The 223613-nt window shown below is 64.4% G+C and carries 217 protein-coding genes, 2 tRNA genes, 4 pseudogenes and 1 riboswitch (2 of these 224 running past the window's edge); of the genes and pseudogenes, 88 read left to right on the top strand and 135 right to left on the bottom strand.

The features are described 5' to 3' along the window. The 5 genes from WDM24_RS24325 to WDM24_RS24345 all read left to right on the top strand — a co-directional run. Window positions 1-48 carry the 3' end of a hypothetical protein gene (locus WDM24_RS24325; protein ID WP_338832438.1) on the top strand. The gene continues 180 nt to the left of window position 1, outside the view, so the window shows 48 of its 228 coding nt (coding positions 181-228); the start codon falls outside the window, past its left edge; it ends in the stop codon at window positions 46-48. Between the two features lie 74 nt (window positions 49-122). Further along, on the top strand, window positions 123-491 hold the full coding sequence (locus WDM24_RS24330) for a hypothetical protein (RefSeq protein ID WP_338827319.1): 369 nt from the start codon (window positions 123-125) through the stop codon (window positions 489-491). Between the two features lie 113 nt (window positions 492-604). After that, the gene (locus WDM24_RS24335) at window positions 605-1825 is read left to right on the top strand and encodes an efflux RND transporter periplasmic adaptor subunit (protein ID WP_338827321.1); all 1221 of its coding nucleotides are present in this window, start codon (window positions 605-607) and stop codon (window positions 1823-1825) included. Then, the gene (locus tag WDM24_RS24340; protein ID WP_338827322.1) at window positions 1818-5042 is read left to right on the top strand and encodes a CusA/CzcA family heavy metal efflux RND transporter; all 3225 of its coding nucleotides are present in this window, start codon (window positions 1818-1820) and stop codon (window positions 5040-5042) included. The genes WDM24_RS24335 and WDM24_RS24340 overlap by 8 nt, the downstream gene beginning before the upstream one ends. A 138-nt stretch (window positions 5043-5180) precedes the next feature. Then, complete coding sequence (locus WDM24_RS24345) at window positions 5181-7022, top strand: nucleotide pyrophosphatase/phosphodiesterase family protein (protein ID WP_338689565.1); 1842 nt, start codon at window positions 5181-5183, stop codon at window positions 7020-7022. A gap of 42 nt (window positions 7023-7064) precedes the next feature. Here WDM24_RS24345 and WDM24_RS24350 read toward each other — a convergent pair whose 3' ends face one another. Continuing rightward, complete coding sequence (locus WDM24_RS24350; protein ID WP_338689567.1) at window positions 7065-7646, bottom strand: hypothetical protein; 582 nt, start codon at window positions 7644-7646, stop codon at window positions 7065-7067. A gap of 387 nt (window positions 7647-8033) precedes the next feature. Between WDM24_RS24350 and WDM24_RS24355 the strand changes: the two genes are divergently transcribed. Together WDM24_RS24355 and WDM24_RS24360 are read left to right on the top strand one after the other, a co-directional pair. After that, complete coding sequence (locus WDM24_RS24355) at window positions 8034-8693, top strand: peroxiredoxin (RefSeq protein ID WP_338689569.1); 660 nt, start codon at window positions 8034-8036, stop codon at window positions 8691-8693. A gap of 21 nt (window positions 8694-8714) precedes the next feature. Beyond that, entirely contained in the window at window positions 8715-10178 is a 1464-nt protein-coding gene (locus WDM24_RS24360) for a deoxyribodipyrimidine photo-lyase (RefSeq protein ID WP_338827323.1), read from the top strand. A gap of 71 nt (window positions 10179-10249) precedes the next feature. Here the strand turns inward: WDM24_RS24360 and WDM24_RS24365 are convergent, their stop codons facing one another. From WDM24_RS24365 to WDM24_RS24380, 4 genes are all read right to left on the bottom strand, one after another. Beyond that, a complete protein-coding gene (locus tag WDM24_RS24365; RefSeq protein WP_338827324.1) occupies window positions 10250-11122 on the bottom strand; it encodes a DMT family transporter in 873 nt (290 codons plus the stop codon). Between the two features lie 1250 nt (window positions 11123-12372). Beyond that, window positions 12373-12750, bottom strand: a complete 378-nt coding sequence (locus tag WDM24_RS24370; protein ID WP_338689615.1) for a hypothetical protein — start codon at window positions 12748-12750, stop codon at window positions 12373-12375. Between the two features lie 542 nt (window positions 12751-13292). Next, window positions 13293-13415, bottom strand: coding sequence for a hypothetical protein (locus WDM24_RS24375; protein ID WP_256375172.1), 123 nt, complete (start codon window positions 13413-13415; stop codon window positions 13293-13295). A gap of 347 nt (window positions 13416-13762) precedes the next feature. Further along, a complete protein-coding gene (locus WDM24_RS24380) occupies window positions 13763-14209 on the bottom strand; it encodes a hypothetical protein (protein WP_338827325.1) in 447 nt (148 codons plus the stop codon). Between the two features lie 212 nt (window positions 14210-14421). Between WDM24_RS24380 and WDM24_RS24385 the strand changes: the two genes are divergently transcribed. Continuing rightward, complete coding sequence (locus WDM24_RS24385) at window positions 14422-14697, top strand: hypothetical protein (RefSeq protein ID WP_166297057.1); 276 nt, start codon at window positions 14422-14424, stop codon at window positions 14695-14697. Window positions 14698-14796: 99 nt separating this feature from the next. Then, window positions 14797-14873 (top strand) — tRNA-Arg (locus WDM24_RS24390). Window positions 14874-14940: 67 nt separating this feature from the next. Here the strand turns inward: WDM24_RS24390 and WDM24_RS24395 are convergent. Beyond that, window positions 14941-15174 (bottom strand): hypothetical protein, encoded by a 234-nt coding sequence (locus WDM24_RS24395; protein WP_338827326.1) that lies wholly within the window; start codon window positions 15172-15174, stop codon window positions 14941-14943. Window positions 15175-15257: 83 nt separating this feature from the next. Between WDM24_RS24395 and WDM24_RS24400 the strand changes: the two genes are divergently transcribed. The 5 genes from WDM24_RS24400 (at window position 15258) to WDM24_RS24420 (ending at window position 17649) form a co-directional block, all read left to right on the top strand. Beyond that, window positions 15258-15830, top strand: coding sequence for a hypothetical protein (locus tag WDM24_RS24400; protein WP_338827327.1), 573 nt, complete (start codon window positions 15258-15260; stop codon window positions 15828-15830). 188 nt (window positions 15831-16018) lie between these two features. Then, window positions 16019-16288, top strand: a complete 270-nt coding sequence (locus WDM24_RS24405; RefSeq protein WP_338827328.1) for a hypothetical protein — start codon at window positions 16019-16021, stop codon at window positions 16286-16288. A gap of 181 nt (window positions 16289-16469) precedes the next feature. After that, entirely contained in the window at window positions 16470-16649 is a 180-nt protein-coding gene (locus WDM24_RS24410) for a hypothetical protein (protein WP_166297240.1), read from the top strand. A gap of 220 nt (window positions 16650-16869) precedes the next feature. After that, window positions 16870-17250 (top strand): hypothetical protein, encoded by a 381-nt coding sequence (locus WDM24_RS24415; protein ID WP_338827329.1) that lies wholly within the window; start codon window positions 16870-16872, stop codon window positions 17248-17250. Window positions 17251-17454: 204 nt separating this feature from the next. Beyond that, window positions 17455-17649: a hypothetical protein gene (locus WDM24_RS24420; protein ID WP_338827330.1), complete on the top strand. Its 195-nt coding sequence runs from the start codon at window positions 17455-17457 to the stop codon at window positions 17647-17649. 903 nt (window positions 17650-18552) lie between these two features. Here WDM24_RS24420 and WDM24_RS24425 read toward each other — a convergent pair. The 4 genes from WDM24_RS24425 to WDM24_RS24440 form a co-directional block, all read right to left on the bottom strand. Beyond that, window positions 18553-18972: a CBS domain-containing protein gene (locus WDM24_RS24425; protein WP_338689633.1), complete on the bottom strand. Its 420-nt coding sequence runs from the start codon at window positions 18970-18972 to the stop codon at window positions 18553-18555. Between the two features lie 123 nt (window positions 18973-19095). Next, entirely contained in the window at window positions 19096-19566 is a 471-nt protein-coding gene (locus WDM24_RS24430; RefSeq protein WP_338827331.1) for a YbaK/EbsC family protein, read from the bottom strand. A gap of 120 nt (window positions 19567-19686) precedes the next feature. After that, window positions 19687-20505: a pentapeptide repeat-containing protein gene (locus tag WDM24_RS24435; protein WP_414645621.1), complete on the bottom strand. Its 819-nt coding sequence runs from the start codon at window positions 20503-20505 to the stop codon at window positions 19687-19689. Window positions 20506-20804: 299 nt separating this feature from the next. Continuing rightward, window positions 20805-21662, bottom strand: a complete 858-nt coding sequence (locus WDM24_RS24440) for a LysR family transcriptional regulator (RefSeq protein WP_414645622.1) — start codon at window positions 21660-21662, stop codon at window positions 20805-20807. A 126-nt stretch (window positions 21663-21788) separates the two neighbouring features. Here WDM24_RS24440 and WDM24_RS24445 point away from each other — a divergent pair, with 126 nt between their 5' ends. Together WDM24_RS24445 and WDM24_RS24450 are read left to right on the top strand one after the other, a co-directional pair. Beyond that, window positions 21789-22850 carry an alkene reductase gene (locus WDM24_RS24445; RefSeq protein ID WP_338827334.1) on the top strand — a complete coding sequence of 354 codons (1062 nt, stop codon included), beginning with the start codon at window positions 21789-21791 and terminating at the stop codon, window positions 22848-22850. 29 nt (window positions 22851-22879) lie between these two features. Continuing rightward, the gene (locus WDM24_RS24450; RefSeq protein WP_338827336.1) at window positions 22880-23467 is read left to right on the top strand and encodes an isochorismatase family protein; all 588 of its coding nucleotides are present in this window, start codon (window positions 22880-22882) and stop codon (window positions 23465-23467) included. Between the two features lie 83 nt (window positions 23468-23550). On the opposite strand, the gene WDM24_RS24455 is transcribed toward WDM24_RS24450, so the two are convergent. Then, entirely contained in the window at window positions 23551-24561 is a 1011-nt protein-coding gene (locus WDM24_RS24455) for a helix-turn-helix domain-containing protein (protein WP_338827338.1), read from the bottom strand. 158 nt (window positions 24562-24719) lie between these two features. Between WDM24_RS24455 and WDM24_RS24460 the strand changes: the two genes are divergently transcribed. Then, a complete protein-coding gene (locus tag WDM24_RS24460) occupies window positions 24720-25865 on the top strand; it encodes an alkane 1-monooxygenase (RefSeq protein WP_338827339.1) in 1146 nt (381 codons plus the stop codon). 63 nt (window positions 25866-25928) lie between these two features. Here WDM24_RS24460 and WDM24_RS24465 read toward each other — a convergent pair whose 3' ends face one another. Beyond that, window positions 25929-27050 carry an L-dopachrome tautomerase-related protein gene (locus WDM24_RS24465; protein ID WP_338827341.1) on the bottom strand — a complete coding sequence of 374 codons (1122 nt, stop codon included), beginning with the start codon at window positions 27048-27050 and terminating at the stop codon, window positions 25929-25931. Between the two features lie 150 nt (window positions 27051-27200). On the opposite strand from WDM24_RS24465, the gene WDM24_RS24470 reads away from it, so the two are divergent. Together WDM24_RS24470 and WDM24_RS24475 are read left to right on the top strand one after the other, a co-directional pair. Beyond that, window positions 27201-27593, top strand: coding sequence for a helix-turn-helix domain-containing protein (locus tag WDM24_RS24470; RefSeq protein ID WP_338827343.1), 393 nt, complete (start codon window positions 27201-27203; stop codon window positions 27591-27593). Between the two features lie 13 nt (window positions 27594-27606). Next, window positions 27607-28269, top strand: coding sequence for a hypothetical protein (locus WDM24_RS24475; RefSeq protein WP_338827344.1), 663 nt, complete (start codon window positions 27607-27609; stop codon window positions 28267-28269). 20 nt (window positions 28270-28289) lie between these two features. On the opposite strand, the gene WDM24_RS24480 is transcribed toward WDM24_RS24475, so the two are convergent. The 9 genes from WDM24_RS24480 to WDM24_RS24520 form a co-directional block, all read right to left on the bottom strand. Next, window positions 28290-29060 (bottom strand): hypothetical protein, encoded by a 771-nt coding sequence (locus WDM24_RS24480; RefSeq protein WP_338827345.1) that lies wholly within the window; start codon window positions 29058-29060, stop codon window positions 28290-28292. Window positions 29061-29256: 196 nt separating this feature from the next. Next, on the bottom strand, window positions 29257-29628 hold the full coding sequence (locus WDM24_RS24485; RefSeq protein WP_166297260.1) for a hypothetical protein: 372 nt from the start codon (window positions 29626-29628) through the stop codon (window positions 29257-29259). 146 nt (window positions 29629-29774) lie between these two features. Next, window positions 29775-30068, bottom strand: a complete 294-nt coding sequence (locus WDM24_RS24490) for a hypothetical protein (protein WP_338832439.1) — start codon at window positions 30066-30068, stop codon at window positions 29775-29777. A 229-nt stretch (window positions 30069-30297) separates the two neighbouring features. Continuing rightward, window positions 30298-30720, bottom strand: coding sequence for a zinc-ribbon domain containing protein (locus WDM24_RS24495; protein WP_166297262.1), 423 nt, complete (start codon window positions 30718-30720; stop codon window positions 30298-30300). Window positions 30721-30760: 40 nt separating this feature from the next. Continuing rightward, window positions 30761-31891 carry a serine hydrolase gene (locus WDM24_RS24500; RefSeq protein WP_338827347.1) on the bottom strand — a complete coding sequence of 377 codons (1131 nt, stop codon included), beginning with the start codon at window positions 31889-31891 and terminating at the stop codon, window positions 30761-30763. A gap of 25 nt (window positions 31892-31916) precedes the next feature. Further along, a complete protein-coding gene (locus tag WDM24_RS24505; RefSeq protein WP_338827349.1) occupies window positions 31917-32489 on the bottom strand; it encodes a DUF1700 domain-containing protein in 573 nt (190 codons plus the stop codon). Next, window positions 32486-32815 carry a PadR family transcriptional regulator gene (locus WDM24_RS24510; RefSeq protein WP_029081693.1) on the bottom strand — a complete coding sequence of 110 codons (330 nt, stop codon included), beginning with the start codon at window positions 32813-32815 and terminating at the stop codon, window positions 32486-32488. The genes WDM24_RS24505 and WDM24_RS24510 overlap by 4 nt, the downstream gene beginning before the upstream one ends. 127 nt (window positions 32816-32942) lie before the next feature. Further along, complete coding sequence (locus tag WDM24_RS24515; RefSeq protein ID WP_338827351.1) at window positions 32943-33395, bottom strand: MaoC/PaaZ C-terminal domain-containing protein; 453 nt, start codon at window positions 33393-33395, stop codon at window positions 32943-32945. A 150-nt stretch (window positions 33396-33545) separates the two neighbouring features. Continuing rightward, window positions 33546-34409: a bifunctional 5,10-methylenetetrahydrofolate dehydrogenase/5,10-methenyltetrahydrofolate cyclohydrolase gene (locus WDM24_RS24520; protein WP_338827353.1), complete on the bottom strand. Its 864-nt coding sequence runs from the start codon at window positions 34407-34409 to the stop codon at window positions 33546-33548. A gap of 15 nt (window positions 34410-34424) precedes the next feature. Next, a riboswitch (ZMP/ZTP riboswitch) is annotated at window positions 34425-34504 on the bottom strand. 189 nt (window positions 34505-34693) lie between these two features. Between WDM24_RS24520 and WDM24_RS24525 the strand changes: the two genes are divergently transcribed. Together WDM24_RS24525 and WDM24_RS24530 are read left to right on the top strand one after the other, a co-directional pair. Then, window positions 34694-35842 (top strand): hypothetical protein, encoded by a 1149-nt coding sequence (locus WDM24_RS24525; protein WP_338827355.1) that lies wholly within the window; start codon window positions 34694-34696, stop codon window positions 35840-35842. Between the two features lie 148 nt (window positions 35843-35990). Continuing rightward, window positions 35991-36395, top strand: a complete 405-nt coding sequence (locus tag WDM24_RS24530) for a hypothetical protein (RefSeq protein ID WP_338827357.1) — start codon at window positions 35991-35993, stop codon at window positions 36393-36395. Between the two features lie 117 nt (window positions 36396-36512). Here WDM24_RS24530 and WDM24_RS24535 read toward each other — a convergent pair whose 3' ends face one another. Together WDM24_RS24535 and WDM24_RS24540 are read right to left on the bottom strand one after the other, a co-directional pair. Continuing rightward, on the bottom strand, window positions 36513-37040 hold the full coding sequence (locus WDM24_RS24535; RefSeq protein WP_338827359.1) for a hypothetical protein: 528 nt from the start codon (window positions 37038-37040) through the stop codon (window positions 36513-36515). 213 nt (window positions 37041-37253) lie between these two features. Further along, window positions 37254-37952, bottom strand: coding sequence for a hypothetical protein (locus WDM24_RS24540; protein WP_338827361.1), 699 nt, complete (start codon window positions 37950-37952; stop codon window positions 37254-37256). A 195-nt stretch (window positions 37953-38147) separates the two neighbouring features. On the opposite strand from WDM24_RS24540, the gene WDM24_RS24545 reads away from it, so the two are divergent. Next, on the top strand, window positions 38148-38531 hold the full coding sequence (locus WDM24_RS24545) for a VOC family protein (protein ID WP_166215683.1): 384 nt from the start codon (window positions 38148-38150) through the stop codon (window positions 38529-38531). Window positions 38532-38547: 16 nt separating this feature from the next. Here WDM24_RS24545 and WDM24_RS24550 read toward each other — a convergent pair whose 3' ends face one another. After that, the gene (locus WDM24_RS24550) at window positions 38548-38979 is read right to left on the bottom strand and encodes a hypothetical protein (protein ID WP_414645623.1); all 432 of its coding nucleotides are present in this window, start codon (window positions 38977-38979) and stop codon (window positions 38548-38550) included. 235 nt (window positions 38980-39214) lie between these two features. Between WDM24_RS24550 and WDM24_RS24555 the strand changes: the two genes are divergently transcribed. Beyond that, window positions 39215-39565 (top strand): GrlR family regulatory protein, encoded by a 351-nt coding sequence (locus tag WDM24_RS24555; RefSeq protein ID WP_029081700.1) that lies wholly within the window; start codon window positions 39215-39217, stop codon window positions 39563-39565. A gap of 194 nt (window positions 39566-39759) precedes the next feature. Here the strand turns inward: WDM24_RS24555 and WDM24_RS24560 are convergent, their stop codons facing one another. The 12 genes and pseudogenes from WDM24_RS24560 to WDM24_RS24615 all read right to left on the bottom strand — a co-directional run bounded on the left by WDM24_RS24560 (window position 39760) and on the right by WDM24_RS24615 (window position 55507). After that, on the bottom strand, window positions 39760-42447 hold the full coding sequence (locus tag WDM24_RS24560; RefSeq protein ID WP_166297270.1) for a PAS domain-containing sensor histidine kinase: 2688 nt from the start codon (window positions 42445-42447) through the stop codon (window positions 39760-39762). A gap of 151 nt (window positions 42448-42598) precedes the next feature. After that, window positions 42599-43570: a Bug family tripartite tricarboxylate transporter substrate binding protein gene (locus WDM24_RS24565; protein WP_338827365.1), complete on the bottom strand. Its 972-nt coding sequence runs from the start codon at window positions 43568-43570 to the stop codon at window positions 42599-42601. Between the two features lie 139 nt (window positions 43571-43709). After that, the gene (locus tag WDM24_RS24570; protein ID WP_338827367.1) at window positions 43710-44621 is read right to left on the bottom strand and encodes a DMT family transporter; all 912 of its coding nucleotides are present in this window, start codon (window positions 44619-44621) and stop codon (window positions 43710-43712) included. Window positions 44622-44867: 246 nt separating this feature from the next. After that, window positions 44868-45643: pseudogene (locus tag WDM24_RS24575) on the bottom strand (IS5 family transposase). 274 nt (window positions 45644-45917) lie between these two features. Continuing rightward, complete coding sequence (locus tag WDM24_RS24580) at window positions 45918-46718, bottom strand: NUDIX hydrolase (protein WP_338827369.1); 801 nt, start codon at window positions 46716-46718, stop codon at window positions 45918-45920. Window positions 46719-46720: 2 nt separating this feature from the next. Then, window positions 46721-47677, bottom strand: a complete 957-nt coding sequence (locus tag WDM24_RS24585; RefSeq protein WP_338827371.1) for a dihydrodipicolinate synthase family protein — start codon at window positions 47675-47677, stop codon at window positions 46721-46723. A gap of 108 nt (window positions 47678-47785) precedes the next feature. After that, entirely contained in the window at window positions 47786-48664 is an 879-nt protein-coding gene (locus WDM24_RS24590) for an SDR family oxidoreductase (RefSeq protein ID WP_338827373.1), read from the bottom strand. Window positions 48665-48806: 142 nt separating this feature from the next. Further along, window positions 48807-49667 (bottom strand): MaoC family dehydratase, encoded by an 861-nt coding sequence (locus WDM24_RS24595; protein WP_338827375.1) that lies wholly within the window; start codon window positions 49665-49667, stop codon window positions 48807-48809. A gap of 207 nt (window positions 49668-49874) precedes the next feature. Beyond that, window positions 49875-50264 (bottom strand): Zn-ribbon domain-containing OB-fold protein, encoded by a 390-nt coding sequence (locus WDM24_RS24600; RefSeq protein ID WP_338827377.1) that lies wholly within the window; start codon window positions 50262-50264, stop codon window positions 49875-49877. Then, window positions 50264-51421, bottom strand: coding sequence for a thiolase domain-containing protein (locus tag WDM24_RS24605; protein ID WP_338827378.1), 1158 nt, complete (start codon window positions 51419-51421; stop codon window positions 50264-50266). The genes WDM24_RS24600 and WDM24_RS24605 overlap by 1 nt, the downstream gene beginning before the upstream one ends. A gap of 155 nt (window positions 51422-51576) precedes the next feature. Continuing rightward, window positions 51577-51921, bottom strand: coding sequence for a hypothetical protein (locus tag WDM24_RS24610; RefSeq protein ID WP_338827380.1), 345 nt, complete (start codon window positions 51919-51921; stop codon window positions 51577-51579). An 88-nt stretch (window positions 51922-52009) separates the two neighbouring features. Beyond that, entirely contained in the window at window positions 52010-55507 is a 3498-nt protein-coding gene (locus WDM24_RS24615; protein WP_338827382.1) for an indolepyruvate ferredoxin oxidoreductase family protein, read from the bottom strand. 234 nt (window positions 55508-55741) lie between these two features. Between WDM24_RS24615 and WDM24_RS24620 the strand changes: the two genes are divergently transcribed. After that, complete coding sequence (locus WDM24_RS24620) at window positions 55742-56962, top strand: cytochrome c (protein ID WP_338827383.1); 1221 nt, start codon at window positions 55742-55744, stop codon at window positions 56960-56962. A 139-nt stretch (window positions 56963-57101) separates the two neighbouring features. Here WDM24_RS24620 and WDM24_RS24625 read toward each other — a convergent pair whose 3' ends face one another. Continuing rightward, entirely contained in the window at window positions 57102-57743 is a 642-nt protein-coding gene (locus tag WDM24_RS24625) for a trimeric intracellular cation channel family protein (RefSeq protein WP_338827385.1), read from the bottom strand. 169 nt (window positions 57744-57912) lie between these two features. On the opposite strand from WDM24_RS24625, the gene WDM24_RS24630 reads away from it, so the two are divergent. Further along, window positions 57913-58365, top strand: coding sequence for a hypothetical protein (locus WDM24_RS24630; protein ID WP_338689706.1), 453 nt, complete (start codon window positions 57913-57915; stop codon window positions 58363-58365). A 64-nt stretch (window positions 58366-58429) separates the two neighbouring features. Here WDM24_RS24630 and WDM24_RS24635 read toward each other — a convergent pair whose 3' ends face one another. After that, a complete protein-coding gene (locus WDM24_RS24635; RefSeq protein ID WP_338827387.1) occupies window positions 58430-59248 on the bottom strand; it encodes an isocitrate lyase/phosphoenolpyruvate mutase family protein in 819 nt (272 codons plus the stop codon). Window positions 59249-59330: 82 nt separating this feature from the next. After that, entirely contained in the window at window positions 59331-59639 is a 309-nt protein-coding gene (locus tag WDM24_RS24640; RefSeq protein ID WP_338827389.1) for an NIPSNAP family protein, read from the bottom strand. 105 nt (window positions 59640-59744) lie between these two features. Between WDM24_RS24640 and WDM24_RS24645 the strand changes: the two genes are divergently transcribed. Together WDM24_RS24645 and WDM24_RS24650 are read left to right on the top strand one after the other, a co-directional pair. Then, a complete protein-coding gene (locus tag WDM24_RS24645; RefSeq protein WP_050402286.1) occupies window positions 59745-60440 on the top strand; it encodes an ArsR/SmtB family transcription factor in 696 nt (231 codons plus the stop codon). A gap of 285 nt (window positions 60441-60725) precedes the next feature. Continuing rightward, window positions 60726-60992, top strand: a complete 267-nt coding sequence (locus WDM24_RS24650) for a GCG_CRPN prefix-to-repeats domain-containing protein (RefSeq protein ID WP_166297296.1) — start codon at window positions 60726-60728, stop codon at window positions 60990-60992. Between the two features lie 65 nt (window positions 60993-61057). On the opposite strand, the gene WDM24_RS24655 is transcribed toward WDM24_RS24650, so the two are convergent. Next, window positions 61058-61354: a twin-arginine translocation signal domain-containing protein gene (locus WDM24_RS24655; RefSeq protein ID WP_338827392.1), complete on the bottom strand. Its 297-nt coding sequence runs from the start codon at window positions 61352-61354 to the stop codon at window positions 61058-61060. 146 nt (window positions 61355-61500) lie between these two features. Continuing rightward, window positions 61501-61815, bottom strand: a complete 315-nt coding sequence (locus WDM24_RS24660; RefSeq protein WP_166297300.1) for a hypothetical protein — start codon at window positions 61813-61815, stop codon at window positions 61501-61503. 224 nt (window positions 61816-62039) lie between these two features. Between WDM24_RS24660 and WDM24_RS24665 the strand changes: the two genes are divergently transcribed. Beyond that, window positions 62040-62390: a cupin domain-containing protein gene (locus tag WDM24_RS24665; protein WP_338827394.1), complete on the top strand. Its 351-nt coding sequence runs from the start codon at window positions 62040-62042 to the stop codon at window positions 62388-62390. A 101-nt stretch (window positions 62391-62491) separates the two neighbouring features. Here the strand turns inward: WDM24_RS24665 and WDM24_RS24670 are convergent, their stop codons facing one another. From WDM24_RS24670 to WDM24_RS24685, 4 genes and pseudogenes are all read right to left on the bottom strand, one after another. Further along, window positions 62492-62935: a hypothetical protein gene (locus WDM24_RS24670; protein ID WP_166297304.1), complete on the bottom strand. Its 444-nt coding sequence runs from the start codon at window positions 62933-62935 to the stop codon at window positions 62492-62494. A 125-nt stretch (window positions 62936-63060) separates the two neighbouring features. Further along, a complete protein-coding gene (locus WDM24_RS24675; RefSeq protein WP_338827396.1) occupies window positions 63061-63411 on the bottom strand; it encodes a hypothetical protein in 351 nt (116 codons plus the stop codon). An 855-nt stretch (window positions 63412-64266) separates the two neighbouring features. Next, a complete protein-coding gene (locus tag WDM24_RS24680) occupies window positions 64267-64644 on the bottom strand; it encodes a hypothetical protein (RefSeq protein ID WP_338827398.1) in 378 nt (125 codons plus the stop codon). A 425-nt stretch (window positions 64645-65069) separates the two neighbouring features. After that, a pseudogene (locus tag WDM24_RS24685) lies at window positions 65070-66601 on the bottom strand (acyl-CoA carboxylase subunit beta). Window positions 66602-66764: 163 nt separating this feature from the next. Between WDM24_RS24685 and WDM24_RS24690 the strand changes: the two are divergent. After that, window positions 66765-67166: a DUF4260 domain-containing protein gene (locus WDM24_RS24690; RefSeq protein WP_338827400.1), complete on the top strand. Its 402-nt coding sequence runs from the start codon at window positions 66765-66767 to the stop codon at window positions 67164-67166. Between the two features lie 323 nt (window positions 67167-67489). Next, window positions 67490-68491 carry a dienelactone hydrolase family protein gene (locus tag WDM24_RS24695; protein ID WP_338827402.1) on the top strand — a complete coding sequence of 334 codons (1002 nt, stop codon included), beginning with the start codon at window positions 67490-67492 and terminating at the stop codon, window positions 68489-68491. Window positions 68492-68506: 15 nt separating this feature from the next. On the opposite strand, the gene WDM24_RS24700 is transcribed toward WDM24_RS24695, so the two are convergent. Next, a complete protein-coding gene (locus WDM24_RS24700; protein WP_166297314.1) occupies window positions 68507-69370 on the bottom strand; it encodes a DMT family transporter in 864 nt (287 codons plus the stop codon). Window positions 69371-69704: 334 nt separating this feature from the next. Between WDM24_RS24700 and WDM24_RS24705 the strand changes: the two genes are divergently transcribed. Next, window positions 69705-71063: a PLP-dependent aminotransferase family protein gene (locus WDM24_RS24705; protein ID WP_338832441.1), complete on the top strand. Its 1359-nt coding sequence runs from the start codon at window positions 69705-69707 to the stop codon at window positions 71061-71063. Window positions 71064-71265: 202 nt separating this feature from the next. Here the strand turns inward: WDM24_RS24705 and WDM24_RS24710 are convergent, their stop codons facing one another. The 5 genes from WDM24_RS24710 to WDM24_RS24730 all read right to left on the bottom strand — a co-directional run bounded on the left by WDM24_RS24710 (window position 71266) and on the right by WDM24_RS24730 (window position 75651). Continuing rightward, window positions 71266-71922 (bottom strand): carboxymuconolactone decarboxylase family protein, encoded by a 657-nt coding sequence (locus WDM24_RS24710; protein ID WP_338827403.1) that lies wholly within the window; start codon window positions 71920-71922, stop codon window positions 71266-71268. A gap of 86 nt (window positions 71923-72008) precedes the next feature. Then, the gene (gene blaOXA, locus WDM24_RS24715) at window positions 72009-72821 is read right to left on the bottom strand and encodes a class D beta-lactamase (RefSeq protein WP_338827404.1); all 813 of its coding nucleotides are present in this window, start codon (window positions 72819-72821) and stop codon (window positions 72009-72011) included. 127 nt (window positions 72822-72948) lie between these two features. Beyond that, on the bottom strand, window positions 72949-73212 hold the full coding sequence (locus tag WDM24_RS24720; protein ID WP_338689747.1) for an EscU/YscU/HrcU family type III secretion system export apparatus switch protein: 264 nt from the start codon (window positions 73210-73212) through the stop codon (window positions 72949-72951). Next, the gene (locus WDM24_RS24725) at window positions 73209-74801 is read right to left on the bottom strand and encodes a flagellar hook-length control protein FliK (protein WP_338827405.1); all 1593 of its coding nucleotides are present in this window, start codon (window positions 74799-74801) and stop codon (window positions 73209-73211) included. The genes WDM24_RS24720 and WDM24_RS24725 overlap by 4 nt, the downstream gene beginning before the upstream one ends. A 64-nt stretch (window positions 74802-74865) precedes the next feature. After that, a complete protein-coding gene (locus WDM24_RS24730) occupies window positions 74866-75651 on the bottom strand; it encodes an ATP12 family chaperone protein (RefSeq protein WP_338827407.1) in 786 nt (261 codons plus the stop codon). A gap of 70 nt (window positions 75652-75721) precedes the next feature. Here WDM24_RS24730 and WDM24_RS24735 point away from each other — a divergent pair, with 70 nt between their 5' ends. The 5 genes from WDM24_RS24735 to WDM24_RS24755 all read left to right on the top strand — a co-directional run bounded on the left by WDM24_RS24735 (window position 75722) and on the right by WDM24_RS24755 (window position 82179). After that, window positions 75722-76177 carry a hypothetical protein gene (locus WDM24_RS24735; protein ID WP_338827409.1) on the top strand — a complete coding sequence of 152 codons (456 nt, stop codon included), beginning with the start codon at window positions 75722-75724 and terminating at the stop codon, window positions 76175-76177. 366 nt (window positions 76178-76543) lie between these two features. Next, window positions 76544-77490, top strand: a protein-coding gene (locus WDM24_RS24740) for an IS630 family transposase (protein ID WP_166081867.1) whose coding sequence is annotated in 2 segments (ribosomal slippage) — window positions 76544-76883 and window positions 76883-77490 — 948 coding nt in all. Because the reading frame shifts where the segments join, the coding sequence is not laid out codon by codon here. 203 nt (window positions 77491-77693) lie between these two features. Further along, complete coding sequence (locus WDM24_RS24745) at window positions 77694-79433, top strand: multicopper oxidase family protein (RefSeq protein WP_338827410.1); 1740 nt, start codon at window positions 77694-77696, stop codon at window positions 79431-79433. Continuing rightward, a complete protein-coding gene (locus tag WDM24_RS24750; protein WP_338827412.1) occupies window positions 79433-81589 on the top strand; it encodes an alkaline phosphatase family protein in 2157 nt (718 codons plus the stop codon). The genes WDM24_RS24745 and WDM24_RS24750 overlap by 1 nt, the downstream gene beginning before the upstream one ends. 131 nt (window positions 81590-81720) lie before the next feature. Next, complete coding sequence (locus WDM24_RS24755; RefSeq protein WP_338827414.1) at window positions 81721-82179, top strand: GNAT family N-acetyltransferase; 459 nt, start codon at window positions 81721-81723, stop codon at window positions 82177-82179. Window positions 82180-82213: 34 nt separating this feature from the next. Here the strand turns inward: WDM24_RS24755 and WDM24_RS24760 are convergent, their stop codons facing one another. From WDM24_RS24760 to WDM24_RS24780, 5 genes are all read right to left on the bottom strand, one after another. Next, window positions 82214-83575, bottom strand: coding sequence for a metal-dependent hydrolase family protein (locus WDM24_RS24760; RefSeq protein WP_338827416.1), 1362 nt, complete (start codon window positions 83573-83575; stop codon window positions 82214-82216). Window positions 83576-83667: 92 nt separating this feature from the next. Continuing rightward, the gene (locus WDM24_RS24765; protein WP_166297332.1) at window positions 83668-84231 is read right to left on the bottom strand and encodes an HdeD family acid-resistance protein; all 564 of its coding nucleotides are present in this window, start codon (window positions 84229-84231) and stop codon (window positions 83668-83670) included. Window positions 84232-84271: 40 nt separating this feature from the next. Beyond that, window positions 84272-85924 carry an MFS transporter gene (locus tag WDM24_RS24770; protein ID WP_338827419.1) on the bottom strand — a complete coding sequence of 551 codons (1653 nt, stop codon included), beginning with the start codon at window positions 85922-85924 and terminating at the stop codon, window positions 84272-84274. A 71-nt stretch (window positions 85925-85995) separates the two neighbouring features. Then, window positions 85996-86922 carry a glutaminase A gene (glsA, locus tag WDM24_RS24775; protein WP_414645770.1) on the bottom strand — a complete coding sequence of 309 codons (927 nt, stop codon included), beginning with the start codon at window positions 86920-86922 and terminating at the stop codon, window positions 85996-85998. A gap of 312 nt (window positions 86923-87234) precedes the next feature. Further along, a protein-coding gene (locus WDM24_RS24780; protein ID WP_166081867.1) for an IS630 family transposase occupies window positions 87235-88181 on the bottom strand; the annotation gives its coding sequence in 2 pieces (ribosomal slippage) (window positions 87235-87842 and window positions 87842-88181; 948 coding nt in all). A 289-nt stretch (window positions 88182-88470) separates the two neighbouring features. On the opposite strand from WDM24_RS24780, the gene WDM24_RS24785 reads away from it, so the two are divergent. Next, window positions 88471-88680 (top strand): hypothetical protein, encoded by a 210-nt coding sequence (locus WDM24_RS24785; protein WP_338827423.1) that lies wholly within the window; start codon window positions 88471-88473, stop codon window positions 88678-88680. 334 nt (window positions 88681-89014) lie between these two features. Here the strand turns inward: WDM24_RS24785 and WDM24_RS24790 are convergent, their stop codons facing one another. Continuing rightward, a complete protein-coding gene (locus WDM24_RS24790; protein WP_338827425.1) occupies window positions 89015-90229 on the bottom strand; it encodes an amidohydrolase family protein in 1215 nt (404 codons plus the stop codon). Between the two features lie 118 nt (window positions 90230-90347). Continuing rightward, window positions 90348-91556: an RluA family pseudouridine synthase gene (locus WDM24_RS24795; protein WP_166297339.1), complete on the bottom strand. Its 1209-nt coding sequence runs from the start codon at window positions 91554-91556 to the stop codon at window positions 90348-90350. A 251-nt stretch (window positions 91557-91807) separates the two neighbouring features. On the opposite strand from WDM24_RS24795, the gene WDM24_RS24800 reads away from it, so the two are divergent. Next, window positions 91808-92623 (top strand): alpha/beta hydrolase, encoded by an 816-nt coding sequence (locus WDM24_RS24800; protein WP_338827427.1) that lies wholly within the window; start codon window positions 91808-91810, stop codon window positions 92621-92623. 4 nt (window positions 92624-92627) lie between these two features. On the opposite strand, the gene WDM24_RS24805 is transcribed toward WDM24_RS24800, so the two are convergent. Continuing rightward, a complete protein-coding gene (locus tag WDM24_RS24805) occupies window positions 92628-93962 on the bottom strand; it encodes a replication-associated recombination protein A (RefSeq protein ID WP_338827429.1) in 1335 nt (444 codons plus the stop codon). Window positions 93963-93969: 7 nt separating this feature from the next. Then, window positions 93970-95382: a DegQ family serine endoprotease gene (locus WDM24_RS24810; protein WP_338689781.1), complete on the bottom strand. Its 1413-nt coding sequence runs from the start codon at window positions 95380-95382 to the stop codon at window positions 93970-93972. Window positions 95383-95673: 291 nt separating this feature from the next. Between WDM24_RS24810 and WDM24_RS24815 the strand changes: the two genes are divergently transcribed. Beyond that, a complete protein-coding gene (locus WDM24_RS24815) occupies window positions 95674-97272 on the top strand; it encodes an OprO/OprP family phosphate-selective porin (protein WP_338827430.1) in 1599 nt (532 codons plus the stop codon). 120 nt (window positions 97273-97392) lie between these two features. Here the strand turns inward: WDM24_RS24815 and WDM24_RS24820 are convergent, their stop codons facing one another. Then, complete coding sequence (locus WDM24_RS24820; RefSeq protein WP_338827431.1) at window positions 97393-97773, bottom strand: helix-turn-helix domain-containing protein; 381 nt, start codon at window positions 97771-97773, stop codon at window positions 97393-97395. 118 nt (window positions 97774-97891) lie between these two features. Between WDM24_RS24820 and WDM24_RS24825 the strand changes: the two are divergent. The 3 genes and pseudogenes from WDM24_RS24825 (at window position 97892) to WDM24_RS24835 (ending at window position 101360) form a co-directional block, all read left to right on the top strand. Beyond that, window positions 97892-98885 (top strand): annotated as a pseudogene (locus WDM24_RS24825) (zinc-binding alcohol dehydrogenase family protein). A 246-nt stretch (window positions 98886-99131) separates the two neighbouring features. Continuing rightward, entirely contained in the window at window positions 99132-100211 is a 1080-nt protein-coding gene (locus tag WDM24_RS24830; protein ID WP_338827433.1) for a phosphotransferase family protein, read from the top strand. A gap of 21 nt (window positions 100212-100232) precedes the next feature. Continuing rightward, window positions 100233-101360, top strand: a complete 1128-nt coding sequence (locus WDM24_RS24835) for a hypothetical protein (protein ID WP_338827435.1) — start codon at window positions 100233-100235, stop codon at window positions 101358-101360. Here the strand turns inward: WDM24_RS24835 and WDM24_RS24840 are convergent. The 33 genes from WDM24_RS24840 to rpsL all read right to left on the bottom strand — a co-directional run bounded on the left by WDM24_RS24840 (window position 101357) and on the right by rpsL (window position 121751). Continuing rightward, window positions 101357-101653: a DUF1330 domain-containing protein gene (locus WDM24_RS24840; protein WP_338827437.1), complete on the bottom strand. Its 297-nt coding sequence runs from the start codon at window positions 101651-101653 to the stop codon at window positions 101357-101359. The two genes, WDM24_RS24835 and WDM24_RS24840, sit on opposite strands and share 4 nt — an antisense overlap. A 9-nt stretch (window positions 101654-101662) precedes the next feature. Next, window positions 101663-102457: an SDR family oxidoreductase gene (locus WDM24_RS24845; protein ID WP_338827439.1), complete on the bottom strand. Its 795-nt coding sequence runs from the start codon at window positions 102455-102457 to the stop codon at window positions 101663-101665. Between the two features lie 285 nt (window positions 102458-102742). Further along, on the bottom strand, window positions 102743-103159 hold the full coding sequence (rplQ, locus tag WDM24_RS24850; RefSeq protein ID WP_028335465.1) for a 50S ribosomal protein L17: 417 nt from the start codon (window positions 103157-103159) through the stop codon (window positions 102743-102745). Window positions 103160-103282: 123 nt separating this feature from the next. Further along, a complete protein-coding gene (locus WDM24_RS24855) occupies window positions 103283-104302 on the bottom strand; it encodes a DNA-directed RNA polymerase subunit alpha (protein WP_029081753.1) in 1020 nt (339 codons plus the stop codon). Between the two features lie 130 nt (window positions 104303-104432). Then, the gene (rpsK, locus tag WDM24_RS24860; RefSeq protein ID WP_006021048.1) at window positions 104433-104822 is read right to left on the bottom strand and encodes a 30S ribosomal protein S11; all 390 of its coding nucleotides are present in this window, start codon (window positions 104820-104822) and stop codon (window positions 104433-104435) included. Window positions 104823-104937: 115 nt separating this feature from the next. Then, window positions 104938-105306, bottom strand: a complete 369-nt coding sequence (rpsM, locus tag WDM24_RS24865; protein WP_029081754.1) for a 30S ribosomal protein S13 — start codon at window positions 105304-105306, stop codon at window positions 104938-104940. Window positions 105307-105495: 189 nt separating this feature from the next. Further along, complete coding sequence (locus WDM24_RS24870; protein ID WP_338827441.1) at window positions 105496-106389, bottom strand: adenylate kinase; 894 nt, start codon at window positions 106387-106389, stop codon at window positions 105496-105498. 71 nt (window positions 106390-106460) lie between these two features. Beyond that, window positions 106461-107795 carry a preprotein translocase subunit SecY gene (secY, locus tag WDM24_RS24875; protein WP_029081756.1) on the bottom strand — a complete coding sequence of 445 codons (1335 nt, stop codon included), beginning with the start codon at window positions 107793-107795 and terminating at the stop codon, window positions 106461-106463. 144 nt (window positions 107796-107939) lie between these two features. Beyond that, window positions 107940-108425 carry a 50S ribosomal protein L15 gene (gene rplO / locus WDM24_RS24880; protein WP_028339310.1) on the bottom strand — a complete coding sequence of 162 codons (486 nt, stop codon included), beginning with the start codon at window positions 108423-108425 and terminating at the stop codon, window positions 107940-107942. A gap of 21 nt (window positions 108426-108446) precedes the next feature. Further along, window positions 108447-108638, bottom strand: a complete 192-nt coding sequence (rpmD, locus tag WDM24_RS24885) for a 50S ribosomal protein L30 (RefSeq protein WP_166297353.1) — start codon at window positions 108636-108638, stop codon at window positions 108447-108449. A 40-nt stretch (window positions 108639-108678) separates the two neighbouring features. After that, a complete protein-coding gene (rpsE, locus tag WDM24_RS24890; RefSeq protein ID WP_028349043.1) occupies window positions 108679-109254 on the bottom strand; it encodes a 30S ribosomal protein S5 in 576 nt (191 codons plus the stop codon). 57 nt (window positions 109255-109311) lie between these two features. Next, window positions 109312-109671, bottom strand: a complete 360-nt coding sequence (rplR, locus tag WDM24_RS24895; protein ID WP_029081760.1) for a 50S ribosomal protein L18 — start codon at window positions 109669-109671, stop codon at window positions 109312-109314. Window positions 109672-109682: 11 nt separating this feature from the next. Beyond that, complete coding sequence (gene rplF, locus WDM24_RS24900) at window positions 109683-110216, bottom strand: 50S ribosomal protein L6 (RefSeq protein WP_338827443.1); 534 nt, start codon at window positions 110214-110216, stop codon at window positions 109683-109685. Between the two features lie 14 nt (window positions 110217-110230). After that, window positions 110231-110629, bottom strand: coding sequence for a 30S ribosomal protein S8 (rpsH, locus tag WDM24_RS24905; protein ID WP_029081761.1), 399 nt, complete (start codon window positions 110627-110629; stop codon window positions 110231-110233). Window positions 110630-110643: 14 nt separating this feature from the next. Continuing rightward, the gene (gene rpsN, locus WDM24_RS24910) at window positions 110644-110949 is read right to left on the bottom strand and encodes a 30S ribosomal protein S14 (RefSeq protein ID WP_029081762.1); all 306 of its coding nucleotides are present in this window, start codon (window positions 110947-110949) and stop codon (window positions 110644-110646) included. Window positions 110950-110995: 46 nt separating this feature from the next. Continuing rightward, complete coding sequence (rplE, locus tag WDM24_RS24915; RefSeq protein ID WP_166205917.1) at window positions 110996-111553, bottom strand: 50S ribosomal protein L5; 558 nt, start codon at window positions 111551-111553, stop codon at window positions 110996-110998. After that, window positions 111546-111860 carry a 50S ribosomal protein L24 gene (rplX, locus tag WDM24_RS24920; protein ID WP_029081764.1) on the bottom strand — a complete coding sequence of 105 codons (315 nt, stop codon included), beginning with the start codon at window positions 111858-111860 and terminating at the stop codon, window positions 111546-111548. The genes rplE and rplX overlap by 8 nt, the downstream gene beginning before the upstream one ends. After that, a complete protein-coding gene (gene rplN, locus WDM24_RS24925; protein ID WP_011473865.1) occupies window positions 111860-112228 on the bottom strand; it encodes a 50S ribosomal protein L14 in 369 nt (122 codons plus the stop codon). The genes rplX and rplN overlap by 1 nt, the downstream gene beginning before the upstream one ends. 74 nt (window positions 112229-112302) lie before the next feature. Beyond that, on the bottom strand, window positions 112303-112551 hold the full coding sequence (gene rpsQ, locus WDM24_RS24930) for a 30S ribosomal protein S17 (RefSeq protein WP_016843754.1): 249 nt from the start codon (window positions 112549-112551) through the stop codon (window positions 112303-112305). Window positions 112552-112560: 9 nt separating this feature from the next. After that, the gene (rpmC, locus tag WDM24_RS24935) at window positions 112561-112767 is read right to left on the bottom strand and encodes a 50S ribosomal protein L29 (RefSeq protein WP_021081654.1); all 207 of its coding nucleotides are present in this window, start codon (window positions 112765-112767) and stop codon (window positions 112561-112563) included. 5 nt (window positions 112768-112772) lie between these two features. Then, window positions 112773-113186 (bottom strand): 50S ribosomal protein L16, encoded by a 414-nt coding sequence (rplP, locus tag WDM24_RS24940; RefSeq protein ID WP_016843752.1) that lies wholly within the window; start codon window positions 113184-113186, stop codon window positions 112773-112775. A 30-nt stretch (window positions 113187-113216) separates the two neighbouring features. Further along, a complete protein-coding gene (gene rpsC / locus WDM24_RS24945; protein ID WP_018272135.1) occupies window positions 113217-113918 on the bottom strand; it encodes a 30S ribosomal protein S3 in 702 nt (233 codons plus the stop codon). 20 nt (window positions 113919-113938) lie between these two features. Then, window positions 113939-114325 carry a 50S ribosomal protein L22 gene (rplV, locus tag WDM24_RS24950; RefSeq protein WP_018272136.1) on the bottom strand — a complete coding sequence of 129 codons (387 nt, stop codon included), beginning with the start codon at window positions 114323-114325 and terminating at the stop codon, window positions 113939-113941. Window positions 114326-114335: 10 nt separating this feature from the next. Beyond that, the gene (gene rpsS / locus WDM24_RS24955; RefSeq protein ID WP_018272137.1) at window positions 114336-114614 is read right to left on the bottom strand and encodes a 30S ribosomal protein S19; all 279 of its coding nucleotides are present in this window, start codon (window positions 114612-114614) and stop codon (window positions 114336-114338) included. Window positions 114615-114626: 12 nt separating this feature from the next. After that, a complete protein-coding gene (gene rplB / locus WDM24_RS24960; RefSeq protein ID WP_338827445.1) occupies window positions 114627-115460 on the bottom strand; it encodes a 50S ribosomal protein L2 in 834 nt (277 codons plus the stop codon). 12 nt (window positions 115461-115472) lie between these two features. Beyond that, the gene (locus WDM24_RS24965; protein ID WP_029081770.1) at window positions 115473-115772 is read right to left on the bottom strand and encodes a 50S ribosomal protein L23; all 300 of its coding nucleotides are present in this window, start codon (window positions 115770-115772) and stop codon (window positions 115473-115475) included. After that, window positions 115769-116389 carry a 50S ribosomal protein L4 gene (rplD, locus tag WDM24_RS24970; protein WP_166205923.1) on the bottom strand — a complete coding sequence of 207 codons (621 nt, stop codon included), beginning with the start codon at window positions 116387-116389 and terminating at the stop codon, window positions 115769-115771. The genes WDM24_RS24965 and rplD overlap by 4 nt, the downstream gene beginning before the upstream one ends. Before the next feature lies 1 nt (window position 116390). Then, window positions 116391-117110: a 50S ribosomal protein L3 gene (gene rplC, locus WDM24_RS24975; RefSeq protein ID WP_029081772.1), complete on the bottom strand. Its 720-nt coding sequence runs from the start codon at window positions 117108-117110 to the stop codon at window positions 116391-116393. 54 nt (window positions 117111-117164) lie between these two features. After that, window positions 117165-117473, bottom strand: coding sequence for a 30S ribosomal protein S10 (rpsJ, locus tag WDM24_RS24980; RefSeq protein ID WP_002712302.1), 309 nt, complete (start codon window positions 117471-117473; stop codon window positions 117165-117167). 86 nt (window positions 117474-117559) lie between these two features. After that, complete coding sequence (gene tuf, locus WDM24_RS24985) at window positions 117560-118750, bottom strand: elongation factor Tu (RefSeq protein ID WP_166205926.1); 1191 nt, start codon at window positions 118748-118750, stop codon at window positions 117560-117562. 40 nt (window positions 118751-118790) lie between these two features. Further along, entirely contained in the window at window positions 118791-120863 is a 2073-nt protein-coding gene (gene fusA / locus WDM24_RS24990) for an elongation factor G (RefSeq protein WP_166205929.1), read from the bottom strand. A gap of 30 nt (window positions 120864-120893) precedes the next feature. Next, the gene (rpsG, locus tag WDM24_RS24995; protein ID WP_021081660.1) at window positions 120894-121364 is read right to left on the bottom strand and encodes a 30S ribosomal protein S7; all 471 of its coding nucleotides are present in this window, start codon (window positions 121362-121364) and stop codon (window positions 120894-120896) included. A 15-nt stretch (window positions 121365-121379) separates the two neighbouring features. Continuing rightward, entirely contained in the window at window positions 121380-121751 is a 372-nt protein-coding gene (rpsL, locus tag WDM24_RS25000) for a 30S ribosomal protein S12 (protein ID WP_028168167.1), read from the bottom strand. Between the two features lie 704 nt (window positions 121752-122455). Between rpsL and WDM24_RS25005 the strand changes: the two genes are divergently transcribed. Then, window positions 122456-123667, top strand: coding sequence for an NAD(P)/FAD-dependent oxidoreductase (locus tag WDM24_RS25005; RefSeq protein WP_338827447.1), 1212 nt, complete (start codon window positions 122456-122458; stop codon window positions 123665-123667). Window positions 123668-123728: 61 nt separating this feature from the next. Here WDM24_RS25005 and WDM24_RS25010 read toward each other — a convergent pair whose 3' ends face one another. From WDM24_RS25010 to rplJ, 6 genes are all read right to left on the bottom strand, one after another. Next, window positions 123729-125765 carry an ABC transporter ATP-binding protein gene (locus WDM24_RS25010; protein WP_414645624.1) on the bottom strand — a complete coding sequence of 679 codons (2037 nt, stop codon included), beginning with the start codon at window positions 125763-125765 and terminating at the stop codon, window positions 123729-123731. Window positions 125766-125988: 223 nt separating this feature from the next. Then, a complete protein-coding gene (locus tag WDM24_RS25015) occupies window positions 125989-128049 on the bottom strand; it encodes an FAD-dependent oxidoreductase (RefSeq protein WP_338689864.1) in 2061 nt (686 codons plus the stop codon). 180 nt (window positions 128050-128229) lie between these two features. Continuing rightward, window positions 128230-132432 carry a DNA-directed RNA polymerase subunit beta' gene (gene rpoC / locus WDM24_RS25020; protein ID WP_029081777.1) on the bottom strand — a complete coding sequence of 1401 codons (4203 nt, stop codon included), beginning with the start codon at window positions 132430-132432 and terminating at the stop codon, window positions 128230-128232. 126 nt (window positions 132433-132558) lie between these two features. Continuing rightward, a complete protein-coding gene (rpoB, locus tag WDM24_RS25025; RefSeq protein ID WP_338689868.1) occupies window positions 132559-136677 on the bottom strand; it encodes a DNA-directed RNA polymerase subunit beta in 4119 nt (1372 codons plus the stop codon). A 442-nt stretch (window positions 136678-137119) separates the two neighbouring features. After that, window positions 137120-137497 carry a 50S ribosomal protein L7/L12 gene (gene rplL / locus WDM24_RS25030; protein ID WP_029081779.1) on the bottom strand — a complete coding sequence of 126 codons (378 nt, stop codon included), beginning with the start codon at window positions 137495-137497 and terminating at the stop codon, window positions 137120-137122. 54 nt (window positions 137498-137551) lie between these two features. Beyond that, the gene (gene rplJ, locus WDM24_RS25035; RefSeq protein WP_029081780.1) at window positions 137552-138070 is read right to left on the bottom strand and encodes a 50S ribosomal protein L10; all 519 of its coding nucleotides are present in this window, start codon (window positions 138068-138070) and stop codon (window positions 137552-137554) included. Between the two features lie 618 nt (window positions 138071-138688). On the opposite strand from rplJ, the gene WDM24_RS25040 reads away from it, so the two are divergent. Genes WDM24_RS25040 through sigJ form a run of 3 tightly spaced genes read left to right on the top strand, consistent with a single transcriptional unit; the run spans window position 138689 to window position 140505 of the window. Beyond that, complete coding sequence (locus tag WDM24_RS25040) at window positions 138689-139078, top strand: hypothetical protein (RefSeq protein ID WP_166297371.1); 390 nt, start codon at window positions 138689-138691, stop codon at window positions 139076-139078. Beyond that, window positions 139071-139616 (top strand): hypothetical protein, encoded by a 546-nt coding sequence (locus WDM24_RS25045; RefSeq protein ID WP_338827449.1) that lies wholly within the window; start codon window positions 139071-139073, stop codon window positions 139614-139616. Before WDM24_RS25040 ends, WDM24_RS25045 begins: the two co-directional genes overlap by 8 nt. Beyond that, window positions 139594-140505: an RNA polymerase sigma factor SigJ gene (sigJ, locus tag WDM24_RS25050; protein ID WP_338827450.1), complete on the top strand. Its 912-nt coding sequence runs from the start codon at window positions 139594-139596 to the stop codon at window positions 140503-140505. The genes WDM24_RS25045 and sigJ overlap by 23 nt, the downstream gene beginning before the upstream one ends. Here sigJ and WDM24_RS25055 read toward each other — a convergent pair. The 7 genes and pseudogenes from WDM24_RS25055 to WDM24_RS25085 all read right to left on the bottom strand — a co-directional run bounded on the left by WDM24_RS25055 (window position 140481) and on the right by WDM24_RS25085 (window position 146095). After that, complete coding sequence (locus WDM24_RS25055; protein WP_338827452.1) at window positions 140481-141437, bottom strand: 2-hydroxyacid dehydrogenase; 957 nt, start codon at window positions 141435-141437, stop codon at window positions 140481-140483. The genes sigJ and WDM24_RS25055 overlap by 25 nt on opposite strands. Window positions 141438-141635: 198 nt before the next feature. After that, window positions 141636-142328 (bottom strand): 50S ribosomal protein L1, encoded by a 693-nt coding sequence (rplA, locus tag WDM24_RS25060; RefSeq protein ID WP_029081784.1) that lies wholly within the window; start codon window positions 142326-142328, stop codon window positions 141636-141638. A 6-nt stretch (window positions 142329-142334) separates the two neighbouring features. Next, on the bottom strand, window positions 142335-142763 hold the full coding sequence (gene rplK, locus WDM24_RS25065; protein WP_008136439.1) for a 50S ribosomal protein L11: 429 nt from the start codon (window positions 142761-142763) through the stop codon (window positions 142335-142337). Window positions 142764-142893: 130 nt separating this feature from the next. After that, a complete protein-coding gene (nusG, locus tag WDM24_RS25070) occupies window positions 142894-143427 on the bottom strand; it encodes a transcription termination/antitermination protein NusG (protein WP_044538613.1) in 534 nt (177 codons plus the stop codon). 20 nt (window positions 143428-143447) lie between these two features. Continuing rightward, a complete protein-coding gene (secE, locus tag WDM24_RS25075; RefSeq protein ID WP_028335448.1) occupies window positions 143448-143639 on the bottom strand; it encodes a preprotein translocase subunit SecE in 192 nt (63 codons plus the stop codon). A 373-nt stretch (window positions 143640-144012) separates the two neighbouring features. Further along, window positions 144013-145350, bottom strand: coding sequence for an ATP-binding protein (locus WDM24_RS25080; RefSeq protein ID WP_338827453.1), 1338 nt, complete (start codon window positions 145348-145350; stop codon window positions 144013-144015). Beyond that, a pseudogene (locus tag WDM24_RS25085) lies at window positions 145350-146095 on the bottom strand (response regulator). The gene WDM24_RS25080 and the pseudogene WDM24_RS25085 overlap by 1 nt, the downstream one beginning before the upstream one ends. A 205-nt stretch (window positions 146096-146300) precedes the next feature. On the opposite strand from WDM24_RS25085, the gene WDM24_RS25090 reads away from it, so the two are divergent. Then, window positions 146301-147209, top strand: coding sequence for a DUF3313 domain-containing protein (locus WDM24_RS25090; RefSeq protein WP_338827455.1), 909 nt, complete (start codon window positions 146301-146303; stop codon window positions 147207-147209). 53 nt (window positions 147210-147262) lie between these two features. On the opposite strand, the gene WDM24_RS25095 is transcribed toward WDM24_RS25090, so the two are convergent. Both WDM24_RS25095 and WDM24_RS25100 read right to left on the bottom strand, forming a co-directional pair. Continuing rightward, window positions 147263-148876, bottom strand: coding sequence for an acyl-CoA synthetase (locus WDM24_RS25095; RefSeq protein ID WP_338827456.1), 1614 nt, complete (start codon window positions 148874-148876; stop codon window positions 147263-147265). Window positions 148877-148928: 52 nt separating this feature from the next. Further along, window positions 148929-149693: a FadR/GntR family transcriptional regulator gene (locus WDM24_RS25100; RefSeq protein WP_166297385.1), complete on the bottom strand. Its 765-nt coding sequence runs from the start codon at window positions 149691-149693 to the stop codon at window positions 148929-148931. A gap of 199 nt (window positions 149694-149892) precedes the next feature. Here WDM24_RS25100 and WDM24_RS25105 point away from each other — a divergent pair, with 199 nt between their 5' ends. Continuing rightward, window positions 149893-151098, top strand: a complete 1206-nt coding sequence (locus WDM24_RS25105; RefSeq protein ID WP_338827458.1) for an ABC transporter substrate-binding protein — start codon at window positions 149893-149895, stop codon at window positions 151096-151098. A 64-nt stretch (window positions 151099-151162) separates the two neighbouring features. Here WDM24_RS25105 and WDM24_RS25110 read toward each other — a convergent pair. After that, window positions 151163-151238 (bottom strand) — tRNA-Trp (locus WDM24_RS25110). Window positions 151239-151408: 170 nt separating this feature from the next. On the opposite strand from WDM24_RS25110, the gene WDM24_RS25115 reads away from it, so the two are divergent. After that, window positions 151409-152632 (top strand): serine hydrolase domain-containing protein, encoded by a 1224-nt coding sequence (locus WDM24_RS25115; protein ID WP_338827460.1) that lies wholly within the window; start codon window positions 151409-151411, stop codon window positions 152630-152632. 146 nt (window positions 152633-152778) lie between these two features. Here WDM24_RS25115 and WDM24_RS25120 read toward each other — a convergent pair whose 3' ends face one another. Beyond that, window positions 152779-153546 carry an SDR family oxidoreductase gene (locus WDM24_RS25120; protein WP_338689904.1) on the bottom strand — a complete coding sequence of 256 codons (768 nt, stop codon included), beginning with the start codon at window positions 153544-153546 and terminating at the stop codon, window positions 152779-152781. Between the two features lie 74 nt (window positions 153547-153620). Then, the gene (locus tag WDM24_RS25125; protein WP_338827461.1) at window positions 153621-154328 is read right to left on the bottom strand and encodes a histidine phosphatase family protein; all 708 of its coding nucleotides are present in this window, start codon (window positions 154326-154328) and stop codon (window positions 153621-153623) included. 140 nt (window positions 154329-154468) lie between these two features. Between WDM24_RS25125 and WDM24_RS25130 the strand changes: the two genes are divergently transcribed. The 3 genes from WDM24_RS25130 (at window position 154469) to lepB (ending at window position 158754) form a co-directional block, all read left to right on the top strand. Continuing rightward, on the top strand, window positions 154469-155254 hold the full coding sequence (locus tag WDM24_RS25130) for an SDR family oxidoreductase (RefSeq protein WP_338827463.1): 786 nt from the start codon (window positions 154469-154471) through the stop codon (window positions 155252-155254). A gap of 1120 nt (window positions 155255-156374) precedes the next feature. Next, entirely contained in the window at window positions 156375-157544 is a 1170-nt protein-coding gene (gene argE, locus WDM24_RS25135) for an acetylornithine deacetylase (RefSeq protein ID WP_338827464.1), read from the top strand. Between the two features lie 445 nt (window positions 157545-157989). After that, a complete protein-coding gene (gene lepB / locus WDM24_RS25140; protein ID WP_338827466.1) occupies window positions 157990-158754 on the top strand; it encodes a signal peptidase I in 765 nt (254 codons plus the stop codon). 116 nt (window positions 158755-158870) lie between these two features. On the opposite strand, the gene WDM24_RS25145 is transcribed toward lepB, so the two are convergent. After that, window positions 158871-159191 (bottom strand): ArsR/SmtB family transcription factor, encoded by a 321-nt coding sequence (locus WDM24_RS25145; protein ID WP_338832443.1) that lies wholly within the window; start codon window positions 159189-159191, stop codon window positions 158871-158873. A 97-nt stretch (window positions 159192-159288) separates the two neighbouring features. On the opposite strand from WDM24_RS25145, the gene WDM24_RS25150 reads away from it, so the two are divergent. Further along, window positions 159289-160041 (top strand): glucose 1-dehydrogenase, encoded by a 753-nt coding sequence (locus WDM24_RS25150; protein WP_338827468.1) that lies wholly within the window; start codon window positions 159289-159291, stop codon window positions 160039-160041. A gap of 320 nt (window positions 160042-160361) precedes the next feature. Here WDM24_RS25150 and WDM24_RS25155 read toward each other — a convergent pair whose 3' ends face one another. The 4 genes from WDM24_RS25155 to WDM24_RS25170 all read right to left on the bottom strand — a co-directional run bounded on the left by WDM24_RS25155 (window position 160362) and on the right by WDM24_RS25170 (window position 164751). Beyond that, a complete protein-coding gene (locus tag WDM24_RS25155; protein ID WP_338827470.1) occupies window positions 160362-160946 on the bottom strand; it encodes a DUF2199 domain-containing protein in 585 nt (194 codons plus the stop codon). Window positions 160947-161035: 89 nt separating this feature from the next. Further along, window positions 161036-161950 carry a DMT family transporter gene (locus tag WDM24_RS25160; RefSeq protein WP_414645625.1) on the bottom strand — a complete coding sequence of 305 codons (915 nt, stop codon included), beginning with the start codon at window positions 161948-161950 and terminating at the stop codon, window positions 161036-161038. 377 nt (window positions 161951-162327) lie between these two features. Continuing rightward, on the bottom strand, window positions 162328-163386 hold the full coding sequence (locus WDM24_RS25165; protein WP_338827473.1) for a phosphotransferase family protein: 1059 nt from the start codon (window positions 163384-163386) through the stop codon (window positions 162328-162330). 132 nt (window positions 163387-163518) lie between these two features. Then, window positions 163519-164751 (bottom strand): acyl-CoA dehydrogenase family protein, encoded by a 1233-nt coding sequence (locus WDM24_RS25170; RefSeq protein WP_029084004.1) that lies wholly within the window; start codon window positions 164749-164751, stop codon window positions 163519-163521. Window positions 164752-165052: 301 nt separating this feature from the next. Here WDM24_RS25170 and WDM24_RS25175 point away from each other — a divergent pair, with 301 nt between their 5' ends. Beyond that, window positions 165053-165742: a TetR/AcrR family transcriptional regulator gene (locus tag WDM24_RS25175; protein ID WP_338827475.1), complete on the top strand. Its 690-nt coding sequence runs from the start codon at window positions 165053-165055 to the stop codon at window positions 165740-165742. A 17-nt stretch (window positions 165743-165759) separates the two neighbouring features. On the opposite strand, the gene WDM24_RS25180 is transcribed toward WDM24_RS25175, so the two are convergent. Both WDM24_RS25180 and WDM24_RS25185 read right to left on the bottom strand, forming a co-directional pair. After that, window positions 165760-166155 carry a RidA family protein gene (locus tag WDM24_RS25180; RefSeq protein WP_029084002.1) on the bottom strand — a complete coding sequence of 132 codons (396 nt, stop codon included), beginning with the start codon at window positions 166153-166155 and terminating at the stop codon, window positions 165760-165762. A 242-nt stretch (window positions 166156-166397) separates the two neighbouring features. Next, a complete protein-coding gene (locus WDM24_RS25185; protein WP_338827477.1) occupies window positions 166398-167624 on the bottom strand; it encodes a CaiB/BaiF CoA-transferase family protein in 1227 nt (408 codons plus the stop codon). A 288-nt stretch (window positions 167625-167912) separates the two neighbouring features. On the opposite strand from WDM24_RS25185, the gene WDM24_RS25190 reads away from it, so the two are divergent. Continuing rightward, on the top strand, window positions 167913-168155 hold the full coding sequence (locus WDM24_RS25190; RefSeq protein ID WP_338827479.1) for a hypothetical protein: 243 nt from the start codon (window positions 167913-167915) through the stop codon (window positions 168153-168155). A gap of 898 nt (window positions 168156-169053) precedes the next feature. Here WDM24_RS25190 and WDM24_RS25195 read toward each other — a convergent pair. Genes WDM24_RS25195 through nirB form a run of 3 tightly spaced genes read right to left on the bottom strand, consistent with a single transcriptional unit; the run spans window position 169054 to window position 174513 of the window. Beyond that, complete coding sequence (locus WDM24_RS25195) at window positions 169054-171717, bottom strand: molybdopterin-dependent oxidoreductase (RefSeq protein ID WP_338827481.1); 2664 nt, start codon at window positions 171715-171717, stop codon at window positions 169054-169056. A gap of 10 nt (window positions 171718-171727) precedes the next feature. Next, window positions 171728-172057, bottom strand: coding sequence for a nitrite reductase small subunit NirD (gene nirD, locus WDM24_RS25200; protein ID WP_029083995.1), 330 nt, complete (start codon window positions 172055-172057; stop codon window positions 171728-171730). Continuing rightward, window positions 172054-174513, bottom strand: coding sequence for a nitrite reductase large subunit NirB (nirB, locus tag WDM24_RS25205; protein WP_338827483.1), 2460 nt, complete (start codon window positions 174511-174513; stop codon window positions 172054-172056). Before nirB ends, nirD begins: the two co-directional genes overlap by 4 nt. A 638-nt stretch (window positions 174514-175151) precedes the next feature. Here nirB and WDM24_RS25210 point away from each other — a divergent pair. After that, the gene (locus WDM24_RS25210) at window positions 175152-176411 is read left to right on the top strand and encodes an MFS transporter (RefSeq protein ID WP_338827484.1); all 1260 of its coding nucleotides are present in this window, start codon (window positions 175152-175154) and stop codon (window positions 176409-176411) included. A 63-nt stretch (window positions 176412-176474) separates the two neighbouring features. Further along, the gene (locus tag WDM24_RS25215; protein WP_338827486.1) at window positions 176475-178148 is read left to right on the top strand and encodes a bifunctional protein-serine/threonine kinase/phosphatase; all 1674 of its coding nucleotides are present in this window, start codon (window positions 176475-176477) and stop codon (window positions 178146-178148) included. Here WDM24_RS25215 and WDM24_RS25220 read toward each other — a convergent pair. Beyond that, window positions 178145-179947 carry an acyl-CoA dehydrogenase family protein gene (locus tag WDM24_RS25220; RefSeq protein WP_338832444.1) on the bottom strand — a complete coding sequence of 601 codons (1803 nt, stop codon included), beginning with the start codon at window positions 179945-179947 and terminating at the stop codon, window positions 178145-178147. The genes WDM24_RS25215 and WDM24_RS25220 overlap by 4 nt on opposite strands. A 306-nt stretch (window positions 179948-180253) precedes the next feature. Here WDM24_RS25220 and WDM24_RS25225 point away from each other — a divergent pair, with 306 nt between their 5' ends. Beyond that, entirely contained in the window at window positions 180254-181192 is a 939-nt protein-coding gene (locus WDM24_RS25225; protein WP_338827488.1) for an IclR family transcriptional regulator, read from the top strand. Between the two features lie 46 nt (window positions 181193-181238). Here WDM24_RS25225 and WDM24_RS25230 read toward each other — a convergent pair whose 3' ends face one another. The 4 genes from WDM24_RS25230 to WDM24_RS25245 form a co-directional block, all read right to left on the bottom strand. Then, window positions 181239-181868 carry a hypothetical protein gene (locus tag WDM24_RS25230; protein ID WP_338689946.1) on the bottom strand — a complete coding sequence of 210 codons (630 nt, stop codon included), beginning with the start codon at window positions 181866-181868 and terminating at the stop codon, window positions 181239-181241. Then, complete coding sequence (locus tag WDM24_RS25235) at window positions 181865-182407, bottom strand: c-type cytochrome (protein WP_338827490.1); 543 nt, start codon at window positions 182405-182407, stop codon at window positions 181865-181867. Before WDM24_RS25235 ends, WDM24_RS25230 begins: the two co-directional genes overlap by 4 nt. A 68-nt stretch (window positions 182408-182475) precedes the next feature. Continuing rightward, window positions 182476-184248: a PQQ-dependent dehydrogenase, methanol/ethanol family gene (locus WDM24_RS25240; protein ID WP_224741540.1), complete on the bottom strand. Its 1773-nt coding sequence runs from the start codon at window positions 184246-184248 to the stop codon at window positions 182476-182478. A gap of 120 nt (window positions 184249-184368) precedes the next feature. Next, window positions 184369-184659 carry a copper chaperone PCu(A)C gene (locus tag WDM24_RS25245; protein ID WP_338701407.1) on the bottom strand — a complete coding sequence of 97 codons (291 nt, stop codon included), beginning with the start codon at window positions 184657-184659 and terminating at the stop codon, window positions 184369-184371. On the opposite strand from WDM24_RS25245, the gene WDM24_RS25250 reads away from it, so the two are divergent. Next, complete coding sequence (locus WDM24_RS25250; protein WP_338827492.1) at window positions 184649-185977, top strand: phosphotransferase; 1329 nt, start codon at window positions 184649-184651, stop codon at window positions 185975-185977. The genes WDM24_RS25245 and WDM24_RS25250 overlap by 11 nt on opposite strands. Before the next feature lie 16 nt (window positions 185978-185993). Here WDM24_RS25250 and WDM24_RS25255 read toward each other — a convergent pair whose 3' ends face one another. Beyond that, the gene (locus WDM24_RS25255; RefSeq protein ID WP_338689954.1) at window positions 185994-186701 is read right to left on the bottom strand and encodes an NUDIX hydrolase; all 708 of its coding nucleotides are present in this window, start codon (window positions 186699-186701) and stop codon (window positions 185994-185996) included. A 185-nt stretch (window positions 186702-186886) separates the two neighbouring features. On the opposite strand from WDM24_RS25255, the gene WDM24_RS25260 reads away from it, so the two are divergent. Both WDM24_RS25260 and WDM24_RS25265 read left to right on the top strand, forming a co-directional pair. After that, window positions 186887-187933: an SPFH domain-containing protein gene (locus WDM24_RS25260; protein ID WP_338827493.1), complete on the top strand. Its 1047-nt coding sequence runs from the start codon at window positions 186887-186889 to the stop codon at window positions 187931-187933. Beyond that, entirely contained in the window at window positions 187917-188852 is a 936-nt protein-coding gene (locus WDM24_RS25265) for a sugar kinase (protein ID WP_338827494.1), read from the top strand. Before WDM24_RS25260 ends, WDM24_RS25265 begins: the two co-directional genes overlap by 17 nt. Window positions 188853-188877: 25 nt before the next feature. Here the strand turns inward: WDM24_RS25265 and WDM24_RS25270 are convergent, their stop codons facing one another. From WDM24_RS25270 to WDM24_RS25295, 6 genes are all read right to left on the bottom strand, one after another. Beyond that, a complete protein-coding gene (locus WDM24_RS25270; protein ID WP_338827495.1) occupies window positions 188878-189060 on the bottom strand; it encodes a hypothetical protein in 183 nt (60 codons plus the stop codon). An 84-nt stretch (window positions 189061-189144) separates the two neighbouring features. Continuing rightward, complete coding sequence (locus WDM24_RS25275; RefSeq protein ID WP_338827496.1) at window positions 189145-189597, bottom strand: cupin domain-containing protein; 453 nt, start codon at window positions 189595-189597, stop codon at window positions 189145-189147. 103 nt (window positions 189598-189700) lie between these two features. Further along, on the bottom strand, window positions 189701-190216 hold the full coding sequence (locus WDM24_RS25280) for a GNAT family protein (protein WP_338827498.1): 516 nt from the start codon (window positions 190214-190216) through the stop codon (window positions 189701-189703). Between the two features lie 536 nt (window positions 190217-190752). Next, window positions 190753-191007 carry a PilZ domain-containing protein gene (locus tag WDM24_RS25285; protein WP_166297442.1) on the bottom strand — a complete coding sequence of 85 codons (255 nt, stop codon included), beginning with the start codon at window positions 191005-191007 and terminating at the stop codon, window positions 190753-190755. Window positions 191008-191126: 119 nt separating this feature from the next. After that, window positions 191127-191543: a hypothetical protein gene (locus WDM24_RS25290; protein WP_338827499.1), complete on the bottom strand. Its 417-nt coding sequence runs from the start codon at window positions 191541-191543 to the stop codon at window positions 191127-191129. A gap of 677 nt (window positions 191544-192220) precedes the next feature. Beyond that, window positions 192221-193141, bottom strand: a complete 921-nt coding sequence (locus tag WDM24_RS25295) for a LysR substrate-binding domain-containing protein (RefSeq protein WP_338689972.1) — start codon at window positions 193139-193141, stop codon at window positions 192221-192223. Window positions 193142-193238: 97 nt separating this feature from the next. On the opposite strand from WDM24_RS25295, the gene WDM24_RS25300 reads away from it, so the two are divergent. The 20 genes from WDM24_RS25300 (at window position 193239) to WDM24_RS25395 (ending at window position 216438) form a co-directional block, all read left to right on the top strand. Beyond that, the gene (locus WDM24_RS25300; protein ID WP_338827501.1) at window positions 193239-194012 is read left to right on the top strand and encodes an ABC transporter ATP-binding protein; all 774 of its coding nucleotides are present in this window, start codon (window positions 193239-193241) and stop codon (window positions 194010-194012) included. Beyond that, window positions 194009-194731, top strand: a complete 723-nt coding sequence (locus tag WDM24_RS25305) for an ABC transporter ATP-binding protein (RefSeq protein ID WP_166297449.1) — start codon at window positions 194009-194011, stop codon at window positions 194729-194731. Before WDM24_RS25300 ends, WDM24_RS25305 begins: the two co-directional genes overlap by 4 nt. Window positions 194732-194734: 3 nt before the next feature. Next, a complete protein-coding gene (locus WDM24_RS25310; protein ID WP_338827503.1) occupies window positions 194735-195649 on the top strand; it encodes a branched-chain amino acid ABC transporter permease in 915 nt (304 codons plus the stop codon). A 3-nt stretch (window positions 195650-195652) separates the two neighbouring features. After that, on the top strand, window positions 195653-196726 hold the full coding sequence (locus tag WDM24_RS25315; RefSeq protein ID WP_338827505.1) for a branched-chain amino acid ABC transporter permease: 1074 nt from the start codon (window positions 195653-195655) through the stop codon (window positions 196724-196726). A 29-nt stretch (window positions 196727-196755) separates the two neighbouring features. Then, window positions 196756-197943 (top strand): ABC transporter substrate-binding protein, encoded by a 1188-nt coding sequence (locus WDM24_RS25320; RefSeq protein ID WP_338689981.1) that lies wholly within the window; start codon window positions 196756-196758, stop codon window positions 197941-197943. Window positions 197944-198060: 117 nt separating this feature from the next. Next, complete coding sequence (locus WDM24_RS25325) at window positions 198061-198789, top strand: LamB/YcsF family protein (protein ID WP_029080253.1); 729 nt, start codon at window positions 198061-198063, stop codon at window positions 198787-198789. A gap of 44 nt (window positions 198790-198833) precedes the next feature. Beyond that, window positions 198834-199076 carry an acetyl-CoA carboxylase gene (locus WDM24_RS25330; RefSeq protein ID WP_166297455.1) on the top strand — a complete coding sequence of 81 codons (243 nt, stop codon included), beginning with the start codon at window positions 198834-198836 and terminating at the stop codon, window positions 199074-199076. 14 nt (window positions 199077-199090) lie between these two features. Beyond that, on the top strand, window positions 199091-200503 hold the full coding sequence (locus tag WDM24_RS25335; RefSeq protein WP_338827507.1) for an acetyl-CoA carboxylase biotin carboxylase subunit: 1413 nt from the start codon (window positions 199091-199093) through the stop codon (window positions 200501-200503). A 33-nt stretch (window positions 200504-200536) separates the two neighbouring features. Then, entirely contained in the window at window positions 200537-201412 is an 876-nt protein-coding gene (locus WDM24_RS25340) for an allophanate hydrolase subunit 1 (protein ID WP_338827509.1), read from the top strand. Further along, window positions 201402-202379: a biotin-dependent carboxyltransferase family protein gene (locus WDM24_RS25345; RefSeq protein WP_338827511.1), complete on the top strand. Its 978-nt coding sequence runs from the start codon at window positions 201402-201404 to the stop codon at window positions 202377-202379. Before WDM24_RS25340 ends, WDM24_RS25345 begins: the two co-directional genes overlap by 11 nt. 284 nt (window positions 202380-202663) lie before the next feature. Beyond that, on the top strand, window positions 202664-203623 hold the full coding sequence (locus WDM24_RS25350) for a helix-turn-helix domain-containing protein (RefSeq protein ID WP_338827513.1): 960 nt from the start codon (window positions 202664-202666) through the stop codon (window positions 203621-203623). Between the two features lie 254 nt (window positions 203624-203877). Next, the gene (locus WDM24_RS25355; protein ID WP_338827515.1) at window positions 203878-205902 is read left to right on the top strand and encodes a hydantoinase/oxoprolinase family protein; all 2025 of its coding nucleotides are present in this window, start codon (window positions 203878-203880) and stop codon (window positions 205900-205902) included. Between the two features lie 4 nt (window positions 205903-205906). Further along, window positions 205907-207868, top strand: coding sequence for a hydantoinase B/oxoprolinase family protein (locus WDM24_RS25360; protein WP_338827517.1), 1962 nt, complete (start codon window positions 205907-205909; stop codon window positions 207866-207868). A gap of 79 nt (window positions 207869-207947) precedes the next feature. Beyond that, window positions 207948-209054: a TMAO reductase system periplasmic protein TorT gene (torT, locus tag WDM24_RS25365; protein ID WP_338827519.1), complete on the top strand. Its 1107-nt coding sequence runs from the start codon at window positions 207948-207950 to the stop codon at window positions 209052-209054. A gap of 92 nt (window positions 209055-209146) precedes the next feature. Continuing rightward, window positions 209147-210685 (top strand): sugar ABC transporter ATP-binding protein, encoded by a 1539-nt coding sequence (locus WDM24_RS25370; RefSeq protein WP_338827521.1) that lies wholly within the window; start codon window positions 209147-209149, stop codon window positions 210683-210685. Next, a complete protein-coding gene (locus WDM24_RS25375) occupies window positions 210682-211695 on the top strand; it encodes an ABC transporter permease (protein WP_338827523.1) in 1014 nt (337 codons plus the stop codon). Before WDM24_RS25370 ends, WDM24_RS25375 begins: the two co-directional genes overlap by 4 nt. Further along, window positions 211688-212701: an ABC transporter permease gene (locus WDM24_RS25380; protein ID WP_338827525.1), complete on the top strand. Its 1014-nt coding sequence runs from the start codon at window positions 211688-211690 to the stop codon at window positions 212699-212701. The genes WDM24_RS25375 and WDM24_RS25380 overlap by 8 nt, the downstream gene beginning before the upstream one ends. After that, window positions 212698-213573, top strand: a complete 876-nt coding sequence (locus WDM24_RS25385; protein WP_338827527.1) for an FAD binding domain-containing protein — start codon at window positions 212698-212700, stop codon at window positions 213571-213573. Before WDM24_RS25380 ends, WDM24_RS25385 begins: the two co-directional genes overlap by 4 nt. Before the next feature lie 22 nt (window positions 213574-213595). After that, window positions 213596-214054, top strand: coding sequence for a (2Fe-2S)-binding protein (locus WDM24_RS25390; RefSeq protein ID WP_338827529.1), 459 nt, complete (start codon window positions 213596-213598; stop codon window positions 214052-214054). A gap of 14 nt (window positions 214055-214068) precedes the next feature. Continuing rightward, complete coding sequence (locus WDM24_RS25395; protein ID WP_338827530.1) at window positions 214069-216438, top strand: xanthine dehydrogenase family protein molybdopterin-binding subunit; 2370 nt, start codon at window positions 214069-214071, stop codon at window positions 216436-216438. A 51-nt stretch (window positions 216439-216489) separates the two neighbouring features. On the opposite strand, the gene WDM24_RS25400 is transcribed toward WDM24_RS25395, so the two are convergent. Further along, on the bottom strand, window positions 216490-217224 hold the full coding sequence (locus WDM24_RS25400; protein ID WP_338827532.1) for an IclR family transcriptional regulator: 735 nt from the start codon (window positions 217222-217224) through the stop codon (window positions 216490-216492). 91 nt (window positions 217225-217315) lie between these two features. Here WDM24_RS25400 and WDM24_RS25405 point away from each other — a divergent pair, with 91 nt between their 5' ends. The 7 genes in view from WDM24_RS25405 to WDM24_RS25435 are tightly spaced (at most 31 nt apart) and all read left to right on the top strand, a layout consistent with a single transcriptional unit that may run on beyond the window. Beyond that, entirely contained in the window at window positions 217316-217996 is a 681-nt protein-coding gene (locus WDM24_RS25405) for an RraA family protein (RefSeq protein ID WP_338827534.1), read from the top strand. A 2-nt stretch (window positions 217997-217998) separates the two neighbouring features. Continuing rightward, window positions 217999-219261, top strand: a complete 1263-nt coding sequence (locus tag WDM24_RS25410) for an aconitase/3-isopropylmalate dehydratase large subunit family protein (protein WP_338827536.1) — start codon at window positions 217999-218001, stop codon at window positions 219259-219261. After that, window positions 219258-219755 carry an alpha-IPM isomerase gene (locus WDM24_RS25415; protein ID WP_338827538.1) on the top strand — a complete coding sequence of 166 codons (498 nt, stop codon included), beginning with the start codon at window positions 219258-219260 and terminating at the stop codon, window positions 219753-219755. Before WDM24_RS25410 ends, WDM24_RS25415 begins: the two co-directional genes overlap by 4 nt. Then, window positions 219752-220930, top strand: a complete 1179-nt coding sequence (locus WDM24_RS25420; protein ID WP_338827540.1) for an alanine--glyoxylate aminotransferase family protein — start codon at window positions 219752-219754, stop codon at window positions 220928-220930. Before WDM24_RS25415 ends, WDM24_RS25420 begins: the two co-directional genes overlap by 4 nt. 31 nt (window positions 220931-220961) lie before the next feature. Then, complete coding sequence (locus WDM24_RS25425) at window positions 220962-221969, top strand: extracellular solute-binding protein (RefSeq protein WP_338827542.1); 1008 nt, start codon at window positions 220962-220964, stop codon at window positions 221967-221969. Between the two features lie 4 nt (window positions 221970-221973). After that, entirely contained in the window at window positions 221974-223035 is a 1062-nt protein-coding gene (locus tag WDM24_RS25430; protein ID WP_338827544.1) for an ABC transporter ATP-binding protein, read from the top strand. Beyond that, on the top strand, window positions 223032-223613 hold the start of the coding sequence (locus WDM24_RS25435) for an iron ABC transporter permease (RefSeq protein ID WP_338827546.1). Its footprint extends 1056 nt past the window's final position; 582 of the gene's 1638 nt are visible here — the first part of the coding sequence; the start codon lies at window positions 223032-223034; the stop codon falls past the right edge of the window. Before WDM24_RS25430 ends, WDM24_RS25435 begins: the two co-directional genes overlap by 4 nt.

Raw genomic sequence — 223613 nt, forward strand, 5'->3', positions numbered from 1 at the left:
GTCGCGGCGCGCCGCTGGCTGATGCGCCGAACCGCAGATAGCGTGTAACGTTATAGTATCCACGGCCAATCTGTCGCGGGTTCGAACTTGAATGCGCGCAGTCACAGCGCTAATGAGGGCTCATGGCCGCTTCGCGCACCATGATTCAGTTTTCCCTTCACGCAACGGGAACGCGCCGCTGGCGCAGCCTGCTTGCGGGACTGATTTCGCTTGCGCTGGTGCTGTCGTTCTTCCACGGCTGGACCTTCGACGGCGATGACGATGCAGCTCCCGGCTTCCCGATCGCACAGTCGATCAACGACACCGGCGGCAAGGCTCCCGCGCATCCGGCTTCACTGCACGGCGACCACTGCCTGACGCACTTCGCCTCGGTGGCTCCGCAGGAGACGGCGTTCCCCATCGCCTATGCACCGAATAGCTATGGCGACAGCAGCATCCGCCAGCCCGCATCGGCCGACCGCCTCTCTCCATTCAAACCACCCCGCGCCTGATCCGGTCGACATGACCGGCCGTGCGCCGCCGCCATCAGGCAGCGGGCACGCTTCCGCACAAATCGATGTCGCGACAGCGCAGGGCCACCGGCATGCGCTGCGGAGAGGCGCATATGAAACGGGTTGTTGTATTTTTCGCTGGCGTCGCCGCCGGCATCGCACTGGTCGTTGTGGCGGCCGGATGGATCGGCTGGCCGGTCAAGTTCCCGGCGACGACGCGGCAGACTGCGGCGACACACACGAAGACCGAGGCGAGCCATGAGGCTCCCGGACATATCGAGCTGAGCGAAGACCAGATTCGCGACGCCGGCATCACCTTCGCGCAAGCCGGTGGCGGCATGCTGAAGCGGCATTTCCTCGCGCCGGGATCGCTGATCCCCGATGCCGACCATATCGGCCGCGTCTCGGTGCGTGTGCTCGCGACGGTCACCGAATTGCGCAAGCGTCTCGGCGACGTCGTCGAGAAGGGCGAGATCGTCGCCGCGATCGAAAGTCGCGAGGTGGCCGACGCCAAGAGCGAATACCTCGCCGCGCGGCTCACCAACGATCTGCAGCAGACCCTCTATGCGAGGCAGAAGACGCTGGTCGAGACCCGTATCGTGTCGGAGAACGAGTTCCTGCGCACACGGCTGACCGCAAACGACGCCCAGATCAAGCTCGACGGCGCGCGCCAGAAGCTGCTTGCGCTGGGTCTGTCGGAAAGCGAGATCGCCGACCTGCCCAACCAGCCCCCGGAGAGCCTGCGGACCCAGTTCCTGCGCGCGCCGATCAGTGGCCGCGTCTCCGAACGGCGCGTCGACCTCGGCGGACTGATCGGGCGCGAGGGGCAGGAAAGCGAGCTCTACGTCATCGTCAATCTCGACGACATCTGGGTCGATCTGGCGGTTTCGCCCGAAGACATCAACGCAGTCCGCGAAGGCGTCTCGGTGAAGATCCGCGCCATCGGCACCGAGGATGAAGCCAGCGCCGGCGTGATCTTCGTCAGCCCCCTGCTCGACCGCGAGACCCGCAACGCCCGCGTGATCGCGACCATGCCCAACAGGGATCACCGCTGGAAACCAGGCACGTTCGTCACCGCGGAGGTCCCGCTGTCGGGCGCGCCATCAACCGTGATCGTCCCGAAGAAGGCGATCCAGACCATCAAGGGGACGCCGACCGTGTTCGTGCGCGATGCCGACGGCTTCGAGGCGAGGTCCGTGCGGACCGGCCGTGAAGACGACGACGATATCGAGATCGTCGCCGGCCTCGCTGCGGGCGAAACCATCGCCGTGCAGAACACCTTCACGCTGAAGGCCGAAATCGAGAAGGACGAGGCGGAGCACGGCAATGATTGAGCGCATCATCGGCCTTGCGATCCAGCGGCGCTGGGTCGTCGTCACGCTCACCGCGGTCCTGATGTTCCTCGGCGGTCTCGCGTTGACCAAATTGCCGATCGACGCGGTGCCCGACATCACCAACAAGCAGGTCCAGATCAACACCGTCGCACCAGCGCTGTCGCCGGCGGAAATCGAGAAGCAGATCACCTTCCCGATCGAGACCGCATTGGCGGGCGCGCCGGGACTCGAGAGCACGCGCTCGCTCTCCCGCAACGGCTTCTCGCAGATCACGGCAGTGTTCAGCGAAGCCACCGACATCTATTTCGCCCGCCAGCAGGTCGGCGAACGCCTGACCGAAGTCCGCGCGCGCCTGCCGCAAGGCATTGAGCCCAGGATCGGCCCGACCTCGACCGGCCTTGGCGAAATCTACATGTGGACCGTGCATTTCTCCGGACAACCTGTGCAGACCGACGGCGCGCCGGGCCTGCAAAGCGACGGCCGCTTCCTCACGGCCGATGGCCAGATGCTGCAAAGCGAGGTCGAGAAGGACGCCTATCTGCGCACGGTGCAGGACTGGATCATCAAGCCGCAGATCAAGATGGTGCCGGGTGTCGCCGGCGTGGATTCGATCGGCGGGTACCTCAAGCAGTACCAGGTCCATCCCGATGCGGCGAAGCTGATCGCGCTCGGCCTCACCTTTGCCGACGTCGCCAAGGCGATCGAGAGCAACAATGTCAGCCGCGGCGCGCGCTATATCGAGCGCAATGGTGAAGGCATCGTGGTGCGGTCCGGCGGGCGGCTCGAAGCCATCGAGGAACTCGGCGCCGTCGTCGTCACCACCCGCGGCGGCGTCCCGGTCCGGATCCGCGACCTCGCGACGCTTTCGATCGGCGGCGAGACGCGCACCGGCAGCGCCAGCGAGAACGGCCGCGAGGTCGTGGTCGGCACCGCGCTGATGCTGATCGGCGCCAACAGCCGCACCGTATCGGCCGCGGTCGACGCCAAACTGCGCACAATCACCCCATCCTTGCCGGCGGGTATCGAGGTCAAGACGGTACTCGATCGCACCCAGCTGGTCGATGCGACCATCGGCACCGTGGCACGCAACCTCTCCGAAGGCGCGCTGCTCGTGATCGCGGTGTTGTTCATGCTGCTCGGCAATTTCCGGGCGGCGCTGATCACCGCGCTGGTGATCCCGATCGCGATGCTGATGACGGCCATCGGCATGTGGCAGGGGCGCATCAGCGCCAATCTGATGAGCCTCGGTGCACTCGATTTCGGCCTGATCGTCGACGGTGCCGTCATCATCACCGAGAACAGCCTGCGTCACCTCGCCGAGAAGCAGCACGCGCTCGGCCGCGTGCTGACGCGCGACGAGCGGCTGGCGACGGTGCACGCCTCCGCGGTCGAAATGGTCCAGCCGAGCCTCTACGGCCAGGCCATCATCCTGCTGGTCTATGTCCCGCTGCTCACCTTCACCGGCGTCGAAGGCAAGATGTTCGAGCCGATGGCGCTGACCGTGATCCTCGCACTTGCCGCGGCCTTCGTGCTGTCGCTGACGCTGGTTCCCGCGCTGATCGCGATCGGCATCACCGGCCGCGTGCAGGAGAAGGAAAACTGGCTCGTTGCGGCACTGAAGCGCTGGTACAGCCCGTTGTTGCACCGAGCGATCGCAACGCCGGTCCCCATCATCGCGGTAGCGGTCGTGCTGTTCGCGGCCGCCCTGTTCGGGTTCTTCCGCCTCGGCCAGGAGTTCATCCCCTCGCTCGACGAGAAGAATATTGCCATGCACGCGCTCAGAATTCCGAGCACGGCGCTGTCGCAGTCGCAGTCGATGCAGCTCTCGGTCGAGAAGGCCGTCAGCCGCTTTCCGCAGGTGTCGTTCGTCTTCTCCAAGACCGGCACCGCCGAGGTGGCGAGCGATCCGATGCCGCCAAACGCATCCGACACTTTCATCATCCTGAAGCCGCGCGCAGAGTGGCCGGATCCATCGTTGACCAAGGAGCAATTGATCGGGGACATCTCGAAGGCGGTCGGCCGGCTGCCGGGGAACGTCTATGAGTTCACTCAGCCGATCCAGATGCGCTTCAACGAGCTGCTCGCCGGCGTGCGCGGCGATATCGCAGTCAAGGTGTTCGGCGACGAGTTCGAGCCGATGCAGAAGGCCGCCAACCAGGTTGCGGCGGCGCTACGGAGCGTGCGCGGCGCGACCGACGTCAAGGTCGAGCAGACGAGCGGCCTCCCCATCCTCGAGATCAAGGTCGACAAGGCGGCGATCGCCCGGCGCGGTTTGAGCGTCTCCGCTGTGCACGACGTGATCGGTGCCGCGGTCGGCGGCCAGGATGCCGGCGTCGTGTACGAGGGCGATCGCAGCTTCGACATCGTGGTGCGATTGCCGGAGAGCGTGCGCTCCGATCTGGAAGCATTGAGCAATTTGCCGGTCGCGTTGCCAAAGGCAACGCCGAACTCACCTGTGCAGAGCCTGCCGCTCAACCGCGTCGCGCAGTTCTCCTTCACCGAAGGGCCGAACCAGATCAGCCGCGAAAACGGCAAGCGCCGCATCGTGGTGACGGCCAATGTCCGCGGCCGCGATCTCGGCTCGGTGGTCGAGGAAGCCCAGGCCAGTGTCGCGCAATCGGTGAAGCTGCCGCCGGGGTACTGGATGACCTGGGGCGGCCAGTCGGAAAATCTCGCGGCAGCGCGCCAGCGCCTTGCCGTCGTGGTGCCGGCCTGCTTTGCGATGATCTTCCTGTTGCTGCTGGCCGCGATGGGCTCGGCGCGCGATGCGCTCTTGGTGTTCAGCGCGGTGCCGCTGGCGCTGACCGGCGGCATCGCGGCGCTGTGGCTCCGCGACATGCCGTTCTCGATCTCGGCGGCGGTCGGCTTCATCGCGCTCTCAGGCGTTGCGGTGCTGAACGGGCTGGTGATGCTGAGCTTCGTCAGGCAGTTGCGCGAGCGCGGCGTGCCGTTGCGGGAGGCCATCGAGCAAGGCGCCCTCACCCGCTTCCGGCCCGTCGTGATGACCGCGCTGGTGGCCTCGCTCGGCTTCGTGCCGATGGCCTTCGCCACCGGAACCGGCGCCGAGGTGCAGAAGCCGCTCGCCACCGTCGTGATCGGCGGGCTGATCAGCGCAACCCTGTTGACGCTTGCCGTGCTGCCTGCGCTCTATGCACGGTACGGACATGCCGGCAGTGCTGCGCACAATGAGCGAGCCGCGATTCAGCCCGCGGAATGACGGTGTGTTGACCGGCCGTCGCCAGGAAAAATCCGCCAGTTGCAGCGCTGAACAAGCGCTGTAACATCTCTGTCATATGGCAAAACTAAACGAAGGCGGCGGCGGGCTGCCGCGGGGCTTCATTTGGGGGAATAAAGAATGCGTCGAGCCATTACGTTACTGTCCGCGAGCATGATCGCGCTTTCAGCGGGCGCCGCCTCGGCGCAGAACGCCAAGCCCCGCAACCTCATCCTGTTCGTTCCGGACGGCCTGCGCGGCGGCATCGTGACGCCGGAGACGGCACCGACGATGGCCGAGATCCGCGACAAGGGCGTCAACTTCAAGAACTCGCATTCGCTGTTTCCGACCTTCACGATGGCGAACAGCTCGGCGCTCTCGACCGGGCATTATCTCGGCGACACCGGCACCTTCTCCAACACGATCTATACCGGCTACACCTCGGTGCCGGCCGGCGACACCGTGGTGCCGTTCATCGAGAACGACGCCGTGCTCGCCGATGTCGACGATCACTTCAATGGCGACTACCTCAACGAGGAGACGCTGTTGAAGATGGCCCGCGGCCAGGGCTTCAGCACCGCCGCCATCGGCAAGGTCGGCCCGACCCTGCTGTTCGACCACACCGATCGCGGCAAGAACACGATCGTGGTCGACGATTCCACCGGCGGCAAGACCGGCGTGCCGCTCTCCGACGAGGTGAAGGAGGCACTGACCAAGGCCGGCCTGCCGCTCGCCACCCCGAGCCGCGGCGATAACGCCAAGGCGGGCGACGCCAAGACGCCAGGCACGACGGTCGCCAACGTCGCCCAGCAGGCCTACATGGCCGATGTCGCGACCAAGGTCGTGCTGCCGATGTTCAAGGCGCGCAACAAGCCGTTCGTGCTGGTGTTCTGGTCGCGCGATCCGGACGGCAGCCAGCACAACACCGGCGACAGCCTCAACACCATCACCCCCGGCATCAATGGCCCGACCTCGATGGCCGGCATCAAGAATGCCGACAACAACCTCGCCCAGCTCCGCAAGGCGCTCGACGAGCTCGGGCTTTCCGCCAACACCAACATCATGGTCTCCTCCGACCACGGCTTCTCGACGATCTCGAAGGAGAGCAAGACCAGCCCCTCGGCCAAGATCGCCTTTGACGACACGCCGAAGGATTTCCTGCCGATGGGCTTTTTGGCGATCGATCTCGCCAAGGCGCTGAACCTGCCGCTGTTCGACCCCAACGACAAGAACGCCAAGGTCGCCGACAATGCCCATCCGAAGGCCGGCAACGGCGTGCTCGGCCAGGACCCGGCCAAGCCCGATGTCGTGATCGCGACCAATGGCGGCTCGGACCTGATCTATCTGCCGAACCGCGACAAGAAGCTCGCCGACCGCGTCATCAAGGCGCTGCTCGAGCAGGACTATGTCAGCGGCCTGTTTGTCGACGACAAGCTCGGCAACTTCCCGGGCACGCTGCCGATGTCGAACCTCAATCTGAAGGGCAAGGCGGTGACGCCGAACCCGTCGATCGTGGTCAACTTCCGCTCCTGGTCGAGCGGCTGCGCGATCCCGACCAATTGCTCGGTGCAGATCGCCGACACCGTGCTGCGCCAGGGCCAGGGCATGCATGGCAGCTTCAGCCGCGGCGACACCTTCAACTTCACCGCCGCGATCGGCCCCGACTTCAAGGCGGGCTATGTCGATCCGCTGCCGGTCAGCAATGCCGATGTCGGCATGACCGCGGCGCAGCTGCTCGGCCTGCGCGCGCCGAACAATGGCGGGCTGATCGGCCGGGTGATGTCGGAAGCGCTGCCGAACGGCATCGTGCCTAAGATGGCCGAGGGCACCCTGATGTCGAAGAAGCCTTCGGCCAACGGCCTGCGTACCGTGCTGAAATTCCAGCGCGTGCTCTCGACCCGCTATTTCGACGTCGCCGGGTTCCCGGGGCGGACGCTCGGGCTCGAGGAGACCGGCGGCAAACAGAAAACGGCGGGGAAGTAATCCCCGCCGCTCTCGTCAAGATCAGTCACTCGGGATGATGGCCTACATCATCCCGATGTCGAACACGTTGGGCAGCTGGGCTGCGAGCGGCAGCGCGGCGGCGCCGACCAGCGTCGCCACCATCGCCGCCAGCGCACGGCCGGTGCGGCGCTGGCCACGCATCTGGCCCGCGATCCATTCCAATACCTTGGTGTCGATCTTGGCGCCTTGGGTCGGCGCCCAGCGATCGATCTCGGTGTCGGGCGACAGCGCGACCGTGCGGGGCGGCACCGGCAGGCCGGACTCCGAGGCGGCATGATGGGCGATCGCCTTGGCGAGCAGATCGTCGAACCTGCCGTCATCGCTGCGCTCGGCGGCGGCCTCGTTGATCGAAAACAGCGCCTCGATCTCGGCCCGGCTGACCGGCTGATGCTCGACCGCGGCCGCCGTCAGGATGCGCGCGCACCAGGCTGCGTCATCGGCGTCGAGTGAGCGGGAGAAATGGATACGGCCCTTGGTGGTCGGGCCTTCGCCGGTGATCACGCCGTCGCGCACGATGGTCAGCGCATGGGCAGCGGTCTTGCGGCAGGATGGATGCAACGCACCGCTGAGAGCCTCAGCGGTCTTGGTACTTGGGGCAGACATTGTGGGAGCTTTCAATTCCTATCTCAGGCCAGCTTTTCCATGCGGGCGTAAACGAGTGGTTAATGATTCGAAACTTGCGTTCCGAGATTTTTAGATGGTTGCCATTTGGTCGCTTTGGAAGCTTTCGCGGTTCAGTCCTATAGCAGCCGGGGCCGGCGTGATGACGGCGATAAGCGGCTTTATCTGGGCATTTCCAAGCTTTTGTGCCGCATCTGATATTTCGCCGCAGGGATATCGATCAAAACAAGTTGCTTGGAATTCCCCCGCTATGAGAACAATCTCACCTTTTTCATGAACCGGTTCACTTAAGCCTTGTTCCGTCCTATACTGGAACAGACGACCTCAGATACGAATTATCCCGCAACATCAATGAGATGAGGTAAGATCATGACACTTCCGATTGGCGCGACCGCTCCCGACTTCGAGGCCCAGACCACCGAGGGCAAGATCAAGTTCCATGACTGGATCGGCAACAGCTGGGCCCTGCTGTTCTCCCATCCGAAGGACTTCACCCCGGTCTGCACGACCGAACTCGGCGCGCTGGCCAAGCTGAAACCGGAATTTGACAAGCGCGGCATTAAGCTGATCGGCCTGTCGGTCGATCCCGCGGATCGCCACGCCAAATGGGCCGAGGACATCCTGGAGACGCAGGGCGCCGCCCCGAACTATCCGCTGATCGCCGACACCGACTTCAACGTCTCCAAGCTTTACGAGATGCTGCCGGCTTCGACGTCCGGCGATCCCCTCACCCGCACGCCGGCGGACAATCAGACGGTTCGCAACGTCTTCATCATCGGCCCCGACAAGAAGATCAAGCTGGTGCTGGTCTATCCGATGACCACCGGCCGGAACTTCCAGGAGATCCTGCGCGTCATCGACTCGCTGCAACTCACCGCCAAGCATCGGGTCGCCACGCCTGCCGATTGGAAGCAGGGCGAGGACGTGATCATCGCGGGCTCGGTGACCAACGACGAGGCCAAGACGATCTATCCGCAGGGCTGGAAGGAGCCGAAGCCCTATATCCGCATCGTGCCGCAGCCGAAGTAACGGCAGATACGCATCCTCCGGGTGGCCCGCGCGCAGCCTGTTATCGTCTGGTTCCGCGACGATCTGAGGCTGTCGGATCACCCGGCCCTGCACGAAGCCGCCGGCCGCGGCGTGCCCGTGGTTGGCCTCTATGTCCGCGACCAACAAAGCGCTGCCTTGAAACCTCCAGCCGCGCGCCCCCTCGGGGGCGCGACGCGCTGGTGGTTGGCGCAATCGCTGCGCGCGCTCGGCAAGGGCCTCGAGGCGATCGGCGGAACGCTGGTGCTGCGCACCGGACCGGCAGCGTCCGTGATCGCCACGCTGACGCGCGAAACCAATGCAAGCGCCGTGTTCTGGAATGACGTCGCGCAGGCGCCGCATCAAGCTGTCACCGCCGACGTTGAGTCCGCGCTGGCAAGTGACGGAAGAGACTCGCAGAATTTCCCTGGCGACCTGCTCGTTGAACCCAAGGCCATCCGCAACAAGGATAACCGGGGGCTGCGCGTCTTCACGCCATTCTGGCGTCGTGTGCAGGGGCTTGGCGATCCGCCAAAGCCGTTGCCGGCGCCGAAGAAGCTCACATCGATCGGCGGCATTGCCAGCGAAGCCCTCGACGACTGGGGCCTCGAGCCTGTCAGGCCCGATTGGGCCGGCGGCCTGCGCGAGAACTGGACGCCCGGCGAAGCCGCGGCGCAGGCGCGGCTGAAGGCGTTCCTCGACGATCGCGTCCGCGGCTACACCGACGACCGCGACCGGCCCGACCGCGACGGCACCTCGCGCCTGTCGCCGCATCTGCGCTTCGGCGAGATCAGCCCGCGCCAGCTCTGGCACGCCGCCCGTTTCGCCGCCGCCAAGCACCCACGTCTGGCCGGCGGTATCGACAAATTCCTCAGCGAACTCGGCTGGCGCGAGTTCTGCCGTCACCTGCTGTTCGACGTCCCCGACCTGGCCGAGCGGAATCTGCAGCAACAGTTCGACGCCTTTCCGTGGAAGCGCGACGCCCGCGCGCTGAAGGCCTGGCAGCGCGGCCTCACCGGCTATCCAATCGTCGATGCCGGCATGCGCGAGCTCTGGCACACCGGCGTGATGCACAACCGGGTGCGGATGGTGGTCGCTTCCTTCCTGGTGAAGCACCTTTTGATCGACTGGCGCGCCGGCGAACAATGGTTTTGGGACACGCTGGTCGATGCCGATGCCGGCTCCAATCCGGCGAACTGGCAATGGGTCGCCGGCTCCGGCGCCGATGCCGCGCCCTATTTCCGCGTCTTCAATCCGATCCTGCAGGGCGAGAAGTTCGATCCCGACGGCACCTATGTACGGCGCTGGGTCCCGGAGCTTGCGCAATTGCCCAACAAGCTGATCCATCAGCCCTGGACCGCGACGCCGATCGAACTCGCCGGCGCCCGCGTCGACCTCGGCAAGAGCTATCCGCGGCCGATCGTCGATCACAAGCAGGGCCGCGAACGTGCGCTTGCGGCCTACGCGAAGATTCGCGGCAAGGATTAGAGCGTTTTCGAGCGAAGTGGATACCGGTTCGCGTGAAGGAAACCCGTCAAAACAAAAATCCGTAGCAAGGATTAAGCGCGGCGGTTGACCAGCAGCACCGCCGCGGCGCAGGCCGCCATGCCCGCGATCGATACCGGATCGAGCCGCTCGCCGAACAGCACATAGGCCATCAGCGCGGTCACCGCCGGCACCAGATAGAACAGGCTCGCGACCGAGGTCGCGGCATGGTGGCGGATCAGCCAGTACAACAGCCCGATCGAGCCGATCGACAGCGCGAACACCAGCCAGGCCAGCGCCAGCACGAACTCGCTGGTCCAGTGCACGACATTGGTCTCGAACAGCCAGGCGCCGATGCCGAAGAAGATCGTCACCGCGATGTATTGCACGAGATTGCCGGCGCGCCAGTCGATCTGGTTGCAGTAGCGGCGCTGATAAAGCGTGCCGAGCGTGATCGAGATCAGCGAGACGCCGGAGGCGAGCCAGCCCCACCCCGCCTCGCCCGTCATCGGCCGGTTGTGCAGGATCAGCACGACGCCGGCGAGGCCGAGCACCAGCCCGCCCCATTGCAGCGGCGTGACGCGCTCGCCAAGCCAGCGGTTGGCGATGGTCGAGGTCAGGATCGGCTGCAGCCCCGGGATCAAGGCCGAGAGCCCGGCGGGAATCGAATGCGCGATCGCAATCGCGGTGCCGCCGAGATAGAAGCCGTGCACCAGAATGCCGGCCACCGCGCTGTGGAAGACGCCCGTCCGGTCCGGCCATTTCGGCCGCGCGACCGCGGCGATGACAGCCATCACCACCACAACGAACGCCATCCGGATCGCCAGATAGGTCAGCGGCTCCGCATTGTTGATGACGTATTTGGTGCCAATGAATCCCGTGCTCCACAGCACGACAAAGATCGCCGGCGCCAGGCGAGCGGCAGTTTCCTCGAAGCTCTTGTTCATTGCCGACAGTCATTGCCTGAAGATAAGGCAGCCGGCAATCGCGAATTTTTGGAGGGGGCGATGCGCCGATGCCATTGGCGTTCGCGTTTAAGCAGACGGTGTCATCACCCGCGCATGCGGGTGATCCAGTATTTCAGAGACGCCGGAGCTTGAACCGGGAGGCCGCGGCGTACTGGATCGCCCGGTCGAGCCGGGCGATGACAGTGAGGGTGGGGACACAGCTTCGCATTCTCGCGACATGACTTGTCCGAGTTTTGCTTCTCGTTCCGCCCTCTCCTTGAACAGAGGGCGCAGGGAAAGCCGGGTGCCGATCGCACCCATGGGCCCCGAGCAAAAGGTAGAAAGCTCGGGGGTAGGACCACAGATGTAACCGGAGCAATCCGGCTTTCCCTGCGCGATGGGTTACGGCTTACTTCGTGCTCTCCCCGGCGAGACTGGGCTTGTTTGTCACCGCCTCGCGAAGATGCTTCGCATCTCGCGGGGGACACCGGCCGCTAGGGCGTCAGGACCACACGACTTCACCGTCCGCGTCACACGCGTTCGTCGCTTGCATGATCAGCGTCCACCGCATCTCACCACAACACCCGTGACGATGCGCAGCGCCCCTCGATCGGGTGAGACGGGCAAACCATACACTGAGTTGAATTTCTGATAAAGCGAAATATTTTCGCGCGCGAGGCTTGACAGGTTTTGCTGAGTTGCCCGTCGGTCGCCTTGTCGCGCCGAACAACAGTTCGCCACCGGCCTGCATGAGCGCAACATCGGGTTCGGCAACCTGCATCCTTGATCTCACTCGCTCTCGCCGACCTTGCCTGCAGAACATGTTCAGAAACCCAGACGACATCCGCATCGCGCGCCGCAACTTCAACGCGCGCGGGTGATCAAAATTCGAGTTGTCACCTTTCCCGTTTTCTGTGTGAACTGCTTCACCTGCGTTCGCAGGCAGGCATTCCAAGATGCGGGCTCGACGCGAACAGAGGAGTCGCTGACATGAGCGACAAGCCATCAACCGGAATGCCCGACTGGCTCACGACGGACATGCTGGTGATCGCGATCTCCATCGCGATCATCGCGCTTGGCATTTGGATCGCTCCCTAAAGCGCGATGAGATTGGGTCGAATCGTCATCGCGCTATAGTTCTTTGTCTAAGCATGATCTCCACGCAAACGCTCCGCGTTTGTCGCGAGGGAAAGCCGCTTCGCACTTTTCCGGATCATGCTCTAGCCTCGCGCAGCCTCAAAACGCCGTCATCACTCGAGGCGATATTTTCTTCCATTCTTATTCGGGTCGGTATTGTCGCTTGTCGAGAACACCAGGACCGGGCCGAACCAATTTGTTGTGTCCCGGTGCAGTTCGAACCGGCCGGCGCCTTTGGACTCGATTTCCCGTTGGTCGCTATTGGCCGGGCCGAGAGGTCGATCGTCTTCATACAGTCGCGCAGCGTTGAGCTCGCCGCTGAAATACTTGACGGGGATCAGGTAGGCGTGTCCCTGCAAAAAACGGAAGGTGCCGCGGAGCGTTCGATCGACCGGGCTCGGAGGCAACAGATAAAGCAATGCGCTCGACGCCAGGGCAAAAAGCGCCGATCCGATCACGATGCGGGTGGTGGCAGATATCCTGAACGACACGTTCTCTCGGGCTCTCGCTTGCCGGGCCCCTCCTCTAGCGCGCGCCTTGATCGCGGACAATGGTTGGGCCTCGACCGAGGCCGCAAAGGCCGCGCAGCCGAAGGGCAACACCGGCGTCAGGCCGAAGGACTCGGCCGGCGAGACGTTCCCTACCCCCGGGTACCGTCTCGAGACGGCCCAAATTCCCTGGAGATACGGCCAGGAACAGGCATCCCAGCTGCCCGGCCGGGCCGGCGGGCCTCGCAAATGCGTGATCCTGCGTGACCGTTCCCTGCCTTCATTTGGGCATCGATCGGGAACAGGCTATTCTGCGGAGATGCCAGGATGGCATGCCAAGGCGGCCACCGCAGGGGGGTGCCTGCAATTGAGCGACCGATCCCGCGATTCAATGCAAGATGTCGACTTGCGGAATTTTGTGCGGGTCATCTCGGCCTGCACACTGGGGCTTTGGGCATTTGCGGCCGGTCTGCTGATCGGGGTGTTTTGGCTCTCGTAATTCATCGTCACACGAGACCATGCGGCGCCAGCTGAGGCGCGTGCCCCTACCCGCCGCTGAGATGATGGGCGGCCACGAACAACACAAGCCCGCTCAGCACCAGCGCCGACGCGGCGCCGGCAACGCTGCGCGCGAGTTCAGCCTTCGAAAGATTGGATCTGGTTGCCATCACAACCTCCTGTGCGTGCGAGCCGAGGCCCAGCCGCTCCGGCGGTCGGGCTCGCTGGTGGAGCACCATCCCATCACGCCGATGAACGGATCATGAGCGAACGGCCGCATCGCCGAAGCTGAGCCCGGCAAGTCGAGGCTGTCAGTACCGCTGGTGTCGGACGGCGACGTCAGGCCCAGGACCTGAGCCGCTCTCGTCATGGCCGGGCTTGTCCCGGCCATCCACGTCTCCAGCTCCGCCGGAGGGAAAGACGTGGATGCCCGGCACAAGGCCGGGCATGACGAGTTGAAGCAGCAATGCCGATTTTACGTCAAACGCTTTTGCGGTCAGAGCTAGCGCGCCCGCGCCTACCACTCTTCGGGACAGGGATCGACGATGTTCCAGAGATCGACCCCGTTCTTGATCTTCTTCATCTCGGTGGTGAGCCCGCCATTGCGGCGGATCCAGTTCTTCACCGCGTCGGGGTAGTAGGACATCAGGTCGGAGGTGCCCTCGAGGCTGGTGACCTTGATGCCGAAGGTGAAGGCCTTGTCGTAATAGGCCTGGTGGAAGCCGATGCTGGCCTTCGGCGTGACGCAGATCTTGTTCAGCGGCACGATGCCGAACACCAGCGTGCAGGCCGAGTTGCAGATGCCGTCGATGACGACGCGCTCGCGGCGGTCGCGGATCTGCTTGTACTTGGCCTTGTACTCCTCGACATAGCCGCCATGGTCGCGCGTGATGTGCAGCACGGCCCGCGCGGGCGTCGCAGCCAGAACCGGGAGCAGCAAGGCGGCAAGGAGCGTGATGCGCATGGAACGTTCGAGACCGAGGGAATGCCAGATCCGGGCGGACCTGACCGCAAGACTCTGGCCGGACTGTGTTGGCAATCCGTTAAGCATCCGCAAAAAGGCAAAATTTGGCGCGCTGTGACTGATTTCCCGCAGCTTTTCGCCTGATTCCGGGTTAAATGGGCTTCGGATCGGCCCGAAATGCCGATTCCAGCGTGAATGCCCGGAGGCAGCCCATGACCAAGACCAAGCTTTTCGCCGCCCTCACTGTGACTGTTTCCCTGGCCGTCCTGGCCCTCACCCCGGCGGCCTCGGCCCACCCGCGCCACCACCGGCATCACCACCACCACGCCCATTGGGGCCTGCCCTACCACATCAGCTATCTGCACAATTACGGCCCGGGCCCGGCCGCCGGCACTTTCGCTTATTATGACGGCCCCTCTCGCAACAAGTGCTACCAGAGCTCGGCCGCCTATATCGGCCAGGATCACCGCCGCCATCCCTGCTTCTGAGGGCCTTGCGGCAACGGCCGGCCGGACGCGCGGACACCGTCTGGCGGCCGCGCGGGGCTGCTGGCCCTCACCGCCCAAGTCTGATAATCGACCCGCAACGCGCTCGTAGCTCAGCTGGATAGAGCATCGGATTTCGATTCCGAGGGTCGGGAGTTCGAATCTCTCCGAGCGCGCCAATAAAGTCCATCAATTGGCTTGAGACAGACCGGAACGGTATTGCCGGTTTGCAGACCGGCTTGCAATTTACGTTTCGCTAACCTGCTGCTCAAGCTCCACCACAGCCTGCTCTGCCAACTCGAATTTGCCGCCGAGATCGTGCGCCTGCAAGATGCGCTCGACGTCCTCTGGGCTGTGCCCGGTGAGCGCGGCAACAACGCCCAGGACGACGCTCCTACCCGCTTCGGCTATCCGGCGGCGGGTCGAGATCGGGCTAACGGCGAGGAGATAAAATGGATGGCCCAAGTCGCGGTCGCACATTAGCGATCTTCTTTGCACTGGTTATTGTGCTGCCTTCCGCTTCGCAGACGCGGCCGACGGCGCATTCACGGGACGAGTGGCGTGTGGTCGACAAGGAATGTCGCGATGTCTTGCCTCCTCAGGCAAAGATACGGGCATGCCTCAACTTGCTCGGGGATCGACGACTCCCGGCCGCCTCTGTCGCTCCGATCAACGGCGAAATATCGAGCGCGTTCCAAAGCCTGCGGGACTACAGCAACGCCATCAAATACAAGAAGATTGAAATTGAACGCGCGCTTGCCCCGTTGAAGCAACTCCCTTCGTCGGACGAAGCACTCCCAGCGACCTTTGGCGCGATGTCTCTACGTTACACGGAGCTCGGGACACTCCAGGCGCTCAATCGCCTGGCCAACTTCAACAGTCAGTCTGATGAAGCGCGCCGAGGTGCCACCGAGGAGCAAAATAACTACAACCTGGCGCTTCAGTACAACCCGATGAACTACAGGACATATCGATACCGGGCTGAAATTCGCAGCCTGTTCTGTGATAGCGCCTCTGCGGCTCAAGACCTGGAGGCCGCGGTCAGGTTTGCCGAGACAGCTGGAGATCAGACTGCAGCTCGAGACTACAAGCGCGCCACGCTAGGCGCTTGCATTCCAACATGGCGCCGAGAATAGATCTGCCGGGGCAGTGTTCTCCACCGTAAAAATCCGGAGCGAGCTCGCCGCCGGCGCCGAGCCCGCGTGCGACCGCTCCGACCGTGCTCTTACGGGCCCGACACTGGCAAGCAACTTGCGACGCATGCGTGAATAGTTCGGCGCCAACCATTCTCGGTGTGCCGAACTCAAACATTCGGAGCACCAAGATGAACATGCATCCTCGTTTTGAGACAGCCCGCGAAAGCACTCCACGAGAGTTGACGATCAGCAAAATACTGGCCGATCTGATCCTCGCCTGTCAGACGATCCAGGACGACATCACGGCCGAGGAAGTGCGCGCGGGGATTTCCGACCGATCGGACAGAAGGTATCCGATTTTGGCGAGGTCGCTGAACGAGCGGTACGATAATCTCAAGGGAACCATTGCCACCCTTGAAAGGCGTCTCTCAGAAAGAGAACTCGGCGCAGGCATGTAACCATTTCCATGAGCCGCCCCCCTGTGCCCCCTTTCGTCAGCGGTGCCCGGAAGAGCGACAGCGACTATGACCGAAATGGCGGCGCGGCAAGAATTTTAGTTCTACCCGATAATAATGCTTAATCAGACGCAATCAGAGGAGTAGCGTCGCACTCCCTCAGTATCAGTCAGGGACGCGCCCCATGTCTGCTCTCCATGCAAAGCTGGAACGATTTGAGGTTCTTGCGGCCGAATGCGAGATGATCGCTAGCCGTGTGCAGGATGGGAGCAGTCGCGAACTATATCTGCGCTTGGGTGCGCGCTATCGCGACCTGGCGACCGATATGCGGACCGTGATCGCGAGCGTCAACGAAGCTGCGTAACCGCAGCACAGAGCTCATTTCCAGCCTCCGGTGGACGCCAGCATATTCAAGTCCGGCCCGGCGGTTGTGAACGGTTCAAGTCACGGCAACGATGCTCGTCACGAGCCTGCTTCCGCTCGCGGAACGCGAACGTGAGACGTCGTGAATGCCGTCATGTTGAAACGGCGCCAAGTCGGGACTTGCATCAGGTTCGCACACCATAATGCTTGGGAGATTTAGCGTGTTCCGAGCAGCAATCTTCATCGCTATCTGTCTGGCTGTCACGTCGCCATCGCCGGCTCAGCAGGTGCGGGTCATCACGGGAGACATCGAGCACATCTACGGGCCTGGCGGTGAGGTCCTCGACGACGCCGATCTGCGCGCACGAAATGAGCGCGCCTTTGAAAGAATGCAGCTTGATAAGCAGCGCGCGATCGAGATGCGGCAAATCGAGGCAGAGAAAGAGCGACTGAGGTTCGAGCGCGACCAAGCCGCGCTCGCCTATGCAACTGGCCCGACACTGGACTCGACATACGGCACCGGACTTTTCACTTATCGCCATCGGGGCCACGGGAGGATAGGTGTCGCCCCCAAAATGGGCGGTTCGCGACGACGACAATGAAAATATTCATGTTATCAATATCTTGCCGGCTCTTCGAGCGCGCCAGTGAACCACGGGCGCGAGTGCCTTGGGCCGCCCGCCCACCCGCCTAATAACCTCCGCGTGAATGAAACATCATTTCCTGCCCCTCGAAGCGAGCCCGAAACAAACGGCGCTCAGCATCATCAGTGTTTTTCATCACCTGAACATTTCCGGGGTAAAGCCATGCAGCAAGACAACGGCATCAAATTCCAGGATCTCGACCAGGTTTTGCGTACCGCACAGATCAGGCGTTCCGCCGACCTGGGTCTCTGGATACGGCAGTACATCCAGAATCTCGGTCTCGCTCGCCAACAGAGAGCGACCGACAGGAAGCACGCGATCGCGACGCAGTCCGGCACAAAGCTTCTGGCCCACTGACCCAAGGGAGCGACGACGATGTGGACCCACAAAGTACGCATGCTGGTGGTCGTAAGTCTGCTGGCCGGTGCGGCTGTCATCTTGATGGCGATGGCCGCTCCTCACCCGGTATCGAGCGCTGCGCTCGGCAGTGAGTGGCAATGCAGCAAGGCAGGGTTCATCCTCACGACCTGCCGTCAGGTCCCGCCAGTCTGAACCGCTCTGGCATGGGCGCTGCAATGGAGACCATGCTGGGGATTTCAGTGTCCCAGTTCAGGAAGGAAACGCCGCCGGGCGTGTATTTTTGAAACCGGCGGCGTCTTTTCCTGAAACACCCTGCCTCGACGGGTCAGGCCCCAGACAGGAAGCCGGTCACAAGCTGCTCGGCCAACCGCAGCACCGCCCAGCGCGTCCTCTCGATACTCGGGCATCATTAGACGCCGCGCCGTCAGGACGTCCCGGTTTGTGCAAAGGTTTTGAACGGCAAATAGCCGTCCATGCGATTGGCCGCGTGCGGCAAGGTCGGCTGGGTTGATACCCGTCTGGCATCGAGCGAAGTGGTTGATTTCGCCAAAGGCGTCACTGGTTGATAGTCCGCTTAACTCACGCAGACTGCTGCCTGATGTCACGATCTGAACGCATCGATCGCGTGAGCGAGGAGGATGCCAACACTCACAATGAAAAGTATGGAAATCGCTGCGTCAAACATAATGGGCACAGCAAAACGGGCCGTCCGCGATCAGTCAAAAGAAATTCCATCGGCATGAATGTATCGCTCGACAGTTGATGCGTCGGTGCAACAGGGATCGGCTTCTCCCGCAGCAACCGGAAGTATTGAGCACGCTCTAGATTCATCGTGACGTTCTGTCGTGCGACCGCGGTGCCGGCCGATCTGCCGGTCGTTTCCGGCAGACCGGCCTCGCCTCAATGATGAGCCGACACGCCCTTCATGCATTGGGACACGAGATCGGCACCGGCGAAGTGGCCGACATCGCCCAGGCTGATCATGCCGACCATCCGTTTGCTCTTGTTGATGACGGGCAGCCGGCGGACCTTCAGGGTCTCCATGTGATGCACCGCCTTTGCCAGATCGTCGTCTTCCCGGCAGCAGTGGATGCCTTCGGTCATCACATCCCGCGCGGTGGCGCGCGCCGGGTTGAAGTCCTTGCTCGTAACACCTTTGCAGACGATATCGCGATCCGTCACCATCCCGATCAGGCGATCGTCTCGTCCAATCGGAATACAGCCGACGTCGTGCCCTTGCATCAATTTTGCGATTTCGGCGATCGGGGTATCGGGGCTCACCCAATCGACGCCCTTATGCATCACGTCCTTGACCTTCATGGAGGACCTCCCTTGCAAGGCAGCAGCCCCCTCGCCTGCAACTATACAGCAGATCGGGCGTGACCGCATGTGGGCCGCGCCTTGATCAGGGCGCACCGACAGTTGGTCCCGCCATCTAGCGCGTCAGTCGTGCGCGCTGATGCGGCCGCGCAGTGCGTTGGCGGTCAGGCGTGCGAATTGCGCACGACCGAGATGCAGCAGCGTCTCATGATCGCCGGCTTCAATGTAGACGTCGGGCTGCATCTCGATGCTGTCATCGACGATCACGTCAAGCCCGTAACAGATGCCGGCGGCTGGAACCGCCCCGTGCGCGCAGTCGGCGAACAGACGATCGATCTCGCTTTCAGTGGCCATGGCGATATCGTCGCCGAATCTCGCCCTCAGATCCTCAAGCCTGAGGTGATGCGAGGCCGGCAGCACGGCGAGCATGTAGCCGCCGTCGCGACGCAACACGATCGCCTTGGCCAGGCGATCGCCTGAGACGTGACATGCCTGGGCGCTATGGGTGGACGACATCGTGAGCACGTGCGGGATTTCGTCGTAGGCGATGTTTTCGGCAGCAAGATATTTGTGCAGTGTGGGAGAAATGGTCATGACGTCACCTCCGGTGCGACATGCAACCATCCACCGTGGTCCTGCCCGCCGCACGATGAGCGGTAGCGTGGTTCTCAACGCAGAGCATAAGTCCAGTTGCTGGGCACTGCAATTCGCCTGCTAGTTTGGGCGCCGCGCCAGGTTCAAGTTCCGGGCCTTGTCCAGATTGCGGGTATCGGCCAGCGCCGCCGCGCCCGGCAGGAGGGCCGACGCAAGGTCGGTCTCGGTGAAATCGGCGCCGGCGAGATTGGCGTCGGACAAGTCGGCTCCCACGAGGTTGGCGCGGCTGAGGTTGCAGTTTGCCAGATTGGCGTTCTGCAGCTTCGCGAATTCGAGATCGGCGCGCGAGAGATTGGCGCCGCTCAGATCCGCATTCCGGAGATCGGCGGAATTGAGCACGCCGCGCATCATGCCCATCGATTGGTTGCGCATATCAGCGCTCAAATCGGCGCCCGCAAGTTTGGCCCCGATCAGGCTGGCGCCGGAAAGATCGGCGGTGATGCGAGCGCCGCTCAAATCGGCGCCGCCAAGCCTCGCGCGTTGCATCTGGGTGCCGAGCAGCGATGCCCTGACGAGGGATGCCCCGGTCAAATCTGCGTCGATGAGCCAGGCCTGGTTCAGGATTGTCCCGTCGAAGCGCGCGCCTTTCAGGCTGGTGCGGTTGAGTTTGACGAGGCGAAGATTGCCGCCGGAGAAGTCGAGCCCCGAGAGATCGAGGTGCGACAGCCGCTTTCCCTCCAAATCTGCCGTGCGTCGGTTCGCCGGCTGTTGACGTGCCGCCTCGAGAAGCGTGTCGACCTCGGCGCGCGTCATCTCCGACGTCGTCATGTCGGGACTGTTGAGGTCGACATCGCGCAGCATGTCCTGCGCGACGGCGTCAATCGGAGCAACCAGCAGCGCCGCCATCGCTACAAAAGCAAATGCGAGACGAAACAGCATCGCTGTCTCCGCTTTCCGGCCTTCAGAGTATGAAACCGGATCATGATCCTGGCAATGCTCGTGACCGCGACCGCCGCGTCATTGTGCCACGGCTGAAGCAATACTGCCCATCTTCATCGGCCGAGGCGCGCCACTTCCGAATCTGCGATTTCATGCGGGGCGCTCCGCTCGGTTTCTACGGCGGAGTTTCATAATCATAAGAGCGGTGGGGTTCGGCGACCCGCGGCGTTCGCATCGGCACATTGCTCTTCGGCGACGAAGCCCGAGATGGCAAGCAAGCGCCGCCTCACGTCGATGGATCAAGTCCGGTTCAGGCACTCGCTCAAGAACTCGATAAAGCGCTGGGTTTTCGCTGGCAGCAAACGCGTCTCGGTGACGGCGTGCACGGAGATTGGCGCAGCCTGCCATTGCGGCAGCACCCGGCGCAGCCGTCCATCCTTCAAATCCTCGGCGACGATGGCTTCCGCCAGCATGGCAATGCCCAAATCCAGGCCCGCCATGCGCCGCATCATGCCGATGCTGTTGAGCCGGAATCGGCCGCCGGCGGCGACTTCCACCGTTTGCGCTCCGCGGTGCAGGGTCCAGGCGTCGCCTCTCGGGAAGCAGAGGCACTGATGCTCTTCCAAGTCGGCGGGTCCGCTCGGTTCTCCAGAGCGTTCGAGATAGCGCGGCGAGGCGTATAGATAGCGCGGAAGCTCGGCGAGCTTGCGCGCGATCAGGGTCGAATCCGGCAACTCGCCCATGCGGATCGCCACATCAAACGGCTCGGCCACCAGATCGACTCGCCGCGGCGTAAGGTCGAATTCGAAGCTGATCCCGGGATAGCGGTGGGAGAACTCCGCCAACTCGGGCGCAAGAAAGGTCGTGGCGAAATCCACGGGCAGAGAAACGCGCAAGACTCCGTTCGGCTGGGCAAGCATCTCGCCGAGTTGCTCGTGTGCGAGTCGCGCCTCATCGACGATGCGCCTGCAACGCTCGAAATAGATCTGGCCTGCTTCGGTCAGTTCTATCTTGCGTGTCGTGCGGTGCAGAAGCCGCAACCCGATCGCCTTCTCGAGGCCGCTGATCCGCCGTGACAAAGTGGAGTTGGGCACGTCGACCGTTTGGGCCGCCCGGCGGTAGCTCCGGGCTTTCACAACCTCAACAAACAGCGCCATGTCATTTAGTAGTTCCAAGTTGATCATTGCTCCATAAATGGATCAATCATTTCAGCTTTATCATATTTATCCCGAAAATGAATAGCCCATCTTCCCTCTCATCAACTCTTGAGAGGGAATTCACCCATGAATCAACTGTTCTCATCCGTTCGCGTTGGCCGCTACATGCTGCCCAATCGGCTAGCGATGGCGCCAATGACCCGATCCCGAGCGGATGCGGCGGGCGTGCCGGGCGATCTGGCCACCCGATACTACGCCCAGCGCGCCGGCGTCGGCCTGATCGTCACCGAAGGCACCCAGCCTTCGGACGATGGACAGGGCTATCTCACCACGCCGGGCATCTATAGCGACGCGCATACTGACGGCTGGAAGAAGGTCACCTCGGCCGTGCACGACGCGGGCGGCCACATCTTCATCCAGCTCATGCACGCCGGGCGCATGTCGCATCCCGACAACACGCCGCATCATCGTCAGGGCGTAGCACCGTCAGCGATAGCGCCGGGGGCGCCGATGTTCACCGCGAAGGGCATGCAGGACATCCCCGCGCCGCGCGCCCTGACCACCGTGGAAGTGCGCCAGACCGTTCAGGATTTCCGCACCTCGGCGGGTCGCGCCATCGAGGCCGGCGCCGACGGTGTCGAGATCCACGGCGCGAACGCCTATCTGCTCCATCAGTTCTTGGCGCCGAGCGCCAACACGCGCACCGATCAATATGGTGGGTTGGTCGAAAACCGCGCACGCTTCGCCATCGAGGTTGCCACCGCGATTACTGAAGAGATCGGCGCGGACCGGACGGCGATCCGCCTGTCTCCCGGGACGACGATGTGGGGCATCGACGAAGGCGCTGAGGGGCCGGATCTCTACCGCTATCTGGTCGCTGAACTCGACAAGCTCGGCCTCGCCTATCTGCACATCATGCACCAGGGCAACGACCCGCTTCTGAGCGACATCCGTAAGCTCTGGAAGCAGCCGCTGGTCCTGAACCGGCCGGGTCGCCCGCGCGACCGGATCGGCTCCGACGTGGCTTCGGGGCTGGCCGATCTGGAAGCCTACGGTCAGATGGTCTTGGCCAATCCGGATTTTGTTGCGCGGCTGAAGGCCAATGCGCCGATGAACGATGCCGACCGCAACACCTTCTTTGGCGGCGCCGCGCAGGGCTACGTCGATTACCCCGCCTTGAGCGCCTGAGGTTCGCGATCGTCAAAAGGAGAAGCATGATGGATTACGAACGATTCAATGCCGCCAATGCCGCGATGCTGCTGATCGACCATCAGGTCGGCACCATGAGCTGGGTGCACTCCATCCCGTTCGAGGAGATGAAACGCAATGCGCTGATGTTGGCCGACACCGCCCGCATCCTGAAGCTGCCGGTCGTGTTGACCTCGAGCATGGAGGAATATGCGCAAGGGCCGTTGCTGAGCGAGTTGCAATTCATCCTGCCGGCCGCGTTCACCGCTCGCATCAAGCGCGTCGGCATCGTCAACGCCATGGACGACGAGAACTTCGCTGCGGCCGTCAAGGCGACCGGGCGCAACAAGCTCATCATCGCAGGTGTCACCAACGATGTTTGCACGGTCTTCCCGGCGCTGAGCCTCGTCCGTGATGGTTACGAGGTCCAGGTCGTGGCCGACGCCGGCGGCTCGCCAAGCAAAATGGCCGACGATATCGCGCTGCGGCGAATGGAAAAGGGCGGCGCCACGCTGACCAGCACCAACCAAGTGATCGCCGAGCTTGCAGGAAACTGGACCACGCCGGAAGGCAGCCAGATTGTGCAGGAGGTCGTGATGAAAGCCCTGCAGCCGTGAGAACGCCGAACGCCTCCGGCGCAGTCGGAGGCGTTCCCTTACCCGGCGACGAAAACGACGCGAACCGCGCACGCGCCGATCCGCTAGCCCCGCACGCTCCTCTCGCCAAACCACCGCCGGCACGCCCGGCTGAAACTCGTCGCATCGGTGTAGCCGAGCGCCGCCGCCATCTCGTCGCGCGATTGCGTGTCCGCCGCGAGCATCACCCTCGCGCGCTCGCGCAGCACGCCGTCGAGCAGCGGGCGGAAGGCGCTGCCACCCTCCGCCAGCCGACGCACCAGCGTGCGCCGCGAGGTGCCGACAAGGCGCGCGGCCTCCTCCTCGCCGAGCCGCTGCGGCAGGCGCGACGCGATCAGATTCTCGACGATCCGCGTCAGCGCCTCGCTGTCCGAGCGCGGCTTCTCGATCGCTTCGAGCGCCTCGATCGCCTTGGCGTGCAATTCCGGATCGGCAAACGGCGACGGCCGCGCGCACAGCGCCTTTGGCACGTCGAACAGGAAGGCGGCCGCGTTGAACTTCACCGCGCAGGCATAATGCGGCACGAGCCGCTCGGCGTCCGCAGGCGGGGCCCAGGGAAATTGCAGCGTCGCCTGGCCGATCGCATCCTCGAGCAGCTGCGTGTACACCGCGTGCACGTTGAGGCTGACCGCCAGCGCCACGGCATGCCACAGCGCGTCATCCATCGCCACCGCGGGAGAGATTTCGATCTGGATCGCGCGCGCGGTGCGGCGCAGCCGGTTGCGGATGAAGGGCGCGCGGGTCGATCCGAAGCGGGCGCCGGTGATCAAGGCGTCTTCGATGGTCGGTGCCGTCCGGGTCGCGACGTCGAGCGCGCCTTGCAGCGATGTCGACCAGACCGAAGCGGCCGACAACGGCCACAGCTCGCCATGCCGGCGGGTGATGTTGGTGGCCAGCACCACCAGCCCGGACACCGGCATGTGCGCGCCCGGCTGATCGAGCGCCTCGAGCTGGATTCCCGTGCCCTTCAGCAGCTCGTCGCGCTCGCCCCGCGTCTTGCCGAAGGCACGGACCAGCGCCCGCGCATAGCTCACGGTGACCGGCGCGCGGAGGGCATCCGTGTCAGATCCCTGCATGGCGTCGGCCGCCTCCCCCGGCTGTCTGACGAAATGAGCTTGGCGCAAAATGCCACAAATTTGGCCTGTTGTGAACTGGCGGCGCAGGCCCGCCTCGCGGCATTCTTGATGCAACAACGGCGAATGCCGACGCGACGAGAAATGCTGGAGGGAATGCGATGATCTTCACGGGCACCAATGCCGCTGGCGAAACGATCACCTATCGGGACGGCAAACGCTATCTGTGGATGCTGTCGTTCATCCCGCCGCTGATCCCGCTGTTGTCCTACTGGCTGTTCCTGCGGACGCACAATCCGCTGGTGACGCTGATCCCCTTCGTCTTCATCTTCATCCTGATCCCGCTGCTCGATGTCCTGTTCGGCGAGGACACCCACAATCCGCCGGCGGAAGTGGTCGCCGCGATGGAGGCCGACCCCTATTATCTGCGGCTTGCGCGCTTCACCGTGGTGTTTCCCTGGGTGAACTACGTGGCCCTGATCGCCTTCTTCGGCACCCAGGAGCTGCCATGGTGGTCCTATGTCGCGCTGTTGCTCGGCGTCGGCACCATCAATGGCGGCGCGCTCTTGATCGGGCACGAACTCGGCCACAAGCCGGACAGGCTCAACATCCTGTTCGGCACGCTCGCCAATTGTGCGGTGGGATACGCCCACTTCCGCGTCGAGCATAATCGCGGCCACCACACCTGGGTTGCGACCCCCGAAGACCCCGCCAGCGCGCGGTTCGGTGAATCGATCTATGCGTTCGCGTTGCGCGAACTGCCTGGCGCCTTCAAGCGCGGCTGGCGCAACGAGGCCGAGCGGCTGACCAGGCGCGGCGAGCCGGTCTGGTCGGTCAACAATGAGATCCTGCAGGGCTTTGCGCTGACATTCGTGGTCGCGGCTATACTGATCGCGCTGTTCGGCTGGAAGGTGGCGCCCTTCATCGTCGCGCATCATTTCCTCGGCTGGTATGCGCTGACCCAGGCCAACTATGTCGAACACTACGGGCTGTTGCGCGAAAAACTGCCGAACGGCCGCTACCAGGCGGTCGAGCCGCGCCACTCCTGGAACACCAACCACATCGTCTCGAACCTGATGACGTTCCATCTGCAACGTCATTCCGACCATCACGCCAACCCGATGCGGCCCTACCAGTCGCTGCGCGATTTCGACGACATCCCGCGGCTGCCGAACGGCTACACCGGTATATTCGGGCTCGCTGCGATCCCGCCGCTCTGGTTCCGCGTGATGGACCCGAAGACGCTGGCCTGGGCCGGCGGCGACAGGAGCAAGCTCAATCTGCGCGACCGGCCGGCGAGTTCGTGATTGCAATTGTCGCCCGGCCTGCAAAACAGGCCGGGCGTCGTCGTCAACACGCTGCGCCCGCACTCATCGCGAGACGTAGCCGGCCGCGAGCGGCTTGAAGCGATAAATCAGATACGGAGCCTTGTTCTCGCCCTTGCCGCCGTGAAACATCGCGGCCGCGGAGATCTGCGACGCCGATACGTACATGTAGCCGTCCGCGGACGCCGTGATGCCGTCGGGCCAGACCATCTCCGCGTCGCTCAGATAGGTGCGATATTTGCGATCGGCCCCGATGACGCCGACCGACTTGCTCTCGACTGCGGTCAGATAAAGATTGCCAGCATAGTCGATCGAAAGCCCGCCATTGTTCGGCTTATCTGAATAGCGCTCGACCCTGGCGCTGAGCTCGGGTGGCGTCAGCTTCTCGTCGTTGAGATCGGCGACCCGCACACGGTAGATCGAGCGGCCGCTGAGCGGCGCGAAGTAGACCCATTCCGACCTGACATCCATGGTGATGCCGTCGCAGCCGACCTTGATGATCGACGGCTTGCCGTCCTTGCCCGACACCGTGAGATCCTTGCCGTCCACCGTGATCGGCAGGTCTTCAGGGATCGTGGAACGGTCTCCGTCAAGCACGCGCCTGGCGCGCCCGGTGTCCATGTCGATGATGATGATCGCGGCATGCGATCCATCGCCGCCCGGGCCGATATTCTCGTCGGCGATGTAGAATTTGCGATGCTTCTGGTCGATCACGATGTCCTGCGGCTGCGACCCCGTCCGCGTCACGGGATCCGGCATGTAATAGATGCGCTCGAGCCGGTCGCTGCGCGTATTCCATCCGACCAGCTTCGGCGTGATGTTGGTGCGGAATCCCATGTCGATGATCCAGACCACGCCATTCTCGTCCGAGCGGAGCCCGAGCACGTTGTCGAGATACTGGTCGGTGCCCTTCCGCGGCGTATTCCACTCCGCGCTTGGAAACGGCTGGAATGTCGTCGGCGACGTCAGCTTCGCGACCCTGATCTCCGGACTGAAGAACGGGTGATGGCTGAAGATCAGCTGGTTGTCCGGCGTGATGGCGATGTTGCCGACCGACTCGGGCAACCGCGCCACGATCTCGGCACGGACCGCCGGCTCGTCCGCACGCGCAGCTGATAGCAATACGTTCGCCGTCATCGCGGCGATCAACAAAATCCCTCGCTTCACGCGGGTCCCCTCCCTGTTGCCGTTGATGTGTCGTTGCGCGCCGGCCCGGCCTTGATCGGCAAGGTTCGGCTTTGCGGGACCAACGTTGCGCGCTAAGTTGGGCGCTGACAATTACGCACAGGAATGTCCGGTAGTATCAGGGAGTGAACCATGAAGGGGCGCGATGCGAAGAGCTATGATTGTGCGGCCGGCTGCCCCGTCGAGGCGACGCTCGATCTGATCGACGGCAAGTGGAAGGCCGTGATCCTCTATCACCTGCTCGGCGATACCATCCGCTTCAACGAACTCGGGCGGCGGCTGTCGCGGATTTCACAGCGCATGCTGACGCGGCAGCTTCGCGAGCTGGAGACCGCTGACCTGATTCACCGCGAGATCTATCCGGAGGTGCCGCCGCGCGTCGAGTATTCGCTGACGGCGCGCGGGCGTTCGCTCGAACCCGTGATCCGCTCGCTGTGGAGCTGGGGCAACGCCTATCTCGAGGAGCGACGCGCTGCGCCGCGCGCGCTCAACGGGGCGTCAGCCTCGGCACAACGCGCCGGGTAGAGCGGAGCAGCGCATGCCGCGGACGAACCTGCTCAACTGGGCGGTCCGGCGCCTGGTGATCTGGCTGCTCGCGCTCGGCGGCGGCTATCTCTTGGTGTTCGGCGGATCGTCGACGTCAAAACCGATCCGCAAGAAGATTTCGATCGAGGTGGCGACACCATCCGGCACGGCACGCGGCGCCTCCGTGATCGAGATGGTCCACTCGCATGCACCATGGTGGTACCCGGCCGCGGTGAAGGGCGCGACCTCCGAGCGGGGCGAAGCGCCCTACGCCGATCTTGGCGGCAGGCGCTACGTGTTCGTTACCATCAACAACCAGCTCGACGAGAGGCCGATCTCGGGAAGCCTGCTGCCGGAATCGATACAGGCCGATGGCAGCTTTCAACCGAACAGGACGCCGATGATCGTGACCTTTGGCGATATCGAGGATCCGAACACGATCCGGAAGCTCGAGCCCGGCGCATTTGAGCGGGCGTTCGGATCGGGCTATCGTCTGGTGAGCCTGACCGCGACCGATACGCAGGATCCGCCCACCAACGGAACGCTGGCGCGGACATTTCCGGTGCTGCATCGGCAGCTATCGATGCCGGCCCAACAGCGCGTGCCGCAGCCCTATCAGCGCGGCGACCTCCGAGCGATCAACTGGCGCGCCTTCGAGACGCCGCCAACACCGTAAGATCCCAACGCTCTTCCCGATCAGCGGCGCTTCATCGCGCCGATGCCGAGGAATGAACCGCCGACGGACGGATATTGGCTGGTGAATTCGAACGTATCGAAGATCGGTGCCTCGAACTCCTTGAGCGCCGTCCAGAGCAGCGTCGTATCCGGACAGGCCTGGGAGTGGACGTCGTGATGCACGATGATCCTGGCATGGGCGCGGACCAGCAGATGGTCGAGCATCGCACCGCGCAGGCTGTGATCACCGTCGATAAAGACGAAGTCCGGCTTCACCCGATCGACATAGGCGCTGACGACCGGCGCGGTGGAGAAGGCCTGTAGATAGACCGGCTCGATCTCCGCGCGCTCGCGAAGCAGCTCGAAATAGGTCGTGATGAACGGCGTCGGATCGATCGGATCGAGCGCGATCACGGTCTTGAGGTCGGCGCCGCTGTTCCGGAGCCACTCCGCAACCAGGATGAACATGCCGCCCCATCGGCAGCCGATCTCCATATACGATGAGACGCCGGACGCATTGCGTGCGAGCCAGGCCAGATACGGCGCGAGCTGGCTCGGATACTGCCAGAGGTGCAGGCCCTTGCCGAAGCTCGCCGACAATTCCGGCGGCTGTTCGCGCAGCAGCTCGTCGTTGAGGCCGAGCGCGGGGATGAACTCCCGCTCGAGGAATGCCACGTCGGTACGCTCTGCTGCGCTCAGTCCGGCGATCGCATCGACTGCCTCACCGACGGAATCGGAGAGATCGGCAAAACGCTGATATCGGTCGGCTTGAGCCTGCGGGACGTTGAGCATCGGCACCATCAACTCGGACGGAAGGGCAAGAGGAGACCGCAGCTGATGCGCCCCCGATGGTTGAACGGCGAGCGCGTCCGTCTCGGGCGCAAAATCTTGTGCTCGGCGCAAATATTCCGCCTGGCGTCCCGTGCATCTACGGGAAACCCGCCAACCCACATCCGGGTCGCGCCGGGCGCGCAGCCACGCAGCGCCTTCAACTGCTCGGGATCTTGCGCCGCACCGCCTCCACGCCGGCGTCGGTGACGCGATATCTCCGCCCCACCTCCGGGATAATCCAGCCCTTGTCGATCATTCCGGCTAGCGTGCTCGGGCCGACGCCCGCGGGAAACGGCCGGCGATGTTTGATCGCGTCGATCGCGACCCGCTCGAGATGGGTGGCGACATGAGACGGGCGGGCGCGAAACGCCTTGGCGATGATGAGAACCGACAGGACCTCGGCGCGCCGGCGCACCGCCGACGCGCTGCGGGTTAGTTCGTTGCTGATCTCGAGAGCATTCTTGCCGGCCCCGGCGAGCTCACGGAGCTTCTCGTCCTCGTCCGAGCTCCAGCGCCGCACGATCCCCATCTGCCCCTCACCGCCTGGATACCCACCTCACGCAGATGCATACGCAGGCGGCGCTGATTTGCCATGTGACTTTCGGCACCTCTTGCAGTGACGTTGGTGACTGTCACCATCAAGAGGCCCGATCGCCGTGCCGCGCGCTGCGGCGCTCAATGCTTGCTGGGTTCGAGCGTGATGAGCACGCCGGTCGGCTCGGGCTCGTGAGGCCGAAGCGACGTCAGCTCCGGATCGCTCCACTCGGCGAGACTCACGACCTCGCCCGTCTGCCCCGGCATGTCGGAGGTCTGCGCCGGCTCGAGCACCTTGAGTCCGCTGGTATCGACGAAGAATGTGTGCTCGCCGAAAACGCTGTTCAGTTGCGCCACCGCCGGATGATCATCCGGCAGCACCTGGGCATTCAGTTGCGTCATGGTCTGCTTGACTTGCGTGGCACTAAGCTTCATCCGCTGCTCCTTCTTGTTGGTTCCGGCCTTGACCGGTTTCCCTGGCTGGCTTCCTTGGTAGTTTCCTTGGCTGGCTTCCTCCCCGCTCACGCCCCTCGTTCGGGGGCTTCGAAGTCTCGAACCGATCAGGCAACGAAACGTTCCGCGCGCGCGACGCATTGACCGCGGGCGTGCTGGTTCCATGTCCATCGATGCGAGAGTTGCAACTTGTCCGCGCGCAGCGTGCCCCTTACGAGGCGGGAGACTTCTTCCTCGCGAGCCCTTCGAGATGCACGCGGCGCGCGGCGGTCTTGCGTGCGCGCTCCCTGGTGCGGCAGGCCCGGCAGCGCACGGCCGTGGTGAACACGTCGCCCTTGGCGGTCTCGTACCACCATTTCTGCTGCAACGGAGTCCACACCTCGGCAACGCCGCAGTCCTTGCAGACGAACGGCTCCGGTCGATAGGTACCGCGCTCGACGAAATCTGGGATCGAATAGCTGTTCGACGGCGCCAGCTCGCTCGTCACCACCGGAACTTCGCCGCGCGCCAGCGCAATCTTGTATTCGCGGAGACGGCGCTGCTCGGCGGCGCGTTGCGCCTGCAAGCGGCGCCATTCCTCTGCCTTGCGCTGCTTGGCGTCGATCTCCCCGCGCTTCTGCTTGCTGCTCTTCACGGCCACCGTCCAAGCCAATGCCTTGCGGCGCAGTGCCGGCCTAAATGCCGGGCAGCACCACCTCATCGATGATGGCATCATTGATGCGCCGCTGTTCGGCCGCCGGCTTGTCATAATTGCCGCAGTATTGCGCGACGACAAGGTCGAGTGCGGGGAATACATAGAGGCGCTGACCGCCCCAGCCGATGCCGGCGGCCCAGCGTTCGGGATGCGGCAATACTGCAGCGAAGGACGCGCCGAGATACCATTGGTAGCCGTAGCGGCCGCCATTCTCCATCACGACCGCCGGCGCCAGCACGCGCGTCAGCCAGTCGCGCGGCACGATCTGCCGGCCGCCCCACGCGCCGCCTGCGCGCACGAGTTCGCCGATCTTCAGGAGGTCGCGCGGCAACAGGCGCAGGCCCGAGGCCGCGCGATACTGGCCGTCGCCCACTCCCTTCGCCCAGTCCACAGGGCCAAATCCCAACGGATCGAACAGGACGCGGCGGCAATAGGCGAGCAAGTCCTCGCCAGTGCCGTTCGAGATCAGGCGCCCCAGGATCGCGGTCGCGCCGCCGCAATAGGTCCATTTGGTGCCGGACTCGGCAACAATCGGCCGCTCCAGGATGAAGCGGAAGCGATCGGGCGCCGCCTCCATCGCGATCTCCGAGTTGCGCAGGTCGTCGCCATAGGGAACGGTGAGCTCGTCCCATTCGAGCCCGAGCGTCATCGACAGCACGTGATGGATGGCGATGCGGTCGCGGCCCGCCTCGCGCGCGAGATCGGCATATTGCGGAAACTGGTCGTACAGCTTCGCCTCCGGCGGCGGCACCTTGCCGGCGGCAAGCGCAATGCCATAGGCAAGACCGATCACGCTCTTCGAGACCGAACGCAGGTCGTGTGGCACGTCAGGGCCGAACACGACGTTGGCGAGCGGCCCGCGGCCTTCGGCCTCATCGTCACCCCTGCCGTAGTGCTCGAACACCAGCCTGCCGCCCCGGCTTACCAGCAGCGCATGCAGGCCGCTGATCCTGCCGGCGCTCTCGGCCTGCGTCAGGCGACGGGCGATCTCCTCGGCCGTCGGTTGCGCTGACGCGACCCGCGGCGCGATCAGGCTCGCGCCAAGCCCGGCCAGAATGCTGCGGCGATCGAGCTTGGTCGTTGGATTGAGACTTTGCAGCATGTGCTTCATCACCATCCTCCTGATGCCGGCATCGTCAGCCGGCGTGCTGTTCGGGTTTGAGCAATCGGTAATGCAGGCGCGCATAGCTGCCGAGCTTGCCGACTGCCGCGTTGACGGCGAACAGCAGCAGCATCGCAATTCCGGCGCTGGCGGAGATCAGGCCGATGCCCGCCACCGCGCGCATCACCAGCTTGGCGATCGACGCGACGGCGGCGAGCTTGAAGACGCTGACCAAGAGCCCGATCCCTACGATACCAAGCACGAACATCACAAGGCCGAGGACCAGCACGGTGAGCAGCGCCGCGAACAGCAGCGGCAGCAGGAAGAAAATGTCGACCGCGGCAAGCCCGCCGAGCGCCAGCAGCGCTGAAGCCGAATTGCGCAGGCTGTGGTCATCCTCCCAGCGCCGCAGGCCGGTCTCGGCGCGCAACTCACGCGCCAGCCGCGAGGGATCGCCGAGCGCGGCCGCGACGTCCTCTTCGCTGCGTCCCGCCGCAAGGCCCTCGTCGAAATAGGCGCTGTAATCGTCGAGGATGTCCTCGGCCTCGCGCGCCGGAAGGCCGGCCAATCCGTCGGAGAGACGTCGCAGGAAGGCCGTCCGGTTCATTTGCGCTCTCCGAGCAGCTGATCGACCGCGTCCGTGAACGCCTGCCATTCGCGCTTCTGGGCGGTGAGTGCCGCGCGTCCCGCCGGCGTCAGCCGGTAATATTTCCGCGGCGGACCGCTGCTCGACTCGACGAGGCGCGTATCGACCAGCCCGTCATCCTGCATGCGGCGCATCAGGGGGTAGATCGTGCCCTCGCCCATGCCGATGCGTGAAGCGAGCGTGCTCGCGATCTCATAGGCATAGCTTTCGCCACGGGCCAGCAGCGCCAGCACGCACATCTCGAGCGCTCCCTTCTTGAGCTGAACCTGGATCGTCGATTCCGCCATCGAACTCCTGCGGGTGTTGGGAGCTATATATAACAAGGTACCATGCAATGCAAGGTACCTGTCAGAGCAACATGCTTCAGGCCCGATGATCACGGCTACGGCCCCCGATCAGCGATCAATTCGGACGCTACGCCCGCTCCTTCGCGGCCGGCCGCATGTGAATCAGCGCATCGAGCACGACGACGAGGACGGGACGCTGCTCGTCGTTGACCAGCTCCGTCCTGAAGATCACGACGGCGTCGCGCCGCTCCGGCCTGATGGTGATCCTCTGGATCTGCGACTGGCCGGTCAGCGTGGCTCCAGGGCGGACCGGACTGGGCAATCGAATCTCCAGGCTCCGCCCGACTATGCCCGCCACCTTGCCCCAGATCGCCTCGACGACGAGGCGCTGATAGATCGCAATGGTGTTGAAGCCGCTTGCGATCAAGCCGCCGAACGGACCCGCCGCAGCCGCAGTGGGATCGGTGTGGATCGGCACGGGGTCATACTTGCCGGCGAACGCCAGGATCTCGGCCTCGCCGATCGTATAGCTGCCGAGCTCAAACGTCTGCCCTTGGGTGAGATCTTCCGCATACAGCATCGCGCACCTCCGCTTTCCGGCACAACGATAGACGATCGCTGCGGGCATTCCATGACCTCTGACGTCATGAACTTCGCGCACGCGACGCCGGATGCGAAGACGTGACGCGAGCGGTATCGGCCGCTCGCGCAACGCGGCGCATATGCCGCGCTATTGCAGCCGTGCCGCCCTCGCCTTGGCGGCCTTCAGGGTGTTCTCCATCAGGCAGGCGATCGTCATCGGGCCGACGCCGCGCGGCACCGGCGTGATCGCACCGGCGATTTGCACCGCCTCGTCGAAGGAGACATCGCCGCACACCGTGTAGCCGCCGTCCGGCTTCTCGACGCGCGTGGTGCCGACGTCGATGACGATGGCCTGCGGCTTGATCCAGTCGCCGCGCACGAGGCCAGCCTTCCCCACCGCACTGACCAGGATATCGGCCTGTCGGCAGATCTGGCTGATGCCGCGGGTGTGGATGTGGGTCTGCGTCACGGTCGCCTGCTCCTGCAGCAGCAGCGCGGCCATCGGCTTGCCGACGATGTTGGAGCTGCCGATCACCACGGCATGCGCGCCGGTGAGATCAGGCCGGATCGATTTGATCAGGCGGAGACAGCCGAGCGGCGTGCATGGCACCAGCGCATCGTCGCCGTGAAACAGCCGGCCTGCGTTCAGGGCATGCAGGCCGTCGACATCCTTGGCGGGATCGACCGCCGCCATCACGCGCAAGGCGTCGACATGGGTCGGCAGCGGCAGCTGGACGAGGATTCCGTCGATATCGTCACGCGCGTTGAGCGCTTCGATCCTGGCCAGCAGATCGGCCTCGCTGGCGTCATCAGGCAGGCGTTCGACCTCGCCACGCAGGCCGAGCCGTTCGGCCATCCTGACCTTGCTCTGCACGTAGATCTGGCTCGCCGGGTCACAGCCAACCAGCACGACCGCCAGCCCCGGTGCGCGAGGCAGCCGGTCCAGTTCGCTTGCAACCTGATCGATGACAATCTGGGCATGTGCATGCCCATCGAGAATATTCGCCGTCATGGGACCTCCGTTTCGAAGCGGTGCCCAGGCGCGCGGCGTTCAGTCTCTGCGCTCCCCGATGGTGGTCCATCCAAGCGCCAGTCGCGCAGATGGCGTGGTCATAGCCGCCCGGCCTGCCAAAGGCAATGGCAGACCGCGCAAGCGCAGCGTGCGCGACAACTTGCGGTCTTCTGCAAGGTGTGGAACTTATCGAGCATGGCGGACTGCACGCCTAGATTGAGGGCACAATGACTGTTTTCAGGCATCGCTTTTGGTTGACGGCGCTTGCGTCACTGGCGTGTGCAATGAGCGGCGCGTTGCCGGTCCATGCGGACTGGGCGACGTGCCGGAGCAAGCCGACGCGCGCCTGCGTTCTCGAAGAGGCGTTCAGCAGCAACGGCAGGCCGCTCGCCGGCAAGGAGCGGCTGGACGTGTTGATCCAGGCCAGCGTGCTGCTTCATATCGAGTACGCCACCGCCGCCGACATCGCCGAGGCACAACAGCTGTCGCAATCCGCGCAAAACGCCAACGTGACGAGCTACGCCCTGATTGCCATCAAGGGACTGGTTGCCGCCAACCAGAAACAGCAGGCGCTTGATCTGGTCGGCACCTTCGGCGGGTCGACGCAGCTCATCGGAATCGCCGAGCTCGCGCGCAGCCTCGTCAAGGCCGACGATCTCGATACGGCGCTGGCGTTGGCCGATCGGCTGCAACCGCCGCCCGACCCAAAAAACATCTACGGCACGCGCAGCGTCATCGCGATCGAGGCGGTGAAGGAGCTGGCAGACGTCGGCAAGATCGAGAAAGCCCGTGCACTGATGATGGAGCAGCGCTTCATCACGGAATCGCAACTGGCCGACATGCAGGTCGCCCTGGGGCGTGCCTACGCCAAGCGCGGCGATACGAAATCCGCGAAGGAGTTCTATGACCAGGCCGAGAAGAATCTGCGCACCGCCCTGGACAAATTGAGGGTACGCGGCGGAGAAATCCCGCTTCGCTTCTCCATCATCAAAGTGATGGCGCTGCGCGGCGACGGCGAGCCGGTCAAGCAGGCGCTGCAACAGATGCAGGCGGAGACTGCCGACGCGCAATTCGAGCTCCAGCGCCTTGTCGGCTATACGCAGGTCATCGTTCCACTGCTGGAGACCAAGCAATTTTTGCTTGCCCTCGACATCGCCAAATCGCTGACGCCGGTGACCGACAAGGACATGATGCTCGCCAGCATCGCCAGTTGGCAGGCCACGAACGGCTGGCCCGATGATGCCCGCACGACGCTGTCGCTGCTGACGGATCCGGCCGAAACGCCGCCTCAGCAGACCGCGCTGCGTAGCCTTGCCGCAGCGACCGCGAGGGCCGGCGACGTGGCTGGAGCGCTGCAGATTGTCGGCCAGATCCACGCCCCGAAAATACGTGCCGCCGCGCTGTTCCTGGTCGCGCAGGCCATGCCGAAATAGGCACCGCCTGAGCCGGTGGATTGATACCCCCAAAGGCCAAGTCCGGGATAGGATTTAGCCAAAATTTGCGTTAGTCACGGTTCCACGCCACGGCCTTTCCGACCCTGGCGCCCTCCTTCGGTCATCACGCCATTTCGGACATTTCGACATGAGACAGATCATTCTCGCGCTGGCGCTCCTGTATCCGGCTGCCGCGCTTGCCCAAGGCACCACCCCACCTGCCGCGGCCGACAAGCCGGCGGCGGCCGCCCAGCCCATGATCGGCGACAAGCCGCTGGTCCAGGTCGGCAAGAAGCCGGCGGCCAAGAAGGGCGAGAAGCCGCCCGCGCCGGGCAAGCCGCAATCGGTCGCGCAGAAGCTCCAGGCCTGCGGCGACATCGACGACGCCACCAAGGAGCGGCTGCTCTGCTACGACGAGGTCTTCAAGCCGCAGCCCAAGCCGAAGGCGGCGCCTGCCAAGGGCGTCAATGAATGCCGCTTTGTTAAGGAAGAGGACGAGCGGCTGACCTGCTACAACGGTTTTGCCGACAAGATTCCGCGCCTGCCGCGGTAACCGCGTAGCGCGCCACCTGCGCAATCGGCGCCCGGCGACCGGCCTGATATCGCGGACATGAAAATGCCGCCGCGAGCATTCGCGGCGGCGTATCGATGTGGGCTACGGAGATCCCGCTTACCAGGTCCCGAAGCCGCCAAAGAAGCCCATGCGCGGCTGCTGCTGCGCGATACGGTAGGGCTGGTACATCCCGGGCTGCGCCAGCCGCATCGGCTGCTGGGGATGGGGGTGGTACCGCGCGACCTTGCGCTTTTTCGGTGCCTGCGGCTGGGCCTGCGCCGGCTGCTCGGCCGGCTTGGCTTCGGCCACGACCGGCCCCTTGCCCGCGTCAGCCTTCTCCGGCGGAATGAACTGGGCGAACGTATTGCGGACGCGGGACTGCGCCGACGCATCGCGGTCAGCCGGCGGGGCTGCAGCGGCCACCACATTCACCTGCGGCGGAACGATGGCCGGCACACTGGTGTCGTACACCACCCGCTCCGGCAATTTCTGGGTCGACTTGATGCGCACCATGGTCTTGTCGACGCCGGGCGACGACAGGCCCTGGCTGGTGACGACGGCCTCTTGCGGCACCACGAGGTTGACGACGAAGAGCAGCGCAAGCAGCACACCACCCATGTACAGGAAATAACGCGCCACAGGCATTTGGAAGCTCCCCCCGCGCCTCGGGCGCGGTTCATCTCGACGCGACGACATCAGTCATCGCGCAACGAACTCATCGTCTGCGCATGATCACCCGGACAGACGCCATCGCGCTCCCGGGTCGTTCTCTGACGGTCGGCTTATTAGTTAGTTCCTGCCTGGCCGTTACGGTTCACCCGGCAAGTCAATTCCCGGTCACTTTTTCGGGAATGGGGATTAAACACGGCTGGCGGTCACGACAGAGCATTTCGCCTTGCTTGCGTTAACGTTGACGAACCCGATCAGCATCCGCGAGTAGGTCTTGCGGCTTTTCATGGCAATGGTGTCTGATATCAGCCGCTTGCGCTCGGTCAGGGGGCTGCCGTCGCGGCGGATGAAGGCGCAGGCGATCTCGATGTCCTTGACCGCGAAATCATTGGCGTTGCGCAGCGTCAGGGTCACCAGCGCCTTCGAGCCCAGCCCGCCGCGCCGCCATGATTGCGAGGCGATCCGCAGCTTCTCCAGCGGTGACCGTTCGGCGCCGGACTCGGACGGCTTCGCCGCCTCCATCGCCTGCGGGGCGGTCGCCATGCCGACTGTGGCCGGCTCATCTGCCGGCGCGGTTGGGGCGGCCTTTGCGGGCTGAGCGGGCTCGGCCTCGGTCGATGTGTACTGCGCAGTGCGGATGACGGCGGGCGAGATCGGCCACAGCTCCTGGTCCCCGGCATCGCTCGGCTCGGGGAGCATGAACCACGCGGCGATCCCGGCAATGGCGATGACCGACAGCAGCAGGCTGGCATAGAAGCCGCCCTGACCGAGACGTCCGGCGGCAGTCCTTTGAAACGACAAGCCGATCTGCATCGTGGTGCCCTCACCCCCTGGACGCCCGATCGAGCCGCCGCGCACACCGAGGAAGCCACGCAGGCATCGCGCCAAGCGGCTTCCGGACGGCCGCAGGTCGAGCGGCCACGCGAGAAACAATCGCTGACGGCCGGAATGGTTTCATTCCGGGACGACAATCTTGCGACTGCGGTGACGGAGGGATGGCGTCACGGCGGGCCGCTCGCTACGTTCGCGCGCGAGAGCGCGTGCCGTGCCCTCCAGCGGCGCAAGAACAACAAGGAGATCGCAATGCCTGTCGTCACCTGGGACCACGTCCATCTGCGCAGCCCCGATCCCGAGGCCACCGCAACCTGGCTGCGCGACATTCTCGGCGGCGAGATCATCCGCGGCCCCGGCCGGATCGACGTCCAGCTCGGCGGCGCCAAGGTGTTCATCGCCGAGGTGACGCAAGGCGACGGCGTCAACGCCGCGCCGGTGACGCCCTATCAGGGGCTCGATCATTTCGGACTGACCGTGAAGGACATCGACGCGGTCGCGGCAGAGATCAAGGCCAAGGGTGTCGAGTTCACCAAGGAGCCGACCACGATCCGCCCCGGCGTGCGGATCTGCTTCATCCGCGGTCCGCAGGGCATCTCGATCGAACTGCTCGAGCGCGACAAGAAATACGTGTGAGCGACGAACCGCTTCGCTACGTCATGCTGCCCGGCATGAAACAGCGGATCGTCACGCCCATGTAGCTCTTGATCGGCCAGACCATGGCGCGGCCGACCCGGTTGGGCTCGGTGACCACGGCCTCGTCGGGGACGTCGATCCATGTACCATCGAGCCGCACGCGATAGTGCCCGTCCTTGGATTCCCAATCGACATCGCTGACCGCGCTGCCGTCGGCATCCGAGCAGCACGGCCCCTTGCCGCTGCGCAGACGGTCGAACCATTCCTTGAGCGGCGAATTGGCGTAGCGGCCGTCGGGATCGCGCGCCTGCGCGATTTGCACGGCGGCCACCAACACCGACATCGTCAACCCGAGGACCACCATCATGAGGCCCGCACGACGGGCCGAAGTTCCATTGGCACTGCGAGGGCGCGCCAAACGGCCGCCGGACTCAATCCAGTCTGTCATGTGTTCGCTCCAGCACTCACCGGCCAGTGCAACCAGAGCTATGCATTTCGCGGGCCACTTTGATTCGCGCGCACGGTCCGCTGTCATCGCGCCGTCACACTGCCTGGCAGGAACCGAGGGTTACCCGAACGGGGGAGACCCGGGAATCAACCTGCCGCATTGCACGAGGTTGCTCGCTTTGGCATAAAAAACCAACTGGCTTGCCGTGGGCGCGGCGGCCAGCAAACGGGACGTCATGAAGAACGGGCTCTATTCAATTCACGTCACCCTGCTGGACGGTCGCGTCGGCAAGGGCAGCGGCGTCATTCTCTTCCGCGACGGCCAGATTCTGGGCGGCGACGCCTACCTATATTACACCGGCAGCTACACGGTGAAAGGTGACGCCTTCAAGGGCGAGGTCCTTGTGCAACGCCACACCACGCCGCGCGACACCGACAACCCGCTGTTCGGCGGGCCCGCGCCGGTCGGCATCGGTGTCTCCGGCACCTTCACCGACACCCGCGGCACCATGAGCGGCACCGCACTGGTCGGCAAGGCCAGCCTGATCTTCAGCGCCACGCTGCACAAGCTCGCGGATATCAACTAGGCGCGACGAGATTGCGTTCGACTAGTCGTGTTTGAGCGCTTGTTGGACCCGCCATCCTGAGGAGCGCGCTCTTGCGCGCGTCTCGAAGGATCGACGGCCACCAGCGGGGCCGTGCATCCTTCGAGGCTCGCTCCGCTCGCACCTCAGGATGACGGAGCAAAAGCGAATGACGTTCCGGCCACCGCGAGTCCCACCTACTCCGCGGCCTGCTCCAGCGGCGCGACGCGCGGCAGGATCATCTGGATGCGCGTGCCGTTGCCCGGCGCGGAGTCGAGCGAGAGCCGTCCGCCGAGCCGTGTGGTGACGATGCTGTAGACGATGTGGAGGCCGAGGCCGGTGCCGCCCTGGTCGCGCCGCGTCGTGAAGAACGGATCGAAGGCGCGGCGGCGGACATCGAGGCTCATGCCGCAACCATTGTCGGCGAAGATCACCTCGACATTGTCGCCGCCGGACGCATGCACCTGGATCTCGACCTCGCCGGCCTTGCCGTCTGGGAACGCATGCGCGACCGCGTTGAGGAACAGGTTGGTCAGCACCTGGCCGTACGGCCCCGGATAGGAATTCATGATCAGGTTCGGCTCGCAATCGACGTTGAGCGTCAGATTGTGCTTGCGCAGACCGGGCCGCAGACTCATCACCACCTGCTCGGTGAGGTCGCCGAGATCGAAGGTGCGCTGGTCCGAATAGTTGCGGTCGGCGGCGACCTGCTTGAACGACTGGATCAGTTCCGCGGCGCGATTGAGGTTGGCGACGAGCTGCGAGGACGCGTCGCGCGCCGTGTTGAGGAAATCGTTGAGGCTGGAGCGGCGCAAATCGCCGCGCTCGACCTGGGTCGCGAAGATCGCGGTCTTGCGCTCCAGTGCGGACGCCACCGTCAGGCTGATGCCGACGGGATTGTTGACCTCGTGGGCGACGCCGGCCACCAGACGGCCGAGCGCTGCGAGCTTCTCGGCCTCGATCAGCGAATTCTGGGTCTCGCGCAGATTGCGCAGCGCGGCCTCGGCGGAGTCCTTTGCCTTGCGCATCTCCTGCTCGGAGCGCTTGCGATCGCCGATGTCGAGCGCGACAGTGACGATGTTCTCGATGTCACCCTGCGAGTCCAGGATCGGCAGCTTGTTGACCAGCCATTGCCGCATGTTGCCCGCCGAGTCCTTGTACTCCTCTTCATAGAAGCCGAGCTCGCGCCGCACCGACAGCACACGCTTGTCGTTCTCGTCGGTCTTGGCCGCGCCGTAGCGCGACATCAGCTCGGCGGTGGTCTGGCCGAGCGCGTCCTGCGGGTCGATGCCGAAGATTCCCGCCATGTAGCGGTTCATCATCACATAGCGCAGCTCGCTGTTCTTGACGTTGATGACGGCGGGCACCGTGTCGATGACCATCTGCAGCATGCGGCGGCCTTCGGCGATGGCGTCTTCGGCGCGCTTCTGGTCGGTGATGTCGCGCACCGTGCCCTCGTAGCGGGTCACCTCGCCCTCGTCGTTGCGTACGACGGTCGCGGAATCCGACAGCCACAATATGGTGCCGTCGCTCGCGCGCACCTGGTATTCGTAGTCGCGCACCGTGCCGTCGCGCTGCATCAGCTTCTGATACTGCTCCCGCGCCGCCGGATCGACATAGACGGTGGTTGCGATGTCGTCGATGCCGTTGATCAGGTCCTGCGGCGTGGCATAGCCCATCATCCGTGCCAGCGCCGGATTGGCGTTGAGCAGCGTGCCGCCCGGCGTCGTGACGTAGATGCCCTCGACCGACGCCTCGAACAGCTTGTGGTAGCTCTCCTCGGCGAGCCGCTGCTCGGCGAGCGCGCGCAGCGCCGCCTCGCGCGCGTTGTCGGCGTCGACCAGGGTCTGGCGGAACACTTCGGCGGCGCGCGCGATGTCGCCGATCTCATTGTCGAGATCGGCGCCGGGAATGAACGCGCTCTTCTCGCCGCCCGCGACCTTGCGGATCGATCCGGCGATCCTGGCGAGCGGGCGGACGGTGCGGCGGACCACCAGCACCGAGGCGAACAGGCCGATCAGCACGCCCGCCGTGCCGAGCACGATGCTCTGCCATTTCGCTTCCGCCAGCGTCCGCGCAAAATCGCGCGCCAGCACATGGCCGCGACGGCTGGAGAGCTCGCGCAACAGCTCGGTCACCTTCTGAATCAGCCGGCCTTCGGCGCCGAGCACCTCCCGGTCGATGTCGGCGATCTGGCCCTCGCGGACCGAGACCGCGATGATCGCCTCGGCATAATTGTCGACGGCGCGGCGCAAGGCGGGGTCGGTGACGGTCATCGCCCGCATGCTTTGCGCGGCCTGCTCGGCGGCGGAAGTGTTGTGCGCCAGGAGCGCGGTGGCAATCCGGCTCTGGTCCTGTGACAGCGCGTTGGCCAGCGCCGCATCGCCGCTCGAGTCGACCGCCTTGTCGAAGGCGTCGCGCAGCGCCGGTAGCCCGGCGACGATCTCGGCGCGGCGGCTGAGCAGCGCCGAGATGCGCTCGATCCCGCCGCGATAGGTCGCGAGCCGCTGGGTGACGCCGTCGATCATGTCCTGCTGCTCGGGCGCCAGCTCGATCCGGGTCTTTTTCAGGATTTCGCTCAGCGACTGGGCCGCCTGCGCGACCTGGGCCGACTGCGACTGGCTGCCGGGCTCGGTGACGAAGTCCCGCGCCGCCAGCCGCAGCTCGTTGGTGCGCCGGTCGATGTCCTCCGCGATGTCGCCGACGCTTTGCAGGCGCTGCAGCTCGGCAAAGGTCGTATCGATGTGGCGGATCGCGATGACGCTGGCCGTGGATGTGATGATGATCACAGCCAGCACCAGCAGGAAGCTGCCGAATGTGAGCTGGCCAATTGAGAGGGAGAACGCACGCGGCGCTTGCGAATTCGGCGGCAATTCAGCGGTCATGTCATCAAGGCCGGGGTCCAATACGCCCAATATACGGGAAAATACGGGCTTTGGGTAAACATGCTAGGCGGCTGAGCCGGCCGGCGGTGTGATCTGTGTCACCCCGATGATAGCAGCCGGTGGCTGATTCCGGCACAGGGCGACGCCGGGCCTAGTCGGGCGGGATGCCGGCTTCCTTGACCACCCTGGCCCAGAGGGCGACATCCGCCTTGATGATGTCGGCGAAGCGCCCAAGCGGCGCGCTCCTGGCGTCGCAGCCGGCGACATCGAGCTTCTGCCGCACCGCGGCGGAGGTCAGCGCCGTTTCCAGCGCCGCGCTGATACGTTCGACCACCGGCCGCGGCGTGGCCGACGGCACCACGAAGCCGAACCAGGGCGTCACCTGCGCCTCGGCATAGCCCTGCTCGGCCAAGGTCGGCACATCGGGGAAATACTTCGAGCGGCCGTCGCTGATCGCGCCGATGATCCGGATGCTGCCGGACTGCACCTGGGCCAGCGCCTGGTTGGCCGACAGGAAGCTCGAGGTGATCAGGCCGCTTGCGATGTCGGGCACCATCTGCGGATAGCCGCGATAGCCGATCGGCGTGACGTCGATCCCGGCAAGCCGCTTGAACAGCTCGAAGCCGAGATGGCCGGTCGAGCCCTTGCCGGGATGGCTGTAGTTCACCGTGCCCGGCTTGGCCTTGGCAAGCGCGACGTAGTCGGCGACGGTTTTCACCGGCAGCGAGGCCGGCACGATGAAGAAGTTCGGCGCGAGGCAGATCTGGCCGACCGGCGCGAAGTCTTTCACCGGGTCCCAGCGCAGCTGCGTGCTGAGCGCCGGGCTTGCGGTGAAGAAGGTCGTCACCAACAGCCACGTATAGCCGTCGGGCGCGGCGCGCGCGACCTCCTCGGCCGCGATCGAGCCGTTGGCGCCGGATTTGGCCTCGACGACGATCGTGCCCTTCCACTGCTCCTGCATGTCCTGCGCGACGATGCGCGCGAACACGTCGGCGACGCTCCCCGGCGCATAGGGAAGCACGATGCGGATCGGCCGGCTCGGAAAATCCTGCGCGCGCACCACATCCGCCATCGCCAGCCACGCCAGGCACGCACCGGCAATGAGGCTGATCCGCCGCAGCATCGTCCCTTTTCCCTACCCTGTGATCTCGTTGCGGGCAGGATGCAGGGACTGGCCGGCGGCAGCAAGGCGCCGGTTTCGGCTGGCGAAACTTCAGGCCGTGGCGATCTTTCGCGCCGGAATCGTCATCGCGGCGATGACCTCAGGCCGTTGCGATCCTTCGCACCGGAATCGTCATCGCGGCGACGCCGATCACGACGCAGGCGAGCCCGATCCACGCCGTCGGGCTCAACCGCTCGCCCAGAAATGCGACGCTGAGCGCAACCCCGATCGGCACCCGCAGATAGGCCTGCGCCGTGGTGCCGACCGAGCCGAGGGTCTGGATCAGGCGGAAATAGATCACGAAGGCGATCGCGGTCGAGAACACCGCAAGCGCCAGCAGAGCGAGCAGCGAGCTCGGCGACGGCGACAGCGTCCACGGCCGCTCGACGGCGAGGCTGAGCGGCGTGAGGATCGCGGCGCCCGCGATCAGCGAGCCCGCCGCCGGCGCCATCGGGTCGAGCCCCTTGAAACCGCGGCTGAAGATCGCAGCGCAGGCGTAGCAGATGGTGGCAGCGACGATCGCGACCTCGGCCACGATCCCCTCGCCGAGATCGCGGAACGCATCGACGCCGACGATCAGGCAGATGCCGGCCATGCCCGCGATCACCCCGAACAGCTTTCGCGGGCTCGCCGCCTCATGGCGGGTGATCGCGGCGGTGAACAGGAAGGTGAAGATCGGCGAGGCCGAATTGAGGATGGTGGCAAGCCCGGCATCGACGAAGCGCTCGCCCCAGGCGATCAGCGTCCACGGGATGACACTGTTGAGGCAGGCCTGGAAGATGAAGCGGCGCCAGGTCGCGCCGTCGGTCGGCATCGTCACGCCGCGCAGGCGCATGATGACGAGCAGCAGCAACCCCGCGATCGCGGTGCGCGCCGCGATCAGCGTGATCGGCGGGATGGTCGCAACGCCGAGCTTGATGAAGGTGTAGGAGCCGCCCCACAGGGTGGCGAGCGCGAGCAGCAGGGCCAGTTCGGAGGCCATGCCGGGTTGTCGCGATGTGGTGGTGGTCATGTTGCAGATTCCGCCTCGATGTTGAGACGGAGCCTACGTCGGCGGGAAGCAATGATACTTCGCTACAGGCCGAAGTGTGGAGAAAGCGATTCTCTTTCCCATCGTCGTCCCGGCGAAAGCCGGGACCCATTACCACAGGGTTGTATTGTTGGAAAAAGGTGTGGCCCCAGCATCGCGCAACAATGGATATCGGTGGCTATGGGTCCCGGCTCCCGTGCGCAATTGCGCACTAGGTGGTGTGGACACTTATCGCATCCATAAGACGATGGCTGCGAGAGTGACGACGGCCAGGTAATTTCGGGCGGTCTTTTCGAAGCGGGTTGCAACGCGGCGGAACTGCTTGAGCTTTGAGAAGCAGCATTCGACGAGATGACGCTGGGCATAGAAATGCTTGTCGAGTGGATATTTGAGCGCGCGTGACGGGTTGTTGGGGATCACGGCGAGCGCGCCTTTGGCGGCGATGGCCTGGCGCAAGTGATCGGCGTCATAGGCCGTATCGGCCATGACGACCTCGGCGGATAAGCCTTCGATCAATGCGGCGGCTTGCGGTGCATCGCCCTTCTGACCTGCGGTAAGCGTGAACCGCACCGGACATCCCAAGCCTCGAACGGCCATGTGTATCTTGGTGCTCAGGCCGCCGCGCGAGCGGCCGATCGCTTGATCTTCCGCTTGATCTTCAGACCCCCCTTTTTGGCGCCGGCGGCGTGCTGATGCGCCCGAACAATGGTGGAATCGACGATCAGATATTCGAAGTCCGGATCATCGGACATCGCCTCGAAGATCCGCCACCAAACACCCTTGATGCTCCATCGACTGAAGCGCCGGAACACGCTGTTCCAGTCCCCAAACACCTCCGGAAGATCGCGCCAGGGAGACCCCGTACGCACGATCCACAGCACACCTTCCACGAACATCCGGTTGTCGCGCCCGGTGGAGCCCTTCTGATCGGGGCGCCCTATGATCAGCGGCGCTATCCGCTCCCACGCCGCGTCGCTCAATACCAAACGGTCCATCACACCCAAGGCGGCCTCCCCAAAAGCAGCCTTGAATCTGATTTGCTCCTAAAAGGGAATCCTTAGAGTCCACACCACCTAGGCCGGGACGACACCAAATGTACTGCGCCGCGACTTCGTTACAGATCGAAGTGTGAAGATGCCGAACCGTCATCCTGAGGTGCGAGCGGAGCGAGCCTCGAAGGATCGACGGCCACCAGCCGGGCCGTCGACCCTTCGAGACGCGCGCAAGAGCGCGCTCCTCCAGCGACAAAGGCGAAGCCTTTGCGCGGGGGTGACGGGACTACCCCAGCGCGCCGACCTCGAACACCTCGCCGTCGTAGCCCGCTTCCTTGGGGATGCGGAGCTGGCGGCCGGTGGCGGTCTTGGTCATCACGGGCATCACCGCGACGATCGGCTTGCCCTTGCTGTCGGCGAGCGCGGCGCCGACATTCGGCTGCTTGCCGAGCTTGATCAGGTTGCGCGTGGTCGGGAACGGCAGCTTGAAGCGGCCGGTCTCGCCGCCCTCCAGCGCCTCGCGCGGCGATACCCAGATCGAGTCGGTGGATTCCTTACCGTCATGGGCGCCGAGCTGCTCGGGCGGTGCGGCGGCGAGGAAGAACCAGGTATCGAACCGCTTCGGCATGCCCTCCGGCGTGATCCAGTGCGCGTAAGGCACGAGCGCGTCGAGCGCCAACACCATGCCGTTGTCGGTCAGCACCTTGTGGAAGGTGATCTTGCCTTCGTTCAGGGCCGCGCGATGCGCGGTCGCGATCTCGCTCGCGCGCCTGGCATCGACCAGATCCTTCCAGCCCTGCGGCCGCGCCAGCAGGATGCCGCTTTCTTCAAAAGTCTCGCGGATCCCCGCGATGCGGAAGCCGAGTGCGTCGGCGTCGAGGCCTTCCCCGCCCGAATAGAGCGCCGGATCGGCCGCGATCTCCTTGTCGTTCTTGTCGACGCTGCCGCCCGGAAACACCAGCGCGCCCGAGTTGAACTCGATCTGGTGATGGCGGACCATCATGAAAATTTCAATTTCGCGCGCTGACGTGCCGTCACGCAGCAACAGCACGGTCGAGGCAAGGCGCGGAGCAACGATCTCGGTCATGATTAGCCTGCTGCACTGGATTGCGGTTGCAGATTGGCGCGGCGATCGACCCGCGCCACGCGGGAGAGCAGATAGTCGACTTCCGCCCTCGCCTGCGGCGTGATCACCGCCCCCGGCTTGCGCTGGGCGCTGGACGAGATGATGCCGCGCTTCTGCAGCACGTATTTGCGCACCGTCAGCCCGACGCCGGGCTGCTGCTCGTAGCGGATCAGCGGCAGATGCGCGTCGAACAGGTCGTGCGCGGCATCACGTTTGCCGGCCTTCGACAGGTTGACGACGTCGATCAGCAACTCCGGGAAAGCATAGCCGGTCATCGCACCGTCGGCGCCGCGCTCCATCTCGAAATCGAGGAACAGGCCGCCATTGCCCACCAAAATGGACAGCGGCCGCAGCGAACCGTCCTTCTGGAAGTTGCGCAAGGTCGAGATCTTCTCCAGGCCCGGCCAATCCTCGTGCTTGAGCATCACGCAGGACGGCGAATCCATCACGATCTTGCGGATCACCGCCGGCGTGAACACGACGGTCAGCGTCAGCGGATAATCCTGCAGCACCCAGGGAATATCGTCACCGATCGCCTCCTGGGCCTGCTTGAAGTAGCCGATGATCTGGTCATCGGTGCGCAGATGCGGCGGCGGAGCGATCATGACGCCGGCGGCGCCCGCATCCATCGACTTCTTCGCCAGCGAGCGCATCGTGGCAAAGCCCGGCGCCGAGACGCCGACGATCACCTGCAGCTTCCTGGCGCGCTTGACGAAGCGCAGCGCGACCTGCTCGGCCTCGGCGGCATCGAGCTTCGGCGCCTCGCCCAAAATGCCCAGCACGGTGACGCCGTCGCAGCCGACCTCGGTGTAGAAATCGGTCAGCCGGTCGATCGATGCCTCGTCGATACGGCCCTCGTCGTGGAACGGGGTCGGCGCGATCGCAAAGGTTCCTGCGGCCTGGGCGGTGAGTTTTGTCATTATCTGCCTCTATCCTCTTTCGTCATTCCGGGGCGCCCGTGAGGGCGAACCCGGAATCTCGAGATTCCGGGTCTGGTCCTTCGGACCATCCCGGAATGACGTTTTAGCCTAAAACCGCCGCGCGCCCATCTTGATCTGCTCCTCGGAGAAGAAGATCTCCTTGGCGTGGGTGGCGATGTCCTCGGCCTTCCAGCCGGTAAATGGCGGCTTCCAGCCCTCCATTTCCATCATCCGCATCTCGCGGACGCCGCGCGGGCCCGAGACGCCGAGAACCTTGCCGGTCTGGTCACCCGACAAGTCGCTGACCATGTACAGCACGGCCGGCGCGATGCCATCAGGCCCGAGCGCCGCGCCCGGGTTCTCCTTGTAGCGGGGCAGGTCTGCGGTCATGCGGGTCAGCGCGCCCGGCGCAAGGGTCCAGATCCGGATGTTGTACTTGCGGCCCTCGATCGCCAGCACGTTGGAGAGGCCCCAGATGCCGCCCTTGGCCGCGCCGTAATTGGTCTGGCCGAAATTGCCGATCAGGCCCGAGGTCGAGGACGTGTTGACGATGACGCCGCCGCCATTGTCGCGCATCCATTTGAACACCGGCTGGGTGCAGCAGAAGGTGCCCTTCAGATGCACCTTCATCACCCTGTCCCAGTTGGCTTCCTTGGCCTTGTGGAAGGTCTCGTCGAGCAGGATGCCGGCGTTGTTGACCAGGATGTCGGCGCGGCCGAAATGCTTGATGGCGTCGTCGAACACCGACTGGCCGCCGGCCAGCGTCGAGATGTCGGCGCCGTTGGCGACCGCGCGGCCGCCCTCGGCCTTGATCGCATCGACCACCTTGTCGGCCATCGACTTGTCGGAGCCCGAGCCGTCGCGCGGACCGCCGAGATCATTGACCACGACAGCCGCGCCCTCGCGCGCGAACAGTTTTGCGTAGGCTTCACCGAGCCCGCCGCCGGCGCCCGTGATCAGCGCCACCTTGCCGTCGAGCAATCCCATCGTTTCTTCTCCCTTGTTATCGTGTCCCGGACGCGATGCAGCGTGAAACGCTGCTTCGCAGAGCCGGGACCCACACCCGGCGACTGGGCCCCGGCTCCGCATCACACCGCTTGCGCGCTGCGCTGCGTCCGGGGCACGAGAGCTACGCCAGCACCGTCTTGCCGCTCTTGATCACGGTGACGCCGCGCGATTTCACCTTGGCTTCGAACGATACGACGTTGCCGTCCTTCCACAGCTCCATGGTCACGGTCTCGCCGGGAAACACCGGCGAGGAAAACCGCGCCACGTGCTGCTTGAAGGCGGATGGATCGTAGTCGGCATAGGTCTGCAGCACGCCGCGGCAGGTGATGCCGTAGGTGCACATGCCGTGCAGGATCGGCCGCGGGAAGCCGGCCTTCCTAGCGAACTCCGGATCGGAGTGCAGCGGGTTGCGGTCGCCGCAGAGCCGGTAGACCAGCGCCTGGTCGGGCCGCGTGGTGATATCGACGACCTTGTCCGGCGCGCGCTCCGGCACTTTGTGCGGTTCGGGCTGGCCGTCCGACGGGCCGCCGAAGCCGCCATCGCCGCGGGCGAAGCGCGACGCGACCAGCGTTGCGAGCTTGTCGCCCTTCTCGTCCTTCAGCACGGTCTGGTGACGGATCACCGCACCCTTGTCCTTGCCCTTGTCGAACACGTCGAGCACGGTCGAGTCGGCCGTGATGTGGGCCGCGGTCGCGAACGGCTTGTGGAAGGTGATGTCGCGCTCGCCGTCGACCACCATCACGCGGTTCAGATTCATCTCGCCGGGACCGGCGCCCCAGGCGGCGACCGAGGCAAATGTCGGCACCACCTTGAGCGGGCGCGGCGTCAGCACGCCCTCGTTGACGAAGGCGAGCTCCCTCTCGTCCATCGGATCGGCGCCGAGCCCGATGCCATAGGCGTACAGCATCACCTCGCGGTCGCTGTAGCTGTATTTCTGGCCGAGATTCTTCAGGGCCATCAGCTGTTCGTACACGATCGGCATTGTTGTTTTCTCCCCGAACCTTTTTCCTGCTGCGCTGCCAATTGATGCGCCCTCTCCCCTTGTGGGAGAGGGCTACACCGGCAGTCGTCACAAACTCGCTTCGGTGAGGGGTTCGCGCCGCAGAGAGATCCTTTGCGCGGAGGGAGACCCCTCACCCGCCTTCGCCTTCGGCGAAGGCACCCTCTCCCACAAGGGGAGAGGGTAAAATCAGGCCGGCGTGAAGAACGGCAGCGGGGCGCCGTCGGTCGGCTTCCACACCACCTTTACCTTCTGGCCGATCTTCACCTTCTCCAGATCGCAATCGACGATGTTGGTCTGCAGCGACGGGCCTTCCTTCAGCGTCACATAGGCGATCGCATACGGACCGGTCGGCGACTTCCGCATCAGGCTGTAGGTGTAGACCGTCGCCTCGCCGCTCGATTCTTCCCACACCGTCTTGTCGGAGAAGCAGAACGGGCAGATCGCGCGCGGGAAGTAATGCGCTTCGCCGCAGGTGGTGCAGCGCTTGATCATGAACTTGCCCGCCTTCGCCGCCTCCCAGAACGGCGCGGTCTCCGGACTGGTCACCGGGGCATTGTACTTCTTGGCTTCAGACATCACGCACGCTCCAGAATGCAGGTTGAGGCGGCGTGGCGAACGCCGAGCAGGCCGCCGGTGCCGTGGGCGATCGCGAGGTCGCAGTTCTTCACCTGCACCTTCGGATGCGCCTCGCCGCGCAACTGGCGCACAGCCTCGAGGATTTTCGTCATGCCGCCGCGGTTGACGGGATGGTTGCTGCACAGCCCGCCGCCGTCGGTGTTGAACGGCAGCTTGCCGACGCCCGAGATCAGATTGCCGTCGGCAACGAACTTGCCGCCCTCGCCCTTCTTGCAGAAGCCGAGGTCTTCCAGCTGCATCAGCACGGTGATGGTGAAGCTGTCATAGATCGAGGCGTATTTGATGTCCTTCTGCGTCACGCCGGCCTCTTCGAAGGCGCGCGGGCCGGACCACACGCCGGCGGAGTATGTCAGGTCGAGATCCTTGCCGCCGCGCGGGCCCTTCGCCGCTTCGCCATGACCGATCAGCCGCACCAGCGGCTTCTTCAGGCTTTTCGCGATCTCGGGCGTGGTGACGATCATCGCGCCACCGCCGTCGGTGACGACGCAGCAATCCATCCGGTGCAGCGGATCTGATATCATCGGCGAGTTCAGCACGTCCTCGACGGTGACGACCTCCTTCAGCATCGCATGCGGATTGTATTGCGCGTGATGCGAGGCCGCGACCTTGATCCAGGCGAGCTGCTCGGAGGTGGTGCCGTAGTCGTGCATATGGCGCATGGCACACATGCCATAAGCATTGTGCGTGGTAGCCCCGTAGGCGGATTCGAAATCGGCCTCGGCGCCGGAGGCGCGCGGCGGCATCGGACCGGTGCGCGGCTTACCCGCCAGCGTGACCAGCGCGACCGAGCACTTGCCGGCGGCGATCGCCTCGGCGGCGTGGCCGAGATGGATCAGATAGGAACAGCCGCCGGTCTCGGTGGAGTCGACGTGACGCAGCTTCTTGGTGTTGAGGCCGAGATAATCGACCATCGGCCACAGCCCGCCCGGCGCGTCGCCGGCGCAGAAATAGCCGTCGATGTCGTCCTTGGTGAGCCCGGCATCCTCGATCGCGCCCTTGGCGACCTCGGCGTGAAGCTGTGCTGTTGATTTATCGGGTGCATGCCGGGTGGGATGTTCGTAGATCCCGGCAATGTAGGCCTTGCCCTTGATGGTCAAATCGCTCTCCGCTGGCGTTTCCTGGCTCCAGCGTTTTTCTGAACCGCCGTAGCAGCCTTGGCAAGCGCAGAAATATTCCGTCAGGTGAGACTGCGATCAAGGACCGTAGGGTGGGTTAGCCGAAGGCGTAACCCACCATTGCGTATACCGTCAGGCTAATGATGCTTTTCCAGGACGATCACTGCCCCAAGCGACGCGCATGACCACATCGATGCGGCATAGCAGTAGTTGCCTGGATATTCGCCGAGATAAAGGCGATCCACGTTTGGTTTCGCCAGACGATGCTTCACTTCATCCTTCCAGAACGCAAAGCGATCATCCGTAGCTGTCCACCTCAGCGGAAAGCCTACGTCGGCAACCACGATGGTCGAACCAGCGCGCAGAAGCCGAACAATTTCCGCCTCGCCTATCTGCTCAATGCGACGCGCACTCACCAGGCCGCTGCTGTCCCAGAGTTCTGTGAGCGGCATCTGCGTGACGATTCTCTTGCTCGTATCCATGCCCGAGTCATTACCCATCAATGCACCTGAGTGCGGGCGAAATGGTGGGTTACGCTTCGCTAACCCACCCTACGCATCGTGGCTACGCCTACTCCGCCGCCATCTGCCGCGGCGCGGGCGGCGGGTTGGCGAGGTCGGCGGCGAGTTGCGCGTAGCGAACCTTTGCCTCGTTGATCGCCTTGTCCTTCACCGGACCGTAGCCGCGGATGCGTTCCGGCAGCGAGAGCAGTTCGACCGCGATGTCGTGGTTGAGCGGCGAAAGCAGGCCCAGCACCGTCGCAACATCCTTCTCGTAACCCGCGATCAAATCGCGCTCGAGCTTGCGGTCGGCGTTGTAGCCGAAGACGTCAAGCGGCGTGCCGCGCAGGAAGCGGAACCGCGCCATCACCCTGAAGGCCGACATCATCCACGAACCGAAGGCCCGCTTCTTCGGGCGGCCCTGCGCGTCGAGCCCGCCGCCGAGGATCGGCGGCGCGAGATTGAAGTTGAACTTGAACTCGCCCTCGAACTGGTCGCGCAGCTGCTTCTCGAAGCGGCCGTCGGTGAACAGCCGCGCAACCTCGTACTCGTCCTTGTAGGCGAGCAGCTTGGCGTAATTGATCGCAACCGCGCGCGGCAGCGCCTCGCCATAGCCGCCCTTGGTGGCGACGTCGCGCACCTGGTCGACCAGCTTGCGATAGCGCTTTGCCAAGCGCGCGTTCTGGTAATCAGTCAGGAGCGCCATGCGATGGGTGATGATCTCGTCGAGCGACATCGCATCCAGCGTCTTCGGCGGCGCGACCTCGTCGTCGGCCTTCATCATCGCGGCGAGCCGCGCCGGATCGGCCGCGGCCAGGCGGCCGAGCTGGAACGCCTGCGTGTTCATCTTGATCGAGACGCCGTTAACCTCGATCGCCTGCTGGATTGCTTCTGCCGACAGCGGCAGCAGCCCGCGCTGATAGGCAAAGCCCATCATCATGATGTTGGTGGCGATGGAGTCCCCGAGTAGCGCTTCGGCCGGCTTGGTGAAGTCGAAGAAGGCGGAGTCCTTGCGAAGCTCGGTCTCCAGCACGCTGTTGACCTTGCGGCTCTGGAAGTTGAAGTCGCGATTGAGGATGAAATCCGCGGTCGGGATCACGTGGCTGTTGATGATGCCGACGGTGCGGCTGGCATCGCACAGCGTGATGGTGTCCTTGGAGGCCGCCACGACCTCGTCGGCGGCGAGCACCAGATCGGCGGTGCCGGTCACGATGCGCGAACAGGTCACATCAGCGGTGTGCTCGGAGAGCCGGACATGGCTCAGCACCGCGCCGCCCTTCTGTGCCAGACCGGACATGTCGAGGATCATCGAGGCCTTGCCCTCGATATGGGCGGCCATGCCGAGCAGCGCGCCGATCGTCAGCACGCCGGTGCCGCCGACGCCGCCGACCGCGATGTTGTAGGGCCGGCCGAGCGCGGGCTTCGATGCCGGCTCCGGCAGATCGCCGATCGCTCCGAGATCGAGATCGGCCGGCGCGCGCCGCCTGAGCTTGCCGCCGTCGACCGTGACGAAGGACGGACAGAATCCCTTCACGCAGGAATAGTCCTTGTTGCAGGTCGACTGGTTGATGGTGCGCTTGCGCCCGAGCTCGGTCTCCAGCGGCTCGACCGAGATGCAGTTCGACTGCACCGAGCAATCGCCGCATCCCTCGCAGACCGCCGGATTGATCAGCACGCGGCGCTGCGGATCCTCCATCAGGCCGCGCTTGCGGCGGCGGCGCTTTTCGGCGGCGCAGGTCTGCACGAACACGATCGCCGAGGTGCCCTTGGTATCGCGGCACATCTTCTGGACGTTCTCGAGCTCGTCGCGGTGGTAGAGCTTGACGCCGGGCGCGATCGTATCGGCCGGATAAGCGTCGGGAGTTTCCGAGACCAGATAGATCTCGCGGATGCCTTCGGCGTGGAGCTGGAAGGTGATCTTTTGCGGCGAGAGATCGCCGTCATGGTGCTGGCCGCCGGTCATCGCGACCGCGTCGTTGTAGAGGATCTTGTAGGTGATGTTGGCCTTGGAGGCGATCGCCTGGCGGATCGCGAGGATGCCGGAGTGGAAATAGGTGCCGTCGCCGAGATTGGCGAAGATGTGGTTCTCGTTGGTGAACGGCGCGATGCCGACCCACGGCACGCCCTCGCCGCCCATATGGGTGAAGGTCTCGGTCGAGCGGTTCATCCACAGCGCCATGAAGTGGCAGCCGATGCCGGCCAGCGCGCGGCTGCCTTCCGGCACTTTGGTCGACGTGTTGTGCGGGCAGCCCGAACAGAAATACGGTGTGCGGGTGACGGGTGCGGTTGCCTGCATCTGCGTCGACTGGCGGCCGTTGAACCAGTCGGCCTTGGCGCGCAGCATCTCGGCGATTTCAGGATTGAGATTAAGTCGAAGCAGCCGTTCGGTGAGCGAGCTCGCAAGCGAGGCCACGCTGAGCTCGGCGGCGAAGGTCAGGAAGCGCTTGTCGTGATCGTCCATCTTGCCGACGATGCGCGGGCGCACGTCGTCGCGCCAGTTGAACAGCTCCTGCTTGACCTGGTTCTCGACGATCTCGCGGCGCTCCTCGACGATGAAGATCTCCTCGAGGCCGACGGCGAAGTTGCGCACGCCTTCCGGCTCCAGCGGCCACGGCATGCCGATCTTGTAGAGGCGGAGGCCGATCTTGGCGGCGATGTCAGGCGTGATGCCGAGCTCGCGCAGCGCCTGGCGGATGTCCTCATAGCTCTTGCCCGAGGCCATGATGCCGTAGCGCGCGTTCGGCGAATCCATGGTGATGCGGTTGACCTTGTTGGCGCGGGCAAAGGCGATCGCGGCAAAGCCCTTGTAGTCCTGCAGCCTGCGGTCCTGCTCGAAACGGTCGTCGGGCCAGCGGATGTTGAGGCCGCCGGGCGGCAGCTCGAAATCGGCCGGAATGATGAACGGCGTCATCTCGTCGGTCAGGTCGATCTCGGCGGTGGTCTCGACCGTCTCGGTGATCACCTTCATGCCGACCCAGCAGCCGGAGTAACGCGACATCGCGATACCCAGGAGGCCCATCTCGATCATCTCATGGATGCTGGAGGGATAGAGGTAGGGCATCAGCGCGGAGATGAAGGCGTGGTCGGACTGATGCGGGACGGTGGAGGATTTTGCGCCGTGGTCGTCGCCGGCGAGACAAAGTACGCCGCCATGCTTGGCGGAGCCGGCCGCATTGCCGTGGCGGAACACGTCGCCGCAGCGGTCGACGCCGGGGCCCTTGCCGTACCAGATGCCGACCGCGCCATCATATTTGGCGCCCGGCGACAGCGCGAGCTGCTGCGAGCCCCAGATCGCGGTGGCCGCGAGATCCTCGTTCACGCCGGGTTGGAATTTGATGTTGTACTGCTCGAGATGCTTGCGGGCGGCGAACAGCTGCTGGTCGTAGCCGCCGAGGGGGGAACCGCGATAGCCGGAGATGAAGCCTGCCGTGTTGAGGCCTGCGGCGCGGTCGCGTCTGATCTGCGCCATGGGCAGGCGAACCAGCGCCTGGATGCCCGTCATGAAGACGTGGCCGGTGCCCTGGGTGTATTTCTGGTCGAGGCTGATAGGCCCTTGGTTGATTCCCATTTAGCCCTCTTTGCGCTGGTCGCGACGACTGCATTTTAGCTAGTCATCCGAACTTGTTAGAACCAGTCTATGTCGGATTTTCTCGCCTGCGCAGCACAATTCTGGGCGACCAAGCCGGTCGCCCAAAAATCGCAACTTAGTGCCGGGAATATCGGAGCGCCGTTTCGGTTTCTGTCGCAGGACAGGCCCGTGGCGAAATGGCGTAACGCGTCTTGTGGACCGGAAGGTGATTGGATGCGGCGACGACATCGAGCGACGGGTGCGATTCTGGCCGTTGTGCTGTTGTGCGGTGCGTTCGCGGCCCGCGAATGCGCCGCTCAAGCCACCGACGACATCGCCCGCGGCAAGGCGCTCACGATCGCCGGCGATTGCGCGAGTTGCCACACTACCGATCCGGCCAAGCCCTTTGCCGGCGGCAAGCGGATCGACACGCCATTCGGCGCGGTGTTCTCGCCGAACCTGACCCCCGACCGCGATACCGGCATTGGCGGCTGGAGCGACGACGATTTCCTCCGCGCGCTGCGCAGCGGCGTCTCGCCTGACGGGACGCATTATTATCCCGCCTTCCCCTACCCCTCTTTCACCAAACTGATCCGCAACGACATCCTGGCGATCCGCGCCTATCTCGCGACGCTCACGTCGGTCAGCAACAAGGCGCCGCCGCCGGAGCTGCGCTGGCCGCTGAACTATCGCGGGCTAATGCGAGCCTGGAATGCCCTGTTCTTCACGTCCGGCATCATCCAGCCGGACCAGAGCAAGGGCACGGAATGGAATCGCGGCCGTTATCTTGTCGAAGCCCTCGCGCATTGCGGCGCCTGCCATACGCCGAAGAATGCGTTCGGCGCCGACCGACGCGACCAGGCGTTCGGCGGCAGCATGGTTCAGGGCATGTTCGCGCCACGGCTCGATGGCGCTGAACGCAGCGGGCTGAAATCCTGGAGTGCCGGTGACATCGCAGAATATCTGGAGAGCGGCCGCAACGGACACAGCCACGCCGGCCCCCTGATGTCCGAGGTGGTGGTCAATTCGACCTCGAAGATGAGTGACGCCGATGTGCGCGCGATCGCTGTCTATCTGAAGAGCCTGCCGGCCGGCGCACCGGAGCCTGCGGTCACCCCGCCCTCGCCTGCGCAGATGAGCAATGGCGAGCGGATCTATCGCGGCGCCTGCATCGCCTGCCATGAGCTTGACGGCTCGGGCGCGCCGCGGATCTATCCGCCGCTGCCCGGCAACGCCAATCTGCAATCGGCCAATCCGGCGAGCACGCTGCGCATCATCCTCGATGGCGCCCAGACCGTGACGACGCCGCGCGCGCCGAACGCAGGCTCGATGCCGGCCTATCCGAAGCTGACCGACCAGGAGGTCGCCGACGTTGCGACCTATATCCGCAATGCCTGGGGCAACGCGGCGCCGGCTGTGACGGCCGACGAAGTCGCCAAGGCGCGGACGAAATAGGTGTCGTGTCCCGGGCGCGGTGCGGCGCGAAGCACTGCTCCGCAGAACCGGGACCCACCTGGCTCCGCGGCTGACATGGGCCCCGGCTCAGCAGCGCACCGCGAGCGCGCTGCGCTGCATCCGGGGCGCGAGAATCCCCTCACCGCTCCTCGCCGCGAAACACGAATTTCGGCATCTCCCATTTGTAGCGGATCGCCAGCATCCGGAAGGTCAGGCCGAGGGCGAAGGTCAGCACGGTCCAGATCTGGTCGTTGAGATGCAGGCCGAAGGCCGTCGCATAGAACAGCCCCGTCACCACGGATACGCTGGCGTAGAGCTCGCTGCGGAACAGCAGCGGCACCTCGTTGCAGAGGATGTCGCGCAGCACGCCGCCGGCGCAGCCGGTGATCATGCCGGAGACGATCACGATCGGCAGCGAAGCCTCGACCTGCCAGGCGATGTCGCAGCCGGCCATGGTGAACACCACGAGCCCGATCGCATCGAGCACGAGGAAGGCGAGATTGAGCCTATGCACCAGCCGCGCCAGCAGGATGGTGGCGAAAGCGCCCGCCGCCGCGATTGCGAGGTAGATCGGATGCTTGACCCAGAGCAGCGGATAATGCCCGAGCAGCACGTCGCGGATGGTGCCGCCGCCGAGCGCGGTGATCGCGCCGAGCATGCAGACGCCGGCCCAATCCATGCTGCGCCTGCCGGCCGCCAGCGCCGCCGTCATCGACTGCGCCGCTACCGCAATGAAAGAGAGGATGTGCAGCACCGAATCGGTGGGCGGCATGGTCCACATTGAAAAGGCCTCATGGAACAGGTTCGGAACCTGGAATCGGCGGTTCCATCATGAACGGGTTGCAACATTGGCGCGGAACATCCTCACGCGCCAGCGATTGTCCCGTGCGTTTAGTCTTAGCGTCCAGCCTTTGCGTTTAGCCTTGGGGGGCAAACGGAGGAACCTTGAAATGGCTTACCAACCTGACGATCCGTATCGCGCCAACCTGACCGATGACGAAATCCGCCGTCAGGCGCGCCTCAACAGCCTGGACAACGAGCTGCAGCCGGATCCGGAACTCCAGGACGGACCGGCCAGCAGCACCAAGGTCGCGATGTTCGCAGTTGCGGTGGCCGTGGTGCTCGGCGCGCTGTTCTACGGGTTGAACAACACGTCGGTGCACGAGGCCGGCACGACGCCGTCGACGCAGACCGCGCAGACCCAGTCGGTCAATCCGGCCGCGCCGCCTCCGGGTATGCGCGACGTGACGCCGAAGTCGAACAGCCAGCCCGGCATGACCACGGGCGCGGCGCCGGCCAGCCCTGCGGCACCAGCCAACCCGCCATCTGACATGAACAAGTCTGACATGAACAAGTCGGACATGAACAAGCCGGCCGCCCCGCCGGCCGAGAATGCGAAGTAACGAGTGACGACACTGACCAGGCGCGAGCAGCGGGCCGAAACGGCCCGCTGCTTTTTTGTGACGGCTACTTGAACATCTTGTTGAGCTCGCCGCCGGGATAGCCGTTGGCGAATTCGGTGAAAGTGCCCTTCTCGGCCATCTCCTTCGCGGCCTTCATGACGCCGGTCCAGGCCATCCGCGCCAGCGCGCCGCCGACGCTGATCCGGCGCACGCCGAGGTCGGTCACCGCTTGCAGCGACAACTCGGACGGACCGCCGATCAGGAGATTGACCGGCTTCGGCGCCACCGCCTTCACGACCGCGGAGATCTCCTCTCTGGTCTTGATACCCGGCGCATAGAGAACGTCGGCTCCGGCATCCGAATAGGCCTGCAGCCGCTCGATCACCAGATTGAGGTCCTGCTTGCCCCACAGGAACGCCTCGCAGCGGCCGGTGAGCAGCGCGCCGCTGTTGTCGGCATCGATGGCCTTGCGCGCCGCCTTGATGCGCTCGACCGCGAGCTTGTGCTCGAACAGCGGGTTGGCGGCGTCTCCCGTGGAATCCTCGATCGACAGCCCGGCGACGCCTGTCTTGACGCCGCGCGCGACGTTGACCGCGACCTTGTCGGGCTCGACGGCAAAGCCGCCCTCGAAATCCGCGTTGACCGGAATATCGACCGCCGCGCACACCGCGGTCAGATGATCGCAGACGTCGTCGACGGTGACGCGGTTGTCGGCCTTGGCGATGGTCCAGGCAAAACCCGCGCTGGTCGACGCCAGCGCCTTGAAGCCGAGATGTTGCAATGCGCGGGCGCTGCCGACATCGAACGGGTTCGGGATGATGAAGCATCCGCTCTCGTGCAGCTTCCTGAAGGCGGCGCGTTTGTCAGCAATTGGCAGTGGCATGGATCGCTCCCTGATATCGTTGGCCGCGGAGAGATAGGCATGCACATGGCAACACGCCAGTGTGCTCGGTGAAGTGCAATGGCTAAGCCTCGACCTTGCGCAGAAATGTCCGCTCCTCCGCGAGGATGAAGCGATTTTCCTCCGCGAAGCGGAAGTTCGCCATGCCCTCGCTGTCCTGGCGCAGCCGCGCGCGATAGGCCTCGTAAGCGGCGAGGCTTTCGAACGAGATCAGCGCGAAGCCGATGTTGTTGGTGCCCTCATGCGGCATCCAATAGCCGAGCAGGTCGCCGCCGCAGCGCGGAATGATCGAGAGCCAGTTCTTCGAATATTCCTCGAACATCGCGCGCTTGAACGGATCGAGCTGGTAGCGGATGAAGACGGTGATGGTCATTGGCGGCCTCCTGATTTGTCCGTCATTGCGAGCGCAAGACGAGCCTGCTTCCGATGCCGACACTACCCGCTTGCCCGACACCAATGCTTCGGCTATCATCGAACTATGAAAGCAGGACCCGACATCTCCCGGATCGCCGCTTTGGTCGGCGATCCCGCACGCTGCAACATGCTGACCGCGCTGATGACCGGCCGAGCGCTGACCGCGAGCGAGCTGGCGCAGGAGGCCGGCATCACGCCGCAGACCGCGAGCTCGCATCTCGCCAAGCTCGAGGCCGGCGGGTTGATCGAGCCCGAGAAGCAAGGGCGCCACCGCTACTATCGGCTCTCCGACCCCGACGTCGCCGACGTGCTCGAAGGCCTGCAGGGCATCGCCGCCCGCGCCGGCCATATGCGGGTGCGCACCGGGCCGAAGGATCCGGCGCTGCGCCGCGCCCGCATCTGCTACGACCATCTCGCCGGCGATCTCGGCGTGCAGATGCTCGACAGCATGAGGCGGCAGAAGCTGGTGCGCCAGAGCAAGCAGGCGATCGAGCTCACCGGCGAAGGCAAGCGCTTCATGGCCGAGGAGTTGCAGATCGATGCCGATGCGCTGACGCATCCGCGCCGTCCGGTGTGCAAGGCCTGCCTCGACTGGAGCGAGCGGCGGCATCATCTCGCCGGCACGCTGGGCGCCGCGATGATGGACCGCTTCACGGAGCTGAAATGGGCCGCGCGGGATGCCGCGCCGGGCAGCCGCGTGGTCAATTTTTCGCGAAACGGCGAGAAGCGGTTCGCCGCGCTGTTCGGCGCGGGCGAGTAGCATCGCGCATTCCAGCGGGCATGCGTGCCCCCGCGGTCGCGTTCATTCTCGTGCACTCGCCGCTCGCGCGCACCGCCTTCGAGCCTGCGAAATATTTCGAATTGATGCTGAACCTGCTTGCGGCGCGCTGACGCAGCCGTGAGCTGCAACATTCATGTCGCATTCAGCCCGCAACATTAAGGTCGGCGACATCGGGCACGGCTTCTGCAATGATCCGGCCGGGCGAATCGGTAAGTAAAAGTTTGTTGCGGTGCCGCAGCGCGGCCCAATTAAAAAGGAGAAGACATGAAGTATCTTTTTGCAGCAGCAGTTTTGGTGACGACCGCATTCGCCGGCATCAGCGCCGCTGATGCTGCCGGCGGTTGCGGCCCGGGCTGGCACCGCGGCCCCTATGGCGGCTGCGTCAGAAATCGTGGCGTTGTCGTCGTTCCGGGCGCGGTCGTGGTTGAGCGCCCCGTCGTCGTCGCACCTGGCCCGGTCGTGGTCGCGCCGCGCGTCCGCGCCTGCCCCTACGGCTTTGCCTGGCGCTACGGCCGCTGCCGCCCGATCTGATCCGGCACACCTGCGCAAACAAAACCCCGCCTCGCGCGGGGTTTTTCTTTGACATCAAGTCAATGTCACCAGCGGCGCCAGTGATGATGACGCCAATGGCGGCGGCGCCAGCCCCAATGCCTGTGGTGCCAGCGCCTGTGATGCCAACCCCAGCGGCGATGATGCCAGCGCACCTGCTCGGGCTTCAGGCGATCGACTTCCTCGCCCGTGGTGACGGCCGGATGCGCATCACCGGCCGCCGGCGCACGTGCATCCTGATTGAGCGGAAGCGGCGCGAGCGGCGCGGCCTGCGCGGTCGCTGCGAAGGTCACCGCACCGGCGGCGACACCGAACGCGATCTTCAGAAAATCCCGGCGTTCCATGAGAGTTTCCCTTTGTTGCTGCGTTGGACCAAGGCGTCAGCCAGTTTTTTCGCCACGGCCTGAACGCTCGCTGAACCGCGGGTTCAGCTTTCGCGGAACCCGATGCATCGCAGTTGCATTCGCGAGGTTGTGACGTCACACAATCATCACGCCGTCGTCTCCTCCGCGAGCACGAGGAGATCGCGCGTGCGCGTCACCTCCGGCCAGTCGCGGTTGAAGTCGGCGACCAGCCGCTTCATGTCATCGCTGTTGATCGCGCGCTCCAGCGCCGCCTGATCGGCGAACTGATAGGTCGCCTGATGCAGCGATGGATCGCTGAGACTCCAGCATCGCCACGCCCGCTCTGCGCCGAACGATTTCATCGCATCGGGCAGATGCTCGCGCGAATACCAGGCGTCGAAGGCCGGACGCCTGGCCGCATCGGTGACGGTGGCGCGAACGACGAAATAGGCTGCGGGCATTGGTTCCTCCAGATTTTTGTAGTGCGGGTTAGGCGAAGCCGTAACCCGCCACTGCTCGCGCGGAATGAAGACGGCGGGTTGCGCTTGCGCTAACCAGCCCTACGCATCCCTGCTGCGCATCGACGCACGCTATCGCGTCCTGCCCGTCATGCCCATTCCGCTGGTTTCGCGCTCCGCCGAACGGGACTAGCATCGGGGCACAAGACCATCTCCGGGAGGCCGCCATGAAGTCAGGACAACCGATCACGGATGCCAGCCACCTCTACGAAGTCGAGCGCCGCGCCCAGCACGCCGCCCGCCCCGGCTTCCGCATCACCGAGCTGCAGCTCTCGCCGACCCAGAAGGTGCCGTGGCACACCCACAGCAACATTTCCGACACGTTCTACGTGCTGGAGGGAAAGATGCGGCTGTTCCTGCAGGAGCCGAAGGAGGAGGTGAACCTGAAGGTAGGCGAGGTCTACGCCGTGAAGCCGACCCGCCCTCACCTCGTCACCAACGGCGGCACGACGTCGCTGACGTTCTTGATCCTGCAAGGCGTCGGCGAGTACGACTACGTGCCGCTGGCGTCTCATTAGGAAGAGGCGCGCGCGACGGACACCCCGGCTTATCCGAGTAGCCTGCATGAGTCATCGGGCGCGCATTCGTGCGCCCCGCTGGCTCATCACTGCTACGCCTGCTATTTCCGCTTCTGCTGCTGGATGAAATCCTGGCCCTGCTTGATCAGCTTCTGCATCCTCTCGTCGGCCTTGGCGTCATCATCGTCATCATCGTCCTTTTCCTTGCTCTCGGCCTTGCTGCCGGCAGGCGGCGCCGAAGGATCCGGACAATTCGCCTCGGTCTCCTTCACCCGCGTGTAGACCCGGTCGCCTTTGGCGACCTCGCTGCACATCACGAAATCCTTCGCACCTACCGGCACCGGCTTGACGCAGACCACGGTGGCGATGCCGCCGGGGATTGCCATATCGCAATTCACCTCACAGGCCATCACCTTCGAATAGGGATTGCTGGCGGTCACCGTGACCGTCCTCTTGTCGGCACCGAGCGTGCATGTCGCAACGTCAGCCGCGCACGCCGGCCCGGCGATGAGCAACATCGCCGCCGCACCAAACCATCTTGTCATGAAAATCCCTCGCCACGCCATCGATCCCCTTTGTCGCGGCGAGAGGAGAAATGGTTCGACCCCGCTGACATTCAGCTTTGGCGAGAGCAGAACAGAAACAACCAGCAATATGCGGGCTCGATGAATCACATCAGCTTCAGCGGCGCGTCGTGAACCAGGCGCAGGTCGATGCCGCCGATCAGACGCGCGCGGCGCGCCTCGGCGGTACTGATCGCGGCCTCGGTCTGCCGCAACGTGCTGACATTCGATCCGAGCGACACGATGCCGCCGAGCACCAGCGCAATCGATCCGAGAGCGGCTGTCTCACCGGAGCCCAACAGGCCGAGCAGCGCGATGAGCAGCAACGCAAAACCGCCCGCGATGGCGACCTTCGACCCGAGAATGATCCGCCGGGATCGTTCGGCGCTTTCGGCAAGCTCCTCGATCCGCGCCTCGATCTCGGCAATCTCGTCGGTCGGATCGTCTTCGATCGTCATATTCAAGCCCCCTGGGGCAGATCAGGCGCAGCTGCAACCCGTCATCGGCCGCTCTTTAGACCCATTTTTGCCAAACTGCTGTTGGTTCCTCAACCCCGGGGCAGGACCTTCAATTTGGAGCCCTGCATGTTCAAACGAATCTTTGTTGTTTGTTTCTTTGTTTTGACCGGATCAATTGCTTCTGAAGCGCGCCCTTTTCACACTAATCTCAGTCCAGAATGCAATGTGACCATGCCCTGCGACGCATCGTTGTCGCAAGCGCGACGCGAGAGAGTTTCGCAGTCCTCACGGCAGCCGCGGCTTTTGGAGCGACGCGTACCATCAGACAGTTACGCTTTGGCCGAGGCGACTGTGCCGCGCGGTCAGACGGTCAGCGGCCGACCGGCCGGTTGCCCGCGGTCGTTCTGCGGTTGCGGCGCGGCGATACGTGTGTTTGGCCGCATCGTCCCGGAATTGAATCTCGCAGCGAACTGGCTGCGCTTTCCGCGGACATCCCCGGCACCTGAAATGGTCGCAGCACGACACGGGCACGTCTTCGTCCTGGAACAGCACCTTGGGGGCGACATGTGGATGGCATATGACGCCAACTCAGGCGGGCACGCCACGCGAATTCACGCGCGTTCAGTGCGGGGTTATGCAGTCGTCAACCCGCGCGGGGCGTGACGGTCATCAGGTGATCGTGCAACTCGCGGCGCGGTCGGCGGCTGAAGCCGTCGATCGCGTTCGCGACAGGCCCTGGAGATCGATTGCCTGGCTTGCGGAGCGATCCGTGGCTCCGAAGTTGCAGACATGGGGCAACTCGTAGGGCGGGTTAGGCGAAGCCGTAACCCGCCTCATTCATCGCCACAAGACGATTCACGCTTCATCCATCCGCCTTGCGCGGTCTTGCGCAAGTTCAAGGGCCAGCGTGAGCCGACGACGATCCATTTTCCCAATATGCTTCCGAGTGTTCAGATACTCTTCAATACCTAATTTCTCGAACACAACCTCATCGCTATGCGTGTCCCGCGGCAATTCGATATGGACGACTATTTTACCGTCAACGAGGACATCATACAAAACCTCGTACTGTTCCGGGATACTATGGAAAACATAGATATTTCGTGTGATCGACTGCAGTCCACGCCGCAAATTTTGCAAGAGGGTGCTCGCCGAAGGCTCGGAAAGCAACCACTTGCGCCCCGCCTCCAACTCACTGATCATCCGCTTGTCGGATAAGGATTGTCGAGTCACTGCCATATTCCAGCGTCGGCATCGTTCGGTGGGTTACGCTTCGCTAACCCGCCCTACGACACTAATGAAGCGCAACTCCACCAAACCACGCGACATGCATGGCTTCCAGAAAGTCCTCGGTCATCTGTATTCCGGACGCATCTCCAATTACGCTGTCGATTCCGCACACAGGGCACAAGGCCGTCGAGCCTTCGTCGATCCACTCGACGATTTGATCCGGCCAAACGTTCGCTTGCAGTAGAAGCAACCGCAGCGCTGGCTGCGTTCGATTTCTGAGCGATGGTTGGCGCACTTCTTGTGAGCGGCACGCAGAGGGTGACCTTCAGGCAGATCAAAAACCGTAGACATTTAGCTCGTGCTTCTGGTTGTCTGCTTCGATCGCCATTGGTGGGTTACGGCTTCGCCTAACCCACCCTACGCTCTTGTCACAACGGCAGATTGTCGTGCTTCTTCGCCGGGATCTCGACCTTCTTATCCCTGAGCATCGCCAGTGCCCGCGCGATCCGCCGCCTGGTCGAATGCGGCATGATGACGTCGTCGATGTAGCCGCGTTCGGCGGCGATGAAGGGGGACAGGAAGCGGTCTTCGTATTCCTTCGTTCGGGCTGCGATCTTGTCGGGATCGCCGATGTCACTGCGGAAGATGATCTCCACCGCGCCCTTGGCGCCCATCACCGCGATCTGGGCGGTCGGCCAGGCGTAGTTCATGTCGGCGCCGATTTCCTTCGAGGCCATGACGTCGAAGGCGCCGCCATAGGCCTTGCGGGTGATGATGGTGACGAGCGGCACCGTGCACTGCGAATAGGCGAACAAGAGTTTCGCGCCGTGCTTGATCAGGCCGCCATATTCCTGCGCGGTGCCCGGCAGGAAGCCCGGCACGTCGACGAAGGTGACGATCGGGATGTTGAAGGCATCGCAGAACCGCACGAAGCGCGCGGCCTTGCGTGAGGCATCCGAGTCGAGCACGCCCGCCAGCACCATCGGCTGGTTGGCGACGAAGCCGACGGTGCGGCCGGCGATGCGGCCGAATCCGGTGACGATGTTCCGGGCGAAGGTCTCCGAGATCTCGAAGAAGTCGCCCTCGTCGACGACCTTGAGGATCAGCTCCTTCATGTCGTAGGGCTTGTTCGGATTGTCGGGGATCAGCGTGTCCAGGGACATGTCGACCCGGCCGATATCGTCAAAACTCGGCCATTCCGGCACGCCGTCGCTGTTGTTCGAGGGCAGGAAGTCGATCAGCCGGCGCATCTGCAAGAGCGCATCGACGTCGTTCTCGAACGCGCCGTCGGCGATCGAGGAGCGCGTGGCGTGCACCGAGGCGCCGCCGAGCTCCTCGGCGGTGACCACCTCGTTGGTGACGGTCTTCACCACGTCGGGGCCGGTGACGAACATGTAAGAGGTGTTCTTCACCATGAAGATGAAGTCGGTCATCGCCGGCGAATAGACATCGCCGCCGGCGCAGGGCCCCATGATGACGGAGATCTGCGGGATCACGCCCGAGGCGATGACGTTGCGGCGGAACACATAGGAATAGCCCGCCAAGGCAGCGACGCCCTCCTGGATGCGGGCGCCGCCGGCGTCATAGAGGCCGATGATCGGCGCCCTCGCCTTCATCGCCATGTCCTGGAGCTTGGTGATCTTCAGCGCATGGGTTTCCGACAGCGAGCCGCCGAACACCGTAAAATCCTTGGCGAACACAAAAGTCTTGCGGCCGTTGACCGTGCCCCAGCCGGTGACGACGCCGTCGCCGGGAACCTTGGTCTTCTCCATGCCGAACTCGGTCGAGCGGTGCTCGACGAACATGTCGAATTCCTCGAACGAGCCCTTGTCGAGCAGAAGCTCGATCCGCTCACGGCGGTCAGCTTGCCGCGGGCGTGCTGCGCCTCGATGCGCTTTTCGCCGCCGCCCAATTTGGCGCCGGCGCGCCGCTCTTCGAGGGTGTCGAGGATGTCTTTCATTTGTTTCCGCCCGTGTTAGCTACAGTCCGCGTCCCGGCGCCAGCCGGGGTCCCGCTTCGTTCGGAAATGGCTTTAGCACGGCAATTTCGGAACCGGAAAGCCGCTTGTGGGCGGTATCGGGCGCAAAAACGGTAGGATTTTCCGACATATGGGGGAGACAGCGATGACTGAAACAACCGTGACCGAGGCCGGTGCGGCAACCGGCGGGGTGCGCACCCTGCTCCGGCTGGAGGGCCTGGTGCTGTTCGTCGGGATGACTGTGCTCTATTACAAATGGGAAGGGTCCTGGCTGGTCTATGTCCTGCTGTTCCTGGTGCCGGACTTAAGCTTTGCCGCCTATCTCGCCGGCCCTCGCGTCGGCGCCATCGTCTACAACGCCGCCCACACCTATCTGGCGCCGGTGGCGCTGATGACACTGGGCTTTGCCGGCGAAGGGCCGCTGGTGCTGTCGATCGCCATGATCTGGCTCGCCCATATCGGGATCGACCGCGCGCTCGGCTATGGGCTGAAATATTCTGTCGGGTTTGGCACCACCCACCTCGGACGGATCGGCAAAGCGCAATAGGGCGGTATATCCGGGGGGAGCTGAAGCGATGACGTCCCCGGCAAGCGATTTTGCCTGAACCTTTGCCGGGGCAGGCAGACCTATAACTGCCGGGGATTTTGCACCTCCCTTCCTGGGGCTAGGACCAACGCCGCCCGCGGATATTTCAAGCGGACGGCGTTGTGTTGTGAGGCCTCCGGGCCGGATGCTTGCGCCTGCTTCGTCATCGCCGGGCCTGGGCGAGCGGAAGCCACGCCGTCCGTCAGGCGCCATCCCGTGTCATTTGACAGCCTGCCTCCCGATCGGTCTATTTGCCGTCATCCACGACCATATCGGGTGATCAGATGCTGACAGACTGGCGCTTGGCCGCGACCGCGATCCTGTTTTGCTGCGCCGTGCTGTTCACCTGCATCGAGACCAGCGCCCAGCAAATCCCGAAGGAGATCGCGGCGCGCACCGAGATCTACAGCATCCCCTCGCTGACCATCTCCGACCAGCAATTCCTGACCGGCGATGCCAACGGCAAGCCGGTTACCGTCGGCGGCGAATTCCGGATCGCGCAGGGAAGTGGCCGGCTGCCGGTCGTGGTGCTGATGCATGGTTCGAGCGGCGTCGGCGCCGGGATGGACGCCTGGGTGCGCCACTTCAACGCCATGGGCATCTCGACCTTCGTGATCGACGGCTTCTCCGGCCGCGGCCTCACCGCCACCGGGCCGAACCAGGCCCTGCTCGGCCGGCTCAATCTGATCGTCGACATCTATCATTCGCTGGATATCCTCGCCAGGCATCCGCGGGTCGATCCCGAGCGCATCGTGCTGATGGGATTTTCGCGCGGCGGCCAGGCCACGCTCTACGCAAGCCTCGATCGCTTCAACAAGCTCTGGAACAAGTCCGGCGTGCAGTTCGCGGCCTATATTCCGTTCTATCCGGATTGCTCGACGAGCTTTCTGACCGACACCGCGGTCGCCGCGCGGCCGATCCGGATTTTTCACGGCACGCCCGACGACTATAACCCGGTTGCGAGCTGCAAGGCCTACGTCGCGCGGCTCAAGGAGGCCGAGCACGATGTGGTGCTGACCGAATATCCTGACTCCGCGCATGGCTTCGACGCCGGCCTGATCGGCAGCAACACGGTGGTGGAGTCGACGGGTTCGCAGACCGTGCGCCACTGCACCATCAAGGAAGGCGAAGGCGGCGTGCTGATGAACGCGGCGACAGCGGCGCCGTTCAGCTACGAGGATTCCTGCGTCGAGCTAGGTCCGCATGTCGGCGGCAACCCAACCACCGCGCTTCAAGCGCGCAAGGCGGTCAGCGATTTCCTGCAGGCGCTGTTCAAGCTGAGCTAGCGGGTCTAGCCGCACTCACGCGAACCGGCGCGCGAACACCACGCAGACCACGACGAGCATGGTTGCTGTTATCATCGACCAGGCGACCGGCTCGTGCAGCAACAGCCCGGCCAGCGCGAGGCCGAAGAACGGCTGCAGCAATTGCAATTGGCCGACGCTGGCGATGCCGCCGATGGCGAGCCCGCGATACCAGAACACGAAGCCGACCAGCATGCTGAAGATCGAGACATAGGCGAGCCCGAGCCAGGCCGCCGCGCCGATGCCGTCCCAATTCGGCGGCAGCGTCATGATCGTCATCAGCAGCACCACCGGCGCGGATAGCACCAGCGCCCAGGAGATCACCTGCCAGCCGCCGAGCCGGCGCGACAGCGCCGCGCCTTCGGCATAGCCGAGGCCGCAGACGACGATCGCCGCGACCATCAGGAGATCGCCGGTCAGTGACGCCGCTCCGTCGCCCGACAAGGCGAAGGCTGCGACCGTCGCGCTGCCGATGCAGGAGAACAGCCAGAACAGCGGCTTCGGCCGCTCGCCGCCGCGCAGCACAGCGAATACGGCGGTCGACAGCGGCAACAGTCCGATGAACACGATCGAATGCGCCGAGGTGATGTGCTGCAGCGCCAGCGCGGTCAGCAGCGGAAAGCCGATCACGACGCCGAGCGCAACGATCACGAGCGACACCAGGTCCTTGCGCTGCGGCCAAGGCTGCCGCAACACCGCGAGCAGCGCGGCGCCAAGCAGCGCCGCAATCGCCGCCCGCGCCGAAGTCAGGAACAGCGGCGAGAACCCGGCCACGGCGACGCGGGTCGCCGGCAATGAGCCGCTGAAAATAATCACGCCGAGCAAGCCGCTGCCCCAGCCATCGATCGAAGCCTTGTCCATCGCACCTTGCTTTCGCGCATTGCGAGATAGGGTCGAACCGCGAGCATCAGTGCGCCCCCTCTCCCGCTTGCGGGGGAGGGTTGGGGTGGGGGTATCTCCACGGGAAGACTCTTCGTGTGGAGAGAGCCCCCACCCGCAAGCGGAGAGGTGCAGCGAGGCTGGTGCTGCATCGATCCAACCGACTCTCATTTGTACTTCACCGCGACCATAGCGGTCGGGGGCTCGCCAAGGCAGCTACAGATCAGTACAATATCGCAAAACTGTAGGGATGAAGGTAGGCATACACTTGCAACAGCAATCCGATCCGCCGAAGGCGACGCGGACCACCGACGTGATGAACGCGATCCGCGCCAGGGTGGCGAGCCGGGCGCTGGTGGCCGACGACCGCCTGCCCTCGATCCGCGGCCTTGCCGCCACCATGGGCGTCTCGCCCTCCACCGTCGTCGAGGCCTACGACCGGCTGGTGGCGGAGGGCCTGATCCGGCCTCGGCCCGGCTCCGGCTTCTATGTCTCTTCAACCGCATTGCCGCCGCTCGCGCTCGCAAAAGACCAGCCGCAGCGCGACCGCGCCGTCGATCCGTTCTGGGTGTCACGACAATCGCTCGATGCCGAAGACGGCGCGCTGAAGCCGGGCTGCGGCTGGCTGCCGGCCGAGTGGATGCCGACCGAAGCGCTGCGGCGCGCGTTGCGCGGCCTGGCACGCGCCGACGACGCCGTGCTCTCCGACTATGGCGCGACCCGCGGCTCGCTGGCGCTGCGCCGTATCCTGATGGCGCGGTTCGCCGACGAGGGCCTCGAGGTGCCGCCGGAGCAGCTCTTGCTCACCGCATCCGGTACTCAGGCGATCGATTTGGTCTGCCGCTTCCTGCTGCGGCCCGGCGACACCGTGCTGGTCGACGATCCCTGCTACTTCAATTTCCGCGCGCTGCTGCGCGCGCATCAGGTGAAAATCGTCAGCGTGCCCTACACCGCGTCAGGGCCCGACGTCGCAAGCTTCGAGGCGGTGCTGGCCGCCGAGCGGCCGCGGCTCTATGTCACCAACTCGGCGCTGCACAATCCGACCGGCGCGACGCTGTCGCCGCAAACCGCGCATCGCGTGCTGAACGCCGCGGCGGCCCATGATCTCACGATCGTCGAGGACGATATCTTCGCCGATTTCGAGCCGGAGCCGTCGGCGCGGCTCGCTGCACTCGACGGGCTCAACCGCGTGATCCGGATCGGCAGCTTCTCCAAGACGCTGTCGGCCTCGGTGCGCTGCGGCTTCATCGCCGCTCGGCCGGACTGGATCGAGGATCTCGTCGACCTCCAGGTCGCGACCGGTTTTGGCGGCCCGAGCGCGGTCGCAACCGAAATCATCGCGAGCGTGCTGTCGAGCGGCTTCTACCGCAAGCATGTCGAGGAGCTGCGAAGGCGCCTCGCCCGCACCCGCCGCGACGTCGGCGACAAGCTGCAGCGCATCGGCATCGAGCCCTGGCTGATGCCGCGCGGCGGCTTCTATCTGTGGTGCGAGTTGCCCGACGGCCGCGACTCCGCCGACGTGGCGCGCGCAGCGCTCGCCGACGACAATGTCGTGCTGGCGCCCGGCAACGTGTTCAGCGCCTCGCAGACAGCTGCCGCCTTCATGCGCTTCAACGTCGCGCAATGCCGCGACCCCAGGCTGATGCCGGCCTTGCAGCGGGCGATCGGGCGGTAGAGCGCGATGAGATTAGGTTGAATACCGCGACGGCACTGCGTTCCCTCGCCCCGTGCTTACGGGGAGAGGGTTAGGGTGAGGGGCCGTATCCGCGTATACGGTGACAGCTGCGTTCGCGGAGACTCCCCCTCACCCGGAACGCATCTCACGATGCGTTCCGACCTCTCCCCGCAAGCGGGGCGAGGTGAAGCAGCGCCGCGCCCTACTTCTCGCCGACCTTGAACGGCTCCTCCTTGTCCGGGGGCACGGTCTCCTCGGCCATCGCCAGGATCATCGCGACCATCACGTAGTTGCCGGCGAGCGCGGTGAGATCGACGATCTGCTGGTCGTTGAACAGCTTCTTAGCCCGCGCATAGGTCTCGTCGGAGACCTTCTTGGTCGTGGTCAGCTCGGTGACGAAATCGTACACGACGGCCTCGTCCTCGGCCATTTTCGACGGCCGGTTGCCGGCCTTCAGGTCGGCTATCACGTCCGCCGACAGACCTGCCTTGGCCGCGAGCGGCGCATGCGCGAACCATTCGACCTGCGAGCGCCACTGGCGGCCGATGATCAGGATCGCGAACTCGTTCAGCCTGGTCGGCACCGAGGTCTGCCAGCGCAGGTAATAAAAGAGATCGTAGAGGCGCTGGCCGAGCACCGGGCTGCGGATGATCGGATTGTAGGGGCCGCCGATGCCGACGCTCGACACCTTCATGATCTGCTCGCCGAGCGGCTTTTGCAGGTCGTTGAGCTGCTCCATGGTGAGCTGCGGGAAGCGCGGCTCCTTGCTGGTGGCGGGTGCCGAGAACATCGTGGCCGCGAGCCAGCCGCCGGCCGCGGCCAGCGTGAGCGACGACAGCCAGACGGTTGCTGATTGCATGATTTCCTCCGGTTCTTGCTTTTGACGGAGGCATGCTAGTCGAGCAGTGATGCGCCTGCCAGCCGCGACGCACGCAGATCAGCCCGTCACAACGCGACGATATCGGTGAGGCATTGCTGCGTGACGCTCATCCGCGCGTCGATCTGCGCCTGGGTCTTGCAGTCCATGTTCATCGCGAACACCGTGACGTCACCGCCCTTCTCGGCCCAGCCGACCAGCCAGCCGAGCGAGCCGTGCTCCTTGTCGGTCAATCCGGTCTTGGCGCGAATGACGGCGTCACCGACTTTCGTCACCGGAAGGATGTCGCACACCAGTTGCTGGCTGCGCTTGCCGACCGGCAGCACGCCGCGGCGCAGCCGGTCGAGGAAATCGATCTGCTGCACCGGATCGATCCGCAAATTACCCGACACCCAGAACTGATCGATGCCGCCGCCGATGTCGCGGTTGCCGTAGTCGATAATGTCGAGATATTTCTTCATCCGCTCCTCGCCGATCCGGCGGGCGATCTCCTGAAACACCGGGAAGGCCGACACCGCGAGCGCCGAGCGCAGCGTGTGGTCCCTGTTCCAGGCCTCGATGCTGCGCGTTGTGCCGTCCCACTTGAAGACGTCATTGTCGGGGTCCTGCACCACGCCGGTCTCGAGCGCGATCAGCGCGTTCGGGATCTTGAAGGTCGAGGCCGGTAACTTGCCCTCGCCCGAGCGAACCTTGTCGCTCGCGATGATCAGATAGTCGTCGATCTTGTAGCCGACGAAGGTGCCTTCGGTGCCGAGATCAAAGAAGCGCTTTGCCAGATCCTCGCGAAACTCGCTGCGCTGGTAGGAGACGTTGGCGAGACTGCGCGACGGCAGGATGCTAGCGGCAGCAAGCAGACCGAGCGCATGGCGGCGATGGATCACGAGGGGACCTGGACCGGTTCGGGTTGACGACGATGCTGATGCCATCGTGGTGAAACGATGGCAATAAGGCTTGCTTGTTTGACGCGTTTTCTTCACGCGGGCCGGGGCCCACTTCGCTCGAAAGCAGCTAGCGCACCCGGCCCGACAGCCGCAGCACGAACACCAGCACTTCGGCGACGGCCTTGTAGAGCTCGGCCGGAATCTCGTCGCCGAGCTCGACATTGGAAAGCGCACCGGCCAGGACCTCGTTCTCCTCGATCGGGATATCGTTGGCTTTGGCGACCTCGATGATCTTGGCGCCGATCGCGCCCTTGCCTTTTGCCACCACGCGCGGTGCGCCGGCGTGGTCGTAATGCAGGGCGACCGCGAGCTGGTTGTTGGCGTCGCTCATGATGCGCGGTCCAGGAAATGGCCGGCGCGCGCGGGCGCGGGTTGCGGCGGGCTGCCGTCGCGGATCTCGATATCGCCGGGCGTGAGCTCGGCCCTGGTCAGCGCCTGGCTCAGTTCGGAAGCGCCGGCGCGCAGCTGCGCGGCGGTCGAGGGACGCTCGGCCCACATCCGCACCGAGGTGCGCTCGCCGTTCAACGAGACCAGCGCGTGCACCGGCCCGGCCGGCTCGACGTCGAGCGTGAAGCGCGCCCGCCATACCAGCTTGGCGGCCTCGACCTCGTTGCCGCCGCCATCGCGGGAAATCTCGAACTGCGCCATCGCCGTGCCCTGCTGGGTCAGGAACGGAATCTCGAAATTCCAGCGCGGCACCATCGCGTCGAGCTGCGGACGCTGACCATCGCCGCGATCCGGCAGCGAGGCGACCTGGAGCAGCGTCTGCCGCGCCAGTGCCGCGTCGGTGTTTTCCAAGAGGCGATGCGCGGCGGCAGCAATCGGCGTGCCCGGTGCGATCGACGGCTCGGCCACGGCCTGGGCCGACGGCAGCGCGCCGTGAAACGGCGGCGGCGGCGTGTTGCTGCGTGCGGGCACCTCACCCGGCAGCATCTCCCGCGGCGCGGCGCCCTGCCGTGCCGGGTAGCCGAGCTCGTGCAGCGCTTCCTGAATCAGATTGAGCGCGCCGCCCGACGACGGCCCGGCATCGAGCGCGTCCGCAAGCGCCCCGGCGAGCCCTGTGGCGCCGCGGCCGAGATCGTCGGCGACCGGCACGCGGGCCTGCGGCAGCAGGATCTCCTGGACGTCGAGCTCAGGCGTTCCCGGCGGCGCGAGGCTCGGCGCCGTGCCGGCGCTGGCGAGCGCCGGTTGCTGGGACGGCGTGGGCGCAGGACTTGCGGCGTCGCTAGTGCCGAGCGAGGCCAGCGCTTGGCGCAGCACGATCAGCGCGGCCTTCAGATCCGGCGCGCTGCCGCTCGCGGGCGCAACGTCCGAGGCAAGCGTCGCTTCCAGCAGCAGGCCGGATTTCTGGAAGCCGGTCTTCACGGCATCGCCGCTCAGATTCTCGTCGAGGCCGGTCTGCTGCGCCAGCACCTGTGCGATCGCGGCCTGAAGCTTTGGCGGCAGATTGGCGGAGGCGACCGCCGCGAGATTGGCAAATAGTGGCGCCTGGCTGCCCTGCACCGCCGCCGCGTTCTGGGCCGTTGCGGTGATGGTGACGCGCTCCAGCGGCGTCAGCACCGCCTTCGGCGCCGTGGCGACGGGCTGGGACGCGGCGCTGAGATCGGCCGCCCCCTGGGCGCGCGGCGACATCTGCACCGTATCGCCGGCGTCGGCGCCCGGCCCGACCAGTTGCAGGCGAACGCTGCCGTCACTGCTCTGCGAGACCGCAAGCTGCAAATTCTGGCCCTGCTGCAGCGGCACCTCGGTCTGGACGTCGATCGACAGGCTCGCAATCGCGATCCGCACCAGATCGGCCGACAGCACCTTCAAGACTTGCGCATTGACGACGTTGCCCGCCTCGAGCGTGAGGTCTGGCGCAACACTGCCCGCCTCGTTCGAGGCAAGCACCGGCAGCACGGGATTGATGGCAAGTGCCATGTCGGAGGTCTCGGCCAGGCGGCAGGATCAGGCCGCAGGCTAGCCCGGCGCCGTAAACCCCTCGTTAACCGGCAGCCGGCCTGAGCTCCCTCAGGACGCTGGCGGCGGCCCTGAAATCGACCTGCCGGGCCGCGCGGCGGGCAGCGACCTCCTCGTCGACGCCCCATTTCTCGATGTTCCAGTCCTCGTCGACATGGGCGGCGGCCCAGACCTGGTCCTCGTCGCGAGCACCATGCGCCAAGGCCAGAGCCAGCAGCGCTGAGCCGGTCAGCGTCGTCACCACATGGAGCGCCGCGACCGACCATGGATCGGCCGGGAACGCCGCGCGCGCCGCCTTGATCGCGGGCTCGGGCTGGCCGACAGGCATGACCCCCTCGGCCATCACGAAATGGGCGCCGAGCGTGTCAGCGGCCCAGAACAGGATCGGGTCCCAATGCCGGGCCTCGCGCGCCACCAGGGAATCGGGATAGCCCGCGCGATAGAACAGCAGGTCGCTGCCGAGGAATTTTGCGGCGTCATCGGCGACCTCGTCGACACGATCGATCACCCCCTCGATCACGCTGTTGGCAAGCCGCGTTAGCGGCATGGTCATGGGATCGATGGTCTCGCCCTGCGCATTCCATTCTGCCGCGACCGCGTCCGCCATGGCGCGCGTCGGCACCACGATCGGCTTGCCGGACGGCGAGCGGATCTGCTTGCCGTCGAGCGTGATCGCAAATCCGCCACTGGCGTCAGTGACGTCGGCGCCGATGTAGAACCGCTTGCGCTGGGGCTTGCGGATGTGGCGCCGCACCGCCTCCTGCGGATCGAGCGGGGATTGTTCGGGTCCATTGTCGAAGAGTTCGCGCATCAGGCCGGCAGGCTTTCGTTCGGGAGGATTTCCCTGCAAGATATGTCAGGGTCACCGGCAAATAAAGCTGATGGGACGGGTCAATATCCTGGCGGGTTTTTCGCTCGTTGCGGTGGCCTTCGGAGCCGCCGGCGCCGAGGCCGGGTTCCGCACACCGGAATCGCTGATCCGCAACGTCTACGCCCATTATGGACGGGGCAGCGCCGCGTTTTCCAATGGCCTGCCGCGCGACGAGGAAACCGCCCGGCAATTCTTCGATTCCCCCCTGCGCGCCGCCTGGACCGCCCTGCACGACGCACCCTACGATTTCCCGGTGCAGAGTCCGACCTGGCGGATCGGCCCGATCTCGATCGCAATCCTGCGCAGGCAGTTCGACCGGACCGATGTGACCGTGACGTTCGACAATGAGGGCCGCGCGGTCACGCTCAACTTCATCGTCGTCAACGGTCCCGACGGTTGGGTGATCTCAGATGTCGAGAGCCCGCACGATTCGTTACGACTGTTTCTGACGCAGTTCAGGCGCTGATCTCGATCACTGCACTCGCTCGGAACCACGCGGCGGTTTGCTGGAACCAAACCGCCGTCGGCACGACGGCACGTGACAGGATCGGCGCCGCCGAAAAAATATCTGACGATAGCCGGCGCGTCGCGCGTTCTCCGCAATTCCATCGGCGAATGGTCCATCCGATTGATCGCTCAGCAAGTTTGAACATCCTGCTCGCGTTCTGCGTCGAAGTGCCGCAAGAAGCTGTCATCTGCGTGTTAAAAACCTGCCAGATTTCGGCAACAACGCGCGGCTAGAGCATTTTCCGACCGGAAAGAATCGGGTGGGGATTCCCAAAACGGCGCGAGTCAGATTCAAGCTGCATGCTGGCGAGGGAGGCCAGCATGTATGGCCAGGGCGCTTTCGGTTGATCTTCGCCAAAGGGTGGTAGCCGCGATTGACGGTGGCATGTCCTGTCGACAGGCTGCTGAGCGCTTTGGTGTCAGCGCGGCCAGTGCGATCCGCTGGCGCGGTCGCCTCAAGAAAGTTGGCGACATCGTTCCTAAACGCCAGGGCGGTGACCGCAAATCGCAGCGCATCGAAGCGCATTCGCAATTGATTCTGGAGGCGGTGACAGCGAGGCCGGATATCACGCTTGCCGAGTTGCGAGAACTGTTGAAACGTCGTGGAATATCGACTGGCATCGCGTCGCTCTGGCGTTTTTTCCAGCGCAGAAAGATCACACTTAAAAAAAGACAGCGCACGCCGCCGAGCAACGGCGCGGCGATATAAATGCCGCACGTGAGGAGTGGTTCGAAGGGCAAATCGACCTTGACCCTGAGCGTCTCGTCTTCATCGACGAAACCAGCGCCAACACCAAAATGGCGCGGCGTTACGGGCGCTCGCCACGCGGCGAGCGATGTCGTGCAGCTATCCCACACGGACATTGGAAGACGACGACGTTCACCGCTGGATTGCGCTCCGACGGTCTGATCGCGCCGCTTGTTCTGGACGGTCCAATGGATGGCGACGCTTTCCTGGCCTACGTCGAGCAATTGCTCGCCCCATCGCTGCGGCCGGGCGATACCGTTATCATGGACAACTTGCCCGCTCACAAGGTCCATGGCGTTCGAGAGGCCATCCAGGCGGTCGGAGCTAGCCTGCTCTATCTTCCGCCCTACAGTCCAGACTTCAACCCGATTGAAATGGCCTTCTCCAAACTGAAAGCGCTGTTGCGGGCCGCCGCAGCGCGCACCATGCCCGATCTCTGGCAAGCAATCGCCAACGCTCTCAAACGCTTCTCACCCGAGGAATGTCAAAATTATCTCGTCGCGGCTGGTTACGACGCAACGTGATCGGAAAACGCTCTAGCCTTCCGACACCAAACAGAAGCATTTGTCGACCATTGCGGTCGCAAGACGTGGACTGACGTCACGCATGGCGTCGGTTGCGCGTTTGCGCGCCTATGTCGACGTATTGGCAGGGCGGCGTGGCACGACGACTTTCGACAGCTTGTTGTGTCATCGCCGCGGCTTGCCTCGGGCTTGCGGCGAGCGGCATGACTGCCTGGCTCGGCGCAACGGGCTTGCAGGACGTGCCGCGAACGCAACACGATGTTTGTGCGCGGCCGGAGCCCGGCAGCGCGCTCGAGGAACCCGCCGAATTGCGCAGCCGCGACGGCGTGCTCGAAACCGATCTCAGTATCCACGATCAGAAGCTGCCGGATGGAACGAGCCGCTACTGCTACCTGACACCGGACGGCAAGCCATCGCCGACGCTGCGCGTGAGGCCGGGCGATCAGCTGGTCATCCATTTCAAGAACGACCTCGTCGACCTCGACACGGCAACGCCTGCGATCGACCGCCCACTCGCCGGCGCACCGATCTGCACGACGAGACCGAAAGCCGACGTTTGCGCGAGCGCCGCGATGACGCCGATCTCGACCAATCTGCACTTCCATGGGCTGACCGTGCCGCCGGTCTGCCACCAGGATGACGTGCTGAAAACCTCGATCCAGCCCGACGATGCGCCGTTCGAGTATCGCCTGCGCATCCCGGACGACGCCCCGCCCGGCCTCTATTGGTATCACCCGCATCTGCACGGCTTCAGCAAGACCCAGGTGCTCGGCGGCGCCTCCGGCGCGCTGATCATCGAAGGCATCGAGCGCGCCGATCCGTCGCTCGCCGACCTCCCCGAGCGCGTGCTCGTGATCCGCGACCAGGATCTCGTCAATCCCGATGCGCCGCCGTCGAAATTCGAGCCGGTCATGACCAAGAGCCAGCTCGACAATGATGGCGACGTCGCCAATTCAGGCACCGGCTTCGGCAAGCCGTCGAAGGATCTCTCCGTCAACTTCGTGCCGGTGCCCTATCCGAACTATCCGCCGGCCGGGCTGACGATGAAGCCGGGCGAGCGGCAGCTCTGGCGCGTGCTGAACGCGTCCGCGATCACCTATCTCAACCTCGCTTTGCTGGTCGGCCGCGCGCCGCAGCAGATCGGCATCATCGGGCTCGATGGGGTGCCGTTGCAGTTCGAGGGCAGCTCGTCGCCCTCGGTGCAATGGGTCAACCATATCGGCCTGCCGCCGGGCGCGCGCGCCGAGTTCATCGTCGAAGGACCGCCGGCCGGCGCGCAGGCCTTGCTGGTGACGCAAGCGGTCGACACCGGGCCCGCCGGCGAGAACGACCCCAACCGCGCGCTGGTTGCCATCACGGTCTCAGCCAATGCGAGCGAGCCGCAGGCTGCACTGCCCGCGCACGCCGGGCCGCTGCCGAAACCGGATCGGCCGTGGGTCGGCGACGTCGCACCGATACGCGTCAGAAAACTGTTCTTTTCCGAGCAGCCGGAGAACCCGAACGACCCGAACAGCCCGACCAAGTTCTTCATGACCCTCGACGGAGAGACGCCGAAGCCGTTCGATCCGCAATCTGATATTCCCGACGTCACCGTGCGGCAGGGCGACGTCGAGGACTGGATCATCGAGAACCGCTCGATGGAGCTGCATGATTTCCACATCCACCAGCTTCACTTCCAGCTGCTCGACTGGTCCGGCGTCGCCGTCAACGAGCCGTTCCTGCGCGATACCGTCAATGTGCCCTACTACAACGGCCGGATGCTGAAGTATCCGAGCGTGCGCCTGCGCATGGATTTTCGCGATCCCAGCATCGTCGGCACCTTTGTCTACCACTGTCACGTCCTCGAACATGAGGACGGCGGCATGATGGGACGGATCAAGGTCGTGCCGCGAGACACCGCAAGTTCCACCAAGTCGCTTAATCTGCAAAAAGGAGAGCTTTAATGCGCGACAAGCACAGGTCACGTTGGCTGCAGGGATGCCGCCTTACCCTCAGCGCGCTTGCGCTAGGTCAGTTCACCGCCGGCCCGGTGCTGGCGGAGGACTGGAACCATCACGGTGGACACGAGACCCGGTCGCCGATCAAGCACGTGATCGTCATCATCGGCGAGAACCGCAGCTTCGACCACGTGTTCGCGACCTATGTACCTGAGCGGCACGAGGAGAGCGTGTTCAACCTGCTCTCGCAGGGCATCGTCAAGCTCGATCACAACAAGAACGCGATCCCCGGGCCAAACTTCGAAAAGGCGCATCAGCAGGCCGCGACCGATACCGGCCTGAACGATGCGTTCCTGCTGAGCCCGCCGAAGCAGAACTTCCCCAGGGATCAATTGCCGGCTCCGCTGGTCGGCGGCCCCAAGGTCTCCTACATCCCGAACAAATGCGGCAGCTCGCCGATCACCAGCTGCGAAGCGTCGCTTGCGCTGGCGCAGCAATCGGAATCCGGCCTGCCGTCCGAGTATTACCAGTACCTGTTGACCGGCGGCACCGGTCAGGCGTCGGCGACCCCCGACGCACGCATCACCAATGTCAGCGCGCTGCCGGCCGGTCCGTTCCAGCTCACCAACAGCGACACGATGCCCTACGACACCTATTCGGCAAGCCCGGTGCATCGCTTCTACCAGATGTGGCAGCAGCTGAACTGCAACCACTCGGCGGCCAGCCGCGACAATCCGTCGGGCTGCGGCGGCAATCTGTTCGCCTGGGTCGAGGTGACCGTCGGCGCCGGCGCAAACGGCGCGGCGCAGCCCTCCAACTTCTCGACGGACTATTCGCCGACGGCGACGACCACGGGCGAAGGTTCGACGGCGCTCGGCTTCTACAATGTGCAGAAGGGCGACGTGCCGTACTTCACGTCTCTTGCGCAGAAATACGCGATGAGCGACAACTTCCACCAGTCCGTCAACGGCGGCACCGGTGCCAACCACATCATGTTCGGTCATGCCGACATGCTTTACTTCAGCGACACCTATGGCAACGCCGCCGTGCCGCCGAACGGCACGCAGGTGTTCGGCGGCACGCCTGACGCCGGCATCGTGCATCAGATCGAGAACCCGAATCCGGCCTCGGGCACCAACAACTGGTACACCGAGGACGGCTACGGCGCCGGCGGCAATGGCGGCTTTCCGCCGCCCTACCAGACCAGCCCGGTGTCCGGCGGCGGCTCCTACAGCGACTGCTCGGATCCGAGCCAGCCCGGCGTCAAGCCGATCCTGGACTATCTGAAGGGGCTCCGGATCAACGCGAATTGCGAACCGGGCCACTACTATCTCCTGAACAACTACAATCCGGGTTATTTCGGCAACGGCAAGAACGCCTACACCGACACCAATCCGTCCAACACGCCGTTCACGATCCCGCCGTCGACCCGCAAGAGCATCGGCGACAGCCTGAACGAGCGCAACGTCTCCTGGAAGTATTACGGCGACCAGTGGAACAACTACGTCAACGACCCCTACCAGCTCAACTGGGGCGTGGCCGGGCCGAACGCCGACGAGTACTGCAACATCTGCAACCCGTTCCAGTACGACACCTCGATCATGTCGCACCCGGACCAGGTCGCAGCCCATATCAAGGACTCGTCTGATCTGTACTCCGACCTCTCCAAGCATTCGCTGCCGGCGGTCTCGATCGTCAAGCCGAGCGGCTTCACCGACGGCCACCCGTCGTCGTCCAAGCTCAACCTGTTCGAAGGCTTCTCGAAGAAGATCGTCGACCAGGTCCAGGCCTCGGACTACGCGAAGGACACCGCGATCTTCATCACCTTCGACGAGGGTGGCGGCTACTTCGACTCAGGCTATGTGCAGCCGCTCGATTACTTCGGCGACGGCACGCGGATTCCGCTGATCGTGGTGTCGCCGTTCGCGCGGCAGGGCCACATCTCGCATGAATATGCCGATCACGTCTCGATCATCAAATTCATCGAGCGAAACTGGGACCTGCAGCCGATCACCCATCGCAGCCGCGACAACTTCCCGAACCCGGTCGCGGCGCCCAATAATCCCTATGTTCCGGTCAACAGCCCGGCGCTCAGCGATCTCTTTGACTTCTTCGACTTCGACGGCGGCGGCCATCATCATGGCGGCGGCTGGGACCACTGACGACCGCACCTGACGAGACAACAATCCGCCGGCCCGAAAGGCCGGCGGATTTCATTTTCACCCAGCTGGATGTCCATAGCCAGCGCGAGCCTGTAAGGTGTCTGGCTTCGTCTCTGTGGAAATCCTGCTCAATGACATCAATCGCTTTCCGCCAGGCCCAGCCGGCCGACCTTCCGGCGATCATTGCGCTGCTTGCCAACGATGTCCTGGGGCAGCAGCGGGAAGATCCGAGTTCACCGCCGAATCCGAAATATGTCGACGCATTCGAGGCCATTCTCGCCGATCCAAACCAGCTGCAGGTCGTGGCGACCGCGGATGCCGAGGTGATCGGCACGCTGCAACTGACCTTCATCCCCGGCCTGGCGCGGCTCGGGGCCTGGCGCGGGCAGATCGAGGCGGTCCGAATTGCGGCGACGCATCGGAGCTCGGGCGTTGGGCAGCAGATGTTCGAATGGGCGATCGCGCAATGCAGGGCGAGAGGCTGCAACCTCGTGCAGCTCACGACCGACAAGGCGCGCCCCGATGCGCACCGCTTCTATGAGCGGCTGCGATTCACCGGCAGCCACATCGGCTACAAGCTGATGCTTTGACGCACAGCCGGGCCTGCTCTGTCATCACGTGCGTCTATTTGTTCCGGTCACCACCAAGAAGATTCTTGTAGACCTTCCCATCCTTCATGATGACCAGGAAGTTCTTCGCCGGATCTTCTATCAGCTTGATGTTGTCGATCGGGTCGCCATCGACCAACAGAAGGTCGGCCAGCGCGCCTTCCTCCACCACGCCTAGCCGGCCTGGATACGGATTTCGCGGCCCGGACAGACCGAGCAATTCGGCATTCGTCGATGTCGCCATCGTGAGCGCTTCGGCCGGCGTATACCATCGCGTAAGCGTCGTCAGCATGGCTCCTTGGCGGTCAGCAAGCGCCTTCGAGAACAAGACGTCGGTGCCGAATGCCGTCTTCAACTTGTACTTCTTCGCAAAGCCGTAGACCCTGTCGGTGCCGGCAACGACCTGTCGCATCTTGTCCTGCTCCGCAGGCCCAAGGGCGCTGGCGCCCGACAGGTCGACGAAGGGCTGGGTGCTCAGCCAAATTCCCTTCTCGGCCATCAGGCGGGCCGTCGCGTCGTCCATCAAGTGACCGTGCTCGACACATTTGGCTCCCGCTGCGATCGATCGCTGGATCGCGGCCGGCGTATAGGCGTGTACGGCGACATAGGTCCCCCAGTTCTCGGCAGCTTCGACCGCGGCGCGCAACTCCGGTTCAGTGAACGTGGACACATCGAGCGGACTGAATGGCGACGCGACCCCGCCGCCCGCGGTGAGCTTGACCTGCGTAGCTCCCTGCATGAGCTGCTCGCGCGCGCGCACACGGACCTCATCGGGGCTGTCCGCGACCATGGCGCCGCCTATCCTCTCCATGCGGCTGAGCATGCCGCCGATCGTTCTGGGCAGTTCGGACAGCTGCCGGAAGTCGCCATGGCCGCTGGTGATGGTGATCATGGCACCGGACGGGTAGATGCGCGGACCGGCGACGAGCCCCTCGTCGATCGCCCGCTTGAGGGAAAAGGCCGGGCCGCCCATGTCGCGAACGGTGGTAAAGCCGCGCATCAGGGTGGCCGTTGCTTCCGCGGCCGCAAGGAGATTGGTGTAGCCGACATCACCGGCTATCGCAGCCGCCGGCGTCGGGCGTACCAGCATCGCATGCCAATGCGCGTCGATCAGCCCGGGCATCAGCACCCGTCCGTCGCCGGCGATCACCTGCGCGTCGGCCGTGATCGCCGCAGTCGAAATCTTCTCGATCTTGTTGTTCCGGATCAGCACATTGGACGGCCCGGAGAGCGCGCCATTCTTGCCATCAAAGACGCGGACATTCTGGAACAGCACGCCAGTATTCTGCTGAGCTTGCGCAGGCAGTGAGCCAAGGAGGCTCAAGCCAATCGAGGCGATCAGTGCAGGCACCCCGAAGCTTTTGCTCAAATCTGACATGTCACTCTCCGCCCATGGCACATCGCTCGAGATTATCATTGATCTCGCTGTGTACGAGGGGCCGACTTGATTGCGCCTGATTAGTGAGCGGCCTACTGAGCCGCTCTGGCGGCAGGCTGCAAAGCGTAGGTCAGCCATCCGACGCCATGAGACAGCAGATCGATCCCCAGCAACAACCCGAGCACCCACAACCCGGTTGCCGGAAACCCGGTCAGGATGACGAGGCCCGCCAGGACGCCGAACACCCCGGATGCCAGCATGATCCAGCCGGACTGCTGCCAATGGCCGATGCCGACCAGCATGCGCACAACCCCGGAGACCAACAGCGAGAGACCGAGGACATAGGTCAGGATCAGCGCACTCGTCACCGGCTGGCTCAGCAGGACGATTCCACATGCAAGGTAGAGCACCCCAAGCAGAAGCTGCCACACGAATCCGCCCCAGCCCTTGGTCCAGAACGCATGCAGGATTTCGAACGCGCCGGCGACGATCGCCGTCCAGCCGATGAAGATGGCGCTGATCACGGTGAAGAGCACGACATCGCCCAGGACCAGAAGGCCCGCGGCGATCATGACGAGCCCAAGCAGCACGCACACCCATAGCGGCGGGCCAGGCAGGCCGCGGAGCATTGTGGAACTGTTCTCATAGGTAGCCATGTCATCCTCCTCGATCCCAGGCAGCTGCGGCGCATCCCAACTAGGCCGATCGCTCGCCCTCGCCTGTCGCTCCGTCGTCCGGTATTTCACCCGGCCGGTAATTCGGCAGCCGGCCCGCGGGAATGACTGCGAGCAAGGCGAGGCCGGCCATGATCAACAATCCGATCTTCAACGCACGCAGACGCGCTTCGGTGTTGACCCGCACCGCTTCCTCGACCTGCTGCGGCGTGCCGCTGGTGCCTTCGAGCACACTGCGCAGCCGGTCATTGCTGACGAAGGTGATGTTGCCGAGATCGACCTGGCTCTGAAGCTCCTTGGTCAGCACCGGACTGGCCGCGATCCTGCCGAGCGCGATCGTACTCAACAGACCGACGAGAAGAGCTCCGGCAACCGCGGTGCCGACTGCCGCCGCCAGATTCTGTGAGGTTCCGCGCAGAGACCCGACGTCCCCGGCCAATTCCTTGGGCGAAGCCGTGACCAGAACGTTGAACAGCAGCGTCACCAGGGAGCCCTGGCCAATGCCGAACAGCACGAGTCCAAAGAGAACGGGAAACTCGCTCCAGTCGTTGCGTACGACGAACGCGAGCCATAGCAACGCGACAGTGCAGAGGCCAAAGCCGAAGCGTCCGATCTGGCGCGGCGTCAGTCTGTCGTAGAGATTGACAATCAGCATCGCCGACAGAAAAACGGTCAGATTGAAGGGCATCATCGCGATCGCAGTCGCAATTGGCGAACGCCCCTGAACGATCTGGATGTAGAGCGGCACCGTGAAGTTCAGGGCCGCCTCGAGCGCCACGACTGCGAACAGCGCGTAGACGGCGCACCTCTCCTCTGGCGAGTCGATCACCTGCAACGCCAGCAGGGGCGTCTTCCCTGCGGCCTGCTGCCGATGCGTCCACATCAGGAATGCCTGCCCGAGTACAATGCCAAGCACGATCAGGACCGGTGCCGGCGAGACGCCCAGCACGTCGAACGGCGCGTTAGGCGTCGCCAGGATCACTCCCCAACCGTTCAGATTATTGAACCCGAAACTGATGAAGATGATTGCGCTCGCGGCAAGGGCGACGCCGATCAGATCGATCCGAACATCCGGGCGACCGCGGTCGGGCCGCAGGCGGAAACTCAGAGCGAAAGCGATCGCCGAAGCAGCAATGAGAATTCCGAACGCGGGGCGCCAGCCGATATAGGTGCCGAGCAACCCACCGACGACAAATGCCAGCACGCCGGCGGCAGCCCGCGCCGAGCCAAGCGCACCAAGGGCCGTCGCTTGCTGGCGTCCGGCATAATTCTCGGCAATCAGCGCGACGAGCGAAGGCACGATCACCGCGCCCGCAGCGCCGCAAAGCGCCTGAGCGGAGATCATCACCGAGGCCGTGGGACTGAACGTCATCGCGATCTGCGATATCAGGAAGAGCACGACGGCAACGCGAAAGACCTGCACCGCCCCGAACCTTTGGGCGAGTTTCGCGCCGAGCATCACGAACCCGGCCACCAGCATCGAGTACGCCACGATTCCGGTCGCGACCGTGGTCGGCGGCACGCCGAAGCTGGCGACCATTCCTCCCATGGCAACCGGCAACGACGCGACACTGAACGACATGATCATCTGACCGAACGCAATCGCGATCATGGGCACCCATGATGCGCGCTCTTCCTGATGAACGTCGCCGATCGAGATAGCTTGCGTTGCCATCGCGTCCTCCAACCTGCCTGGCGTTGCGACCGATCGAGCCACGGCTCTACCGATCCTCAGAGCATATTGTTTCACTCGTCCGGTTGGGACACGAACAGATCCATGCCCAGTCTTTGCGACAGGAACTTCGCGGCGAGCTGCCCTCGCACGCTGTTGCCGGCCGCATCCAGTGGCGGGGCGAAGGTGCCGAAACCACCTTTTCCCGGCGACACCGCAACGATGCCACCACCGATGCCGCTCTTGCCGGGCAGACCGATGTCGTACAGCCAGTCGCCTGACGTCTCATACAATCCGGCAGTGACCATGACGGCCAACGCATAGTGGCACACGGCCGCATCGACGACCCGCTGCCTGGTGACTGGATTGACCCCGCCGTCAGCCAGCGTCGCGCCCATCACGGCGAGATCCCTGGCGCTCACATTGAGGGAGCACTGCCGGGTGTAGAGATCGGTCGCCTGTCTGGCGTCGCAGTAAATCCGGTCATAGCTCTCCAGCAGCCGCGCGATACTTCGATTGCGAAAATTCGTCTTCGAGGCCGATGCGTAGACTTCCTCGTTGAGCGGGAGCTTGCGACCGGCAAAGCGTGAAAGGCCGTCATGGATCAACCGCCATCGTTCTTCCGCGCTCGCACCCGGAACGAGGCTGGTGGTCGCGATCGCACCTGCGTTCACCATCGGGTTGGTGCGCCCCGCCCCGTGCTCGATTGCCGCCAACGAATTGAACGGCAGCCCGGTCGCATTCGCGCCCAGTCTTGCGCGCGCCTCTTCAGGGCCGATGGCCTCGCACACCAGCGCGAACACGAATGGCTTCGACACACTCATAATCGAGAATTCGTATTCGATATCGCCGGCGCCGTAGATGCGTCCGCTGGCACCGGCCACGCAGATGCCGAACAGTTCACTCGGCACCCTGGCCAGGGCCGGATAAACCTGCGAATTGGTCCCTTCGCTGTTCGACTTGAAGCGCAGATGAGCTTGGGACACCAGCTCCTGCACCATCTCGGGATCGGGCAAGTGCCCCGTCGAGATGTAAGGCCGGTCCGCTTGTTCAGCGATCGAAGGTGGCCACATTGGCTTTCCTTCCCGATTTCGACCTTGGTGTTTCAGGTCTTCCAGTCGGCAACCGGAAGTAGGCACCCAAAAAAACACGGAGTCAACGATCCGCGTACAGCGCCTGCAATGCTTGTGTTGGTCCAGAAGACTTTACGACAAATGTGCTAGACGCATCGTTCCCGGAATTGCAGCGCCGTTGCGAGATACGCCACTCGACTTATTCGTGCGATGTTCCGGCGCGGCTAGAGCGTTTTCCGATCACGTTGCGTCGTAACCAGCCGCGACGAGATAATTTTGACATTCCTCGGGTGAGAAGCGTTTGAGAGCGTTGGCGATTGCTTGCCAGAGATCGGGCATGGTGCGCGCTGCGGCGGCCCGCAACAGCGCTTTCAGTTTGGAGAAGGCCATTTCAATCGGGTTGAAGTCTGGACTGTAGGGCGGAAGATAGAGCAGGCTAGCTCCGACCGCCTGGATGGCCTCTCGAACGCCATGGACCTTGTGAGCGGGCAAGTTGTCCATGATAACGGTATCGCCCGGCCGCAGCGATGGGGCGAGCAATTGCTCGACGTAGGCCAGGAAAGCGTCGCCATCCATTGGACCGTCCAGAACAAGCGGCGCGATCAGACCGTCGGAGCGCAATCCAGCGGTGAACGTCGTCGTCTTCCAATGTCCGTGTGGGATAGCTGCACGACATCGCTCGCCGCGTGGCGAGCGCCCGTAACGCCGCGCCATTTTGGTGTTGGCGCTGGTTTCGTCGATGAAGACGAGACGCTCAGGGTCAAGGTCGATTTGCCCTTCGAACCACTCCTCACGTGCGGCATTTATATCGCCGCGCCGTTGCTCGGCGGCGTGCGCTGTCTTTTTTTAAGTGTGATCTTTCTGCGCTGGAAAAAACGCCAGAGCGACGCGATGCCAGTCGATATTCCACGACGTTTCAACAGTTCTCGCAACTCGGCAAGCGTGATATCCGGCCTCGCTGTCACCGCCTCCAGAATCAATTGCGAATGCGCTTCGATGCGCTGCGATTTGCGGTCACCGCCCTGGCGTTTAGGAACGATGTCGCCAACTTTCTTGAGGCGACCGCGCCAGCGGATCGCACTGGCCGCGCTGACACCAAAGCGCTCAGCAGCCTGTCGACAGGACATGCCACCGTCAATCGCGGCTACCACCCTTTGGCGAAGATCAACCGAAAGCGCCCTGGCCATACATGCTGGCCTCCCTCGCCAGCATGCAGCTTGAATCTGACTCGCGCCGTTTTGGGAATCCCCACCCGATTCTTTCCGGTCGGAAAATGCTCTAGGTAAGCAGGATTGTCCAATCGCGAGACGCTCAATTGAATAAAAAGGGAAATCATCATGCCCACCAACGAGAGATTTCCATCGTTGGCGCTCAAGAGTACGATCCTCGTATGCGGATGTGAGCCACGCTTGTCCAGGCAACACCGGCCCGCGGCGATGGCGGCATGAACGCATCACTCAACGAGTGAGGTTGATCATGGTGGCGCGCGCAAGCGACGGACAGCTTCTACTAGTAAAGAAGCTGGGTGGACTTTTTGCTATCGTTCTTGGCTGCCTGCTGACAGCAGTCGGCGTGACATTCGAATCCACCAGCACAATTGTCGTCGGTCTGCTGTTTCTTGTGCTCGGAGCGGTCCTGCTCACGCTCAAGATCATGAGACGAAATCAAGCTGGTCCGTTTGGATAGCCTTCCGGCCAAATAGACCGACGCAGCCGGGGCAATTTCAATTGTGGGGAGTCGGCCGCAATCGCAACTGGCGAGCCCGCCATTGCGGTCGAGGGAACGTTTACTGAATTTCGGTATATTGGAAATATATCCTTGATTTGCCCGACGTGTCAAGTTGCCTTGTCGAACGCCGGCAGCCGCCAGCTACTTTGCATGGGGTTGTTTTCGATGTTTGGCAGCGCGCACCTGCGGCAGGGAGTTCCTCCACCGTCACCCATTATGCCGGCAAGGCACGATGCGATACGCATCGTAGCGGGTGCTCGCGTTGCACGGCAGTGCGTTCTGCGGCCAGCCATCACGGCTTCTGATAGATCACGCGACCTGCACGGATGGTGGTGCTCACCTTCGCGAGGTTGCCGACGTCGCTGAGCGGATCGCCGTCGAGCACCACCAGATCGGCGTCAAAACCCTGCTCCACCCGACCCTTCTTCGCGGCCTTGAAGAACGTCGCCGGATTGGTCGTGAGCGAGGCCAGCACCTGACGCTCCGACAGCGCGCGATGCATCAGCTCGACTTCCTGCGTGGTGTCGTATTGCGTGGTGAAGCCGACATCGGTGCCGAACAGCACCGTGCCGCCATTCTCCGAAAACTGCTTGAGCTGGTTGACGGTCGCGGCCACCATACGGTTGGTGACGTTGGGATCGAGCACGACGGTGGTGAACAGCGCCAGCGTCGGGATCAGCGCAGTCCCCTGCGCCTTGAACCGCGCCAGCTGGTCCTCGCTATAGGCACGCTCGCCCGGCGTGGTGTGCGCGAGCACATCGACGTCAGCTACGATCACCGTCTCGACGCCGATCTTGTTCTGCGGGTGGGCGAACACCCGCCTGCCTTGCGCGTGCGCCACATCGACGGCCGCCTTGGCGATCGCCGGATCCATGTTCACGACCGGCTTGTCGCCCATGAACGCGCCGGTGAACAGCTTGATGCCGTCCTCGCCCATCGCGAGCCAGTCGCGCGCCCACTTTGTCGACTCCTCCGGCGTCGCGGCTTCCGGAAGCTGTATTTCGGGCGGCAGATACACGGGATGGCCGCCTTTGGGAAAGATGTTGCCGGCCAGCAGGATGTTGGGACCGGCGACCTCGCCCGCCGCAATGCGCCGGCGCAGCGGCAGCGTATTTCTTGGATCGGAGCCGAGATCCCAGACCGTGGTGAAGCCCCAACGCGTCAGCATCTCCTGCATGTGCTGCGTCAGCGCCTCGGCCGGTGCTGCGCCGGCGTTGCGCCAGGAACTCTGCGTGAAATGCACATGGCTGTTCCAGAACCCGGCAACAATGGTCTTGCCGGTGCAATCGATCACGCGCGCATCCGAGGGCAGCGTGACATCGATTGATTTGCCGACCGCACTGATGACTCCGTCGGTCATCACGACCACCGCATCCGGCAGCGCGGCCGCATCGGGCGAGGCGTAAACGCTGCCGCCGCGCAGCACAACGGTCTCGGCATGCACTGCCACTGAGGCGAGAACCGAGCCAACAACAACAAGCGCGACGCGTAGCCAGGTCCCGATCATGGACAGCCCCTTTCAAGATTGCACGCCGGCAACGGCCGGCGCGCGGCAACATAGAGGCTGCGCGCGGCGCGGTTTGATCGTTCTTGCTGTCGGAAACGGTTTCGCGGGCGCCCGCCCGTCACTCCTCGGGCGCGTTCTCGATCGGGTCGAAGCGGTCGGCCTCGAGCCCGAGCAGATTCCAGGATTGCAGCATGTGCGGCGGCAGCGGCGCGGTGGCATCGATCACGCCACCGCGCGGGTGCGGAATCACGATGCGGCGGGCCAGAAGATGCAGCCGGTTCTGCAGGCCGCCGGGCAGCTGCCAGTTCTCCTTGTTGAAGTATTTCGGGTCACCCACGATCGCGTGATCGATATGCGCCATGTGGGCGCGCAATTGATGGGTGCGGCCGGTCACCGGCTTGAGCGACACCCAGGCAAGCTTGGTCGCCGAGGTCTCGACCACGGCGTAATAGGTCACGGCGTGGCTGGCGCCCTCGTCGCCATGCGCTGCGATCCGCATGATGCTGTCCTCCTCGCTCTCCTCCTTGGCGAGGTAGGTCGAGATGCGGCCCTGCTTCGGCTTCGGCACGCCGGCGACCAGCGCCCAATAGATCTTGCGTGCCGAGCGATGGCGGAACGAGCCGGTCAGGGCGGTCGCGGCAAAACGCGTCTTGGCGATCAGCAGACAGCCCGAGGTCTCCCGGTCGAGCCGATGCACCAGCCGCGGCTTCTGCCCCTTGGCGTCGCGCATCACCTCCAGCATGTCGTCGACATTGCGCGTGATGCCGGAGCCGCCTTGAACCGCCAGACCTGCGGGCTTGTTCAGCACCATCACGTCGGCGTCCTCGAACAGGATCATGTCCTTGAGGTCCTGCAGGGTCTTCTTGGCCGCCTCGGAGAGGCTGGCGGCGGCCTTCGGCGTATCGAGCTTGAGCGGCGGAATGCGGACGCTCTGGCCTTCTTCCAGCCGGTCCTTGCTGTCCGCACGCTTGCCGTTGACGCGCAACTCGCCCTTACGAACGATGCGCTGGATGTGGGAAAACGACAGGCCGGGGAAACGCGCCTCAAGAAAGCGGTCGACCCGCATGTTGTTCTCGTCCGCCGTCACGACCACGGTCTGCACCTTGGTCGGCAACGGCGGTGGCTCGGCGACATGCTTCTCGGGCTCAGGCACGAACGGTTTGGGCGCACGCTGCTTGTCGCCAAGGCGCACCGCTGGCTTGCCGCCCGGACGATGCGCCGGCCCCCGCTCGGCCGCCGAGCCGCGATGGGGACGCGCACCCTTGGGACGCGCGCCTTTGGCGCGGTCGGCGGCTGGGCGGAGGGGTCTCTTGACGCGTCGGCTCATGGGGTTGCAACTCCGAAGTTAAGCCGTTGGGTAGCGCAAATGCCGCGAATCGTCACGGCGAAATCGGTATAAATCCTGCCACATCGGCCAGGTCCGGCCGCACACGGCAAGCGACGGAGAGCCCTGGAATGAGACTGGCGGTATCGGCTTTGGCGGCGGCCCTGATGCTGTCAGGCCCGGCGCTGGCCCAGGAGAGCCCGATGCCGGAAGAGCTCGCCTAGAAGCTGCTCGAACTCGGCCGCGTCGTCGAGATGCCCAAGACAGCCGCGCTCTACGCACCGCTGCAACAGAGGGAGCCCTATCAGGGCGTCAGGGTCGAGCGCGACGTCAAGTATGGCCTCGCCGACCGCCATCTGCTCGACGTCTTCACGCCGGACACAGCGTCGCCGCCACGGCCGGTGCTGATCTACATCCATGGCGGCGGCCTCATTGCCGGCGACAAGCGCGCACCCGGCAGCCCGTTCTACGACAACGTCATGCTGTGGGCCGCCAAGAGCGGCTTTGTCGGCGTCAACGCCACCTATCGCTTGGCGCCGGCGTTTCCGTGGCCGGCGGGCGCCGAAGACATGGGCGCGATCGTGCAATGGGTCGCGGAGAACATCGCGCTCCGCGGCGGCGATCCCAAACGCATCTTCCTGATGGGCCAGTCGGCCGGTGCGCTCCATGTCGCAAGCTATGTCGCGCACGGCGAATTCCACAAAGTGAAGGGCGGCGGCCTTGCCGGCACGATCATGGTGTCCGGCATCTACGATCTAACGGCCTCGCCGGCCGGCGACGCCGAGCTCGCTTATTACGGCTCCGACCCCTCGCGCTACGCCGAACGCTCCTCGCTGCAGGGCCTCGTTGCGAGCCCGATCCCGTTCCTGATCACCGCAGCCGAGCTCGATCCACCGCGCTTCGTCGAGCAATTCGAGCTCATGAAGCAAGCCAGCTGCAAGCGGCCAAGCGGCTGCGCCCGCAGCTTCATGCTGCCGCAGCACAGCCACATGTCGGAGGTCTATGCGATCAACACCCCGGACACGCGGCTGACGGACGAGATTTTGGAGTTCGTGAAGAGCGTGAAGTGAGGGGCTATTTGCCGCCCCGCTCCTTGCGCAGCCTGTCCCAGTAATCCAGCCGCTTGCGGATCTCGCGCTCAAAGCCGCGGTCGGGCGGATCGTAAAAAGTCTGGCGGCCCAGCGCTTCCGGGAAATAGTCCTGGCCGGAGAACGCGTCGGGCATGTCGTGATCATATTGATAGCCGGAGCCGTAGCCCTCCGACTTCATCAGCTTGGTCGGCGAATTCAGGATGTGCTTTGGCGGCAGCAGCGAGCCGCCCTGCTTTGCGGTCTGCATCGCCGCGCCGAACGCAGTGTAGACCGCGTTCGATTTCGGCGCGGTGGCGAGATAGACCACGGCCTGCGCGATCGCGAGCTCGCCCTCGGGCGAGCCCAGGAAATCATAGGCATCCTTGGCGGCGTTGCAGACCGCCAGCGCCTGCGGATCGGCAAGCCCGATGTCCTCGACCGCCATGCGCACCACGCGCCGCGCCAGGAACAGCGGATCCTCACCGGCATCGAGCATGCGCGCGAGATAATACAGCGCCGCATCCGGATCGGAGCCGCGCACCGACTTGTGCAGCGCCGAGATCAGATTGTAGTGACCGTCGGCCGATTTGTCGTAGATCGGCGCGCGGCGTTGCAGGATGTCCTGCAGCTGCTCGGCGTTGAACACCTCGCCCTTGCGCGCGGCGCGCCAGACCTCCTCGGCGAGCGTCAGCGAGGCGCGACCGTCGCCGTCGGCCATCCGCACCAGCACGGCGCGGGCTTCCGCATCGAGCGGCAGGCTCTTGCCCTCGACCTTCTCGGCATTGGCGAACAGGCGTTCGATCGCGGCGGTATCGAGCGAGTGAAACACCAGCACGCGGGCGCGCGACAAGAGCGCCGCGTTGAGCTCGAACGACGGATTTTCGGTGGTGGCGCCGACCAGCACCACGGTGCCGTCCTCCATCACGGGCAGGAAAGAATCCTGCTGCGCGCGGTTGAATCTGTGCACCTCGTCGACGAACAGCAGCGTGCCCTTGCCGGTCTCGCGGCGGGCGCGCGCGGCATCGAACGCCTTCTTCAAGTCGGCGACACCGGAGAACACCGCGGAGATCTGCTCGAAATGCAGCTCGGTGGCGTCGGCCAGAAGCCGCGCCACCGTGGTCTTGCCGGTGCCGGGCGGTCCCCAGAACACCAGCGAGCCCAGCGTGCGCGTCTCCAGCATGCGGGTCAGCGCACCGTCGGGCCCGAGGATGTGATCCTGGCCGACGACGTCGGCCAGCGTACGCGGGCGCAGCCGGTCCGGCAGCGGGTGCGGCGCGTCCTGCTCCATCCCCGCCGCAGCGAACAGGTTGCTGGCTTCCCGCGGTTGCTTTGGGCTCACTTGGGGCTCATCCGCCGAGCGTCACGTTGATCTGCTGGCCGCCGCGCACCAGCGTGATGCGCCAGACCCGCGTCCCCGTCTTCGATGCCTTCTCGAGGTCGCTGGTCCGCGCGATCTTCTCGTTGTTGACGGCGAGGATGATGTCGCCCTTCTGGAAACCGACATTGGCGGCGGTGCCGTCATCGGCAAGCTCGGTCACCACGACGCCCTCGGCGCCGGCGTCGAGATGCAGCTCGTCGGCCAGCGCCGGCGAGATGTTGGCGACCCTTGCGCCCTGGAACGGCGAGCGCGCGGTCAGCACGATCTCGTCGCGGTTGGTATCGGGCGCGGTCTCCAGCGGCACGGTGAGTTTCACCGGCTTGCCGGCGCGCTGCACCTCGATCTCCGCGCTGCCGCCGAGCGGGCGGGTCGCGAAGCGATAGTCGAACGCGTTGGGATCGTCGATCGCCTGGCCGTCGATGCCCACGATCAGGTCGGAGAGCTTCAGCCCGGCCTTCGCCGCCGGGCTGTTCGGCGCGACATTGGCGACCAGCGCGCCGGTCGGCAGCTTCAGCCCGAGCGTCTCGGCGATCTCCGGTGTGACCGCCTGCAGCCGCGCGCCAAGCCATGGCCGCTTCACCGCCTTGCCACCGCCCTTCGCGGAGGCCACCACCACGCGCACCATGTTGGCGGGGATCGCAAAGCCGATGCCCTGCGAGCCGCCGGAGCGCGAGAAGATCGCGGTGTTGATGCCGGCGAGCCGGCCGGTCATGTCGACCAGCGCGCCGCCGGAATTGCCGGGATTGATCGCGGCATCGGTCTGAATGAAGAATTGATAATCCGTGATCCCGACTTGAGTGCGCGCCAGGGCCGAGATGATGCCGTGCGTCACGGTCTGGCCGACGCCGAACGGATTGCCGATCGCCAGCACGACGTCGCCGACCTGCAGCTGGTCGGAGTTCGCGAAATCCAGCGTCGCGAATTTCTCCTTGTTGGTCCCCTTCAGCCGCAGCACCGCAAGGTCGGTGCGGCTGTCCTTCAGCACGATCTCGGCCTCATATTCGCGCTTGTCCGCGAGCGAGACCTTTACCTGGTCGGCGCCCTCGATCACGTGATTGTTTGTGACCACGAGGCCCGAGCCATCGACCATCACGCCGGAGCCAAGCGAACGCTGCATCTGCTCGGGCTGCTGCCCGGGCACGCCGAAAAATCGACGAAAAATAGGATCGTCCAGGAATGGATTGCGGTTCTGCACGGTCTTGGCGGCATAGACATTGACCACCGCCGGCTGCACCCGCTGCACGATCGGCGCATAGGACAGCTGCAGCTCGGCCTGCGAGGACGGCACGCGGCGGTCCTGGGCCGCGGCCGGGCCGAGATTCCCGATGAAAGCCAACGTGCACAGAGCGGATAGGGCAGCAAAGCGGGCGGGTCGGAGCATTCTCACCTCTCGTGGAAAACGCCGGAATATAGGCGTGTTCGCCGGGCAATTGAAGGGCGCCGGGCCCGATAACTGCCCCCCGCCGCCGCGGTGCAAAACCCGTGGCAGCCGCGTTGAAGCGCGCCCCCAAACTTCTATGATGACTGTCATCTCACTGCGCCGCTCCGCTTGTTGCCCGCGGACAACAAGCGGAACTGCGATGCTAGGCAGCGCTGTCGTGCGTCAGTCACGATCAACTCCTAGGACGTTTCAGTGAGTGAGTGGGGACTTCAAACACAACAGGGGTGCACAATGAGTGCGACAAAAGTTGGTGCAATCGCCATAGGGCTGGCCGGGGTGCTCGCCGCCTCACCGGCCTACTCGCAATCGGCCGGAGGCGGCAGCGATGCGGAGATCGCGCTGCTGAAGCAGCAGCTGAAGATGCTCGAGCAGAAGCTCGACAAACTGCAGAAGCAGACCAATGCCAACACCGCGACCGCAGCCAGCGCAAACGCCAACGCGAAGGCCGCGGACGCCAAGGCCGCGCGGGTCGCAACCGCCAATGCCGCCATCCCGGTCAAGGGTCCAGTCGCGCCTTCGGGCGTCGTGGTGACATTGCCGAACAACCGGCCGACGATCTGCACCGCGGACGAACAGAACTGCATCGCGATCACGAGCCGCATCCACTGGGATGTCGGCGGTTACGACTATCGTCCGAACACCGCGGGCACGTCGCCGCAGAAGCTCGACAGCGGCGAGAATCTGCGCCGCGCCCGCATCGGCGTGATCGGCAAATTCTTCGGCGACTGGAATTACGCGCTGATCTACGACTTCGGCGGCTCGTCGGACGGCTTCGGTGGCACGGCGGCGGGATCGCTGCCCGGCGGCGGCACCTCCGGCGTCGAGAATGCCTATCTCAGCTATACCGGCTTCAAGCCGTTCGGCGGCAAGATGGCGATCGAAGGCGGCATCATGGATCTGCCCTGGACGCTCGACGAGTCCACCAGCTCCAACGACATCCTGTTCATGGAGCGCGCCTCGGCCGGCATCATCGCGCAGAACGTTGCGGCAGGCGACTTCCGTTCGGCCGCCGGCACCCGCTGGTGGAACGACCAGCTCTGGCTCGGCGGCTATGTCACCGGACCGACCACCGGCCAGATTCACTCGGCGTCCAGCGTCACCCCGCCCGGATCATCGGAGCAGTATGGCGCGGTCGTCCGCGTTGCCGGCAATCCGATCAGCGGCAAGAACTATTCGGTGCATATCGGCGCCGATGCGGAATGGCTGGTCCAGCCGCCGCGCAATCTGGTGACGCAGGCGCAGACCCTCACGCTCAGCGACCGGCCCGAGCTGCGCATCGATCCGACGACGCTGATCTCGACCGGTGCGATCGCCAACGTCTCGGGGGCGCAGGTCTACGGCGTCGAGGCGGCGGCGACCTATGGTCCGTTCATCGCACAGGGCGAGTACTACTGGTTCAATATCGACCGCACTGCGAATACCGGGCTGCCGCCGTTCGGTGCGTCGAGCCTGAAATTCGACGGCGGTTACGCGCAGGTCGGCTATGTGCTGACCGGCGAGAACCACGCCTACAACCCGGCAACGGCCTCCTATGGCGGTATCAAGCCGCATGATCCGTTCTCGCTCGCCAGCGGCGGCTGGGGCGCCTGGGAAATCGCCGGCCGCGTCAGCCAGATGAACCTCAACGATCAGATCGGCCAGGCGGTCGGCATCGCCGGTGGACGGCAGACCGTCTACACCGCGGCGCTGAACTGGTACGTCAACAACAACGTCCGCTTCATGCTGAACTACCTGCACGGCGACGTCGCCAAGCAGGCGTCGGCGACTTCGACTGCGGATGTCGGCTCGAAGTTTGATGCGGTCGCGCTGCGCACGCAGGTTGCGTTCTGAGACGATCCGATTTGTCGTCAACAAACAGACGGCCGGGGCATCGCTCCGGCCGTTTTCATTTGAGCGTTCGTTTGACGCGTTTTCTTGACACGAACCGGCCCCCGCTTCGCCCGAAAGCGCTCAAGCCGCGCGCTTCGGCTTCTTCACAATGACCTCGGGCGCCGGCGCGCAGGACAGCCGCTCCTGATGGCCCTCGCCCCACGCTTTCAGAATATCGATCACCGGACGCAGGCTCTCGCCGAGTTCGGAGAGCGTGTATTCGACCCGCGGCGGCACTTCGGCATAGACCTTGCGGATCACGAGACCATCGTCCTCGAGCGCACGCAGCTGCTTGGTCAGCATGCGCTGGGTGATGCCGGGCATCCGCCGCCGCAACTCGCCGAAGCGCTGGGTGCCGGCCTGCAGATGATACAGGATCACGCCCTTCCATTTGCCGTCGATCAGGTCGAGCGCCGCCTCTACGGCGCAGCCCGGCCGGCGCGCAAAATTCTTCCGTTTCATCGGTATTTTCCCAATAGTATACAAACAGGGACTAGTTCCCTGAATTTACAGTACTTGCCAAATGGACGCCAGCGCGACAGTTATCACGGCAGGCAATCGCCCATTACGGAGACCAGGCATGAAGGCCGTCGGATACCAAAAATCGCTGCCGATCGAGGCGGCGGACTCGCTCGTCGATTTCGAGATCGCCAAGCCCGAGCCGAAGGGGCGCGACATCAGGGTTGCGGTGAGGGCCATCTCGGCCAACCCGGTCGACTACAAGGTGCGCAAGCGCGCGGCGCCGACCGACGGCGGCTACAAGATCCTCGGCTTTGATGCGGCCGGCGTGGTCGACGCGGTCGGGCCCGACGTGTCCCTCTTCAAGCCCGGCGACGAGGTGTTTTACGCAGGCTCGATCCTGCGCCAGGGCACCAATTCGGAATTTCATCTGGTCGACGAACGCATCGTCGGCAACAAGCCGGCATCGCTGTCCCTCGCGCAAGCGGCCGCCCTGCCCCTGACCTCGATCACCGCATGGGAGCTGTTGTTCGACCGGCTCGGCGCCGTGCCGGGCAAGAGTCTCGACCCGCGTACGCTGCTGATCACCGGCGGCGCCGGCGGCGTCGGCTCGATCCTGATCCAGCTTGCCCGCCGCCTCACCGGCCTCTCGGCCGGAATCGCAAAAATGGTGCCTCGATCTCGGTGCGCATGCGGTGATCGATCATTCGCAGCCGATGAAGGAGCAGATCGAGAAGCTGAAGCTGCCGCCGGTCGGCCTCGTCGCCAGCCTCACCTTCACCGATCAGCACTACAAGTCGATCGCCGACTTCATCGCACCGCAGGGCAAGTTCGGCCTGATCGACGATCCCTCGGAGTTCAACGTCGCCGCGTTCAAGGGCAAGGCGGTCTCGGTGCACTGGGAATCGATGTTCACGCGCTCGTCGTTCCAGACGCCTGATATGATCGCGCAGCATCATCTTCTCAACGATGTCGCCGACCTCATCGACAAGGGCGTGCTGCGCACCACGCTCGATCAAACCTTCGGCACCATCAATGCCGCCAACCTGAAGCGCGCCCATGCCCTGCTGGAAAGCGGCAAGTCGCGTGGCAAGATCGTGCTGGAAGGCTGGTAGGCGCCAAAGCGTAGGGTGGGTTAGCCGAAGGCGTAACCCACCATCTCTCCCAGCGAAGGCGGCGGGTTACGCTGACGCTAACCCGCCCTACGCCCTCGCGAGACTTCCCCACAGGCCGGCGTGTCGCTTTTGCCAAAGCCGCGAGATCGCCTGTATAGTTTACGCAACGATCACCCCGTCCTCAATCCGGCCGACGCGAGAAGCGGCTGGAGCGGTGGTGACGCCCACGGGGATGGGAGGAAACCGATGAATTTGCTCACGGCCGATCCGTCGCGGATCGATCCGGAGTGGATGACGCGGGCGCTGCGCGAAGCCGGTGTGATCGACCGGGTCAGGGTCGTCGATCTCGCCTGCAAGCCGGTCGGTAATGGCCTTGTCGGCGACTCCTATCGATTTCGTCTGACCTATGACGGTGACGCGCCGAACGCACCCTTAAGCGTCATTGGCAAATTCCCTGCCGCAGATCCCGACAGCCGCCGCTCCGGTTCCGCGCACATGCTTTATGTTCGCGAGGTCGCGTTCTATCGCGAGCTGGCGGCGACCGTCGCCATTCACACCCCGCGGCCGATCCTCGCCGAAATCGATCCGGCGACCGACGACTTCACGCTGATTCTCGAAGATCTGGCGCCCGCTCGCCAGGGCGACCAGCTCGAGGGATGCTCGATCGCGGACTGCCAGACAGCGATGGCCGAGGCCGCCGCCTTGCACGCGCCGCGATGGAGCGATCCGACGCTGGACGCGGTGCACTGCTTCGTGGTGGCCGCAAGCCGACGCAAGGATTTCCGCGCGACGCTGCCTGCCATCATCGGTCACTACAAGGAGCGGTATCGTGGCGTGATCGAGCCGGAATTCCTTGATTTGATCGACCGGCTTCCGGACGCGGTCCCGCGCTACCAGTCCGAGCAATCGACGCCGCGAACCCTGCAGCATGCGGACTTCAGGCTCGATAACATCCTGTTCGACGTCCGCGGCAATACCCGACCGATGGCGACGCTGGACTGGCAGACGCTGACGGTTGGCCCTGGAATCGTCGACGTCGCCTATTTCCTGTCGGCCGGCATCGAACCGTCGGAACGGCGGCTTCACGAAGCCGATCTGGTGCGATCATATCATTCGGAACTGATCCGGCGCGGCGTGCGGGACTATGGCTGGGATCAGTGCTGGCGGGATTACCGGCGCTACACCCTGCATGGCATCATGATGGGCGTCGTCTCCGCGCTGAGCGTCCAGCGCTCCGAGCGCGGCGACGCACTGTTCCTGAAGATGACCCGCGGCGCCTGCGCGCAAGCGCTGGATCACGACAGTTTTGCATACTGGCAGGACTAAGGGGTACCGAAAGGGATTTGCGTGCTCAACAAACTCGACGAATTCCCGATCCACCAGACGCCGGAACCGATCGCGGTCCCCATCACCAGCGACCGCAATGTCTATGACCGCACCTGGTTCAATGGCTACACCGCCGACGGCGCGTATTATTTCGGCATCGGTATGGCGATCTATCCGCACCGCAAGATCCTCGATTGCGCGTTCAGCGTCGTGGAACGCGGCGGACGGCAGCACTGCTTCTACGGGTCGCGACGCGCGCCGATCGAGCGTACCGAGATGCAGGTCGGCCCTTTCAGGCTGGAGGTGCTCGAACCGATGCTGCGGACCCGGGTCGTGCTCGACGACAATGCGACGGGGCTGGCCTGCGACCTGACCTTTTCCGCGCGCACCGCTGCGATCCAGGAAGCGCGCCAGACGCTCTGGTCGGGCGATCGCCGTGCCATGGACTCGACCCGGTTCGACCAGTTCGGCCGCTGGCACGGCGTCATCAGCCACCCCGACGGCGAGATCAAGGTCGACGATCGCTCATGCTACGGCACCAAGGATCGCTCCTGGGGCGTTCGCAATGTCGGCGAACGCGATGTCGGAGGCGTGCCGATGCCACCGCCGAGCGTGTTCTTCCTCTGGGCGCCGCTGGTCTGGGACGACCACATCTCGCACGCCATCTTCTTCGATGGGACGCGCGGCGAGGCGCTGGTCCGCGAGGGCATCATCGCCCCGCTCTACCAGAGCGAGGCCGAGGTCCCCGGCGTCGTCGACGGGCTCGACCGCCGCATGGCGACCGCGCGGCACCGCGTGACCTACGTGCCGAACACACGGTTGGCGAAGTCGGCTGAAATCGACCTGGTCGACATCGACGGCCACACCAGCACGATCGCGCTCGATCCGATCCTCAAATTCCAGATGAAGGGCCTCGGCTACGGTCATCCGCAATGGGGCCAGGGCATGTGGAAGGGTGAGCTCGAGATCGGCGGCGAATCGTTCGATCCTTCGACGCTCGACCCGCTGGCGCGCGAGAACGTGCACGTGCAACAGGTGGTGCGCGCCCGCCAGGGCGACCGGACCGGAATCGGCGTTCTCGAGCAATTGTGCTTCGGCCCCTACCGTCCCTCAGGCTTCAGCGAATTCCTCGACGGAGCCAAAGGTTAGCTCGGCGGCATGCCCTCGACGAAGATCAGCCGGCGGTCGAGCGCAGTGCGCCGATGCTTGAGCGCCTCGGCATATTCCGGCGACGCGTACCACTCGCGCAGACGCGTCATCGACGGGAATTCGACGACGATGATGTTGTTCGGCGGCGGTCCGCCCTCAACCACGTCAGCAGCACCGCCGCGCACCAGATAACGCCCGCCATATTGCGCGATCGCCCTGGCGGCGATCGTACGATAGGCCTCGAAGCCCGCGGCCTCCTTCACGTCGACTACGGAAATCACATAGGCTGACATGGCCGCACCTCATGCGATGGTGTTGACGATGCCGCCCTCGGCGCGCAGCGCGGCGCCGTTGGTCGCCGAGGCCTGCTTCGAGCAGACATAGACCACGAGGTTGGCGATCTCCTCGGTGCTGGCAAAGCGCTGCAGCAGCGAGGTCGGCCGGTGCTGCTTGACGAAGTTGGAGGCCGCCTCCTCGACCGACTGGCCGTTCTGCTTGGCCAGATCCTTGACGAAGGTCTCGACTCCCTCGGACATGGTTGGCCCGGGCAGCACCGAGTTGACGGTGACCGCGGTGCCGCGGGTCAGCTGCGCCAGCCCGCGCGCGATCGCAAGCTGCGCGGTCTTGGTCGTGCCGTAATGGATCATCTCGGTCGGGATGTTGAGGCCGGATTCCGAGGAGATGAAGACGATGCGGCCCCAGTTGCGCTTCAGCATGCCCTGCATGTAGCCGCGCGACAGCCGCACCCCCGACATCACGTTGACTTCGAAGAATCGGCTCCAGTCCTCGTCGGGAATGTCGAAGAACGGCTTCGGCTCGAAGATGCCGGCATTGTTGACGAGGATGTCGACCTCGGGCAGCGCCGCCAGCAGCGCCGTGCAGCCGGCCGATGTCGAGACGTCGGCGGCAATGCCGCGGAGCTTGGCGCCCGGAACCGCCTTGGCGATCGCGGTAACGGCTGCATCAACCTTGGCCTGGCCGCGGCCATTGATGACGACCTCGGCGCCGGTCCCGGCCAGTCCTTTTGCAATGGCGTGGCCGATGCCCGCGGTCGAGCCGGTCACCAGCGCAGTCTTTCCGGAAAGGTCGATTTTCATCTGTCATCTCCTTTGATGTTGAAGGAGATATCGGGCGCGGCATGATGCACCGCAATTGCATCTCACCGACGCGTGAGGAAGTAGAAGACATCTCGTCGTCCTGGCGAAAGCCAGGACCCACTGCCACCGGTGGATGAAACCGGCGTTGGCCACTGTGCCCGCTTGATAAATCCCGCGGTAGGGGTCCTGGCATTCGCCAGGACGACGACGGGGATAGAGCGACGCCACCAACAACGAAAAACGGCGCCCGGAGGCGCCGCTTTAAAACCTTGGCTCGAGACCGGCTTACGCCGCCTCGGCTTCCTTGTCCTGGGTCGGACCGGAGTCCTGGCCCTTGGCGTCGACGTCGCGATCGACGAACTCGATCACGGCCATCGCCGCGTTATCGCCGTAGCGGAAGCCGGCCTTGATGATGCGGGTGTAGCCGCCCTGGCGGTCCTTGTAGCGGGTCGCCAGCGTGTCGAACAGCTTCCTGACCTGGTCGACGTCGCGCAGCTCCGAGATCGCCTGACGGCGCAGGGCCAGCCCGCCCTTCTTGCCGAGGGTGACGAGCTTCTCGACGATCGGCCGCAGCTCCTTGGCCTTCGGTAGCGTGGTGACGATCTGCTCGTGCTTGATCAGCGCGGCCGCCATGTTGGCGAACATCGCACGCCGGTGCTCGGCGGTGCGGTTTAGCTTCCGATGAACCTTGCCGTGACGCATTGACTTCTTCCTTCTTCAATTCTGCCGCGGTGGTTCAGCGACAAGTCTTGCAGGTGGGCATCCTGCGTTCGCCCATTAAAAAATCGTGGCCGGAGGTTTTCCGGCCACGACAGTGAAAATGGATCAGTAATGATCCTCGAAGCGTTTGGCGAGCTCGTCGATGTTCTCCGGCGGCCAACCCGGCACTTCCATGCCGAGATGCAGACCCATCTGGGCCAGCACTTCCTTGATCTCGTTCAGCGACTTGCGGCCGAAGTTCGGGGTGCGGAGCATTTCCGCTTCCGACTTCTGCACGAGGTCGCCGATGTAGACGATGTTGTCGTTCTTCAGGCAGTTTGCCGAACGCACCGACAGCTCGAGCTCGTCGACCTTCTTGAGGAACGCCGGGTTGAACGCGAGATCGGGGATGATCTCCTGCGTGACTTCCTTGCGCGGCTCTTCGAAGTTGACGAACACGTTGAGCTGATCCTGCAAGATGCGCGCAGCGTAGGCCACCGCGTCATCCGGCGTGATCGCGCCGTTGGTCTCGATCGTCATGGTCAGCTTGTCGTAGTCGAGGATCTGGCCCTCACGGGTGTTCTCGACCTTGTAGGAGACCTTGCGGACCGGCGAGAACAGGCTGTCGACCGGGATCAGGCCGATCGGGGCATCCTCGGGACGGTTGCGTTCGGCGGCGACATAGCCCTTGCCGGTCGCGACCGTGAATTCCATGCGGATCTCGGCGCCGTCGTCCAGCGTGCAGATCTGCAGGTCCGGATTGAGCACCACGACGTCGCCGACGGTCTGGATGTCGCCAGCGGTGACGGCGCCCGGGCCCTGCTTCTTGACGACCATGCGCTTGGGGCCTTCGCCCTGCATCTTGATCGCGATGTCCTTGATGTTGAGCACGATGTCGGTGACGTCTTCACGCACACCGGCGATCGAGGAGAACTCGTGCAGCACGCCGTCGATATGCACCGACTGCACTGCCGCGCCCTGCAGCGAGGACAGCAGGATGCGGCGCAGCGCGTTGCCGAGCGTCTGGCCGAAGCCACGCTCGAGCGGTTCGGCGACGACGGTGGCGAACCGGCTCGCGTCCGAGCCCGGCGTCACCTGCAGCTTGTTCGGTCGAATGAGTTCTTGCCAATTTTTCTGGATCGTCACTTTTTTCACCCTTTGCCAGTCGCAAGGCCAGTCGAATGGCCGAACCTGGCGTTGGAGATCGCGGAACAGTCCGCGCGGTCAATTCCAAAAACCATCGCAGGGCGGCAGACCGCCGCCCGCGACTTACAGATCAAACGCGCCGACGCTTGCGCGGACGGCAGCCATTGTGCGGGATCGTGGTCACGTCGCGGATCGAGGTGACGGTGAAGCCCGCGGCCTGCAGCGCGCGCAGCGCCGACTCACGGCCCGAACCCGGGCCGGCCACTTCAACCTCCAGCGTGCGCATGCCGTGTTCCTGCGCCTTCTTGGAGACGTCTTCGGCCGCGACCTGCGCGGCATAGGGGGTCGACTTGCGCGAGCCCTTGAAGCCCATCGTGCCGGCCGACGACCAGGCGATGGTGTTGCCTTGCGCGTCGGTGATTGTGATGGTCGTGTTGTTGAACGACGAATTCACGTGCGCGATGCCAGAGGCGATGTTCTTGCGTTCGCGGCGGCGTACGCGGGTGGCTTCCTTGCCCATTTCAAACCTTTCCTGTGATCTCAAGCGCCGCCGTAGTGCCAGCGGCTACACCTCAAAACGCAAATGGCGAGTAGCGAACTTCAATTCGCTACTCCCCACCTGCAATTCGCAAAACTTACTTCTTCTTGCCGGCGATCGCCTTGGCCGGCCCCTTGCGCGTACGCGCATTGGTGTGGGTGCGCTGACCGCGCACCGGCAGACCGCGGCGATGACGCAGGCCGCGATAGCAGCCGAGGTCCATCAGCCGCTTGATGTTGATGCCGACCTCGCGACGGAGGTCGCCCTCGACCAGATAGTCGCGGTCGATGACTTCGCGGATCTGCAGGACCTCCTGGTCGGTCAACTGATTGACGCGACGGTCCACCGGAATCTTGGTCTTCTCCATGATGTCGGCCGCGTTCTTCTGGCCGATGCCATGGATGTACTGAAGCGCGATCAGGACGCGCTTGTTGGTCGGAATGTTGACGCCGGCAATACGGGCCACGGACTTCTCTCCTGTCGCCGATCCATCACGGATACGGGCTGCTCAAGTTCTTGCTCTCTCGGGCTTGTGTTCACAAACGCGAACACGACGCCCTCCCCTCATGTCATTCGGGGCCCGGCATCGTCATAAAACTATCCAACTTGGATGCGGGGCTTATTAAAGGATTCATGTCGGTTTCGTCAACCGCTCCTAGCGTTTAGCTCGCTTTTTCGTGAGCTTTTTTGCCGCCTTTTTGACGGCTTTTGCCCCCTTCCGGGCATTCGCGGCACGAGAGGCCTGCTTTGCCCCCTTCTTGGCGGGTTTCTTCGCAGCCTTTTTGGCGCCCTTGTTGGTACCTTTGGCTTTGGCGACCGCCTTTGAGGCCCCCGTGGCGGCCTTCCGGGCCGGCTTAGCTGCCTTCTTGGCCGGCATTTTGGTCGTCTTCTTGGCCGTCTTGGTGGCCTTCGAAGCGCTCTTGGCCGGCTTCTTGGCCGGCTCGTCGGCCTTCGATTCGAGGGCGCCGATCGCCGCCAGGATCCGGTTGATGTCGCGGGTGACGTGCTCGATGGTCATCATGCCATCGACCGTCAGGAGCTTCCGCCGCTCGGAATAGTAGTGAATCAGCGGTTCTGTCATCGACCGGTACTGCGCGAGGCGCTTGGTCAGCACTTCCGGCGTGTCGTCGAGTCGCACTTCCTCGCCGCGCGCGCGGGTCTCTTCGGCGCGCTTCTCAACACGCGCGAGCAGCGCGCTCTCGTTGACACGCAGCTCGACAACGGCGTCGAGCTTGAGATGTCTTTTCCTGAGGAGCTCGTCCAGGGCCTCCGCCTGCGGCACGGTGCGCGGGAAGCCATCCAGGATGAAGCCCTTCTTGGCGTCGGGCTCCTCGATCCGGTCGGCGATGATTCCCACCACGACCTCGTCGGGAACCAGGCCGCCATTGGCCATGATCTCCTTGGCCTGCAAGCCCACCGGCGTGCCCGCGGCAGCCGCGGCGCGCAGCATCTCGCCGGTCGAGAGCTGGACGATGCCGTGCTTGTGCACCAGCCGCTGCGCCTGGGTTCCCTTGCCCGAGCCCGGCGGCCCCAAAAGGATCAATCTCATATCTGTTTCGCCCCCCGGCTAGGTGGGCGAGGTCCGCACACCTGAGTTTTGAGTTTGAAGCCGCGCCGTGATCAGCGGCGGCGGCCTCCCCTGAGCTTCGACTTCCTGATCAGCCCTTCATACTGATGAGCGAGCAGATAGCCCTGCACCTGCGACACCGTATCCATCGTCACGCTAACGACGATCAGGAGCGAGGTGCCGCCAAAGTAGAACGGGACCGAGGCGTAGGAAATCAGAATTTCAGGAATCAGGCAGACGATCGCGAGATAGATCGCACCGAGCACTGTGATGCGCGACAGCACGTAGTCGATATATTCGGCGGTGCGCTCGCCGGGACGGATTCCCGGGATGAAGCCGCCATGCTTCTTCAGATTGTCCGCGGTCTCGGTCGGGTTGAACACGATCGCGGTGTAGAAGAACGCGAAGAACACGATCAGCGCGAGATACATGAACAGGAACAGCGGCCGGCCGTGGCTGAGCTGGGTGGTGATCCACTGGAACCACTCCGGGCCCTTGCCGGCGTTGAAGTTCGCAACCGTGGTCGGCAGCAGCAGCAGCGACGAGGCGAAGATCGGCGGGATCACGCCCGAGGTGTTGAGCTTGAGCGGCAGATGCGAGGACTGGCCCTCGAACATCTTGTTGCCGACCTGACGCTTCGGATACTGGATCAGCAGCCGGCGCTGCGCGCGCTCCATGAACACGATGAACGCGATCACGGCGACCGCCATCACGATGACGATCAGGATCAGGCCGGTCGACATCGCGCCCTGGCGGCCGAGTTCCAGCATGTTGGCGAGCGCCGACGGCAGCTCGGCGACAATGCCGGACAGGATGATCAGCGAAATACCGTTGCCGATGCCGCGCGAGGTGATCTGCTCGCCGAGCCACATCAGGAACATGGTGCCGCCGGTCAGCGTGATCGCGGTCGACAGGCGGAAGAACATGCCGGGGTCGCTGACGACGTTGCCGGCGCCTTCGAGGCCGATCGCGATACCGTAGGACTGGAACGCGGCCAGTATCACCGTCAAATAGCGGGTGTACTGGTTCAGCGTCTTGCGGCCCGCCTCGCCTTCCTTCTTGAGCGCCTCGAGCTGCGGCGACACGGTGGTCAGCAGCTGCACGATGATCGATGCCGAAATGTACGGCATGATGTTCAGCGCGAAGATCGCCATGCGGTGGATGCCGCCGCCGGCGAACATGTTGAACATGCCGAGGATGCCGCCGGACTGGCTGCGGAACACCTGCTCCCAGATGTTGGGATCGATGCCCGGCAGCGGGATGTAGGTGCCCAGCCGATAAACAAGCAGCGCACCCAGGGTGAACCAGATGCGCTTCTTCAGCTCGTCGGCTTTCGCCAGCTGTCCGAAATTGAGGTTGGCGGCAAGTTGTTCGGCTGCTGAGACCATTTTCGGCTTTCTCCCGGAGCCCCCTTCGCCGACGCCCCCTTTGGGGAGTCGGCAGACACCGGACATTATCTGGTGCTCGGCCTCGATAAGTCCATCATTCGAGCTGCGGATTGCCCGCGCCGCGCGCGGGCAATGACGCAGATGTTACGCCGCCTCGCCTTCTTCCTTGGCGGGCGCCAGGATCTTGACCGAGCCGCCAGCCTTCTCGACCGCGGCAATGGCCGACTTGGAGGCGCCGTGCACCTCGATCGTCAGCTTGGTCTTGATCTCACCACGGCCGAGCAGCCGCAGGCCGTCCTTGGCGCGGCGCAGCACGCCGGCCTTCACCAGCGATTCGACGTTCACCGTGGCGGACGCGTCCACCAGCTTGTTGTCGATCGCTTCCTGCAGACGGTCGAGATTGATCTCGGCGAAGTCGAGCCGGAAGATGTTGTTGAAGCCGCGCTTCGGCAGACGGCGATGCATCGGCATCTGGCCGCCTTCGAAACCCTTGATGCGGACGCCCGAACGCGCGGTCTGGCCCTTGCCGCCGCGGCCCGAGGTCTTGCCCTTGCCGGAACCGATGCCACGGCCGACACGCATGCGCTTCTTGCGCGAGCCGGCGTTGTCGGCGATATCGCTGAGCTTCATCGCCCTTCTCCTTATCTCTGCTTACTCGCCGACGACGCGGACGAGATGCTGGACTTTGCTGATCATGCCGCGAACTTCAGGGGTATCCTGCAGTTCGGCGGTGCGGCCGATCTTGTTGAGCTTGAGGCCGATCAGCGTCGAACGCTGCGAGTGATGGCGGCGGATTGCGCTGCCGATCTGCTCGACCTTGATGGTCTTGCTGGCCTTGGCCATGACAGTAACTCCAAATAGCGCGCTGGCTGGTCGCGCGGGGTTATTCCGCCACCACTTCGGCGTCGCCGCCGACGCGGCGCGACTGCAGGGTGGAGACCTTGATGTTGCGGCGGGCCGCCACCGAGCGCGGCGAATCCTGATGCTTCAGCGCGTCGAAGGTTGCGCGAACCATGTTGTAGGGGTTCGACGAGCCGATCGACTTCGCCACCACGTCCTGGATGCCGAGCGTCTCGAACACCGCGCGCATCGGGCCGCCGGCGATGATGCCGGTACCGGCCGGAGCGGCACGCAGGTAGACGCGGCCGGCGCCGTGACGGCCGGCGATGTCGTGATGCAGCGTGCGACCTTCACGAAGCGCGACGCGCGTCAGATTGCGCTTCGCCGATTCGGTCGCCTTGCGGATCGCCTCCGGCACTTCGCGCGCCTTGCCGTGGCCGAACCCGACCCGGCCCTTCTGATCGCCGATCACGACCAGCGCCGCAAAGCCGAAGCGCTTGCCGCCCTTGACGACCTTCGCCACGCGATTGATGTGGACGAGCTTGTCGACGAACTCGCTGTCGCGCTCTTCGCGATCCCTGCTCCGTTCGCGTCCGCCGCGTTCGCGTTCACCTGCCATGGTGTTTTCCAATCTCTAGGAGGCCCAAGCCTCTTTCCTTGTAATCGTTCGATTCGTTTAGAAGCTCAATCCGCCTTCGCGCGCCGCATCCGCGAGCGCCTTGACGCGCCCGTGATAGATGTAGGCGCCGCGATCGAACACGACTTCCTTGACGCCCTTCTGCGCCGCGCGCTCGGCGAGCAGCTTGCCGACCGCCTTCGCAGCATCGATGTCGGCGCCGGTCTTGCCGGCGTCGCGCAGATTCTTCTCCAGCGACGAGGCGGAAGCGAGCGTCTCGCCCTTCTGGTCGTCGATGACCTGGGCGTAGATGTGCTTGGACGAGCGGAACACCGACAGCCGCGGACGGCCGCCTGCCGAGCGGCGAAGCGCAAGGCGCACGCGCTGCTTGCGCCGGGCATTCGTAACCTTGAGTGACATGACCGGCTCCGTTACTTCTTCTTGCCTTCCTTGCGGAAGATGAATTCGTTGGCGTACTTCACGCCCTTGCCCTTGTAGGGCTCCGGCGGGCGGTAGGCGCGGATCTCGGCGGCGACCTGGCCGACGCGCTGCGGATCGTTGCCGGTGATCGTGATCTCGGTCGGCTTCGGCACCGCGATGGTGATGCCTTCCGGGATCGCGTAGACCACGTCGTGGCTGTAGCCGAGCGCGAGCTGCAGGTTCTTGCCCTGCATCGCGGCGCGGTAGCCGACGCCGGTGATCTCGAGCTTCCTCTCGAAGCCCTTGGTGACGCCCTCGACGAGGTTGGCGACCTGCGCGCGCGCGGTGCCGTACATCGCCTGCGCACGGTTGGTCTTGACGCGCGGAGCGACCTTGACCTGGCCGTTCTCGAACTTCACCTCGACGTCGTCATGCACCACGAACTGAAGCTGACCCTTCGGCCCCTTCACCTTGACGGTCTGGCCCTCGACGCTCGCCGTCACACCCGACGGGATCGCCACCGGCCTTTTGCCGATACGTGACATCGTAAAATCCTTCCTCAGAACACCGTGAAGAGAACTTCGCCGCCCACGTTGGCGTCGCGCGCCTCGTGGTCAGCCATGATTCCCTTCGGCGTCGACAACACCGAAATGCCGAGACCGTTGTTCACGCGCGGCAGGTTCTTCACCGAGGCGTAAACGCGGCGGCCCGGCTTCGACACCCGCTCGATTTCGCGGATGACGGGCTCGCCGTCGAAATACTTCAGCTCGATCTCGAGTTCGCTGCGGCCCGAGGCATGCTCGACGCTGGCGTAGCCGCGGATGTAACCCTCGGACTTCAGCACTTCGAGCACGTTGGCGCGCATCTTCGAGCCCGGGGTCGAAACCTTGGACTTGGAGCGCATCTGCGCGTTGCGGATGCGGGTGATGAGATCGCTGATCGGATCGTGCGTAGACATGGTTCCGACCCTCCTTACCAGCTCGACTTCACGAGCCCGGGAACCAGGCCCTTGGAGCCGAGTTCACGCAGCGCGATGCGCGAGAGCTTGTTCTTGCGATAGTTCGAGCGCGGACGCCCGGTCAGCTCGCAGCGGTTGCGGATGCGCGTCGGCGACGAGTTGCGCGGCATCTCGGCGAGCTTCAGTGTCGCCGCGAAGCGCTCTTCCATCGGCTTGGTCTTGTCGGCGATGATCGCCTTCAGCTTCTCACGCTGCGGGGCAGCATTCTTCGCCATCCGCTTGCGCCGGTTATTCTTCTCGATCGAACTCTTCTTTGCCATGCTTGGCTCCTGGGTATCCGCGTTTGAGTGGCTTTGGCTCAGCTACTCACTGCCGGAACGGGAAATTGAAAGCGGCCAACAAGGCACGTGCCTCGTCGTCGGTCTTGGCGGTGGTGCACACCGTGATGTCCATGCCACGCGCTTCCGAGACCTTGTCGAAGTCGATCTCGGGGAAAATGATGTGCTCCTTGATGCCGAGCGAATAATTGCCGCGGCCGTCGAAGCTCTTCGGGTTCAGGCCGCGGAAGTCGCGGACGCGAGGCAGCGCCACGTTCACCAGGCGGTCGATGAACTCGTACATATGGGTCTTGCGCAGCGTGACCTTGCAGCCGATCGGCTGGTTCTCGCGCAGCTTGAAGGTCGCGATCGCGATCCGCGAATAGGTCACGATCGCCTTCTGGCCGGCGATCAGGCTCAATTCGGCAGCGGCGGTCTCGGCCTTCTTGCGGTCGTTGACGGAATCGCCGACGCCCATGTTGAGCACGACCTTGTCGAGGCGCGGCACCTGCATCACGTTGGCATAGCCGAACTTCTCGGTCATCATGCCGCGGATCTTCTTGTCATACTCCGCGCGCAGGCGCGGCGTGTAAGCTGTATCAGCCATCGATCTCTGCTCCCGAGCTCTTGGCAACACGAACCTTCTTGCCATCGGCCTGAATCTTGAACCCAATGCGGGTCGGCTTGCCGTCCTTGCCGACATACGCCACGTTGGACAGGTGGATCGGCATCTCCTTGGAGATGATGCCGCCTTCCTGGGTCTGGCTCTGCTTCTGGTGACGCTTCACCATGTTGATGCCGCGCACGAGAGCCTTGTTCTCGTCCGGACGCACCTCGAACACCTCGCCGGTGCGACCCTTGTCGCGGCCGGTGAGCACCATCACCTTGTCGCCCTTGCGGATCTTGGCAGCCATCACAGCACCTCCGGCGCGAGCGAAATGATCTTCATGTGGTTCTTGGCGCGCAGCTCGCGCGGCACCGGCCCGAAGATACGGGTGCCGACCGGCTCGGACTGATTGTTGATCAGCACGGCGGCGTTGCGGTCGAAACGGATGACCGAACCGTCGGCGCGGCGGATGTCCTTGCGGACCCGGACCACGACGGCCTTCATGACGTCGCCCTTCTTCACCTTGCCACGCGGAATGGCTTCCTTGATCGACACAACGATAACGTCGCCCACGGTGGCATAGCGGCGCTTGGAACCTCCAAGAACCTTGATGCACATGACACGGCGTGCGCCTGAATTATCGGCCACGTCGAGGTTGGTCTGCATCTGAATCATTGATGCACCTCGTCCTCTTTCTGCGCTTTAGCGCGCCCAAAATTTCCCTGAATTCCTCGGCCAGGCCGAAGTAATCAGGCCGTTTTCTTGTGTTCGCCCCGGACCACGGTCCAGCGCTTCAGCTTCGAGATCGGCTTCGATTCCTCGATCCAGACCATGTCGCCCGGCTTGAACTGGTTGTTCTCGTCGTGCGCGTGGTAGTTCTTGGAACGGCGGATCGTCTTCTTGTAGATCGGGTGGGTGAAGCGGCGATCGACGCGCACCACGATGGTCTTGGCTTGCTTGTCGCTGACGACCACGCCCTGCAGAGTACGTTTCGGCATAGGCTTCCCTTACTTCTTCTTCGCGCGCAGCTGCGCGGCGATGGTCTTGATACGAGCGATATCGCGGCGGGCTTCCCGCATCCGCGAGGTGTTCTCCAGCTGCCCGGTGGCGCGCTGGAAACGCAGGTTGAAGCGTTCCTTCTTCAGGTTAAGGACCGCGTCTTCCCGCTGGTCGTCGCTCATCGCGCGAATGTCTTCAACTTTCATCTCGGCCATGGCGATTACTCCGCAATGCGCGCAACGAAGCGCGTCTTGATCGGCAGCTTGGCGGCGGCGAGCGACAGCGCCTCCTTGGCGGTCTGCACCGGCACGCCGTCGATCTCAAACATCACGCGGCCCGGCTTGATCCGGACCACCCACAATTCCGGCGCACCCTTGCCGGAGCCCATGCGGACTTCGGCGGGCTTCTTCGACACCGGCACGTCCGGGAACACGCGGATCCAGACACGGCCGGCGCGCTTCATGTGACGGGTCAGCGCGCGGCGGGCGGCTTCGATCTGACGGGCGGTGACGCGCTCAGGCTCCATCGCCTTCAGGCCGAACTGGCCGAACGCCAACGTCGCGCCAGAGGTCGCAACGCCGTGGATACGGCCCTTATGCGCCTTCCGGAACTTCGTTTTCTTAGGTTGCATCATGGCTTTAAGCCCTCAAATTCCTGCTTTGCCTCAAGCGGCGTCGCGGCGCGAACGCGGGGTATTGTCGCCCTCGGCCATCTTCTTGTCCTGGGCCATCGGATCGTGCTCGAGGATCTCGCCCTTGAAGATCCAGACCTTGACGCCGCAGGTGCCGAAGGTCGTGAACGCGGTGGCAACGCCGTAGTCGACGTCGGCGCGCAGCGTGTGCAGCGGCACGCGGCCTTCGCGGTACCACTCCATGCGCGCGATTTCGGCGCCGCCGAGACGGCCCGAGCAGTTGATGCGGATGCCCTCGGCGCCGAGACGCATCGCCGACTGCACGGCGCGCTTCATGGCGCGGCGGAACGCAACGCGGCGCTCGAGCTGCTGGGCGATCGATTCAGCGACCAGGGTCGCGTCGAGCTCCGGCTTGCGGATCTCGACGATGTTGATCACGACATCCGACGAGGTGATGTCGGCGACCTTCTTGCGCAGCTTGTCGATGTCGGCGCCCTTCTTGCCGATCACGACGCCCGGACGGGCCGAGTGGATCGTCACGCGGCACTTCTTGTGCGGACGCTCGATCACGATGCGGGCGACGGCCGCCTGCTTGAGCTCCTTGTGCAGGATCTCGCGGATCTTGACGTCCTCGTGCAGGAGCTTGCCGTATTCCTGCTTGCCGGCGAACCAACGGGAGTCCCAGGTCCGGTTGATGCCGAGACGCAGCCCGATTGGATTGATCTTTTGACCCATCGTCTTCTCCTGCGCCCTTCTTAGGCGCTTGCCTCGGCCTCGACCTGACGAACCACGATGGTCAGGTGCGAGAACGGTTTGAACACACGGCCCGAACGGCCACGGCCGCGCGGAGCAAAACGCTTCATCACGATGCCGTTGCCGACATGCGCCTCGGCAACGACGAGATCGTCGACATCGAGGTCATGATTGTTCTCGGCGTTGGCGATCGCCGATTCCAGGCACTTCTTGACGTCGACCGCGATCCGCTTGCGCGAGAACTGCAGGTCGGCGAGCGCAGCCGAAGCCTTGCGGCCGCGGATCAGCTGCGCCACCAGGTTCAGCTTCTGCGGGCTGACGCGCAGCATGCGGGCGACGGCCTTGGCCTCATTGTCCGCGAGGCTACGTTCGCGCTTTGGTTTGCTCATCGTCTATTCCTCAAGCCTTCTTGGCTTTCTTGTCGCCCGAGTGGCCGTGGAAGGTCCGGGTCGGCGAGAACTCGCCGAACTTGTGACCCACCATTTCCTCGTTGATCGCCACCGGCACGTGCTTCTGGCCGTTGTAGACACCGAAGGTCAGGCCGACGAACTGCGGCAGGATGGTGGAGCGGCGGCTCCAGATCTTGATGACGTCGTGACGGCCGGACGCGCGCGCGGCATCTGCCTTCTTGAGCAGAGAACCCTCGACGAACGGGCCTTTCCAGACTGAACGAACCATGTCCGGCGTTCCTTACTTCTTCCGCTTGTGGCGGCTGAGGAGAATGAATTTGTTGGTCGACTTGTTGGTGCGGGTCTTCTTGCCCTTGGTCGGCTTGCCCCACGGAGTAACCGGGTGGCGACCGCCCGAGGTACGACCTTCACCACCGCCGTGCGGATGGTCGATCGGGTTCATGACGACGCCGCGGTTGTGCGGACGCCAGCCGAGCCAGCGGGTACGACCGGCCTTGCCGATCGAGATGTTCATGTGATCGGGGTTCGAGACCGCGCCGATCGTGCCGCGGCAGCGGCCGTGCACGAGACGCTGCTCGCCCGAGTTCAGGCGGACGATCACGTAGTCCTGGTCGCGGCCGACGATCTGGGCGTAGGTGCCGGCGGAGCGCGCCAGCTGGCCGCCCTTGCCGATCTTCAGCTCGATGTTGTGCACGATCGTGCCGACCGGCATGTTGCCGAGCGGCATGACGTTGCCGGGCTTGACGTCGACATAGTTGCCGGCGACGACGGTGTCGCCTGCCGCCAGACGCTGCGGCGCCAGGATGTAGGCCAGCTCACCGTCCTGATACTTGATCAGCGCGATGAACGCGGTGCGGTTCGGATCGTACTCGAGCCGCTCCACGACCGCCGGCATGTCCACCTTGTCGCGGCAGAAGTCGACGGTGCGGTAGGCCTTCTTGTGGCCGCCGCCGCGGAAGCGCACGGTGATGCGGCCGGTGTTGTTGCGGCCGCCATTGCCGAGCTTGCCCTCGGTCAGCGCCTTCACCGGCTTGCCCTTGTAGAGCGCCGAACGATCGACCATGACCAGCTGGCGCTGGCCCGGCGTCGTAGGATTGTAGGTTTTCAATGCCATCGTCGTTGCGCCTTATAGTCCGGTAGTCACGTCGATGCGGTGGCCCTCTTCAAGGGTCACGATCGCGCGCTTGGAGTCCGACTGCGAGCCGAGATTGCCGCGGAACACCTTGGTCTTGCCCTTGCGGACGAGGGTGTTGACGCTCTTCACCTTGACGTCGAACAGCTTCTCGACCGCTTCCTTGATCTGCGGCTTGGTCGCCTTGCCGGCGACCTTGAACAGCACCTTGTTGTGCTCGGAGGCGAGCGTCGCCTTTTCCGTCACGACAGGAGAGATGATGACGTCGTAGTGGCGCGGATCGATGTTCTTCATTTGAAGCGCGCCTCCAGCGCATCAACCGCAGCCTTGGTCAGCACCAGCTTGTGGCGGCGGAGAATGTCGTAGACGTTGATGCCCTGGATCGGCAGCACGTCGATGTTCGGGATGTTGCGGGCCGCGATCGCGAAACCGTTGTTCAGCTCCGCGCCGTCGATGATCAGCGCATTGGTCAGGCCGAGACCCGAGAAGTGCCCGATCAGAGCCTTGGTCTTGGCGGCCTCGAGCTGCGCATTGTCGATCACGATCAGCCCGCCGTCCTTGGCCTTGGCCGACAGCGCATGCTTCAGCGCGAGCGCGCGCACCTTCTTCGGCAGGTCGGTCGCATGGGAGCGAACCACCGGACCGAACGCACGGCCACCGCCGCGGAACTGCGGCACGCGGGCCGAGCCGTGACGGGCGCCGCCGGTGCCCTTCTGCTTGTACATCTTCTTGCCGGTGCGCCAGACGTCGGCGCGGCCCTGGGTCTTGTGCGTGCCGGCCTGACGCTTGTTCAGCTGCCACTGCACGCAGCGCTGAATGATGTCCTTGCGCGGCTCGAGACCGAAGATCTCGTCCGACAGCTGAACCGAGCCAGCGTCCTTGCCTTCAAGGGTGGTGACTTTCAGTTCCATCTCACACGCCCTCCTTCTCGGCCACAGCCTCGGCAGCTTCGCCACCGGCAACCTTGAACTTGCCGGGCTTCGGAGCTTCCTTCGGTAGCGGCTTCTTCACCGCGTCGCGTACCGAGATCCAGCCGCCCTTGGAGCCGGGAACGGCGCCTTCGACGAGGATCAGGCCGCGCTCGACGTCGGTCGAAACCACACGCAGGTTGAGCGTGGTGATGCGGTCGACGCCCATGTGACCGGGCATCTTCTTGTTCTTGAAGGTCTTGCCGGGGTCCTGACGGCCACCGGTCGAACCGATCGAACGGTGCGAGACCGACACACCGTGGGTGGCGCGCAGACCGCCGAAATTCCAGCGCTTCATGCCGCCGGCGAAGCCCTTACCGATCGAGGTACCGGTCACGTCGACGAACTGGCCGACCACGAAATGGTCCGCCTGGATTTCCGCGCCGACCGGGATCAGCGCGTCCTCGGACACGCGGAACTCGGCGACCTTGCGCTTCGGCTCGACCTTGGCGACCGCGAACTGGCCGCGTTCAGCCTTCGGCATGTACACCGTCTTGCGGGCGCCGGAGCCGAGCTGAAGGGCGACATAGCCGTTCTTCTCGGTCGTGCGGTGGCCCAGCACCTGGCAGTTGCCCAACTTCAGCACGGTCACAGGGATATGCTCGCCGGTCTCCGTAAAGACCCGCGTCATCCCGACCTTCTGTGCGATCACTCCGGAGCGCATCGGCGTGCTTCCTGTCTTTCTGTCCGCAAGCGGCGGACGTAAAAATCCAAAACCTTAGAGCTTGATCTCGACGTCGACACCGGCGGCCAGGTCGAGCTTCATCAGCGCATCGACGGTCTGCGGGGTCGGGTCGACAATGTCGAGGAGGCGCTTGTGGGTGCGCATCTCGAATTGCTCGCGGCTCTTCTTGTCAACGTGCGGCGAACGGTTGACGGTGAACTTCTCGATGCGGGTCGGCAGCGGAATCGGTCCGCGAACCTGCGCACCGGTGCGCTTCGCCGTGTTCACGATCTCACGGGTCGACGTATCGAGGATTCGATGGTCGAACGCCTTGAGACGGATGCGAATGTTTTGGCCGTTCATTGCCGTATTCTTTCTTTAGTGAGTGGCGAGTAGCGAATAGCGAATGGATCGATCCACCCGCTACTCGCCATTCCCTATTCGCGTACTTACTCGATGATGGCGGCGACGACGCCGGCGCCGACGGTGCGGCCGCCTTCGCGGATCGCGAAACGCAGCTTCTCTTCCATCGCGATCGGCACGATCAGGTGCACTTCCATCGCGATGTTGTCGCCCGGCATCACCATCTCGGTGCCTTCCGGCAGGTGCACGACACCGGTCACGTCGGTGGTGCGGAAGTAGAACTGCGGACGGTAGTTGGTGAAGAACGGGGTGTGACGACCGCCCTCTTCCTTGGTGAGGATGTAAGCCTCAGCCTTGAACTTGGTGTGCGGCTTGACCGAACCGGGCTTGCACAGCACCTGGCCACGCTCGACTTCCTCGCGCTTGGTGCCGCGGAGCAGCGCACCGATGTTGTCGCCGGCCTGGCCCTGATCGAGCAGCTTGCGGAACATTTCGACGCCGGTGACGATGGTCTTCTGGGTGTCGCGGATACCGACGATCTCGATTTCCTCGCCGACCTTGATGATGCCGCGCTCGACACGGCCGGTGACGACGGTGCCGCGGCCCGAGATCGAGAACACGTCTTCAACCGGCATCAAAAACGGCTGGTCGATCGGACGCTCCGGCTGCGGGATGTACTCGTCGACGTTCTTCATCAGCTCGAGGATGGCGTCGTGGCCGAGCGTCTTGTCCTTGTCTTCGAGGGCGGCGAGCGCCGAGCCCTTGATGATCGGGATCTTGTCGCCCGGGAATTCGTACTTCGAGAGCAGCTCGCGGACCTCGAGCTCGACGAGCTCGAGCAGTTCCGGATCGTCGACCATGTCGCACTTGTTGAGGAACACGACGAGCGCGGGCACGCCGACCTGGCGGGCGAGCAGGATGTGCTCGCGGGTCTGCGGCATCGGGCCGTCAGCAGCCGACACGACCAGGATCGCGCCGTCCATCTGGGCGGCACCGGTGATCATGTTCTTGACGTAATCGGCGTGGCCGGGGCAGTCGACGTGGGCATAGTGGCGGTTCTTCGTCTCGTACTCGACGTGAGCGGTCGAGATCGTGATGCCGCGCGCCTTCTCTTCCGGCGCCTTGTCGATCTGGTCGTAGGCGGTGAACGTCGCGCCGCCGGTTTCTGCAAGCACCTTGGTGATCGCTGCGGTCAGCGAGGTCTTGCCATGGTCGACGTGACCGATGGTGCCGATGTTGCAGTGGGGCTTGTTACGCTCGAATTTTGCTTTGGCCATTTGACTCTCCGTTCAGTCGTTAGTTGCTAACCAACGACAATCAAGCAAACTTTTTCTGGACTTCAGCCGACACGTTCGCCGGTGCTTCGGCGTAGTGATCGAACTGCATGGTGAAGGTCGCGCGACCCTGGCTCATCGAGCGCAGGTTGTTCACGTAACCGAACATGTTCATGAGCGGCACCATCGCGTTGATGACGTTGGCGTTGCCGCGCATGTCTTGGCCCTGGATCTGGCCGCGCCGGGAATTCAGGTCGCCGATGACCGAACCGGTGTAGTCTTCCGGGGTCACCACCTCGACCTTCATGATCGGCTCGAGCAGGACGGACTTGCCCTTCGTCAGCGCCTCGCGGAACGCAGCCCGCGATGCGATTTCGAACGCCAGCGCCGACGAGTCGACGTCGTGATACTTGCCGTCGACCAGCTGCACCTTGACGTCCACCACCGGGAAGCCGGCAACGACACCGGAGCCCATCACGCTATTGAGGCCCTTTTCGACGCCGGGGATGTATTCCTTCGGCACCGCGCCGCCGACGATCTTCGATTCGAACTCGTAGCCCTTGCCGGGCTCGTTCGGCTCGACGACGATCGACACCTCGGCGAACTGACCGGTACCGCCAGTCTGCTTCTTGTGCGTGTACTTGACTTCGGCCTTTTTGGTCACGCGCTCACGGAACGCCACCTGCGGCGCGCCGATGTTGGCATCGACCTTGTAGGTGCGCTTGAGAATGTCGACCTTGATGTCGAGATGCAGTTCGCCCATGCCCTTGAGGATGGTCTGGCCGGACTCCTGATCGGTCGACACGCGGAACGACGGATCCTCCGCGGCGAGCTTGGCCAGCGCGACGCCGAGCTTTTCCTGGTCGGCCTTCGACTTCGGCTCGATCGCGATTTCGATCACCGGCTCCGGGAATTCCATCTTTTCGAGGATCACCGGCTTGTCGGGATCGCACAGCGTGTCGCCGGTGCGCGCTTCCTTCAGGCCCGCCAGCGCGACGATGTCGCCGGCATAGGCTTCCTTGATGTCTTCGCGGTTGTTCGCATGCATCAACAGCATCCGCCCGATCCGCTCCTTCTTGTCGCGGGTCGAGTTCACCACGCCGGTGCCCGACTGCAGGACGCCGGAGTAGATGCGGCAGAAGGTGATGGTGCCGACGAACGGATCGTCCATGATCTTGAACGCGAGCAGCGCCAGCGGCTCCTTGTCGTCCGCCTTGCGCACGACCTCGTTGCCGTCGTCATCGATACCTTTGATCGCGGGCACGTCGATCGGCGACGGCAGATAGTCGACGACAGCGTCGAGCAGCGGCTGCACGCCCTTGTTCTTGAACGCGGAGCCGCACAGCACCGGATAGAATGCACCGGTGAGCACCGCCTTGCGGATCAGGCGCTTCAGGGTCGCCTCGTCCGGCTCCTTGCCGTCGAGGAAAGCGGCCAATGCGTCGTCGTCGAGCTCGACGGCGGCTTCCACCATCTTCTCGCGATATTCCTTGGCCTGCTCGATCATGTCTTCCGGAATGTCGACATAGTCGAACTTCGCGCCGAGCGATTCATCGTTCCAGATGATGCCCTTCATGACGACGAGGTCGACGAGACCCTTGAAGTTGTTCTCGGCACCGATCGGAAGCTGAATCGCGATAGGCTTGGCGCCGAGGCGGTCGACGATGTCGGCCAGGCACTTGAAGAAGTCGGCACCGGTCTTGTCCATCTTGTTGGCGAAGACGATGCGCGGAACCTTGTACTTGTCGCCCTGGCGCCAGACGGTCTCGGTCTGCGGCTCGACGCCCTGGTTGGAGTCGAGCACGCAAACGGCGCCGTCGAGCACGCGCAGCGAACGTTCGACCTCAATGGTGAAGTCGACGTGGCCGGGGGTGTCGATGATGTTCAGACGCTTGCCGTTCCAGAACGCGGTGGTCGCAGCCGAGGTGATCGTGATGCCACGCTCCTGCTCCTGCTCCATCCAGTCCATCGTCGCGGCACCTTCGTGCACTTCGCCGATCTTGTGGCTCTTGCCGGTGTAATAGAGGATGCGCTCGGTGGTCGTGGTCTTACCGGCGTCGATATGCGCCATGATACCGAAGTTGCGGTAGTTCTCTATGGCATGAACGCGAGGCATAGGCTGTTCCTTAAATTCCGTGTTTCGCCGTTACCAGCGATAGTGCGAGAAGGCGCGGTTGGCTTCCGCCATCCGGTGCACGTCTTCACGCTTCTTGACGGCGTTGCCGCGATTGTTCGACGCGTCGAGCAGTTCAGCCGAGAGGCGCTCCGTCATGGTCTTCTCGTTGCGCTCGCGAGCGGCCGAGATCAGCCAGCGGATACCAAGCGCCTGACGGCGCACCGAACGGACTTCGACCGGGACCTGGTAGGTCGCGCCGCCGACGCGGCGGGAACGAACTTCGATGGTCGGCATCACGTTCTCGAGCGCCTGCTCGAACACGCCGAGCGGGGGCTGCTTGGTCTTGGCCTCGATCATGCCGAGCGCACCGTAGACGATGTTTTCGGCAACCGACTTCTTCCCGGCGTACATCACCGAGTTCATGAACTTCGTAATGATGATGTTCCCGAACTTCGGGTCCGGAAGAACTTCACGCTTCTCAGCAGAATGGCGACGCGACATCTGATCGTTTCCCGCTTACTTAGGACGCTTCGCGCCGTACTTCGAACGACGCTGCTTACGGTTCTTGACGCCCTGGGTATCCAGCACGCCGCGGAGGATGTGGTAGCGCACGCCGGGCAAGTCCTTGACGCGACCACCGCGGATCATGACCACCGAGTGCTCCTGCAGGTTATGGCCTTCACCCGGGATGTAGCCGATCACCTCGAAGCCGTTGGTCAGGCGCACCTTGGCGACCTTACGAAGCGCCGAGTTCGGCTTCTTCGGGGTCGTGGTGTATACGCGCGTGCAAACGCCGCGCTTCTGCGGCGACTGCTGCAGCGCCGGCACCTTCTTGCGCGACTTCTGCACTTCACGTGGTTTTGCGATCAGCTGGTTGATCGTCGGCATGCAGCCTTCACCCTTTAGTTCGCGCGAAAGCCTTGAATGGCTCCGCAAATTTCTTCTCAGGACTAGCCGTCCCGTACGGCCCGCTCGACGCGGAACAAGCAACCGCGCAAAGCGAAATCGCGCCAACCACTCATCGCTGAGCGGAAAGCGCATCGACGCCACAGAGGACCGCGATCCCGGACCGTTCAGCGTTCGCTGTTCGGTCCGCCACCGAGGTCATGCATCCGAATTCACTCTCATGAGGACGTGCTCAAGAGAACTAAAATCGTCCTGGCATTGCCTAGCTATCATCGACAGCGTTTGAGCGGCATTCGTCGAGGTTGGTGCCCGTCCGGCTCCTCAAAAAAGGGCCTTCGGGTGTTCCGTTCCGACGCTGGCGTAGCTCACCGCCTGTCGTTAAGTGGCCGCCTTGTATAATCGAGAGATAGTGAAGTCAAGCAAAACGACAGGCAAAGAAACGCCTCTGGCGCTTGCAGATTTTGCATTTCGCCGCGGCACGGTGCGCGACGGAATATGACGGCCTGCGCACCTCCCCTCGCCCTTTGACCGAGTCGCGGGCCACCCGGCAGAATCATATTATACCCGGATAAAACAAGAATAGAAACAACTCTCCCCAACTTAGACCTGAAGGCAAACTGCGAAACTAAGCCTTTATTTGCCATTCGCGGCGCAAAAATCGGGGTCTACGGCTACGGAACTCACTCATGCGGTACACCGACATCGCGATCATCGGCGGCGGCCTTGCGGGCTCGATCGCGGCCGCCATGCTCGGCCGTGCCGGGATACCGAGCATCCTGATCGACCCACATCAGGTCTATCCGTTGGATTTCCGCGTCGAAAAGATCGCCGGCGACCTCCAACTCGAGCGATTCGCCAGGACCGGCCTTGCCGAATCCGTGCTCCGTTCGGCGACGCTGGACGGCGAGAACTGGATCGCGCGATTCGGCTATCTGCTCGACCGGCAGCCGAGCCGGCAATACGGCATCATGTACGACGCGCTTATCGCGGCGATCCGGAACGAAATCGCGCGGCCGGCGGAATTCATCTGCGACAAGGTCGCCAATGTCGCGACCAGTTCCGAGCGGCAGAAGGTCGTGCTCTCCAGCGGCGAGGAGATCTCGGCGCGTCTCGTGGTGCTCGCCAACGGCCTCAACGTCGGGCTGCGCCGGATGCTCGGCATCGAGCGGCTAGTCACGAGCCACAGCCACTCGATCTCGCTCGGCTTCGATTTCGTCCCCGTCGGCCGCCCCGCGTTCCCGTTCGCGGCGATGACCTATTTCTCGGAGCGGCCGAGCGACCGCATCCCCTACATCACGCTGTTTCCGGTCGGGAACCGGATGCGCGCCAACCTCTTCACCTACCGTCAGGCCGACGATCCCTGGCTGCGCGCGATGCGGCGCAATCCGGTCGAGACGCTGAACGCCGCGCTGCCGAGGTTGCGCCGGCTCACGGGCGAGTTCGACGTCGCCGGCGACGTCAAGATCAGGCCCGCCGATGTCTATGTCAGCACCGGCTATCGGCAGGCCGGCGTCGTGCTGGTCGGCGATGCCTTCGCCAGCACCTGCCCGGTCACCGGCACCGGGACCGACAAGGTGTTCACCGACGTCGCCCAGCTCTGCAACGTCCATATCCCGGCCTGGCTTGCGACCGACGGCATGGGCGAGGAGAAGATCACCGCGTTCTACGACGATCCGGTCAAGACGGAATGCGACGCTTGGTCGAACGACAAGGCATTCAGCTTCCGCGAGGTCTCGATCGGTACCGGGCCCTACTGGCAAGCCCAGCGCTGGGCGCGCTTCTTCGGCTATCTCGGCCGGAGCTGGCTGCGCCGGCTGCACAGCCCACTGGCGGCATCGTCAGCAGCGCGGCCGGCCAATCGCTTCCGGCAGCGTCCGCACGCAGCCGACAGGGCGTAAGGGCCGGATCGGCGGAAGCTCGCTCCCGGACATCCACCGGCAAGGCGGTGCGGCGCAGGCGTCACGCCTCCTCGTCTTCGCCCTCATCCTCCTCGTCGTCATCGTCATCATCGTCCGCGTCGTCGGCATCCTCGTCGTCTGTGCCGTGATGTCCCTGGTCGTCCCACAGCTTGCGGTAGACGCCGTTCTTGGCCAGCAGCTCCTCGTGCGAGCCGCGCTCGATCGCCCTGCCGCCTGATATCACGATGATCTCGTCCATCTCGACCACGGAAGTGAGGCGGTGCGTCGACCAGATCATGGTCCGGCCCTCAGCGACCTTGAGCAGCGTGCGGTTGATCGCCGCTTCCGTGGTCTGGTCGAGCGCCGAGGTCGCCTCGTCGAGCAGCAGCACGGACGGGTTGCGGATGATCGCGCGCGCGATCGCGATGCGCTGGCGCTGGCCGCCCGACAACGTGTCGCCGCGCTCGCCGACCGGCGTGTCGTAGCGCTGCGGCAGGCTCATGATGTAGCGATGGATCTCGGCCTTCTTCGCGGCATCCTCGACCTCGGCGTCATCAGCGCCCTCCTTGCCGAGCCGGATGTTCTCGCGGATCGACATGTTGAACAGCATGTTCTCCTGGAACACGACCGCCATGCTCGCCCGCAGCGACTCGCGCGTCACCCGGCGGATGTCGACGCCGTCGATGGCGACGCGGCCCTCGTCCGGCACGTAGAGCCGCAGGATCAGGTTGATCAGCGTGCTCTTGCCGGAGCCGCTGGGACCCACGATCGCGATGCTCTTGCCGGCATTGAGCTTGAGGCTGAGATTGTCGAGCACCGGCGTCTGCGCCCCCTCATACTGGAAGGTGACGCGGTCGAAGGAGATGTCGTTGGTGATCCGCGGCAAATCCGGCGCGCCGGGACGGTCGGCGCCGCGGGTCGGCTCGTCGAGCAGCTCCTGGATGTGCCCCACCGCCGCCGCCGACGAGATCGACACCGGGATGAAATGCATCAGATGGGCGATGTTGTACGACACCTCCCAGAACGCGCTCTCGAAGGTCACGAAGGTGCCGACCGTGATCTGCCCCTTGGTCGCCAGATAGGCGCCGATCGCCAGCACCACGAGGTGAAGCAGCAGCACCGAGATGGTGACGGTGCGCTCCACCATGGTCGACAGGAACATGGCCGAGGCGGCCTTGGCGCGGACGTCGCGGTTGCGCATCGTGAACCAGCCGAGCGCCCGGCGCTGCAGGTTGAACGCCTTGACCACCGCCTGGGCGGCGACGTTCTCCTGCACCATTCCGAGCAGCGCCGCCTCGTTCTGCTTCTGCTCATAATTGGCCAGCACCGCCTTCGGCGTCAGGATGCGCGGCCCGATCAGCGTGATCGGAAACACCAGCAAGGCGACCGCGGCGAGCTGCCAGTTCAGGAATAGCATCAGGATGATGCCGGCGACCAGTTCGAGGCCCGGCAGCGCGGCGCTGTTGGCAAAGGTCTTGATCGAGCCCTCGAAGGCCGACAGATCGATCGAGAAGCGCGACAGGATCTCGCCGCGCTTGGTGCGCGCGAAATAGGCCGACGGCAGGTTCTGGACGTGGTCGAAGATACGGGTCCGCACATCGGCGATGATGCCGGCGGCAAGCCGCGCATCCCAGCGCTCGTACCAGACCGCGATGATCGAGGTGACGATGCCGGCCACCGCGAGCACGCCGAGGATCTTGTAGAGGGCCTGGAAATCCTCCTCGCCGAGCGCGTCGTCGATCAGGAATTTCAGGCTGAGCGGCATGATGACGTTGAACAACGTCTCGACCAGCACGCCGATGGCGACGCAGGCGAGCGGCTTTCTGTAGTTCGCCAGGATCGGCCTGACGAAGCCGAAGATCGTGGAGAGTGCGCCGGCGGCTTCCTTGGCGGTGAAGACGACGAGGTCCTCGTCGTCATCATCGTCATCGAGCTCAAGCTCGTCGTCCTCATCCTCCTCGTCGTCGTCCGGCGCCGCGGCTGCTTTTGCGGAAGCCGCCGCAGGCGGACCGGTCATGATGACGGGCTTCTTCTTCAGCTCGGGATCGCCGGCATCGGCCCGACTGGGATCGTCTGATGCAGGAGGTTTAGGCGCCATGAAACCAACCGATGCTCCACGGCCGGCATGACCGCAAATCGAAACCGCAGCGACGAACGCTGCAGCGGCGATCCTATGCGATCAGGATGAATTCGGCAAAGCGTTTGCGGCGATCGCTGTGCGTGGGCGCGGCCCGTAGATTCTGATTGGAGCCATGCCGTCATTTGACAGGTGGTTGACGCAAGGCCGACCGCCTTGCGCCAAATGCCATCAGTCGCTGTCGCTAGTCGTCGAGGTCGGCCTCGACCTTGTCGAAGAACGAATAGCGCAGGCTATCGGAGTCGGCGTACCACTGCCCCGGCCCCTTGTTGGCGGCCAGCGTCAGCGCCCACAGCTGATCGGTGCAGTCGCGGCGGTGCATCGACAGGTCGAAGCCGTTGCCGAAGAACAATTCCGACCACTCCCACCAGGTGCCGAGCTTCTTCACCCCGCGCAGCAGGTCGTAGCGATCGATCACCGCCGGCGCCATGTCCGAGGTCACCGACGCGAACACCAGGCCGGTCTTGACCACGCGGTTCAACTCGCGCACCGCGCGCACCACCTGCTTCTCGCCGAGATGGCACAGCGATGTCTCGAATGCGAAGTCGAACTCGTTGGCCTTGAACGGCAGGTCGGCGATCGAGCCGAGCTTGTTGTACTTCTTCAACGCCTTCGGCGTCTTGCCGTGGATGTAGCGGTTGTTCTCGACACCCCAGGCATCGATGCCGCGCTCGCGCAGCGCGCCGACCAGCTCGCCGCTGGCGGAGCCGGCGATCAGGAGCTTGTAGCCCTTCGCCCTGCCCCACACCGTCTTGATCAGGTCGGTCAGATAGGCCGGGTCAGTGAAGTTGCGCCAGGCTTCGCTGTAGGGACCGGCGCCGCGATAGTTGTCGAAATAGCCGCGGTCGATCTTGTCGGAGACCTCGGCGCTTTCCTGGGCACGGGCGCGGCGCAATCGCATCATCTCGGTGACGACGATGTCGGTCGCGGCATCGGAGGAATCGAGCAGCCCGTTCAGCGTCGAATCGAACAGATAGTCGCCGACGACCACGATGCCGGGATGCTCCTTCGGCTCGGGACGGTGGTTGGTCATGACGTCGCGCACCGGCAGGCCGCCCGGCAGCGCGTTGACCGACGACAGCCAGCGATGGATCTTGCCTTCGAGGAAATGCGCGCGGGCATCGCCGAGCGAGGCCGGCAGCGACTTCAGCGCGGCATCGAACAGTTCCTGGTCGCTGAGATTGGCAAAGGCGAGCGCGTCGGAGCCCGCGATCAGCCAGTTCAGCACGCCGTGCTTGCCGACGTCGTGGCGCGCGCCCTCATTGTAGACGCAGCAGCCGCCGAACGCTTCCGACATGAACCAGGCGCCCGGGACCTTCTCGCCCCAGAACGGCTCGTCGAACAGGATCGAGACGCGCAGATAGTGCGCGGGCCGGTCGAAATAGGCGACGTGCTTGACCATCGACTTGCGCAGCTGCTCGCCGTCCCAGCGCATGGTCGCAAGCCAGGAGTGCGGCAGGCAGACCAGCACGAGGTCGAAGTCGCGCGTCTCCGGCCCCTTGCCGTTCATCATGTTGAGCTGGTAGCGGCCGCTTGCGGTCTTGCCGACCTTGAGAACGCGATGGTTGAGCTGGATGTCGGCGTTGACCTCCGAGCGCAGGCAATCGATCAGCTGCTCGTTGCCGTTCTGGATCGAATACAGGCCGATATAGCCGTCGACGTCCATCACGTAGTTCTTCAGTGCGTTGAGGCCATTCGTATTGTGGCTCTCGGTCGCGATGTCGGAGCGCGCCATCACCTTGAAGAAGCGCCTGGCGGTCGCGTCGTCGACCTCCTCGTCGAGGATCTGCTCGGCAGTCTTGTAGGCCCAGGGGTGCTCGTTGTCGTGGGCACCGATCCCCTCGTAATATTCGTGCGGCGACACCATGTCGCTGCAGCGCTTGCGGAACGCCTCGATCGCGGCCGCGGTCTTCGCGCCGTATTTGCGGCGCATGCCCGGCACGTCGGCGAGCAGTTCGCCGTCGAGCTGGACCTGCTCGGCATCCATCGGGATCGTCTGCAGGCCGAAATGCTGGATCAGCTCGCGCAGCGGGTCGGGTCCCGTCATCGAGTAATCGTAAATCTCGGCAACGCCGGCCTCATACATCGCAGGCGCGGAGTCGAATTTGCGCGTGACGATCTTGCCGCCGAGTCGGTTCGACGCCTCGAAGATGGTGACGCGGCAGAGGTCGCCGAGTTTGCGTTTCAAATACCAGGCGCTCATCAGCCCCCCGGGGCCGCCGCCTACGATAGCCAAGTCGAGCATATGGATTCCGTCGTCTCCGGCACGAGCCAAACAGCCGGTCTAAGTCACCTTAGCAAAAGCACTTTTTTGCCTGAAGGAAAGATGAACAAACTGCGTCCCTGCACCGCAGCAAGGAAAGAAAGCAGCAAAAAGGCCGGCAAAACGCCGGCCTTCTCGCCATTACCGTAGTCTTGCGGATGCCTATTCCGCGGGCGGCAGCGCCAGCGGCTCCGCTTCCGGAGCCGTCGGCACGATCGCCGCCTGCTGCTTCTCGCGCTCGTCGAGGATCAGCTTGTCGCGCTTGACCGCGACTTCGCGGATCCGCGCCATCGAGGCGCCGGTGCCGGCCGGGATCAGGCGGCCGACAATGACGTTCTCCTTGAGGCCTTCGAGCGGGTCCACCTTGCCGTTGACGGCAGCTTCGGTGAGCACGCGCGTGGTCTCCTGGAACGACGCCGCCGAGAAGAACGAGCGGGTCTGCAAGCTCGCCTTGGTGATGCCGAGCAGAACCGGCGTACCCGTGGCGGGCTTCTTGCCCTCCTCCTTGGCCTTGGTGTTGAGCGCGTCGAACTCGATCTTGTCGACCTGCTCGCCCGAGATCATGTCGGTGTCGCCCTGGTCGGTGACTTCGACCTTCTGCAGCATCTGACGGACAATCACCTCGATGTGCTTGTCGTTGATGAGCACGCCCTGCAACCGGTAGACCTCCTGGATTTCGTTGACCAGATAGGCAGCGAGTTCCTCGATGCCCTTGATCGCCAGGATGTCGTGCGGCGCCGGATTGCCTTCGACGATGAAATCGCCCTTTTCGACGATGTCGCCGTCCTGAAGGTGGATGTGCTTGCCCTTCGGGATCAGGTACTCGCGCGGCTCCTCGGTCTTGTCCATCGGCTCGATCGAGATACGGCGCTTGTTCTTGTAGTCGCGGCCAAAGCGGATCGTTCCGGCCGTTTCCGCGATGATCGCCGCGTCCTTCGGCTTGCGAGCCTCGAACAGTTCCGCCACCCGCGGCAGACCGCCGGTGATGTCACGCGTCTTGGCGCTCTCGGTCGAGATACGCGCCAGGATGTCGCCGGGCATGATCTTCGCGCCGATGTCGACCGACAGAATGGCGTCGACCGACAACATGTAGCGGGCATCGCCGCCACGCGCGAGCTTCAGCACCTTGCCGTCCTTGCCCTTGACCACGATGGCCGGGCGCAGGTCCGAACCGCCGCGCGTCGTGCGCCAGTCGATGACCACGCGCTTGGCGATACCGGTCGATTCGTCGAGCGTTTCCGAGATCGACTGGCCTTCGACCAGATCCTCGAAACCGATCGTGCCCTCGACTTCGCTCAGCACCGGGCGGGTATAGGGGTCCCACTCGGCGATGCGCTGGCCGCGCTTGACCGTGTCGCCTTCGTCGACGTGCATCTTCGAACCGTACTGAATACGGTGGGTTGCACGCTCGGTGCCGTCGGCGTCGACGATCGCAACGACCATGTTGCGCACCATCGCGACCAGATTGCCTTCGCTGTTGCGGGCGATGGCCTTGTTCCGGATCACGATCTTGCCGTCGAAGTTCGATTCGACGAACGACTGCTCGTTGAGCTGCGCCGCGCCGCCGATGTGGAACGTGCGCATCGTCAGCTGCGTACCGGGCTCACCGATCGACTGCGCCGCGATGACGCCGACGGCCTCACCGTGGTTGACCGGGGTGCCGCGGGCCAGATCGCGGCCGTAGCACTTGGCGCAGATGCCGTTGATCAGCTCGCAGGTCAGCGCCGAGCGGATCTTCACTTCCTGGATGCCGGCCTGCTGGATCGCGTCGACATGGGTCTCCTCCATCAACGTATCGCGCTTGATGACGATCTCGTTGGTGGCGGGATCACGCACGTCATCGCAGGCCGTGCGGCCCAGGATGCGCGAGCCGAGCGAGGCGACCACGGTGCCGGCATCGACGATGGCGCGCATCTTGATGCCGAGCTTGGTGCCGCAATCGGTCTGCGTGATGATGCAGTCCTGTGCGACGTCGACCAGACGGCGGGTCAGGTAACCGGAGTTCGCGGTCTTCAACGCGGTGTCCGCGAGGCCCTTGCGGGCGCCGTGGGTCGAGTTGAAGTATTCGAGCACCGACAGACCTTCCTTGAAGTTGGAAATGATCGGCGTCTCGATGATCTCGCCCGACGGCTTGGCCATCAGGCCGCGCATGCCGGCGAGCTGGCGCATCTGCGCCGGCGAACCACGCGCACCGGAGTGCGCCATCATGTAGATCGAGTTGATGTCGGCATCCGCCCCCGCCGCCGTCTTTTTGGTGGAGGAGATCTCCTTCATCATCGCCTTGGCGACTTCTTCACCGGCCTTCGACCAGGCGTCGACGACTTTGTTGTACTTCTCGCCATGGGTGATCAGGCCGTCATTGTACTGCTGCTCGAAATCCTTCGCCAGCGTACGGGTCTGGTCCACGATCTTCCACTTCGACGCCGGCACGACCATGTCGTCCTTGCCGAACGAGATGCCCGCCTTGAAGGCGTTGTAGAAGCCGAGCGCCATGATGCGGTCGCAGAAGATCACGGTCTCCTTCTGACCGCAGTGACGGTAGACCTGGTCGATCACGCCGGAGATCTCGCGCTTGGTCATCAGCTTGTTGATGATGTCGTACGAGATCTTGGTGCTCTTCGGCAGCAGGTTGCCGAGCATGACGCGGCCAGCGGTGGTCTCGATCCAACGCTTGGACAGCTTGCCTTCCTCGTCGAGGCCTTCCCACCGGTACTTGATCTTGGTGTGGAGGTGGATGACCTTCGAATGCAGGGCGTGCTCGAGCTCGGCCATGTCGCCGAAGATCTTGCCCTCGCCGGGCAGGCCTTCGCGCATGATCGAGACGTAGTAGAGGCCGAGCACGATGTCCTGCGACGGCACGATGATCGGCTGGCCGTTCGCCGGATGCAGGATGTTGTTGGTCGACATCATCAGGACGCGCGCTTCCAGCTGCGCTTCGAGCGACAGCGGAACGTGCACGGCCATCTGGTCGCCGTCGAAGTCGGCGTTGAAGGCGGCGCAGACCAGCGGATGCAGCTGGATCGCCTTGCCTTCGATCAGCACCGGCTCGAACGCCTGGATGCCCAGGCGATGCAGCGTCGGCGCGCGGTTGAGCAGCACCGGATGCTCGCGGATCACCTCATCGAGGATATCCCAGACCTCCGGACGCTCCTTCTCGACCAGCTTCTTGGCCTGCTTCACCGTGGTGGACAGGCCCTTGGCGTCGAGCCGCGAATAGATGAACGGCTTGAACAGCTCGAGCGCCATCTTCTTCGGCAGGCCGCACTGATGCAGGCGCAGCTCGGGACCGACCACGATCACCGAACGGCCCGAATAGTCGACGCGCTTGCCGAGCAGGTTCTGGCGGAACCGGCCCTGCTTGCCCTTCAGCATGTCGGCGAGCGACTTCAGCGGGCGCTTGTTGGCACCCGTGATGACGCGGCCGCGGCGGCCGTTGTCGAACAGCGCGTCGACGGCCTCCTGCAGCATGCGCTTTTCGTTGCGGATGATGATGTCAGGCGCACGCAGCTCCATCAGCCGCTTCAAGCGGTTGTTGCGGTTGATGACGCGGCGATACAGGTCGTTGAGGTCGGAGGTCGCGAACCGGCCGCCGTCGAGCGGCACCAGCGGACGCAGGTCCGGCGGAATCACCGGCACGACCGTCATGATCATCCATTCCGGCTTGTTGCCGGAGACGCGGAAGGCCTCGACGATCTTCAGACGCTTGGCGAGCTTCTTGTGCTTGATGTCGGAGTCGGTCTCCGCCATGTCGGCGCGCAGCGTCGCCTCGAGCTTCTCGAGCTCGAGACCCTTGAGCAGCTCGCGGATCGCCTCGGCGCCGATCATGGCGGTGAAGCTGTCCTGGCCGTACTCGTCCTGCGCCTTCAGATACTCGTCTTCCGACAGCAGCTGACGGTCCTTCAGCGCGGTCAGGCCGGGCTCGAGAACGACGTAATATTCGAAGTAGAGGATCCGCTCGAGATCCTTCAGCGTCATGTCGAGCAAGAGGCCGATGCGCGACGGCAGCGACTTCAGGAACCAGATGTGGGCGACCGGCGCCGCCAGCTCGATGTGGCCCATGCGCTCGCGCCGGACGCGCGACAGCGTCACCTCGACCGAGCACTTCTCGCAGATGATGCCCTTGTACTTCATCCGCTTGTACTTGCCGCACAGGCACTCGTAGTCCTTGATCGGCCCGAAGATGCGCGCGCAGAACAGGCCGTCACGCTCCGGCTTGAAGGTGCGGTAGTTGATGGTCTCCGGCTTCTTGATCTCGCCGTACGACCAGGACAGAATCTTCTCTGGAGACGCGATCGAAATCCGGATCTGGTCGAAGACCTGAGCCGGCGTCGTCGGATTGAAAAGATTCATAATCTCTTGATTCATGGTCTTCTCCTCGCGTGCCGATCGTCACCGGCAGCAAATTCGAAATTTTATTCAGCGCGCGCCCCGCCCAACGTCCGAGCGGAGTGCGAAGGCCCGGCGCTTCTCGCGCCGGGCATGATCACTGCGTTACTCGGCCGCTTCCGACGTCGACGCCGGTCCCACCTTGGAATTGTGCAGGTCGACGTTGAGGCCGAGCGAGCGCATTTCCTTGACCAGCACGTTGAACGATTCCGGAATACCGGCCTCGAAGGTGTCGTCGCCGCGCACGATCGCCTCGTACACCTTGGTACGGCCGGCGACATCGTCCGACTTCACGGTCAGCATCTCCTGCAGCGTGTAGGCGGCGCCGTAGGCTTCCAGCGCCCAGACCTCCATTTCGCCGAAGCGCTGGCCGCCGAACTGCGCCTTGCCGCCCAGCGGCTGCTGGGTGACGAGCGAGTACGGACCGATCGAACGCGCGTGGATCTTGTCGTCCACGAGATGGTGCAGCTTGAGCATGTAGATGTAGCCCATCGTCACCTTGCGATCGAACGCATCGCCGGTGCGGCCGTCATAGACGGTCGACTGGCCGGAGGCGTCGAAGCCCGCGAGTTTCAGCATCTCCTCGATGTCGGCTTCCTTGGCGCCGTCGAACACCGGCGTTGCGATCGGCACGCCGTGGCTCAGATTGCGGCCGAGTTCGACCAGCTCGTTGTCGTTCAGCGACTTGATGGTTTCATCCTCGCCGTAGATCTTCTTCAGGGTCTCGCGCAGCGGCTTAAGATCCTGCTTCTGATAGTAGGCGTCGATGGTCTGGCCAATGCGCTTGCCGAGGCCGGCGCAGGCCCAACCGAGATGGGTCTCAAGGATCTGACCGACGTTCATGCGCGAAGGCACGCCGAGCGGATTGAGCACGATGTCGGCATGCGTGCCGTCCTCGAGGAACGGCATGTCCTCGATCGGCACGATCTTCGACACCACGCCCTTGTTGCCGTGACGGCCGGCCATCTTGTCGCCGGGCTGGATCTTGCGCTTCACCGCGACGAAGACCTTGACCATCTTCATCACGCCGGGCGGCAGCTCGTCGCCACGCTGCAGCTTCTCGACCTTGTCGAGGAAGCGCTGCTCGAGGCCCTTCTTCGACTCGTCGTACTGCTTCCGCATGGCCTCGATCTCGGCCATCAGCTTGTCGTTCGGCGAGGCGAACAGCCACCACTGCGACTTCGGATACTCGTCGAGCACCGCACGGGTGATCTTGGTGTCCTTCTTGAAGCCCTTCGGGCCGGCGATGCCCTGGCGGTTCTCCAGGAGCTCGGCGAGGCGGTTGTAGACGTTGCGGTCCAGAATCGCCTGCTCGTCGTCGCGGTCCTTGGCCAGACGCTCGATCTCTTCCCGTTCGATCGCCAGCGCACGCTCGTCCTTGTCGACGCCGTGGCGGTTGAACACGCGGACTTCCACGATGGTGCCCTGCACGCCCGGAGGCACGCGCAGCGAGGTATCGCGGACGTCGGAGGCCTTCTCGCCGAAGATGGCGCGCAACAGCTTCTCTTCCGGCGTCATCGGGCTCTCGCCCTTCGGCGTGATCTTGCCGACCAGGATGTCGCCGGCGCGGACTTCCGCGCCGATGTAGACGATACCGGCTTCGTCGAGGTTCTTCAGCGCTTCTTCCGAGACGTTCGGAATGTCGCGGGTGATTTCCTCAGGCCCGAGCTTGGTGTCGCGGGCCATCACTTCGAATTCTTCGATATGAATCGACGTAAACACGTCGTCCTTCACGATCCGCTCGGAGAGCAGGATCGAGTCTTCGAAGTTGTAGCCGTTCCACGGCATGAACGCGACCAGCACGTTGCGGCCGAGCGCGAGCTCGCCGAGATCGGTCGACGGACCGTCAGCGATGATGTCGCCCTTCTTGACGATGTCGCCGACCTTCACCAGCGGACGCTGGTTGATGCAGGTCGACTGGTTGGAGCGCTGGTACTTCATCAGCCGGTAGATATCGACGCCCGACTTGGTCGGATCGAGATCCTCGGTGGCGCGGATCACGACGCGGGTGGCGTCGATCTGGTCGATCACGCCCGAGCGGCGCGCGGCAATCGCCGCGCCCGAGTCACGGGCGACCACGCCTTCCATGCCGGTGCCGACGAACGGCGCCTCGGCGCGAACCAGCGGCACCGCCTGGCGCTGCATGTTCGACCCCATCAGCGCGCGGTTGGCGTCGTCGTTCTCGAGGAACGGGATCAGCGCCGCGGCCACCGAAACCAGCTGCTTCGGCGACACGTCCATGTAGTCGACCTTGTCCGGCGTCACCGGCAGCACTTCGCCGGCGTGGCGGCAGACCACCAGGTCGTCGGTGAAGCGGCCCTTGGCATCGAGCGGCACGTTGGCCTGCGCGACGCGGTAACGGCCCTCTTCCATCGCCGACAGATAGACCACCTCGTCGGTGACCCGGCCGTCCTTGATCTTGCGATACGGCGTCTCGACGAAGCCGTATTTGTTGACGCGCGCGAACGTCGCCAGCGAGTTGATCAGGCCGATGTTCGGACCTTCCGGCGTCTCGATCGGGCAGATACGGCCGTAATGCGTCGGATGCACGTCGCGGACTTCGAAGCCGGCGCGCTCGCGGGTCAGACCGCCCGGGCCAAGCGCCGACAGGCGCCGCTTGTGGGTGATCTCCGACAGCGGGTTGGTCTGGTCCATGAACTGCGACAGCTGCGAGGAGCCGAAGAACTCACGCACCGCGGCAGCCGCGGGCTTGGCGTTGATCAGGTCCTGCGGCATCACGGTGTCGATATCGACGCTCGACATGCGCTCCTTGATCGCACGCTCCATGCGGAGCAGGCCGATCCGGTACTGGTTCTCCATGAGCTCGCCGACCGAGCGGACCCGGCGGTTGCCGAGGTGGTCGATGTCGTCGATCTCGCCCTTGCCGTCGCGCAGGTCGACCAGCGTCTTGATCACCGCCAGGATGTCTTCCTTGCGCAGCGTGCGATGGGTATCGGGCGCATCGAGCTCGAGGCGCATGTTCATCTTGACGCGGCCGACCGCGGACAAGTCGTAGCGCTCGGCATCGAAGAACAGCGACTGGAACATCGCCTGTGCCGAATCCAGCGTCGGCGGCTCGCCCGGACGCATCACGCGGTAGATGTCGAACAGCGCGTCCTCACGCGTCATGTTCTTGTCAGCCGAGAGCGTGTTGCGGATGTAGGCGCCGACATTGACGTGGTCGATGTCGAGCAGCGGCAGGTCCTTGTAGCCCTGCTCGTTGAGCACCTTGAGCGACTTCTCGGTGATCTCCTCGCCGGCTTCGGCGTAGATTTCACCGGTCTTCGGGTTGACGAGGTCCTCGGCGAGATAGTTGCCGACGAGCTCCTCGTCCGACATCCGCAGCGCCTTGAGGCCCTTTTCCTGCATCTGGCGCGCGCTGCGCACGGTCAGCTTCTTGCCGGCCTCGAGCACCACCTTGCCGGTGTCGGCGTCGATCAGGTCGTTGATCGTGCTGTAACCGCGGAAACGGTTGGCGTCGAACGGCACGCGCCAGCCTTCCTTGGTCCGCTTGTAGGTGATCTTCTTGTAGAAGGTCGACAGGATCTGCTCGCCGTCGAGACCGAGCGCGTACATCAGCGAGGTCACGGGCAGCTTGCGGCGGCGGTCGATGCGCGCGAACACGATGTCCTTGGCGTCGAACTCGATGTCGAGCCAGGAACCGCGATACGGAATCACGCGCGCGGCAAACAACAGCTTGCCGGACGAATGGGTCTTGCCCTTGTCGTGGTCGAAGAACACGCCGGGCGAACGGTGCATCTGCGAGACGATGACGCGCTCGGTGCCGTTGACCACGAAGGTGCCGTTCATCGTCATGAGCGGGATATCGCCCATGTAGACGTCCTGCTCCTTGATGTCCTTGACCGACTTGGCGCCGGTTTCCTCGTCGATATCGAACACGATGAGGCGCAGCGTGACCTTGAGCGGCGCAGCGAAGGTCATGCCGCGCTGGCGGCACTCGTCGACGTCATATTTCGGCTGTTCGAACTCGTAGCGGACGAATTCGAGCATCGAGGTGCCCGAGAAGTCCGAGATCGGGAACACCGAGCGGAACACCGCCTGCAGGCCCTCATCGAGGCGACCGCCGGCCGGCTCGTCAACCATCAGGAACTGGTCATAGGACGCCTTCTGAACCTCGATGAGGTTCGGCATCTCGGCGACTTCCTTGATGTGACCGAAAAACTTGCGTACGCGTTTGCGACCGGTGAATGTCTGCTGCGCCATCGTGGCCTCTCATTTTCGTCGCCTTTGTGGGGCGAACCTTCCGGGACGCGACTGCCATCGCCCCCGGGTTGAATTTTCGAATCGTCCCGAAGGAACGAAGCGCAAGGTCAGGAATTAAATCCCCAGCCCGGCTCCAATTTCCTCCAAAACGCAAAACAACGCGCGGGGCGCATCACTGCACCCGCTCGTCCAAACGCTCCGCTTTACGGACTGAAAAAGCCCGAAATCTGACTGTCTCCCAACGGCTTACGCCGGGTGCCCTGCCGCCCCCGCCGCCGACCGTGTTTTTTCGCTGCCGACCCAATATGGGAAGGCAATAAAGGAGATTCGAGGGTTAAGTCCACGGATCCCCACACTTTCTTGTGTCCGGCGCGCCTGCGGCAACCTGCCGCATGCCGCTTAATTGGCCCGGGAGCGCCCTGCGGCGCTCCCGGATCGCGCATTACTTGAGCTCGACCTTGGCGCCAGCCTTCTCGAGCTGGGCCTTGACCTTCTCGGCTTCGTCCTTGTTGACGCCTTCCTTGACGGGCTTCGGAGCGCCTTCGACGAGGTCCTTGGCTTCCTTCAGGCCCAGGCCGGTGATGGCGCGGACTTCCTTGATGACTTCGATCTTCTTGTCGCCGGCAGCAGCCAGCACGACGGTGAACTCGGTCTTCTCTTCAGCCGGTGCAGCGGCAGCACCGCCACCGGCCGGGCCGGCCACCGCGACGGCGGCAGCGGCGGAGACGCCCCACTTTTCTTCGAGGAGCTTGGCGAGTTCGGCGGCTTCGAGCACGGTGAGGCTCGAGAGGTCGTCGACGATTTTCTGCAAGTCAGCCATTGATCTGTTTCCTTAAACGTTTGGTTCGAACCAGGTTTTGAGATTAGCGAAGGGTCAGGCCGCTTCGCTCTTTGAGGCATGAGCCTGAATGACGCGTGCGAGCTTGGCCGCGGGCGCGTTCGACAGCTGAGCGAGCTTGGTCGCCGGCGCCACGAGGAGGCCCACGATCTTGCTGCGCAGTTCGTCAAGCGACGGCAGTGAGGCAAGCGCCTTCACGCTGTCGACATTCAGGACGGTTTTACCCATCGAGCCGCCAAGGATGACGAACTTTTCGTTCGCCTTGGCGAATTCGACGGCAACCTTTGGCGCCGCGACCGGATCGTTTGAAGTAGCGATCACAGTCGGCCCCTTCAGCAGGGAACCGATGGCAGCGACGTCAGTGCCTTCAAGAGCAATTTTGGCGAGACGGTTCTTCGAGACCTTCACCGACGCACCCGCCTGCTTCATCTGCATGCGCAGCTTCTGCATCTGGGCTACGGTGAGGCCGGAATAGTGAGCGACGATCGCAACGCTCGTGGCCTTGAAGGCCTCGTTGAGCTGTCCGACCGCCTCTTTTTTTGCCGCTCGTTCCACAGCAAGCTCTTTCCGGTTGGCGGCCTTATCCGCGAAGGCAGGACCGCCGGGTTGCACCCATCGTCCCACCCAAAACCTGATCCTTAGGGCGCAAGACCCTTCGGACATGCCGGGCAAGACGACATCTAGAAGCCTGCCCTCCCAAAGCCTTGCGGCCATGGGTTGTCGAGGTTCGAACCAAACCAGCCTCCCAGCCGCGAACAGGCCGCGACGTGGAGCACAAAATCCGGTCTTCACCCGTCTATGCAGGCCATGCGATTAAGCCGTTGAAAACACGAAGTTCTCGCGGGCGCCTGCAGTCTTGGACAGGATCGGGCTATCGGCCGAGGCCGAACGCCCTGCTCTTATGCCGTTGGAGGCGACGGGTCTCCTTCCTTTCGAGCATCCTTGCGGGCATGCGGAAAGGAATGATCTCCTATCACCTCAGGTTTTCGGAATGCGAGCACGGACCTGCCAGCAAGTGCCAGCACGCCCGGAAGGCGCTATGTAGCCGGTCCTGCCCTGCTTGCCAAGAGCAAAATTCAGACCAGTTCACCGATCCGCCTCGGCTCAGCGAAAATTTCTCCGACGCGACGTCACACGACGGCGGTGTCGCTCGTCTGGGCGCTGGAGGCTCGCATGAAACGGTGGATTGCAGGAATTCTCGCCCTCTTCAACCTCGGCAATGGGCTGGTGATGCTGTCAGCCGGTTCCGTCTGGTGGTCGCTGGTTCCCGGCGCCGCCGATACCGGCCCCTTCAACCCCCATTTGGTTCAGGACGTCGGCATTGCCTTCATTGCAGCCGGGCTCGGTCTCGCCGCGCGAGCCTGGCGGCCGGCCTGGTGGCCCGCGGCGGTCGCGGGCGCCGCGTTCCTGGTAGGCCATGGCCTGCTGCATCTTGCGATGATCGCCGGCGGCCATGACCGCCATGCCGCGTCCGACCTGATCGCGGTGATCCTGCCCGCGGCCCTCGCACTCTATTCCGCCCTGCCAAGCCCAAGAGAACAATCAGGAGAACACCATGCGTAGTTTCATCGCGCGCCGTATGCTGCGCGCTTATTCCAAGCGCTACGGTTACGACACCAGCTATCTTGAGATGATGCTGAAGCAATCGCCGACGTCATTCTTCAAGTTCGCCGGCGCGATGAAGGCCGCCGCCTGCCGCGAGGTTGCGCCGGTCGAAGCCTGCTTCGCCGCCAAGCTCACCGGCGCGCTGGCCGAAGATTGCGGTCCCTGCGCGCAGCTGGTCGCCGACATGGCGATCGAGGCCGGGATGGCGGAGCAGCAGGTCACGGCCGTGCTCAGGCGCGACGTTGACGCGATGTCGGCGGACACCGCGCTCGGCTTCCGCTTCGCGGATGCGATCGTGCAGCGTTCCACGGAGGATGACGCCTGCCGCGACGCGGTTCGCGCGCGCTGGGGCGAAAAAGGCGTGATCGACCTCGCGATGGCCCTGCAAATCGGGCGTATCTTCCCCATGATGAAGTTGGCGCTAGGCTATGCCAGGGAGTGTCGCCGCGTGACCGTGGCCGGCCATCAGATCGATGTCATCAAACAGGCCGCCTGAGCCCGACCCGCTCGGCCCGTATCGGGCGCGGCTGACCGGGCTCGCCTATCGCATGCTCGGCAGCCGCAGCGACGCCGACGACGTGGTGCAGGACGCCTGGCTGCGCTTCGCCGCGGCCGACGGCGTTCACAATCCCGAGGCGTTCCTCGTCACGGTGGTGACCCGGCTCTCCCTCGATCGGCTGAAGAGCGCCCGCGCCCAGCGCGAGGTCTATGTCGGCGCATGGCTGCCCGAGCCGGTGTTCGACGAGAGCCTGTCGGCCGAGGCAGCGACCGAGCTTGCCGACGATCTCTCCTTCGCCCTGATGCTGGCGCTCGACACCTTGTCACCGCTCGAGCGCGCCGCGTTCCTGCTGCACGACGTGTTCGACTGGCCGTTTGCGGAAGTCGCGCGCACGCTCGGGCGCAGCGAGGTGGCCTGCCGGCAGCTCGCGGCGCGCGCCCGGCGGACCGTGCGCGACAGCCGCCCTGCCCCGGCGGCTCCGCCCGAGGGCCACGCAAGATTGCTGACGGCATTCTGCCAGGCCGCAGCCAGCGGCGACGTCTCCGCTCTGGCCGATCTGCTGCGCGAGGATGCGATCGCGATCACCGATGGCGGCGGCCGCAAGCTGGCGGCGCTGAACCCGATCAAGGGGGCCGAGAAGATCGTCCGCTTCATCATCGGCATCGCCGGCAAGAATGCCGGCAGCGAGGTCCGTGTCGAGCCGATGATGGTCAACGGCAGCGCAGGCGCGCTGGTCCTTCTCGATGGCGAGATCGACCACACGCTCAGCCTGGCGATCGACGCCGCGACCAATCGGATCGCGGCGATCTACGTCGTCCGCAACCCCGACAAGCTGCGCCACGCGCCGCGCCTGACCTCCGGTCAGGACGCGGACGGCACCGGATAGGCGAGCGGCTTGCCGGCGAAGAACGCCTCGAGATTGGCGAGCACGCAGTCCTGCATCGCCACGTGCGATTCCAGGGTGTGGCCGCCGATATGCGGGGACAGCACGACGTTCGGCAGCGCCGTCAGTTCGTCGGGCGCGTGCGGCTCCCTGGCAAACACATCGAGGCCGGCGCCCGCGATGGACTGATCAGCAAGAGCCGCAACCAGCGCCTTCTGGTCGACGACGGAGCCGCGCGAGATGTTGACGATGATCCCGCTGTTGCCGAGCCGGCGCAGGATGTCGGCATTGACGGCATGGACCGTATCAGCACCGGCGCGCACCGCGATCATCAGCACGCTGCACCAGTCGGCGAGCGCCTCGAGGCTCGGAAAGTGCTGATACGGCACATCCTGCCGTGACCGGCTGAAATAGCCGACCTCGGTTTCGAACGCGGCGACGCGCGCCGCGATCTTGCGGCCGATCTCGCCGAGGCCGTAGACGCCGACCTTGCGGCCGCGCATGCCGGCCTGCGGCCGCATCATCGGCGACGGCTTGGCGCCGATCCAGTCGCCGCTGCGGACGTAATTGTCGGCGACCGGCAGGCGGCGGGCCGCCGCCAGCATCAGCGTCACCGCGATGTCGGCAACGGAGGCGGCATTGGCGCCGGGGCTGTGGCCGACCGCAATTCCGCGCCTGGCGGCGGCGGCAAGATTGATCCCCTCATATCCGGTGCCGTAGCAGATGATCGCGCCGAGCTTCGGCAGCATGTCCATCGCCTCACCGCCAAGCGGGGTCCCGCCCGCCGTGATCATCGCCCGGATATCGCCAAGCTCCGCCGCCGAAAACATCTCGGTCAGCCGCTTGCCCGCGGCATTCAACAGCTCGTAACGCTCACCGAAGCGCACCAGTTCGTTTCTGGGAAAGCGTGAATAGACCAGGACCTTATCGGGCATTGTTGTTGTTTCCTGCGAGAGGCCTCACCTGGAGTCTTTTCCGTTCCGGTTGAATCGGAACGGGCTCTGGATTGTTGTTTTGACGCGTTTTCTTCACGCGAACCGGTACCCGCTTCGCTCGAAAACGCTCTGGCAAAACAAAGGGGCGGAACCGGTTGCCCGATCCCGCCCCTCTTTATCTCGTCACGGCCAAAGACCTCAGCCGAGGATCGTGCCCGGCTCGACCTTCACGCCCGGGCCCATGGTGGAGGAGACCGCCACGCGCTGGATGTAGGTGCCCTTGGAACCCGCCGGCTTCGCCTTGGAGACCGCATCCGCGAGCGCCTTGACGTTCTCGACCAGCTTGTCCTCGGAGAACGAGGCCTTGCCGATGCCGGCCTGCACGATGCCGGCCTTCTCGACGCGGAACTCGACCGAGCCGCCCTTGGCGCCCTTCACGGCGTTGGTGACGTCCATGGTCACGGTGCCGATCTTCGGGTTCGGCATCATGCCGCGCGGACCGAGCACCTTACCGAGGCGGCCGACCAGCGGCATCATGTCGGGGGTGGCGATACAGCGGTCGAAATCGATCGCACCGCCCTGCACCTTCTCGACCAGGTCCTCGGCACCGACGACGTCGGCACCGGCGGCCTTGGCTTCCTCAGCCTTGGCACCGCGCGCGAACACGCCGACGCGCAGCGTGCGGCCGGTACCGTTCGGCAGGTTGACGACGCCGCGGACCATCTGGTCGGCGTGGCGCGGGTCGACGCCGAGATTGATCGCAATCTCGATCGTCTCGTCGAACTTCGACTTGGCGCGCTCCTTGACCATCTTGATGGCATCCGCGAGCGGGTAGAGCTTCTCGCGATCGACGCCCTCGCGGGCCTTCTTCAAACGCTTTCCGATTGCCATGGCCCGTTACCCCGCAACTTCCAGACCCATCGAACGGGCAGAGCCCTCGACCATCTTCATGGCCGATTCGATGGTGTCGCAATTCAAGTCCTTCATCTTCTTCTCGGCGATCTCGCGCACCTGCGCCTTGGTCACCTTGCCGGCCTTGTCACGGCCCGGCGCCTTCGAGCCGGACTGGATCTTGGCAGCCTGCTTGAGGAAGAACGACATCGGGGGCGTCTTCATCTCGAAGGTGAACGAACGATCGGCGTAGATCGTGATCACCACCGGGATTGGGGTATTCTTCTCTTCCTTCTGGGTCTGCGCGTTGAACGCCTTGCAGAACTCCATGATGTTGAGACCGCGCTGACCAAGCGCGGGGCCGATCGGGGGCGAAGGATTCGCCGCACCGGCCGGGACCTGAAGCTTCAGGTATCCGGTCACTTTCTTTGCCATTTATCACTCCTGTTGTGCCGGACGGTGCCGGCGGTTTCAGGTTCCGTGGTTCGGTTGAAGGGGCTGGCGACCGCCTCCTCCCTCCCACGGCCTCTCACTTGACGGGGGGCATATACCCCACGCCGTCCCGTCAGACCACCTTTTCGACCTGACCGAATTCCAGTTCCACGGGGGTCGCGCGGCCGAAGATCGACACCGCGACCTTCACGCGCGAGCGCGCCTCGTCGATTTCTTCCACCACGCCGGAGAACGAGGCGAACGGGCCGTCGGCCACGCGCACATTCTCGCCGATTTCGAACGACACCGACGCCTTCGGACGCTCCACGCCCTCCTGCACCTGATGCAGGATCCGCATCGCCTCGGATTCCGAGATCGGCATCGGCTTGTTTTCCGCGCCGAGGAAGCCCGTCACCTTCGGGGTGTTCTTGATCAGATGGAACGCCTCGTCGGTCAGCTTCATCTTGACCAGCACATAGCCCGGGAAGAACTTGCGCTCGGCGTCGATCTTGCGGCCGCGGCGCACCTCGGTGACCTTCTCGGTCGGCACCAGCACCTGCTCGAACAGCTCTTCCAGCCCGCGCTGCTTGGCCTGCTCGCGGATCGATTCCGCCACCTTCTTCTCGAAGTTCGAATAGGCGTGGACGATGTACCAGCGCTTGTCCATCAATTGAGTTCCCATGCTCATCAGTGGATGCCCAGGATCAGCGTGATGAGATAGCGGATGATCTGGTCCGCGGCGAAAAAGAAGACCGAGGCCAGCGCCACCATCACGAACACCATGATGGTGGTGATGGTCGTCTCGCGGCGCGTCGGCCAGGTGACCTTGGCGGTCTCCGAGCGCACTTCCTGCAGGAATTTGAACGGGCTGAAAGCCATCGTGGGATCCGCGTCCGTGACCGGACGATTGCAACGTTTCAAGGAATCCGAACAGCCGACCTTGCGGACCCAGCCCTCGTTTGAAGGTTGAGCCGATAAACGAGCTCGAATGTTCGGGGAATTAGGCCGCGCCGGATATCCGCCATCAAAGCGGGCCGGCTGCGAGTGCCGGGTATCTACTGCGGGACCGGCCAAACGTCAAGGTCGGTGAGGTCGCGCCCCACGGGGGCCAACCGTGGGCCGAGCGGGCATTGATCCCTTCAGTTCAACAGCTTAGCCGGGGCGCCGGGGCACTTGCGGGACTTCCCGCTCGGAGATTAGCGTCAAGAAGGTGCCCCTGTCGCGTGCGGTAACGCTCACCACCCCGTCTCGTCTAGGCCAGGACGGACTTCAGTGGCAGCAGCATCGATACCCGCAATCCGACCGGCTCCCGCGGCTTCAGTTCGATGCTGCCACCATGACGTTTGGCAATATCCTGGGCGATCGACAGCCCCAGCCCAAAGCCGCCGCTATCCTGCCGCGCGCTATCAGCCTTGAAGAAGGGTTCGAACACCTTGTCGCGCAGCGCCGGCGGGATGCCGGGCCCGTCGTCAACCACCTCGATCTCAATGTGGTTCGAGTCCTTGGGTCGGAGCGCGACCGCGACTGTGCTGCCGTGCTTGACTGCGTTCTCCACGACATTGGTGACGGCGCGCGACAGGGCGCGAGGCCGACAGGCATAGGGAAGACGCGCAGGCCCCGCATAGGACACCGCGTGGCCCAAATCGGCGAACTCGGAACAGATGGTCTGCAAAAAGCTCGGCAGGTCGATATGCGAGACTGCCTCCGAGCGCGCATCGTCGCGAAGATACTCCAGCGTCTCGTTGATCATGCGCGTGATCTTGGCGATATCGCCCAGCATTGCCGGGCGCAGAGTATCTTCTCCGACACGCTCGGCGCGCAGCCTGAGCCGCGTGAGCGGCGTCCGCAGGTCATGACTGATGGCGGCCAGCATGCGGGTGCGGTCGTCGAGCAGCGCGCGGATCCGGGTGCGCATGTCGTTCAGGGCGTCGGCGACCTGGGCGATTTCAAGCGGACCGCGCCGGCGCAGCGCCTCGGGAGCCCGCGGCGAGCGGCCGAACGAGGTCGCGGCGCTCGCGACTTCGGCCAGCGGCGCGATCACCCAGCGCACGGCATAGACCGACAGCAGCAGCATGGATATCAGCAGGATGATTGCCCCTCCGGCCGCCGGGCGGAGCAGAATGGACCAAAAGCCGCCATTGACCGCGACGTCGGCCATCAACGCGTGGCCGTTGTCGAGCTTCACGACCACCTGTGACGACGAACCTGCCGGATGGCGCAGCTCCTCCAGCAACTCAATTCCAGACTCGGCCGCCAGCTGCCGAAACGCTCTTATGGAAAACGGTCGCGTCTCTCCGGCCGTTCTCGGCACGAGTTCGCCCAGGGCGACGCGCCTGACGTCGAGACCGCCGCGCCTGGCCGCGGCCAGCAGTTCATCGGCGTCGGTCGGCGTCTTCGTGGAACGCAGCAGCTGAGCGACCTCCGAGACCCGCCCCGCAAGAAACTTCTGCGTGTCGTTGATCGAGGGAGAATCGAACAGAAAAATGACGGTCACCGCTGCGAGCGTGATGCCGATCAGTTCCGAGAGCGCGACGAGGCTCATGAGTTGCGCAGCGATGCTGCGCGGCATCAGCCGCTGCGCCCATCCCATCAGATCTGCTCGACCGCAGGCGTGAAGAGGTAACCGCCGAGCCGCACGGTCTTGATCATCGAGCGGTCCTTCGGATCCGGCTCGATCTTCTGCCTGATGCGGCTGATATGAACGTCGACGCTGCGCTCGACCGAGGCGATCAGGCCGCCGAAGGCCTGCTCGATCAGTTGCTCGCGCGACAGCACCTGCCCCGGATTGCGGCAGAACGCCAGCAGCAGATCGAACTCGGCCCCGGTCAGCGTGATCCGGACACCGGCGGGGTCATGCAGTTCGCGGGTGGTGGATTGATGCGCCAACCGGCGAAGGTCAAAGGACGCGGCCGCGAGCGCGACGCAGTGCCGCTCTCGACCCGGCGCAACAGTGCGCGGATGCGGGCCACCAGCTCGCGCGAATTGAACGGCTTGGTGACATAGTCGTCGGCGCCGAGTTCGAGGCCGAGGATGCGGTCGATGTCCTCGCTCCGCGCCGTCACCATGATGATGGGAATCGAGGAAGACATGCGCAGGCGCCGGCAGATGCTCAACCCGTCCTCGCCCGGCAGCATCACGTCGAGCACGATGAGATCGACGCTCGCGCGCTTGAGCAGCGCATCCATCTCGATGGCCGAACCGACCAGCATCGCTCTGAAGCCGTTGTCCTGGAGGACCTCCGCCAGCATGCGCGCGATATCGGCGTCGTCCTCGACGCAGAGGATGCGCGCGTTGGTGACGGGGAAAGCCACGAGGTCGTATTCCAGGATTTGCATCACGGTATTTTAGAGGCGCCGGCCTCACATGCGCAGCGTGCAAATATAGCGTTTTGTTAAGCCTGCACGTCCAAATGTGGCTCAAATAGGTCGCGCGGTTTCACGGCCTACATCTGACTTAATATCTCTTAATCCCGACCCGGGCGGCCCTGTTCTATCGTGACGTGCGATCGTTCGTGGGGTGAGCGGTCGTTCGAGGGGTGACATGAGATTAGAATTTCTGCCGGGCGCTGCGGCTGACGCGCAGGGCACGGGCCGGGCGTCGCGCGATGGCCAGCTCAATCGGTCATCCTCACTTGCCGGCGCTGCGGTTGCGATGGTGTTGTTGTCGGGCTGCGCCAGCGCTCCTATGACCCGAGGCGGATCATTGGCATCCTACGACAACCTCGCGCAATCCGACGGGCTGCTGGCGAAGTCGCTGGTTCGCGTCAACAAGGACGACGTCCTTGCCGCAAAGACCATCCATATCGTTCCTGCGACCTTCTCGCAGGGCGCGTCACCGACGCTGTCGCAAGAGCAGAGGAAGCTGGTGGCCAATGCCATCGATCGTTCGCTCTGCGCCGGCCTGAGCGAGCGGCTTCAGGTCGTTGCGCTCGATCAGCCTGCGGATCTCACCGCATACGCGCGCGTCACGCAGGCGGCGCCCACTGACGAAGTCGCCGCGGGCGCTTCCAAGGTGGTCGGCATCCTGCCGACCGCGCTCGGCGCAGGCGTCCCCGTGCCGGTGCCGCGGTTGCCGGTCGGGCTCGGCAGCCTGACGGTCGAAGCCGAGGTGCGCGATCCGGCCAGCCGCCAGCAGGCAGCGATGATCTGGGCTCGCGGCGCAAATTCATTCACCAGTTCGCCGATGGTCTCGAGTGCCGGTGACGCCTACGAACTCGCCTCCTCGTTCAGTGACGATTTCAGCAAGCTCGTGGTCACCGGAGCTACGCCGTTCGGAAAGCCACCGGACCTGCCATCGTTCGACAAGATCGGCGCGTCGTTCGGCGGCAAACCGAAATACGCGGCCTGCGAAGCGTTCGGGCGCAATCCCGGCCTGGTCGGGATGGCCGCCGGCAAGCTCGGATTGCCGCCAGAGTGGTCGGACAAGGGAGCGCCGACGGCTGGCCAGTGATTGCATTTGCCCTGACGCGCGCCGAAGCTTCGGATCATCCCCCTGCCCATGTCCTAGCCGGCAAAGCTCTTCTGGACCGCCTGGTCCAGCGTAGCCCCGCCGAGATAGCGCTGGCGCAGCTCGCGCTTGAGCAGCTTGCCGCTCGGGTTCTTCGGCAGGCTGTCGACGAAGATCACCCGCTTCGGCACCTTGAAATGGGCCATCGATGCCGCGCAATGCTTGATCACGGCGTCGGCCTCGAGGCTCGCGCCGGCCTTGACCACCACGATCGCGGTCACCGCCTCGATCCAGCGCGGGTCGGGCAGCCCGACCACCGCCACCTCGGACACCGCAGGCAGCCGGTAGATCATCTCCTCGACCTCCCGGCTCGCGACGTTCTCGCCGCCGCTCTTGATCATGTCCTTCACGCGATCGACCACGGTGATGTAGCCGTCGGCATCGACGGTCGAGAGATCTCCGGAATGAAACCAGCCGCCGGCGAACGCGGCCGCGGTCTTGACCGGGTCGTTGTAGTAGCCGGACAACAGATGCGGCGAGCGGTGCACGATCTCGCCGACCTCGCCCACCCCGACGTCGGTCATGTCGGAATTCACCACCCGCGTCTCGACATTGATCGCGGGCTTGCCGGCTGATCCTGCCTTCGGCAGCTGGTCCGCCGGCGCCAGCACGGTTGCGAGCGGTGCAATCTCGGTCTGGCCGTAGAAGTTCCAGAATTTCACATCGGGCAGCCGCCGCTGCAGTTCGAGCAGCACCTCGACCGGCATGATCGAGGCGCCGTAATAGCCCTTGCGCAGGGTCGACAGATCGGTGCGATCGAACGCGCCCGAGCGCAGCATCGCGATCCAGATCGTCGGCGGCGCGAAGAACGCGTTGATCCTGTGGGCCGCGATCAGCGCCAGGACGTTGTCCGGCACCGGCTTGCCGGTAATGAGACTGGTGGCGCCGAGATAGATCGCGGGGCCCAGGAAGACGTCGAGTTGCGCGCAGTGATAGAGCGGCAGCGCGTGCAGCACGGTGTCGTCGGTCGTCATGCCGCCGTCGATGATGCAGCTGACATACTGCCACATGACGGCTTCGTGGGTGAGGATCGCGCCCTTCGGCAACGACTCGGTGCCGCTGGTGTAGATGATCTGCGCGGGATCGCGGCTGTCGACCGAGGTATCCGGTACCGATGCATCGCTGTGCAGCACGCTGTCGAAGGTCGTGATGCCTTCAGGCGCGGTGGCCGGATCCTCGCCCGGCAGCCAGATCAGGGTTTCGACCGCCGAGCCCTTGGCGGCCGCAGCGTGCGCGGTCTCCACGAAATCCGGCCCGACCGCGAGCAGTTTTGCGCCGGAATTGGCGAGGATGAAATTGATCTCGTCCGGATTGAGCATGAAGTTGATCGGCACCAGGATCGCACCGATCCGCGCCACTGCGAAGCGCAGCGCGGCGAAGCCATGCGAGTTGCGCGACAGCACCGCGACCCGGTCGCCCTTTGCGACGCCGAGCGCGAGCAATCCGCGTCCGAGCCGGTTGCAGATCGCGTCCATCTCCGCAAATGTCCAGCTCACCTCGCCGCAGATCAGCGCGGTCTTGTTGGGGTAGCGCTTGGCCGACCGGCGCAGCAGATCGCCGATGCTGTGCTCGCGGGCGCGCTGGATGGTTGCTGCGATGTCTCCGCTCATATGTCCCTCCCGAATGTGCTTGTTGTCGTTGTCTTGTCTTCGTCGCGCCGCCTCACTGCCGCGCGGCGTAGGCGTGTTCCATGTAGGTGTGCTCGACCGAGCGATCGAGCGAGGCGATCTTCTCGAAGCCGCGCCGCCAGTCCTGCAAATGCCGCCGCGTCCACAGCACGCCGGCCTCCTTGTCGTGCCGCCTGATCGCATCGAGGATGTGGCGATGCGCCTCGACGAGGCGCGCGCCGCCCTCGGGCACGCCGCCGACGATCATCTCGGTGGTCGGAAAGAACAGCTGCGCGGCGGGCTCGCGGGCGAGCTGCAGCACGCGGTTCTGCGAGGCCTTGGCCATCAGCACGTGGAATTCCGCGTCGAGCTCGGCAAGATCAGCCGGATTGCCGACCACCGCCGCGCTGCGCTCGATATTGCCGGCGAGCTCGGCGATGTTCTCCTCGGTCGCGCGCTCGACCGCCCCCTCGACGCTCGCGACCTCCAGCGTCATCGACGTCTCGAACAATTCGCGGAACGTCACCTCGTGCAGGATCAGCGCACGCGACAGCCGGGTGGCGAGCTTGTTGTAGCGCGGCAGGCAGGCCTGCAAGCGTCGGCTGGAATCGCGGCGGATCAGGCCGCCCTCCTCGAGCACGCGAATGCCTTCGCGCACCGTCGAGCGGTTGACGCCGAACTGCGCGACCAGCTGCTGCTCGGTGCCGATCGGCTCGCCCGGCTTGATCCGGCCGTTGATGATCTCGCGTTCGATCGCGTCCGCGACCTTCTGGTAGGCCGGCGCGACATCGATGCGCCGGAATAGCGGCGTGGCGGGCATCCTTGGCTCCCTCGGGCTCCCGATTGTTGTTTGTCGGACAAAGAATAGGCGAAGGCATTTGGAGCGTCAAATAGGCATCTACGGCCTGAATGTCGCACCCGGCCGGCAAGAATTGACAGCGGAACCGGGCAAATCTAGCTTTGTCGGACAAACTGATAAGAACACCAAGCCGATAAGAAAATCTGGGAGGTCCATCATCATGAAATCCATCGTCACGAGTCTGTCTGCCGCCGGCCTGATCACCGCGGTGCTGGCGGGTCCGGCGCTCGCGCAACAGGCGCCGCTCAAGATCGGCGTCCTCACGGATTTCCAGTCGGTCTATTCGGACATCGGCGGCGCCGGGAATGTCGAGGCCACCAAGATGGCGATCGAGGAGTTCGGCGGCTCGATGTTCGGCAAGCCGATCGAGCTCGTCACCGCCGACGCCCTCAACAAGGCCGACGTCGCCGCCACCATCACCCGCAAATGGTACGAGGCCGAGAATGTCGACATGATCATCGACATGCCGACCTCGGCGACCGCGCTCGCCGGCATGGAGATGTCGAAGCAGTTCGAGAAGATCATGATCGTGACGGACGCGGCGAGCTCCGATATCACCGGTAAGTCCTGCTCGCCCTACACGCTGCACTGGACCTACGACACCTACGCCAACGCCCACACCGTCGGCAGCGCGATCGTGAAGAACGGCGGCGACAGCTGGTTCTTCATCACCGCCGACTACGTCTTCGGCCATTCGATCGAGCGCGACACCGGCGACGTGGTCCGCGCCGCCGGCGGCAAGGTGATCGGCAGCGCGCGGCATCCGCTCAACACGCCGGATTTCTCGTCGTTCCTGCTGCAGGCGCAGTCGTCGAAGGCCAAGATCGTCGGCCTCGCCAATGGCGGCGGCGATACCATCAATGCGATCAAGCAGGCCGCCGAATTCGGCATCGTCGCCGGCGGGCAGAACCTCGCTGGTATCGTGATGTTCATTTCCGACATCCACAGCCTCGGGCTGAAGCTCGCGCAGGGCCTGATCATCACCGAGGCCTACTATTGGGATCTCAACGACCGCACCCGCGCCTTCGGCAAGCGCTTCTTCGAGCGCATGAAGCGGATGCCGACCATGAACCAGGCCGCGACCTACAGCGCCACCCTGCACTACCTCAACGCCGTGAAGGCCGCCGGCAGCAAGGAGACCAAGCCGGTGCTCGCCAAGATGCGCGCGACCCCGGTGCGCGACGCCTTCACCGACAACGGCGTGGTGCGCGAGGACGGCCGCATGGTGCACTCGATGTTCCTGTTCGAGGTCAAGAAACCGGAGGAATCGAAGGCGCCGTGGGATTACTACAAGGTGCTCGCCGAGGTGCCCGGCGACCAGGCGTTCCGGCCGCTGAAGGACGGCGGCTGCCCGCTCATCAAGTGAGTGAAGACAATCATGGCCGGGGTCCAGGACCTCGGCCAACATCTTCAAATTATTAGGGAAAAGCTGGCAGGAGTGGCAGGGCTCGAACCTGCGACCCCCGGTTTTGGAGACCGGTGCTCTACCAATTGAGCTACACTCCTGCAGGGAACCTGCGTCGCCGCCGGTTCGCGCCGTTTCAAGCATAGGGCATGGCCGGTTTGCAAGGGCGAAGCGGTGAAGCTTCTGTTCATTGCAAAACTTCTGCGCCAGACTTCGGCCATCACTCCACGTCGGCGCGGCCGCCGCAAGAATCAAGAACCAGGGAGAGACCATGAACGTCCAGACCGCCACCAAGCATGCCGCCAGCCAAACCACCCCATCCCTCCCCCTCGCCAAGCCCGAATCGATCGGGCTGTCGAGCGTGCGGCTGCAGGCGCTGTCCGACACCTTCAAGCGCGAGGTCGACAAGGGAACCGCGCCCGGCTTCACGGTACTGGTGGCGCGGCGCGGCCAGATCGGCTGGTTCGATGCGATCGGCCGGCAGAGCCCGGCGGCCTCGGCGCCAATGGCGCATGACACGATCTTCCGCATCTTCTCGATGACCAAGCCGATCGTCTCCATCGGCATCATGATGCTGCTGGAGGACGGCCACTTCCTGCTCAACGACCCCGTCGCGAAATTCATCCCCGAATTCGCCGAGACCAAGGTCGGCGTCGAGCACAACGGCAAGCTCGAGCTGGCGCCCGTGCAGCGGCAGATGACGATCCAGGACCTGCTGCGCCACACCTCGGGCTTGACGTACGACCACACCGGCAACGGGCCGGTGCAGCAGCTCTACCAGCAGTCGCGGCTGCGCAGCCGCAAGATCACCAATGCCGAGCACGCCACCATGCTCGCCGGCATGCCGCTGGTCTGCCAGCCCGGCGCCGAGTGGAACTACAGCCGTTCCACCGACATCCTCGGCCGCATCATCGAGGTCGTCAGCGGCAAGACGCTCGGTGCGTTCCTGATCGAACGCATCCTCTCTCCCCTGCAGATGACCGAGACCGCCTTCCACACCCCCGAAGCGAATGCCGGCCGGCTCGCCGAGGCGTTTGCCAACGATCCCTGGACCAACGAGAAGGTGCAGCTGTTCAATATGCTCGAGAAGCCCGCGATGGAATCCGGCGGCGGCGGGCTGGTGTCGACCACGATGGACTATGCGCGCTTCGCGCAGATGCTGCTCAATGGCGGCGCGCTCGACGGCACAAGGATCATCGGCCGCAAGACGCTCGAATTCATGGCGTCCGATCACCTCGGCGCCGGCGTCAGGATCCAGGGCACGCTGGTGTCGCCCGGCCACAGTTTTGGCCTCGGCTTTGCCGTCCGGATGCAGCAGGGCATCGCGCCGTTCTCGGGCTCGGTCGGCCAGTACTTCTGGAGCGGCATGGCCGGCACGTTCTTCTGGATCGATCCGCGCGAAGACCTGATCGCGGTCTTCATGATGCAGGGCCCCGGCCAGCGCGAATATACCCGCTCGCTGGTGCGCAACGGCGTGTATGCCGCGGTGGAGTAAGTCTCGTGCCCCGGACGCAACGCAGCGCGCGAGCGGTGCGTTGCTGAGCCGGGGCCACCCTCGATCCAATCGTGCAGGTCCTCCTGGGTCCCGGCGCTGCGGAGCGGCGCTCTGCGCCGCACCGCGTCCGGGACACGAGAACATCCTCAGCTGATCGTCGCGCCGCCGTCGATCACGATGGTCTGGCCGGTCATGAAGTCGCCCGCACGCGAGCCCATCATCACCGCAGCGCCCGCGATCTCGTCGGGCACGCCGATGCGGAGCAGCGGCGAGCGCGCGGTCGAGGCCTTCAGATTGTCCGGATTGTCCCACAGCGCCTTGGCGAAGTCGGTCTTGATCAGGCCCGGCGCGATGCAGTTCACGCGGATATTGTGCTTGCCGTATTCGCAGGCAAGGTTGCGCGCGAGCTGCATGTCGGCGGCCTTGGAGATCGCGTAGGCGCCGAGGATGGTCGAGCCCTTCAACCCGCCGATCGAGGACACGATGATGATGGAGCCGTCCTTGCGCTCGATCATCTGCGGCACCACCATCGAGATCAGCCAGTTGTTGGCGACGATGTTGTTGTCGAGGATCTTGCGGAACTGATCGTCGGAGATGCCGGCGAGCGGACCGTAATACGGGTTCGAGGCCGCGTTGCAGACCAGCACGTCGATCTTGCCGAAGGCCTGGTTGCTCTCGTCGACCAGGTTCTGCAGATTTTCCTTCGACGAGATGTTGGCCGCGACCGCAACCGCGGTGCCCTTGCCGTAAGCGTCGTTGATCTCCTTCGCCACCTGCTCGCAGACATCGGCCTTGCGCGAGGAGATCACGACCTTGGCGCCGTGCTCGGCCATGCGCTCGGCGATCGCGCGCCCGATGCCGCGCGTCGAGCCGGTGATGACGGCGACTTTTCCCTTCATGTCGAACAAGGTCATGTTTCTCTCCCTGATGTAAGGTGTTTGAATTCTGCGTTGAGCTTAAGCAGCGTTGTCGTGTTGCGATAGCGGCATCATGCAAGCTTGCTCGCCGGCCTGACTTCCGGTCCGGACGGCTGATGCATCGCGGCGTGTCTGGGATCGGCGATCCAGGGCTGCTGGTTCACCATCGGCAACCGCCAGGTCGACAGGCCGGTGCCTGCGATGTGATCGAGCCGCGTCACCGAGACATTGTCGATGTCGAAGGACAGACCCCTGTCCGGCTGGCCGCCGAGCGCAAGACCGACCGCAGCCCGGATCACGCCGCCATGGCCGACCGCGATGATGTTCCTGCCCGGCTCCGCAGCCGTGATCCGCACGATCGTGCGGCAAACCCGCGTATAGAGATCCATGAAGCTCTCGCCGCCGGGTGCGGGCTCGTTGACGTCGGCAAACCAACTTCTGCCGGGGGGCTGGCTCGCGAGCAGCGCGGCGCGGTTCATGCCCTGCCACCGGCCGAGATGCTGCTCGGCAAACTCGCGTTCCTGCGTCATGTTGGCCGGCTTCGGAAAACCTGCGGCCCAGATCGCTTCCGCGGTCTTGTGCGTGCGCTTGAGATTGCTCGAATACCAGACAGCATCGCGCGGCAGCATCTTGGCGACCGCCTCGAACACTTCGACATCGCCGGTGTCGCAGTCGATGTCTTCTTGCCCGTAGATGTTGCCGCCATCGCTGCGCACCGGCGCATGACGAACCCACCACCACCGCGTCACCGTCACGTTAGGCTTCTCTGGATTGGACATCGGATGAGCCCTTCAATACTGTCCCCCGTCGCTGTACGTCACGTCGCACATCGTCTCAAGTGCTTCGAACGTTTGAAATTTTGTTTGAATTCCGTCGCGCGGCAGACGCGCCACGGACCACGTGAACAGGGAGAAAAACCATGGGCCGCCTCGAAGGCAAATCCGTCATCATCACCGGCGCTGGAAGCGGTATCGGCCGTGCGGCCTCGCTGCTGTTCACCAGGGAAGGCGCCAAGCTGATCGCGGTCGATCGCACCGATGGCGTCAACGAGACCGCCAAGCTGGTGCGCGACGCCGGCGGCACCGTCGAAGCCGTCACCGCCGATGCCGGCTCGGAGAGCGACGTGAAGGCCTTCATTGACAAGGCCGTCGCGAAATACGGCAAGCTCGATGCGATCTGGGCCAATGCCGGCGTCAGCGGCGGCCTCGTCCCGCTCGCCGACCAGACTGTCGAACACTGGCAGGAAGTGCTGCGGATCAATCTGATCGGCCCGTTCCTCGCGATCAAGCATTCGATTCCATACATGACCAAGCAGGGTTCCGGTTCGATCGTCTGCACCGCCTCCGTCGCGGGCCTGAAGTCCGGCGCCAGCGGACATCCCTACGGCGCCAGCAAGGCCGGCGTCATCAGCCTGGTGCAGACCACCGCCTACTCGCTCTCCGGCACCGGCGTGCGCATCAACGCGATCTGCCCGGGCCTGATCGAAACCGGCATGACCAAGCCGGTGTTCGATCGCGCCAAGGAGCGCGGCACCCAGGACAAGATCGGCCAGCTCAATCCGCTGAAGCGTCCCGGCCAGCCGCACGAGCTCGCCGCGATGGGATTGTTTTTGGCGAGCGATGAAGCGTCCTACGTCAACGGCCAGGCGATCCCGGTCGACGGCGGCCTCACCGCGTCGATGCCGTATACGGGCAAGCCGATTTAACAACGCCACTCTCCGTTCGCGGTGCAAGTGAATTCCCGCGATAGTTCCACACTCACAACTGTCGTCCCTGCGAAGGCCGGGACGACACCTTGGAGGGTCTCGCGCGGTGTCATCACCCGCGCATGCGGGTGATCCAGTATTCCAGAGACGCCAGTGCTTGAGCCGAGAGGCCGCGGCGTACTGGATCGCCCGGTCGAGCCGGGCGATGACAGCTGTGAATGAGAATGCAGCTTCGCGTTCGTCGCACGACCTTCTCCGCACACTCCAGCCTAGCGCGCAATTGCGCACGGGGGCCGGGACCCATACGCCGCGGCGGATGTTGTGTAGGGACTCGTCATTCCAGCGTCGTGCAACAATTCGCATTTGTGGCAATGGGTCCCGGCCTTCGCCCGGGACGACACTGAATTTGTTGTAGGGCCGGTGAGTCAAACCCCGGCATTCTCGCGACGTGATCCGTCCGAGCTTTGCTCTTCGTTCCGCCCTCTCTCGAACAGAGGGCGCAGGGAAAGCCGGGTGCCGATCGCACCCATGGGCCCCGAGCAAAAGGTAGAAAGCTCGGGGGTAGGACCACAGGTGTAACCGGAGCAATCCGGCTTTCCCTGCGCGATGGGTTACGGCTTATACGTGCTCTCCCCGGCGAGACTGGGCTTGCTTGTCACCGCCTTCGCAAGACGCATTCGCGTCATACGAGAGGACACCTGCCGCTAGGGCGTCAGGACCACACGACTTCGCCGTCCGCTTCATGCGCACTCGTCAGTTGCGCACCAAGCGTCCACCGCATCTCGACCCACGTTCGTGACGACCGCGAAGCGCCCCTCGATCGAGCGAGACGGGCAAACCATACACTGAGTTGTACTTCAGATAAACCGAAATATTTTTGCACAAGGTGGTTGACAGCTTTTGCTGAGTTGCCCGTCGTGCCGAATGGGCAACACCGGTCCGCGCAACCGTGCGCCGCATCCTGCGCGCTGTTCTCCCCGTCGCATGGGGCGACATGCGTGGACCGCAATACCGTCACGCATCGGCCCGAATATTGCTTTGCTTGGGCAGGCAAACCAGCTGTTATGCTGGGGCCAACCAGATCACCGGCGCCCTCTCAATCCTCACAAACGAACAGGCAATGCAAAATCAACGTCCCGACCGTATCCGCAAGCTATTGGCCGACCTCGTCGCGTTCGACACCGTGAGCGACCGTTCCAACCTGCCGCTGATCGATTACATCGAAAAATATCTCGCCTCGCACGGCCTCAGTGGACAGCGCATTGTCGACGACACCGGACAGAAGGCCTCGTTGTGGGTCACGATCGGCCCCGAGGACAAGGCCGGGCTGGTCTTGTCGGGGCATACCGACGTCGTGCCTGTCGCCGGACAGGAATGGACCCAGAACCCGTTCGAGCTGGTCGAGCGCGACGGCCGGCTCTACGGCCGCGGCACCACCGACATGAAGGGCTTTGTCGCGGTCTGCCTCGCGATGGTTCCCGAGATGGTTGCGGCCGATCTGAAGACACCGATCCATCTGGCGATCTCCTATGACGAGGAGATCGGCTGCGTCGGCGTACGGCCAATGCTGCGCGAGGTCGCACGCAAGGTGGTGAAGCCGCTCGGCTGCTTCGTCGGCGAGCCCACGCAGATGCAGGTGATCATCGGGCACAAGGGCAAGCATGGCGTGCGCGCCACCTTCCGCGGGCTCGCCCGCCACTCCTCGATCGCGCCCGACGGCGTCAACGCGATCGAATACGCCGCCGACCTGATCACCGAAATCCGCCGCCGCGCCGCGCTGCTGACGGCCGACGCCGAACAGGGCAGCCTCTATGACGTCCCGCACTCGACCCTGCTCACCAGCATCGTCCACGGCGGCGCCGCGCTGAACATCGTGCCCGACCATTGCGCGGTGGAATTCGAATGCCGCGGCATCGGCATCACCGAGTCCAGGGAGGTGACGGATGCGATCGTCGCCTGGGCCAAGGCCGAGATCGACCCGGCGATGCGCAAGCGGCATCCGGACTGCGGCATCGACTTCGAGGAGATCCTCGACTACCCCGCGCTCGACACCGGGGCGGACGCCACCATCGTCACGCTCGCCAAGCAGCTGGCCGGCCGCAACGACCACGCCAAGGTCGCGTTCGGCACCGAGGCGAGCCTGTTCGTCAGCATGGCGGATGTGCCGTCGGTCGTGGTCGGCCCCGGCGGAATCGCGCAGGCGCATACGCCGGATGAGTTCGTCGAGATGTCGCAGCTCGCGGCCTGCGGAGATTTCGTCGCGCGGCTGATCACGCATTGCGCGAAGTGATGGTGGGCGACCGATTGCGTAGCCCGCATGGGCGACTTGTCCGCCATAGCTCGAAGAGCGACGGCGGAAGCGATATGCGGGAGCGGTTTCCCCGGGTATCATTTCCGCTCACCCGGGCGACGCTTTCTGTGGCGGTCTCACTTTTTGATGAAGGAAGGTAAGGCGAACCGCCTTTGTGGTACTGTCCCGCCGCACATTGGAGAAAGACCATGGCGTGGTGGATTTTCGTGATCGTTTCGATTGGGTCGATCCCCCTCGCATCCGCCATGGCGCGCGAACGCAACAGATCATCCCGACGATGGACTTGGACAGCCGTGGTCGTGGGACCATTGGCGCCGTTGGCACTGTTGATCCTCGGCGATACGAGGCGTCCGGCCTAACCCAACTAGAGGGCGGCAATCCGCCGATCCGGCCTGTCGACACCAAATCTATCGAACCGAGGTCCATGAGCGTGTCGACCGAGAACGAACGTCAGCAGGGCGGATTGGCGGAAACCTTGCGCGTGGTCGTGCATGCGCTGATCATCGCGCTGGTCATCCGCACCTTCCTGTTCCAGTCCTTCAACATTCCCTCAGCGTCGATGGAATCGACGTTGCTGGTCGGCGACTATCTTTTCCTCTCGAAATACAGCTACGGATATACGCACTACTCTCTGCCCTTCTCGCCGCCGCTGTTCTCCGGCCGCATCTTCGGCTCGGAGCCCAAGCCCGGCGACGTCGTGGTGTTCCGCCTGCCGAGCGACGACTCGATCGATTTCATCAAACGCGTGATCGGCCTGCCGGGCGACCGGATCCAGATGATCGACGGGCTGTTGTACATCAACGGTACCGCGGTCAAGCGCGAGCGCGCCGATGACTATTTTGATCGCGACGAGGGGCCGCGCCCGGTCCGCGTCAAGCGCTGGCGCGAGACCCTGCCGAACGGGGTCAGCTACTTCACCCTCGATCGCATCGAACGGTCCGAATACGACAACACGCAGGTCTATGTCGTGCCGCCCGGGCATTTTTTCGCGATGGGCGATAACCGCGACAACTCGGCCGACAGCCGCGTGCCGCCCGCCCGCGGCGGGGTCGGCTACGTGCCGTTCGAGAACCTGATCGGCCAAGCCAGGATGATCTTCTTCTCGATCGGCGACGACGCGCCGGCGTGGCAGGTGTGGCGTTGGCCGTCCTCGCTGCGCTGGAACCGGCTGTTCACGATCATTCGATGACGATCAGTGCGTAGTCGTGTAGTCCGCATGAGCGGCCCGTCCGCCGTAGCTCGTAGAGCGAAGGCGGAAGCGATATGCGGGAACACTGTCCCCGGGTATCGCTTCGCTCACCCGAGCTACGCGCTCTGTTCCGGATACCCCAAGATCGTCTTGAGCAATTTGGGAAAGCGCGCATTGATATCGGCTTCGCGCACCACATTGCGATGCTCGACGCCTTTTTTCGAGGTTTGAATCAAACCGGCTTCGCGCAGGACGCGGAAATGGTTCGACAGCGTCGATTTGGCCATCTCGGGGCACGGCGCCGCCGCGGTACACGACATGCAATCGTCCTGCTCTAGCAGGCTTCTGACAATCCTCAGCCGCATCGGGTCCGCGAGTGCTGCCAGCACTCCGGCCAATGTGATGTCCTCACGCGACGGGTGAACGAATTGCACCATGCCTAAATATATAGCGCTGCCCTTGAACAACTTCAATAGTTCATTATTACTGAACTATTGAACCACTCGCGCATCCGCGCGGGCAATGGAGAACAAGATGAGCAAAAGACTCGAGGGCAAAGTGGCGCTGGTAACCGGCGCGTCAAAGGGCATCGGCGCCGAGATCGCGGTCCGGCTTGCCGCGGAGGGGGCCGCGGTTGCCGTCAACTACAGCGCCAGCAAACCGGCGGCCGAGCGCGTGGTGGCTGCGATCACCAGCAAGGGCGGCAAAGCCATCGCTGTGCATGGCAATCTCACCGACGCCAGCCAGGTGAAGTCGGTGGTGGCCGAGACCGTCAAGGCGTTTGGTCCGATCGATATCCTGGTCAACAATGCCGGCATCTACGAGTTCGCGCCGCTGGATGGCATCACTGCCGAGCACTTCCACAAACATTTCGATCTCAATGTGCTCGGCCTGCTGCTGGTGTCGCAGGAAGCCGCGCGGCACTTCAATACGGCCGGCGGCAGCATCATCAATATCAGCTCCGGCGTATCGACGATCGCGCCGCCGAACTCCGCCGTCTATACCGCGACCAAAGCCTCGGTGGACGCGATCTCCTCGGTGCTGTCCAAGGAATTGGCGCCGCGCAAGATCCGCGTCAATACCGTCAACCCCGGCATGATCGCGACCGAAGGTGTCGTATCCGCCGGCCTTTCCGAGGGCGACATGCGCAAATGGATCGAGTCCGTCACGCCGCTGGCGCGGATCGGCAAGGTCGAGGAGATCGCAGCGGCAGTGGCTTTCTTCGCCTCGAACGATGCCTCCTACGTCACCGGCGAAACGCTGCACGTGACGGGCGGTCTTCACTGAACCGGTTGTTTTGCCATGCCCGGGTATCGGGCGGTGAACTTGTGACAGGCCACAGGGCGGATCACGCTACGCGAATCCGCCCTGCACGCCTTGCCAATTGCGGTAGTCCGCATGAGCGAAGCAACATGCCGGAGCATCACCCGGGTATCGCTATCGCTCACCCGGGCTACGGACTGGAAGGCAACTTTCCAGAGCGGTCTCGGGTTAGATTCGTGGGATGGGTAGAGCGAAGCGAAACCCATCACCTCGTTTCCGCGGCGCCATGATGGGTATCGCTTCGCTCCATCCTACGGACGACTACGTCGTAACAAACGAAACGGTCAATCCGTCAAGGACCGACGGATGTCATGTCCGTTGATTGCGTAAATCTCGAGTACCCGGTCAAAGGTGACTCCGAGCCTTTGCTCGACCGCCAATGGGTGTTCAGTCGGTTCCAACTCGATCTTTGGCCGTTGACGACCGCTCTTGAGATGTACCCTGCATTTGAGATTCAGCGTCTCGGGATAGCCTTGCAGGCAGTTCGAGAACCACCCGAACCACGGCCCCATGCCGTCCTGCCCGCCACTGTCGAAGCTCGCGACATACCGTTCGAAATTCTCGCGCGACAGCGTCGTCCACACGCCGAAGCCGAACCGCTTGTCGTCACTGCCGATGATCGGCAGTTCCAGCACGGAGCGCACGAAGAAGTGCTCACCCTCGAGCACGCAGAAGTCCTCCGAGAGAAAATCACCGTCGAGATCGAGGGCGCTATTGGGGGCCAATTCCTCCGGTCCGGGAAATTGCGCCGGCTTTCCGCATGCGAGATCAAAGATCCCATGGTGCTCATCCCCGCATGAATTGCAGCGCCAGGGCCGTTCCCACAGGCGTCGCCAACGAGGGTCATTGGACAAATCAAGGTCTGGCATGGTGAAGTCCTACCTCTGGTAGAACGAGCACGCAAGTTGCCCATGATGGGTTGAGCTCTTGCGAAACCCACCCTGCGTCTACGGATGGATCATAGCCCATCCGGCGGCAGGCCCGGTCCGGTCGCGGCCGGGCGAAGCTTGTCGCGCTTGCGCTCGCGGTAGAAGGCATAGAGGCCGGAGGCGACGATGATCGCGGCGCCGGCGAGCATTTGGACGTCGGGCTTGTGGCCGAAGGCGAGATAGCCAAGCAGCATCGCCCACAACAGCGCGGAGTAACGGAACGGCGCCACCGCCGAGATATCGCCGGTGCGCAGCGACACGATGATGCATTGATAGCCGATCAGGATCAGCACCGCGGCGAACACCAGCAGGCCGAGCGCGTGGCCGGACGGCGGACGCCAGCCACCGAGCGGCACCAGCACGACGGCGCCCGCCGTCGTCACCGTGACCGTCGTGAGCAGCGTGATGAACACCGTCGGCAGCTGCTTCGGGATGCGGCGCGTGGCGAGATCGCGCACCGCGCAGAAGCCGACCGACGCCAGTGCCAAAAGCGAGGCCTGGCTAAAACCTTCCGCGCCGGGCCGGACGATCACCAGCACGCCGATGAAGCCGGCGGCGATCGCAAGCCAGCGCCGCCAGCCGACCGGCTCGCCGAACACCAGCGCCGCGCCAAGCGTGATAACCAGCGGCAGCGCCTGGAAGATCGCCGAGGCATTGGCGAGGGGGATCTGCGCGATCGCCGAAAGGTAGGTCAGCGTGCCGCCGATCTCGCCCATGACGCGCAATCCGACCGGCCAGATCAACAGCGCGGCAAAACTGCGCAGCGCGTCGCGGTACCAGGCGAGCGCTGCGACCAGCACCATCGCGACCAGGCCGCGGACCAGCAGGATCTCCCCTATGTTGAGCTCCGCCGCGACCGCCTTGGTGATGGTGTCATTGGCCGTGAAGCTGGCCATGGCGGCCGCCATGAACAGGCTGCCGCGAAGATTCGGGGAAAGGGGCAAGATGAAAGCGTCCGATCAGGACAAAAGGCGGGAGCGTTGACCGGACTGACTTGCCAAAGCGGCGCGGTGAACTCAAGTCACAGATGGCTACAATGCGGAAACATGCCGCAGCTCGCAGAAGCGGCGCGATCTTGCTCCCTCGCCCCGCTCTCGCGGGGAGAGGGTTGGGGTGAGGGGCTGCCTCGGCAAACTCCGTGAAAGACGAACTCGCGGAGAGTCCCCCTCACCCGGATCGCATTTTGCGATGCGACGTAGCCGAAGCTGCGCTTCGGCGTTCTAGAGGACGGCCGCCGCAGGCGGCCTACGCCTCTCCCCGCAAGCGGGGCGAGGTTAAGAGAAGAGCGGCGCGAGCCCTTAAGGATCGCGCCGCGTTCGTATCAGGTTGCGCCGGCCTTCTGCGCGTATTCCCATGACGCCTGCGACAGCGGCACCGTGCGCTTGGCCGACTCGAGGGCCTTGGCATTCGCGGCGGTGCCGTCGCGGACCCGACCCGCGATGCCCTGCGTGATGCCGGCGAGGCGGAACAGATTGTAGGAGAAGTACCAGTTCAGATCCGGCACAGCCATGCCGGTGACATCGCAGTAGATCCGCGCGGCTTCATCCTGGCTCGGAATGTTCAACGCCTTGAGGTCGGCATTGGCGAGGCCCGGCATGGTCCACTGCATCAACAGATAGGTGAAGTCGGCCATGGGATCGCCGAGCGTCGACAATTCCCAGTCGAGCACCGCTTGCACCCGCGGCTCGATGGCATGGAAGATCATGTTGTCGAGGCGATAGTCGCCGTGCACGACCGAGACGCGCTTCTGCTCCGGCACCGTCTTCGGCAGCCACTCCGCGAGCTTCTCGAACTCGGGAATGTGCTGCGTCTCGGAGGCGCGGTACTGCTTGGTCCAGCGATCGACCTGGCGCGCAAAATAATTGCCGGGCTTGCCGAAATCGCCGAGGCCGATCTTTTCGGGATCGAGCATGTGCAGCTTCGCCAGCGTCTCGATCTTGCTGGTGAAGATCTTGCGGCGCGCGTCGCTCTCCTGGCTCGGCAGCGTCGGATCCCAGAACACCCGCCCCTCCTCCATCGACATGATGTAGAAGGCCGAGCCGATCACCGCATCGTCGGTGCACAGCGCGTAAGCTTTCGCGACCGGAAAATTCTGCTTGCCGAGCGCCGCGATGACGCGGAACTCGCGATCCACCGCATGCGCCGACGGCAACAATTTACCGAATGGACGGCGGCGCATCACGTAATTGCGGCCGGGGGTTTGGAGCTTGTAGGTCGGGTTGGACTGGCCACCCTTGAACTGCAGGACCGTCAAAGGTCCTTGAAAGCCCTCGACATGCTCCTGCATCCAGGCCGCGAGGTTCGCCTCGTTGATGCGATGGCGTTCCTCGACTTCCCTTGTGCCGGAAAATTCTTCGTCTTTCCTGACGCCGTCCGCCACGATGACGCTCCCTCAACTTCGTTCTCGGCAGCGCCGTCGGGCGCTGCCGCGATCAGGCCGGTTGGCCAGCCTGATCTCTTTTTTCATTCTGAGCACGATATCCGCGCGAACGCCGTGCGTTCCGGATCATGCTCAGTGCGACGTGTTTGCATACTTCCGAAGTTCAAGTCTGGCAATGGCGCGATTGTGCACCTCGTCCGGACCGTCGGCCAGCCGCAGCGTACGGATATGGGCATAGTCCTTGGCGAGCCCGGCCTCGTCGGAGACGCCGCCGCCGCCATACGCCTGGATCGCGTTGTCGATGATCCTCAGTGCCATATTCGGTGCGGTGACCTTGATCATCGCGATCTCGGCCTGCGCGGTCTTGTTGCCGACCTTGTCCATCATGTCGGCGGCCTTGAGGCACAGCAGGCGATTCATCTCGATGTCGGCGCGGGCCTCGCCGATGCGCTGCTCCCAGACCGAATGCTCGATGATCTTCTTGCCGAACGCGGTGCGCGAGGCGAGCCGCTTCACCATCTTCTCCAGCGCCTCCTCGGCCTTGCCGATGGTGCGCATGCAGTGATGGATGCGCCCCGGACCGAGACGGCCCTGCGCGATCTCGAAGCCGCGGCCTTCGCCGAGCAGGATGTTTTCCTTCGGCACGCGGACGTTTTCGAGCAGCACCTGGGCGTGGCCGTGCGGTGCATCGTCGAAGCCGAACACCGGCAGCATCTTCTCGACCTTGATGCCGGGGGTGTCGAGCGGCACCAGGATCTGCGACTGCTGCTGATGCTTGGCGGCGTTGAAATCGGTCTTGCCCATCAGGATCGCGACCTTGCAGCGGGGGTCGCCGACGCCCGACGACCACCATTTGCGGCCGTTGATGACGTAGTGATCGCCGTCCTTCTCGATCCGGGTCTCGATGTTGGTGGCGTCAGACGAGGCGACCGCGGGCTCGGTCATCAGGAAGGCGGAGCGGATCTCGCCGTCCATCAGCGGGCGCAGCCATTTGCGCTTCTGCTCCTTGGTGCCGTAGCGGATGAACACTTCCATGTTGCCGGTATCGGGGGCGGAGCAGTTGAACACTTCCGACGCCCAGGAAATGCGGCCCATCTCTTCCGACAGCAGCGCGTATTCGAGGTTGCTCAATCCCGCGCCGTGGAATTCGTCGTCCTCGTGCGAGGACGGCGGCATGAACATGTTCCAGAGGCCTTCGGCCTTCGCCTTCTTCTTCAGGTCCTCGAGGATCGGGATCACCTTCCAGCGCGGGCCTTCGGCGTCCTGCTTGTCATAGATCGGCACCGCGGGGCGGACATGCGCCTTCATGAAAGCCTGAACGCGCTCGAGCCATTCCTTCTGCCTGGCCGACATCGTGAAATCCATGGGACGCTCCTCGTTTTTTCCTAGACTTTGGGCCGCACTGTCCACCCGGCATCCGCAGGCCGCAAGGGCATTCGCTGATACGGCGGTGGTGGTGTGCCAGAATGCCGCCCGCATTGTTGCGGATTGACATTTCCGGCCGTTCAAACGATAGTTTCATACAAATGTTTGAAATGCAACTCCCGTCCACTTCGTCATTCCGGGGCGGCGCGTCAGCGGCGAACCCGGAATCCAGAGGTTACGGCGCGAGAGATCCCGGGTTCGATGCTGCGCATCGCCCCGGAATGACCGGAGGCTCAAGGCCATGGCCAGCGATCAGACCCGATCCGCCATTCTCGCCGCCGCCGAGCGGCTCTATGCCGACCGCGGCTTCGGCGACGTCACGCTGCGCGACATCGTCGCGGAGGCGAACGTCAACCTCGCGGCGGTGAACTATCATTTCGGTTCCAAGGACGAGTTGATCGCGGAGCTGTTCGTCACCCGCAGCATCCAGACCAACCGCGAGCGCCTCAATGAATTGAAGGCCGCGGAGGAGCGCGGCGGCGGCCGCGCCTCGATCGAGGACATCATGCGCGCCCTGGTCGGCCCACCCCTGCGCGGCTGCCTCGGGCCGGATCGCGAGGGCTCGACCGCGGCGCGCTTCATGATCCGCGCCTCGATCGAATCCGTGCCGCCGATCCGCCGCATCAAGAATCGCGAGGTCGATCATTTGCGCAAATTCGCCGCCGCGATGCGCCGCGCGATGCCTGGTCGCGACGACACCGAGCTCTATTGGGGCCTGCACTTCGCGCTCGCGATGGCGCATCACACCATTCGCGAGAAGGAACGCCTGCTGCGGCTGTCGGAAGGCAAATGCGACCTCGACGACGTCCGCGCCATCATCGATCGCGTCGTCACGGTCTCGGTGATGGCACTGACAATGGGCGACGTGCCGGCAAAACCGGCCGCGCGGCCGGTCGTGGTGCACGGCCGGCTGACGCGACAGGATCTCTGAGAGCCCCTAGTCTAAGGTTACAGCATGGCGATGCAATCGACCTCGACGTCGAACGGCCCGGTCCATTCCGGGATGCAGACGAAGATCCGCGCCGGCGGTTCGTGCGGGAAATACTTTGCGTAAACTGCGTTGAACGTGGTGAAGTGCTTGGCCGACGTGCAGAACACGTTGCACTTCATCACATTATCGAGCGTGGCGCCGGCGGCCTCAAGGCACTGCTTGAGCTGTGCCATGACCAGTTCGCTCTGCCGCTCGATCGAGGCGCCGGCGGCGAACTCGCCGGTTGCGGGATCAAACGGCGGCAGGCCGGACACGAAGATCATGTTGCCGGCCCGGGTGACCGGCGAGGCCGGCGCCTTCCAGCGCTCGAGCCAGCTCGAGATCGGTTCGACGCGAACGACTTCCCGTTTCATGATTGGCACCTTCGACAAGGGATCGATGGCGCCAAACTAGCAGGTCCATGTCAATAATGCTTCGATGCCGGTCGAAGTGTTATCGCCCACCAAACAGCCCTTTCCCCGTCATCCTGAGGAGCGCGTAGCGCGTCTCGAAGGATGCACGGCCGCCAGCCGGGCCGTCGTGCTTCGAGACGCGGCGCCAGCGCCGCTCCTCAGCATGACGGGATAGATATACCCGGCGTGGCTTCAATCCCGGCCTACAGAATCCCCTGTGCTTTCAGGCCTTCTACCCTGGCGTCGTCATAGCCGATGGTCGCCAGCACGTCCTTGGTGTCGGCGCCGAGCAGCGGCGGGGCGCGGTATTCGGTGATCGGCGTGCCCGAGAAGGTCAGCGCATTGCGGATCAGCGACAGGTTCGGCTCGTAGGGATGGTCGACCTTGACCTGCATGCCGCGCGACTGCACGTGCGGATCGCTGAACACCTGCTCGAAATTGTTGATCGGGCCCGACGGCACACCGGCTTCCTCGAGCTTCTCGAGCCAGTACGCGACCGGCTTCTTCAGGAACAGGCCGGCGAAGATCGCCATGATCTCCTTGCCGTGCACGACGCGGTCGTTGTTCTTGAAGAAGCGCTTGTCGTTCGCGAGCTCGGGCTCGCCGAGCACGGCGCAGGTGCGCTGGAACTGGCCGTCATTGCCGACCACCAGCATCAATTCGCCATCGGTGCAGCGGAACACGCCGGCGGGCATGCCGCCATTGCCCCAGGTGCCGCGGCGCGGCGGCATCTTGCCGTTGACGAGGTAGATCTGCAGCCAATGCGACAGCGATGCGATCACGGTGTCGAACAGGCAAACGTCGATGTGCTGCCCTTCCCCATTATTGGCGTCGCGATGATAGAGCGCCGAGAGAATCCCGATCGAGGTATTCATGCCGGTCATGTAGTCGACGATCGAGGGGCCGACCTTCATCGGGCCCTCGCCGGGCTCGCCGTCGATATGGCCGGTGACGCTCATCAGCCCGCCCATCGCCTGCAGGATCGCGTCATAGCCGGCGCGCGGGGCATAGGGGCCGGTCTGGCCGAAGCCGGTGACCGAGCAATAGATGATGCCGGGGTTGAGCTGCTTGATGGTCTCGTAGTCGAGGCCGTAGCGCTTGAGGTCGCCGACCTTGTAGTTCTCCATCATCACGTCGGCCGTTTTGGCGAGCTCGCGGATGATCGCCTGTCCTTCGGGCTTGGCGATGTTGACCGTGACCGACTTCTTGTTGCGGTTGGCGCAGAGATAGAACGAGTTGTTGTTGTTCTGCTTGCCTTCGGGATCGGCGAGATAGGGCGGGCCAAAGGCGCGGGCGTCGTCGCCGCCGCCGGGCCGCTCGATCTTGATCACTTCGGCGCCGAGATCCGCCAGCATCTGGGCCGACAGCGGGCCCGCGAGCACCCGCGTCAAATCGAGAATCTTGATGCCCGAGAGTGGCAAAGCCGACATGAAGCATTCCTCCGATATCTTGCAAAATCTTGATTATCTGGCGCCGGACGGTGTCCTGAGCGCGCCAAGGCTTGGGCGGCCAAGGCTTGCCGATACACCATTTTGGTGCGGCGAGCACTGCATTGTCGGCATGAAGCCATCCGTCCGCGGCCTATGTGCGGCGCACCGGCGGTATTTGGCCGGAACCGGCCGGCCGCTAACCCGATTGCCGCCACGCGAAATTGTGAAAGCGGCCGACACCGATTTGCCGCAGCGCCAGCGGTATTTTGCCGCGACGAGGAGGACACCATGCGGACGATCACGACGGCCGCGCTGCTCACCCTGCTTGCGATCGCAATTCCGCCGGCGGATGCGCGTGGCGGCCACGGCCATGGCGGCGGCTTGCACAGCATGCATACCGGCGGCGCAAATCGCGGCGGCGGATTTGCCGAGGACAAGCGCCATGGCAACGACCCCTACACCAAGGCGGCCTCCGACGAGGAGGACCACCTGCTCAACAACAAGCTGAAGAGCATCTGCCGCGGCTGCTAAAGCGCGTAGACATAAATCCGCGATGTCCGCTTCTCCCCCGGCAGAGGCGCAGGAGCGGACATCGCATAAGGCCGAAATGGGCCAACAGGAGACACGCCGGCCATCGGTCTTTGTCTGCCGCCGACGTCAATGCTCACGGTCGTCTCGCCGCTCGCTATGAACACTCAAGCACCCGCGGGCACGAAACCGGCCGCGGCCGTCCCGCGACCGTTCGTTGCCCAGACTTCGGCGGCGCCGCTGGCGATCACCAGCGATAGCCATACCCGCGATAGCCATACCCGCGATAGTACCCAGGGCCGTAGGCGTATGCGGGGCGAATAACGCGCCGGTACGCGGGACGAGCATAGTAAGAGCGGTATCCGCCGTAGTATGCGGGGGCGTAGCCGTAGTTGTAGTATGCCGGGGCATAGCCGCCGTAATACGCGGGGGCGTAACCCCCGTAATAGCCATAACCCGGTCCGCCGTAGTAGCCGTAACCTGGGCCATAGGCGTAGGCGCTGGAGGCTATGCCACCAACCACCGCCGCTCCGATTAGTCCGGCCGCGAGCCCAGCACCCCAGCCACCACCACGCCACGCTTGGGCTGGTGATGGAGCCACCAAGGCAGAGACACCGATGGTGGCAGCGGTCACTAACGCCAATGCTGCTTTGTTCATTTCCGAAGCCTCCGTTGTTCCCGGAACTTCAACCGACAATCCAGCGATAGTTTCCTCCGACCGCCGTTGGCGGAACGGTTTCCGTGAAATTTAATACTGATGAACGGTTTGGGAAAGCAAAACCACGGTGCCCAACGTCCGTGTCGGTTCAAGACCGGAAGCACTCAAGGTGAGCATGACGAGCCCGCTTCTGGTCGATAGCGCCCCAATTTCAGTGTTTGCGTTTCGCCCTGGCGCGGAAACTCAGGACGCGATCGCCTGCCGCGGCTGCGCGGTTGCGCCGATCAGCTTGCCGATCTCGGGCTTGCAGCCGCCGCAATTGGTACCGGCCTTCAGGCAGCGGCCGATCGCCTCGACGCTGTTGGCGCCCTTCTTGATCTCGGCGGTGATCTGGTGCCGACCGACGCTGAAGCAGGAGCAGACGATCGGGCCGACATCCTCCCCGGCGCCGAACGGCCGTCCCGCGAGCAGCGCCATCCGCGCGTTCGCCGAGAGCTGCTGTTCCGCAAACAACCCGGTCAGCCACGCCCGCGACGGCAGCGTGTGGTCGGGCGCGATGAACACGCAGCCATCGAGCCGGCCGTCGCGCACCGCCGCGTAGCGGAACCGCCCCACGGCAGGATCGCGATAGGCGACCCATTCGATCTCGACACCGTCGAGGCCAAGTTGCACGCGCGCCCAGTCGCGCCAGCTCTCCGGGCGGGCGTCGAGCGCGAGTTCCAACCGCCAGCAGTCGCCCGCCTTGCCATGAACCCAGTAGCCGGCTTGCGGACGCTTGATCGGATTGCGGCTCAGGATGAAGGCATGCCATTTCGGTGCGTAGGGATCGGCCTTCACCGGCGTGTGCTTGGATTCCGGCTGACCGGACACCGGATCGACGGCGGGATTGACCAGTGCGTTGACGCGCCCCTCTCCGGCAAACTCCTCGTTCCAGTGCATCGGCACGAACACGCAGCCGCGGCGCTGGTCGGCGCTGACCACGACGCGCGCGATCATCTCGCCCCAGCTGCTGGTCAGCCGCGTCAGCCCTTCGTTTTCCAGGCCGGCCAGCCGCGCATCCTCGGGATGGAATTCGGCATAGGGCTCGAAGACATGCGACAGCAGCCGCCCGGTTTTCCCGGTCCGGGTCATGGTGTGCCACTGGTCTCTGATACGGCCGGTGTTGAGCACCAGCGGATAGTCGCGGCTGGTCGCATGGCGCGCCGCGCGGGGGGCAATCGGAATGAAGCGCGCCTTGCGATCGGGCGTGAAGAAATTCGGCGTCTCGAACATCCGCGCCGTGCCGTCCGGACGATCTGATGTCACCGGCCATTGCACCGGCGCCAGCGCCTCATAGGCTTGGTCGTCGAGCGACGACAGCGCCGAGATGTCGAAATCACGCCGTCCATCGTTCTCATAGCCGGACAGTTCGGCATGCTCGCGGAACACGGCGGCAACGTCAGGATAATCGAAGCCGGAATATCCCATGCGTTGCGCAACGTCGCAGACGATGCGCCAGTCCGCACGCGCTTCCCCCGGCGCGGGCAGGAACGGCCGTTGCCGTGAAATCCGGCGCTCGGAATTGGTGACGGTGCCGTCCTTCTCGCCCCACGCCAGCGCCGGCAGCAGCACGTCGGCATGGCGCGTAGTGTCGGTATCGCGCATGCAGTCAGACACCACGACAAGCTCGCAGGCATCGAGCGCAGCGCGCGCGCGGTCGGCGTCCGGCAGGCTCACCACCGGATTGGTCGACATGATCCACACCGCCTTGATGCGGCCGTCGGCGATCGCGTCAAACATGTCGACCGCCTTCAGCCCGCCCTTCTCCGCCATCACCGGCGCGCGCCAGAACCGCTGCACGAGATCGCGATGCGCAGGGTTCTCGAGTTCCATATGCGCGGCGAGCTGGTTGGCGAGCCCGCCAACCTCGCGGCCGCCCATCGCGTTGGGCTGACCGGTGAGCGAGAACGGCCCCATGCCGGGACGGCCGATGCGCCCCGTCAGCAGATGGCAATTGATGATGGCATTGACCTTGTCGACGCCGCTCGACGACTGGTTGACGCCTTGCGAATACAGCGTGACGACACGCTCGGTCTTCGTGAACCAGTCGAAGAACAGCCCGACCGCGCCTTCGCTCAGCCCGCAGGTTGCCGCGGTCTGCGCCACGGTCTGGCCGGCGACCTGCTTGAGGGCGTCGACGACGCCCGTGGTCGAACTGCCGACAAAGCCGCGATCAACCGCATTGCTGCCGGCGAGGAACGCAAACAGCCCGTTGAACAGCACGGAATCGCTGCCCGAGCGCAGCGGCAGATGCAGATCGGCGCCCTCGCAGGTCGCGGTGCGGCGCGGATCAATCACGACGATCTTGCAGGCCGGGTTCTTCTCCTTCGCTGCCAGCATGCGCTGATGCAGAATCGGATGGCACCAGGCGGCATTGGAGCCGACCAGCACCAAAAGGTCCGCCTGCTCGAGATCCTCGTAGCAGCCGGGCACGGTGTCGCTGCCGAAGGCGCGCTTGTGCCCGGCCACGCTGGAGGCCATGCACAGCCGCGAATTGGTGTCGATATTGGCGGTGCCAACAAAGCCCTTGGCGAGCTTGTTGACGACGTAATAGTCTTCGGTCAGAAGCTGGCCGGAGACATAGAACGCCACCGCGTCGGGTCCGTACTCCCTGATGATCCGGCCAAAACCATCGGCGACGCGATCGAGCGCGTCGTCCCACGCAACGGGCGCGCCGTCGACGACAGGCGCGAGCAGACGCCCGTCGAGGTCGATGGTCTCGGCGAGCGCCGAGCCCTTGCTGCAAAGCCGGCCGAAATTGGCCGGATGCTGCTTGTCTCCTTCGACCTGGATGGTACCCGCCGCGTCCTTGGACGCGACGACGCCACAGCCGACGCCACAATAGGGACACGTGGTCTTGACGGGCATGCCTGGCCCCTCAGCCCACCGCTGCCGCCTGCCGCACCGACAGCCAGACAACGCCGTTCTCGACCTTGGCCGGATGTGTATGCGTGCAACCCTCGTCGGGCGCGACCGCCTGCCCGCTCGCCAGCTCGATGACGAAGTTGTGCAGCGGACAGGTCACCCGTTTGTTGTGCACGATGCCCTGCGACAGCGGCCCACCCTTGTGCGGGCAGCGGTCGTCGAGCGCGAACACCTCGTCGCTCTCGGTGCGGAACACCGCGATGTTGCCATGGGGCGTGCGGACCACCCGCGAACCGAGACGCGGAATGTCGGTCAGCGCGCCGATTTCAATCCAGCTGGTCATGCGAGCTCCAATTCGGCAATCGGGGCGAACTCGTTGCGGTCGACGCCCTGGCTGGCGCGTTCCGCCCAAGGATCGCTCTGCGAGAACTGCTGCGAATGGGCAAAGCGGGCGAACAGCGCCTTGCGGTTGGTGACGTCGTCGACCACCCGCTTCCTGATCTGCTCGAGACCGACGCGGTCGCACCATTTGTACATCCGCTCGAGATACCAGCCCTCCTCGCGGTACAGCTGGGTCAGCGCCACGATCACCTCGAGCGCCTCGTCCTCGGTCTCGACCTTGGTCAGGAACTCGGTGCCCTTGATGTGCAGTCCGGCGGCGCCGGCAAAATGGATCTCGTAGCCGGAATCGACGCAGACCACGCCGACGTCCTTGCAGGTCGCCTCCGCGCAATTGCGTGGACAGCCGGAGACGCCGAGCTTGACCTTGGCCGGCGTCCAGGAGCCCCACATGAACTTCTCGAGCTTGACGCCGAGGCCGGTGGAATCCTGGGTGCCGAACCGGCACCATTCGGAGCCGACGCAGGTTTTCACCGTGCGCAAGCCCTTGGCGTAGGCGTGGCCCGACACCATGCCGGCGTCGTTGAGATCGGCCCACACCGCCGGCAGGTCTTCCTTCTTGACGCCGAGCAGGTCGATGCGCTGGCCGCCGGTGACCTTCACCGTCGGGATGTTGAACTTCTCGGCGACGTCGGCGATGGCGCGCAGCTCGCTCGGCGTGGTGACGCCGCCCCACATCCGCGGCACCACCGAATAGGTGCCGTCCTTCTGGATGTTGGCGTGGACGCGCTCGTTGATGAAGCGCGACTGCTGGTCGTCGCGATATTCGCCGGGCCAGGTCGCGAGCAGATAATAGTTCAGCGCCGGGCGGCAGGAATGGCAGCCATTCTGCGTCTTCCACTCCATGAAGCGCATGACCGCCGGAATGGTCTTGAGCTGCTGCTCGACGATGACGCGGCGAACGTCGTCATGGCTGTGATCGGTGCATTTGCACAGCGGCTTGACCTTCGGCGCCGCCGAATAGTCGCCGCCAAGCGTGAAGGCGAGCACCTGCTCGACCAGACCGGTGCAGGAGCCGCAGGACGACGACGCCTTGGTATGGGCGCGGACGTCGTCGAGCGTGAACAGCTTCTTCTCGCTGATCGCCTTGACGATCGCGCCCTTGCAGACGCCATTGCAGCCGCAGATCTCGGTCTCGTCGCTCATCGCGGCGACCGAGCTCTGGCCGCTGACGCCGCCATCGCCCAGATTGGCGGCGCCGAACACCAGGCGCTCGCGCATATGCGAGACGTCGGTGCCATCGCGCAGATGCTGGAAGTACCAGGGCCCATCGATGGTGTCGCCATAGAGCACGGCGCCGACGATCTTCTTGTCCTTCAGGATGATGCGCTTGTAGACGCCGCGATTGGCGTCCTGCAACACGATCTCCTCCTTGTCCGGACCCGGCGCAAAGTCGCCGGCGGAGAACAGGTCGATGCCGGTGACCTTCAGTTTGGTCGAGGTGACCGAGCCGTCATAGGTGGCAAAGCCCTTCATCGCGAGGTGATTGGCGCAGACCTTGGCCTGGTCGAACAGCGGCGCGACCAGACCATAGGTCTGGCGGCGGTGCTGCACGCATTCGCCGACCGCGTAGATGCGGCCGTCATAGGTCTGCATGGTGTCGGAGACCACGATGCCGCGCTCGCAATAGAGCCCGGCCTTCTTCGCGAGTTCGAAGTTTGGACGGATGCCGACCGCCATCACGACCAGATCGGCCGGCAGCTCGGTGCCGTCGCCGAAGCGCACGCCGGTGACGCGGTCCTCACCCAGGATCGCCTGGGTCTGCGCCGGCATCTTGAACACCATGCCGCGCTCTTCCAGCGACTTGCGCAACAGACCGCCGGCCACCGGATCGAGCTGGCGCTCCATCAGCGTGTCGAGCAGATGCACGACCGTGACGTTCATGCCGCGCTTCATCAGCCCGTTGGCGGCTTCGAGGCCGAGCAGGCCGCCGCCGATCACGATGGCGTTGCGATAGTCGGTCGAGGCCTTGATCATGCGATCGACGTCGTAGATGTCGCGGAAGCCGATCACGCCCGGGAGCTCCTTGCCGGGCAGCGGCAGCATGATCGGATTCGATCCGGTCGCGATCAGCAGGCGGTCGTAGGGCACGCGCGCGCCGGCCTCGGTGACGACCTCGCAGGTGCGGCGATCGATCATGGTGACCGTCTCGCCCTTGCGCAGCGTGATGTTGTTGTCCTCGTACCAGTCGACGGTGTTGAGCATGATGTCGTCGACGGTCTTCTCGCCGGCAAGCACCGGCGAGAGCAGGATGCGGTTGTAATTGCCGTAGGGCTCGGAGCCGAACACGGTGATGTCGTAGAGATCGGGCGCGCGTTCGAGCAGCGCCTCCACCGTGCGGATGCCGGCCATGCCGTTGCCGATCACCACGAGCTTTTGCTTGGTCACTTTGTCGAGCATGGTCTGCCTTTCAATTCCGACGATGCTGCTCAGCGACGCGGCGTGCGTCGTTGATGGACACCGATAAAGGTTTGGAGTTGTAGGAAGCCCAGCCGCGGGCGCAGACCGTCTTCGATGACGACCGATGTTCCGTTACCGACTGATATTCAAGACGCGTGCCAACTTCCCGTCGGGGAATTTTGAAGCAAAATCAAGGATTTCCCGACCAACCCCGAATCACCAGCCGGCGCTTGAGGTGGATTTTTCGGCCACATTTTTAGCCACGCCGATGATCTCTTGTGCAGCACAGCATCGCGCGCACCGCGCGTTATCATGCGCGCGGCATTGACACGCCCTTGCAAGCAAGCACGCGCGCCGCTCAAAAAAGCACCAGCCTGCGCGTTTGCGCGGCGGCATGTGCTGTCAGCGGCAGCACGCGGAGCCTTCACACGCGATCGCCGACACAGCGGCAACGCCTTGCGATCGCTGACGAAGCGTCCGCATGCGATTCGATGGCACGGTTATTGCTGAACATTCGTCAATCAGGTGCGCCTCAACGACGAGCGCGCTCACCTTTTCATCCATATCATGACTGTTTGCGCCGGAACTGACCGCGAGAATGCGGCTGCTCCGGCCGCATCATTGCGAGGTCGTTGCCAATGAAGTTCGCTGAATTCAAGAAGGCAGGTCACTGGCCGACGCTGCTCGCCGCATTCCTCTACTTCGATATCAGTTTCATGGCGTGGGTCGCGCTCGGCCCGCTGATCGTCTACATCGCGCACGACATGAATCTGGCGGTGAACGAGAAGTTCACCCTGGTCGCCATTCCCGTGCTCGCCGGAGCATTGTTGCGCGTGCCCATGGGCATTCTCGCCGACGTCATCGGCGCCAAGCGCACCGGCATCATCGCCCAGCTCGTCGTGATCGCCGCAACCGTGTCGGTCTGGCAGTTCGGACTGCACAGCAAGTTCGCGATCGAGCTGTTCGGCCTGGCGCTCGGCGTCGGCGGCGCCTCGTTCGCCGTGGCGCTGCCGCAGGCCAGCCGCTGGTATCCGCCGCAATATCAGGGCGTCGTGATGGGGATTGCCGGCGCCGGCAATATGGGCGTCGTGCTCGACACGCTGCTCGCGCCCACGATCGCCGAGCATTGGGGCTGGCAGGCCGTGTTCGGCTGCCTGCTGATTCCGATGCTGATGGTGCTGGCCTATTACATCATGGCGGCCAAGGACGCGCCGGGTGAGCGCAAGCCGATCTCGCTGAAGGCCTATGGCGCGCTGCTGAAGGATTCCGACAGCCGCTGGTTCATGTTCTTCTACTTCATCACCTTCGGCGGCTTCGTCGGCCTCGCCAACGCGCTGCCGCTGTATTTCACCGTACAGTATCATGTCTCCGGCGTTGCCGCGGGCATGCTGGTGGCGCTGATCGTCGCGTTCGGCTCGGGATTTCGTCCGGTCGGCGGCATGATCGCCGACCGCATCGGCGGCATCCGTTCGCTGTCGATCCTGTTCGGGGTCGTGGTCGTGGCCTATCTCGTGATCGCGTTCATGCCGGAGGGGCCGACCGCGCCGACGCAAGCCGGCTGGTCGCTGACCGAGCTGCCGCGCATCGCCTGGACCTCGGTGCTGCTGTTCTCGATCGGCGTGCTGGCGCTCGGCATGGGCAACGGTGCGGTGTTCCAGCTGATCCCGCTGCGCTTCCGGCAGGAGATCGGCCTGATGACCGGGCTCGTCGGCTGCGCCGGCGGCGTCGGCGGCTTCTTCCTGGCGCAAACGCTCGGCACCGCCAAGGGCATGACCGGCAGCTTCGGCGCAGGCTTTCTGTTCTTCGGCCTGCTGGCGTTGCTTGGCTTCATCGGACTTGCCATGGTCAAGGTCCGCTGGCGCACCACCTGGGGCGCGGCGTCGGGAGCGCGCGTCTGACCGCCCGCCCCCGCGAGATGACGGGGCACCGACGTGGCGAACGGCTCGCAACGGGAATTGGGAGTGCGGCTCGGCTTCGCCAGCGAGATCGGCAAGCGCGCCGCCAATGAGGACTATGTCGCGGCGTGCTTCGGCACGCCGGGCACGCTGCACCGCGACGTCGTCGCGGCCGTCGCCGACGGCGTCGGTGGCCACAAGGGCGGACGCGAGGCCGCGGAGGTTGCCGTCCGCAGCTTCATCGACGCCTATTATTGCCTGCCCGAGACGCTCGGCGTCCGCCGCCGCGCCGCACGGGCGCTCGAAGCCACCAATAGCTGGATCTACGGTCAGGGGCGGGTCGATGTCGCGCGCAGCGGCATGGCGTGTGCGTTCTCCTCCGTCATCCTGTCGCGGCGGCAGTGCCATGTGATCCATATCGGCGACACCCGCGTCTACCGCCTGAGCGATGGACGCCTGGAGCGGCTGACGCAGGATCATATCGCCGGCCGCGGCGATCTCGCGCACCTGCTCAACCGCGCCATCGGGTTCGAGGAGTTCGCCCGCTTCGACTACACCTCCGTCGGGCTGCGGCAACATGACCGCCTTCTGATCTGCAGCGACGGGGTGCACGGCGCGCTCGGCGATTCCCGCCTGCTGCACTTGCTGGAGGAGCGCACGCCACCGGAGGAATCGGCAGGCGCCATCGTCGAGGCCGCACTCGCAGCGGGCAGCAGCGACAACACCACCGCGCTGGTGCTCGACGTCGTCGACCTGCCGCCGGCGGATCGTGACGAGCTCACCCACTCGATCGCAACGCTGCCGATCGGCGATCTGCCGGAAAGCGGCGACATCGTCGACGATTTCGCGCTCGGCGACGTGCTGTCCGACGGACGCTACAGCCGCCTGTTCAGGGCGGTCGACAAGCGCGCCGGCCGCGAGGTCGTGCTGAAATTTCCGCATCCGCGGGTCGCCAGCGAGGGCTCCTATCGCCTCGCCTTCGTCCGCGAGGCGTGGGTCGCCGCGCGCGTGCGCAGCCTGTGGATCGGCGAGATCATCGAGGTGCCGGCGGAACGGCGGACCAGGCTTTATTCGGCGATGCCGCTCTATGACGGCGAGACGCTGGAGCAGCGGCTCAATCGCGCGCCGCGGCTGTCGCTGACCGAAGGGATCGGGCTTGCCACCAAGCTGGTGCGCGCGGTGACGGCGCTGCACCGCGCCGGCATCATCCATCGCGACATCAAGCCGGACAATGTGATCCTGCTCAAGGACGGCGGCTTGCGGCTGGTCGACCTCGGCGTCGCGCGGGTGCCGCTGCTGGAGGATTTTCCGGCCGAGGACATTCCGGGCACCGCGAGCTACATGGCGCCTGAACTGTTCGGCGGCAAGGCAGGCGATGAGGCGTCCGACCTGTTCGCGCTCGGCGTCACCGTCTACCGGATGTTCACCGCGAATTATCCGTTCGGCGAGATCGAGCCGTTCTCGCGGCCGCGCTTCGGCAAGCCGGCGCCGCTGTCGCGCTACCGCCCCGATTTGCCGGCCTGGCTCGATGCCGTGATCGGCAAGGCGCTCAGCGTCGAGCCGGCACAACGCTTCGGCGACGCCATCGAGTTCGCGCACGAGCTGGAGAACGGAGCGACCTGGGCCGGCCCCGCCGTCACGACCCGGAAATCGCTGCACGACCGCGATCCCGTGACATTCTGGAAAGTGCTGTGCGCGATCCTGGCCGTGATCGTCGTGGTGCTGCTGGCGCGGCACTAATCCGCGCCAAGACCGGGCGACCAAGCAACCAGCAACGCCGCCGCCTGCGCGAGCGTAACCGCTTCGTCACCAAGCACCAGCGCGATGGCGTCGCGTTCCCATGCGTCGTCGGCCGGCGCCAGCGGGTCCTTCGCGGTCAGGCGATGCTCGAGCACGAAGCGCGAAAGTAACAGCCGCCTTGCATCGACCTGCGCCTGGCAGCCTTCCCACGCCAGAACGATCGCCGACGCGGCATGGTAGAGCGCGCTGGCCGCAAGCCGCGCCGAATGCTCCGCCGCGCGATCGGCCGCCACCTGCTCGGCAAAGCCGATTGCGCGGTCGAGCGCTGTGCGGAGGCGGTTGCGGAACGGCTCCGGCAAAGCCTTCGCCTCGTCGAGCCGCGCATGCAGGGCCGCGGCCAGCGCCCGCTGCGCGCCGCTCTTGCCGACGGCGCGCGTGATGATGTCGAGCGCGTTGATGTTGCTGGTGCCTTCCCAGAGCACGCCGACATGGGCGTCGCGCACCAGCCGCGGCTGCACCCATTCCTCGATGTAGCCGTTGCCGCCGCGCACCTCCATCGCGCCGGTTGAGACCGGAATGTTGTCGCGGCAGGCGCGGTACTTCAAGAGCGGCGTCAGGATGCGCAGCAGGTCCCTCGCCTGCGCCGAACCGGCATTGGCATCGTCCATCGCGCGCGCGGCCACCAGCATCATCGACAGCGCCTGCTCGGTCGGCACGATCAGCTTCATCAGTTGCCGTCGCAGCAGCGGGAAATCAATCGCGCGCCGGCCGAACGCCACCCGCGAGGAGGCGCTGACTTTGGCCTCGTTGACGCAACGCCGCATCATGGCCGCAGCGCGCACGCCGTGCGACAGGCGCGAGAGGTTGACCTGCTCCATCATCTGCTTGAGGCCCTGCGTCGGATCGCCGACGAGATAAGCGACCGCGTTGTCGAGCCGGATCTCGCCTGACGCCATCGATTTGGTGCCGAGCTTGTCCTTGAGGCGCACGATCCGGTAGCTGTTGCGCCGTCCGTCCTTCAGGCGGCGCGGCAGCGCGAACAGCGCCAGACCCCTGGTGCCACCGGGCGCGCCTTCCGGCCGCGCCAGCATCAGCGCGACGTCGGCATCGGCGTGGGAGCAGAACCATTTGTCGCCGGTCAGGCGCCAGACATCGCCATCGCGGCGCGCAACGGTCTCGACCGCACCGACGTCGGAGCCGCCGGCGCGCTCGGTCATGAACTGCGTGCCCTTCCAAAGCGTCGCCATGTCGTCGGACAGCATCTTCGGCAGCAGATAGGCCTTCAGCTCGTCGGAGCCGAACTTGCGGATCAGATGCGTCGAGGTGTCGGTGACGCTGATCGGGCACATCAGCCCGAACTCGGATTGCACGAACAGATACTGGAACACGTACTTGGCCACGGCCGGCAGCGGCCGATCCATGCCGAGCACGCCGGCGCGATGGCTCATGGCATGAAACTGGAAATCGGCGAAGGCGATCGCCTCCATCTCACGATACGCCGGATGATAGTCGATCCAGTCCTCGTCGCGGCCGTAAGCGTCCCGCGGATTGAGCACCGGGCCGTGCTTGTCGGCGATCCGCGCCAGCCGGTCGAGCCTGCCTCCCGCCAACTCGCCCAGGCGGTGGAAATGCGGCTCCAGTTGCTCGCGATCCTCGCGCGACAGATGCAAATTGAGCAGGCCGCGCAGTCCGCGATCGAGATCGTAGAAGTTGAGGCCTGCGCAATCATGCGAGATGTGGCGGGCGGGATCGGCCGGATTTGCGGCATCGTCGGGGCTGCGAAGGTCGCGCGCGCTCATCTGCATCGGGGCTCTCCTTGTTCGGGATGACGTCGCACCAGCCTTTCCGGTGTGCGGGATGTCATCCCCGGTCTGTCTGCAACATCGAGAACGATGGTGCCGATGTCCATCACCGGCCCCCCGCGCGAGAATAATTTCAGATACGTGGAGGAAATGCCGTCCGCTCGTGGATCGCATGCCAGGTCGATGCTGCACCGCGCACTATTGACCTCAGCCGGTTTCGCTGCACATTCGATAGCAGAAGGCGACATCAAGGATGTTGCGGCGCACCAAGTTGGCGCTGCGCAAGGACGCGAGCGGCAGCAGATGAAGGGAGCGCGCTCCGACACCCATCCCCCGTCGCGGCGGGGCCGCAGGCGCATCGTCGCCGAGCGGGTGCGCGCGCAACTCGACGATCCCGCCGCGACGGTGATCGAGGCCAACCGGCATGACGAATTGTTTCGCGCCGCCGACGGCAGCGCGGATCCGTCCGTCGTCAAGTCGGCGCACCGCGTGCTCCGCATCTTCGAATATTTTGCCGAGATCGAGCGGCCGGCGGCGATGACCGAGATCGCGCGGCGGCTGAACTACCCGCCGTCGAGCACGTCGGCGCTACTGAAGAGCCTCGTCGAGCTCGGCTATCTCGACCATGACCGGCAGGCACGCACCTACCGGCCGACGGTCCGCATCGCCCTGCTCGGCGGCTGGCTCACGAGCGAGCGGCTGCCGGGCGCAACGCTCGATGCCATCACGCGCGAGCTGCACGAGGCGACACGGCTGACGACGTTCGTCGTGGCGCGCAACCAGCTCTACAGCCAGTACATCCGCGTGCTGCAGGGTACGACGCCGGTGCGCTACTATCTCGAGCCCGGTGCGCGGCGGCTGTTGACCCATTCGACCCCGGGCCGGGTGTTTCTCAGCCTGATGAACGACGAGGATGCGCGGCGGATCGTGCAGCGGATCAACGCCGAGGAAGCGCCGTCATCTCCGGTCCGCTTTCCGGATATCCAGCATGCGCTGGCGACGATCCGCCGCCAGGGCTTTGCTTATACCCGCGACATGGGCACGCCCGGCCTCAGCGCAATCGCGATGCGGTTGACCGATACCGACCGGACGCCCCCGCTGGTCATCACGGTCGCCGGCCCCAGCGCGATCGTCTCCGCGGACGCCAGGGCGATCATCGGCAAGATGCGCGAGCTGGTCGAGCGGCAGTCGCCCGGCCTGCTGCCGCAGATCGACATCGACGCAGCGCCGATCGAGACCTGATCTTCGTCATGCCCGGCACAAGCCCGGCCATGACAACGAGAACCTTCTACGACCCCGCGCGGCGGATCGTGATCCGGGTCTCGTCGGTCATATCCTTCAGCTCCTTGTTCGGCTCGCGATAGAGATGACGCTCGATCACGACGGTGCGGCCATCGGTGGTCTTGCTGCAGGTCTCGTCGACGAAGACGCCACCGACCTCCTGCTTGCCACCGGCCGGCTGCGCGTTCGAGCAGGTCCAGCCGTCTTCGCCATAGCGCGACCTCGCCTGCAGGCCGAGCAGGAAGGCCTTCTTGCGCAGATAGAGCCGCGCCTTCGGATCGGTCTCGATCGTCAGCGCCGCGATCTTGGCGTCCTGATCGATCATGACGGTCAGGATCGCCGGATGGCCGGCGACCATGGTGCCTTCCCGCGCGGTCTCGCGATCATACTCGAAGCGGATGCCGCGCAGCTGGTCCGGCCCGGCCGGGCAATTCGGCCACTGCGCCCATTCAGCCAATCTGTGCGTAGTCTTCTCCCCGGCGCACGTCAGGTTGATGTATCCGGCGTCGGGAACGCTGCTGATCGCCATTCCGACATTGATGTCGCGCAGGTCGCCCGCGGTCGCCATCGCCGGCACGGCTGCGGTGACGGTGGCGGCGAAGACGAGGCCACGGATTGCCGATCGTTGCTTGCTCATGGCTTTGCCTTCTCGCTCTGGTCGGACGGCGCGGCGGCGTGGCCGGCGTCCTTGTAGACGTTGCAGACGCGCGAGCCATCGCCGAAGAAGGTGATGCATTCGTCATAGCTCGGCTCGCCCTTGCTCTTGACGTGCGCGAGCACGTAGTCGGCGACGGCCTCGATCTCGTTCGGCCGCAGGAACACATTCGCCTCAGGCGGTATGCGGTCCGCGACGTCCTGCCGGGTCATCTCGTAGCATTTTGTGGTGTCGTAGGAGCCGCGCACAAAGAACGGCATGCCGGTGCCTGGCCGCCCGCACGTCACGGTCTCGATGATCTGCTCGCGCGTCAGCTCGGTCTTGCGCAGCGACAGCGCGTCGCCGCCATAGCCGCCGCCGCCATTGCCGTGCCATTTGTGGCAGCCGATGCAATTGCCGCGCTTGAACACCGCCTTGCCGGCATCGGTCGGATCGCTCGCCGACTGCGCATGCGCCGTACCGATAAATCCCATCACCAGCGCGCAGCCGAGCCACGCGCCAACCAGCCATCCTTGCTTCATTTGTTTTGTTTCTCTGGATCAAAAGTGACGCGGGAGGCCTCTCACCGAAGCCTCCCGCGCGTGCGACGTCAAAGGGCGAACACGTAGAGCATCGAGCCCGGCTGCATCCGCTTCAGCTCGGGCGTGGCATCGATGAACCACTTGTCCCAGGCACCGCCGAGGCCGACCAGGATCGCGACATACTGCTTGCCGTCCACCGAGAACGTCATCGGGGGCGCGTTGACGCCACCGCCGGTGTTGAACTCCCAGAGCTTCTGCAGCGACTTTGCGTCATAGGCGATCACCTCGCCGGACGGCTGTCCGGAGAACACCAGGTCGGGCGTCGCCAGAATGCCGCCGAGGTTCGGGAATTCCGTCTCCGCCTTCCCCGCCATCTTGCCAGTGGTGACGTCGATCGCGGTCACGCTGCCCGTGATCTTGAACGGCTGGCTCGGCCCGCCGCCGGTGAAGAACTCGCGCGCCTTCACCTTGTCCGGCGTCATCTCCTCGACCTTGATCCGGTTGCAGCTCTCGATCACCGGGATGTACCAGAGCTTCAGGTTCGGATTGTACGCGGTCGGCGGCCAGTTCTTGCCGCCCATGTTGCCGGGGCAGATGTCCGTTTCCTTGTTGGTGCGGCTCGGCGTGACCGACGCGTTATACTTCTGCACGCCCTGCTTCGGATCATACTCCACCGGCTTGCCGGACTCCGGATCGAGACCCTTGGTCCAGGTCACCTTCTTGACGAAGGGCAGACCCCAGACGAACTTGCCGCTGTTGCGGTCGATCGCATAGGCAAAGCCGTTGCGGTCGGCCTCGAGCGCGAGCTTCAGCGTCGTGTTGTTCGGACCGGGGACGTCGACCAGCACGTTCTCCGCCACGCTGTCATAGTCGTAGGGATCGTTCGGCGTGTGCTGGTAGTGCCACTTGATCTTGCCGGTGTCGGCATCGAGACCAAGCGAAGAGTCGGTGTAGAGGTTGTCGCCGGGCCGGTATTCATTATCCCAGTCCGGTCCGGGATTGCCGACGCCCCAGACGATGGTGTTGGTCGAGGGGTCGAAGCTGCCGGTGACCCAGGTCGATCCGCCGCCGCTCGCCTTGGCGTTCTTGTCGTCCTTCCAGGTCTCGTGACCCGGCTCGTCCTTGCCCGGGATAGTGTGGGTGCGCCAGACTTCCTTCTGGCTCTTCAGATCGGTCGCGGCAATCCAGCCGCGAATGCCGTATTCGGCGCCGGCCACGCCCGTGATCGCCATTCCCTTGACGATCAGAGGCGCACCGGTGATGACCTCACCCTTGTCGGGATCGGCGACCTGACGCTGCCAGGCAACCTGCCCGGTCTCCTTGTTGGTCGCGATCAGGCGGCCATCGAGCGTGTGCGAGACGACGAGGTTATCCCACAGCGCGACGCCGCGATTGTCGACGCCGCAGCAGGCGACCGCGCCGGCCCAGTCGTGGTCGGTCTTGGGATCCATCTTCCAGACCAGCACGCCTTTGCCGCCGTGGGCATCGATCTTGTAGACCGAACCCCAGCCGTCGGTGACGTACATGAATCCGTTCTCGACGATCGGAGTTCCCTCCAGGCCGCCATGCGACCAGATTCCGCCGCCCTCGACGCCGCCGAGATGCATGGTCCAGGCGACCTTCAGGTTCTTGACGTTGTCCTTGTTGATATCCGCCAGCGACGAGAAGCGGGTCGCCGAGTAGTTCTTGTGGTGGTGCAGCCAGTTGCCGGCTTCCTTGTCGGCATTGAGCAGACGCTCCTGGTTGACATCGTCGGCGAGCGCGAAAGAGCCCGCGAGGGTCGCAGCGGATGCTACTGCCGCCGCGAGCATGTGCGATTTAACCCAATTCAACCTTGTCATAGATTCATTTCCTCCGGATCTAGCATTCTTCATTGATCGAACCGCCCGTCACATACGGGCGATCGCGCGAGAAGCCTTGAGTCCCGACAGGTGACAGTCTCACCCGCCGCCTTCCCGTGGTCACTTCTGGACCAGCACCTCCGTCTCGATTGTGCCTGCCTTCTGAAAGACGATCGCGCATTTGAACGTCTCGCCGGGCGTGAGCACCTGGCGCAGCTGCAGCAGCATGACGTGATAGCCGTCGCGCTTCAGCTCGAGCGTCCCCTTGGCCGGGACTGGTATATTGGATATCGAGCGCATCGCCGGCGCGCCTTCGCCGCGATCGACGATGTGACGCTCGGAAAAATTCGCAACCGGGCAGCGGACACGGAGCAGCGCATCGGCGCTGTCGGCCTCGTTCTTGATCGTCATCGTCAAGGGAAGGTCCCCGCCTTCTTTGTCGGCCGCCGGTACGCGCGCGTCCACAATCTGCAAGGATTCGCTAGCGGCGGCGCGATGCATCACTCCGAAGGTGCTGATCAGGCAGAATAATGGCAACGCGATCCATGATCTGCACTTAACGGTCCTGCACGCAACGGCGCAATGCAACCCCCGCTCGAACGACATCAAGTTTTCTCCCAACATGATTTTTACGGCACTGTTTCATGCTTCGTCGCGCGCTGCCAGCAATAGATCGAGAACGCTGCATCAATGCGATTTCGGCACGCATAGCCGTCATGCTAGTTCTTTGTGCATGAGTGATCTCGATACACTTCCGCCTGTGCAGCGCGAAGCGGCGCATGCCGCACTGCGTGAAGTGATCGGCACGGCAACGATCGACGCCGTTACATCTGTCTCGGGCGGCGCCACATCCGCGCAATTGTTCCGGATCGATGCGGGCGGCGAGAATTATTTGCTACGGATCGAAGGGGTACCGAGCCCGCTGCGCAATCCGTATCAATATGTTTCGCTCAGGATTGCCGCCGAGGCCGGCATCGCGCCGCGACTCTATTATGCCAACGAGACGTCGCGAGTCGCGGTGATGGATTTCGTGCAGCGGCAGCCGCTCGGCCGCTATCCCGGCGGCCTGCCGGTGCTGGCGAAGGCGCTCGGCGAATTGCTGGCGCGGCTACAGGCGACGCCGACCTTTCCGTCCTTCGTGCGCTATCCCGACATCGTGGCCCGGCTCTGGGCCCATGTTGGCCGCACCGGCCTGTTCGCACCCGGCGTGCTCGACCTGTGTAACGAACATCTCGAACGCATCCGCGTGGCCTATGTGTGGGATGACACGAACTCGGTCTCGAGCCACAACGACCCGCTTCCCGCCAACATCCTGTTCGATGGCGTGAGGCTTTGGATGATCGACTGGGAGTCCGCCTACCGGACCGATCCACTGGTCGATCTCGCTGTTGTCGGCGACAGCCTCGCGAGGACGCCGGAGCTGCAAGACATTCTGCATCGTGCCTGGCGCGGCCATCCGCTGAACGACGCGCTGCGCGCCCGGCTCGCGCACGTCCGCGCCCTCACCCGTCTCTATTACGCCGGCGTGCTGCTCAGCGCATCCGCCACCGCCCCGCGCACCGCACCCGACACGAGCCTTGCGGCGCCGACGCTGGCCGAGCTCGCAGAGGCCACAAGTGCCGGCCGGATCAAGGTCGGCACCCCCGCGGCCAAACATGTGCTTGGCAAGATGTTCCTCACCTCCTTTCTGACTGACGTCGCGACGCCCGGCTTCGATCTTTCGGTTTGACGCCCGGTCACGTATCTCAATCCGGCGGATTGAAGGTCCGCGCGAAGAACACCGGGGCCTTGGACCTCTTCAACCGGTAGAGCTGCGCCGGCCGGTTCGGCCCCTTGCGCATCTTCGCAACCGGCTCGATCAGGTCGGCGGCGAGCATGCGGGTGCGGAACGCGCTCTTCTCCAGCGGGCGATCAAGCACGATCTCAAAGGTCCGCTGCAATTCCGGCAGCGTGAATTCCGGCGGCATCAGATAGACCGGCAGCGAGGTGTACTCGACCTTGCTGCGCAGCCGCTGGATCGCGGCCTGCAGGATCTCAGCATGGTCGAAGGCAAGCTTCGGCCTCACCTTCTCGCCCTCGACCGCGAACCACTGCGCATCCGCGGCCAGCGCGCCGCCCGCGGCGTGCTCGCCCAGCAATGCGAAATAGGCGTGCGTCGCAGACCAGCCGCGCGGATCCCGCGTGGCACTGCCCCAGCTGCCGAGCTGCTCCAGATACGGACTGACGACGCCGGTCTTGTCCTTCAGCTTGCGCGCCGCGCAGGCTTCGAGGTCGCGATCGCCGGCGATATCGACGAAGCCGCCCGGCAACGCCCAAGACCCTGGGAACGGCTCGGTTTCCGCTCTTGGGCGTTGAACCAAGAGGACCTGAAGCGCGTCTGACCGGATGGCGAAGATGACGACGTCGACCGTCGTCAGCGGCCTCGGAAAGTCGAGATCCGGCTTCTCGGGCATGCTCTCCCCGCTCCTCTAGAGCTTCTTGTCTTGACGCGTTTTCTTCACGCGAACCGGTATCCACTTCGCTCGAAAACGCTCTGGTGGCGTGAACCCTTTCGCGCCCCGGCTTGACAATAACATACTTAGTTGTACAGTCCAACTAACTTAGTTGTTCAGACCAACTTACTATGGGAGTGCACGCCATGTTCGGTCTCCGCTTCATCAAGGCCCAGCCGACCACCTACCTCATGAAATTCCGCCGCGGCGCGGTGACCCAGCAAGGCGCCGGCCTGTCCGGCTTCTATTATGGGCCGGTCACCTCGCTGGTCGCGGTCCCGATCGGCAGCCGCGACGCGGCCTTCATCTTCCAGCAGATCGCCCGCGACTTCCAGGCGTTGACCATTCAGGGCCATGTCACTTACCGGATCAGCGAGCCGCAGAAGGCAGCTGCGATGCTCAACTTCACCCTCAAGGCCGACGGCAAGACCTACGAGTCCGACGACCCGGAGAAGCTGCCGCAGCGGATCCTCGCCACCGTCGAGGTGCTGGCCCAGCAGGCGGTCAAAGAGCTGACCTTGAAGGAGGCCCTGCAGGCCGCCGACCGCATCGCCGGCCTGATCGAGACAGGATTGCGCGGCCGCGCCGATATCGCTTCGCTTGGCCTGGAAATCCTCGGCGTCTCGATCCGCGGCGTGAAGCCGACGCCGGATACCGCCAAGGCGCTGGAGGCCGAGGCGCGCGAAGCGATCCTCAAGAGCGCGGACGAGGCGATCTTCGCGCGGCGCAATTTTGCCGTGGAACAGGAACGCGCCATCCGCGAGAGCGAGCTCGACACCGAGATCGCGGTCGAGCAGAAGAAGCGCTCGATCCGGGAGACCCAGATGGACGCCGAGGCGAGCGTCGCCGCCAAGCAGGCCGAGCTGCGCGAGGCCGGCATGGTCGCCGACATCACGCTGGAGAGCAAGCGCAAGGATTTTGTCGGCCTCAACGCCGAGAACACCCGCACGCTGGCGGATGCCGAGGCCTACCGCGTGGGGGCGCTGATGAAGATCTTCGAGGGCGTCGACACCCGCGTGATCCAGGCGCTGGCCTCAGCCGGCATGCAGCCGGGACAGCTGATCGCGCAGGCCTTCAGCGGCATCGCCGAAAAGGCCGAGAAGATTGGCCAGCTCAACGTCTCGCCCGATCTGCTCAACTCGCTGCTGGAGAAGCCCGCCGCTGTGGAGGTTGCCCGTGCCCGCCGACAATGACCGCAAGATCGTCCTCGTCACCCGCAAGACGCGGCTCGAGGAACTGATCGCAAAATACCTGACCGCGGCGCAGGCCCGCTTTTATGTCGAGCATCTCGGTGCCGACTTCTCCGACTACCAGCGCGAGCACGATATCTACCAGGCCGAGCGCCACGTCACCGTGCAGGCGCTGGAGCAATGGGGACGCTACCAGATCATCGACCGGAGCTTTCTGCCGAACTTCATCTTCGGCCCCGCCGACATCGTGGTGGCGCTCGGCCAGGACGGCGTGGTCGCCAACACGATGAAATATCTCGACGGCCATCCCCTGATCGGGCTCAACCCCGATGCGAAACGCTACGACGGCATCCTGCTGCCCTTCGTGCCGCGCGATCTCCCTGCCCTGCTGCGCGAGGTCGCATCCGACAGACGCAGCCACAAGGCGGTGACCATGGCCAGGGCCGAGCTCACCAACGGCCAGGTGCTCTACGCCGTCAACGACCTCTTCATCGGCGCGCGCACTCATACGTCAGCCGTCTACGAGATCGCGCTCGCCGGGCAGAAGGAGCGGCAGTCGTCGAGCGGCCTGATCGTCGCGACCGGCCTCGGCTCGACCGCCTGGTTCAAGAGCATCGTCACCGGCTCGCTCGCGATCGCAGGCAGCTTCGGCAATGGCGGCAGCGCCCCGCCCTATCTGCCGCAGCCGTGGGACGCGGGCGTACTACGCTTTGCGGTGCGCGAGCCGTTTCCAAGCCGCACCTCGCAGGTCACGCTGGTCTGCGGCAGCCTCGACCGCGCCGAGCGCCTCAGCCTGCGCTCGCTGATGCCCGAGAACGGCGTCATCTTCAGCGACGGCATCGAGGCCGACCGGCTCGAGTTCAATTCGGGGACGGAAGCGCAGATCATGGTCGCCGAGCGCGAAGGTCGGCTGGTGGTGTGAGGCCGCCGGCGCTCGCGCGGCTGGTTCACTCCGGCACCGGGTGCAATCTCGCGAGCTGGTCGATCGACAGCGTGGCTTCGCGCTCCGTCAGCGGAAAGCGCACAATGATGTCCTGGCGGCCAAGCTGCCCCCAGAGCCCGTCCGACGACCATTTCTGCGGTTCGGGCCCGCGCGGGCCATCAAGCCAAACGAAATACCATTCCGTCATCGCAATGTATCCAGACGCTATCCCTGGAAATTTGGGCCTTTGGCGATCAATCCGCAATGCCCAACCGCTGCCGCGTCCGTTCGGCTATTCGTAGGGCGTGCCGTCCTTGTGCAGGAAGCGGCCGTCGGAGCTCGGGCTCATCATGTCGATGTCGGAGCAGGTGATGACGTCGGCGCGCGAGCGCGAGCCGACCTCGAGATAGGTCGCCGTCATCTGCGAACGGTTGATCAGATGGTGTCCGTTGCCGGAGTTTTTCGGAAACGCCGTGCAATCGCCGGCGCGCAGCACGGTCTCGCCGCCGTCTTCCACCAGCACCACCTCGCCCGCTAGCACATAGACGAATTCGTCCTCGTCCGAGTGCCAATGGCGCTGGCTCCAGTTGCCCGGCGGCAACCGCATCAGATTGACGCCGAAGTCGGCGAGCCCGCCGGCGTCACCGAGACGCTGCCGCACGCGCTCGGCGCATGGCGCGGCGAACTCGGCCGGGTAACCCGTCCCCTTGCGTTCCGGCACTTTTGTCAGGTCGATCTTCGGCATGGCTGTTCCCCGGGCGATGGCGGCAAGCGAATGCGCGACCTTATGCGTGGACGTGCATCGATCGCAACGGCCCGCCGCAACCGGGGCGCTGCATCGCGCGCAGTCAGCCGCGCGCGACGAGATCCTTCGCCATCAGGATGTCGTCGTAGTAGCGGCCGTCGATCTTCAGGGCACGCCGCTCGATCCCGTACTCGACAAAGCCCGCGCTGCGGTAGAGCCGATGAGCCTGCTCGTTGCCCTTCACCACGCCGATCAGCACCAGCTCGACCGTTTCAGCGGCAAGATCGAGCGCGGCATCGATCAGAAGACCGCCGACGCCGGTGCGCCGCGCCGCCGACCGCACGTACATGCCGACCAGCTCGCCCTTGTGCCGCCGCTTCGGCCCCTCCGCCACGACGAAGCCGACGATGCCTGCGAGTTCGCCGCCGCGAAACGCCCCAAGTATCACCGCGCCGCGTTCGAGCCGCTCGGCGAACCAGCCGACGGGATGCGCGCTCTCCGTCTCATAGGCGCTGCCGAACGCCTCAGGGCTCAAGCGCAGCGCCTCGAGGCGGATGTCGCGGTAGAGGGCAGCGTCCTCAGGCAAGAGCCGACGAATCTCGATGGGCGGCACGTTCATTTCGAGTCCCTGCGATCGGGTGGATGTCTCACACCAGCGAATAGCAGGTTCCCGTCATTGCCGCGATATCGGCGCGAGCGATCCTGCCGCCGGGCAGAGGCCGCGGCGGATCAACTCACGATGTTGAGGTTGGCCGCCGTGACCGTGTCTACCGTCGCACCGTTCTACGCCAAGGATAGGGCGAGCGGCGTTCTCGGCTTCCTACTGTTCGCTAAGCCCTTGTCCGGAATTCACGTTGGCCAGATCGATGGCCAGAGCGCGGGCAGGTCAGCTCGATCTCGATCAGCCTTCTCTGGCTGAGCGACGCGTCGTTCGTAGTGAGCGGCCAGCTGCAACAGGCGCTTCCTGATGAACGGGTCAGCTTGCTCAGCAAGCGCCCGCACGGTCCGCGCCCTCTCTCTGCAAAAATCGTCGTCCATGGTGTCCCGCTGAAATCACAGCGGGATAGTGTCAGCTAAGCGTGTGACGGCATGTGAAATAGCTCACATTGCCTTGGCATTTTCCCTCAATTCGAGGTTATCAAACACCCGCCCCTGTCATCCAGCAACGAATGCGACGCCGAGCCATGCGCCTTTTCGCCAAACGACGTTGCACGAGTAAGTCTTGCTTGGCGGAACAATAAGCGTGAATTGGTCAGGAAGGGGTGACGGCGGATCATCCGCCTTCAGCGCCGCGCCGTTCTCTGTGATGTCGCCGACGACACAGCACAATGACATGTCGCCAAACCTGATTAACGCATTATCCAGCGATGGATTACGCACAGACTTTCGCCTGTCGGGAAAAGCAATCATTTCCGAGCCCATCAATAACTAATGCAAATTAGATCGATGCTGCGCGTGAAAGATTGCGTTTCTACTAACGATCGGGGTACCGCGCGCGCCGCGACCGGCGCGAAGCCGGCGCCGCTGCGTCACGCTGTGCGCCGGTTGGATTGGCTTTTGGCGCGGCGCCGCCGCGGCTTCTGACGACGGTTTCTGGGTAGATCAAGTGATCTTGCCGCATCCGTTGCCGGCGGCGCAGCGGGCTCGCCGGGCGGCAGATCGGCGGTCGATCGAGGCGGCTCTCTCCGAACGGCGACAGCCGTTTCGAGCGTGGAGAGGAATTGCCGACCTTCTTCTGTGATCGACCAGCCTTCAACATCACGGAGCACGAACCTGGCCGAGAAGATATTCAGGTCCGGCGCATGCGCGAGCAGCCGCTTCATGCGATCGGTCCAGTCCTTGCCGCTGTTCATCAGGATTTCGACGGCATGCCGTACTTCGGCAACGGAGGCCCGCCCGGTGGGCTGGCCGGCCAGCACTTTCAAGACGGTCAGCTGGAAGGACACTTCCCCGTCTCCAATCACTGGGGGTGCAGTTTCCGGCAAAAGGGATCAGCCACAAGTGCGCGACGTCAATAACATGGTGCGGTTAACCTCAACTAAATGGGGCTAACCCGAGCGCGGAGGTTCCAGATTTAACCTCGCCGCGCGACATCAAGCTTAACGCGCGAGTTCGTTTGCCTTGATGCTCAGAAGCCCTCAGACATCAGCGTACCGGATATTGCCCTCCATCCGGGTCCACCATGGCGAAGCCGTCGCGCCAGGATATTCGGCGTGGCGGCTTCGTACATACGAACCGATCGAATTGACTGAAGAAGCCGTATGACGAAGCCTGACTGGATGTCGCTTTGGCACGTGTGGACTGTGATTGTCCCACGGCGAACAATTACGAGCGAGTTGGCTTGGGGGCGCGTCTGGCGACGGTTTGACGGACGATCGTGGATATACAAGCGGTTCGCCGAACTTGAAATCGAAGTGGACCGCTGATCCAAAGCGCCCGCAGGGCTGCCGCGCCCGCGGCTGCTAGGCGGTTCGTAGTGAGCGGGCAGCCCGTTGGAACGGAGGCGCCGCGGGAGGCACGGTGCCAACCGCGCTCAGAAGTTAGCACGAACGCCATTGCAGCCCTTGTTAGTTGGGTCACAGTCGCAGCGGCGGGCCTTCACGTGCCCCCTTGACCGCCATCCTCAGTCGAACTGGATCGGCTCCGATCCCGGATAGGCGTGCGCGACAAACTCGCAGAAGGCGCGGGCCGCCGGAGAAAGGCGCGACTTGCTCTTCCAGGCCAGACCGACGTCCATCGTGTGCACGTCATCGTCCAGCACCTTGACGTCGATACGATGTCCCTCGAGGGACCAGGGCCGATAGACCATGTCGGACAGGATCGTGATACCCATTCCGGTCGCCACCATGCTGCGGACCGCCTCCACAGACAGCGTACGGAAAGTCACGTTGGGGACATGCGGGGTGCGCTGCCAGTAACGCATCGCGGAACGTTCGGCCTCGTCGACCGTCAGCATCAGATACGGCTCGCCGGCAAGATCGGCCAGCGTGACCTTGTCCTTGCGCAACAGCGGATGATTGGCGCAGGTCCAGAGCCGGCGCGGAGACCGCAGCAAGAGGCGTGAATGGATGCTGCGCCGATCATGCAGATTCGAGACAAGCATGATCGCCGCATCGACGCTGCCTTTCACCAGGCTCTGCTCGATGGCATCGCGCTGAAACTCATGAAGCCGCACGGTAATGCCGGGAAAGGATCGCCAGAAGCGCGACAGCAGCGGCGGCAGGAAATATCCGGCCACCGTGTAGCTGACCGCGACGTCGACGGTGCCGTCGACCTGGGTGCCCCAGCGGTGCGGCCCCCGCATCGCATCCGACACGCTGGCTTCGATGGCGCGGGCGCGCTGCAGGAACTGCTGACCGTCGACGGTGAGCGTGACGCCGTTGGAATGCCGGTCAAACAGCTTGTGGCCGAGATCGGCTTCAAGCGCCTTGATCGATGCCGTGACGGCCGATTGCGTCACGTTGAGCGCAGCCGCAGCCGCCGAAACCCTGCCGGATTCCGCGGTGGCAATGAAGTGGCGGACCTGACGGAAAGTCAGGGTCATCAATTTTTCCGATATCAGTGACTACTTTTTCGAATTTTACAATCGCCCCGCGCGTCGAAAAAATCAATCGTTGCTTCGCGTAGGGGACCGCAGCTCGATGACTTCCCAAGGCTTGGAGTTGGTCGCTCGCGACGTCAGCGTCCAATTCGATGGCCTGAAAGCGCTGTCGAACGTGACCCTGGCTGTCCCCCGCGGCCGCATCACCGGATTGATCGGGCCCAACGGCGCGGGAAAAACCACGCTGATCAACGTCCTGACCGGATTCCAGACGGTCGGCACGGGAACCGTCGAGCTGGAGGGCGCCGCGATCGGCGGCATTGCCACGCACAAACTGCGGCGGATGGGCGTCGCGCGCACGTTTCAATCGGGACGATTGTTCCGCGATCTCCCTGTTCTCGACAACCTCGAAGTGACGGGCGTCGGCCTCGGCCAGAGCCGGCGCGACGCGATTGCGGAAGCCAGGCGCGTCTTGACCTGGCTCGGCATTTCGCCGCTCGCAGCCACGATTGCCGGCGCCCTGCCCTATACCGACGAACGCCGCGTCGCGATCGGCCGCGCCATCATGTGCACGCCGCGCTATCTGCTGCTCGACGAGCCCGCGGCCGGCATGTCCGAGCATGAGAGCCACGATCTGGCCGCAGTTATCAAGCGGATCGCCGCCGAGCTCGGCATCGGCGTTCTCCTGATCGAGCACAATATCGGGCTCGTGCTCGAACTGTGCGAACGCATCTTCGTGCTGGATTCCGGCGAGATCATCGAGGTCGGCGCGCCCGACCAGATCCGCCGCCGCGACGCGGTTCGGCATGCCTATATGGGCACCCAGCAGGACGAGGTCGTTCCGGCGCTCGCGGAAGAGGCCGCGGCGTCATGACCTTGCTGGCGGTCAACGACATCACCGTGAGCTATGGGCGCCTCACCGCCTTGCGCGGCGTCACGCTGACCATCGCCGAGGGCGAAATCCTGTTCGTGACCGGCCCCAACGGCGCCGGAAAGTCGACCCTGCTGAATGCGATCGCCGGCGTCGTGCCGACAGGCTCGGGCAGCATCACGCTGGACGGCGCGCGCGTGACCGGCGCAGCACCGGAAGAGATCGCGCGGCGCGGATTTTCGCTGGTGCCCGAAGGACGCAACGTGTTCGGCGGCCTGACCGTCGAAGAGAACCTGAAAGTCGGCACCGGCATGCGCGCCGACCGGACCAGGATTGCCGGCGATCTTGAGTCCGTCTACCGGGATTTCCCGATGCTGGCGGAGCGTCGCCACACGACGGCCGGCATGCTGTCGGGTGGTCAGCAACAGATGCTGGTGATCGGCCGCGCCTTGATGGCGGCTCCCCGCATCATGGCGATCGACGAGCCGTCGCTCGGCCTTGCGCCCAAGATCATCGACCAGGTCTACGAGATCCTGATGCGCCTGCGCGCACAGCGCAAGCTCACGCTGCTGATCGTCGAGCAAAGCTCGACCCGCGCCAAAATGACGGGCGGGCGGATGGTCCTGATCCGGGGCGGCCGCATCGTGCTGGAGGGCGAGGCTGCCGACATGGTCAAGGACGCACGGCTGAAACAGGCCTATTTCGGCTTCGGGGACCATTAGGCCATGACCGCTGCCCTGCAAATCGTGTTCGACGCGTTGAGCCTGGGCAGCCTTTATGCGCTCGGCGCGCTCGGCATCGCGGCGGTGTTCGGGGTCATGCGCCTGGTCAACTTCGCGCATGGCGATTTCATCGCCTTTTGTGTCTTCGCCATGTTGTTGCCGTCGGTCGATGCTGCCGCGATCGTATTTGCCGGCCGGCTGCCATTTTACCTGCTGATCCCCCTGCTGCTGCTGGTCGGCGCCGGGCTGTCGATGCTGTCGGAAGTCGTCGTCTTCCGCCGCTTCCGCAACGCCAATCCAGCGACCATGATGATCGCGTCCTTTGCGCTCGGCTTCGTGATCCGCCATCTGCTGCTGTTGCTCTATTCGAGCCGCCCGAAGTCGATCACGCTGTGGCCAAACCTCGGCCTGCCGGTGGAGTTTCTCGGCGCCCATATTCCGATGCTGCAGGTCGTCACCATCATCATCACGCTGGTGGTGCTCGCGGTGCTGGTGCTGTTCCTGAAGCGCACGCGCTATGGCCTCGAGATGCGCGCCGCCGCCGAGAATTTCACCATGGCCCGCATGCTCGGCGTGCGCGCCAACGGCGTCATCCTGCTGGCCTTTGCCATCAGCGGCATGCTGGCGGCGGCGATCGGCCTGATCCTCGCCACCAATTCCGGCACGGCCGATATCGGCATGGGCGCCAATGTCATGCTGATCGCCTTCATCGCAACCGTGATCGGCGGGCTCGGCAGCGTGCCCGGCGCGGTCGCCGCCGGCTTCCTGATCGGAGCTGCGAGCGTCGTGTTCCAGGCCACCCTGCCGCACGATGCCCGCGTATTCCGCGACGCCTTCGTCTATGGCGCGGTGATCGTGGTCCTGCTGGTTCGCCCGCAGGGCCTGTTCGCCCCGAAATCCGCCAAGCAGCGAGTCTGATCCATGTCGCGGCCGCCATCCGTCATCCGGCAAACGATCATCACCCCGATCATCCTGATCGTGGTGCTGCTGGCCATGACGGCGTTGACCTATCAGTTCGGCAGCCGCGCCTTCAACCGCACGGCGATCGAAATGTTCATCAACATCATGGTGGTGGTCGGGCTTTACGCCTTTATCGGCAATTCCGGCCTGCTGTCATTCGGGCATATCAGCTTCATGTGCCTCGGCGCCTACATGACGGCATGGCTGGCGATCCCGCCTGTCATGAAGTCGATCACGCTCAAGGGATTGCCGGCCTGGCTGCTGCACACGCAATTGCCGATGTGGATCGCGACGCCGATCTCCGGTGCATTCGCGGCCCTGTTTGCGCTGATCGTCGGCCGCATCATCATGCGGCTCTCGGGGATCGCCGCCTCGATCGCCACCTTCGGCCTGCTCGGCGTCGTCAACAACGTCTATTCGAACTGGGACTCGGTCACCGGCGGACAGGGTTCGATCGTCGGAATTCCCCCGACCATGAACGTCTGGGTCGGGTGGCTGGGCGCCGCGGTCGCCATCGCGATCGCCTATCTCTACTCGGTGTCGCGCTCCGGGCTCGCGCTGCGCGCGGCGCGTGACGAGGCCGTCGCCGCCAGCGCCTCCGGCGTTGATATCGTGCGGGAGCGGCTGGTCGCCTTCGTCGTCAGCGCCTTCATCATCGGCCTGGCCGGTGCGCTCTATGCGCACTTCCTGAGCATCGTCAATCCCGGCTCGTTCTACCTGCGCACCACCTTCATCGCGCTGTCGATGCTGGTGGTCGGCGGTATGTACAGCCTCAGCGGCGCGGTGTCCGGCGTGGTCGCGATGTCGGTGCTGATCGAGCTGTTTCGCAACCTCGAAAGGGGTTTCAGCGTCGGCGGCCTGACCGTGGCGCTGCCGAACGGCGCCCAGGAGATCGCGATCGGCATCATCACCATCGTCATCCTGATCTACCTGCCGAGCGGCCTGACCCGCAACCGGGAATTCACATGGCGCGGCTGGCCGCTGCAGCGGCGCCTCGCACCGCCGGTACAGACTGCGCTGAAGGAAACCAACTGAAGTTCGTTGCATCATTGGAGGAGTGGATCATGCGTTTTACCAAGATACTGGGGATATTGGCCGGCGTGTCCACATTGTGGCTCACACCGTCCCATGCCGCGAACGAGATCGTGGTCGGATTCGCGACCGCCGCATCAGGCTTCATGCAGGCCTATGACAAGCCCGCGCAGGATGCCGCCCTGATCCGCATCGACGAGATCAACAAGGCGGGCGGCCTGCTCGGCAAGAAGATCAAGCCGGTGTTCGCCGACACCAAGACCGACCAGGCCGAAGGCGCCAAGGCCGGACTTGCGGTGCTCGACCAGGGTGCCGACCTCGTCATCGTCTCCTGCGACTATGATTTCGGCGCACCGGCCGCGCTGCAGGCGCAGGCGGCCGGCAAGGTCTCCTTCTTCCTGTGCGCCGAATCGATCAAGGCCGGCATCCCCGGCGTCGGGCCGTTCTCGTTCTCGGCTTCGGTGCTGGCGCCGGTGCAGGGCGCGACCATGTCGGAATGGGCCTACACCAAGAAGAATGTCCGCAGCTTCTATCGGCTGCTCGACAGCTGGACCGTCTACAACAAGGGCATCTGCGACGGCTTCGACTGGATGCTGCCGCGTCTGAAGGACGCTACCCTCGCCGGCAGCGACACCTTCAAGAACGACGACGCCTCGATCGCGTCCCAGATCACGCGGATCAAGAGCCTGCCAAAGGAACCCGACGCCATCATGCTCTGCACCATGATGCCGGGCGCCGTCTCTGCCATCAAGCAGATCCGCGCCGCCGGCATCAAATCGATGATCCTCAACGGCTCGGGCGTCGACGGCAGCTACTGGCTGAACGCCGTGCCTGACCTGTCGAACTTCTACGTTCCGGTGCAAGGCTCGGTCTATGGCGACGATCCGAACCCGAAGGTCAACGAGTTCAACAAGAAGTACAAGGAAGTCACCGGCGGCGATCCGTCCAGCCAATACGTCTATCCAGGCTACGTCCTGATCGACGTCTGGGCCAAGGCGGTCGAACGCGCCAAGACGACCGACGCTGCGGGCGTGGTGGCCGAGCTCGAGAAGATGACCAACGAGCCCACGCTGTTCGGGCCGCGCACCTTCAACAAGGACATCCACCACCAGAACCAGGGACGTTATCTGATCGTCGACACCGAGGCCGGCAAGCCGAAGGTGATCGATCAGTGGACGATCTCGGAAAAAATCCCGGTCGATTATTTGATCTCCAAGTAACTCTGCGAGCAAGCTCGCCGCGCATCGCTTGCGGATGCCTCGTCGCATCCGCAGGCGGGCCGGCCGATCGGATCACACGCAACAGCCCGGAACAGGACAACGGGAGGAAAGTGAAATATGGTCGTCATCAATTGCGACATGGGCGAAGCCTACGGCCTCTACAGGATGGGCGATGACAAGGCCCTGATGCCTCATATCGACGTCGCGAACGTCGCCTGCGGCTTTCATGCCTCCGACTTCAACCACATGCGCAAGACCGTGCAACTGGCCAGACAGCATGGCGTCAAGGTCGGCGCCCACCCGTCGCTGCCTGACCTGCAGGGCTTCGGGCGCAGGGAGATGAAGATCGATCGCGACGAGCTCGCGAACTGCCTGCTCTACCAGATCGGTGCGCTCAAGGCGTTCCTCGATGCCGAGGGCATGCCGCTCAATCACATCAAACCGCACGGCGCGCTGTACGGCATGGCATCCCGCAACGAGGACATCGCGGAGGCGGTCGCCGACGCCGCCGATGTCTACAAGGTGCCGCTGCTCGGCATGAAGGGCACGCTGCATCAGAAGGTCTACGAGCGCCGCGGTCACACCTTCGTCGCCGAATACTATGCCGATCTCGACTACAACGCCGACGGCAGCCTCATCATCACCCGCGAACACGATGCCAAGGATCCCGTCGATGCGGCCTCACGCTGCACGCGCGCGGTGAACGAGGGCAAGACCCGCACGGTGGCCGGAAACGACATCATTGTCGGGGCCGATTCCATCTGCATCCATTCCGACACGCCCAATGCGGTTGCCATCGCGGAGGCGGTACGCGAAGCGGTGCGTCCCTATCTGACCGCGCCCTGATACATCGCGCCACGACGATCGAAGCGAACACACGAGGACATTCCATGGCCACTCAGCAGATATTCTCGCCGCTACCGGGGATCTTCTACCGCAAGCCCGCCCCCGACAAGCCGGACTACAAGTCCGATGGCGACAGCATCACGGAAGACGACACGATCGGCCTCATCGAGGTGATGAAATCATTCAACGAGGTCAAGGCGGGCGCGGCGGGCAAGATCGTGCGCTTCCTGGCGGAGAACGAGGAAGCCGTGATGGCCGGCCAGCCCATCGCCGAGATCGACGTTTGAGCCGACCAGCATCCATGACGATCAAGAAGCTCCTCATTGCCAACCGCGGCGAGATCGCCGTGCGGATCAACCGCGCGGCACGCCAACTCGGTATTGCGACCGTGCAGGTCTACAGCAAGGCCGACAAGGACTCGCTTGCCGTCCGCCTCGCCGACGAGGCGGTCGACATCGGTCCGCCGCAGGCCTCGAAATCCTATCTCAACCAGGAGGCAATCCTCGCCGCGGCCAAGGCCAGCGGTGCCGACGCCATCCATCCCGGCTATGGCTTCCTTGCGGAGAACGCCACCTTCGCCGCGGCCGTCGAAGCCGCCGGCCTGACCTTCGTCGGCCCCACCGCACAATCGATCCGCCTGATGGGCGACAAGGTTGCCGCCCGCGAAGTGGCCGCCGCTGCCGGCGTTCCGACCGTCCCGGGCAGCCGCGGACGCCTGGAGTCCGCCGAGGCCGCCTTCGCGCTGGTCGAAACGACCGGCTTCCCGGTGATGATCAAGGCCGCGGCCGGTGGCGGCGGGCGCGGCATCCGCATTGCGCGAACCGCGGAGGAATTTCATCACCTGATGCCGCAGGCCCAGGCCGAGGCGCTGGCGGCGTTCGGCGATGGCGGCCTCTATGTCGAAAAACTGGTCGAAGGCGCGCGGCATATCGAGGTGCAGGTGCTGGGCGACGGCAACGACGTCATTCACTGCTTCGAACGCGAATGCTCGTTGCAGCGCCGCCGCCAGAAGGTTTGGGAAGAAGCGCCCTCGCCGTCGCTGACGCCGGCGGTGCGTGGACTGCTATGCGCGTCAGCGGTCGCGCTCGCCAAGGCGGTGAACTATCGTGGCGCCGGGACGATCGAATATCTCTATGACGACCGCAGCCATGAATTCTACTTCCTCGAGATGAACACCCGCATCCAGGTCGAACATCCGGTGACGGAGATGGTGACCGGGATCGACCTGGTGGTCGAGATGATCCGGATCGCGGGCGGTGAGCGGCTCCGCATCCGTCAGGATCAGGTGCAGGTCGAAGGCCATTCGATCGAGGTCCGCATCAACGCCGAGGATCCAGCGAAAGGCTTCATGCCGAACCCCGGCACGGTGAGCGCGCTCAGCATCCCCGGCGGAGACGGGGTGCGTTTCGACAGCATGCTCTATGCCGGCTACACGGTGCCGCCCTTCTACGACAGCCTGCTCGGAAAACTGATCGTTCACGATCGCGACCGTCCCAGCGCCATTGCGCGGCTCATCCGCGCGCTGGCCGAGCTCGAGGTCGAAGGCCTGGCGACGACCAAGCCGTTGCACCAGGCTCTGGCAGGCGATCCCGACGTGCAGGCCTCGCGTTTCCACACCGCCTGGCTCGAGCCGTGGCTCGCCGCGCATGCCGAGACCCTTGCGGCGGCAACGACGCCGCCGTCCGCTACACTCACTCCGACAACCGCACGATAACCCGCCCCGTCAGCAACAGGAGGCCGCAGTCCCATGCAAACCAGATTTTCCTTCGGCGGCGACGAGCACATCTTTGCCGAAGTCGACGAAGCGATGTCGCTGGAGGCCTTTTTCAAGAGCCTCTTCGTCACCAACGCCGTGCGCGACGCCAGGATCAAGGGCGTGACCGAAATCTGCCCGGCCAATGCCTCCTACCAGGTCAAGTTCGATCCGGATCAGATCAAGCCCGACGACCTCCTCGCCGAGCTGAAGCGGCTGGATTCGTCGACCGAGAAATCCGAGCCGGTCATCAAGACGCGGATCATCGAGATCCCGGTGCTCTACAACGATCCCTGGACGCACGAGACCTTGATGCGGTTTCGCGAGCGCCACCAGAATCCCGACGGCACCGATCTCGAATATGCGGCGCGCATCAACAACCTCGATAGCGTCGATTCGTTCATCAAGGCGCATTCCAGCGCGCCCTGGTTCGTCTCGATGGTCGGATTCGTTGCCGGCCTGCCCTTCCTCTATCAGATGGTCGAGCGCCAGCGGCAGCTTCAGGCTCCGAAATATCTGCGTCCGCGCACCGACACGCCGAAGCTTACGGTCGGACACGGCGGCTGCTTCAGCTGCATCTACTCGGTGCGCGGCGCCGGCGGCTACCAGATGTTCGGCATCACGCCGATGCCGATCTACGATCCGAACCAGAAGATCAGCTATCTCCGGGATTTCATGTGCCTGTTCAGGCCGGGCGACATCGTGAAATGGAAGCCGATCGACCGGCCGGCCTATGACGCTGCGGTTGCCGATGTCGACGCCGGCCGCTTCGCGCCGGTGATCCGCGACGTCTCGTTCTCGCTGACCGAATTCAACCGCGACATCGATGCCTATAATCGCAAGCTCGAGGGGGTGCTCCATGCCCATTAAGGTCTTGAAACCGGGTCTTGCGACCACCGTCCAGGACCTCGGTCGTCCCGGCTATTATCACATCGGCATCCCGCTCTCCGGCGGCATGGATCGTCACGCGCTTGCGGCGGCGAACCTGCTCGTCGGCAACGAAGAAGGTGCCGCCGTGCTGGAAGCCGTCTTCATGGGGCCCGAGCTCGAGTTCACCGAGGACGCGATGGTCGCGGTCACCGGAGCCGAGTTGCCGCCGAAGCTCGATGGCGCGCCGCGCGAGACCTGGACCAGCTTCAAGGTAAAACGCGGCCAGAAGCTCTCGTTCGATTTCCTCAAACAGGGTGCGCGCGCCTACATCGCGATCGCCGGCGGCATCGACGTGCCGCTGGTGCTCGGCTCGCGCTCGACCTACGCGCTCGGCGCGCTCGGCGGTTTCAAGGGACGCAAGATCGAGGCCGGCGATGAATTGCCGGTCGGCGCATCGGCGGCGCCGGTCAAGGAAGGCCGCACCATCGCCAAGGAGTTGCGCGGGCTGCCGGCGGGGATGCCGACCGAACTGCGCGCCATGCCGGGGCTCTATTGGCACCGCCTCACCGAGGCCGCCGGCAGCGGCTTCTTCTCCGATACCTGGAAGGTCGCGCCGGAAGCGGACCGGATCGGCTACCGCTTCAAGGGCGGCAAGCCGCTCGCATTCGTTCCGCGCGAGCCTCCGTTCGGGGCCGGCTCCGATCCCTCCAACATCACCGACGCCTGCTATCCCTATGGTTCGATCCAGGTGCCCGGCGGCACCGAGCCGATCGTGTTGCATCGCGATGCGGTTTCCGGCGGCGGCTATTTCATGGTCGGGACCGTCATTGCGGCTGATATGGACCTGATCGGCCAGTTGCAGCCCAACACGCCGGTCAAGTTCGTCAAGGTCGGGATGGATCAGGCGCTTGCCGCGCGCCATGACCGTGCCGGACTGTTGGCGCGGCTGCGCAGTTCCCTGGCGTAATTGCGCCGGGGCTGCTTCGACAACACGCAGCGTGGCGGACGCAGTCCGTTCGGCACGCTTGTCTGTGCAGCAGATGTCGTCATTCTGTGCGTCCAGCGTATGATCCGATCGCGCAATGCGCGGAACATGACAAGAACCTATCTCCCGCGTTCGGGCACGGGAGTTGCAGGGGAATAGCAAGAAGGAAAGTCGCAGGCGCTGCGACGGGCCGACGGTCAACACCGGAACGGTCCGCGCCAGCAGATAAGACAAGATCACAGTCGACGGCAGTGACGGAGCGCAAGATGCAGACCACTTACGCGACCAACGACATTCCCGCGCAGCAACGCCGGCAATACTGGCAGCAAGTCGTTTCCGACATCTACTTCTCGCTCGACCTTCGCTTCCTCGGAGGGCACGACTTCAACGGCAGTCTGGGTGCCTGGTCGCTCGGGCCGCTTTCGGTCTCCCGCAACGTGTCGGACGGCCTGCTCTACAAGCGCCACGAGCGCCATCTGCTCAATGAACGGGAAGAGTGTTTCCTGATCACGGTGCCGGAGCTTGCGGAAATCCGCTTTGCGCAGGACGGCAAGGAGGTGCTGTGCCGTCCCGGCGCTTTCCTGATCGAACGCAGCCATTTGCCCTACGAGTTCAGCCACCGCGATCCGACGGCGCTCTGGGTGCTGAAAGTCCCGAGCGCGGTGCTGAAGGCGCGGATCTCCCGCCCCGAACGGCTCGCGACTCTGCAATTCGACTGCAGCCGCAGCGTCGGCGGACTGTTCGTCGATACGCTGCGCCTTGCCGGGGAACGCATCGAAGAGATGGACGAGCCGGCGCGAGCCATGATGGGCCGGCACCTCATCGATCTCTTGGCGATGGCGGTCGAGTCCGACGAGCGCGTGCTGGCCGGGCATTCGTCCACGATCCGCAATGCCCATCTGCATCGCTGCGAGCACTTTATCCGCACTCGCCTCGACGACATGCGGCTGACGCCGCAGATGGTGGCGGACGCCTGCGGCATCTCGCTCAGATATCTGCACCAGCTATTTGAAAGCGAAGGCATCACCGTCAGCACCTACGTTCGAACTCAGCGCCTGGCGATGTGCGATGCCATGCTGCGCGATCCGCAGTGCCGCAAGAGCATCTCGGAGATCGCCTATCACTGGGGATTCGGCGACCAGGCGCAGTTCAGCCGCAACTACCGCAGCCGCTTCGGCTGCACGCCGAGCGAGGCGCGGGCGGCGTCGCGCATGGCGCGTCCCTGACACCTCGCCACCCCCTCCTCCCGTTCCAGCTTGAACGTGCGTTAGGCAGCCAGCAATTCAACGCCTCGTGCTCTCCAGCGCAAATCTTCCTGCGCTGAGCGTCAAGAGCTGAGCCGGTGGCCTGCCTACAATCCTCGCGACATCTGCGGAAATCCGCCGGTCGAACCGATCGTCTGTGCCAGCTGGATCATCGATCCGGCGCGCGCAGCCGCGTCACGACCTCGTCCGGCCCGGGCTCGAAAGGAAGTCGTATCGTGCAGAACCTTCGCGTTGCCGTCGACGTCGGCGGCACCTTCACCGACATCTGCATCATGGACGAGGCAAGCGGCCTCATCCGCATCGAGAAGACGGCAACGACGCGCGATCCCATCGAGGGCATCATGGGCGGCGTCTCCAAGGCGGGCATCGACCTCTCCAAAGTGGCGCTGTTCTCGCACGGCACCACGGTCGCGACCAATGCGCTGATCACGCGCCGGCTGCCGCGCACCGCCGTTGTGACCACGCAGGGATTCCGCGACGTCATCGAGATCCGCCGCGCCAACAAGGAAGACCTCTGGGATACCTACAAGGACGTGGTCAAGCCCTACGTGCCGCGGCGTGACCGCCTCACTGTACCCGAACGCATCGATGCGGCCGGCAAGGTGATCGAGCCGCTCGACGTCGATGCCGCGCGCGAGGTCGCGCGCATCCTCAAGCGCCGCGGCGTTGCCGCGATCGCGGTGTGTTTCATGAACGCCTATCTCAACGGCGCGAATGAGCGCGCGATGCGCGACATCCTGCTCAAGGAAATGCCCGATATTCCGGTGTCGATCTCCTCGCAGGTGCTGCCCGAAATTTTCGAGCATGAGCGGTTCTCGACCACGGTCGCCAATGCCGTGGTGAGCCCAGTGGTCGTCAGTTACACCACCAGGCTCGGCGACCGGCTCGCCAATGAAGGCTATACCCGCGATTTGCTGCTGCTGCACACCGGCGGCGGCGTCATGACGCCGGCGAGCGTCAAGGATTTCGCCGCACGCCTGGCCGGCTCCGGAATTGCCGCGGGCGCCATCGCCAGCCGCTACATCGCCGGTCTGTGCGGCTTTCCCAATTCCATCGGCCTCGACATGGGCGGCACCTCGACCGACGTGTCGCTGGCCTATGAAGGCCAGTCGCGCATCACCAAGGACTGGTACATCGAGTTCGGCTATCCGATCCGCTTTGCCTCGATCGAGGTGCTGACCATCGGCGCCGGCGGCGGATCGCTGGCCTGGACCGATCCGGCGGGCTCCCTGCGCAACGGACCGCAATCGGCCGGAGCCCATCCGGGGCCGGCCTGCTATGGCAATGGCAATACCCAGCCGACCAACACCGACGCCAACGTCACGATGGGCCGGCTCGGCACCAGCCTTGCCGGCGGCAAGGTGACGCTTGATCCCGAGCTCGCCCACCAGGCGGTCGAGGATGGCGTTGCAAAACCGTTCGGCCTCGGCCTGCACGAGGCGGCGGACGCCATTCTCAAGGTCGCCAACGCCAACATGTCGGATGCGGTGCGCCTGATCTCGATCAGCCGTGGCTACGACCCGCGCGATTTCGCGCTGGTGGCGTTCGGCGGCGCCGGTGCCCTGCACGGTGTCGACGTCGCACGCGAACTCGCGATCCCCGTCGTGATCGTGCCGCCGAATCCCGGCGTCACCTCGGCGCTCGGCTGTCTCCTGGTCGACATGCAGCACGACTTCTCGCAAAGCTGCATGGTCGGCGCCGATGAAGCCGATTCTGCCGACATCGAGGCGCAATTCGCTGTCCTGGAAAAGGAAGCGCTGGCGCGGTTGACCCACGAGGGCGTCGCCGCCCAGGACATCGTGCTGCAGCGGTCGATCGACATGATGTATCGCGGCCAGTGGCGCTCGCTCGCGGTCAGCGCACCGCGGCCGATCGGCCCGATCAGCGATCTTGTCCAGAGCTTCCACGCCGAGCACAAGCGTGAATACAATTTCCGCCGGGACGACTCGCCGGTCAGCTTCTTCCGCCTCAATTTGAAGGCCATCGGCGTCGTCCCCAAGGCCGAATTCGCCGTGCACAAGGCCACCGGGGCGATCCCGGAACCGGTCGATCGGCGCCGGGTCTGGTTCGACGGCAACGGCCTCGACACGCCGGTCTATCAGCGCGACGACCTGCCCTGCGGTTTCAGCTTCCAGGGCCCCGCGATCATCGAACAGGTCGACGCCACCACCGTGGTGCCGCCCGGCGCCAGCGCCGAGGTCGACAAATACCTCAACATCATCATTCGCGTGAAGGAGTGATCCGATGGCCGGAGATTTTGCGCTCGACCCCGTCACATTCGAAGTGCTGAAGAATTCCTTCATCACCAGCGTCGACCAGATGGGCGAGCAGGTCTTAAGGACCTGCTACTCCTTCGTGATCTACAACCGCGATTTCTCGAGCGCCCTGCACGACGCCAAAGGCGAATGCGCGGCGCAGGGCAATCAGGACATCGCCGTTCACGTCGGCACGCTGCACTTCACCTGCAAGGACGTCATGCGCCACTTCGAAGGTGACATGCACGAAGGCGATGTGTTTGCGATCAACGACCCCTATGCCGGCGGCACGCATTTCTCCGATGTGCGCCTGATTCGGCCGATCTTTGCCGACGGCAAGATCATCGCCTTCAGCCAGTCCAACGGGCATTGGTCCGACGTCGGCGGCAGCGTGCCGGGCTCGTTCGATGTCGCCGCCCGCGAGATGTTCCGCGAGGGGCTGCGCATCACGCCGATCCGCCTGTTCGACAAGGGCCGCTTCTGCAAGGACGTTGCGCATCTGATCGCCTCCAACACCCGCGATCCGGCGTCGATCATCGGCGACATCCAGGCGCAGGCCGAGGCGACCGCGGTCTGTGAGCGCGAGATCCTGCGGCTCGTCAACAAATACGGCCGCGACACCGTCGAGACCGGGCTCGCCGCGGTGCAGGACTATGTCGAGCGTTCGGCGCGCCAGCGGATCGCAGCACTGCCCGACGGCGAATGGGAGACGGTCGACTTCATCGACCGCGACCCCGCCGGCGGCGAAGGCATGATCCCGATCAGGATCAAGATGACGATCAAGGGCGATCGCGCGATCTACGATTTCACTGGAAGCCATCCGACCATCGGCTCGATCTACAATTCGGCCTTCGGCGCCACCTTCTCGGCGGTGGCGGCCGGCATGAAGACCTTCTTCCCCGATCTGCCGCTCAACTCCGGTTTCTACCGCTGCTTCGACATCATCGCGCCGGAGGGCTCGATCGTCGATGCCAAATGGCCGATCGCGGTCACCGGCTTCCTGATGCCGTTCGAGAAGATCATGAACTCGATCTACGAGATGTGGTCGAAGCTGATGCCGGAGCGCGCGCTCGCCTGCGCCTTCAACCTGGAATATCTGCTGACCGGCGGCCTTGACGCCCGCAGCTCCGACAAGCCGATCTTCATGTTCTACGACTGGCTGCCCGGCGGCTGGGGCGGACGCAACGGCAAGGACGGCAGCAACGTCACCACCGCCTGCTTCGGAACCGGGCTGATGTCACAGCCGGTCGAAGGCCAGGAGCGCGCCAACCCGATCCTGACCACGAAGTGCGAGATCCTCACCGACTCGCCCGGGCCCGGCAAATGGCGCGGCGGCGCGGGTGTCGAGAAGGTGTCGCGCATGTTGCAGGCAGAGAAGACCGTGATCTCCTACATCTGCGACCGCGAACGCGCCGTCGTCTGGGGGATCGAGGGCGGCCTACCGTCGATGCCGCACGGCCTGACCTTGCATCGTGCCGGCAGCAAGCCTGCGGAACGGCTCGGCTCGATCTTCTCCGACGTTCCGATCGGCGAAGGCGACGTGTTCGCGCGGCCGACCGCAGGCGGCGGCGGCTTCGGCGACCCGCTCGAACGCGATCCGCGCTTCGTGATCGAAGACATCAAGGACGACTACGTCTCGGTCGCGCGCGCCGCCAAGGACTATGGCGTGGTGGTGCAGATCGTCGACGCCGAGCTTTGCGAATACGAGGTCGACAAGGCCGCGACCGATGCGCTGCGCTCCCGGATCAGGCGCGAGCGCGTCGCCAATGTGCGGCTCGATCCGGAAGTCGTGGCGCAGCGCTACCGCAGCGGCGCGCTCGACGTCCTCGACGTGATCCGCCAGCACGCGGTGATCCTCGACTGGGGCAGCGGCGCGCTGCTTCCGGAAACCACGCGTCAGTTCCGCGAGGTGTTCGAGCGGCGCTCGGTCGCCAACTGGGCCGCGGACTGATCCGACCCGATACCGCGCCGCCCGTCGGCGGCACGGCGCGTGCATGCCTCACCTTCAATTCGAACAACGAGGACAGACCATGACCAACCATCCCGCCAATCGGTTTCGACCGATCCGCTCCACCCTCGGCATCATTGCGAGCCTTGCCGTCACGAGCCTCGCCCTTGCCGGCGCGATCACGCCGGCGTCGGCCGAGACGCCGTGGTTTCCGATGAAGGTCTATGACGCTTCGTCCGGCACCCCGAAGCCGGCGGAGTACACGCCGCTGCCGAAGGCCGAGAAGCCCTACAAGCTGTGCGTGCTGTTCCCGCACATGAAGGACAGCTTCTGGGTCGCGGTCGCCTACGGCATCGTGAAGCAGGCCGAGACCATGAACGTCAACATGACGCTGTATGAAGCCGGCGGCTACGAGAACCTTCCCAAGCAGCTGTCGCAATTCGACGACTGCATGGCGAGCGGACCGGACGCGATCATCGTCGGCGCCATCTCCGGCGCGGGCCTCAGCAAGAAATTCGAGGAAGCGAAGGCCAAGGGCGTGCCGGTCGTGGGGGTCACCAACCCGCTGCCGCCCAACGCGCTGCCCGCGGCCAACTATGTCGACTTTGTCGCAATGGGAGAGGTCACCGGCGAAGGCCTGCTGGCGCAGACCAAGCCCGGCGACAAGCTCAACATCGTCACGTTCCCCGGTCCGGCCGGCTCAGGCTGGGCGGAATCTTTCAACGAGGGCTTCAAGAAGGCGGTCGCCAAGAACGCGAACGCCAAGATCCTGGCCGAGAAGTTCGGCGACTCCGGCGTCGCGGTGCAACTTCAGCTCATCCAGGACGCGCTGCAGGCCTACCCCAGTATGAACGTGATCTGGGGCACCGCTCCCACCGCGGAAGCCGCGATCGGCGCAGTCGCCGAAGCCGGACGAAATGATCTGAAGATCGTGTCGTCCTATGAAAACCAGGCGATGCTGGACGCGCTTAACCGCGGCGACATCCTCGCCTTCGCAACCCAGTATCCAGTCGGCGAAGGCGCGATCGCAATCGACCAGGCTGTGCGTCTCATCGAGAAGAAGCCGGTGATGGCGCTTGTGCAGCCGATCGCCGCAGTGATCGACAAGACCACCGTCCCGAAATTGCAGATGGACCTCGTGCTGGCACCGGCAAGCTGGACGCCGGTCTATTCGGTCAAGGCCAAGTAAGCAGCAAGTAAGCGCCAAGTAAGCCCCGGCAACGCGTCGCGGGCGGGAGCAGGATGCTCTCGCCTGCTTGCCGGACCTGCACGGAGAAGCTGATGGATGCCGACACCGACTTGAATCGGACCGAGCCCCTGCTCGCCTTGCGGGGCATCTCGAAGCGATTTGCCGGCGTCCGGGCGCTCGATCGGGTCGATCTCGATGTCCGCGCCGGCGAACTGCACGTCTTGTTCGGCGAGAACGGCGCCGGCAAATCGACTTTGATAAACGTGGTGTCGGGCACCTTTGCCGCCGATGAAGGCACGTTCCATTTCGGTGGCGAAGAGATCCGCCATCTCACGCCGCAGCGGGCGCGCGCCATCGGCATCAGCCCGGTGTTCCAGGAATTTTCGCTGGTTCCCAGCCTCACGGTAGAAGAGAATCTGTTCCTCGGTCGCGAGGTCTCGAACGGCGGCGTTTTGCGGGCGCGGGAGATGCGCAAGCGCGCGACGGCGCTGATCGACGAGCTCGGCTTCGACCTCGATCCCTCGCAGCGGGTCGACGATCTCTCGCGCGCGCACCAGCAGATGACGGAGATCGCCAAGGCGTTGCTCGGCCGGGTGCGGCTGTTGATCCTCGACGAGCCGACGGCTTCGCTGACCGAGCGGGAGACCGGACGGCTGTTCGAATTGATTGCCCGGCTGAAGCGCCAGAATGTCGGGCTGATCTACGTCTCGCACCGCATGCGCGAGATCCGCGCGCTCGCCGATCGTGTGACCGTGCTGCGCGACGGCCGCCATATCCGCACCCTCGAGGCCGCCTCTTCGACCGATGGCGAGCTGGTCGAGCTGATGACCGGCCGCAAGATCGACCTGCTGTTTCCGGCGATCACGCACCAACCGGACAAGGTGATGGTCGATGTCGAAAACCTGACGCTCGCCGACGGCAGCGTTCGCGACGTGAACTTCTACGCCCAGGCCGGCGAGATCACCGGCATTGCGGGCCTCGTCGGCTGCGGCAAATCGGAGCTGATCCGGGCGATCTATGGACTTACGCCGATTGCCTCCGGCGTGGTCCGCCTCGACGGCCTGCCCTACGAATTCCCGGCGCCGCGGCGCAGCCTGACGCACGGCGTTGCCTATTTTCCCGCCAACCGGATCGCCGAAGGGCTGGCGCTGTCGCGCCCGATCCGCGAGAACGCATCGATGACCGCGCTCGACCTGCCCGCCTTCGCCCGCTTCGGCATGCTGCGACAGGCCGCGGAGCGCGTCACCATCGCCGGCATCATGGAGCGGTTGCAGCTCAGGCCGCCCAACATCGAGCGCACCGCCGGTGCGCTGTCCGGCGGCAACCGCCAGAAAGTGATGCTCGGCCGCGCCCTGACCCGCGAGCTGACCGTGTTCCTGTTCGACGAGCCGAGCGTCGGCATCGACGTCGGCGCCAAGCTCGAAGTCTACGAGTTCATGAAACGCCTGGTCGAGGCCGGTGCCGCGGTGATTGTGGTGTCGTCCGAGCTGCCTGAGCTGCTGGCACTGTCGAACCGGCTCTATGTCATGCATAACGGCCGGATCGCAGCCGAGCTGAAGGGCGCCGAGAAGACCGAGCAGAACGTGCTTGCGAGCTTCTTCAGGGATCACCTCACGGCGGAGGTCGCATGAACACCCTCGCCGCCTCCCGACCGTCGACATCGATCGGCCTTCAATCGATCGCCGGGCGGATCGGCTTCCTGCCGGCGCTACTGGTGGCACTCGTTGCCGGCATGTCGGCGATTGACCCGCAGTTCTACGGCATCATCAATGTCCTCAACATCCTGCGCAACGCGTCGTTTCTGGCCATCGTCGCCTGCGGCCAGGCGCTGGTGATCATCGCAGGGGGTTTCGACCTCTCGGTCGGCGCCGTCGTCGCACTGGCGAGCGTGGTGACCGCCAAGACCATGGCGGTCACGGCGGCGGCGTTTCCCGGCAACAACGCCCTCATCGTCGCAAGCGGCATCGCCGCCGGGCTCGGCTGCGGGCTGGTGGTCGGGCTGATCAACGGCTTCTGCGTCGCGAAGCTCAAGGTCTCCGGCTTCGTGGTCACCCTGGGCACGATGTCAGCGACCGCAGGCGTCGGCCTCATGATCACGAGCGGCATCCCGGTCTACGGCATGCCGGAAGTCTTCGTGAAGGGCTTTGGGCGCGCCCAGGTGTTCGGCCTGCCGACCGCGGTCTATATCGCGCTCGCCGTCATCGCCGTGATGGTGTTCGTGCAACGGCGCACGCTGTTCGGCCGCTACGTCTATGCGATCGGCGGCAATGTCGACGCCGCCGTGGTGTCGGGCGTCTCCGTCCAGCGCCACATCGTCGGCACCTATGTCGTGTCCAGCGTACTCGCCGCACTCGCCGGAATCCTGCTCACCGCGCAGGTCGGCTCCGGCCAGGCGAGCTTTGGCGGCGACCGCATGATGTTGCAGTCGATCGCCGCGGCCGTGATCGGCGGCGTCAGCCTGCGCGGCGGTGTCGGCCGGATCGAGATCGTCGCCATCAGCGCGCTGTTCCTGACCATCCTCGGCAACGCGCTCAATTTGCTGCACATCGATTCCCGCCTGCAGCCGGTGTTCCTCGGAATCATCATGGTCGCTGCCGTGGCGCTGGACGAACTCAGCCGACGGAGGAAATCCCGTGTCTGACGTCGAGCTGTCTGTCGCAGCCAAAGATACAGGACTTGCAAAGAGGCTGCCGGCCCAATTGCTCTGGCGCGCGATGCTGCCGATTGCGCTGGTCATCCTGCTGCTCGGCTTTGCCGCGGTCGACGGCCGTGTGCTTTCGCCTGCCAATTTGCTCAACATCGCGCAGCAGACCAGCTACCTCGCGCTGTTCGCGATGGCGCAGACCGTGGTGATCCTGACCCGCGGCTTCGACCTCGCGCTGGGTCCGACGGTGTCGATGGTCAGCGTCGGGACCGCGCTGGCGATGGCGGGCGCAACGGCATCGGGCCACGACACGACCCTGGTGCTGCTCGCCGGGCTCGCCGCCGGGTTCGGCCTTGGCATCGCCTGCGGCCTGTTCAACGGTGTGGTGATCGCGCTGCTCGGCGTCAATCCCTTCGTCGCGACGCTCGGCAGCTACAATATCGCGATCGGTGTCGCTACGACGCTGTCGGCGGGACGGCCGGTGCAAGGCGTGCCAAGCCTGTTCTCGCAGATCTTCTATGGTGGCAACGTTCTCGGCGTCCCCGCCGCCATCGCAATCACAATTGCGGTCGGTCTCGTGCTGCACCTGACGCTGGTGCGCACGGTCTTTGGCCGCTCGCTCTACATCATCGGCACCAACCCGCGCGCCGCGGCGGTGGCGGGCTTGCCGGTGAAGCGGATCCTGACCTTGACCTATGTGCTGTGCTCGGCGCTCGCCGCGCTTGGCGCCATCATGATGACGGCGCGCACCGGCTCCGGCGAGCCGAATCTCGGTGGTTCGCTGTCGCTGCAGGCGATCGCCGGCGCCGTGGTCGGCGGGACGAGCCTCGCAGGCGGCCGCGGCGGGGTCGGCACTGCGGTGCTCGGCGCCCTGTTCGTCACCATCCTGTCCAACGGCATGAACCTCACCCGCATCGATGGCTACGTCCAGATGGTCGTGCTCGGCGCGATCGTCATCATCGGCGTGCTGCTCGATCGCCTGCGACAGGAGCGAAGCCAATGACGGCCGGGTCTCAAGTGCAAGACGATCGGACAGCATCGATCTACGTTGCGCCCTCATTGCCGGCGGCACTCGATGCGCTGGCCGACTACGGCCCTGCCGGTGCCCCTTTTGCCGGCGGCACCTGGATCATGCGGTCGCCGATCCGGCACGAACCGCTCAGGCCGCATTATGTCGCGATCGGGAAAATCCCCGAGCTCAGCGCGATCCGGATCGGCAAGGATGCCATCGAGTTTGGCGCGGCGGTGACGCACGCGGCGCTGGCGGCGGCGTTGGCCGGCCTCCCGGAGTTCGCCGTGCTCGCGGCGGCCGCCGGCAGTTCAGCGAACCCGGCCATTCGGGCGTTGGCGACGGTCGGTGGCAATCTTTCGGCAACGGATTTCTACGCTGCCGATTGCGTGCCGGCGCTGCTCTGTCTCGATGCCGCGGTCGAGATTGCAAGCCGTGACGCCAGCGAGCGGATGAGCCTGGTCGACTTTCTCGAGCGACGATCGACATTCCTGCCTGGCCGGTTGCTCACCAGGATCATCGTGCCCCGGACAGAACGCAGGACCGCGCATGCCCGCCTGCCGCTGCGCAAATCAGGAGACTATCCCGTCGCGATCGTCAGCCTCTCCGTCAATGTCGATACCGCCAGCCATATCCAGGCGGTCCGGATCGCCGTCGGTTCCGTCGAACAGACCCCGCGCCGTTGGGGGCGGCTCGAAGCTGCCTTGCTTGGCGCCGTGCTCGATCCCGCGCGGGTGGCCGATATGGCCGCAGAACTGGCCGCGGAGTTCACCGGTCGGGACAGCGTCGAGGTGCCGCCCTGGTATCGCGTGAGCGTGCTGCCGAGCCTGGTGCGCCGTGCGGCTGCCACGGCACTTGCCAACTGACGAGATAAGGGAGACAGCAGGCATGGTCTTCACCCTGAGCGTCAACGGCGACAATCTCGCTTCGACCGCCGATCCCGTCACGCCTCTCGTCGACGTCCTGCGCGAGGAGTTTCACCTGACCGGCGCCAAGCCGGTCTGCCGCGAAGGGTTTTGCGGCGCCTGCATGGTGCTGGTCGACGGCAAGCCCGCGCCCTCATGCCTGATGCCGGTGGCGCTCGCAGAGGATTGCGAGATCCGCACGGTCGAAGGCCTCGCCGGCGGCGGCGCGCTCAACCCGATCCAGCAGGCGCTCGAGACCTGCGATGCCGTTCAGTGCGGCATGTGTTTTCCCGGCATGGTGGTGACCCTGACGCATCTTCTGACGACCACACCAGGCGCAACGCGCGACGACATCCGCGCGGCGCTGACCGGCAACATCTGCCGTTGCACCGGATATGAACGGATTATCGACGCCGCCATGCTGGCGCTCGCGGCGACTTGATGGGAGGCGCAGCGATGGCCGATGTTTCAGCGACCATGGATCTCCGGCGCCGCGATGCAAGCGACAAGCTGCGCGGCCGCACCCGCTATACCATCGATCGTTACTTGCCGGGCATGCTGCACGCGGCGGTGCTGCGCGCCAGCGTTCCGGCAGGACGGATCGTTCGCCTCGACACCGCCAGGGCGGCGCGGATGCCCGGCGTGCACGCCGTCGTGACCGCCGCCGACGCGCCCGGCAAGATCGGCATCGGCATCGCCGACCACCCGTTATTCGCGCGCGACGTGATCCGCTACGACGGCGAACCGCTGGCCGCGGTTGCCGCCAGCACGCTCGCCCAGGCGCAGGCCGCGCTTGCCGCAATCGAAGTCGAGATCGCACCGCTGCCGGCCGTGCTCACCATGGCCGAAGCGCTCGCGCCCGAAGCCGCACTCGTTCACCCCGATTGGCGCGAGCATGAGATCCTGCTCGAAGGCGGCGCACGCGCGGGCAACGTCGCCTGGGAGGCGACCGTGGTCCGCAGCGATGTCGATGGCGCTTTCGCCCGGCCAGACGTCGAGATCGTCGAAAGCACGTTCCGCGTCGGGCGCCAGAACCATGTCGCCTTCGAGCCGCGCGCGGTCGTCGCCGACTATGAGGACGGCCGTTTCCACATCGAGACGTCGACCCAGGTCCCGTGGACCGTCCGCAATGCAACCGCGCGACTGTTGGGTGTTGCTCCATCGCAGGTGCGGGTCACGGTGCCGCCGGTCGGCGGCGGCTTCGGCCTCAAATTCGACCTCGCGATCGAACCATTCGCGGCGCTGCTCGCCCGCGCCAGCGGACGGCCGGTACGTCTGGTCAACTCGCGTGAGGAGGAAATGCTGACCTGCCTGTTCCGCGAGAATGCCGAGATCCGGATCCGTTCAGCCGTGACGCGTGACGGCGAGATCGTCGGGCGCGAAGCCGTCGTGCTGATGGACTGCGGGGCATATGGCGGCGAGCAGGTCTTCCTGACCACCATGACCGCGCACACACTCGGCGGCAACTACCGGCTCGGTTCGGTGCGGCTGGTCTCGCGTGCGGTCTACACCAACACTGCGCCGAACGGCGCGTTCCGGTGCTGCAACGGCGTCTACAACACCTTCGCACTGGAGCGGCACACCGACGAGATCGCGCAACGCATCGGCATGGATCCGCTTGTCTTCCGCCGCCGCAATGTGCTCGGCGACGGCGATCTCGGCGCCACCGGCCAGGTGTTCGAGGGCGACGTGCTCGGTCCGATGCTGGAGCGGATGGACACGCTGCGGGATCCGGCCGCACCGCCGCGCGCGCTTGCAGATGGTCGGCTCTATGGCCGCGCCACCACGGTCGGCACCTGGTTCGTCTTTGTCGGTCCGTCAGCGGCGACCGTGAACATGAATGCCGATGGCACGGCGACGCTGGTGACGTCGGGCGTCGAGATCGGCTCGGGCTCGATGATGCAGAGCCTGCCCCAGATCGTCGCCAGCACGCTCGGCATCCCCCCGGAAACCGTGATCGTGCGCGCCGCCGACACCGACGCCGCCGGCTATGACGTCGGCGTCGGCGGCGGCCGCACCACGGTCTCGCTCGGCGCTGCGAGCCTGTCGGCCGCGCAGGAAGTCCGCACCAAACTGCTCAAGATCGCCTCCGAGTGGATCGAAGCGGCGCCCGAAGACCTCGTGATGCGCCAGGGACGGATCGAGATCGCCGGCGCGCCGGGGTCCGGCCGCACGATCGCCGAGGTCGCGGCGCGCGCCCAGGCGCAGATCGGCCCGATCTCCGGCACCGGCGCCTTCACCGGAGCCGGCGTACAGGCGATGCCGGGATGCGTTGCCGGTCACTTCATCGACGCGATCGACATCCCGATCTTCGCGGTCCATGATTGCGAGGTCGCAGTCGACCCGGAGACCGGCCATGTCGAGGTGCTCGCCTATCGCGTCGTCCAGGATGTCGGCCGCGCGCTGAACCCGCGCGCGATCCACGGCCAGATCCAGGGCGGCGTCGTGCAGGGACTTGGCTACGCCCTGCACGAGGAGGTGACGATCGGCGCCAACGGCCGGGTCTGCCAGAACGGCTTCGAGACCTACCGCGTGCCGCTGGCGCAGGACGTCGTTCCGGTCGAGATCAGCCTCTACGAGGGCGCACCGTCGATCGGACCTCTCGGCACCAAGGGCGCGGGCGAGGTCCCGATCCTGAATGTCGGCGCGGCCGTGGCATGTGCGGTGGCAAACGCGACGGGAAAGCGCGTCCAGGAATTGCCGCTGACGCCGCCGCGCGTGCTCGAGCTGCTGCTCGACCGCAAACAGGACCTCGCATTGGCGCACATCGCAGCGGCCTGGGCAGACAATCTCGTCCGCCCTCACAACCAATCGGATCGCTCGTGAAAACTGAGTGAGCGCCAACGCGCGGCGTCAGGTTCGATCCAACGAGCGGCGTTACGGAGAGACTGTTTCCGCCGATGGCAGGCTGATGATCCGCAGCGCGCCCACCTCCCGGGACAATGGCGCGCCGAGCACAAGTGAGAGCTGATGCGATGCGTCGGTGAGGCGGGACGCCAGCGCCTGCAGGTCGGCCCGGCGGATGCGTTCGATGGGGCCGCTCACCGTCATCGCACCCATCAGCGCGCCGTCGTGTCCGAAGACGGCGGTGGAGAGCGAGGCCGTCACGGCGTCGTAGACTCCCGAACTGACGAACACATGCACACCGTCATTCATGCGATCCGCAAAGTGGGCCGTCTGCAGCACCTGTCCCGTCGAGGTCAAATCGAGCGGTGCGAGATTTGTCGGCCGCGCGACATCGCGCACGAGCTGGGGCGAATCCACCCGAAACAGGCAGAGCCGGCTATCGCGTTCGCGCACGTGGAACGCGCTGCTCTCCAACGTTTCCTGGCTTAGCCGCTGAAGCACCGGCAGCACATGCTGTTCGAGATTGAAATTGGCCCGATAGGTGGTGCCGAGCTGGAACGTCTTTGCACCGAGCGCGTAGCGGCCGTCGCTGAGGCGGACGACGTAGCCGGCCTCATCCAGCGACACCAGCGAGCGCATCACGGTCGGCTTCGCCAAACCCGTGATCCTGGCGATGTCGGCCAGGCTGCGCGACCCGGCTCCAGCGAAGGTATCCAGGATCGCCAGCGCACGTTGCACGGCGGTGACCCCCTGCGTCTTGGGCATCGAAATCCCCTGTCCTGCCGATTCCGGGTTGACCTCGGCGCGTCGCCATTACACTATGCGTAACGGCATTCCATTTTCAATGGGGTTCGGTATGGCCGTAGGGTTCAGGATCCTTTCCCGCAGGCGCGTGGTCGCAGGCGAATGGGTCGAGCGCGCCCGCGCCCTTCCGGTCGCCAATATCAGTGATGTGATGTCACGCATGACCTCGGGCGGCGCCGCGCTCCGGCCGATGCATGCGGCCGGCGGCATGGCCGGTCCCGCTCTGACCGTGAAGACCCGTCCCGGCGACAATCTGATGGTCCACAAGGCGCTCGACATGGCGGTCGCCGGCGACGTCATCGTGGTCGATGCCGGTGGCGACCTCAGCAACGCAATCTTCGGCGAGATGATGCTCGCGCAGGCGGCCCGGCGCGGCGTCGCCGGCATCGTTGTCCATGGTGCGATCCGTGATGCCGCCGCCATCCGCGCGAACCGCCTTCCCGTGTTCGCCGCGGGTGTCACCCATCGCGGTCCCTATAAGGACGGTCCGGGTGAGATCAACGGACCGATCGCGATCGGCGGCATGGTCATCCAGTCCGGCGATTTGGTGTTGGGCGACGACGATGGCGTGCTCGCCGTCGCCATCGATGATTGCCGAGCGGTGATCGAGGCCGCCGAAGCCAAGCAGGCCGCCGAGACCAAGCAAATGGCGGCGATCGAAGCCGGTACGCTCGATCGTAGCTGGGTCGACGCCTCGCTCCGCCGTCTCGGTTGCGAGATGCCAGAGGTCTAGCGATGGCCGGGCGCACGATCTCCGAGAAGATCCTCGCTCGAAAATCCGGGCAGGATGCGCGCGCCGGGGACCTCGTGGTCTGCGAAGTCGATTGCGCGCTCGGCACCGACGGTTCGGTCCCGATGGCGCTCGACTATTTCAAGGCGATGGGCGGGAAGAGCGTACGCGATCCCACGCGACTGGTGTTTGCGCTCGACCACTACGTGCCGCCGACGAGCCCGCAGACGATCGAACTGCACCGCGTGATCCGAGACTTCGCCAAGCGGTTCGATGTCACACTGCATGAGGCCGGCGAAGGCATCGGCCACCAGCTCATCGTCGAGACGGGCCGCGCGCTGCCGGGCGGCTTGGTCGTCGGAGCCGACAGCCACGCCGTGACCTACGGGGCGCTGAATTGCTTTGCGACCGGGATCGGCTCATCCGATCTCGCCGCCATCATGCTGTGCGGCCGGATCTGGTTGCGGGTGCCGGATTCGATCCGCGTCGTTCTGGCCGGACAACTGCCGAGCGGCGTCTACGCGAAGGATATCGCATTGGCGCTCGCGGGCGTGCTCGGCGCTGACGGTGCCGCCTATCAGGCACTCGAATTCGCGGGACCGGGTGTCGCCACGCTCGCACTGGAGGACCGCCTCGTCCTGAGCAATCTTGCGGTCGAGATGGGAGCGAAGACCGGCATCTTCCCGGCCGACGTTGAAACCGTCGCCTATCTGCAGGGCCGCACCGGCCAGGCTTTCGAGCCGGTCGCAGCGGATCCGGATGCGCGCTACAGCCGGACCGTGGAGATCGCGCTCGACGCCCTGACGCCACAGATCGCGTTGCCGCATCTGGTGGATCAGGTGGTGGCGCTCGAGGATGCGGCCGGCACGCCGGTGCAGATGGTCTATCTCGGCACCTGCACCGGCGGCAGGTTACGCGATTTCCATCAGGCCCTCGCCGTGCTCGAGGCGGGCGGAGGCGTCGCACCCGGCGTGCAGCTCGTGGTCACGCCGGCATCGCGCGAGGTCCGCGACGCCATGGCGGCCGATGGCACGCTCGAAGCCCTGGTCGGCTTCGGCGCGACGGTGGTTGAGCCGGGCTGCGGCTCCTGCTGCGGGACCTGCGGGGTGATTCCCGGAGACGGAGTTTCAGTGATCTCGACCGCCAACCGCAACTTCAAAGGGCGCATGGGCAACGCCAAGGCATCGATCTACCTCGCCTCCCCGGCCGCATGCGCAGCCGCCGCGACACGCGGTGTCGTGACCGATCCGCGCAAGGTGTCGCGATGACAGTTTTGCGAGGGCGCGCGCGGCTTGTCGGCGACGACGTCAACACCGACTCCATCATCAGTTCGACCCGCAAGCGGCAAAGCCTCGACCCCGCCGTTCTCAGGCAATTCCTGTTCGAGCATGTCGACCCGGCCTTCGCGGCCTCAGTGCAGCCCGGAGACATCCTGGTGGCGGGCAAGAATTTTGGTTGCGGCTCGGCCATGGAAGTCGCGGTCACGACGGTGCTCGGAGCCGGAATTCCGGCGGTGCTGGCGCGAGGCTTCTCGCGCACCTACTACCGCAACGCCATCAACAACGGCCTGCTGCCGCTCGTCTGCGATACCGGCGGGATTCGCGAGGGCGACATCCTGGTCTCCAACGGCACCGGCGCGATCCGCAACGAACGCAGCGGCGAGACGCTCAGCCCGGAGCCGCTGCCGCCGATCATGCTGGCGATCCTGCGCGCGGGCGGCCTCGTTCCCTACATGCGTCAGAACGGTGACTTCAAACTATGACTACCACAGAGACTCCTTCCGCCATCGCCTCGACGGGCTACCGTCTTCGGCTTCCCGGTCCGACCGAAGTGCCCGAGCGGGTGCGGCAGGCGATGGCTCGGGTGATGGTCAACCATCGCGGTCCCGAATGCCGGACTGCGATTGGCGAGGCGGAAAAGATGATCCGCCCGATTCTTGGCGCGACGAACCACGTCCTGTTCTTTGCCAGCTCCGGAACCGGCGTCATGGAGGCCGCGCTCGTCAACGTGGCCGGACCGGGCAGCCGGATCCTGGTGATCGAGCATGGTCAATTCGGTGAGCGTTTCACCACGATCGCTAAGGCCATGAACATCACCGTCGATACGGTCGCGATCGAGTGGGGCCAGGCGATCGATGTCGCCGCGGTGGAAGCCCGGCTGCGCGAGCACGCCTATCGCGCCGTCGTCGTCGTGCACAATGAGAGCTCGACCGGGATCGTCGCCGATCTCGCGGCGCTCGGCGCGCTTATGCGCGACAGGCCGACGCTGCTCATCGCGGATTCCGTCAGCGGTCTCGGCGGCATCGAGATGCGGCAGGACGAATGGGGCGTCGACATCGTGGTCTCGGCCTCGCAAAAGGCCTTGATGTGCCCGCCCGGCCTCGCACTTGCCAGCGTCAGCGCCAAGGCGTGGCGCGTGATCGGGCAGGACGAAGGGCGATCCGTGTTCTATTGGGATTTCCGTCGCGCGTTGAAATCCGCGGAGCAGAACGAGACCCCGTTCACGGCGCCGGTCAGCCACATCTACGGCCTGCGTGAGGCCTTGACGATGATGCATGAGGAAGGCTTGCCCGATGTACTCGCCCGCCACAAGAAGCTTTCCGGCGCGCTGCGCGCCGGCGGCGCGGCGCTCGGGCTTGCAGATTTTTGCCGCGAAGAGCCGCGCTCGAACACGGTCGTGGTTTTCAAGGTCCCCGACGGGCTCGAAGGCGGAGCCATCGTGCGGCAGCTCTACCAGGATCACCGCACGGTGATCGCAGGCGCCCGCAACCGTCTGTCAGGCCGCGTCATCCGGTTTGGCACGATGGGTGCTTTGAGCGCGGGGACCATTCTGACCGACCTTCTGCATCTCGAAGACGCACTCACGAAACTCGGCCTGCCGATCGAACCCGGCGCCGGGCTCAAGGCGGCCACCGAGTACCTCGCCGCAACCACATGAGCAACCGCTGAACCTGCAAGGGCGAACCACGATGAGATCTCCTGCCTCCGTCCTCGCCCGAGTCGTGACGCTCGCGGCATCGCTGTTCGCGGCCGGGCTGGCCTCGGCCCAGCAGAACGTCGTGCTTTATTCCGCCAACGACGACACCGTGAACAAGCTTGTCGCCGAAGGCTTCGCCAAGGCGACCGGGATCAAGGTCGATGTGGTCTCGACCGGATCAGGTGTGCTGGTGCGCCGCGTCGCCTCCGAGGCCGCCAATCCGCAAGGCGACGTGATCTGGGGTGTCAGTGCGACGCTGCTGCGGCTGGCGAGCCCGCATCTGCAGGCTTACGCGGCCAAGGGCCGCGAAGCCGTGCCGGCCCAATTCCGCGACCCAAACGACCTTTGGCTCGGCACCAACATCCAGGTCGTTGTGATCGGCCAGAACACCAAGGCGATCGACAAGGCCAGCGGGCCTAAAGCCTGGGCCGACCTCCTCGATCCGAAATGGAAGGGCAAGCTCGCCTTTACCGACCCGGCCAATTCCGGATTCTCATATGCGGCCGCGACCACGCTGCTCTCGCTGTGGGGCGCTGATGACGCAGCCTGGACCAAGATGGACGGGCTGCTTGCCAATGCGAAAGTGCTCAACCGCTCGACCCAGGTGTTCGACGGGATCGGCAGCGGCGAATATCCGCTTGGCATCACCCTCGAATATGCCGGGTTCCTGTGGGCCCATAATGGTGCGCCGGTGAGCGTCGCCTATCCGGCCGAGGGCACATATGCGGGCGTCGAGGGCGCGGCCGTCCTGAAAGGCGGACCGAACCCGGAGCCTGCCAAACGGCTGGTCGACTATCTGGCCAGCAAGGAAGTCCAGGAAATGCTGCTGAAAGCGACCTTCCGGCGCCCTGCCCGTCAGGATATCGAGCTCGAGGCAGTCGCACCCGGGATGCTGCCCTTCTCGGCGATCAAGGTGCTGCCCTATGACGACGTCAAATGGGAAGCAGCCCGGCGCGACACGCTCGCGCGGCTGAAGACCACGATCCAGAACACGCGCTGATCCGATGACCAGGATCCGGATTAAAAACCTGACCCGCACCTTCGGCGCGGTGCGGGCCGTGGACGACATCTCGCTTGACATCAAGCATGGCGAGCTGTTCACGCTGCTTGGGCCTTCGGGCTGCGGGAAGACGACGCTGCTGCGCATGATCGCAGGCTTCGTCGATATCGAATCCGGCTCCATTTCGTTCGACGACCGGCGCATCGATGCTCTGCCCGCGCATCGCCGCGACACCGGCATGGTGTTTCAGAACTACGCGATCTTCCCGAACCACACCGTCGCCGAAAACGTGGCCTACGGGCTGAAGGCCAGGAAGGTCCCGGTTGCCGAGATCGCATCGCGCGTCGACAAGGCGCTCGAGCGGGTACGCCTTGCAGGCTACGCTCCCCGCTCGCCACACCAGCTCTCCGGTGGTCAGCTGCAACGGGTGGCAATCGCCCGCGCGCTCGTGATCGAACCCGCCGTACTGCTGTTCGACGAGCCCCTGTCCAATCTCGACGCGCAGCTGCGCACCGAAATGCGGATCGAGGTCCGACAGCTGCAGCAGGCGCTCGGTCTGACTGCGATCTACGTGACGCACGATCAGGAGGAGGCACTCGCCATCTCCGACCGCATCGCCGTCTTGCGTCATGGCAAGATCGAGCAAGTCGACACGCCGGAGCGCATCTATCGGATGCCGCAGACTGCCTTCGTTGCCGAATTCCTCGGCTCGACCAATATGGTGCCGGGCATCGCGGGAGCTTTCGACGGCCGTAACACCAATGTCGCGGCAGCAGGAACGGAGTTCTCAGTCAGAGGCGAAGTCGCAACGCCAGGTGCACCGGTGTTGCTGTCGGTCAGGCCGGAGGCCCTGCGGCTGGGCGACGGTTCCGGTGGCCCGCTTGTGCAAGCGCGTCTGGCGCTGCGCGAATTTCTCGGCCCAATGCAGCGTCTCCACGCAACCCTGCCGGACGGCACCCCAATTCGGATCGCGGCGCTCGGCGGCCAGGCGCTCGATGTCGCGCCCGGTGCGCCGCTCACCCTTGCCTACGACCCCGCCCAGATCACGGCGTACCCGGCGCCATGAAACGCTTTGCCACCATCGTGACGCTGGCGGCCCTGGTGCTGCTCGCGGTGTTTCTGCTCTACCCGCTGGCGCTCGTCCTGGATGCCAGCGTACGGGTCGACGGCACCGGCAGCCTGACGCTTGGGAACTATGCGGCGATTGTGAAGAGCCGCTACTATCTCGGCAGCATCGGCAACAGTCTGTTCTGCGCCGCGCTCGCGACGGCCTTCGCATGCGCGATCGGCATCCCGCTCGCCTTCTGTCTTGCCCGCATCGACATACCGGGCCGCGCGCTGCTGCTGACGCTTGCGTCCCTGCCGCTGGTCCTGCCCTCCTTCGTCAGCGCCTATGCGCTGGTGCTGCTGTTCGGCCATGCCGGCGTCGTCACCACCGCATTGCGCGGGATCGGCATCCCGATCGGCTCGATCTATGGTGTGCCCGGCATCGTCATCGTGTTCACGTTGACGCTCTATCCGTACGTCGTCATGCCTGTGCTGGCTGGTTTCCAGGCCGTGGACGCCTCGATGGAGGAGGCAGCGCGCAATCTCGGCGGTTCACGGCCCTATGTGATCCGCACCGTGCTGCTGCCGATCGTGATG

The sequence above is a fragment of the Bradyrhizobium sp. 27S5 genome, assembly GCF_037217225.1.
In the GTDB taxonomy this organism is placed as follows: Bacteria; Pseudomonadota; Alphaproteobacteria; order Rhizobiales; family Xanthobacteraceae; genus Bradyrhizobium; species Bradyrhizobium septentrionale.

Excerpts from the sequence above, each read along its gene's own strand:
- WDM24_RS24330 (WP_338827319.1), top strand. The coding sequence starts at position 123 with ATGGCCGCTTCGCGCACCATGATTCAGTTTTCCCTTCACGCAACGGGA.
- WDM24_RS24335 (WP_338827321.1), top strand. The coding sequence starts at position 605 with ATGAAACGGGTTGTTGTATTTTTCGCTGGCGTCGCCGCCGGCATCGCA.
- WDM24_RS24340 (WP_338827322.1), top strand. The coding sequence starts at position 1,818 with ATGATTGAGCGCATCATCGGCCTTGCGATCCAGCGGCGCTGGGTCGTC.
- WDM24_RS24345 (WP_338689565.1), top strand. The coding sequence starts at position 5,181 with ATGCGTCGAGCCATTACGTTACTGTCCGCGAGCATGATCGCGCTTTCA.
- WDM24_RS24350 (WP_338689567.1), bottom strand. The coding sequence starts at position 7,646 with ATGTCTGCCCCAAGTACCAAGACCGCTGAGGCTCTCAGCGGTGCGTTG.
- WDM24_RS24355 (WP_338689569.1), top strand. The coding sequence starts at position 8,034 with ATGACACTTCCGATTGGCGCGACCGCTCCCGACTTCGAGGCCCAGACC.
- WDM24_RS24365 (WP_338827324.1), bottom strand. The coding sequence starts at position 11,122 with ATGAACAAGAGCTTCGAGGAAACTGCCGCTCGCCTGGCGCCGGCGATC.
- WDM24_RS24375 (WP_256375172.1), bottom strand. The coding sequence starts at position 13,415 with ATGGCAACCAGATCCAATCTTTCGAAGGCTGAACTCGCGCGCAGCGTT.
- WDM24_RS24380 (WP_338827325.1), bottom strand. The coding sequence starts at position 14,209 with ATGCGCATCACGCTCCTTGCCGCCTTGCTGCTCCCGGTTCTGGCTGCG.
- WDM24_RS24385 (WP_166297057.1), top strand. The coding sequence starts at position 14,422 with ATGACCAAGACCAAGCTTTTCGCCGCCCTCACTGTGACTGTTTCCCTG.
- WDM24_RS24395 (WP_338827326.1), bottom strand. The coding sequence starts at position 15,174 with ATGTGCGACCGCGACTTGGGCCATCCATTTTATCTCCTCGCCGTTAGC.
- WDM24_RS24405 (WP_338827328.1), top strand. The coding sequence starts at position 16,019 with ATGAACATGCATCCTCGTTTTGAGACAGCCCGCGAAAGCACTCCACGA.
- WDM24_RS24410 (WP_166297240.1), top strand. The coding sequence starts at position 16,470 with ATGTCTGCTCTCCATGCAAAGCTGGAACGATTTGAGGTTCTTGCGGCC.
- WDM24_RS24420 (WP_338827330.1), top strand. The coding sequence starts at position 17,455 with ATGCAGCAAGACAACGGCATCAAATTCCAGGATCTCGACCAGGTTTTG.
- WDM24_RS24425 (WP_338689633.1), bottom strand. The coding sequence starts at position 18,972 with ATGAAGGTCAAGGACGTGATGCATAAGGGCGTCGATTGGGTGAGCCCC.
- WDM24_RS24430 (WP_338827331.1), bottom strand. The coding sequence starts at position 19,566 with ATGACCATTTCTCCCACACTGCACAAATATCTTGCTGCCGAAAACATC.
- WDM24_RS24435 (WP_414645621.1), bottom strand. The coding sequence starts at position 20,505 with ATGCTGTTTCGTCTCGCATTTGCTTTTGTAGCGATGGCGGCGCTGCTG.
- WDM24_RS24440 (WP_414645622.1), bottom strand. The coding sequence starts at position 21,662 with ATGGCGCTGTTTGTTGAGGTTGTGAAAGCCCGGAGCTACCGCCGGGCG.
- WDM24_RS24445 (WP_338827334.1), top strand. The coding sequence starts at position 21,789 with ATGAATCAACTGTTCTCATCCGTTCGCGTTGGCCGCTACATGCTGCCC.
- WDM24_RS24450 (WP_338827336.1), top strand. The coding sequence starts at position 22,880 with ATGGATTACGAACGATTCAATGCCGCCAATGCCGCGATGCTGCTGATC.
- WDM24_RS24455 (WP_338827338.1), bottom strand. The coding sequence starts at position 24,561 with ATGCAGGGATCTGACACGGATGCCCTCCGCGCGCCGGTCACCGTGAGC.
- WDM24_RS24460 (WP_338827339.1), top strand. The coding sequence starts at position 24,720 with ATGATCTTCACGGGCACCAATGCCGCTGGCGAAACGATCACCTATCGG.
- WDM24_RS24470 (WP_338827343.1), top strand. The coding sequence starts at position 27,201 with ATGAAGGGGCGCGATGCGAAGAGCTATGATTGTGCGGCCGGCTGCCCC.
- WDM24_RS24475 (WP_338827344.1), top strand. The coding sequence starts at position 27,607 with ATGCCGCGGACGAACCTGCTCAACTGGGCGGTCCGGCGCCTGGTGATC.
- WDM24_RS24480 (WP_338827345.1), bottom strand. The coding sequence starts at position 29,060 with ATGCTCAACGTCCCGCAGGCTCAAGCCGACCGATATCAGCGTTTTGCC.
- WDM24_RS24485 (WP_166297260.1), bottom strand. The coding sequence starts at position 29,628 with ATGGGGATCGTGCGGCGCTGGAGCTCGGACGAGGACGAGAAGCTCCGT.
- WDM24_RS24490 (WP_338832439.1), bottom strand. The coding sequence starts at position 30,068 with ATGAAGCTTAGTGCCACGCAAGTCAAGCAGACCATGACGCAACTGAAT.
- WDM24_RS24500 (WP_338827347.1), bottom strand. The coding sequence starts at position 31,891 with ATGAAGCACATGCTGCAAAGTCTCAATCCAACGACCAAGCTCGATCGC.
- WDM24_RS24505 (WP_338827349.1), bottom strand. The coding sequence starts at position 32,489 with ATGAACCGGACGGCCTTCCTGCGACGTCTCTCCGACGGATTGGCCGGC.
- WDM24_RS24510 (WP_029081693.1), bottom strand. The coding sequence starts at position 32,815 with ATGGCGGAATCGACGATCCAGGTTCAGCTCAAGAAGGGAGCGCTCGAG.
- WDM24_RS24515 (WP_338827351.1), bottom strand. The coding sequence starts at position 33,395 with ATGCTGTATGCGGAAGATCTCACCCAAGGGCAGACGTTTGAGCTCGGC.
- WDM24_RS24520 (WP_338827353.1), bottom strand. The coding sequence starts at position 34,409 with ATGACGGCGAATATTCTCGATGGGCATGCACATGCCCAGATTGTCATC.
- WDM24_RS24525 (WP_338827355.1), top strand. The coding sequence starts at position 34,694 with ATGAGCGGCGCGTTGCCGGTCCATGCGGACTGGGCGACGTGCCGGAGC.
- WDM24_RS24530 (WP_338827357.1), top strand. The coding sequence starts at position 35,991 with ATGAGACAGATCATTCTCGCGCTGGCGCTCCTGTATCCGGCTGCCGCG.
- WDM24_RS24535 (WP_338827359.1), bottom strand. The coding sequence starts at position 37,040 with ATGCCTGTGGCGCGTTATTTCCTGTACATGGGTGGTGTGCTGCTTGCG.
- WDM24_RS24545 (WP_166215683.1), top strand. The coding sequence starts at position 38,148 with ATGCCTGTCGTCACCTGGGACCACGTCCATCTGCGCAGCCCCGATCCC.
- WDM24_RS24550 (WP_414645623.1), bottom strand. The coding sequence starts at position 38,979 with ATGACAGACTGGATTGAGTCCGGCGGCCGTTTGGCGCGCCCTCGCAGT.
- WDM24_RS24555 (WP_029081700.1), top strand. The coding sequence starts at position 39,215 with ATGAAGAACGGGCTCTATTCAATTCACGTCACCCTGCTGGACGGTCGC.
- WDM24_RS24560 (WP_166297270.1), bottom strand. The coding sequence starts at position 42,447 with ATGACCGCTGAATTGCCGCCGAATTCGCAAGCGCCGCGTGCGTTCTCC.
- WDM24_RS24565 (WP_338827365.1), bottom strand. The coding sequence starts at position 43,570 with ATGCTGCGGCGGATCAGCCTCATTGCCGGTGCGTGCCTGGCGTGGCTG.
- WDM24_RS24570 (WP_338827367.1), bottom strand. The coding sequence starts at position 44,621 with ATGACCACCACCACATCGCGACAACCCGGCATGGCCTCCGAACTGGCC.
- WDM24_RS24580 (WP_338827369.1), bottom strand. The coding sequence starts at position 46,718 with ATGACCGAGATCGTTGCTCCGCGCCTTGCCTCGACCGTGCTGTTGCTG.
- WDM24_RS24585 (WP_338827371.1), bottom strand. The coding sequence starts at position 47,677 with ATGACAAAACTCACCGCCCAGGCCGCAGGAACCTTTGCGATCGCGCCG.
- WDM24_RS24590 (WP_338827373.1), bottom strand. The coding sequence starts at position 48,664 with ATGGGATTGCTCGACGGCAAGGTGGCGCTGATCACGGGCGCCGGCGGC.
- WDM24_RS24595 (WP_338827375.1), bottom strand. The coding sequence starts at position 49,667 with ATGCCGATCGTGTACGAACAGCTGATGGCCCTGAAGAATCTCGGCCAG.
- WDM24_RS24600 (WP_338827377.1), bottom strand. The coding sequence starts at position 50,264 with ATGTCTGAAGCCAAGAAGTACAATGCCCCGGTGACCAGTCCGGAGACC.
- WDM24_RS24610 (WP_338827380.1), bottom strand. The coding sequence starts at position 51,921 with ATGGATACGAGCAAGAGAATCGTCACGCAGATGCCGCTCACAGAACTC.
- WDM24_RS24615 (WP_338827382.1), bottom strand. The coding sequence starts at position 55,507 with ATGGGAATCAACCAAGGGCCTATCAGCCTCGACCAGAAATACACCCAG.
- WDM24_RS24620 (WP_338827383.1), top strand. The coding sequence starts at position 55,742 with ATGCGGCGACGACATCGAGCGACGGGTGCGATTCTGGCCGTTGTGCTG.
- WDM24_RS24625 (WP_338827385.1), bottom strand. The coding sequence starts at position 57,743 with ATGTGGACCATGCCGCCCACCGATTCGGTGCTGCACATCCTCTCTTTC.
- WDM24_RS24630 (WP_338689706.1), top strand. The coding sequence starts at position 57,913 with ATGGCTTACCAACCTGACGATCCGTATCGCGCCAACCTGACCGATGAC.
- WDM24_RS24635 (WP_338827387.1), bottom strand. The coding sequence starts at position 59,248 with ATGCCACTGCCAATTGCTGACAAACGCGCCGCCTTCAGGAAGCTGCAC.
- WDM24_RS24640 (WP_338827389.1), bottom strand. The coding sequence starts at position 59,639 with ATGACCATCACCGTCTTCATCCGCTACCAGCTCGATCCGTTCAAGCGC.
- WDM24_RS24645 (WP_050402286.1), top strand. The coding sequence starts at position 59,745 with ATGAAAGCAGGACCCGACATCTCCCGGATCGCCGCTTTGGTCGGCGAT.
- WDM24_RS24650 (WP_166297296.1), top strand. The coding sequence starts at position 60,726 with ATGAAGTATCTTTTTGCAGCAGCAGTTTTGGTGACGACCGCATTCGCC.
- WDM24_RS24655 (WP_338827392.1), bottom strand. The coding sequence starts at position 61,354 with ATGGAACGCCGGGATTTTCTGAAGATCGCGTTCGGTGTCGCCGCCGGT.
- WDM24_RS24660 (WP_166297300.1), bottom strand. The coding sequence starts at position 61,815 with ATGCCCGCAGCCTATTTCGTCGTTCGCGCCACCGTCACCGATGCGGCC.
- WDM24_RS24665 (WP_338827394.1), top strand. The coding sequence starts at position 62,040 with ATGAAGTCAGGACAACCGATCACGGATGCCAGCCACCTCTACGAAGTC.
- WDM24_RS24670 (WP_166297304.1), bottom strand. The coding sequence starts at position 62,935 with ATGACAAGATGGTTTGGTGCGGCGGCGATGTTGCTCATCGCCGGGCCG.
- WDM24_RS24675 (WP_338827396.1), bottom strand. The coding sequence starts at position 63,411 with ATGACGATCGAAGACGATCCGACCGACGAGATTGCCGAGATCGAGGCG.
- WDM24_RS24690 (WP_338827400.1), top strand. The coding sequence starts at position 66,765 with ATGACTGAAACAACCGTGACCGAGGCCGGTGCGGCAACCGGCGGGGTG.
- WDM24_RS24695 (WP_338827402.1), top strand. The coding sequence starts at position 67,490 with ATGCTGACAGACTGGCGCTTGGCCGCGACCGCGATCCTGTTTTGCTGC.
- WDM24_RS24700 (WP_166297314.1), bottom strand. The coding sequence starts at position 69,370 with ATGGACAAGGCTTCGATCGATGGCTGGGGCAGCGGCTTGCTCGGCGTG.
- WDM24_RS24705 (WP_338832441.1), top strand. The coding sequence starts at position 69,705 with ATGAACGCGATCCGCGCCAGGGTGGCGAGCCGGGCGCTGGTGGCCGAC.
- WDM24_RS24710 (WP_338827403.1), bottom strand. The coding sequence starts at position 71,922 with ATGCAATCAGCAACCGTCTGGCTGTCGTCGCTCACGCTGGCCGCGGCC.
- WDM24_RS24720 (WP_338689747.1), bottom strand. The coding sequence starts at position 73,212 with ATGAGCGACGCCAACAACCAGCTCGCGGTCGCCCTGCATTACGACCAC.
- WDM24_RS24725 (WP_338827405.1), bottom strand. The coding sequence starts at position 74,801 with ATGGCACTTGCCATCAATCCCGTGCTGCCGGTGCTTGCCTCGAACGAG.
- WDM24_RS24730 (WP_338827407.1), bottom strand. The coding sequence starts at position 75,651 with ATGCGCGAACTCTTCGACAATGGACCCGAACAATCCCCGCTCGATCCG.
- WDM24_RS24735 (WP_338827409.1), top strand. The coding sequence starts at position 75,722 with ATGGGACGGGTCAATATCCTGGCGGGTTTTTCGCTCGTTGCGGTGGCC.
- WDM24_RS24745 (WP_338827410.1), top strand. The coding sequence starts at position 77,694 with ATGACTGCCTGGCTCGGCGCAACGGGCTTGCAGGACGTGCCGCGAACG.
- WDM24_RS24750 (WP_338827412.1), top strand. The coding sequence starts at position 79,433 with ATGCGCGACAAGCACAGGTCACGTTGGCTGCAGGGATGCCGCCTTACC.
- WDM24_RS24755 (WP_338827414.1), top strand. The coding sequence starts at position 81,721 with ATGACATCAATCGCTTTCCGCCAGGCCCAGCCGGCCGACCTTCCGGCG.
- WDM24_RS24760 (WP_338827416.1), bottom strand. The coding sequence starts at position 83,575 with ATGTCAGATTTGAGCAAAAGCTTCGGGGTGCCTGCACTGATCGCCTCG.
- WDM24_RS24765 (WP_166297332.1), bottom strand. The coding sequence starts at position 84,231 with ATGGCTACCTATGAGAACAGTTCCACAATGCTCCGCGGCCTGCCTGGC.
- WDM24_RS24770 (WP_338827419.1), bottom strand. The coding sequence starts at position 85,924 with ATGGCAACGCAAGCTATCTCGATCGGCGACGTTCATCAGGAAGAGCGC.
- glsA (WP_414645770.1), bottom strand. The coding sequence starts at position 86,922 with ATGGTGCAGGAGCTGGTGTCCCAAGCTCATCTGCGCTTCAAGTCGAAC.
- WDM24_RS24785 (WP_338827423.1), top strand. The coding sequence starts at position 88,471 with ATGGTGGCGCGCGCAAGCGACGGACAGCTTCTACTAGTAAAGAAGCTG.
- WDM24_RS24790 (WP_338827425.1), bottom strand. The coding sequence starts at position 90,229 with ATGATCGGGACCTGGCTACGCGTCGCGCTTGTTGTTGTTGGCTCGGTT.
- WDM24_RS24795 (WP_166297339.1), bottom strand. The coding sequence starts at position 91,556 with ATGAGCCGACGCGTCAAGAGACCCCTCCGCCCAGCCGCCGACCGCGCC.
- WDM24_RS24800 (WP_338827427.1), top strand. The coding sequence starts at position 91,808 with ATGCCCAAGACAGCCGCGCTCTACGCACCGCTGCAACAGAGGGAGCCC.
- WDM24_RS24810 (WP_338689781.1), bottom strand. The coding sequence starts at position 95,382 with ATGCTCCGACCCGCCCGCTTTGCTGCCCTATCCGCTCTGTGCACGTTG.
- WDM24_RS24815 (WP_338827430.1), top strand. The coding sequence starts at position 95,674 with ATGAGTGCGACAAAAGTTGGTGCAATCGCCATAGGGCTGGCCGGGGTG.
- WDM24_RS24820 (WP_338827431.1), bottom strand. The coding sequence starts at position 97,773 with ATGAAACGGAAGAATTTTGCGCGCCGGCCGGGCTGCGCCGTAGAGGCG.
- WDM24_RS24830 (WP_338827433.1), top strand. The coding sequence starts at position 99,132 with ATGAATTTGCTCACGGCCGATCCGTCGCGGATCGATCCGGAGTGGATG.
- WDM24_RS24840 (WP_338827437.1), bottom strand. The coding sequence starts at position 101,653 with ATGTCAGCCTATGTGATTTCCGTAGTCGACGTGAAGGAGGCCGCGGGC.
- WDM24_RS24845 (WP_338827439.1), bottom strand. The coding sequence starts at position 102,457 with ATGAAAATCGACCTTTCCGGAAAGACTGCGCTGGTGACCGGCTCGACC.
- rplQ (WP_028335465.1), bottom strand. The coding sequence starts at position 103,159 with ATGCGTCACGGCAAGGTTCATCGGAAGCTAAACCGCACCGCCGAGCAC.
- rpsK (WP_006021048.1), bottom strand. The coding sequence starts at position 104,822 with ATGGGCAAGGAAGCCACCCGCGTACGCCGCCGCGAACGCAAGAACATC.
- WDM24_RS24870 (WP_338827441.1), bottom strand. The coding sequence starts at position 106,389 with ATGAGATTGATCCTTTTGGGGCCGCCGGGCTCGGGCAAGGGAACCCAG.
- secY (WP_029081756.1), bottom strand. The coding sequence starts at position 107,795 with ATGGTCTCAGCAGCCGAACAACTTGCCGCCAACCTCAATTTCGGACAG.
- rplO (WP_028339310.1), bottom strand. The coding sequence starts at position 108,425 with ATGAAGCTCAGCGATATCGCCGACAACGCCGGCTCGCGCAAGAAGCGC.
- rpmD (WP_166297353.1), bottom strand. The coding sequence starts at position 108,638 with ATGGCCAAGGCCAGCAAGACCATCAAGGTCGAGCAGATCGGCAGCGCA.
- rpsE (WP_028349043.1), bottom strand. The coding sequence starts at position 109,254 with ATGGCAGGTGAACGCGAACGCGGCGGACGCGAACGGAGCAGGGATCGC.
- rplR (WP_029081760.1), bottom strand. The coding sequence starts at position 109,671 with ATGTCACTCAAGGTTACGAATGCCCGGCGCAAGCAGCGCGTGCGCCTT.
- rplF (WP_338827443.1), bottom strand. The coding sequence starts at position 110,216 with ATGTCACGTATCGGCAAAAGGCCGGTGGCGATCCCGTCGGGTGTGACG.
- rpsH (WP_029081761.1), bottom strand. The coding sequence starts at position 110,629 with ATGTCTACGCACGATCCGATCAGCGATCTCATCACCCGCATCCGCAAC.
- rpsN (WP_029081762.1), bottom strand. The coding sequence starts at position 110,949 with ATGGCAAAGAAGAGTTCGATCGAGAAGAATAACCGGCGCAAGCGGATG.
- rplE (WP_166205917.1), bottom strand. The coding sequence starts at position 111,553 with ATGGCTGATACAGCTTACACGCCGCGCCTGCGCGCGGAGTATGACAAG.
- rplX (WP_029081764.1), bottom strand. The coding sequence starts at position 111,860 with ATGGCTGCCAAGATCCGCAAGGGCGACAAGGTGATGGTGCTCACCGGC.
- rplN (WP_011473865.1), bottom strand. The coding sequence starts at position 112,228 with ATGATTCAGATGCAGACCAACCTCGACGTGGCCGATAATTCAGGCGCA.
- rpsQ (WP_016843754.1), bottom strand. The coding sequence starts at position 112,551 with ATGCCGAAACGTACTCTGCAGGGCGTGGTCGTCAGCGACAAGCAAGCC.
- rpmC (WP_021081654.1), bottom strand. The coding sequence starts at position 112,767 with ATGGCCGAGATGAAAGTTGAAGACATTCGCGCGATGAGCGACGACCAG.
- rplP (WP_016843752.1), bottom strand. The coding sequence starts at position 113,186 with ATGATGCAACCTAAGAAAACGAAGTTCCGGAAGGCGCATAAGGGCCGT.
- rpsC (WP_018272135.1), bottom strand. The coding sequence starts at position 113,918 with ATGGGTCAAAAGATCAATCCAATCGGGCTGCGTCTCGGCATCAACCGG.
- rplV (WP_018272136.1), bottom strand. The coding sequence starts at position 114,325 with ATGAGCAAACCAAAGCGCGAACGTAGCCTCGCGGACAATGAGGCCAAG.
- rpsS (WP_018272137.1), bottom strand. The coding sequence starts at position 114,614 with ATGGTTCGTTCAGTCTGGAAAGGCCCGTTCGTCGAGGGTTCTCTGCTC.
- rplB (WP_338827445.1), bottom strand. The coding sequence starts at position 115,460 with ATGGCATTGAAAACCTACAATCCTACGACGCCGGGCCAGCGCCAGCTG.
- WDM24_RS24965 (WP_029081770.1), bottom strand. The coding sequence starts at position 115,772 with ATGAAGAACATCGATCCGCGCCACTACGACGTCATCATCTCTCCTGTC.
- rplD (WP_166205923.1), bottom strand. The coding sequence starts at position 116,389 with ATGGAACTGAAAGTCACCACCCTTGAAGGCAAGGACGCTGGCTCGGTT.
- rplC (WP_029081772.1), bottom strand. The coding sequence starts at position 117,110 with ATGCGCTCCGGAGTGATCGCACAGAAGGTCGGGATGACGCGGGTCTTT.
- rpsJ (WP_002712302.1), bottom strand. The coding sequence starts at position 117,473 with ATGAACGGCCAAAACATTCGCATCCGTCTCAAGGCGTTCGACCATCGA.
- tuf (WP_166205926.1), bottom strand. The coding sequence starts at position 118,750 with ATGGCCAAAGCAAAATTCGAGCGTAACAAGCCCCACTGCAACATCGGC.
- fusA (WP_166205929.1), bottom strand. The coding sequence starts at position 120,863 with ATGCCTCGCGTTCATGCCATAGAGAACTACCGCAACTTCGGTATCATG.
- rpsG (WP_021081660.1), bottom strand. The coding sequence starts at position 121,364 with ATGTCGCGTCGCCATTCTGCTGAGAAGCGTGAAGTTCTTCCGGACCCG.
- rpsL (WP_028168167.1), bottom strand. The coding sequence starts at position 121,751 with ATGCCGACGATCAACCAGCTGATCGCAAAACCACGTGAAGTGCAGAAG.
- WDM24_RS25005 (WP_338827447.1), top strand. The coding sequence starts at position 122,456 with ATGCGGTACACCGACATCGCGATCATCGGCGGCGGCCTTGCGGGCTCG.
- WDM24_RS25010 (WP_414645624.1), bottom strand. The coding sequence starts at position 125,765 with ATGGCGCCTAAACCTCCTGCATCAGACGATCCCAGTCGGGCCGATGCC.
- WDM24_RS25015 (WP_338689864.1), bottom strand. The coding sequence starts at position 128,049 with ATGCTCGACTTGGCTATCGTAGGCGGCGGCCCCGGGGGGCTGATGAGC.
- rpoC (WP_029081777.1), bottom strand. The coding sequence starts at position 132,432 with ATGAATCAAGAGATTATGAATCTTTTCAATCCGACGACGCCGGCTCAG.
- rpoB (WP_338689868.1), bottom strand. The coding sequence starts at position 136,677 with ATGGCGCAGCAGACATTCACCGGTCGCAAACGCGTACGCAAGTTTTTC.
- rplL (WP_029081779.1), bottom strand. The coding sequence starts at position 137,497 with ATGGCTGACTTGCAGAAAATCGTCGACGACCTCTCGAGCCTCACCGTG.
- WDM24_RS25040 (WP_166297371.1), top strand. The coding sequence starts at position 138,689 with ATGAAACGGTGGATTGCAGGAATTCTCGCCCTCTTCAACCTCGGCAAT.
- WDM24_RS25045 (WP_338827449.1), top strand. The coding sequence starts at position 139,071 with ATGCGTAGTTTCATCGCGCGCCGTATGCTGCGCGCTTATTCCAAGCGC.
- sigJ (WP_338827450.1), top strand. The coding sequence starts at position 139,594 with ATGTCATCAAACAGGCCGCCTGAGCCCGACCCGCTCGGCCCGTATCGG.
- WDM24_RS25055 (WP_338827452.1), bottom strand. The coding sequence starts at position 141,437 with ATGCCCGATAAGGTCCTGGTCTATTCACGCTTTCCCAGAAACGAACTG.
- rplA (WP_029081784.1), bottom strand. The coding sequence starts at position 142,328 with ATGGCAATCGGAAAGCGTTTGAAGAAGGCCCGCGAGGGCGTCGATCGC.
- rplK (WP_008136439.1), bottom strand. The coding sequence starts at position 142,763 with ATGGCAAAGAAAGTGACCGGATACCTGAAGCTTCAGGTCCCGGCCGGT.
- nusG (WP_044538613.1), bottom strand. The coding sequence starts at position 143,427 with ATGGACAAGCGCTGGTACATCGTCCACGCCTATTCGAACTTCGAGAAG.
- secE (WP_028335448.1), bottom strand. The coding sequence starts at position 143,639 with ATGGCTTTCAGCCCGTTCAAATTCCTGCAGGAAGTGCGCTCGGAGACC.
- WDM24_RS25080 (WP_338827453.1), bottom strand. The coding sequence starts at position 145,350 with ATGGGATGGGCGCAGCGGCTGATGCCGCGCAGCATCGCTGCGCAACTC.
- WDM24_RS25090 (WP_338827455.1), top strand. The coding sequence starts at position 146,301 with ATGAGATTAGAATTTCTGCCGGGCGCTGCGGCTGACGCGCAGGGCACG.
- WDM24_RS25095 (WP_338827456.1), bottom strand. The coding sequence starts at position 148,876 with ATGAGCGGAGACATCGCAGCAACCATCCAGCGCGCCCGCGAGCACAGC.
- WDM24_RS25100 (WP_166297385.1), bottom strand. The coding sequence starts at position 149,693 with ATGCCCGCCACGCCGCTATTCCGGCGCATCGATGTCGCGCCGGCCTAC.
- WDM24_RS25105 (WP_338827458.1), top strand. The coding sequence starts at position 149,893 with ATGAAATCCATCGTCACGAGTCTGTCTGCCGCCGGCCTGATCACCGCG.
- WDM24_RS25115 (WP_338827460.1), top strand. The coding sequence starts at position 151,409 with ATGAACGTCCAGACCGCCACCAAGCATGCCGCCAGCCAAACCACCCCA.
- WDM24_RS25120 (WP_338689904.1), bottom strand. The coding sequence starts at position 153,546 with ATGACCTTGTTCGACATGAAGGGAAAAGTCGCCGTCATCACCGGCTCG.
- WDM24_RS25125 (WP_338827461.1), bottom strand. The coding sequence starts at position 154,328 with ATGTCCAATCCAGAGAAGCCTAACGTGACGGTGACGCGGTGGTGGTGG.
- WDM24_RS25130 (WP_338827463.1), top strand. The coding sequence starts at position 154,469 with ATGGGCCGCCTCGAAGGCAAATCCGTCATCATCACCGGCGCTGGAAGC.
- argE (WP_338827464.1), top strand. The coding sequence starts at position 156,375 with ATGCAAAATCAACGTCCCGACCGTATCCGCAAGCTATTGGCCGACCTC.
- lepB (WP_338827466.1), top strand. The coding sequence starts at position 157,990 with ATGAGCGTGTCGACCGAGAACGAACGTCAGCAGGGCGGATTGGCGGAA.
- WDM24_RS25145 (WP_338832443.1), bottom strand. The coding sequence starts at position 159,191 with ATGGTGCAATTCGTTCACCCGTCGCGTGAGGACATCACATTGGCCGGA.
- WDM24_RS25150 (WP_338827468.1), top strand. The coding sequence starts at position 159,289 with ATGAGCAAAAGACTCGAGGGCAAAGTGGCGCTGGTAACCGGCGCGTCA.
- WDM24_RS25155 (WP_338827470.1), bottom strand. The coding sequence starts at position 160,946 with ATGCCAGACCTTGATTTGTCCAATGACCCTCGTTGGCGACGCCTGTGG.
- WDM24_RS25170 (WP_029084004.1), bottom strand. The coding sequence starts at position 164,751 with ATGGATTTCACGATGTCGGCCAGGCAGAAGGAATGGCTCGAGCGCGTT.
- WDM24_RS25175 (WP_338827475.1), top strand. The coding sequence starts at position 165,053 with ATGGCCAGCGATCAGACCCGATCCGCCATTCTCGCCGCCGCCGAGCGG.
- WDM24_RS25180 (WP_029084002.1), bottom strand. The coding sequence starts at position 166,155 with ATGAAACGGGAAGTCGTTCGCGTCGAACCGATCTCGAGCTGGCTCGAG.
- WDM24_RS25185 (WP_338827477.1), bottom strand. The coding sequence starts at position 167,624 with ATGTCGGCTTTGCCACTCTCGGGCATCAAGATTCTCGATTTGACGCGG.
- WDM24_RS25190 (WP_338827479.1), top strand. The coding sequence starts at position 167,913 with ATGCGGACGATCACGACGGCCGCGCTGCTCACCCTGCTTGCGATCGCA.
- WDM24_RS25195 (WP_338827481.1), bottom strand. The coding sequence starts at position 171,717 with ATGCCCGTCAAGACCACGTGTCCCTATTGTGGCGTCGGCTGTGGCGTC.
- nirD (WP_029083995.1), bottom strand. The coding sequence starts at position 172,057 with ATGACCAGCTGGATTGAAATCGGCGCGCTGACCGACATTCCGCGTCTC.
- nirB (WP_338827483.1), bottom strand. The coding sequence starts at position 174,513 with ATGCTCGACAAAGTGACCAAGCAAAAGCTCGTGGTGATCGGCAACGGC.
- WDM24_RS25210 (WP_338827484.1), top strand. The coding sequence starts at position 175,152 with ATGAAGTTCGCTGAATTCAAGAAGGCAGGTCACTGGCCGACGCTGCTC.
- WDM24_RS25220 (WP_338832444.1), bottom strand. The coding sequence starts at position 179,947 with ATGAGCGCGCGCGACCTTCGCAGCCCCGACGATGCCGCAAATCCGGCC.
- WDM24_RS25225 (WP_338827488.1), top strand. The coding sequence starts at position 180,254 with ATGAAGGGAGCGCGCTCCGACACCCATCCCCCGTCGCGGCGGGGCCGC.
- WDM24_RS25230 (WP_338689946.1), bottom strand. The coding sequence starts at position 181,868 with ATGAGCAAGCAACGATCGGCAATCCGTGGCCTCGTCTTCGCCGCCACC.
- WDM24_RS25235 (WP_338827490.1), bottom strand. The coding sequence starts at position 182,407 with ATGAAGCAAGGATGGCTGGTTGGCGCGTGGCTCGGCTGCGCGCTGGTG.
- WDM24_RS25240 (WP_224741540.1), bottom strand. The coding sequence starts at position 184,248 with ATGACAAGGTTGAATTGGGTTAAATCGCACATGCTCGCGGCGGCAGTA.
- WDM24_RS25245 (WP_338701407.1), bottom strand. The coding sequence starts at position 184,659 with ATGACGATCAAGAACGAGGCCGACAGCGCCGATGCGCTGCTCCGTGTC.
- WDM24_RS25255 (WP_338689954.1), bottom strand. The coding sequence starts at position 186,701 with ATGCCCGAGAAGCCGGATCTCGACTTTCCGAGGCCGCTGACGACGGTC.
- WDM24_RS25260 (WP_338827493.1), top strand. The coding sequence starts at position 186,887 with ATGTTCGGTCTCCGCTTCATCAAGGCCCAGCCGACCACCTACCTCATG.
- WDM24_RS25270 (WP_338827495.1), bottom strand. The coding sequence starts at position 189,060 with ATGACGGAATGGTATTTCGTTTGGCTTGATGGCCCGCGCGGGCCCGAA.
- WDM24_RS25275 (WP_338827496.1), bottom strand. The coding sequence starts at position 189,597 with ATGCCGAAGATCGACCTGACAAAAGTGCCGGAACGCAAGGGGACGGGT.
- WDM24_RS25280 (WP_338827498.1), bottom strand. The coding sequence starts at position 190,216 with ATGAACGTGCCGCCCATCGAGATTCGTCGGCTCTTGCCTGAGGACGCT.
- WDM24_RS25285 (WP_166297442.1), bottom strand. The coding sequence starts at position 191,007 with ATGATTGCTTTTCCCGACAGGCGAAAGTCTGTGCGTAATCCATCGCTG.
- WDM24_RS25295 (WP_338689972.1), bottom strand. The coding sequence starts at position 193,141 with ATGACCCTGACTTTCCGTCAGGTCCGCCACTTCATTGCCACCGCGGAA.
- WDM24_RS25300 (WP_338827501.1), top strand. The coding sequence starts at position 193,239 with ATGACTTCCCAAGGCTTGGAGTTGGTCGCTCGCGACGTCAGCGTCCAA.
- WDM24_RS25305 (WP_166297449.1), top strand. The coding sequence starts at position 194,009 with ATGACCTTGCTGGCGGTCAACGACATCACCGTGAGCTATGGGCGCCTC.
- WDM24_RS25310 (WP_338827503.1), top strand. The coding sequence starts at position 194,735 with ATGACCGCTGCCCTGCAAATCGTGTTCGACGCGTTGAGCCTGGGCAGC.
- WDM24_RS25315 (WP_338827505.1), top strand. The coding sequence starts at position 195,653 with ATGTCGCGGCCGCCATCCGTCATCCGGCAAACGATCATCACCCCGATC.
- WDM24_RS25320 (WP_338689981.1), top strand. The coding sequence starts at position 196,756 with ATGCGTTTTACCAAGATACTGGGGATATTGGCCGGCGTGTCCACATTG.
- WDM24_RS25325 (WP_029080253.1), top strand. The coding sequence starts at position 198,061 with ATGGTCGTCATCAATTGCGACATGGGCGAAGCCTACGGCCTCTACAGG.
- WDM24_RS25330 (WP_166297455.1), top strand. The coding sequence starts at position 198,834 with ATGGCCACTCAGCAGATATTCTCGCCGCTACCGGGGATCTTCTACCGC.
- WDM24_RS25335 (WP_338827507.1), top strand. The coding sequence starts at position 199,091 with ATGACGATCAAGAAGCTCCTCATTGCCAACCGCGGCGAGATCGCCGTG.
- WDM24_RS25340 (WP_338827509.1), top strand. The coding sequence starts at position 200,537 with ATGCAAACCAGATTTTCCTTCGGCGGCGACGAGCACATCTTTGCCGAA.
- WDM24_RS25345 (WP_338827511.1), top strand. The coding sequence starts at position 201,402 with ATGCCCATTAAGGTCTTGAAACCGGGTCTTGCGACCACCGTCCAGGAC.
- WDM24_RS25350 (WP_338827513.1), top strand. The coding sequence starts at position 202,664 with ATGCAGACCACTTACGCGACCAACGACATTCCCGCGCAGCAACGCCGG.
- WDM24_RS25360 (WP_338827517.1), top strand. The coding sequence starts at position 205,907 with ATGGCCGGAGATTTTGCGCTCGACCCCGTCACATTCGAAGTGCTGAAG.
- torT (WP_338827519.1), top strand. The coding sequence starts at position 207,948 with ATGACCAACCATCCCGCCAATCGGTTTCGACCGATCCGCTCCACCCTC.
- WDM24_RS25370 (WP_338827521.1), top strand. The coding sequence starts at position 209,147 with ATGGATGCCGACACCGACTTGAATCGGACCGAGCCCCTGCTCGCCTTG.
- WDM24_RS25375 (WP_338827523.1), top strand. The coding sequence starts at position 210,682 with ATGAACACCCTCGCCGCCTCCCGACCGTCGACATCGATCGGCCTTCAA.
- WDM24_RS25385 (WP_338827527.1), top strand. The coding sequence starts at position 212,698 with ATGACGGCCGGGTCTCAAGTGCAAGACGATCGGACAGCATCGATCTAC.
- WDM24_RS25390 (WP_338827529.1), top strand. The coding sequence starts at position 213,596 with ATGGTCTTCACCCTGAGCGTCAACGGCGACAATCTCGCTTCGACCGCC.
- WDM24_RS25395 (WP_338827530.1), top strand. The coding sequence starts at position 214,069 with ATGGCCGATGTTTCAGCGACCATGGATCTCCGGCGCCGCGATGCAAGC.
- WDM24_RS25400 (WP_338827532.1), bottom strand. The coding sequence starts at position 217,224 with ATGCCCAAGACGCAGGGGGTCACCGCCGTGCAACGTGCGCTGGCGATC.
- WDM24_RS25405 (WP_338827534.1), top strand. The coding sequence starts at position 217,316 with ATGGCCGTAGGGTTCAGGATCCTTTCCCGCAGGCGCGTGGTCGCAGGC.
- WDM24_RS25410 (WP_338827536.1), top strand. The coding sequence starts at position 217,999 with ATGGCCGGGCGCACGATCTCCGAGAAGATCCTCGCTCGAAAATCCGGG.
- WDM24_RS25415 (WP_338827538.1), top strand. The coding sequence starts at position 219,258 with ATGACAGTTTTGCGAGGGCGCGCGCGGCTTGTCGGCGACGACGTCAAC.
- WDM24_RS25420 (WP_338827540.1), top strand. The coding sequence starts at position 219,752 with ATGACTACCACAGAGACTCCTTCCGCCATCGCCTCGACGGGCTACCGT.
- WDM24_RS25425 (WP_338827542.1), top strand. The coding sequence starts at position 220,962 with ATGAGATCTCCTGCCTCCGTCCTCGCCCGAGTCGTGACGCTCGCGGCA.
- WDM24_RS25430 (WP_338827544.1), top strand. The coding sequence starts at position 221,974 with ATGACCAGGATCCGGATTAAAAACCTGACCCGCACCTTCGGCGCGGTG.